Source organism: Salmonella enterica subsp. arizonae, assembly GCF_008692845.1.
Taxonomy (GTDB): domain Bacteria; phylum Pseudomonadota; class Gammaproteobacteria; order Enterobacterales; family Enterobacteriaceae; genus Salmonella; species Salmonella arizonae.
In genome coordinates, this window is record NZ_VXJW01000002.1 from 1 (window position 1) to 230,686 (window position 230,686).

200 protein-coding genes, 12 tRNA genes, 10 pseudogenes and 1 riboswitch (1 of these 223 cut by a window edge) are annotated in these 230,686 nt (G+C 52.5%); of the genes and pseudogenes, 110 read left to right on the forward strand and 112 right to left on the reverse strand.

The genetic code is table 11. From position 1 onward, the window contains the following. Positions 1 to 199, reverse strand: a 199-nt coding sequence (locus F4V61_RS04595; protein ID WP_150363953.1) for a transposase, incomplete at its 3' end; no start/stop codon positions are given. A gap of 72 nt (positions 200 to 271) precedes the next feature. Here F4V61_RS04595 and F4V61_RS04600 point away from each other — a divergent pair. The 7 genes and pseudogenes from F4V61_RS04600 to artJ all read left to right on the forward strand — a co-directional run. Beyond that, a pseudogene (locus tag F4V61_RS04600) lies at positions 272 to 535 on the forward strand (integrase); the annotation flags it as partial. Positions 536 to 630: 95 nt separating this feature from the next. Beyond that, positions 631 to 1,146 (forward strand): lipoprotein, encoded by a 516-nt coding sequence (locus tag F4V61_RS04605; RefSeq protein WP_001270730.1) that lies wholly within the window; start codon positions 631 to 633, stop codon positions 1,144 to 1,146. Positions 1,147 to 1,373: 227 nt separating this feature from the next. Then, positions 1,374 to 2,102: an arginine ABC transporter ATP-binding protein ArtP gene (gene artP / locus F4V61_RS04610; protein ID WP_000027190.1), complete on the forward strand. Its 729-nt coding sequence runs from the start codon at positions 1,374 to 1,376 to the stop codon at positions 2,100 to 2,102. Positions 2,103 to 2,119: 17 nt separating this feature from the next. Continuing rightward, positions 2,120 to 2,851, forward strand: coding sequence for an arginine ABC transporter substrate-binding protein ArtI (gene artI / locus F4V61_RS04615; protein ID WP_038396333.1), 732 nt, complete (start codon positions 2,120 to 2,122; stop codon positions 2,849 to 2,851). Between the two features lie 6 nt (positions 2,852 to 2,857). Beyond that, the gene (artQ, locus tag F4V61_RS04620) at positions 2,858 to 3,574 is read left to right on the forward strand and encodes an arginine ABC transporter permease ArtQ (protein ID WP_001001710.1); all 717 of its coding nucleotides are present in this window, start codon (positions 2,858 to 2,860) and stop codon (positions 3,572 to 3,574) included. After that, positions 3,574 to 4,242, forward strand: coding sequence for an arginine ABC transporter permease ArtM (gene artM, locus F4V61_RS04625; RefSeq protein WP_000895393.1), 669 nt, complete (start codon positions 3,574 to 3,576; stop codon positions 4,240 to 4,242). The genes artQ and artM overlap by 1 nt, the downstream gene beginning before the upstream one ends. Before the next feature lie 236 nt (positions 4,243 to 4,478). Next, entirely contained in the window at positions 4,479 to 5,210 is a 732-nt protein-coding gene (gene artJ / locus F4V61_RS04630) for an arginine ABC transporter substrate-binding protein ArtJ (RefSeq protein ID WP_000737534.1), read from the forward strand. Between the two features lie 218 nt (positions 5,211 to 5,428). On the opposite strand, the gene F4V61_RS04635 is transcribed toward artJ, so the two are convergent. From F4V61_RS04635 to F4V61_RS04695, 13 genes and pseudogenes are all read right to left on the reverse strand, one after another. Then, positions 5,429 to 6,916 carry a sulfatase gene (locus tag F4V61_RS04635; RefSeq protein ID WP_000644008.1) on the reverse strand — a complete coding sequence of 496 codons (1,488 nt, stop codon included), beginning with the start codon at positions 6,914 to 6,916 and terminating at the stop codon, positions 5,429 to 5,431. 9 nt (positions 6,917 to 6,925) lie between these two features. Further along, the gene (locus F4V61_RS04640) at positions 6,926 to 7,246 is read right to left on the reverse strand and encodes a PTS sugar transporter subunit IIB (protein ID WP_080160848.1); all 321 of its coding nucleotides are present in this window, start codon (positions 7,244 to 7,246) and stop codon (positions 6,926 to 6,928) included. Between the two features lie 31 nt (positions 7,247 to 7,277). After that, a complete protein-coding gene (locus tag F4V61_RS04645; RefSeq protein ID WP_000399327.1) occupies positions 7,278 to 8,621 on the reverse strand; it encodes a PTS sugar transporter subunit IIC in 1,344 nt (447 codons plus the stop codon). 294 nt (positions 8,622 to 8,915) lie between these two features. Continuing rightward, positions 8,916 to 10,043: a 23S rRNA (uracil(747)-C(5))-methyltransferase RlmC gene (gene rlmC / locus F4V61_RS04650; protein WP_001149797.1), complete on the reverse strand. Its 1,128-nt coding sequence runs from the start codon at positions 10,041 to 10,043 to the stop codon at positions 8,916 to 8,918. A 42-nt stretch (positions 10,044 to 10,085) separates the two neighbouring features. Further along, the gene (locus F4V61_RS04655; RefSeq protein WP_024131950.1) at positions 10,086 to 10,559 is read right to left on the reverse strand and encodes a YbjO family protein; all 474 of its coding nucleotides are present in this window, start codon (positions 10,557 to 10,559) and stop codon (positions 10,086 to 10,088) included. A 73-nt stretch (positions 10,560 to 10,632) separates the two neighbouring features. Further along, entirely contained in the window at positions 10,633 to 11,478 is an 846-nt protein-coding gene (gene potI, locus F4V61_RS04660) for a putrescine ABC transporter permease PotI (RefSeq protein ID WP_038396337.1), read from the reverse strand. Then, positions 11,475 to 12,428: a putrescine ABC transporter permease PotH gene (gene potH, locus F4V61_RS04665; RefSeq protein WP_038396339.1), complete on the reverse strand. Its 954-nt coding sequence runs from the start codon at positions 12,426 to 12,428 to the stop codon at positions 11,475 to 11,477. The genes potI and potH overlap by 4 nt, the downstream gene beginning before the upstream one ends. Before the next feature lie 9 nt (positions 12,429 to 12,437). Next, positions 12,438 to 13,552: pseudogene (gene potG, locus F4V61_RS04670) on the reverse strand (putrescine ABC transporter ATP-binding subunit PotG). Between the two features lie 86 nt (positions 13,553 to 13,638). Next, positions 13,639 to 14,751 (reverse strand): spermidine/putrescine ABC transporter substrate-binding protein PotF, encoded by a 1,113-nt coding sequence (gene potF / locus F4V61_RS04675; protein ID WP_080160849.1) that lies wholly within the window; start codon positions 14,749 to 14,751, stop codon positions 13,639 to 13,641. 348 nt (positions 14,752 to 15,099) lie between these two features. After that, the gene (locus F4V61_RS04680; protein ID WP_000624810.1) at positions 15,100 to 15,576 is read right to left on the reverse strand and encodes a YbjN domain-containing protein; all 477 of its coding nucleotides are present in this window, start codon (positions 15,574 to 15,576) and stop codon (positions 15,100 to 15,102) included. A 96-nt stretch (positions 15,577 to 15,672) separates the two neighbouring features. Beyond that, positions 15,673 to 16,575 carry a 30S ribosomal protein S6--L-glutamate ligase gene (rimK, locus tag F4V61_RS04685; protein ID WP_080160850.1) on the reverse strand — a complete coding sequence of 301 codons (903 nt, stop codon included), beginning with the start codon at positions 16,573 to 16,575 and terminating at the stop codon, positions 15,673 to 15,675. 57 nt (positions 16,576 to 16,632) lie between these two features. Next, positions 16,633 to 17,355 carry a nitroreductase NfsA gene (gene nfsA, locus F4V61_RS04690; protein ID WP_000075293.1) on the reverse strand — a complete coding sequence of 241 codons (723 nt, stop codon included), beginning with the start codon at positions 17,353 to 17,355 and terminating at the stop codon, positions 16,633 to 16,635. After that, on the reverse strand, positions 17,339 to 17,629 hold the full coding sequence (locus tag F4V61_RS04695; RefSeq protein ID WP_080160851.1) for a YbjC family protein: 291 nt from the start codon (positions 17,627 to 17,629) through the stop codon (positions 17,339 to 17,341). The genes nfsA and F4V61_RS04695 overlap by 17 nt, the downstream gene beginning before the upstream one ends. Before the next feature lie 169 nt (positions 17,630 to 17,798). Between F4V61_RS04695 and F4V61_RS04700 the strand changes: the two genes are divergently transcribed. Continuing rightward, the gene (locus F4V61_RS04700) at positions 17,799 to 18,062 is read left to right on the forward strand and encodes a GrxA family glutaredoxin (RefSeq protein WP_000495514.1); all 264 of its coding nucleotides are present in this window, start codon (positions 17,799 to 17,801) and stop codon (positions 18,060 to 18,062) included. A 31-nt stretch (positions 18,063 to 18,093) separates the two neighbouring features. On the opposite strand, the gene F4V61_RS04705 is transcribed toward F4V61_RS04700, so the two are convergent. Next, positions 18,094 to 18,471 carry an inner membrane protein YbjM gene (locus F4V61_RS04705; RefSeq protein ID WP_000680846.1) on the reverse strand — a complete coding sequence of 126 codons (378 nt, stop codon included), beginning with the start codon at positions 18,469 to 18,471 and terminating at the stop codon, positions 18,094 to 18,096. A 271-nt stretch (positions 18,472 to 18,742) separates the two neighbouring features. Here F4V61_RS04705 and F4V61_RS04710 point away from each other — a divergent pair, with 271 nt between their 5' ends. Next, positions 18,743 to 20,428: an aspartate:alanine antiporter gene (locus F4V61_RS04710; protein WP_038396348.1), complete on the forward strand. Its 1,686-nt coding sequence runs from the start codon at positions 18,743 to 18,745 to the stop codon at positions 20,426 to 20,428. Positions 20,429 to 20,544: 116 nt separating this feature from the next. Here F4V61_RS04710 and F4V61_RS04715 read toward each other — a convergent pair whose 3' ends face one another. Beyond that, positions 20,545 to 21,165 carry a TetR/AcrR family transcriptional regulator gene (locus tag F4V61_RS04715; protein WP_058819432.1) on the reverse strand — a complete coding sequence of 207 codons (621 nt, stop codon included), beginning with the start codon at positions 21,163 to 21,165 and terminating at the stop codon, positions 20,545 to 20,547. Positions 21,166 to 21,332: 167 nt separating this feature from the next. Here F4V61_RS04715 and F4V61_RS04720 point away from each other — a divergent pair, with 167 nt between their 5' ends. Together F4V61_RS04720 and F4V61_RS04725 are read left to right on the forward strand one after the other, a co-directional pair. Continuing rightward, complete coding sequence (locus tag F4V61_RS04720; RefSeq protein ID WP_058819433.1) at positions 21,333 to 22,544, forward strand: MFS transporter; 1,212 nt, start codon at positions 21,333 to 21,335, stop codon at positions 22,542 to 22,544. Continuing rightward, positions 22,541 to 23,356, forward strand: coding sequence for a Cof-type HAD-IIB family hydrolase (locus tag F4V61_RS04725; RefSeq protein WP_000023544.1), 816 nt, complete (start codon positions 22,541 to 22,543; stop codon positions 23,354 to 23,356). The genes F4V61_RS04720 and F4V61_RS04725 overlap by 4 nt, the downstream gene beginning before the upstream one ends. 53 nt (positions 23,357 to 23,409) lie before the next feature. On the opposite strand, the gene F4V61_RS04730 is transcribed toward F4V61_RS04725, so the two are convergent. Then, entirely contained in the window at positions 23,410 to 24,642 is a 1,233-nt protein-coding gene (locus tag F4V61_RS04730; protein WP_000551887.1) for an MFS transporter, read from the reverse strand. Positions 24,643 to 24,957: 315 nt separating this feature from the next. On the opposite strand from F4V61_RS04730, the gene ybjG reads away from it, so the two are divergent. Both ybjG and deoR read left to right on the forward strand, forming a co-directional pair. Continuing rightward, positions 24,958 to 25,566 (forward strand): undecaprenyl-diphosphate phosphatase, encoded by a 609-nt coding sequence (ybjG, locus tag F4V61_RS04735; RefSeq protein ID WP_000892319.1) that lies wholly within the window; start codon positions 24,958 to 24,960, stop codon positions 25,564 to 25,566. Positions 25,567 to 25,637: 71 nt separating this feature from the next. Next, positions 25,638 to 26,396, forward strand: a complete 759-nt coding sequence (deoR, locus tag F4V61_RS04740) for a DNA-binding transcriptional repressor DeoR (RefSeq protein WP_058345563.1) — start codon at positions 25,638 to 25,640, stop codon at positions 26,394 to 26,396. Positions 26,397 to 26,440: 44 nt separating this feature from the next. Here the strand turns inward: deoR and dacC are convergent, their stop codons facing one another. Then, the gene (dacC, locus tag F4V61_RS04745; protein ID WP_038396358.1) at positions 26,441 to 27,643 is read right to left on the reverse strand and encodes a serine-type D-Ala-D-Ala carboxypeptidase; all 1,203 of its coding nucleotides are present in this window, start codon (positions 27,641 to 27,643) and stop codon (positions 26,441 to 26,443) included. 242 nt (positions 27,644 to 27,885) lie between these two features. Here dacC and F4V61_RS04750 point away from each other — a divergent pair, with 242 nt between their 5' ends. Then, positions 27,886 to 28,512 (forward strand): glutathione S-transferase family protein, encoded by a 627-nt coding sequence (locus F4V61_RS04750; RefSeq protein ID WP_000631918.1) that lies wholly within the window; start codon positions 27,886 to 27,888, stop codon positions 28,510 to 28,512. Here F4V61_RS04750 and F4V61_RS04755 read toward each other — a convergent pair. Both F4V61_RS04755 and bssR read right to left on the reverse strand, forming a co-directional pair. Next, positions 28,509 to 29,649: pseudogene (locus tag F4V61_RS04755) on the reverse strand (PQQ-dependent sugar dehydrogenase). The gene F4V61_RS04750 and the pseudogene F4V61_RS04755 overlap by 4 nt on opposite strands. A gap of 117 nt (positions 29,650 to 29,766) precedes the next feature. Continuing rightward, the gene (bssR, locus tag F4V61_RS04760; RefSeq protein WP_038396362.1) at positions 29,767 to 30,150 is read right to left on the reverse strand and encodes a biofilm formation regulator BssR; all 384 of its coding nucleotides are present in this window, start codon (positions 30,148 to 30,150) and stop codon (positions 29,767 to 29,769) included. Positions 30,151 to 30,380: 230 nt separating this feature from the next. On the opposite strand from bssR, the gene rimO reads away from it, so the two are divergent. Further along, positions 30,381 to 31,706: a 30S ribosomal protein S12 methylthiotransferase RimO gene (gene rimO / locus F4V61_RS04765; protein ID WP_080160852.1), complete on the forward strand. Its 1,326-nt coding sequence runs from the start codon at positions 30,381 to 30,383 to the stop codon at positions 31,704 to 31,706. Positions 31,707 to 31,820: 114 nt separating this feature from the next. On the opposite strand, the gene gsiD is transcribed toward rimO, so the two are convergent. The 4 genes from gsiD to gsiA are packed head-to-tail and all read right to left on the reverse strand — an operon-like array spanning position 31,821 to position 37,158. Beyond that, a complete protein-coding gene (gene gsiD, locus F4V61_RS04770; protein ID WP_038396365.1) occupies positions 31,821 to 32,732 on the reverse strand; it encodes a glutathione ABC transporter permease GsiD in 912 nt (303 codons plus the stop codon). A 2-nt stretch (positions 32,733 to 32,734) separates the two neighbouring features. Further along, positions 32,735 to 33,655 (reverse strand): glutathione ABC transporter permease GsiC, encoded by a 921-nt coding sequence (gene gsiC / locus F4V61_RS04775; protein WP_079903820.1) that lies wholly within the window; start codon positions 33,653 to 33,655, stop codon positions 32,735 to 32,737. Between the two features lie 60 nt (positions 33,656 to 33,715). After that, positions 33,716 to 35,254, reverse strand: a complete 1,539-nt coding sequence (gsiB, locus tag F4V61_RS04780) for a glutathione ABC transporter substrate-binding protein GsiB (RefSeq protein WP_079827927.1) — start codon at positions 35,252 to 35,254, stop codon at positions 33,716 to 33,718. A 32-nt stretch (positions 35,255 to 35,286) separates the two neighbouring features. Then, positions 35,287 to 37,158, reverse strand: coding sequence for a glutathione ABC transporter ATP-binding protein GsiA (gene gsiA / locus F4V61_RS04785; RefSeq protein WP_080160853.1), 1,872 nt, complete (start codon positions 37,156 to 37,158; stop codon positions 35,287 to 35,289). A 249-nt stretch (positions 37,159 to 37,407) separates the two neighbouring features. Here gsiA and moeA point away from each other — a divergent pair, with 249 nt between their 5' ends. From moeA to F4V61_RS04805, 4 genes are all read left to right on the forward strand, one after another. Further along, positions 37,408 to 38,643: a molybdopterin molybdotransferase MoeA gene (gene moeA, locus F4V61_RS04790; protein WP_141029327.1), complete on the forward strand. Its 1,236-nt coding sequence runs from the start codon at positions 37,408 to 37,410 to the stop codon at positions 38,641 to 38,643. Next, positions 38,643 to 39,392 (forward strand): molybdopterin-synthase adenylyltransferase MoeB, encoded by a 750-nt coding sequence (gene moeB, locus F4V61_RS04795; protein ID WP_000829276.1) that lies wholly within the window; start codon positions 38,643 to 38,645, stop codon positions 39,390 to 39,392. The genes moeA and moeB overlap by 1 nt, the downstream gene beginning before the upstream one ends. 295 nt (positions 39,393 to 39,687) lie before the next feature. Beyond that, positions 39,688 to 40,587, forward strand: a complete 900-nt coding sequence (locus F4V61_RS04800) for a glycyl-radical enzyme activating protein (RefSeq protein WP_080160855.1) — start codon at positions 39,688 to 39,690, stop codon at positions 40,585 to 40,587. Between the two features lie 5 nt (positions 40,588 to 40,592). Continuing rightward, positions 40,593 to 43,025 carry a glycyl radical protein gene (locus tag F4V61_RS04805; protein WP_080160856.1) on the forward strand — a complete coding sequence of 811 codons (2,433 nt, stop codon included), beginning with the start codon at positions 40,593 to 40,595 and terminating at the stop codon, positions 43,023 to 43,025. Between the two features lie 77 nt (positions 43,026 to 43,102). Here F4V61_RS04805 and F4V61_RS04810 read toward each other — a convergent pair whose 3' ends face one another. Then, positions 43,103 to 43,912, reverse strand: coding sequence for a Cof-type HAD-IIB family hydrolase (locus F4V61_RS04810; protein WP_000217913.1), 810 nt, complete (start codon positions 43,910 to 43,912; stop codon positions 43,103 to 43,105). 262 nt (positions 43,913 to 44,174) lie between these two features. On the opposite strand from F4V61_RS04810, the gene F4V61_RS04815 reads away from it, so the two are divergent. Further along, entirely contained in the window at positions 44,175 to 45,440 is a 1,266-nt protein-coding gene (locus F4V61_RS04815; protein WP_080160857.1) for a DUF1479 domain-containing protein, read from the forward strand. Here F4V61_RS04815 and F4V61_RS04820 read toward each other — a convergent pair. Further along, positions 45,437 to 46,510 carry a LacI family DNA-binding transcriptional regulator gene (locus F4V61_RS04820; protein ID WP_080160858.1) on the reverse strand — a complete coding sequence of 358 codons (1,074 nt, stop codon included), beginning with the start codon at positions 46,508 to 46,510 and terminating at the stop codon, positions 45,437 to 45,439. The genes F4V61_RS04815 and F4V61_RS04820 overlap by 4 nt on opposite strands. Positions 46,511 to 46,807: 297 nt before the next feature. Between F4V61_RS04820 and F4V61_RS04825 the strand changes: the two genes are divergently transcribed. Both F4V61_RS04825 and F4V61_RS04830 read left to right on the forward strand, forming a co-directional pair. Beyond that, positions 46,808 to 48,109, forward strand: coding sequence for an MFS transporter (locus F4V61_RS04825; RefSeq protein WP_079781082.1), 1,302 nt, complete (start codon positions 46,808 to 46,810; stop codon positions 48,107 to 48,109). 14 nt (positions 48,110 to 48,123) lie between these two features. Further along, the gene (locus tag F4V61_RS04830) at positions 48,124 to 50,487 is read left to right on the forward strand and encodes a glycoside hydrolase family 31 protein (protein WP_079781081.1); all 2,364 of its coding nucleotides are present in this window, start codon (positions 48,124 to 48,126) and stop codon (positions 50,485 to 50,487) included. A 64-nt stretch (positions 50,488 to 50,551) separates the two neighbouring features. On the opposite strand, the gene F4V61_RS04835 is transcribed toward F4V61_RS04830, so the two are convergent. Further along, positions 50,552 to 52,147: an ABC-F family ATPase gene (locus F4V61_RS04835; RefSeq protein ID WP_000961439.1), complete on the reverse strand. Its 1,596-nt coding sequence runs from the start codon at positions 52,145 to 52,147 to the stop codon at positions 50,552 to 50,554. A gap of 219 nt (positions 52,148 to 52,366) precedes the next feature. On the opposite strand from F4V61_RS04835, the gene ldtB reads away from it, so the two are divergent. Further along, positions 52,367 to 53,287, forward strand: coding sequence for a L,D-transpeptidase (gene ldtB, locus F4V61_RS04840; RefSeq protein WP_001056397.1), 921 nt, complete (start codon positions 52,367 to 52,369; stop codon positions 53,285 to 53,287). A 54-nt stretch (positions 53,288 to 53,341) separates the two neighbouring features. On the opposite strand, the gene F4V61_RS04845 is transcribed toward ldtB, so the two are convergent. Next, complete coding sequence (locus F4V61_RS04845) at positions 53,342 to 54,454, reverse strand: anion transporter (RefSeq protein ID WP_079827912.1); 1,113 nt, start codon at positions 54,452 to 54,454, stop codon at positions 53,342 to 53,344. Further along, complete coding sequence (mntR, locus tag F4V61_RS04850) at positions 54,451 to 54,924, reverse strand: manganese-binding transcriptional regulator MntR (RefSeq protein ID WP_079781079.1); 474 nt, start codon at positions 54,922 to 54,924, stop codon at positions 54,451 to 54,453. The genes F4V61_RS04845 and mntR overlap by 4 nt, the downstream gene beginning before the upstream one ends. A 185-nt stretch (positions 54,925 to 55,109) precedes the next feature. Here mntR and mntS point away from each other — a divergent pair, with 185 nt between their 5' ends. Next, positions 55,110 to 55,238, forward strand: coding sequence for a manganase accumulation protein MntS (gene mntS, locus F4V61_RS04855; protein WP_001001755.1), 129 nt, complete (start codon positions 55,110 to 55,112; stop codon positions 55,236 to 55,238). Between the two features lie 265 nt (positions 55,239 to 55,503). Continuing rightward, complete coding sequence (locus F4V61_RS04860) at positions 55,504 to 57,084, forward strand: phosphoethanolamine transferase (protein ID WP_080160859.1); 1,581 nt, start codon at positions 55,504 to 55,506, stop codon at positions 57,082 to 57,084. 61 nt (positions 57,085 to 57,145) lie between these two features. Here the strand turns inward: F4V61_RS04860 and ompX are convergent, their stop codons facing one another. Further along, a complete protein-coding gene (gene ompX, locus F4V61_RS04865; RefSeq protein WP_000716761.1) occupies positions 57,146 to 57,661 on the reverse strand; it encodes an outer membrane protein OmpX in 516 nt (171 codons plus the stop codon). Between the two features lie 352 nt (positions 57,662 to 58,013). On the opposite strand from ompX, the gene rhtA reads away from it, so the two are divergent. From rhtA to ybiO, 6 genes are all read left to right on the forward strand, one after another. Further along, positions 58,014 to 58,901 (forward strand): threonine/homoserine exporter RhtA, encoded by an 888-nt coding sequence (gene rhtA / locus F4V61_RS04870; protein WP_001119552.1) that lies wholly within the window; start codon positions 58,014 to 58,016, stop codon positions 58,899 to 58,901. A gap of 300 nt (positions 58,902 to 59,201) precedes the next feature. Continuing rightward, positions 59,202 to 59,705, forward strand: a complete 504-nt coding sequence (gene dps / locus F4V61_RS04875) for a DNA starvation/stationary phase protection protein Dps (RefSeq protein WP_000100803.1) — start codon at positions 59,202 to 59,204, stop codon at positions 59,703 to 59,705. 489 nt (positions 59,706 to 60,194) lie between these two features. Next, positions 60,195 to 60,941, forward strand: coding sequence for a glutamine ABC transporter substrate-binding protein GlnH (gene glnH, locus F4V61_RS04880; RefSeq protein WP_000836099.1), 747 nt, complete (start codon positions 60,195 to 60,197; stop codon positions 60,939 to 60,941). A 166-nt stretch (positions 60,942 to 61,107) separates the two neighbouring features. Then, entirely contained in the window at positions 61,108 to 61,767 is a 660-nt protein-coding gene (gene glnP, locus F4V61_RS04885) for a glutamine ABC transporter permease GlnP (protein WP_001159073.1), read from the forward strand. Further along, positions 61,764 to 62,486 (forward strand): glutamine ABC transporter ATP-binding protein GlnQ, encoded by a 723-nt coding sequence (gene glnQ, locus F4V61_RS04890; RefSeq protein WP_000569091.1) that lies wholly within the window; start codon positions 61,764 to 61,766, stop codon positions 62,484 to 62,486. The genes glnP and glnQ overlap by 4 nt, the downstream gene beginning before the upstream one ends. 118 nt (positions 62,487 to 62,604) lie before the next feature. Next, complete coding sequence (gene ybiO, locus F4V61_RS04895; RefSeq protein WP_079835549.1) at positions 62,605 to 64,827, forward strand: mechanosensitive channel protein; 2,223 nt, start codon at positions 62,605 to 62,607, stop codon at positions 64,825 to 64,827. On the opposite strand, the gene rlmF is transcribed toward ybiO, so the two are convergent. After that, positions 64,824 to 65,750 carry a 23S rRNA (adenine(1618)-N(6))-methyltransferase RlmF gene (gene rlmF, locus F4V61_RS04900; RefSeq protein ID WP_001275971.1) on the reverse strand — a complete coding sequence of 309 codons (927 nt, stop codon included), beginning with the start codon at positions 65,748 to 65,750 and terminating at the stop codon, positions 64,824 to 64,826. The two genes, ybiO and rlmF, sit on opposite strands and share 4 nt — an antisense overlap. A 204-nt stretch (positions 65,751 to 65,954) precedes the next feature. Between rlmF and F4V61_RS04905 the strand changes: the two genes are divergently transcribed. Then, entirely contained in the window at positions 65,955 to 66,221 is a 267-nt protein-coding gene (locus tag F4V61_RS04905; RefSeq protein WP_000146325.1) for a DksA/TraR family C4-type zinc finger protein, read from the forward strand. Positions 66,222 to 66,505: 284 nt separating this feature from the next. Beyond that, positions 66,506 to 66,766: a DUF1471 family protein YbiJ gene (gene ybiJ / locus F4V61_RS04910; protein ID WP_080160860.1), complete on the forward strand. Its 261-nt coding sequence runs from the start codon at positions 66,506 to 66,508 to the stop codon at positions 66,764 to 66,766. Between the two features lie 162 nt (positions 66,767 to 66,928). Here the strand turns inward: ybiJ and ybiB are convergent, their stop codons facing one another. From ybiB to rhlE, 3 genes are all read right to left on the reverse strand, one after another. Beyond that, entirely contained in the window at positions 66,929 to 67,897 is a 969-nt protein-coding gene (ybiB, locus tag F4V61_RS04915; RefSeq protein ID WP_000386507.1) for a DNA-binding protein YbiB, read from the reverse strand. 29 nt (positions 67,898 to 67,926) lie between these two features. After that, positions 67,927 to 70,071: an ATP-dependent DNA helicase DinG gene (dinG, locus tag F4V61_RS04920; protein WP_080160861.1), complete on the reverse strand. Its 2,145-nt coding sequence runs from the start codon at positions 70,069 to 70,071 to the stop codon at positions 67,927 to 67,929. Positions 70,072 to 70,276: 205 nt separating this feature from the next. Next, the gene (rhlE, locus tag F4V61_RS04925) at positions 70,277 to 71,635 is read right to left on the reverse strand and encodes an ATP-dependent RNA helicase RhlE (RefSeq protein WP_080160862.1); all 1,359 of its coding nucleotides are present in this window, start codon (positions 71,633 to 71,635) and stop codon (positions 70,277 to 70,279) included. A 229-nt stretch (positions 71,636 to 71,864) separates the two neighbouring features. Between rhlE and cecR the strand changes: the two genes are divergently transcribed. Genes cecR through F4V61_RS04950 form a run of 5 tightly spaced genes read left to right on the forward strand, consistent with a single transcriptional unit; the run spans position 71,865 to position 77,524 of the window. Next, complete coding sequence (gene cecR, locus F4V61_RS04930) at positions 71,865 to 72,539, forward strand: transcriptional regulator CecR (protein ID WP_080160863.1); 675 nt, start codon at positions 71,865 to 71,867, stop codon at positions 72,537 to 72,539. After that, a complete protein-coding gene (gene hlyD / locus F4V61_RS04935) occupies positions 72,539 to 73,534 on the forward strand; it encodes a secretion protein HlyD (protein ID WP_079835855.1) in 996 nt (331 codons plus the stop codon). Before cecR ends, hlyD begins: the two co-directional genes overlap by 1 nt. Then, complete coding sequence (locus F4V61_RS04940) at positions 73,527 to 75,263, forward strand: ATP-binding cassette domain-containing protein (protein WP_080160864.1); 1,737 nt, start codon at positions 73,527 to 73,529, stop codon at positions 75,261 to 75,263. Before hlyD ends, F4V61_RS04940 begins: the two co-directional genes overlap by 8 nt. Continuing rightward, on the forward strand, positions 75,256 to 76,386 hold the full coding sequence (locus tag F4V61_RS04945) for an ABC transporter permease (protein WP_080160865.1): 1,131 nt from the start codon (positions 75,256 to 75,258) through the stop codon (positions 76,384 to 76,386). The genes F4V61_RS04940 and F4V61_RS04945 overlap by 8 nt, the downstream gene beginning before the upstream one ends. A 31-nt stretch (positions 76,387 to 76,417) precedes the next feature. Then, positions 76,418 to 77,524 (forward strand): ABC transporter permease, encoded by a 1,107-nt coding sequence (locus F4V61_RS04950; RefSeq protein WP_080160866.1) that lies wholly within the window; start codon positions 76,418 to 76,420, stop codon positions 77,522 to 77,524. Here F4V61_RS04950 and F4V61_RS04955 read toward each other — a convergent pair. Next, positions 77,486 to 77,896 (reverse strand): YbhQ family protein, encoded by a 411-nt coding sequence (locus F4V61_RS04955; RefSeq protein ID WP_038396411.1) that lies wholly within the window; start codon positions 77,894 to 77,896, stop codon positions 77,486 to 77,488. The two genes, F4V61_RS04950 and F4V61_RS04955, sit on opposite strands and share 39 nt — an antisense overlap. 132 nt (positions 77,897 to 78,028) lie before the next feature. On the opposite strand from F4V61_RS04955, the gene F4V61_RS04960 reads away from it, so the two are divergent. The 3 genes from F4V61_RS04960 to F4V61_RS04970 are packed head-to-tail and all read left to right on the forward strand — an operon-like array spanning position 78,029 to position 80,987. After that, on the forward strand, positions 78,029 to 78,787 hold the full coding sequence (locus tag F4V61_RS04960; RefSeq protein ID WP_038396412.1) for an endonuclease/exonuclease/phosphatase family protein: 759 nt from the start codon (positions 78,029 to 78,031) through the stop codon (positions 78,785 to 78,787). Then, the gene (gene clsB / locus F4V61_RS04965; RefSeq protein WP_000649635.1) at positions 78,784 to 80,025 is read left to right on the forward strand and encodes a cardiolipin synthase ClsB; all 1,242 of its coding nucleotides are present in this window, start codon (positions 78,784 to 78,786) and stop codon (positions 80,023 to 80,025) included. Before F4V61_RS04960 ends, clsB begins: the two co-directional genes overlap by 4 nt. Then, entirely contained in the window at positions 80,025 to 80,987 is a 963-nt protein-coding gene (locus F4V61_RS04970) for a lysylphosphatidylglycerol synthase transmembrane domain-containing protein (RefSeq protein WP_079827902.1), read from the forward strand. The genes clsB and F4V61_RS04970 overlap by 1 nt, the downstream gene beginning before the upstream one ends. Before the next feature lie 69 nt (positions 80,988 to 81,056). Here the strand turns inward: F4V61_RS04970 and F4V61_RS04975 are convergent, their stop codons facing one another. The 6 genes from F4V61_RS04975 to moaA form a co-directional block, all read right to left on the reverse strand. Continuing rightward, positions 81,057 to 81,761, reverse strand: a complete 705-nt coding sequence (locus F4V61_RS04975) for a Bax inhibitor-1/YccA family protein (RefSeq protein ID WP_000373615.1) — start codon at positions 81,759 to 81,761, stop codon at positions 81,057 to 81,059. A gap of 47 nt (positions 81,762 to 81,808) precedes the next feature. Continuing rightward, positions 81,809 to 82,261: a molybdopterin synthase catalytic subunit MoaE gene (moaE, locus tag F4V61_RS04980; protein ID WP_038396425.1), complete on the reverse strand. Its 453-nt coding sequence runs from the start codon at positions 82,259 to 82,261 to the stop codon at positions 81,809 to 81,811. Position 82,262: 1 nt separating this feature from the next. After that, a complete protein-coding gene (gene moaD, locus F4V61_RS04985) occupies positions 82,263 to 82,508 on the reverse strand; it encodes a molybdopterin synthase sulfur carrier subunit (RefSeq protein ID WP_000598595.1) in 246 nt (81 codons plus the stop codon). After that, positions 82,501 to 82,986: a cyclic pyranopterin monophosphate synthase MoaC gene (gene moaC / locus F4V61_RS04990; RefSeq protein ID WP_038396428.1), complete on the reverse strand. Its 486-nt coding sequence runs from the start codon at positions 82,984 to 82,986 to the stop codon at positions 82,501 to 82,503. Before moaC ends, moaD begins: the two co-directional genes overlap by 8 nt. 2 nt (positions 82,987 to 82,988) lie before the next feature. After that, on the reverse strand, positions 82,989 to 83,501 hold the full coding sequence (moaB, locus tag F4V61_RS04995; RefSeq protein ID WP_000084602.1) for a molybdenum cofactor biosynthesis protein B: 513 nt from the start codon (positions 83,499 to 83,501) through the stop codon (positions 82,989 to 82,991). A 21-nt stretch (positions 83,502 to 83,522) separates the two neighbouring features. Beyond that, on the reverse strand, positions 83,523 to 84,512 hold the full coding sequence (moaA, locus tag F4V61_RS05000; protein WP_038396430.1) for a GTP 3',8-cyclase MoaA: 990 nt from the start codon (positions 84,510 to 84,512) through the stop codon (positions 83,523 to 83,525). Next, positions 84,500 to 84,643: riboswitch (molybdenum cofactor riboswitch) on the reverse strand. (Overlaps the previous gene by 13 nt.) Positions 84,644 to 84,907: 264 nt before the next feature. Here moaA and yvcK point away from each other — a divergent pair. Further along, positions 84,908 to 85,816, forward strand: a complete 909-nt coding sequence (yvcK, locus tag F4V61_RS05005; protein ID WP_038396432.1) for a uridine diphosphate-N-acetylglucosamine-binding protein YvcK — start codon at positions 84,908 to 84,910, stop codon at positions 85,814 to 85,816. Positions 85,817 to 85,918: 102 nt separating this feature from the next. Here yvcK and slrP read toward each other — a convergent pair whose 3' ends face one another. The 6 genes from slrP to bioB all read right to left on the reverse strand — a co-directional run bounded on the left by slrP (position 85,919) and on the right by bioB (position 95,026). Next, positions 85,919 to 88,219 (reverse strand): SPI-1 type III secretion system effector E3 ubiquitin transferase SlrP, encoded by a 2,301-nt coding sequence (gene slrP, locus F4V61_RS05010; protein WP_080160889.1) that lies wholly within the window; start codon positions 88,217 to 88,219, stop codon positions 85,919 to 85,921. A 522-nt stretch (positions 88,220 to 88,741) separates the two neighbouring features. Continuing rightward, entirely contained in the window at positions 88,742 to 90,763 is a 2,022-nt protein-coding gene (uvrB, locus tag F4V61_RS05015) for an excinuclease ABC subunit UvrB (protein WP_079781069.1), read from the reverse strand. 650 nt (positions 90,764 to 91,413) lie between these two features. Beyond that, a complete protein-coding gene (gene bioD / locus F4V61_RS05025) occupies positions 91,414 to 92,100 on the reverse strand; it encodes a dethiobiotin synthase (protein WP_000167229.1) in 687 nt (228 codons plus the stop codon). After that, positions 92,093 to 92,848: a malonyl-ACP O-methyltransferase BioC gene (bioC, locus tag F4V61_RS05030; protein ID WP_000079902.1), complete on the reverse strand. Its 756-nt coding sequence runs from the start codon at positions 92,846 to 92,848 to the stop codon at positions 92,093 to 92,095. Before bioC ends, bioD begins: the two co-directional genes overlap by 8 nt. Continuing rightward, positions 92,832 to 93,989, reverse strand: a complete 1,158-nt coding sequence (bioF, locus tag F4V61_RS05035) for an 8-amino-7-oxononanoate synthase (protein ID WP_150363954.1) — start codon at positions 93,987 to 93,989, stop codon at positions 92,832 to 92,834. The genes bioC and bioF overlap by 17 nt, the downstream gene beginning before the upstream one ends. Beyond that, positions 93,986 to 95,026 (reverse strand): biotin synthase BioB, encoded by a 1,041-nt coding sequence (gene bioB / locus F4V61_RS05040; protein ID WP_080160868.1) that lies wholly within the window; start codon positions 95,024 to 95,026, stop codon positions 93,986 to 93,988. The genes bioF and bioB overlap by 4 nt, the downstream gene beginning before the upstream one ends. An 86-nt stretch (positions 95,027 to 95,112) precedes the next feature. Here bioB and bioA point away from each other — a divergent pair, with 86 nt between their 5' ends. Both bioA and F4V61_RS05050 read left to right on the forward strand, forming a co-directional pair. Next, positions 95,113 to 96,402 (forward strand): adenosylmethionine--8-amino-7-oxononanoate transaminase, encoded by a 1,290-nt coding sequence (gene bioA, locus F4V61_RS05045; protein ID WP_000205496.1) that lies wholly within the window; start codon positions 95,113 to 95,115, stop codon positions 96,400 to 96,402. Positions 96,403 to 96,459: 57 nt separating this feature from the next. Further along, positions 96,460 to 96,936, forward strand: a complete 477-nt coding sequence (locus tag F4V61_RS05050) for a kinase inhibitor (protein WP_038396447.1) — start codon at positions 96,460 to 96,462, stop codon at positions 96,934 to 96,936. A gap of 84 nt (positions 96,937 to 97,020) precedes the next feature. Here F4V61_RS05050 and hutH read toward each other — a convergent pair whose 3' ends face one another. The 5 genes from hutH to hutI form a co-directional block, all read right to left on the reverse strand. Then, positions 97,021 to 98,541 carry a histidine ammonia-lyase gene (gene hutH / locus F4V61_RS05055; protein WP_001021638.1) on the reverse strand — a complete coding sequence of 507 codons (1,521 nt, stop codon included), beginning with the start codon at positions 98,539 to 98,541 and terminating at the stop codon, positions 97,021 to 97,023. 1 nt (position 98,542) lies between these two features. Next, positions 98,543 to 100,228 (reverse strand): urocanate hydratase, encoded by a 1,686-nt coding sequence (hutU, locus tag F4V61_RS05060; protein ID WP_001115189.1) that lies wholly within the window; start codon positions 100,226 to 100,228, stop codon positions 98,543 to 98,545. A 197-nt stretch (positions 100,229 to 100,425) separates the two neighbouring features. Further along, entirely contained in the window at positions 100,426 to 101,151 is a 726-nt protein-coding gene (locus F4V61_RS05065) for a histidine utilization repressor (RefSeq protein WP_080160869.1), read from the reverse strand. A gap of 44 nt (positions 101,152 to 101,195) precedes the next feature. Beyond that, positions 101,196 to 102,137 carry a formimidoylglutamase gene (hutG, locus tag F4V61_RS05070; RefSeq protein WP_038396451.1) on the reverse strand — a complete coding sequence of 314 codons (942 nt, stop codon included), beginning with the start codon at positions 102,135 to 102,137 and terminating at the stop codon, positions 101,196 to 101,198. Further along, complete coding sequence (gene hutI, locus F4V61_RS05075; RefSeq protein WP_080160870.1) at positions 102,134 to 103,357, reverse strand: imidazolonepropionase; 1,224 nt, start codon at positions 103,355 to 103,357, stop codon at positions 102,134 to 102,136. Before hutI ends, hutG begins: the two co-directional genes overlap by 4 nt. A 1,102-nt stretch (positions 103,358 to 104,459) precedes the next feature. On the opposite strand from hutI, the gene F4V61_RS05080 reads away from it, so the two are divergent. From F4V61_RS05080 to F4V61_RS05090, 3 genes are all read left to right on the forward strand, one after another. Further along, on the forward strand, positions 104,460 to 105,743 hold the full coding sequence (locus tag F4V61_RS05080) for a putative acyl-CoA thioester hydrolase (protein ID WP_080160871.1): 1,284 nt from the start codon (positions 104,460 to 104,462) through the stop codon (positions 105,741 to 105,743). Positions 105,744 to 106,161: 418 nt separating this feature from the next. Continuing rightward, complete coding sequence (locus F4V61_RS05085) at positions 106,162 to 107,505, forward strand: surface lipoprotein assembly modifier (RefSeq protein WP_079827889.1); 1,344 nt, start codon at positions 106,162 to 106,164, stop codon at positions 107,503 to 107,505. 9 nt (positions 107,506 to 107,514) lie between these two features. After that, positions 107,515 to 108,564 (forward strand): transferrin-binding protein-like solute binding protein, encoded by a 1,050-nt coding sequence (locus F4V61_RS05090; protein WP_079827888.1) that lies wholly within the window; start codon positions 107,515 to 107,517, stop codon positions 108,562 to 108,564. Between the two features lie 175 nt (positions 108,565 to 108,739). On the opposite strand, the pseudogene F4V61_RS22300 reads toward F4V61_RS05090, so the two are convergent. Then, positions 108,740 to 109,129 (reverse strand): annotated as a pseudogene (locus F4V61_RS22300) (fimbrial protein); the annotation flags it as partial. 21 nt (positions 109,130 to 109,150) lie between these two features. After that, on the reverse strand, positions 109,151 to 109,681 hold the full coding sequence (locus tag F4V61_RS22305; protein WP_232081976.1) for a hypothetical protein: 531 nt from the start codon (positions 109,679 to 109,681) through the stop codon (positions 109,151 to 109,153). A gap of 25 nt (positions 109,682 to 109,706) precedes the next feature. On the opposite strand from F4V61_RS22305, the pseudogene F4V61_RS05100 reads away from it, so the two are divergent. Further along, a pseudogene (locus tag F4V61_RS05100) lies at positions 109,707 to 110,703 on the forward strand (IS3 family transposase); the annotation flags it as partial. Positions 110,704 to 111,351: 648 nt separating this feature from the next. On the opposite strand, the gene F4V61_RS05110 reads toward F4V61_RS05100, so the two are convergent. Next, a complete protein-coding gene (locus tag F4V61_RS05110; protein WP_038396460.1) occupies positions 111,352 to 112,563 on the reverse strand; it encodes an MFS transporter in 1,212 nt (403 codons plus the stop codon). 132 nt (positions 112,564 to 112,695) lie between these two features. On the opposite strand from F4V61_RS05110, the gene iucA reads away from it, so the two are divergent. The 5 genes from iucA to iutA are packed head-to-tail and all read left to right on the forward strand — an operon-like array spanning position 112,696 to position 120,666. Next, complete coding sequence (gene iucA / locus F4V61_RS05115; protein WP_000174709.1) at positions 112,696 to 114,420, forward strand: aerobactin synthase IucA; 1,725 nt, start codon at positions 112,696 to 112,698, stop codon at positions 114,418 to 114,420. Further along, on the forward strand, positions 114,421 to 115,368 hold the full coding sequence (gene iucB, locus F4V61_RS05120) for a N(6)-hydroxylysine O-acetyltransferase (RefSeq protein WP_079827886.1): 948 nt from the start codon (positions 114,421 to 114,423) through the stop codon (positions 115,366 to 115,368). It begins immediately after the preceding gene. Further along, positions 115,368 to 117,101, forward strand: coding sequence for an aerobactin synthase IucC (iucC, locus tag F4V61_RS05125; RefSeq protein WP_080160872.1), 1,734 nt, complete (start codon positions 115,368 to 115,370; stop codon positions 117,099 to 117,101). Before iucB ends, iucC begins: the two co-directional genes overlap by 1 nt. Before the next feature lie 3 nt (positions 117,102 to 117,104). Further along, positions 117,105 to 118,439 (forward strand): NADPH-dependent L-lysine N(6)-monooxygenase, encoded by a 1,335-nt coding sequence (gene iucD / locus F4V61_RS05130; protein ID WP_000198872.1) that lies wholly within the window; start codon positions 117,105 to 117,107, stop codon positions 118,437 to 118,439. 25 nt (positions 118,440 to 118,464) lie between these two features. Continuing rightward, positions 118,465 to 120,666 carry a ferric aerobactin receptor IutA gene (iutA, locus tag F4V61_RS05135; protein ID WP_080160873.1) on the forward strand — a complete coding sequence of 734 codons (2,202 nt, stop codon included), beginning with the start codon at positions 118,465 to 118,467 and terminating at the stop codon, positions 120,664 to 120,666. A gap of 132 nt (positions 120,667 to 120,798) precedes the next feature. On the opposite strand, the gene pgl is transcribed toward iutA, so the two are convergent. Beyond that, positions 120,799 to 121,794: a 6-phosphogluconolactonase gene (gene pgl, locus F4V61_RS05140; protein ID WP_000815460.1), complete on the reverse strand. Its 996-nt coding sequence runs from the start codon at positions 121,792 to 121,794 to the stop codon at positions 120,799 to 120,801. 163 nt (positions 121,795 to 121,957) lie between these two features. Here pgl and F4V61_RS05145 point away from each other — a divergent pair, with 163 nt between their 5' ends. Continuing rightward, positions 121,958 to 122,776, forward strand: coding sequence for a pyridoxal phosphatase (locus tag F4V61_RS05145; RefSeq protein ID WP_079827940.1), 819 nt, complete (start codon positions 121,958 to 121,960; stop codon positions 122,774 to 122,776). Here F4V61_RS05145 and modC read toward each other — a convergent pair whose 3' ends face one another. The 4 genes from modC to F4V61_RS05165 form a co-directional block, all read right to left on the reverse strand. Beyond that, entirely contained in the window at positions 122,777 to 123,835 is a 1,059-nt protein-coding gene (gene modC, locus F4V61_RS05150) for a molybdenum ABC transporter ATP-binding protein ModC (RefSeq protein ID WP_079832953.1), read from the reverse strand. A 2-nt stretch (positions 123,836 to 123,837) separates the two neighbouring features. Beyond that, positions 123,838 to 124,527, reverse strand: coding sequence for a molybdate ABC transporter permease subunit (modB, locus tag F4V61_RS05155; protein WP_000604021.1), 690 nt, complete (start codon positions 124,525 to 124,527; stop codon positions 123,838 to 123,840). Beyond that, positions 124,527 to 125,300: a molybdate ABC transporter substrate-binding protein gene (gene modA, locus F4V61_RS05160; protein ID WP_058819250.1), complete on the reverse strand. Its 774-nt coding sequence runs from the start codon at positions 125,298 to 125,300 to the stop codon at positions 124,527 to 124,529. Before modA ends, modB begins: the two co-directional genes overlap by 1 nt. 166 nt (positions 125,301 to 125,466) lie before the next feature. Continuing rightward, positions 125,467 to 125,616, reverse strand: coding sequence for an AcrZ family multidrug efflux pump-associated protein (locus F4V61_RS05165; protein WP_000891516.1), 150 nt, complete (start codon positions 125,614 to 125,616; stop codon positions 125,467 to 125,469). Between the two features lie 128 nt (positions 125,617 to 125,744). Between F4V61_RS05165 and modE the strand changes: the two genes are divergently transcribed. The 6 genes from modE to galM all read left to right on the forward strand — a co-directional run bounded on the left by modE (position 125,745) and on the right by galM (position 132,543). Further along, positions 125,745 to 126,533: a molybdenum-dependent transcriptional regulator gene (gene modE, locus F4V61_RS05170; RefSeq protein WP_001147423.1), complete on the forward strand. Its 789-nt coding sequence runs from the start codon at positions 125,745 to 125,747 to the stop codon at positions 126,531 to 126,533. Positions 126,534 to 126,600: 67 nt separating this feature from the next. Beyond that, the gene (gene modF / locus F4V61_RS05175; protein WP_038396468.1) at positions 126,601 to 128,073 is read left to right on the forward strand and encodes a molybdate ABC transporter ATP-binding protein ModF; all 1,473 of its coding nucleotides are present in this window, start codon (positions 126,601 to 126,603) and stop codon (positions 128,071 to 128,073) included. Positions 128,074 to 128,284: 211 nt separating this feature from the next. Continuing rightward, on the forward strand, positions 128,285 to 129,301 hold the full coding sequence (galE, locus tag F4V61_RS05180) for a UDP-glucose 4-epimerase GalE (RefSeq protein ID WP_038396470.1): 1,017 nt from the start codon (positions 128,285 to 128,287) through the stop codon (positions 129,299 to 129,301). A 10-nt stretch (positions 129,302 to 129,311) separates the two neighbouring features. After that, on the forward strand, positions 129,312 to 130,358 hold the full coding sequence (gene galT / locus F4V61_RS05185) for a galactose-1-phosphate uridylyltransferase (RefSeq protein WP_058819249.1): 1,047 nt from the start codon (positions 129,312 to 129,314) through the stop codon (positions 130,356 to 130,358). A gap of 2 nt (positions 130,359 to 130,360) precedes the next feature. Continuing rightward, the gene (galK, locus tag F4V61_RS05190; RefSeq protein WP_038396473.1) at positions 130,361 to 131,509 is read left to right on the forward strand and encodes a galactokinase; all 1,149 of its coding nucleotides are present in this window, start codon (positions 130,361 to 130,363) and stop codon (positions 131,507 to 131,509) included. After that, positions 131,503 to 132,543 (forward strand): galactose-1-epimerase, encoded by a 1,041-nt coding sequence (gene galM / locus F4V61_RS05195; RefSeq protein ID WP_079827882.1) that lies wholly within the window; start codon positions 131,503 to 131,505, stop codon positions 132,541 to 132,543. The genes galK and galM overlap by 7 nt, the downstream gene beginning before the upstream one ends. Positions 132,544 to 132,580: 37 nt before the next feature. Here the strand turns inward: galM and chbG are convergent, their stop codons facing one another. From chbG to chbC, 4 genes are read right to left on the reverse strand one after another with little or no spacing between them, the layout of a single operon-like run. Beyond that, a complete protein-coding gene (chbG, locus tag F4V61_RS05200; protein WP_080160874.1) occupies positions 132,581 to 133,327 on the reverse strand; it encodes a chitin disaccharide deacetylase in 747 nt (248 codons plus the stop codon). Between the two features lie 12 nt (positions 133,328 to 133,339). Further along, positions 133,340 to 134,695 (reverse strand): 6-phospho-beta-glucosidase, encoded by a 1,356-nt coding sequence (locus tag F4V61_RS05205; protein ID WP_079799429.1) that lies wholly within the window; start codon positions 134,693 to 134,695, stop codon positions 133,340 to 133,342. Continuing rightward, positions 134,692 to 135,519, reverse strand: coding sequence for a transcriptional regulator ChbR (gene chbR, locus F4V61_RS05210; protein ID WP_038396481.1), 828 nt, complete (start codon positions 135,517 to 135,519; stop codon positions 134,692 to 134,694). Before chbR ends, F4V61_RS05205 begins: the two co-directional genes overlap by 4 nt. 12 nt (positions 135,520 to 135,531) lie before the next feature. Beyond that, positions 135,532 to 136,890, reverse strand: coding sequence for a PTS N,N'-diacetylchitobiose transporter subunit IIC (chbC, locus tag F4V61_RS05215; protein WP_024131955.1), 1,359 nt, complete (start codon positions 136,888 to 136,890; stop codon positions 135,532 to 135,534). A 465-nt stretch (positions 136,891 to 137,355) separates the two neighbouring features. Between chbC and gpmA the strand changes: the two genes are divergently transcribed. Beyond that, the gene (gene gpmA / locus F4V61_RS05220) at positions 137,356 to 138,108 is read left to right on the forward strand and encodes a 2,3-diphosphoglycerate-dependent phosphoglycerate mutase (protein WP_038396482.1); all 753 of its coding nucleotides are present in this window, start codon (positions 137,356 to 137,358) and stop codon (positions 138,106 to 138,108) included. 89 nt (positions 138,109 to 138,197) lie between these two features. Here gpmA and F4V61_RS05225 read toward each other — a convergent pair. Both F4V61_RS05225 and aroG read right to left on the reverse strand, forming a co-directional pair. Further along, a pseudogene (locus tag F4V61_RS05225) lies at positions 138,198 to 138,335 on the reverse strand (ABC transporter ATP-binding protein); the annotation flags it as partial. A gap of 207 nt (positions 138,336 to 138,542) precedes the next feature. Continuing rightward, positions 138,543 to 139,595, reverse strand: coding sequence for a 3-deoxy-7-phosphoheptulonate synthase AroG (aroG, locus tag F4V61_RS05230; RefSeq protein WP_038396484.1), 1,053 nt, complete (start codon positions 139,593 to 139,595; stop codon positions 138,543 to 138,545). A gap of 318 nt (positions 139,596 to 139,913) precedes the next feature. Here aroG and F4V61_RS05235 point away from each other — a divergent pair, with 318 nt between their 5' ends. Together F4V61_RS05235 and zitB are read left to right on the forward strand one after the other, a co-directional pair. Further along, the gene (locus tag F4V61_RS05235; protein WP_000784384.1) at positions 139,914 to 140,300 is read left to right on the forward strand and encodes a YbgS-like family protein; all 387 of its coding nucleotides are present in this window, start codon (positions 139,914 to 139,916) and stop codon (positions 140,298 to 140,300) included. A 110-nt stretch (positions 140,301 to 140,410) separates the two neighbouring features. Then, on the forward strand, positions 140,411 to 141,352 hold the full coding sequence (gene zitB / locus F4V61_RS05240; protein ID WP_079904156.1) for a CDF family zinc transporter ZitB: 942 nt from the start codon (positions 140,411 to 140,413) through the stop codon (positions 141,350 to 141,352). On the opposite strand, the gene pnuC is transcribed toward zitB, so the two are convergent. The 19 genes from pnuC to F4V61_RS05335 all read right to left on the reverse strand — a co-directional run bounded on the left by pnuC (position 141,349) and on the right by F4V61_RS05335 (position 153,778). Continuing rightward, on the reverse strand, positions 141,349 to 142,068 hold the full coding sequence (pnuC, locus tag F4V61_RS05245) for a nicotinamide riboside transporter PnuC (protein ID WP_038396488.1): 720 nt from the start codon (positions 142,066 to 142,068) through the stop codon (positions 141,349 to 141,351). The genes zitB and pnuC overlap by 4 nt on opposite strands. Positions 142,069 to 142,090: 22 nt before the next feature. After that, the gene (nadA, locus tag F4V61_RS05250) at positions 142,091 to 143,134 is read right to left on the reverse strand and encodes a quinolinate synthase NadA (RefSeq protein ID WP_038396490.1); all 1,044 of its coding nucleotides are present in this window, start codon (positions 143,132 to 143,134) and stop codon (positions 142,091 to 142,093) included. 221 nt (positions 143,135 to 143,355) lie between these two features. Further along, positions 143,356 to 143,431: transfer RNA gene (locus F4V61_RS05255), tRNA-Lys, on the reverse strand. 48 nt (positions 143,432 to 143,479) lie between these two features. Continuing rightward, a tRNA-Lys gene (locus F4V61_RS05260) sits at positions 143,480 to 143,555 on the reverse strand. A 48-nt stretch (positions 143,556 to 143,603) separates the two neighbouring features. Beyond that, positions 143,604 to 143,679, reverse strand: a tRNA-Lys gene (locus tag F4V61_RS05265). A 3-nt stretch (positions 143,680 to 143,682) separates the two neighbouring features. After that, a tRNA-Val gene (locus F4V61_RS05270) sits at positions 143,683 to 143,758 on the reverse strand. Between the two features lie 136 nt (positions 143,759 to 143,894). Beyond that, positions 143,895 to 143,970, reverse strand: a tRNA-Lys gene (locus tag F4V61_RS05275). A 164-nt stretch (positions 143,971 to 144,134) separates the two neighbouring features. Continuing rightward, positions 144,135 to 144,923: a cell division protein CpoB gene (gene cpoB / locus F4V61_RS05280; RefSeq protein ID WP_079827873.1), complete on the reverse strand. Its 789-nt coding sequence runs from the start codon at positions 144,921 to 144,923 to the stop codon at positions 144,135 to 144,137. 9 nt (positions 144,924 to 144,932) lie between these two features. Continuing rightward, positions 144,933 to 145,457: a peptidoglycan-associated lipoprotein Pal gene (pal, locus tag F4V61_RS05285; protein WP_001176625.1), complete on the reverse strand. Its 525-nt coding sequence runs from the start codon at positions 145,455 to 145,457 to the stop codon at positions 144,933 to 144,935. 34 nt (positions 145,458 to 145,491) lie between these two features. After that, positions 145,492 to 146,784, reverse strand: coding sequence for a Tol-Pal system beta propeller repeat protein TolB (gene tolB, locus F4V61_RS05290; RefSeq protein WP_023180605.1), 1,293 nt, complete (start codon positions 146,782 to 146,784; stop codon positions 145,492 to 145,494). Positions 146,785 to 146,906: 122 nt separating this feature from the next. Next, complete coding sequence (gene tolA, locus F4V61_RS05295; protein ID WP_058345604.1) at positions 146,907 to 148,097, reverse strand: cell envelope integrity protein TolA; 1,191 nt, start codon at positions 148,095 to 148,097, stop codon at positions 146,907 to 146,909. Positions 148,098 to 148,161: 64 nt separating this feature from the next. After that, complete coding sequence (tolR, locus tag F4V61_RS05300) at positions 148,162 to 148,590, reverse strand: colicin uptake protein TolR (protein ID WP_000124469.1); 429 nt, start codon at positions 148,588 to 148,590, stop codon at positions 148,162 to 148,164. Positions 148,591 to 148,592: 2 nt separating this feature from the next. Next, positions 148,593 to 149,285 carry a Tol-Pal system protein TolQ gene (gene tolQ / locus F4V61_RS05305; protein WP_000131317.1) on the reverse strand — a complete coding sequence of 231 codons (693 nt, stop codon included), beginning with the start codon at positions 149,283 to 149,285 and terminating at the stop codon, positions 148,593 to 148,595. After that, positions 149,282 to 149,686, reverse strand: coding sequence for a tol-pal system-associated acyl-CoA thioesterase (ybgC, locus tag F4V61_RS05310; RefSeq protein ID WP_001043397.1), 405 nt, complete (start codon positions 149,684 to 149,686; stop codon positions 149,282 to 149,284). Before ybgC ends, tolQ begins: the two co-directional genes overlap by 4 nt. Before the next feature lie 273 nt (positions 149,687 to 149,959). Next, complete coding sequence (ybgE, locus tag F4V61_RS05315) at positions 149,960 to 150,253, reverse strand: cyd operon protein YbgE (protein ID WP_000148789.1); 294 nt, start codon at positions 150,251 to 150,253, stop codon at positions 149,960 to 149,962. Next, positions 150,253 to 150,366: a cytochrome bd-I oxidase subunit CydX gene (gene cydX, locus F4V61_RS05320; RefSeq protein WP_000270277.1), complete on the reverse strand. Its 114-nt coding sequence runs from the start codon at positions 150,364 to 150,366 to the stop codon at positions 150,253 to 150,255. The genes ybgE and cydX overlap by 1 nt, the downstream gene beginning before the upstream one ends. A gap of 14 nt (positions 150,367 to 150,380) precedes the next feature. After that, positions 150,381 to 151,520, reverse strand: a complete 1,140-nt coding sequence (cydB, locus tag F4V61_RS05325) for a cytochrome d ubiquinol oxidase subunit II (RefSeq protein ID WP_058345605.1) — start codon at positions 151,518 to 151,520, stop codon at positions 150,381 to 150,383. Positions 151,521 to 151,535: 15 nt separating this feature from the next. After that, on the reverse strand, positions 151,536 to 153,104 hold the full coding sequence (gene cydA, locus F4V61_RS05330; protein WP_038396496.1) for a cytochrome ubiquinol oxidase subunit I: 1,569 nt from the start codon (positions 153,102 to 153,104) through the stop codon (positions 151,536 to 151,538). A 440-nt stretch (positions 153,105 to 153,544) separates the two neighbouring features. Continuing rightward, a complete protein-coding gene (locus F4V61_RS05335; RefSeq protein WP_079827871.1) occupies positions 153,545 to 153,778 on the reverse strand; it encodes a hypothetical protein in 234 nt (77 codons plus the stop codon). A 532-nt stretch (positions 153,779 to 154,310) separates the two neighbouring features. On the opposite strand from F4V61_RS05335, the gene glmS reads away from it, so the two are divergent. The 9 genes and pseudogenes from glmS (at position 154,311) to cobO (ending at position 164,395) form a co-directional block, all read left to right on the forward strand. Next, on the forward strand, positions 154,311 to 154,760 hold the full coding sequence (gene glmS / locus F4V61_RS05340; RefSeq protein WP_000743284.1) for a methylaspartate mutase subunit S: 450 nt from the start codon (positions 154,311 to 154,313) through the stop codon (positions 154,758 to 154,760). Next, positions 154,760 to 156,148, forward strand: coding sequence for a methylaspartate mutase accessory protein GlmL (glmL, locus tag F4V61_RS05345; RefSeq protein WP_079827869.1), 1,389 nt, complete (start codon positions 154,760 to 154,762; stop codon positions 156,146 to 156,148). The genes glmS and glmL overlap by 1 nt, the downstream gene beginning before the upstream one ends. A gap of 18 nt (positions 156,149 to 156,166) precedes the next feature. Continuing rightward, positions 156,167 to 157,612, forward strand: a pseudogene (locus F4V61_RS05350) (methylaspartate mutase subunit E). Next, positions 157,612 to 158,853, forward strand: a complete 1,242-nt coding sequence (locus F4V61_RS05355) for a methylaspartate ammonia-lyase (RefSeq protein ID WP_000695046.1) — start codon at positions 157,612 to 157,614, stop codon at positions 158,851 to 158,853. The pseudogene F4V61_RS05350 and the gene F4V61_RS05355 overlap by 1 nt, the downstream one beginning before the upstream one ends. Before the next feature lie 3 nt (positions 158,854 to 158,856). Then, on the forward strand, positions 158,857 to 160,227 hold the full coding sequence (locus tag F4V61_RS05360; protein ID WP_080160875.1) for an acyclic terpene utilization AtuA family protein: 1,371 nt from the start codon (positions 158,857 to 158,859) through the stop codon (positions 160,225 to 160,227). After that, positions 160,224 to 160,541 carry a DUF4387 domain-containing protein gene (locus F4V61_RS05365; RefSeq protein WP_000813889.1) on the forward strand — a complete coding sequence of 106 codons (318 nt, stop codon included), beginning with the start codon at positions 160,224 to 160,226 and terminating at the stop codon, positions 160,539 to 160,541. Before F4V61_RS05360 ends, F4V61_RS05365 begins: the two co-directional genes overlap by 4 nt. A 164-nt stretch (positions 160,542 to 160,705) precedes the next feature. Then, entirely contained in the window at positions 160,706 to 162,013 is a 1,308-nt protein-coding gene (locus F4V61_RS05370; protein WP_080160876.1) for a dicarboxylate/amino acid:cation symporter, read from the forward strand. A 117-nt stretch (positions 162,014 to 162,130) separates the two neighbouring features. Further along, positions 162,131 to 163,783 (forward strand): class I fumarate hydratase, encoded by a 1,653-nt coding sequence (locus F4V61_RS05375; RefSeq protein ID WP_058345609.1) that lies wholly within the window; start codon positions 162,131 to 162,133, stop codon positions 163,781 to 163,783. Between the two features lie 9 nt (positions 163,784 to 163,792). Further along, positions 163,793 to 164,395, forward strand: a complete 603-nt coding sequence (gene cobO, locus F4V61_RS05380; RefSeq protein WP_080160877.1) for a cob(I)yrinic acid a,c-diamide adenosyltransferase — start codon at positions 163,793 to 163,795, stop codon at positions 164,393 to 164,395. A gap of 40 nt (positions 164,396 to 164,435) precedes the next feature. On the opposite strand, the gene F4V61_RS05385 is transcribed toward cobO, so the two are convergent. From F4V61_RS05385 to sdhC, 10 genes are all read right to left on the reverse strand, one after another. Continuing rightward, positions 164,436 to 165,341 carry a LysR family transcriptional regulator gene (locus F4V61_RS05385; RefSeq protein WP_038396508.1) on the reverse strand — a complete coding sequence of 302 codons (906 nt, stop codon included), beginning with the start codon at positions 165,339 to 165,341 and terminating at the stop codon, positions 164,436 to 164,438. Between the two features lie 359 nt (positions 165,342 to 165,700). Beyond that, the gene (locus tag F4V61_RS05390) at positions 165,701 to 166,579 is read right to left on the reverse strand and encodes a PocR ligand-binding domain-containing protein (RefSeq protein WP_065314578.1); all 879 of its coding nucleotides are present in this window, start codon (positions 166,577 to 166,579) and stop codon (positions 165,701 to 165,703) included. Between the two features lie 207 nt (positions 166,580 to 166,786). Continuing rightward, entirely contained in the window at positions 166,787 to 167,656 is an 870-nt protein-coding gene (sucD, locus tag F4V61_RS05395) for a succinate--CoA ligase subunit alpha (RefSeq protein WP_000114629.1), read from the reverse strand. Next, positions 167,656 to 168,822 carry an ADP-forming succinate--CoA ligase subunit beta gene (gene sucC / locus F4V61_RS05400; protein WP_001048614.1) on the reverse strand — a complete coding sequence of 389 codons (1,167 nt, stop codon included), beginning with the start codon at positions 168,820 to 168,822 and terminating at the stop codon, positions 167,656 to 167,658. Before sucC ends, sucD begins: the two co-directional genes overlap by 1 nt. A gap of 146 nt (positions 168,823 to 168,968) precedes the next feature. After that, the gene (odhB, locus tag F4V61_RS05405) at positions 168,969 to 170,189 is read right to left on the reverse strand and encodes a 2-oxoglutarate dehydrogenase complex dihydrolipoyllysine-residue succinyltransferase (protein WP_000099851.1); all 1,221 of its coding nucleotides are present in this window, start codon (positions 170,187 to 170,189) and stop codon (positions 168,969 to 168,971) included. Positions 170,190 to 170,203: 14 nt separating this feature from the next. Beyond that, positions 170,204 to 173,005, reverse strand: a complete 2,802-nt coding sequence (gene sucA / locus F4V61_RS05410; RefSeq protein ID WP_038396511.1) for a 2-oxoglutarate dehydrogenase E1 component — start codon at positions 173,003 to 173,005, stop codon at positions 170,204 to 170,206. Between the two features lie 202 nt (positions 173,006 to 173,207). Beyond that, a complete protein-coding gene (gene sdhB, locus F4V61_RS05415) occupies positions 173,208 to 173,924 on the reverse strand; it encodes a succinate dehydrogenase iron-sulfur subunit SdhB (protein ID WP_024131958.1) in 717 nt (238 codons plus the stop codon). 16 nt (positions 173,925 to 173,940) lie between these two features. Continuing rightward, positions 173,941 to 175,707, reverse strand: a complete 1,767-nt coding sequence (gene sdhA / locus F4V61_RS05420; RefSeq protein ID WP_000775512.1) for a succinate dehydrogenase flavoprotein subunit — start codon at positions 175,705 to 175,707, stop codon at positions 173,941 to 173,943. After that, complete coding sequence (sdhD, locus tag F4V61_RS05425; protein ID WP_000254358.1) at positions 175,707 to 176,054, reverse strand: succinate dehydrogenase membrane anchor subunit; 348 nt, start codon at positions 176,052 to 176,054, stop codon at positions 175,707 to 175,709. The genes sdhA and sdhD overlap by 1 nt, the downstream gene beginning before the upstream one ends. Further along, complete coding sequence (gene sdhC, locus F4V61_RS05430) at positions 176,048 to 176,452, reverse strand: succinate dehydrogenase cytochrome b556 subunit (RefSeq protein WP_000263342.1); 405 nt, start codon at positions 176,450 to 176,452, stop codon at positions 176,048 to 176,050. Before sdhC ends, sdhD begins: the two co-directional genes overlap by 7 nt. Positions 176,453 to 176,834: 382 nt before the next feature. Between sdhC and F4V61_RS22765 the strand changes: the two genes are divergently transcribed. The 3 genes from F4V61_RS22765 (at position 176,835) to F4V61_RS05440 (ending at position 179,656) form a co-directional block, all read left to right on the forward strand. After that, positions 176,835 to 176,966: a hypothetical protein gene (locus F4V61_RS22765; RefSeq protein WP_430624689.1), complete on the forward strand. Its 132-nt coding sequence runs from the start codon at positions 176,835 to 176,837 to the stop codon at positions 176,964 to 176,966. 225 nt (positions 176,967 to 177,191) lie between these two features. After that, the gene (locus F4V61_RS05435) at positions 177,192 to 178,475 is read left to right on the forward strand and encodes a citrate synthase (RefSeq protein ID WP_000763926.1); all 1,284 of its coding nucleotides are present in this window, start codon (positions 177,192 to 177,194) and stop codon (positions 178,473 to 178,475) included. Between the two features lie 134 nt (positions 178,476 to 178,609). Next, positions 178,610 to 179,656, forward strand: coding sequence for an AbrB family transcriptional regulator (locus F4V61_RS05440; protein WP_079827867.1), 1,047 nt, complete (start codon positions 178,610 to 178,612; stop codon positions 179,654 to 179,656). A gap of 6 nt (positions 179,657 to 179,662) precedes the next feature. Here F4V61_RS05440 and nei read toward each other — a convergent pair whose 3' ends face one another. Then, the gene (nei, locus tag F4V61_RS05445) at positions 179,663 to 180,454 is read right to left on the reverse strand and encodes an endonuclease VIII (RefSeq protein ID WP_001113954.1); all 792 of its coding nucleotides are present in this window, start codon (positions 180,452 to 180,454) and stop codon (positions 179,663 to 179,665) included. Between the two features lie 209 nt (positions 180,455 to 180,663). Between nei and F4V61_RS22310 the strand changes: the two are divergent. Beyond that, positions 180,664 to 180,741: pseudogene (locus F4V61_RS22310) on the forward strand (hypothetical protein); the annotation flags it as partial. A 505-nt stretch (positions 180,742 to 181,246) separates the two neighbouring features. Here F4V61_RS22310 and pxpA read toward each other — a convergent pair. The 4 genes from pxpA to ybgI are packed head-to-tail and all read right to left on the reverse strand — an operon-like array spanning position 181,247 to position 184,312. Further along, positions 181,247 to 181,981 (reverse strand): 5-oxoprolinase subunit PxpA, encoded by a 735-nt coding sequence (gene pxpA / locus F4V61_RS05450; RefSeq protein ID WP_038396517.1) that lies wholly within the window; start codon positions 181,979 to 181,981, stop codon positions 181,247 to 181,249. Next, a complete protein-coding gene (pxpC, locus tag F4V61_RS05455; protein WP_000932033.1) occupies positions 181,971 to 182,903 on the reverse strand; it encodes a 5-oxoprolinase subunit PxpC in 933 nt (310 codons plus the stop codon). The genes pxpA and pxpC overlap by 11 nt, the downstream gene beginning before the upstream one ends. Continuing rightward, entirely contained in the window at positions 182,897 to 183,553 is a 657-nt protein-coding gene (gene pxpB, locus F4V61_RS05460) for a 5-oxoprolinase subunit PxpB (protein ID WP_001188377.1), read from the reverse strand. The genes pxpC and pxpB overlap by 7 nt, the downstream gene beginning before the upstream one ends. 15 nt (positions 183,554 to 183,568) lie before the next feature. Then, entirely contained in the window at positions 183,569 to 184,312 is a 744-nt protein-coding gene (ybgI, locus tag F4V61_RS05465; protein WP_058819238.1) for a radiation resistance protein YbgI, read from the reverse strand. A gap of 328 nt (positions 184,313 to 184,640) precedes the next feature. Here ybgI and F4V61_RS05470 point away from each other — a divergent pair, with 328 nt between their 5' ends. Beyond that, positions 184,641 to 186,122: an MFS transporter gene (locus F4V61_RS05470; protein WP_079827865.1), complete on the forward strand. Its 1,482-nt coding sequence runs from the start codon at positions 184,641 to 184,643 to the stop codon at positions 186,120 to 186,122. 38 nt (positions 186,123 to 186,160) lie between these two features. Here the strand turns inward: F4V61_RS05470 and phrB are convergent, their stop codons facing one another. From phrB to F4V61_RS05495, 5 genes are all read right to left on the reverse strand, one after another. Next, complete coding sequence (gene phrB, locus F4V61_RS05475; protein ID WP_080160878.1) at positions 186,161 to 187,582, reverse strand: deoxyribodipyrimidine photo-lyase; 1,422 nt, start codon at positions 187,580 to 187,582, stop codon at positions 186,161 to 186,163. Positions 187,583 to 187,692: 110 nt separating this feature from the next. Beyond that, positions 187,693 to 188,373, reverse strand: a complete 681-nt coding sequence (locus F4V61_RS05480) for a DUF2931 family protein (protein ID WP_058819236.1) — start codon at positions 188,371 to 188,373, stop codon at positions 187,693 to 187,695. Between the two features lie 3 nt (positions 188,374 to 188,376). Beyond that, positions 188,377 to 189,039, reverse strand: a complete 663-nt coding sequence (locus F4V61_RS05485; protein ID WP_000197719.1) for a DUF2931 family protein — start codon at positions 189,037 to 189,039, stop codon at positions 188,377 to 188,379. Continuing rightward, the gene (tssD, locus tag F4V61_RS05490) at positions 189,036 to 191,030 is read right to left on the reverse strand and encodes a type VI secretion system tube protein TssD (RefSeq protein ID WP_079827861.1); all 1,995 of its coding nucleotides are present in this window, start codon (positions 191,028 to 191,030) and stop codon (positions 189,036 to 189,038) included. The genes F4V61_RS05485 and tssD overlap by 4 nt, the downstream gene beginning before the upstream one ends. A gap of 337 nt (positions 191,031 to 191,367) precedes the next feature. Next, positions 191,368 to 191,574: a YbfA family protein gene (locus tag F4V61_RS05495; RefSeq protein ID WP_038396527.1), complete on the reverse strand. Its 207-nt coding sequence runs from the start codon at positions 191,572 to 191,574 to the stop codon at positions 191,368 to 191,370. A gap of 336 nt (positions 191,575 to 191,910) precedes the next feature. On the opposite strand from F4V61_RS05495, the gene kdpF reads away from it, so the two are divergent. The 10 genes from kdpF (at position 191,911) to F4V61_RS05545 (ending at position 204,519) form a co-directional block, all read left to right on the forward strand. After that, positions 191,911 to 192,000, forward strand: a complete 90-nt coding sequence (kdpF, locus tag F4V61_RS05500; RefSeq protein ID WP_001670793.1) for a K(+)-transporting ATPase subunit F — start codon at positions 191,911 to 191,913, stop codon at positions 191,998 to 192,000. Next, positions 192,000 to 193,679 carry a potassium-transporting ATPase subunit KdpA gene (kdpA, locus tag F4V61_RS05505; protein WP_058115530.1) on the forward strand — a complete coding sequence of 560 codons (1,680 nt, stop codon included), beginning with the start codon at positions 192,000 to 192,002 and terminating at the stop codon, positions 193,677 to 193,679. Before kdpF ends, kdpA begins: the two co-directional genes overlap by 1 nt. 20 nt (positions 193,680 to 193,699) lie before the next feature. Continuing rightward, the gene (gene kdpB, locus F4V61_RS05510; RefSeq protein ID WP_058345619.1) at positions 193,700 to 195,748 is read left to right on the forward strand and encodes a potassium-transporting ATPase subunit KdpB; all 2,049 of its coding nucleotides are present in this window, start codon (positions 193,700 to 193,702) and stop codon (positions 195,746 to 195,748) included. Positions 195,749 to 195,756: 8 nt separating this feature from the next. Continuing rightward, positions 195,757 to 196,341 carry a potassium-transporting ATPase subunit KdpC gene (gene kdpC, locus F4V61_RS05515; RefSeq protein WP_000579804.1) on the forward strand — a complete coding sequence of 195 codons (585 nt, stop codon included), beginning with the start codon at positions 195,757 to 195,759 and terminating at the stop codon, positions 196,339 to 196,341. Continuing rightward, positions 196,338 to 199,022, forward strand: coding sequence for a two-component system sensor histidine kinase KdpD (gene kdpD / locus F4V61_RS05520; RefSeq protein WP_058345620.1), 2,685 nt, complete (start codon positions 196,338 to 196,340; stop codon positions 199,020 to 199,022). Before kdpC ends, kdpD begins: the two co-directional genes overlap by 4 nt. Further along, on the forward strand, positions 199,019 to 199,696 hold the full coding sequence (kdpE, locus tag F4V61_RS05525; protein ID WP_000186063.1) for a two-component system response regulator KdpE: 678 nt from the start codon (positions 199,019 to 199,021) through the stop codon (positions 199,694 to 199,696). The genes kdpD and kdpE overlap by 4 nt, the downstream gene beginning before the upstream one ends. 275 nt (positions 199,697 to 199,971) lie before the next feature. After that, positions 199,972 to 200,076 carry a leader peptide SpeFL gene (gene speFL / locus F4V61_RS05530; protein WP_015632840.1) on the forward strand — a complete coding sequence of 35 codons (105 nt, stop codon included), beginning with the start codon at positions 199,972 to 199,974 and terminating at the stop codon, positions 200,074 to 200,076. A 378-nt stretch (positions 200,077 to 200,454) separates the two neighbouring features. Continuing rightward, positions 200,455 to 202,653, forward strand: a complete 2,199-nt coding sequence (gene speF, locus F4V61_RS05535) for an ornithine decarboxylase SpeF (protein ID WP_058345621.1) — start codon at positions 200,455 to 200,457, stop codon at positions 202,651 to 202,653. Continuing rightward, a complete protein-coding gene (gene potE, locus F4V61_RS05540) occupies positions 202,650 to 203,969 on the forward strand; it encodes a putrescine-ornithine antiporter (RefSeq protein ID WP_000042650.1) in 1,320 nt (439 codons plus the stop codon). The genes speF and potE overlap by 4 nt, the downstream gene beginning before the upstream one ends. A 64-nt stretch (positions 203,970 to 204,033) precedes the next feature. Continuing rightward, a complete protein-coding gene (locus F4V61_RS05545; RefSeq protein WP_079827857.1) occupies positions 204,034 to 204,519 on the forward strand; it encodes a pyridoxamine 5'-phosphate oxidase family protein in 486 nt (161 codons plus the stop codon). 114 nt (positions 204,520 to 204,633) lie between these two features. On the opposite strand, the gene pgm is transcribed toward F4V61_RS05545, so the two are convergent. Both pgm and seqA read right to left on the reverse strand, forming a co-directional pair. Further along, a complete protein-coding gene (gene pgm / locus F4V61_RS05550) occupies positions 204,634 to 206,274 on the reverse strand; it encodes a phosphoglucomutase (alpha-D-glucose-1,6-bisphosphate-dependent) (RefSeq protein WP_000974391.1) in 1,641 nt (546 codons plus the stop codon). 24 nt (positions 206,275 to 206,298) lie between these two features. Beyond that, the gene (seqA, locus tag F4V61_RS05555) at positions 206,299 to 206,841 is read right to left on the reverse strand and encodes a replication initiation negative regulator SeqA (RefSeq protein WP_000848391.1); all 543 of its coding nucleotides are present in this window, start codon (positions 206,839 to 206,841) and stop codon (positions 206,299 to 206,301) included. Positions 206,842 to 207,025: 184 nt separating this feature from the next. On the opposite strand from seqA, the gene ybfF reads away from it, so the two are divergent. From ybfF to tcuC, 7 genes and pseudogenes are all read left to right on the forward strand, one after another. Continuing rightward, positions 207,026 to 207,796, forward strand: a complete 771-nt coding sequence (gene ybfF, locus F4V61_RS05560; RefSeq protein ID WP_079799600.1) for an esterase — start codon at positions 207,026 to 207,028, stop codon at positions 207,794 to 207,796. A 133-nt stretch (positions 207,797 to 207,929) separates the two neighbouring features. After that, the gene (gene ybfE / locus F4V61_RS05565) at positions 207,930 to 208,217 is read left to right on the forward strand and encodes a LexA regulated protein (protein WP_079799599.1); all 288 of its coding nucleotides are present in this window, start codon (positions 207,930 to 207,932) and stop codon (positions 208,215 to 208,217) included. A gap of 155 nt (positions 208,218 to 208,372) precedes the next feature. Further along, positions 208,373 to 208,903, forward strand: a complete 531-nt coding sequence (gene fldA / locus F4V61_RS05570) for a flavodoxin FldA (RefSeq protein ID WP_001018620.1) — start codon at positions 208,373 to 208,375, stop codon at positions 208,901 to 208,903. 281 nt (positions 208,904 to 209,184) lie between these two features. Further along, positions 209,185 to 209,637 (forward strand): ferric iron uptake transcriptional regulator, encoded by a 453-nt coding sequence (gene fur, locus F4V61_RS05575; protein WP_000131704.1) that lies wholly within the window; start codon positions 209,185 to 209,187, stop codon positions 209,635 to 209,637. Positions 209,638 to 209,752: 115 nt separating this feature from the next. Next, a pseudogene (gene tcuR, locus F4V61_RS05580) lies at positions 209,753 to 210,178 on the forward strand (tricarballylate utilization LysR family transcriptional regulator TcuR); the annotation flags it as partial. Continuing rightward, positions 210,177 to 210,905 (forward strand): annotated as a pseudogene (gene tcuB / locus F4V61_RS05585) (tricarballylate utilization protein TcuB); the annotation flags it as partial. The pseudogenes tcuR and tcuB, both read left to right, overlap by 2 nt. Before the next feature lie 50 nt (positions 210,906 to 210,955). Beyond that, positions 210,956 to 212,314, forward strand: a complete 1,359-nt coding sequence (gene tcuC, locus F4V61_RS05590) for a tricarballylate/proton symporter TcuC (protein ID WP_232081974.1) — start codon at positions 210,956 to 210,958, stop codon at positions 212,312 to 212,314. Here the strand turns inward: tcuC and chiQ are convergent. From chiQ to nagE, 4 genes are all read right to left on the reverse strand, one after another. After that, entirely contained in the window at positions 212,256 to 212,588 is a 333-nt protein-coding gene (gene chiQ / locus F4V61_RS05595) for a ChiQ/YbfN family lipoprotein (RefSeq protein ID WP_079835340.1), read from the reverse strand. The genes tcuC and chiQ overlap by 59 nt on opposite strands. 49 nt (positions 212,589 to 212,637) lie before the next feature. Then, on the reverse strand, positions 212,638 to 214,044 hold the full coding sequence (gene chiP, locus F4V61_RS05600; RefSeq protein WP_079835341.1) for a chitoporin ChiP: 1,407 nt from the start codon (positions 214,042 to 214,044) through the stop codon (positions 212,638 to 212,640). 442 nt (positions 214,045 to 214,486) lie between these two features. Continuing rightward, entirely contained in the window at positions 214,487 to 216,154 is a 1,668-nt protein-coding gene (glnS, locus tag F4V61_RS05605) for a glutamine--tRNA ligase (RefSeq protein ID WP_080160879.1), read from the reverse strand. 208 nt (positions 216,155 to 216,362) lie between these two features. Beyond that, the gene (gene nagE / locus F4V61_RS05610; RefSeq protein WP_058345623.1) at positions 216,363 to 218,315 is read right to left on the reverse strand and encodes a PTS N-acetyl glucosamine transporter subunit IIABC; all 1,953 of its coding nucleotides are present in this window, start codon (positions 218,313 to 218,315) and stop codon (positions 216,363 to 216,365) included. 326 nt (positions 218,316 to 218,641) lie between these two features. Between nagE and nagB the strand changes: the two genes are divergently transcribed. The 12 genes from nagB to F4V61_RS05670 all read left to right on the forward strand — a co-directional run bounded on the left by nagB (position 218,642) and on the right by F4V61_RS05670 (position 225,496). Beyond that, on the forward strand, positions 218,642 to 219,442 hold the full coding sequence (gene nagB, locus F4V61_RS05615; RefSeq protein ID WP_001237054.1) for a glucosamine-6-phosphate deaminase: 801 nt from the start codon (positions 218,642 to 218,644) through the stop codon (positions 219,440 to 219,442). A 59-nt stretch (positions 219,443 to 219,501) separates the two neighbouring features. Further along, the gene (nagA, locus tag F4V61_RS05620; RefSeq protein ID WP_000271198.1) at positions 219,502 to 220,656 is read left to right on the forward strand and encodes an N-acetylglucosamine-6-phosphate deacetylase; all 1,155 of its coding nucleotides are present in this window, start codon (positions 219,502 to 219,504) and stop codon (positions 220,654 to 220,656) included. A 4-nt stretch (positions 220,657 to 220,660) separates the two neighbouring features. Then, on the forward strand, positions 220,661 to 221,881 hold the full coding sequence (nagC, locus tag F4V61_RS05625; RefSeq protein ID WP_000187573.1) for a DNA-binding transcriptional regulator NagC: 1,221 nt from the start codon (positions 220,661 to 220,663) through the stop codon (positions 221,879 to 221,881). A gap of 46 nt (positions 221,882 to 221,927) precedes the next feature. Beyond that, positions 221,928 to 222,680, forward strand: coding sequence for a ribonucleotide monophosphatase NagD (gene nagD, locus F4V61_RS05630; protein ID WP_000153143.1), 753 nt, complete (start codon positions 221,928 to 221,930; stop codon positions 222,678 to 222,680). A gap of 246 nt (positions 222,681 to 222,926) precedes the next feature. Beyond that, entirely contained in the window at positions 222,927 to 224,591 is a 1,665-nt protein-coding gene (asnB, locus tag F4V61_RS05635; protein ID WP_038396549.1) for an asparagine synthase B, read from the forward strand. 220 nt (positions 224,592 to 224,811) lie between these two features. Next, a tRNA-Met gene (locus F4V61_RS05640) sits at positions 224,812 to 224,888 on the forward strand. 7 nt (positions 224,889 to 224,895) lie between these two features. After that, positions 224,896 to 224,980, forward strand: a tRNA-Leu gene (locus F4V61_RS05645). Positions 224,981 to 225,003: 23 nt separating this feature from the next. Next, a tRNA-Gln gene (locus tag F4V61_RS05650) sits at positions 225,004 to 225,078 on the forward strand. 35 nt (positions 225,079 to 225,113) lie between these two features. Beyond that, a tRNA-Gln gene (locus F4V61_RS05655) sits at positions 225,114 to 225,188 on the forward strand. Between the two features lie 15 nt (positions 225,189 to 225,203). Then, a tRNA-Met gene (locus F4V61_RS05660) sits at positions 225,204 to 225,280 on the forward strand. Positions 225,281 to 225,325: 45 nt separating this feature from the next. After that, positions 225,326 to 225,400 (forward strand) — tRNA-Gln (locus tag F4V61_RS05665). A 21-nt stretch (positions 225,401 to 225,421) separates the two neighbouring features. Beyond that, positions 225,422 to 225,496 (forward strand) — tRNA-Gln (locus F4V61_RS05670). Positions 225,497 to 225,617: 121 nt separating this feature from the next. Here the strand turns inward: F4V61_RS05670 and ubiF are convergent. After that, positions 225,618 to 226,793 carry a 3-demethoxyubiquinol 3-hydroxylase gene (gene ubiF, locus F4V61_RS05675; protein WP_080160880.1) on the reverse strand — a complete coding sequence of 392 codons (1,176 nt, stop codon included), beginning with the start codon at positions 226,791 to 226,793 and terminating at the stop codon, positions 225,618 to 225,620. A 143-nt stretch (positions 226,794 to 226,936) separates the two neighbouring features. On the opposite strand from ubiF, the gene miaB reads away from it, so the two are divergent. The 4 genes from miaB to corC form a co-directional block, all read left to right on the forward strand. After that, complete coding sequence (miaB, locus tag F4V61_RS05680; RefSeq protein WP_000162753.1) at positions 226,937 to 228,361, forward strand: tRNA (N6-isopentenyl adenosine(37)-C2)-methylthiotransferase MiaB; 1,425 nt, start codon at positions 226,937 to 226,939, stop codon at positions 228,359 to 228,361. Between the two features lie 204 nt (positions 228,362 to 228,565). Next, complete coding sequence (locus F4V61_RS05685) at positions 228,566 to 229,612, forward strand: PhoH family protein (RefSeq protein ID WP_058345627.1); 1,047 nt, start codon at positions 228,566 to 228,568, stop codon at positions 229,610 to 229,612. Continuing rightward, positions 229,609 to 230,076 (forward strand): rRNA maturation RNase YbeY, encoded by a 468-nt coding sequence (ybeY, locus tag F4V61_RS05690; protein ID WP_058819221.1) that lies wholly within the window; start codon positions 229,609 to 229,611, stop codon positions 230,074 to 230,076. The genes F4V61_RS05685 and ybeY overlap by 4 nt, the downstream gene beginning before the upstream one ends. 156 nt (positions 230,077 to 230,232) lie before the next feature. Next, positions 230,233 to 230,686, forward strand: the 5' portion of a protein-coding gene (corC, locus tag F4V61_RS05695) for a CNNM family magnesium/cobalt transport protein CorC (RefSeq protein WP_038396557.1). Its footprint extends 425 nt past the window's final position; 454 of the gene's 879 nt are visible here — the first part of the coding sequence; its start codon is at positions 230,233 to 230,235; its stop codon lies off the right edge, out of view.

Sequence of the window (230,686 nt, forward strand, 5' to 3'; positions counted from 1 at the left end):
TTTCAATTTGTTCCGGAGTAATGGGAGAGGCTTCAGGCGTTTTTCCCTGCCGCGCATCACGCAACTGCTTCACCCATCGCGTCATTGTGGAAAGGCCGGCATCCATAGCGCTGGCTGCATCTGCCACAGTGTAGTTCTGGTCAACAACCAGCTGAGCGGATTCACGTTTGAATTCCGCGCTGAAATTTCTTTTTTTCATTAAGGCACCTGTGTTGTTTTGAGGTGAGCATATCACCTCTTTTCAGGTGGCCAAATTCAGTAAACCACTACAGAATCAGCGATGAGACGAGCCGATTTACGATACAGAAAAGCGTATCAGTTCCGACATACATATGCCTGCTGGTCACTCGCCGCTGGTGCGAATCCCAATTTTATTGCCGCACAAATGGGGCATGCAAATGCTCAGATGGTCTATACAATATATGGTGCATGGATGTTCGATAATAACCAGTCACAGGTTGATATACTAAATCAGAGACTGGCAGCCACTGCCCCAAGGGTGCCCCAAACAGGGTTGGTAGAAAATTTAATTTAGAAATAACAATACCTTAATCGGTTATACAATCATTGAAAGGATATAATTGATTATCGTAGTTCGGTTTTTGCACGATCGCCTATAAGGAAATCATCATGCGCTATTCTAAACTCTCTTTGCTCATCCCGTGCTCGCTTCTGCTTAACGCCTGTACGACTGTCACTCCAGCCTACAAAGATAACGGGCCGCGTATCGGCGCGTGCGTGGAAGGCGGCCCGGACCGCGTGGCTCAACAATTTTATGATTACCGCCTTCAGAACCGCAGTAATGATATCGCCGCGCTTCGCCCCTTTTTGAGCGATAATCTGGCGAAATTGTTGACCGACGCCAGCCGAGATACGGAACACCGTCAGTTGATGAGCAGCGATCCGTTCTCCAGCCGCGCTACGCTGCCGGATAGCGCCAATGTAGCCAGCGCATCAACCATTCCAAATCGAGATGCGCGCAATATTCCACTGCGGGTGGCGTTAAAGCAGGGCGATCAAAACTGGCAAGATGAAGTGCTTATGATCCACGAAGGCCCATGCTGGGCGATTGACGACGTACGTTATCTGGGGGGAAATGTCCATGCTCCTGCCGGCACGCTGCGCCAGTCGATAGAAAACCATTAACAGGCGGCATCCCCCTTCCCCAATCATACCACCCGTAAATTGTCTGGCATTCTGTACGGAATGCCGACAATTCGTCTTACCATCTATTCCTCCTGCTATTTTGTGCTATGTTAAGGGAAGAGTTTGGGATATATTTAACTTTTAACGCATAAATATTGCATAACTATTCTGTCAAAGGTACTATCTGCGGCTTCAATAGCTATCAGACTGCCAGTATACGAGAGTCAATGAGTATTCAATTAAACGGCATTAATTGCTTTTACGGCGCACATCAGGCGCTGTTTGATATCACGCTGGATTGCCCCGAAGGCGAAACGCTGGTGTTGCTTGGCCCAAGTGGGGCGGGTAAAAGTTCGCTGCTGCGTGTACTCAATCTGCTTGAGATGCCGCGCTCCGGCACTCTGACTATCGCCGGCAACCATTTTGACTTTACGAAAACGCCAACCGATAAGGCGATTCGTGAATTGCGTCAAAATGTCGGGATGGTCTTTCAGCAATATAATCTTTGGCCGCATCTCACCGTTGTGCAGAACCTGATAGAGGCTCCCTGCCGCGTACTGGGTCTGACAAAAGATCAGGCGCTGGCTCGCGCAGAAAAGTTGCTGGAGCGTCTGCGTCTGAAGCCATACAGCGATCGTTATCCGTTGCACCTTTCCGGCGGTCAGCAGCAGCGCGTTGCGATTGCCCGTGCGCTAATGATGGAACCGCAAGTGTTGCTGTTTGATGAACCGACCGCCGCTCTGGACCCGGAAATTACCGCCCAAATCGTTAGTATTATTCATGAGCTGGCGGAAACGAACATTACTCAGGTGATCGTTACGCATGAAGTCGAAGTGGCGCGTAAGACCGCCAGTCGTGTGATTTATATGGAAAATGGTCATATCGTCGAGCACGGTGATGCGGGTTGCTTTGCCCACCCACAGACCGAAGCATTCAAAAACTATCTCTCTCACTAAGATTCGGGACAATGACAATGAAAAAAGTTCTGATTGCCGCGCTAATTGCAGGCTTTAGCCTTTCCGCTACAGCAGCCCAGACTATTCGTTTTGCGACCGAAGCATCCTATCCGCCGTTCGAATCGATGGATGCTAATAACAAAATTGTCGGCTTTGACGTCGATCTGGCCAACGCGTTGTGTAAAGAGATCGACGCCACTTGCACCTTTACCAATCAGGCGTTCGACAGCTTGATCCCCAGCCTGAAATTTCGCCGCTTCGACGCAGTAATGGCGGGAATGGATATCACGCCTGAGCGTGAAAAGCAGGTGCTCTTTACCACGCCATATTACGATAATTCCGCGCTGTTCATTGGTCAGCAGGATAAATTTACCAGCGTCGATCAACTGAAAGGCAAGAAAGTCGGCGTACAGAACGGAACGACACATCAGAAATTCATTATGGATAAACATCCGGAAATCACCACCGTACCGTATGACAGCTATCAGAACGCAAAGCTGGATCTACAAAATGGCCGTATCGACGCTGTCTTCGGCGACACGGCGGTAGTGACCGAATGGCTGAAAGCGAATCCTAAACTGGCTCCTGTTGGCAATAAAGTTACCGATAAAGATTATTTCGGTACCGGACTGGGTATCGCGGTGCGCCAGGGCAACACCGAATTGCAGCAGAAATTCAATACTGCGCTGGAAAAAGTGAAGAAAGATGGGACTTACGAGACCATCTATAACAAATGGTTCCAGAAGTAATCTTTGATGAACGAATTTTTTCCTTTAGTAAGCGCCGCCGGGATTACCGTCGGCCTTGCCGTTTGCGCGCTGATCATTGGCCTCGCGTTAGCTATGTTCTTTGCCGTCTGGGAGTCGATAAAGTGGCGTCCGATTGCCTGGATTGGCTCAGCGCTGGTCACCATTCTGCGCGGCCTGCCGGAAATTCTGGTCGTGCTGTTTATCTATTTCGGCTCCTCGCAACTGCTGCTTACGCTGTCTGACGGTGTTACGCTCAACCTCGGTTTTGCGCAGATCCCGGTGCAAATGGAGATTGAAAACTTTGATGTCAGTCCGTTCCTGTGCGGCGTGGTCGCGTTGTCCCTACTGTATGCGGCCTATGCGTCACAGACGCTACGCGGCGCGCTGAAAGCTATTCCGTCTGGTCAGTGGGAGTCGGGTCAGGCGCTGGGATTATCAAAGACGGCGATTTTTTTCCGTCTGGTGATGCCGCAGATGTGGCGTCACGCCCTGCCAGGGCTGGGCAATCAGTGGCTGGTATTGCTAAAAGATACTGCGCTGGTCAGCCTTATTAGTGTTAACGATCTGATGTTGCAGACAAAAAGTATCGCTACCCGCACCCAAGACCCCTTTAACTGGTACATTCTTGCGGCGGCTATTTACCTGGTCATTACACTGATCAGTCAGTACATCCTTAAACGCATAGACCTGCGCGCGACACGTTTTGAGCGGAGGCCGGACTAATGCTTGAGTATTTACCTGAACTGCTAAAAGGGCTACACACCAGCCTGACGTTGACCGTGGCTTCTATTGCCGTCGCTTTGGTGCTGGCGTTAGTTTTTACCATCATCCTGACGCTAAAAACACCGTTCGTGGTGTGGCTGGTGCGCGGCTATATCACATTGTTTACCGGTACGCCGTTGTTGGTGCAAATTTTCCTGATCTACTACGGACCCGGTCAATTCCCGACACTGCAAGAGTATCCGCTACTCTGGCATCTACTGTCTGAACCGTGGCTGTGCGCACTGATCGCGTTGTCGCTAAACAGCGCCGCTTACACCACGCAGCTCTTTTATGGCGCGATTCGCGCGATTCCGGAAGGTCAGTGGCAGTCCTGCGGCGCGCTGGGGATGAGTAAGAAAGATACGCTGGCGATTTTGTTGCCCTATGCGTTTAAACGCGCCCTCTCCTCTTACTCTAATGAGGTGGTACTGGTCTTTAAAAGTACCTCGCTGGCCTATACCATCACATTGATGGAAGTCATGGGCTATAGCCAGTTGCTCTATGGCCGCACCTACGATGTTATGGTATTTGGCGCAGCAGGCGTAATTTACCTGGTCGTCAACGGTCTATTGACGCTGATGATGCGTTTGATTGAGCGTAAAGCCCTGGCGTTTGAGCGGCGCAATTAACCAGGCAGGATAAGGCATTCTCGCCGCCGTTCGACAATGGTCTGATGGCGCTGCGCTTATCAAGTCTACGATGCATAATATTGAATAAATCCGACGGACAAGTGGTTAACCTGTCCGTCTTTTTTTATCCACTTTAAAATATTTACTCATTTTTATTGCATATAAATTCAATTAATGGCATTGTAAATCTATGCCGCAGACACGGCGCATAATCATAAGATTACGGGAGTGACATCATGAAAAAGTTAGTTCTGGCCGCATTACTCGCCTCTTTCGCCACTGGCAGCATCGCCGCTGAAAAAATCAATTTCGGGGTTTCCGCCACCTATCCCCCGTTTGAATCCCTGGATGCGAGCAATAAAATTGTGGGCTTCGATATCGATCTGGCAACCGCATTATGCAAGCAAATGCAGGCAGAATGTACTTTTACTAATCATGCTTTTGATAGCCTTATCCCGGCGCTGAAATTCAGAAAATATGATGCCGTCATTTCCGGAATGGACATTACTCCGGAGCGCAGTAAACAGGTCGCCTTTAGCAATCCCTATTATGCGAATTCCGCGCTGGTGATTGCCAAAAAAGACACCTATAAAACCTTTGCCGATCTAAAAGGTAAGCGTATCGGTATGGAAAATGGCACCACGCATCAAAAATATCTCCAGGATAAACATCCGGAGGTCAAAACCGTGGCCTACGACAGCTACCAGAATGCGATTATCGACCTGAAAAATGGCCGTATTGACGGCGTCTTTGGCGATACCGCAGTGGTCAATGAGTGGCTGAAAACGAATCCGCAACTGGGTCCGGCAACAGAGAAAGTGACCGATCCGCAATACTTCGGTACCGGACTTGGCATCGCGGTGCGCCCGGACAATAAGGCGTTGCTGGAAAAACTGAATAATGCGCTGACCGCCATTAAAGCGGACGGCACTTATCAGAAAATCAGCGATCAGTGGTTCCCGCAGTAAGACGTATGTTATTAGCCCACCGTGTTGCGAAATGGCAGTATAAATACCTTATTCAGCCCACGGGTCGCCATCGGAAACTATCCTGGCCTGATAAGCGCAGCGCCATTGGACATTCTACAGTTTGCCATCAGTCTCAAACGCCTGCATCAACAGACGATTCGGACTAATACTTGCCGGGTGACGCTGACGCGTACCCGGCTTACAACATTGTTGCGTTTTTAGACAACATCCAGACCCAGACGGCGATACTGCTCCGCCGGAGCATCATTTTCTTTCATCAAACGGATAAGTAAGTTGATCATCCTTGCTTCGATGGCCTCATCATGAATGGGATGTTGCTGCTGCGGATCGTCTCTGAGATCAAACAAGAGATGACCAAAGCTATTCACACCTTTATATTTTTCCCTGGCCGGAATACGTAATACCTGAAGCCCTTTAGTAAAGTTAAACGGAGGTGCCAGAGATAATTTTCCCAGTTCATCCACGTCATAACGCGCGTTCATCTTGATCGGCATTAACGTGTAGTTCGCAATGTCATGCTCACGCCCCGGCTGCGCGGCCCGCATATAAACATAGCGTCCGTCGGTAACATTAACATGCCCGCTAAACACGCCAAACAGCGCGCCTTCCCTGACGGGTTCATCACTGGCAATGACTTTCGCCAGCGGTTGGCCCTGCATATCTGCGGGAATAGGTTGCTGAAAATAATCCAGTAGCGTTGGCGCCCAGTCAATCATCTGCACCAGCGACTGCCGTCGCGCTCCGCATACCGCGCTGCGCGGGTCCCAGATAAACAGCAGGTTATTCGCCACCTCGTTATAATAGGGCATTTGATTTTTAGCCCACCAACCGTGCTCCCCCAGCAAGAAGCCGTGATCGGTACCGACAATCAGCATCGTATCGCGCCAGAGATCGTGTTCATCCATCAGATCAAGGATACGTCCCAGATTGCGGTCGCACATGGAAACCAGGGCCCGATAACGACAGCGAATATGCGCTATCGCCTCCTCGCTTTCACTGACTTTGCCGCGCGGCCAGTCATAATGCGGGCCTTGCCACTCATCGTCATAGAGCGATAAATATTCCTCGGTGGTATAAAACGGTTCATGCGGATCGAACGTCTCAACCTGCAATAACCAGTTATCTTCGGCATGATTTTTATGGATAAAATCGCACCCGGCGTCAAACACTTTCGTCTGGGGAAAATCAGCTTCCTGCTGGATGTATTCGCGGTTCGCCCAGTCGTGACGCCATAGCCCGGAAACGCCGCCTCCGGTTTGTTTTTGTGGAACGCGCAGTACTTCCGGAATGGGCGGCTCGCCAACGCTCGCCTTCCAGTGATCGCCCTCCTGACCGCGTACTACGTCCCAAGAGCTATAGCGGTTATGGTAGTTACCGCCGCCGTCTTCCCAGTAATGCAAATGATCGCTGATAAGATGGGTGTAGATCCCCGCTTTTTTCAATAATTCCGGCATGGAATCATCAAAGGGTTCCAGCGGCCCCCACTCACGATGCAGGAAATTATAGCGCCCGGTGTGCAGTTCCCGACGGGCTGGCATACAGGGCATACTGCCGACATAACTCTTGTCAAAGGTGGCGGCATGTGCCGCCAGGCGTTGAAAGTTAGGCGCTTTCGTTAGCAAATCGCCATAGGGCGGCAAATAGTTTTTATTCAGACTGTCAAACAGCAGAATAATCGCTTTCATGACTCCCCCTCATTTGTTGAGTAGGTGCGGAAAATTTTTCTCTACCACCTCGTAAATCTGTTTACCTATTGATTCGCCATCCATGATATTTTCAATAGGAATGAGATATTGTCCGTGTTTAGGATCGAGGCTGACGACATCAAGTAATTTTTTCGAGATCGCATAAATATCTGCCCAGTCGGTAAAGCCACCGACTTCTCCCGCTGCCGTATGCTCCATATCAAAAGAGAAGTCATATTTTGCTAACGCTTTTTTAACAACAGACTGTAACATTACGCTACTGCCTACACCATAACCGCATACGAATAAAATATTTACAGAATCTTTCATAATAAAATCCTTTATATATAAACCGAATCAACTAAATGGAATAAGGACCAAGATGGAACGTTGAAGCAATGAATTTCAGTAATTCACAAATCGCAGGCCACAGAGTCGCCCAGTCAAATATTCCCGTCCAGCCCACGCCTTCTTTTGCCAGCCCGGTTAAAGGAATGGCCCATACCGTACCGAAAGTCTGAATAATCCCTAACAGGAAAGTACAAATAATAACGGAACGATATCCCCCCATTCGGTTGGCTAATACGCCGATGGGACCGCCGGAAAAGAAGAGCGGAACAAAACCAGGCAATACCATAATAGGGCTATGGATGAGCAGCAGAATGCCCATGGAAAAAATCGTGCCGAAGGTACAAAAAACGAATCCCAGCGTGGCCGCGTTCGGCGAAAAAGGTAATAAAGCAGCAACATCCACAGCCGGTATAGCGTTAGGAATAAAGCGATCCTGCCATCCTTTAAACGAACCGTTAATTTCGCCTACCATCATCCGCACGCCCTGCAGCAAGATGACCATATACATAGAGAATTGCAGGCCCAGATTGATGATATAGATATACCAGGGTTTGCCTTTCGCCATTAACTGTACGTTATCGATCCCTGTCGCCAATAAAAAACCGCCAACGAAGAGCGTCATCACAATGGCGATTGCCGTCACGTTGTGATTAAAAATGGCTAACCAACCGGGAAGTTTCAGGTTTTCGGCGTCATGCTTTTCCGGATCGCCGAATTTATGCGCGAATTTCGAGAAAAACCACAATCCCAACATCTGGTTATGCGCGATGGTAAAACCGGCGTTATTGGTCACTTTGGCGATGGGTTTAACAATAAGCGTGGTTGAAAACGCCCAAAAGACCCCGGTCAATACCCCGGCAATCACAATGGATTGTACCCAACCGAACCCCAGCCAGAAGACAATTAACCACAGTACCGCCTGTGAATGAGAGACCCCGGTATTGCCGGTAAGAAATATACCTTTTGCGCCAGTATAACGGCCAAATAAAACTAATATCAGGTTAGTAAAAAATGCCAGTACAAAAACGTATCCTACATAGCCGAAATTATCGCCCAGCGCTATTTGCGTCGCGGCTTTCATGGCATATGAATCCATTAAGTATCCATGCACGCCATAAGCCTTGCTGACTGACTCTGCAACCGGTTTAAAAGTGGCTGAAAATTGAAAGCCGCCAAATAACACCATCATCAAACCGACCATCGCGCTGATCATACCAGTGATAATTTTTATAGGCGTCTTTTTATCCAGCGCATAGCCAACACCGACTAATATCCCAATTAATATTGCCGGTTCAGTTAAAAACGTTTGAATAACATCTATAAATTTGGCAAACATCGTCTGAACGCCCTCCATAAGCGTGCCTATTCGTTGTCATGATTGACCCCTTTACTGACGTTACGTATTGCTTCGCTGATGCTATTGAAATTTACCCGATAAACCACCTTGTCTAATTTTGCCTTACACGCACTGTAATAATCAAAATTAGTCATTAAAAGATTTAAAGTGATTATTTGTGATTTGATTTGCAAAAACAGGGTAATATATAACCATGATCGATCGGAGTTTTTTATCGATCGATCATGATTATTATTATTTATGGATAATGAGACAGTTAATATAGATATTTTGTATGCCTAGCTTTTGGCGCTACAGCCTGCAAAGCAATGTTAACACTTCATAATGCGCGGTATGCGGGAACATATCGAAAAGCTGAACACGTTGAATACGGTAGTTCGGCAGATGACGAATATCCTGCGCCATCGTCTGCGCGTTACAGCTTGAATAAATGATAAAACGCGGCGCTATTTGTGCAAGATAATCGCACAACGGCTTGCCAATGCCGCGGCGGGGAGGATTCACCAACACCAGATCGGGCGTTTCACCTTGTGCGGTGGCGAATTGGGTGGAATCCAGCGCCTGGAAATGAAGGCGGGTCAATCCCAGCTCGGCAGCGGATTGCCTGGCGCAGGCAATCGCCTCCGGCGCGATCTCAATACCGGTTAATTGCATCTGCGGCGTCGCGCAATGCAGGCCAAATCCGCCCACGCCGCAAAAAAGATCCCACATATGGCGTACCGGCAGTTGCCCTACCCAGTCGCGCGCTGTCGCATATAATCGGCTGGCGACCGTGGGGTTGGTCTGAAAGAAACTTTGCGGACGAATCCACAGCGGCACATCGTTAAAACGTTCCGCCAATGCGTGCTGATCCGTCAGGTAGATTTCCGTCTCCCCTTCCATAATCGCCATATGTACCGGCTGAATATTTGCGGTGATCACTCTGAGCTGCGGCAGTTGCGCGCGCAGCCACGGTAACGCCGCGCGCAGTTGCGTAAGTTTGGTTTCTGAACGCAACACGAAGCGTAGCATCATGCCGCCATCGAACTGACTTTCCGTCAGCAACAGGTATTTCAGTTCACCGCGTTTTCGCGCCACGTTATAAGGCGTGAGTCCGGCACGGGCAATAAAAGGTTTTAGCGCGCTGAATACGGGGGCAAAAGAGGCGGGATACAACGGGCAACCGCAAAGATCGACCGGCGTACCGTCGCGATGCAGCATCCCGAAGAGCGGTTTTTCTACACTACCGCTCACGACCATTTTCGCTTTGTTGCGGAAATGCTGTTCCGGGCCGCCAATCGGCGTGCGCCACTGTTCAACAGGCAGCCCGGCCAGCAAACGATGTAAATCGGCTGTTTTTGCGGAAAGTTGTTCGTTAACCGACTGCGTAATCCATTGACAGGAACGGCAGCGACCCGCGTCATAGAGTGCGCACTGCATACCAAAAAACCTTCATATTATCCGGGGCGACGATTATACACATTATTGCAGCCGGAAGAACCGACGGCTGGGAGCGGGAATAAACAGTAGGGACAGAATTAAAAGATCGGGAAGTTTTTGCATAAACAGTGAATGCAGGATGGCACGCTTCGATTCTCCAGCGATACTAAACAGCTCCGGATACCCGTAGCCCAACGAAGCCGCCCAAAGATACCCGCTCACAATAATTTGCGTCGCCAGGTACACCCAGCGTGCCCAGCTACGCCCTTTAACCAGCGAAAACGCGCAATAAATTTCAATAAAGACCAGCACTAAGCTTGCCAGAAAGACCAGGGTTAAGCTCCACGTTTGCACGCTGCGATGAATAAACTCCCCCATCCCACGTATGCCGAGGGTATTCATAATCATCAGCACATCGAGACCACGAATCAAAATAATCGCCATAGCCGCAACCTGCACCAGAGTAGGCACATTTAAGCGGGCATGTGACGAGGTTGATGGCTTTAAAAATCCCAATGAATGTCTTCCCTGAAAATGATGCCGCGACCCGCGCGGCAACGCATTGCCATAGTGGAAGATTTTAGTGGCTTCAGCCGCGCCTTGCACGCTGGATATCGCGAATCCGCTGTTTTTCCGCTCGCGCCATCAGGTACCAGGCAATAAATCCGACGATTCCTACTACACCGAGGATTAACGTCGCCAACGCGTTGATTTCCGGGTTCACACCCATGCGCACGCTGGAGAAAACCAGCATCGGCAGTGTGGTGGCGCCGGGACCGGAAACGAAGCTGGCGATTACCAGATCGTCAAGAGAGAGCGTAAAAGCCAGCAGCCAACCCGAAATCACCGCTGGCATGATCATCGGTAGAGTAATGACAAAAAAGACCTTCAGCGGAACCGCTCCAAGATCCATCGCCGCCTCTTCAATAGAGCTATCCAGCTCACGTAACCGCGAAGCGATCACCACCGCCACATAGGCGGTACAGAAAGTGACATGCGCCAGCCAGATGGTCAGCATACCGCGATCGGAGGGCCAGCCGATGGCATGACCAAGCGCGACAAACAGCAGCAGCAGTGACAGCCCAGTAATCACATCCGGCATCACCAGCGGCGCGGTGATCATAAACGCAAAGCCGTTTGAGCCGCGAAACCGCCCAAATCGCACCATCACCAGCGCGGCGATAGTACCGAGGATCACCGCCATCGTTGCCGCGCAGGCGGCAATCGTCAGGCTTAGTCCCACTGCGCTCATCATGGCGGTGTCCCGCAACAGCTCGCCGTACCAGCGTGTCGACCACCCCGCCCACACTGTCACCAGCTTCGAGCTGTTAAACGAGTAAATCACCAGCATTAACATCGGCGCATAAAGAAAAGTAAACCCCAATACCAGAATCAGAATGCGCCAGGGCGAGCGAGCGACCGGTAAGTTATTCATCCGTGCTCTCCCACGCTTTTTTGTTGATGTTTATGGAACCACATGATCGGTACTATCAGCAGCAGTAACATAATAATGGCGACTGCAGAAGCTACCGGCCAGTCACGATTATTGAAAAACTCCTGCCACAGGACGCGACCAATCATGATGCTGTCCGGCCCGCCCAGCAGTTCCGGGATCACGAACTCGCCCACCGCCGGAATAAAAACCAGCATTGAGCCGGCGATGACTCCACCTTTGGTGAGCGGAACGATGATACTAAAAAACGTTTTCAGCGGTTGTGCGCCAAGATCCAGCGACGCTTCCACCAGCGAATAATCAATGCGCGTCAATGCGGTATAAATTGGCAAAACCATAAATGGCAGGTAGGCATAAACAATGCCGATATAGACTGCCAGATTAGTGTGCAGGATCATTAGCGGCTGATCGATAATCCCCAGCCACAGCAAAACATTGTTCAGCACGCCGTTGTTTTTCAAAATGCCCATCCAGGCATAGACGCGAATTAGAAAAGACGTCCAAGAGGGCAGGAGCACCAGCAGCAGCAGGATATTGCGCGTGGAGGGCTTGCTATGCGCCACCGCCCACGCCAGCGGGTAGCCCAGCAGCAGGCAGCAGATCGTAGAAATACCGGCAATCTGTAACGATTGCAGATAGGCTTCGAAATAGAGCGGATCGTCGGTCAGTTGCAAAAAATTGCCGAGATTGAGCGTAATCGACAACTGACCGTCAGCCCATTCCAGCAGATCGGTATACGGCGGGATCGCCCGCGCCATTTCCGCCAGGCTTATCTTAAAGACGATCAAAAACGGCAGTAAAAACAGCAGAATGAGCCAGATATAAGGCAAAGCAATAACCAGCTTACGCCCCTGTTTCATTTGCATTCGCGCCACCCATCGCGCCGCGCCGCCGGGTTTGTTGATACGTGCCGAAGGTTCAAGTGTGCTCATGTTTCCCCCTTATACCGTCAGGACCACACAGCTATCCGCTTCCCAGCACAAACGCACTTCATCGCCCCAGGTCGGTAATCCTTTCCGGTAACGGTGCGCATTCTGCAGTTGAGCGCTGATCATCTGACCACTTTTCAGCCTCACATGATAAATAGACAGATCGCCAAGATAGGCAATATGCGCCACTTCGCCGACGGCGAAATTATAGCCATCGGCAGGCGGCGCCTCGCACAGCATGATTTTTTCCGGGCGTAGCGCCACATATACCGGCACATTATCAACGACAGAGGCGGATGTACCAGACCGGGCGCGTCAATGACCAGACCATCCTCTTCACGCGCTTTCAGTAAGCCCCCAAAAACATTTACCGATCCGATAAATTCGGCGCTATAGCGGGTCGTCGGATGCTCGTAAATCTCCTCCGGTTCGCCAATTTGCACGAATTTTCCACGGTTCATGATGGCAATGCGTCCCGCCATCGTCATCGCTTCCTCCTGATCGTGCGTCACCATGACGCAGGTCACGCCGACGCGCTCAAGGATATCAGCCACTTCAAGTTGCATCCGGTCGCGTAATTTTTTATCCAGCGCGCCCATCGGTTCATCCAACAAGAGTAGCTTAGGGCGTTTAGCCAGGCTGCGCGCCAGAGCTACACGCTGGCGCTGACCGCCGGAAAGCTGATGCGGCTTACGTTTGGCGAACTCCTGCATATGCACCAATCCCAGCATCTCATTTACCCGGCTGGCAATCTCTGCTTTCGGCAGTTTGTCCTGCTTCAGACCAAAAGCGATGTTCTGTTCTACCGTCATATGCGGAAACAACGCGTAGGACTGAAACATCATATTAATTGGGCGCTGATATGGCGGAACATGCGCCAGATCGACGCCGTCGAGCATAATCTGCCCGCTGTTCGGCGGCTCAAAACCAGCGAGCATCCGCAGCAGGGTCGATTTTCCACACCCTGACGCGCCCAGCAGGGCAAAAATCTCACCTTTATAGATAGTCAGACTGACATCATCGACAGCATGTTGCCCGTCGAATGACTTCGTCAGGTTGCGAATTTCCAGAAGCGGCGTCAGCGCTTTACGGGGTTTCACCTGCGGGCGGTGGGGGACATCATTCACAAGGCGCTCTCCGGCATAACATAATCACACAAACAAACGGTGGAACGCCCGATAACGCACACTTACCAGGCAATACCGTTAATAAATTACTTACCGCTTTTCACTTTCGTCCATGCGCGGGTACGGACGCGATCAATCTTCGGTTCCTGGACTTTCAGGGTAAACAACTTATCCCGCACATCCGCTGGCGGATAAATTCCTGGGTTATCGCGCACTTGCTGGCTTACCAGCGCCGTCGCCGCTTTATTGGCATTGGCATAGAAAACGTGATCGGAAATATGGGCAATCACATCGGGGCGCAGCAGATAATTGAGGAACTGGTACGCCTCATCTTTATTCCTGGCGTCAGCCGGCATGGCGAACACATCAAAAAATGCCATCGCCCCCTCTTTGGGAATAGAGAAAGAGATATTAACGCCATTTTTCGCCTCTTTCGCCCGGTTAGCGGCCTGCCAGACATCGCCCGCCCAGCCGATGGCCACACAGGTATCGCCATTAGCCAGATCGTTAATGTATTGCGAGGAGTGGAAATAGCGAATGTTTGGCCGTAGCTTCAACAACAGATCGGTTGCCGGGCCGGTGTAGTCATCCGCTTTGCTGCTATTCGGATCTTTACCCAGATAGTTCAGCACGGTGGCAAAAATTTCTTCAGGCGCATCAAGGAAAGAGACGCCGCAGCTTTTTAGCTTCTCCAGATTTTCCGGCTTGAGGACTAAATCCCAGCTATTCACTGGCGCATCATCCCCCAGCACTGCTTTCACTTTATCAACGTTATAGCCAATGCCCGTCGTGGCCCACATATAGGGCATGGCGTATTTGTTGTCAGGATCGTGCTTCGCTACCAGTTTCAGCAGTTCAGGATCGAGGTTTTTCCAGCCGGGAAGTTTGCTTTTATCCAGCGGCTGAAAAACGCCTGCGGTGAGCTGGCGCTCAAGAAAACTGGCCGATGGCACCACCAGATCGAACCCGGTGCTGCCTGCCATTAACTTGCCTTCCAGCACTTCGTTAGAGTCAAAGACATCATAGATAACGTTGATCCCGGTCTCTTTTTCAAAGTTCGCCACCGTGTCCGGCGCGATATAATCTGACCAGTTATAAATGTGCAGCGTTTTTTGTTCGGCAGCGAGCGTGCCGACAGAGACGACCATCAGAGCACCCGCAACCAGACCCGATAGCCATTTTTTCTTTAAGGCGGTCATCATCGCTTTCCTTCTGAAATCCGTTAACAAATGAACCCATTAGGCGTGGTTTAAAACATGCCTGAAATGTGCATACCTTTTCATTTGATAGAAATGAAGAAGAGAGGTCGCCCTCCCTGCCATCAAGCTCGCTATAGAAGCTTCGCAAGAATAACTTTAGCTAAGGTTTGAGGCTATAGCCCAGATTAAAAAACGCCTTTTATCAATTTTTTATGCAGGTTTTGTCTATGTGATAAAGCGAAATGGTCAGAAAGGAGGTGAATAATTCTTTAAATAAAGGTTAATAGCAGCATAAAAAAGCGTAAACAGCAGCCGCGCTGGTAGCGACTGCCTGATTATCGGAAGGGATTAGTGAAGAAAATGGTCAACCGCGCTGGTTTTTTGCGCGTCTTCTTCCGCGTTAAACAGAAGCTGATGCGCCCCGGCCTCAAGGATCACCATAGAGATCTGCTCTTCACTTTGGCGAACAAACCATTCGAACTGTTCGTAGGTGACGCCTTGCATAACGGATAAAGACTGGCACACAACCAGTTTTGGCAGATTATCATCCTGCATATCGAGAAAGGCTTTTACCGTCAACGAACTGGCGTTGATAGCAGAGAGATCGGCTGCCAGCGGCAGCAACGCGGAAGGCCTGACCTCCGCCATCGCGGAAAAAAGAATGGTGTTGTCCACCAAATCGATTTTAGCATCGTAGACGCCGTCAAAATTCTGCATATGCGGCAAATGCAGCGCCTGGCAGGTATCACATTCGAAGAAATTCATGCCCAGGTCGTCGAGCCATTGACGCAACGTATCCAGAGTGGGAACGACCAGTGATATCATAATAATGTGTTACCTCTTACGATGACGATGGAAAAATTACCGGCACAGCTTACGCAAAAAGCGTGCTTCGTACTACGGCGGAATCCACGATTGCGATTAGCCGCCGATTTTAAGGCAAAATTCAGGCGTAGCGTGACGTTCTATCCACTGAATCATTCGCCCCGCGATATCTACGCCCGTAGTCTTTTCGATACCTTCCAGTCCCGGCGAGGCATTCACCTCCATCACCAGCGGCCCGCGCGCGGCGCGTAAAATGTCGACGCCCGCCACATCCAGCCCCAGCGTCTGTGCGGCTTTGATGGCGATATCCCGCTCACGGGGCGTGATTGTCGCGATGCTGGCTACGCCGCCGCGATGAAGATTGGAGCGAAAATCACCGGCTTTCGCGCACCGCTCTATCGCCGCCACAACCTCATTGCCGACGACCAGACAACGAATATCGCATCCTTTAGCTTCGGCAATGTATTCCTGAACCAGAATATGGGCATTAAGTCCCCGGAATGCATCAATGACGCTTTCAGCGGCCTGACGCGTCTCCGCCAATACCACGCCGATCCCTTGTGTGCCTTCAACCAGCTTCACGACCAACGGCGCCCCGCCGACCATATCAATGAGATCGCTGGTATCATCCGGCGAATGGGCGATTCCGGTGATGGGAAGATCGATCCCCTGGCGCGCCAGAAGTTGTAGCGAGCGCAGCTTATCGCGCGCGCGGGTAATAGCTACGGATTCATTCAACGGATAACTGCCCAGCAGCTCAAACTGGCGCAGCGCAGCGGTACCATAAAAAGTAATGGCCGAACCAATACGGGGAATAACGGCGTCAAAATGGGGAAGACGACAACCCTTGTAATGAATCGACGAGGCTGCCGGGTTAATATTCATATAGCAGGAAAGAGGATCGAGTATCTCTACCAGATGGCCGCGCCGCATCGCCGCTTCGCGCAGACGTTTGCAAGAATAGAGCGTTCCATCCCTGGACAATATGGCTATTTTCACCCTGTACCTCGCTGAAGACCCTGAAAAGCCCGCGTATCATACACTGGCCCGCAGGTTTTAGCGCGTCGCCCAACCCTGTTTATGCAAATATTCGAGGATAAATGGGCGATTTTCTTTAATCAGGGTACGACGGATATGATCGCTCCAGGTATCGCGTCGGGGGTTGCTGCCGCGGGTCAGATAATACTCAGCCAACTGCTCGTCATAGCGCGCCAGCAGGTTTTCATCAAGCGGCTGATACTGGTTCTCATGAACCACAAGCGCGGCAGGCAGGCGCGGTTTCAGATCCGGATTATCCGCAGGCCAGCCCAAACACAGACCAAACAGCGGCAATACATGCTTCGGCAATTTCAACAGTTCGGTAACAGACTCAATATTATTACGGATGCCGCCGATATACACGCCGCCTAATCCCAGCGATTCCGCCGCCGTCAGCGCATTTTGTCCCATCATCGCCGTATCAACTACGCCAAGCAGTAGCTGTTCAGCAAGCCCCAACTGAGCGTCAGGGCAGATCTGCAAATGACGATTAAAATCGGCGCAAAATACCCAAAACTCAGCGGCCTGCGCCACATGCTTTTGCCCACCCGTCAGGGGCACTAACGCATGGCGCAGGACCTTATCGGTAATACGGATAATAGAACTGCACTGTAAAAAGCTGGAACTGGAGGTGCTGCGCGCGGCGGCGATAATGGCCTCTCGCTGCGCGTCAGTCACAGGCTCATCGGTAAAATGGCGGATAGAACGATGGCCACAAAGAAGTTCAATGGTCGGACTCATTATGCTTTTCTCTATCTGAACGGAAAGAAATGTCGGGTGGACGTTTCATCAACTGCGGCGCAAGTGTCTGCGCAATACGCCACATCATCGCCACCGCGGCGGGGAGGATCAACACAACGCCCAGGAAAACCATCAACATGCCAGCCAGCGGCGTATTGAACGGCGCGGGCAGCGTAAAGTAATGATTAAGCGATAGCAGAGCGAGCGCCAGCAAAATCATACCGAGGCATTCCAGTAACACTACGCTCTTAGGTAACACGCCTATTGTGCGCATATCAAGCCTCCCGGTAAACTGAAGCACAGTGTAGAACGTTCTGGCCCGGCGTGCTTAACAGATATAGCCTTAGATTATCAAAGGAACAGGCGTAACCTGCTTTTCAACCGCCTTAAATCGCGGCATGATAACGCCTGTTCGCCGTCTGGCTTTATGTTCGAGGAGAGATATGTTTACTGTTATTTTTGGCCGCCCAGGTTGCCCTTATTGCGTGCGTGCAAAAGAGCTGGCGGAAAAACTGAGCAACGAACGCGACGATTTCAATTATCGCTATATTGATATCCACGCTGAAGGCATTACTAAAGCGGATTTGGAAAAAACCGTAGGTAAGCCCGTGGAAACCGTACCGCAGATTTTTGTCGATCAAAAACATATCGGCGGCTGTACGGATTTTGAAGCATGGGCAAAAGAAAATCTGAATCTTTTCGCCTGATTGCCTTGGCTGCGCCCTCTGCCGGAGGGCGCTATCGGTGTTTTTTTCGCCGATGACTAAACAGGCTGCTAATAAACAAATAACAGAGCGCGCCTAAAGCACACCAGAATACGGCGCTAAATAGCCACGCAAGTTCTTGCCATAACGATCGGGTAGGCATAAATACAAAGCGCATTAATACCAGGCAAAACGGCGCCGCCAACAGCGCTCCGATCAGCGGTCGGATCACCTCGCGTCGGTGAGAAAAAAAACTGGCCACCGCGCCAGGTAACGTAAAAAATAATAGCCCAATCTCAGGATGTCCTGCCGCACGAAAAGCGCCTTGTACATGCAAGGTTAATGAAAGACACACCACAATAAAGAGTACAAAACAGCAGACAACGCCTGCCCACCCGTGTTTATGTTTCAATCGTTCCTCCTGACACTCTCTCTATCAAACACGCTTTCCGCCGTGAGGCATCCAGTCAGATAAAGTCATGTGGCATTCCATGCCAAAAACACACCTGCACAATTCTTATAGCCCTTAGTAAACAATAAGATTAAACTAGCAGGATATATTGCTGTGTTGTTTTTATTTGGATGCTGTATGAATACGATTGCACCCTTAATTCATGATAAAAACAGTAGCGTAAATTACCATTTCTTTCAACAGCTTACTCGTAAACAAGAAGTTAGTCTCCGTGAATATAAACGTCGCAGATTTGTTAAATGGGAATTACATCCTGTTATTATTTGTGGTCCTGGCTCTTGGCCTGTGTCTTGGCAAGTTACGTCTGGGTTCAGTCCAACTTGGTAATTCCATTGGCGTTTTGGTGGTCTCTCTATTATTAGGGCAGCAGCATTTTAGTATTAACACCGACGCGCTAAATCTGGGATTTATGCTGTTTATTTTTTGTGTCGGCGTAGAAGCCGGCCCCAACTTTTTTTCGATTTTTTTTCGCGACGGTAAAAATTATCTGATGCTTGCCCTGGTCATGGTCGGTAGCGCTCTGCTAATCGCCTTAGGCCTTGGTAAACTATTCGGCTGGGATATCGGCCTGACAGCCGGTATGCTGGCCGGCTCAATGACATCTACACCAGTGCTGGTTGGCGCAGGTGATACCCTGCGACATTCCGGTATCGCCAGCACGCAACTCTCCTCCGCCCTTGATAATCTGAGTCTGGGCTATGCCCTTACCTATCTGATCGGGCTGGTCAGCCTGATCGTGGGCGCACGCTACTTGCCTAAACTACAGCATCAGGATTTGCAAACCAGCGCCCAGCAAATTGCTCGCGAGCGCGGCCTGGATACCGATGCTAATCGCAAGGTTTATCTGCCGGTTATCCGCGCCTATCGGGTTGGCCCGGAACTGGTGGCCTGGACTGACGGCAAAAACCTTCGTGAGCTGGGTATTTACCGCCAGACAGGCTGCTATATCGAACGTATTCGCCGTAACGGCATTCTGGCGAACCCGGACGGCGACGCGGTGCTGCAAATGGGCGATGAAATTGCGCTTGTCGGCTATCCAGACGCACACGCCAGGCTCGATCCCAGCTTCCGTAATGGTAAGGAAGTGTTTGATCGCGATCTGCTTGATATGCGCATCGTGACGGAAGAGATTGTGGTGAAAAACCACAATGCGGTCGGTCGCCGCCTCGCTCAACTCAAGCTGACCGATCATGGCTGCTTCCTTAACCGCGTCATCCGCAGCCAGATCGAAATGCCTATCGACGATAACGTGGTGCTGAATAAAGGCGACGTGTTACAGGTGAGCGGCGATGCCAGACGCGTAAAAACCATCGCCGATCGCATCGGTTTTATTTCGATCCATAGCCAGGTGACTGACCTGCTCGCCTTCTGCGCTTTTTTTATCATTGGCTTAATGATCGGGATGATCACCTTTCAGTTCAGCAATTTTAGTTTCGGCATCGGCAACGCGGCCGGCTTGCTGTTCGCCGGGATCATGCTTGGTTTCCTGCGCGCAAACCATCCTACCTTTGGTTATATTCCGCAGGGCGCGCTTAACATGGTGAAAGAGTTTGGATTGATGGTATTTATGGCAGGCGTCGGTTTAAGCGCCGGCAGCGGTATCAGCAACGGTCTGGGCGCGGTCGGCGGGCAAATGCTGATCGCCGGCCTTGTCGTCAGCCTGGCGCCAGTGGTGATCTGCTTCCTGTTTGGCGCCTATGTACTGCGCATGAACCGGGCTCTGTTATTCGGCGCCATGATGGGCGCGCGTACCTGCGCCCCGGCAATGGAAATTATTAGCGATACGGCGCGCAGCAATATTCCGGCGCTAGGTTATGCGGGGACTTACGCCATCGCCAACGTTTTACTAACGCTGGCGGGAACGCTCATTGTCATCATCTGGCCGGGATTAGGATAAAACTGAAGATTGCCTTTTAGTGAAAAAATTTTGCCGATAAGTAGAACTTTTCGTTAAAGCATTAGTCATACCTATTGCCACTGCTTTTCTTTGATGTCCCCATTTTGTGGAGCCCATCAACCCCGCCATTTCGGTTCAAGGTTGATGGGTTTTTTGTTGCCTGACGCTGAGTGAGACGACATTGACTCTCCGGCGATCCGCTTTACCATCTGCAAAATCGCTTCACGCGCCAGCGGCGTCCGATCCGTCACAAAATGCAGCGTCATTCCCTCGATAAACGCATCCAGCGCGCGGGCGGTCTGCGAGTCAAACCACTGCGCCAGCGTATTCTGGCTACGCTGCATCCAGTTTTGCATGACTACTTTTAATGCAGGCTTACCGCTGGCATAAGCATATAACTGATACATTAATGCCATATTATCCGGCGTCGTCACCTGCGATCCGTAAATCATTTCCGTTATCGCCTGGCACGCCCCATCCGCATCCATCACCTGCGCAAAAAAATCCTGGTATTGACGCGACATGTTCTCGGTGAAAAGCGTGAAAGCTTCACTTAATAACGCATCCATACCGGCAAAATAGTAGGTCATAGAACCAAGCGGTACCTGAGCGATAGCAGCGATTTTCCGGTGCGTTACAGCATGAACGCCATATATTTTTACCGCTTCCAGTGTGCCCTGAATAATTTTTTCACGCCTCTTAGGGTCATTGGCGCGTCGTACAGTATTTTCTTTCATGATGAGTTTCCACAGCGCATTCAGGATGTACGCGATAGTCCCCTACCGCTTACGCTGAAAAAACAGACAGCAAAAATGTCTGCATAGCGAAGTATGACGATGATGTGTACAAATGTACACAATCTTGCTAATGTTTACCTCTCGTTTATTTTTCCTGGCCTGACGCTATGACCGTCCTCTCCTCACGCAACGCCTTAAAACGTCGTACCTGGGCGCTGTTTATATTCTTCTTTTTACCCGGGTTGCTGATGGCCTCCTGGGCAACCAGAACGCCTGCTATCCGGGATATTCTTTCCGTCTCCACGGCTGAAATGGGGGCGGTCTTATTCGGCCTTTCTGTCGGCTCGATGAGCGGTATTCTTTGTTCCGCCTGGCTGGTGAAACGATTTGGTACCCGTAAGGTTATTCACACAACGATGACTTACGCAGTAGGCGGGATGGTTATTCTTAGCGTCGCGCTGTGGTGCGCCTCTCCGCTGATTTTTGCCTTGGGATTAGCCGTGTTCGGCGCCAGTTTTGGCGCTGCCGAAGTGGCGATTAATGTCGAAGGCGCGGCGGTAGAACGCGAGCTGAATAAAACCGTTCTGCCGATGATGCACGGTTTTTACAGTTTCGGCACGCTGGCGGGCGCAGGTGTCGGCATGGCGTTAACCGCATTAAGCGTCCCGGCTAACATCCATATCATCCTCGCGGCTGCCGTGGCTATCGCGCCCATTTTTATCGCCATTCGGGCGATCCCTGACGGTACGGGTAAAAACGCATCGGAAAGTCCTCACCTTCAGGAAAAAGGATTACCTTTTTATCGGGACATCCAGCTTTTGCTCATTGGCGTGGTAGTGCTGGCGATGGCATTCGCCGAAGGCTCTGCGAATGACTGGCTGCCGTTACTGATGGTAGACGGACACGGTTTTAGCCCAACCTCCGGCTCTCTGATCTACGCCGGTTTCACGTTTGGTATGACCGTTGGTCGTTTTACCGGCGGCTGGTTTATTGACCGCTATAGCCGCGTGACGGTTGTTCGCGCCAGCGCGTTGATGGGGGCGCTGGGCATTGGCCTGATTATTTTTGTCGATAGCGCCTGGGTTGCCGGCGTATCAGTCATTCTTTGGGGCTTAGGCGCCTCGCTCGGCTTCCCGCTGACCATTTCCGCCGCCAGCGATACCGGTCCTGACGCACCGACGCGTGTGAGCGTTGTCGCCACGACCGGCTATCTGGCATTTTTGGTCGGGCCCCCGCTGTTGGGCTATCTGGGAGAGCATTATGGATTACGCAGCGCCATGATGGTCGTACTGGCGCTGGTTATTCTGGCGGCGCTGGTGGCGAAGGCCGTCGCCAAACCTGTATCGACTCCGCAACCGGTGATGGAGCATAACGCATGAGTATCAAATTAATCGCCGTCGACATGGACGGCACTTTTCTGAGCGATCAAAAAACCTATAACCGTGACCGGTTTATGGCGCAGTACCAACAAATGAAGCGGCAAGGCATTCGCTTTGTCGTGGCCAGCGGCAACCAGTATTACCAGTTAATCTCCTTCTTTCCGGACATTGCGCACGAAATCGCTTTTGTCGCGGAAAACGGCGGTTGGGTGGTCAGCGAAGGAGAGGATGTTTTTAACGGCGAGCTGACAAAAGCCGACTTCCAGACGGTTGTCGAACACCTGCTCACACGCACCGACCTGGAGATTATCGCCTGTGGAAAAAACAGCGCCTACACGCTGAAACGGTACAACGATGCGTTAAAAGCCGTTGCGGCAATGTATTATCATCGTCTGGAGTTTGTGGATAATTTTAATAACATCAACGATGTTTTTTTCAAGTTCGGCCTTAATATTACCGATGAACGGATACCGGAAGTACAGGCCGCTCTGCACGGCGCCATTGGCGATATCATGGTCCCCGTTCATACCGGCTATGGCAGTATTGATTTAATAATTCCCGGCGTGCATAAAGCCAACGGCCTGCGTCTGTTACAGCAGCGCTGGGGCATTCATGATAGTGAAGTGGTGGCGTTCGGCGACGGCGGCAACGATATTGAGATGCTGCGTCAGGCCGGGTTGAGTTTTGCCATGTCGCACGCCAGCGAAGCGGTCGCGGCGGCGGCGAAATACCGCGCCGGATCGAACAACCAGGAAGGCGTGCTGGATATCATCGACAGCGTATTAAACAACGAGCCGCCGTTCAACGTCTAGTGGATGCCTCTCTATGCCTGATAACAGAAAGCTTATCAGGCGTAGCCGCTCTCTCAGACTGTTTGCAAATTCCCCGTCCGCTTATCTTTTAAGAAGACCAGCATCAGCAGTAGCCAAAGAATACCGTTTGCCAGATTAAACAGGCTAAATAGGCCATTGCCGCCGCTTAACCAGGCGTGTTTACTTACTTCAATGCCAACGGTAAAAATCAGCATTTGTAGCATTCCCATCGCCGCCGAGACCGTTCCTTTACTCATATCGCTGGAAAAGAGCGTCAGACGCACCAGTCCGGCATTCGCCAGCCCAATGCCAAAAGCATATACGCTTAATCCCGCCGTCATCCATAAATAAGCATGGGATGAAACCACCGTCGCCGCCGCGGCGATGATCAGCCCCGCGACGATAGGCCAGCCGCCCATCACGATCAGCGAGCGAACCGTACGTCGGGAGGTTAAACGCGCCAACACCAGATTACCGGCAATGAGCGCGCCAAAAACGGGCACCTGTAGCAGACCATATTCATAGCTGCTGAGCTGTTCGCCGCTAATGATGATAATCGGCGACTGCGCAATCCAGGCCAACAGCGGCAGGCTGACAAATCCCAGCGCTAACGCCCCTGCGACGAACCGCCGGTTTTTTATCACCAGCCGATAATCCCGGCCCAGCGCCTTAAATGACAGCGTTTCGCCCCGCCGCGTGGCGGTCTCCGGCATTGCGCGCTGTAGCCCGAAAAAGGCGATAGCGGCCAGTGCGGCAAATAAAATAAACATCCCCTCCCACGGCAGAACATGCACCCACGCCGCCCCAACCAGTGGTCCCAGTAGCGGCGCGATTAATGCCACGTTCGCCATCAGCGCGGTAATTTTTATACACACCGCTTCCTCAAAGGATTCCTGAATCGCGGCATACCCTACAGCGCCGATAAAACACAGGCTAATCCCTTGCAAAAAACGCAGGAATGTAAATTGTTCGATGTTTTTCGCCAGTAACGTCGCCAGGCAGGTGACAATAAACCACACGACGCCCGCCAGCATCACAGGACGACGGCCAATCCGGTCAGACAACGGGCCAAGCAGCCACTGTAAGAACATACCGCCCGCCAGATAAGCGGTCATGGACGTCGGAACCCAGTCCAGGCCCGCCTGATACTGCTCAACCACCGCCAGCATACCCGGCTGGATCATGTCGTTGCCAATATAGGTAGAAAATTCGTACAGCACCAGACAGAGAGGAAAAAGTAGCGCCTGACGTCCCAGCCTGACACCTGATTGTAAACGGTTATGCATACCATCTCTTCGCCAATAAAAAACCGCGCAGAGTGTAATGAAAGTCCGGGAACTGAGATAGCGAATTATGAGGCTGCAAGGTAAATAACGCACATTTTTACAGAAAGCCGCTTAGCGCTTGCGTACTTTAAGGTTAATTTAAGTTTGCGCCGTTATCATGGAAGATATTTTATGCCATTGTCTTAATTCTCTTCATGTTGCAACCAAATAAGACAATACCGCTTTTCCTCCCTGTTCCGCTGTGTTTATGCTCATTTTGCACGGGGATGATCGCTGGCTGTCCCTTTTGATTTCATTGCTTTGAGCCTGGATGTTATGCTGGAAAACCTTAACAATTCGCTGTTTTATTTTATTAACGCCACGCCTGATTCCGCACAGTGGACGATTTCGCTTGCGATCTTTATCGCCAAAGATGTCATTAACATCGTCCTGCTCTTAGCCGTGGTACTCTGGCTGTGGGGTCCCCGCGATCAGGTCTGCGCCCAGCGCCAGCTAATCGTTAAAATATGCATCGCGCTGATTATCAGTTTGACGGTCTCCTGGACAATGGGGCACCTTTTCCCGCACGATCGTCCTTTTGTCGATCATATCGGCTACAACTTCCTGCATCATGCCGCCGATGACTCTTTCCCCAGCGATCACGGCACGGTGATTTTTACCTTTGCGTTGGCGTTTTTGTTCTGGCATCGCCTCTGGTCAGGCCTCGTGATGATGGCGATAGCCATTACCATCGCCTGGTCGCGCGTCTATCTCGGCGTACACTGGCCGTTAGATATGATTGGCGCGCTGCTGGTAGCGATGCTTGGCTGCTTGAGCACGCAACTGATCTGGCAACGGTACGGCGCGCCGGTCTACCAGGCGCTGCAACGTTATTACCGTTTCTGTTTCGCGCTGCCCATTCGAAAAGGCTGGGTACGTGACTAAACTGCGAAAAAAAGAGTAATATTAAGCGCTCTGTATGGTGCGGAGCGCTTATTTAACTCTCCAGGGGAACTATGGAAACGCGACGCGACGAGCGTATTGGTCAATTGCTGCAGGCCTTAAAACGCAGTGATAAACTTCACCTTAAAGAAGCCGCGATCCTGTTGGGCGTCTCTGAAATGACCATCCGTCGCGATCTGAATAATAAAAGCGCGCCCGTCGTGTTGCTGGGCGGCTATATTGTACTGGAGCCCCGCAGCGCCAGTCATTATCTATTAAGCGATCAAAAATCCCGTCTGGTGGAAGAGAAACGCCATGCCGCGCAGTTGGCTGCGAGCCTGGTACAGGCGCATCAAACGGTATTTATTGACTGTGGCACCACCACGCCGTGGATCATTGAAGCCATTGATAATGACCTTCCTTTTACAGCGGTGTGTTATTCACTTAACACCTTTCTGGCGCTACAGGACAAACCTCATTGTCGCGCTATCCTCATCGGCGGAGAGTTTCATGCCAGCAACGCCATTTTCAAACCGCTTGATTTCAATGAAACGTTAAACAATATTTGTCCGGATATCGCGTTTTATTCCGCCGCCGGCGTTCATACCAGTAAAGGCGCCACCTGTTTTAATCTGGAAGAGCTGCCAGTAAAACATTGGGCGATGACAATGGCGCAGTGTCATGTACTGGTGGTCGATCACAGTAAATTCGGCAAGGTACGTCCGGCGCGGATGGGGGAATTGTCGCGTTTTGATACGATTATCAGCGATCGTCGCCCCGATGACGCATTTGTGGCCTACGCCAAGGCACAACATATTAACCTGATGTTTTAAACGCAGATTGCCGGATGAGACGCTCTCCCGGCAACGAGGTTATTTTACGAGAACCAGCCGCCAAACCACTGATGGAATTTCATCAGCACAAAATCCCACATCCGACTGAAAAACCCGCCCTCGTCGACGTTTTCCATTACCATTAACGGACGCTGCTCAATGGATTTTCCGTTGAGCTGGAAATCGATGGTGCCGACAACCTGCCCTTTCTTCAACGGCGCCGTGAGCTGTGGTTCATTCAGCGTAAAGCTGGCCTTCAGGTTTTTAAGCTGCCCACGCGGAATTGTCACAGACCCCGCGTCGCCCGCCCCTAAATTGACCTCTCGCTGGTCACCAAACCAGACCCGTTGCGTCACAAATGTCGCGTCAGGTTTAATCGGCGTGACCGTTTCGAAGAAGCGGAAGCCCCAGGTCAGCAGTTTTTCTGACTCATTAAAACGAATACGATCCGTTTTCGCCCCCAGCACGACAGAGATCAGGCGCATATCACCCTGGGTAGCGGATGCGACAAGGTTATACCCTGCCCCTGACGTCGTTCCCGTTTTCATACCGTCGACATGCAGATTCGTGCTCCACAACAGACGGTTACGGTTTGGCTGACGAATATTATTAAAGGTAAATTCTTTCTCTTTATGAAGGGCGTATTCGTCAGGCACGTCGTGGATCAAGGCCTTGCCGAGCAGCGCCATATCGCGAGCGGTACTGAACTGCCCTGGCGCATCAAGGCCATGCACCGTCTGGAAAGTTGTATTCGTTAATCCCAGTCGTTTCGCGTAGGCGTTCATCAGGCCGATAAAAGACTCCTGGCTTCCGGCGACATAGTCGGCAAGCGCAATACAGGCATCGTTACCTGACTGAATGATGATGCCTTTATTAAGATCCGCAACCGATACCTGATCGCCTGGCTTCAGAAACATCACCGATGAACCCCGTAGCGCCGGATTTCCCGTCGCCCAGGCATCTTTGCCTACCGTCACCATATCGGTCAGCTTGATTTTCCCTGCCTTCAGCGCCTGGCCCACCACGTAGCTGGTCATAATTTTTGTCAAACTGGCAGGGTCGAGTTTCTCATCGGCATTGCCCTCCGCCAGCACTTTACCACTGGCGTAATCCATTAAGATCCAGGCTCGCGCGTCAACGTCCGGCGGCGCGATCGTTTGCTCCTCCGCCTTTACAGACGAAGCGAAAAGGAATAAGAGAACCAAGCCTGCAGTGAGGCTACGAAAGGAAGAAGCGTATTGCATCATAGTACCACCCGAGTATCCATTCCAAAAACACACGTCATACCACCGTGTAATAAGTGCGGTGAGTAATAACGCACTCACGACGTTAAAGAAACCGTAACTTGGTAAAGTTTTTAAAGTTTATGCAATAACATCCCGTTACGCTTCCTTCATAACGTTTTTTTACAGGACGTTGTGTAAATGTTAGTTTTATTTTACTGCGGGCCGATTACTGTCATCAGCCTGATAAAACATAAGGGGTCAATATGATTACGCTGTGGGGCCGAAACAACTCGACTAATGTTAAAAAAGTGTTGTGGACGCTTGAGGAGCTGGAACTGCCATACCAGCAAATTCAGGCAGGCGGTAAATTCGGCGTTAACCACGATGCCGACTATCTGGCAATGAATCCTAATGGACTGGTGCCGTTGCTTAAAGATGATGAAACCAACCTGTTACTGTGGGAATCCAATGCTATTGTCCGTTATCTGGCGGCGCAATATGGCCAAAACCGGCTATGGGTTGATAATCCGGCGCGGCGCGCGGAGGGCGAAAAATGGATGGACTGGGCGAATCAAACATTAAGCCCGGCGCACCGTGTTATCCTGATGGGGTTAGTCAGAACCCCGCCGGAAAAACGCGATCAGGCGGCAATTGAAGCCGGTATCGAAAAGTGTGATAGCCTGTTCGCGCTTCTTGATGATGCTCTGGCCCGCCAGCCGTGGTTCTCCGGGGATAACTTTGGCACCGGCGATATCGCCATTGCGCCTTTCGTCTATAACCTGTTGAACGTGGGTCTGAAGTGGACGCCACGCCCGAATCTGGAGCGCTGGTATCAACAGCTCACCGAGCGCCCTGCTTTTCGTAAAGTGGTGATGATCCCGGTTACCTAACGCGTGGCTGCGGTATCGGGTGAAGGACTTACCTTGAGTAACTGCCCGTCGGACTCATCGGTTAACACATATAAGTAGCCGTCAGGTCCGACACGTACATCACGGATACGCTGCTTTCTGTCACCCAGAATACGGCCTTCTTCCGTCACCGTATTTCCATCGACGCGCATCACAATAACCTCTTTATCTTTTAGCGCGCCGATAAACAGTTTGTGCCGCCACGGCGCAAAAACGTCGCTGGCATAAAAAGCCATTCCGCTGATCGCCGGAGAATCCTTCCAGTAGTAAACCGGTTGCTCCGTCCCCTCGACAATTTCGCCTTTGGCTTCCGGCACTTTCAGACCGCTATAGTTGATGCCCCATGTGGCCAGCGGCCAGCCATAATTTTTGCCTTTTTCCGGGATGTTAATTTCGTCGCCGCCGCGCGGGCCGTGTTCATGCAGCCATAGCGCGCCGCTCCAGGGATTGATGGCCAGTCCCTGCGGATTACGAATACCGTAAGACCAGATTTCCGGACGCGCGCCCGCCTGATGTACAAACGGATTATCCGGCGGGATTTCGCCCTGCCCGGTCAGGCGCACCAGCTTACCCTGTAATTTATCCAAATCCTGTGCGGTAGCGCGCTGGTTATTTTCACCCAGGGCAATAAAAAGAGCCCCTTTCGCATCGAATACCATACGTCCGCCAAAATGGTTGCCGGTAGACAGCTTAGGCATCTGGCGAAACACGGTACGAAAATGTTCCAGGCGCTGGAGATCGTCGCTCAGCCGCCCAAAGCCGACTGCCGTACTGGCCCGCCCTTCACTGTCAGCTTCAGCATAGCTAAGCCAGACGCGGCGAGACTGAGCAAAATCAGGCGCCAGCACGACGTCCAGCAAGCCTCCCTGCCCGTTTGCCCACACTTTCGGTACGCCAGCCAGCGGATCGGAAAGTCCCCGCCCCGCCTGCCAGTGACGCAGTTGCCCCCCTTTCAGGGTAATGAGCATCCCACGGTTATCCGGCAAAAAAGCCAGCGACCACGGGTGATCGAGCCGGGTTTGCAGCACCTCGACGTTCACCGGCGCAAGGTTAGCGTTCGCCCACGAAGAGAAAAGAGAAAAGAGAAAATGAAACTACGGCGAGAAGTATTCGACGCATACCGCCTCCTTCAGGGCTTTGCGTTAAAGCGTAGTAATCATCTGAGGAGGTTGGTTTATTTTTACAAAACATTAAGCGGCGCGGTCCGGTAAAAAGGGGGAGTCGCCTCCCCCTTGTTCAGACCTGTATAAGCGGTGAATGTGCTTTCAGACTCTGAATACTCAGCGTCAAAGTTGTCAGACAGTTTTCAAGTTTATCTGCGTTAACGGCGATAAATGTCGGACAATCATGGTGTCCGCTCATTAAACAAACGGCGGCTGCTGCAAGCGCGCCTTCGGCACGGCGCAGCGCATTCCACTCCTCCTGATCGAGATGCAGTCCCTGCCGTAAAACTTGATCGTGGAGCTCGCGATTCAGTTCAAAAAAATTGTCACGCAGAATGTCACTTTCGCTGACTGACATATACCCCTTCGCTTTTCGCAATTGCAGATAAGCGGCAAGATCGATACGCGCGTTTATCAGCTTGTTGAGAAGATCGGTTCTCAGTCTGTCAACGACCATACCTTTTTCCTCCTCTTTTCAACCAAGGCTCAACATAATAGTATGGTCGTTTTTTAGACAAATGGGTTGTCAGAGATCAAGAATTTTCTTAGCATTAACCTTTTTCACCTTTCGCTGGTAGCAACAAAGGTTGATGCCGCCGCTCCCGATGAGATTACGATACAATTTTTGTCCGGATATCTGTAGAATCCCTGCCCTGACCATTCCAATAAATGAACACTTTTTAAGCTATGAGTAATGTAACCCACCAGCCAAAGATCGGCTTCGTTTCCTTGGGCTGTCCGAAAAACCTCGTTGATTCGGAAAGAATCCTGACTGAACTGCACACCGAAGGTTATGATGTTGTGCCACGCTATGACGATGCGGATATGGTTATCGTCAATACTTGTGGCTTTATTGACAGCGCGGTACAAGAGTCACTGGAAGCTATCGGCGAAGCGCTGAACGAAAACGGTAAGGTCATCGTTACCGGTTGCCTGGGCGCAAAAGAAGATCAGATCCGCGAAGTGCATCCGAAAGTCCTGGAAATCACCGGTCCGCATAGCTATGAACAAGTTCTGCAGCACGTACATCATTACGTACCGAAACCGAAGCATAATCCATTTTTAAGCCTCGTACCGGAACAGGGTGTAAAACTGACGCCGCGCCATTATGCATATCTGAAAATTTCCGAAGGCTGTAATCACCGCTGCACGTTCTGTATCATTCCGTCGATGCGCGGGGATCTGGTCAGCCGTCCGATTGGCGACGTATTAAGCGAAGCGAAACGTCTGGTTGACGCCGGGGTCAAAGAGATTCTGGTGATTTCGCAAGATACCTCCGCCTACGGCGTAGATGTGAAGCACCGCACCGGATTCCACAACGGCGAACCGGTGAAAACCAGTATGGCGAGCCTGTGCGAACAGTTGTCAAAACTGGGCGTCTGGACGCGTCTGCACTACGTCTATCCCTATCCGCACGTCGATGATGTGATTCCGCTGATGGCGGAAGGCAAAATCCTGCCCTACCTGGATATCCCGCTACAACATGCCAGCCCGAGGATCCTTAAGCTGATGAAACGTCCAGGCTCCGTTGACCGCCAGCTAGCGCGCATTAAACAGTGGCGCGACATCTGCCCTGAACTGACCCTACGCTCCACCTTTATTGTCGGTTTTCCCGGCGAAACGGAAGAAGACTTCCAGATGCTGCTCGACTTCCTGAAAGAGGCGCGCCTCGATCGCGTAGGCTGCTTCAAGTACAGCCCGGTGGAAGGCGCAGGCGCGAACGAACTGCCGGATCAGGTGCCGGAAGAGGTGAAAGAAGAACGCTGGAATCGTTTTATGCAGCTACAACAGCAGATCTCCGCTGAGCGTTTACAGGAAAAAGTGGGCCGCGAAATTCTGGTGATCGTCGATGAGGTTGACGAAGAGGGCGCCATTGGACGCAGCATGGCGGATGCGCCGGAAATTGACGGCGCGGTCTATCTGAACGGCGAAACCAACGTCAAGCCGGGCGACATAGTGCGCGTGAAAGTGGAAAATGCCGACGAATATGATTTGTGGGGCAGTCGGGTTTAATGCTCCCTTCCCATCGTGAGAGCCGGATGGCGACATAAATGCTTTATCCGGCTTACGCCACAGCCTGCTACAGGCCCGGCAGACGTCAACGCCACCGGACAGTACCGTAGAAGCTTACCCCTTAATCTTCGGGTCCAGCGCATCGCGCAGCCCGTCGCCTAACAGGTTAAACGCCAGCACTGTCAGGAAAATCGCCACCGCCGGGAAGAGCGCTACGTGCGGCGCGATGACCATATCCGCCCGCGCCTCATTAAGCATCGCTCCCCACTCCGGCGTTGGCGGCTGCGCGCCTAATCCGAGAAACGACAGACTCGCTGCGGAAATAATCGACGTACCGATTCGCATCGTAAAAAAAACCACAATTGACGAGACCGTTCCCGGCAAGATATGGCTAAACAAAATCGTCGCGTCGCGGGCGCCGATACTGCGGGCGGATTCAATAAACGTCTGCTGTTTTAAGACCAGGGTATTTCCGCGCACCAGACGAGCAAACGCCGGAATAGAAAAAATCGCCACTGCAACTATCACATTAGCGATACCACTACCAAGCACCGCCACGACGGCAATCGCCAACAAAATGCCGGGGAAAGCGAACAGCACATCGCAAATGCGCATAATGAAACGATCCCACCAGCCTTCATAATATCCCGCCAGCAATCCCAGTACCGTACCCATTATTGCGCCGATAAGTACCGCGAGCACGCCAGCCGCCAGTGAGATCTGCGTCCCAACAAGAACCCGGCTAAAGATGTCTCTTCCCAGCGAATCGACGCCAAACCAGTGCTGCAAAGAGGGACCATTGTTCAGGCTATCGTAGTCAAAATAGTTTTCCGCATCGTAGGGCGTCAGCCAACGGGCGAAAATCGCCACCAGAATTAACGCCAGTACAAATCCCCCGGCGACCAAAGCGACATGCTGATGGTGAAAACGACGCCAGAACTCCCGCCACGGCGTGCGTATCTGTTCGGGTTTTACCACAGGCATAGCATTTAAAATCGCCTGACGGCGCCAGTTAAATATTCGCATCCTTACTTGTACCTGATAGCCGGATTAATGGCGGCATAGAGAACATCCACCACTAAGTTGATAAGAATAAACTCCAGAGAAAACAACAGTACTTCTGCCTGAATCACGGGGTAGTCACGCATTTCGACGGAGTCCACCAGTAATCGCCCAAGCCCCGGCCAGTTAAACACTTTTTCGACGATAATCGATCCGCCAAGCAAAAAACCAAATTGTAGCCCCATCATGGTGACGACCGGGATCATCGCATTACGCAGGCCATGTTTTAACACCACCCACGTTTCACTGACGCCTTTCGCCCGCGCGGTCCTCATATAGTCTTCGCTCAGGACATCGACAAACGAGGAGCGCGTAAAACGCGCCATGACTGATGCCACCGCAGCGCCTAGCGTCAGGGAGGGTAAAATATAATGTTGCCAGCTATCCGCCCCTACGGTCGGTAGCCAGCCCAGTTCCACGGAGAAAATCTGCATTAACAGCATTCCCAGCGCAAAAGCCGGAAAAGAAATACCGGTCACGGCAAGCGTCATGCCTACTCTGTCAGGCCAGCGATTGCGCCATACGGCGGCGGCGATACCTGCCGCCATACCAAACAGAACCGCCCATATCATACTGGTTATTGTCAGCCACAGAGTCGGCAAAAAGCGGCTGGCGATCTCCTCAGAAACCGGGCGACGGGAAACCATTGACGTACCGAAATCGCCTTGTAAAACATGGGTGATGTAATGCCAAAACTGGACATGAAGCGGCTGATCAAGCCCCAATTGCTGACGAACCAGCGCGATCACCTGCGCGTCGGCTTCCGGTCCGGCTATCAGCCGCGCCGGGTCGCCGGGCAACAAATGAACAAATAAAAACACCAGCACTGCCACAATCAACAGCGTAGGAATTAATCCCAGCAGGCGCTTGAGAACATAGTTAAGCATCACACAAACCTTTTACCGGATGGCGGACAACGCACGCGCCATCCAGCCCCATCGCATTACTTACTTCAAATCCGCATCGTCAAAACTGAAACCGGTATCCGGCATAATCCAGAAACCGGTCAAATTTTTACTGTGCGCAGAAACCAGTTTCTCCACCACTAACGGTATCCAGGGCGACTCTTTCCAGATAATATCCTGCGCCTCTTTGTACAATCGTGTTTTCTCCTGCGGATCGTTAGTCTTTAAGGCTGCCGCCAAATCGCTGTCGACCTGCTTGTTGCTGTAAAAAGCGGTATTAAACTGCGTCGGCGGCCAGTTTTGTGATGCGAAGAGCGGCGATAACGCCCAGTCAGCTTCGCCCGTCGACGCCGACCAGCCGGTATAGAACATTCGCACGCCACTCTCTTTTTGCCCTTTGCCCTCAACCTCCGCAGCGCGCTGGCCAGCGTCCATCGCGGTTATTCGGGCTTTAATGCCAATCTGCGCCAGTTGCTGCTGAGTAAACTGCAACACTTTTTGCGCGGTGCTATGGTTATGCGATGACCACAGCGTGGTACTGAAACCGTCTGGATATCCCGCCTCTTTCAACAGTTCGCGCGCTTTAGCCGGATCATAGGGCCACGGCTGATAGCTTTGCGCATAGGCTATTGACGGCGGCACCACGCCCGTCGCCGGCGTGGCGTATCCGGCAAACGCCACTTTAACCAGCGCCTGACGATTGATAGCGTAATTCAACGCCTCACGCACCTTAGGATTATCAAACGGCTTCTGCGTCACATTCATACTGATATAACGCTGCATAATGGACGGGCTGGCGACCAGTTCGAGGTTTTTATTTTTCGCCAGTACTGCGGCCTGCTCATAAGGAATAGGAAAAGCAAATTGCGCTTCGCCGGTTTGCAGCATCGCCGCGCGGGTATTGTTGTCAGTGACCGGACGCCAGGTAATAGAATCCAGCTTGGGTAAGCCCTGCTGCCAGTAACCGACGAACTTTTTCACTTTTACAAAGTCGGTTTGATTCCAGGTTTCAAGCTGGTATGGGCCAGTACCGACCGGATGAAAACCAATATCCTTGCCATATTTTTCCAGCGCTTTCGGCGAGATCATCGCCGTCGCCGGGTGCGCCAGAATATTAATGAAGGCGGAGAACGGCTGTTTCAGGGTAATTTTTACCGTTGCCGGATCGACGACCTCCGTTTTTGCGATATTTTTATACAGGTTATAACGCTTGAGGTGGTTATCCGGATTGCTGGCGCGATCGAGATTCGCTTTCACCGCCGCCGCATTAAAATCCGCGCCGTCCTGAAATTTCACCCCCTGTCGTAGCGTAATGGTATAGGTCAGGCCGTCATCAGAAACGGTATAGCCTTCCGCCAGTACGTTTTTTACCTTCATGTCTTTATCCAGGCCAAACAGTCCTTGATAAAATGACTTCGCCACCGCCTGCGAGAGTGTATCGTTGGCATCATACGGATCGAGCGTGGTGAAATTAGACCCTACCGCCACCACCACATCTTTGGCCGCCAGGGCCGGAAAAGCCGCAATGGATGAGGCCAGTCCCAGCGCCGCCAGCCATTTATGCGTAATAAATTGCGTCATGTTGTTCTCCTGAAACCCTGCCTGTCTGAATGTTATAAGCGGGAGAGCGCATTATCCTGCAGCGGCCGCGCAACATAATGTCCCGGCCCGACAAACTGTAATGAAACAGCGGGCGTCTCTTCGCCACGTTTATGAATATTGCTGGGTATATCATCTGATAGCAGAACGCGCCGCGGCCGGTGTCTGGAGGGATCGGCAACCGGCACCGCCGCCATCAATTTACGCGTATAAGGATGCTGCGGATTTTCAAAAACGGCGCGCCGCGGCCCCATCTCAACAATTTGACCAAGATACATCACCGCCACGCGATGGCTAATTCGCTCCACGACCGCCATATCATGCGAAATAAACAGGTAGGCGATCCCCATTTCCCGTTGTAAATCGAGCAGTAAATTAATGATCTGTCCGCGAACGGAAACATCCAGCGCGGAGACCGCCTCATCAGCAATAATCACTTTAGGATTCAATGCCAGCGCGCGAGCAATGCAGATGCGCTGACGTTGACCGCCGGAAAACTCATGCGGATAACGCCAGGCATGTTCAGGACGTAATCCGACACGTTCAAGCAACCAGGCCACGCGCTTTGCCGCAGCGTCCCCCTGCCCCAGGCCATGAATCCGTAAAGGTTCCATAATGGAATACCCCACGGTCTGGCGCGGGTCGAGCGAGGCGTAAGGATCCTGGAAAATACACTGAATATCGCGGCGCAACGGCTGGAGCTTACCCGCAGACAGCGTGTCAATGCGCTGTCCGTTAAAGATAATCTCCCCCTGCCGGGATTCAACCAACCGCAGCAACGCGCGTCCGGTCGTCGATTTTCCGCTACCGGACTCGCCCACCAGCGATAGCGTTTCGCCGGGCCAGAGATCGAAACTGATATTCTCAACGGCATGAACTTCACGCGTAACGCGGTTAAAGAGACCGCTACGCAGCGGGAATCGCGTCACCAGCCCCCGAACCTGGAGAATAGGCTCGCCTTCCACCACCGTGTCTTGCTCAATCTGCGATTCATAAGGGGCCGGTTCGTCAGCGGAAATCAACGGGAAACGGCGTGGCAGCGAGTGGCCGCGCATCGCGCCAAGCTGAGGGACGGCGGCCAGTAACGTTTGGGTATAAGGATGCGTCGGCGCATGGAAAATCTGCTCTACGCTGCCGGTTTCCACGGCCTCGCCCTGATACATCACCAGTACGCGATCGGCAATATCCGCCACGACGCCCATGTCGTGGGTGATAAAAATCACGCCCATCGACATCTCTTGCTGCAACACTTTGATAAGTTGCAAAATTTGCGCCTGTATGGTGACATCCAGCGCCGTAGTGGGCTCATCGGCGATCAATACCGCCGGACGGCAAGATAGCGCCATCGCAATCATGACCCGCTGGCGCATACCGCCGGAAAGCTGATGCGGATAACGCGATAAAATCGCCTGCGACTCCGGGATCCGTACCTGATCGAGCATACGTTTCGCTTCCGCCAGTGCCTCTTCGTGGCTGGCGCCCTGATGCAAGCGGATAGATTCGGCAATCTGCTCGCCAACGGTAAATACCGGGTTAAGCGAGGTCATCGGCTCCTGGAAAATCATGGCGATATCCGCGCCGCGCACCCGCCGCATCTGCGCGTCACTCTGTTCAGACAGTTCAATCACCTGACGGTTACGCCGACGCAACAGCATTTCGCCGCAGCGCACATTCGCGTCGGACTGTTCAATCAGCCGCATTAACGCCAGCGCCGTCACTGATTTTCCCGATCCCGACTCGCCGACAATCGCCAGAGTCTCGCCACGCTTCAGACGTAATGACAAATTACGCACGGCGTCTACCTGTTGCCCTTCGTGGTGAAACGCGATATTCAAGCCCCTGACGGACAGAACATCGCGGCTATCCAGTTCATCGCTGTGCGGCACCTGCGGCTCCTTATTCCCGGTAAATTCCTGTGCCAGGCGTATCCCTATTCAGGCGCTGTTCACGGTGGCACACAACTTTTACTATAACTATCAGAATTGTTGTGAGTTATTCATTCGATTTTTGAATATAGAAAGATGCGTAAGGTATGTAAAGGCGCAGGGCCGTCTCTAAGACCGAGGTAGCATACTGCCCGCCGCTGTTTTCTGACATAATAGGCGGATTCAATTTTGCCTCGCAGGAGTGTGTTCATGGAATTTTCCGCCGGATTGATGCCGCTTGAAACGGCGCTGACTCAGATGCTTTCGCGTATTACCCCGCTCACCGCCGTAGAGACGTTACCGCTGGTGAACTGTTTTGGCCGCATCCTGGCGACCGATATCGTTTCTCCCCTCAATGTCCCCGGCTTTGATAATTCAGCAATGGATGGTTATGCGGTACGTTTAGCGGATTTGTCCGCCGATAAGCCGTTGCCCGTCGCCGGCAAAGCGTTCGCCGGTCAGCCTTACCAGGGTGAGTGGCCTGCGGGCACCTGCATTCGCATTATGACCGGCGCCCCGGTGCCGGCAGGTTGCGAGGCGGTAGTCATGCAAGAGCAGACGGAACAAACCGATGACGGCGTGCGTTTTACCGCCGATGTTCGTTGCGGACAAAACATCCGCCGCCGCGGCGAGGATATTCGCCAGGATGCGGTGGTCTTTCCGGTCGGTACGCGCCTGACTACTGCCGAACTGCCAGTGCTGGCGTCGCTGGGAATTGCCGATGCGCAGGTAGTACGTAAAGTGCGCGTAGCGCTGTTCTCGACCGGCGACGAGCTCCAGCTTCCGGGCCAGCCGCTGGAGGCGGGACAAATTTATGACACTAACCGTCTGACTATACATTTGATGCTGCAACAGCTTGGCTGCGAAGTGATCAATTTAGGCATTATTCCCGACGATCCTGGTAAGCTTCGCGCCGCGTTTATCGACGCCGACAGCCAGGCCGATGTAGTGATAAGCTCCGGCGGCGTCTCGGTCGGTGAAGCGGACTATACCAAAACCATCCTTGAGGAGCTGGGCGAAATCGCCTTCTGGAAGCTGGCTATCAAGCCTGGTAAACCGTTCGCCTTCGGCAAACTCAGTAATAGCTGGTTCTGTGGCCTGCCGGGGAATCCAGTCTCTGCGGCGCTCACTTTTTATCAACTGGTTCAGCCTTTACTGGCGAAGCTTGGCGGCAACACGGCAAGCGCTCTGCCGCCGCGCCAGCGTGTACGCACAACATCTCGCCTGAAGAAAACGCCGGGGCGTCTCGATTTCCAGCGCGGCATACTGCAACGTAGCGCCAGCGGCGAACTGGAAGTCACGACCACCGGACACCAGGGCTCACATATTTTTAGCTCGTTTAGTCTGGGCAACTGCTTTATTGTGCTGGAGCGTGAGCGCGGCAGTGTTGAGCCGGGAGAATGGGTGGAAGTCGAGCCGTTTAATGCTCTGTTCGGAGGCCTGTAATGGCGGAACTTAGCGACCAGGAGATGCTGCGCTATAACCGACAAATTATTCTGCGCGGCTTCGATTTTGAAGGGCAGGAAGCGTTAAAAGATGCGCGGGTATTAGTGGTCGGGCTGGGCGGACTTGGCTGCGCGGCAACGCAGTATCTGGCCGGCGCTGGCGTCGGGCAACTGACGCTACTCGATTTTGATACCGTTTCCGTTTCCAATCTCCAGCGTCAAACCTTGCACAGCGACGCGACGGTCGGGCAGCCAAAGGTAGAGTCCGCCCGCGACGCGCTGGCGCGAATCAACCCGCATATTACCATTACGCCCGTTAACGCGCGGCTGGACGACGACGCTATGACCAGCCTGATTGCCGGGCATTCACTGGTGCTGGACTGTACCGATAACGTTAGCGTACGTAATCAACTTAACGCCGGGTGCTATACCGCGAAAGTGCCGCTAATCTCCGGCGCGGCAATTCGTATGGAAGGACAAGTTACCGCCTTTACGTATCGGGAAAACGAACCCTGTTACCGCTGCCTGAGCCGTCTGTTTGGCGAAAACGCTCTGACCTGCGTGGAAGCTGGGGTGATGGCGCCGCTGATTGGCGTGATCGGTTCGCTACAGGCAATGGAGGCCATTAAGCTGCTGGCGCATTACGGTCAGCCTGCCAGCGGAAAAATCGTCATGTACGATGCGATGACCTGTCAGTTCCGCGAAATGAAGTTGATGCGCAACCCCGGCTGTGAGGTCTGCGGGCAGTAGCCACTTTACGGATAAACATACCGAAGCACGGTTTATGGCCGTGCTGTACCAATAGATAATTAAACAGCGCTTTAAGCTGGCTGTCATCAGAAGCGAAGCCAGCTTACCCAAGCTCCTACTGACGATCGGCTCAAGCAGCGCGGCATCATCTTAAACGCCATACCACAGCCTCAAACCGTGATGTTCTACCTCATTTAACGCCTCTTTGTCAGAACCTCTCCATTCGTTGACGCACATCAAGATAACTTTCATTCGAAATTAATTTAATATTTATATGAAATAAGAGAGGCCGTTTATGATCTTCAATATTCAGCGCTATTCTACCCACGATGGCCCCGGTATCCGTACCGTAGTATTTCTCAAAGGCTGTTCGTTGGGCTGTCGCTGGTGCCAGAACCCGGAAAGCCGCGCCCGCGCCCAGGATCTGTTATACGACGCGCGGCTGTGTCTCGAAGGATGCGACCTGTGCGCGCAAGCCGCGCCGGACATCATTGAGCGCGCGCTAAACGGCCTGCTCATCCATCGCGAGAAACTGACCGACGCCCATTTTTCCGTCCTGGCGCATTGCTGCCCCACACAGGCGTTAACCGTGTGCGGCGAAATAAAAGGCGTGGATGAGATCATGGCGACGGTACTGCGCGATAAACCTTTTTACGATCGCAGCGGCGGCGGTCTTACGCTTTCCGGCGGCGAACCGTTTATGCAGCCGGAACTGGCGGCAGAGCTGTTTAAAGCCAGCCATGACGCCGGTATTCATACTGCGGTGGAAACCTGTCTGCATGTCCCATGGAAATACATTGCACCCTCGCTGCCTTATATCGATCTCTTTCTGGCTGATTTGAAACATGTCGCCAACGGACCGTTCAAGCAGTGGACCGACGGCAGCGCTTCGCGGGTACTGGAAAATCTCAGGAAACTCGCCGCCGCTGGCAAAAAAATGGTGATTCGCGTCCCACTGATTCAGGGATTTAATGCCGATGAGGAGACCATTAAAGCCATTACCGACTTTGCCGCCGACGAACTGCGCGTCGGGGAAATTCATTTTCTGCCCTACCACACGCTGGGCATCAATAAATACCACTTACTCAGTCAGCCCTATCATGCCCCGGATAAACCACTGGATGCGCCGGCGTTGCTCGATTTTGCCCAGCAGTACGCCTGCCAAAAAGGTTTAACCGCGACCCTACGAGGATAATTATCATGACCCAACTGAAACTGGACACGCTCAGCGATCGCATTAAGGCGCACAAAACCGCGCTGGTACATATCGTGAAACCGCCGGTCTGTACCGAACGCGCGCAGCATTATACCGAAATGTACCAGCAGCATCTGGATAAACCGATTCCGGTACGCCGCGCGCTGGCGCTGGCCCATCACCTGGCGGAACGCACTATCTGGATTAAACATGATGAACTGATCGTCGGCAACCAGGCAAGCGAAGTTCGGGCCGCGCCGATTTTCCCGGAATATACCGTCTCGTGGATTGAAAAAGAGATCGACGCCCTGGCGGACAGGCCCGGCGCGGGTTTTTCCGTAAGTGAAGAAAACAAACGTATTCTGCATGACGTCTGTCCGTGGTGGCGCGGTCAAACCGTCCAGGATCGCTGCTACGGTATGTTTACCGATGAACAAAAAGGACTTCTGGCTACCGGCATTATCAAAGCTGAAGGTAATATGACCTCCGGCGATGCGCACCTGGCGGTGAACTTCCCGCTACTGCTGGAAAAAGGGCTTGACGGCCTGCGCGATAAAGTCGCCGAGCGCCGCTCACGCATCAACCTGACCGTGCTGGAAGATCTGCATGGCGAACAGTTCCTGAAGGCGATTGATATTGTGCTGGACGCGGTAAGCCAGCATATCACGCGCTTTGCCGCGCTGGCGCGCCAGATGGCGGGCGAAGAGACCCGTGAAAGCCGTCGTAAAGAGCTACTTACCATCGCGGAAAACTGCGAGGTGATTGCCCACGAACCGCCGCAGACCTTCTGGCAAGCATTGCAATTGTGCTACTTCATCCAACTGATTCTGCAAATTGAGTCTAATGGTCACTCGGTGTCATTTGGTCGTATGGACCAATATCTTTACCCCTATTATCGTCGCGATGTCGAACTAAACCAGACGCTGGATCGTGAGCACGCCATTGAACTGCTGCACTGCTGCTGGCTGAAACTGCTGGAAGTAAACAAGATCCGTTCCGGTTCGCACTCTAAAGCTTCCGCGGGCAGCCCGCTGTATCAAAACGTCACCATTGGCGGTCAGAATCTCATCAACGGTCAGCCAATGGACGCAGTGAATCCGCTGTCTTACGCCATTCTGGAGTCCTGCGGACGTCTGCGTTCTACCCAGCCAAACCTCAGCGTGCGTTATCACGCCGGAATGAGTAACGATTTCCTCGACGCCTGCGTCCAGGTCATCCGCTGTGGCTTTGGGATGCCGGCATTTAACAATGATGAAATCGTCATCCCGGAATTTATCAAGCTGGGGATCGAACCGCAGGACGCTTACGATTACGCGGCGATCGGCTGTATCGAAACCGCCGTCGGCGGGAAATGGGGTTATCGCTGCACCGGCATGAGCTTTATTAACTTCGCCCGCGTCATGCTGGCGGCGCTGGAAGGCGGTCGCGACGCCACCAGCGGCAAGGTATTTCTGCCGCAGGAAAAGGCGCTTTCCGCAGGCAACTTCAACAATTTTGACGAAGTGATGGCCGCCTGGGATACCCAAATTCGCTACTACACGCGCAAATCGATCGAAATTGAGTATGTGGTCGACACCATGCTGGAAGAGAACGTCCACGATATTCTCTGCTCAGCGCTGGTAGATGACTGTATTGAACGCGCGAAGAGTATCAAGCAAGGCGGCGCTAAATATGACTGGGTATCCGGTCTGCAGGTCGGTATCGCCAACCTGGGCAACAGCCTCGCCGCCGTGAAAAAACTGGTCTTCGAACAGGGCGTTATCGGTCAACAGCAGCTTGCCGCCGCGCTGGCCGATGACTTCGACGGCCTGACTCACGAGCAGTTGCGCCAGCGTCTGATTAACGGCGCGCCGAAGTACGGCAACGACGATGACAGTGTCGATACCCTGCTGGCGCGCGCTTATCAGACCTATATTGATGAGCTGAAGCAATATCATAACCCGCGCTACGGTCGTGGCCCTGTTGGCGGCAACTATTACGCCGGTACGTCCTCTATCTCAGCAAACGTGCCATTTGGCGCCGCGACTATGGCTACCCCGGATGGTCGCAAAGCGCATACGCCGCTGGCGGAAGGCGCAAGCCCTGCATCAGGTACGGATCATCTCGGCCCAACGGCGGTGATTGGTTCCGTAGGCAAATTACCTACCGGTTCCATTCTCGGCGGCGTGCTGCTCAACCAGAAACTGAACCCAACGACGCTGGAAAACGAATCCGACAAACAGAAACTGATGGTTCTGCTACGGACGTTCTTTGAGGTGCATAAAGGCTGGCATATTCAGTACAACATCGTGTCACGCGAAACGCTGCTGGATGCGAAAAAACATCCGGACCAGTACCGCGATCTGGTCGTGCGTGTGGCAGGCTACTCCGCCTTCTTCACCGCGCTGTCGCCGGACGCGCAGGACGATATCATCGCCCGTACCGAACATATGCTGTAGTTTGCCCAGGCGCCATCGGCAATATGTCCGAACTGCCTGATGGCGCTACGCTTAACAGGCCTACGCAGGCCTATTAATCAGAAGGGATCGGTGCCGTCAAGCACGGCCTGAATGACGTTGAGCGCACCTTGATGGTTATTATCATCAGTGTGATAGCGTGAAAGCGCTTTAATGTTGTCTGCGGCATTGCCCATGGCAAAAGAGTAATGCGCCATTTTCAACATTTCCGCATCATTACCGCTGTCGCCAATGGCGACGACATTCTGTGGCGACCTGTTCCAGCGCTTTAACAGACGACTGATGCCATTCGCTTTATGCAGACCTGGGATAATAAGGTCGATAAAACCGAAGCCGCTGGTGACGGGCTTCATGATGCCATCCAGTGAGATATGCAGTTTGTCGATAACCAGAGGAATTTGCTCATCGGGCAAATTCAGGGAAAACTTAAACAGGATATCGTCAATGTCGTGATAATCTTTTACCGGCTGTAGGCGATGATAATGCTTTGCCATCAGCGCCACGAAAGTATCGGGGGCGTTTTCGCTGACATAAGCGCTTTTCAGACCGCAGGCGACGAAATTAAGCTGCTTATCTTTGAGCAGTTCGCCAATCACAATACGCGACTCGTGCCGGGTTAACTCCCCGTGAAACAACTGATTGCCGTGTTCATACACCAGCGCGCCATTTTCGGCGACGAAGGAAATTTCATCTTTTAGTTCGGGGAAAAAGGAAATCAACTGGTAGTACTGATTACCGCTGGCGACCACAAATTCGATATTACGTTTTTTCATTTCCTGATACTGCGCCATGAAGCGTACCCGGTCGTACTGCTTGGCGTCGTCGAGAAAAGTGCCGTCCATATCGGTAACGACAACGTTAACGGTCATACTTAAGCTCCTGGCTGTAACTGCGACCAGAAACATTTTAATAACGATGTGAGCAGAACCACAAATTTTATTTCGAATGGAAAGTGGCAACACTAAAGAAATAGTCGCATAAAACGCTAAAGCATCCTATCCAGCCTACGTTTTCATCTCGCTTTCCTCCTTGTGACCTCCTGCAATATTTTAGACTTGCATTAACTTAATTTTAACCTAAAGTATCACATGCAATAAATTTTACTTTCGAACGAAAGCTAGTGAGGTTGGTATGACAATTACTTTTACCCACGAAACGCTGCCCCCCGACCCGAAAGCAGCTATTCGTCAGATGAAGCAGGCGCTGCGTGCGCAAATCGGCGACGTGCAGGCGGTGTTCGACCGCCTGAGCGCCACCATAGAAGCCAGGGTGGCGGAAATTAACGATCTGAAGGCGCAGGGACAGCCGGTATGGCCAATTATCCCTTTTAGCGAGCTGGCGATGGGCAACATTAGCGATGCCGCCCGCGCCGAGGTTAAGCGCCGCGGGTGCGCGGTGATTAAAGGTCATTTTCCACGCGAACAAGCGCTGGCATGGGACCAGTCGATGCTCGACTATCTGGACAAGAACCATTTTGACGAGGTGTATAAAGGACCGGGGGATAATTTTTTCGGCACGCTGAGCGCCTCCCGGCCTGAAATCTATCCTGTCTACTGGTCGCAGGCGCAAATGCAGGCCCGCCAAAGTGAAGAGATGGCGCTGGCGCAGTCGTTCCTCAACCGTCTGTGGCAGGTAGAGCGCGACGGCAAGCGATGGTTTAATCCGGATATCAGCATCATTTACCCGGATCGCATCCGTCGCCGCCCGCCGGGCACCACATCCAAAGGACTGGGAGCGCATACTGACTCCGGCGCGCTGGAGCGCTGGCTGCTGCCAGCCTATCAGCAGGTATTCGCCAGCGTGTTTAACGGCAACGTCGAGCAGTACGATCCGTGGAATGCGGCGCACCGTACCGAAGTTGAAGAGTATACGGTGGATAACACCACAAAATGCTCGGTATTTCGCACCTTCCAGGGCTGGACCGCGCTCTCCGATATGCTGCCCGGTCAGGGGTTGCTCCACGTCGTTCCTATCCCGGAGGCGATGGCGTATATCCTGCTGCGCCCGCTGCTGGACGACGTACCGGAAGATGAATTATGCGGCGTCGCGCCGGGTAGGGTATTGCCGGTTTCTGAACGCTGGCACCCTTTACTGATGGCGGCGTTAACCAGCATTCCGCCGCTGGAAGCGGGGGATTCCGTGTGGTGGCATTGCGATGTCATCCACTCCGTCGCCCCCGTCGAAAATCAGCAGGGCTGGGGCAATGTGATGTACATTCCTGCCGCGCCGATGTGCGAAAAGAATCTGGCTTATGCGCGTAAGGTAAAAGCCGCGCTGGAGACCGGCGCGTCACCGGGCGATTTCCCGCGTGAGGACTATGAAACAACCTGGGAAGGGCGCTTCACGCTACGCGATCTGAATATTCACGGCAAGCGGGCATTAGGTATGGATATTTAACTATCATACAGCCCCTCATCTGTGACGACGGTGTGCCCTTTCCCCGGGCGCACCCGTCGTACCGACTCCCGTACCGCCAGACGCCCATGCAACAATAGCGAGCCGATGGGCGCATGGGGGCGAATTAGGCGCTGTTGCAGCATCTGCACCGCCTCCACGCCCAACTCGTCGCGTGGCACGTGCACCGCCGTAAGTGGAACATCTTCTATCGCCGCCAGATTAAACGCGTCAATACTCATAATTGAAACATCCTGCGGCACGCGCAGGCCGCGAAGACGTAACGCATTAATAGCGCCTGCCGCCATAAAATCACCGCCGACCAGCAAGGCGGTCGGTAACCGCCTCCCATCGGCTACATCCAGCCAGGCGCCAATCTTGTCTTCCGTTTCTTTAGCGCTGAAGTTGCTGATACTCAGTAAATCTCGCTCGTCCAGAAAATCCAGGTTGTGCTGCCGCCATGACTCTTTAATACCCGCCAGACGCTGTTCCATCGTGTAGCGGCGCAGGCACATAACGTTCATCACCTCCCGATGTCCCATCTCAAAGAGATAGCGGGCGGCAAAAGCGCCAATCAGACGATGGTCTGGCGCAATTAAAGGCAGCCGCATCCGATCATCGCGACAATTGATCAGTACGCACGGTTTAGCGAGATCCGCCGCCAGATCGTGAATGTGCGGATCGTCAATGCCAATCAGGATCGCCGCCTGGGTCTCCGCGTCATTCATTCTGGCCAGAAACAGCGCCGGGTCACTGTCGTTCTCTTCCAGCGCGCAGTAGCGCAGGCGTACTTCATGCGGCGCGAGCGCTTTACTGATGCTCTGGATTACGCGGTAGTAAAAAATGTCCAGTCGCTCATCAAACGCCCGCGGCGGCGCGAAAACAAGCAAATTGTTAAGCAACAGGCGGCCTGCGGCCATACCTTCCATGACTCCCAACTCGCGGGCGCAGGTCAGAACCTCTTTACGCGCGTGGACGCTGGTATTTGATTTCCCAGCCAGCACGCGCGACACCGTACTGGAAGACAGCCCGGTGCGCGCGGCAATTTCTGCGATTTTCAGCTTCTTTTCCATTTTGTGATCCACTTCAAATTCAGAAATGAAAGAAATTTCATAGCCAAAAAAACCCGGCTTGCCTGACCTGAAAAAGGTGTTTGTACCCTAGCGTAGCGTGCGATGAAAAAACGTGCACAAAACCCGCTTTTCGGCGCTTTTTCACTCTCTTATTGTGAACTGGTAGAACAACCTCCCGCCAGAAACGGTGGAAGGCTTAAGAAATAAATCAAAAAAATCAAAAACTTAAACAATGTGGTGTGACAATTTTCTCAATAACTGTTCCGCCGCGCCTTATACCATTCCGTGGAGACCCTTATGAGCTTGGGCATCAATAATGATATGGCCGCCAACAAGCCCCGCCGCGTAGTAAAAAATCTGCGCTGGTGGATGCTGATCCTCTTTTTGCTTGGCGTCACCGTTAATTACATCACTCGCAATTCGCTGGGCATTCTGGCGCCGGAGCTGAAAAGCAGTCTGGGGATCACCACCGAGCAGTATTCGTGGATTGTCGGCGCGTTCCAGCTAGCCTATACCTTGTTCCAGCCGCTATGCGGTTGGCTAATTGACGTGATTGGCCTCAAACTGGGCTTTATGATCTGCGCCGGATTGTGGGCGCTGGCCTGCTTACTTCATGCCGGCGCTGGTAGCTGGTTACAGCTTGCTATTCTGCGTTTTTTTATGGGCGGCGCGGAGGCGGCTGCGACCCCGGCCAATGCTAAAACCATTGGCGAATGGTTCCCGAAATCCGAACGCCCTATCGCGTCGGGTTGGGCGGGCGTTGGCTTCTCGATCGGCGCAATGTTGGCGCCGCCCATCATTTACGTTGCCCATGCATCTTTTGGCTGGCAGGGCGCGTTTATGTTTACCGGCGTACTGGCGATGCTGTGGGCCGTACTGTGGTGGATATTCTATAACACGCCGGATAACCACCCGAACCTGAGCCAGAGTGAACTGGACTACATTCACCAGGATAAGGAAGCCCCGGCGATAAAATTACCGTTCCTCACTGCGCTGAAAACGGTCGCCAGGAATAAACGTTTCTATGGGATCGCCATCCCGGCTTTTATGGCGGAGCCTGCCTGGGCAGTGCTGAGCTTCTGGGTGCCGCTGTATCTGTCAAAAGAGCTGGGTATGGATCTCAAGCAAATCGCCATGTTCGCCTGGCTGCCATTCCTCGCCGCCGATCTCGGTAGCGTTGCCAGTGGTTATCTGACCAGGCTCTATACCCGTATTTTCGGTTGTACCCGTATCAATTCAGTCATCGCGAGCTCCGTTACCGGCGCATTTCTGATGATTTCACTGGCGATAGTCGCCTTCACCAAAAGCCCTTATATCACCATCATCCTGATCTCCATCGGCGGCTTCGGCCATCAGATCATCTCCTGCATGTTAAGCGCGCTGGTCGTGGAGTCGTTCGATAAGGGACAAATGGCAACTGTTAACGGTATGCGCGGTTCTGCCGCATGGATCGCGAGCTTCCTGTTTTCCCTGATTATCGGGGTGACGGCCGACAAAATCGGCTTCAACCCACTGTTTATCGCCATGGGCTTCTTCGATCTGATTGGCGCCTTCTTCCTGGTTACTTTTATTGCTGAACGTCGCGCACAACGCGCCTGAGAGTGAATGTAGATATGAAAACACTGAAGAACTGGATATTACAAAAACAGTTACCCCACCACGTTGAACTGCTGGTCGACGGCCAGCATACGCTGTGTCTTTACGTGCTGGAGGAAAATCTGTTTCGTGTGCTGATAAAACGTAAAGGCGAACTGGCGCTGGACCGCACCTGGAGTATCGCTCCTGCGCAGGATGTACCGTGGGAAGGCCGCAAGCGAGAAGACCTCAGCGGCTTTACCCTGCCCGTCTGGACACTACGCCAGCAGGACGGCACGCTGATTGTCGCTACCGAATCGCTGCGCGCTACCGTCCACCAGCCGCTGTGGATTGAGTGGCAGTACCGCAATAACGAAGGCAAGTGGCAGCCACTGGTTAACGACCGCACGACCAGCGCCTATCTGCTGAACGCCCACGGCGACGGCGTGGCCCACTATCAACACCGCCGTAAGGACGAGCGTTTTTATGGTTTGGGCGATAAAGCGGGCGACCTGCAGCGTACCGGAAAACGCTATGAGATGCGCAATCTTGACGCGATGGGTTACAACGCAGTCAGCACCGATCCGCTGTATAAACATATTCCGTTTACCATTACCCGCCGCGATGACGTTAGCTTCGGGCTATTTTATGACAACCTCAGTAGCTGCTGGCTGGATCTGGGCAACGAAATTGATAACTACCACGCCGCCTACCGTCGCTGGCAGGCGGAAGCGGGCGATATCGACTACTACCTGTTTACCGGCGAGCGTGTGCTTGACGTCACCAAAGCCTTTGTTCGCCTGACAGGGAAAACGCTGTTCGGGCCGAAGTGGAGCCTGGGCTACAGCGGTTCGACTATGCATTACACCGATGCGCCGGATGCGCAAAACCAGTTGATGAATTTTATTCGCCTGTGCGACGAACACGCCATTCCGTGTGATGCCTTCCAACTCTCTTCAGGTTATACCTCGATTAACGGCAAGCGCTACGTGTTCAACTGGAACTACGACAAGGTGCCGCAACCGAAGGTGATGAGTCAGGCATTCCACGACGCGGGGCTACATCTGGCGGCTAACATCAAACCGTGCCTGTTGCAGGATCACCCGCGCTATCACGAAGTGGCGGAACAAGGGTTATTTATCCGCGACTCCGAAAACGATACGCCGGAACGCTCCAGTTTCTGGGATGATGAAGGTTCCAATCTCGACTTTACTAACCCGCAAACTGTCGCCTGGTGGCAGAACGGAGTGACCACGCAATTGCTGGAGATGGGTATCGATGCCACCTGGAACGATAACAACGAGTTTGAAGTGTGGGACGGCGAAGCGCGTTGCCACGGCTTTGGCAATGAGATAGCCATTAAACATATTCGCCCGGTGATGCCGCTGTTGATGATCCGCGCGTCGATGGAAGCGCAGCAACGCTTTGCGCCGACAAAACGCCCGTATCTGATCTCCCGTTCAGGCTGCGCCGGGATGCAGCGCTACGTACAGACATGGAGCGGCGATAACCGTACCAGTTGGGATACCCTGCGCTACAACATTCGCATGGGTTTGGGGATGAGCCTCTCCGGGCTGTATAACCTGGGCCACGATGTCGGCGGTTTCTCCGGCGATAAACCGGACCCAGAGCTGTTTGTGCGCTGGGTACAGAACGGCGTGATGCACCCGCGCTTTACCATCCATTCGTGGAACGATGACCATACGGTCAACGAACCGTGGATGTATCCGGGCGTCACGCCAGCCATTCGTAGCGCCATTGAGCTACGCTACCGTCTGTTGCCCTACTTCTACACCCTGTTATGGCTGGCGCATACCGACGACGAGCCGATGCTGCGCCCTACTTTCCTCGACCACGAGCACGACGCGCAGACTTTTGAGGAGTGCGACGACTTCCTGCTGGGACGCGATATTCTGGTCGCAAGTGTCGTCGTACCGGGTGAACGTCAGCGCCGCCTCTGGCTGCCGGACAACCAAACCGGCTGGTATGATTTCTATACCGGCGCGTGGTTCAGCGGCGGTCAGTGGATTATCGTCGACGCGCCGCTGGAAAAACTGCCGCTGCTGGTACGCGCGGGGGCGGGACTGCCGCTGAGCGATCGTATCTCCTACGTGAACGCGGCTAAAGATACCTCGCGTGAGCTAAAACTGTTCCCGGTGAAAGGCGCAGGCGTATCGTCAGGGTTGCTGTTTGAGGATGACGGTGAGTCATGGGGGTATCAGAAAGGTCACGCGCTGTGGCTGGAATGGGAGATGGTCTGTACCGCCACGACGATTGATCTGACGATAAACGCGCGCGGCGATTATCGCCCAGCGTGGCAAACATTGCAGGTATCATTACCGCCTGGAGAAAAACGCAAGCTGCGGGTAAATAATGAAGACAGGAGTGAGTGGGCACGGTAGTCAATATTGTCATCTTACCGGACCTACGCGTCAGGATACGTAGGCCCGGTAAGCGCATCAGTTTTTAGCTTTCAATCCCTTTACTACGCAAATAATCCTCGTAGTTGCCGCTGAAGTCCACCACGCGCTCCGGCGTAATTTCAATGACGCGGGTCGCCAGCGAGCTAACGAACTCCCGGTCGTGTGAAACAAAGATCAGCGTGCCCTGATACAGCTCCAGCGCCATGTTCAGCGATTCGATCGACTCCATATCCAGGTGGTTAGTGGGTTCGTCCATGATCAAGATATTCGGTTTTTGCATCATCAATTTGCCGAACAACATACGTCCCTTCTCACCACCGGACAGCACTTTCGCAGGCTTTTTGATATCGTCCTGGCTAAATAGCAGACGCCCCAGAATGCTGCGCACTGCCTGCTCGTCGTCGCCTTCCTGCTTCCACTGACTCATCCATTCAAATACCGTCAGGTCATTTTCGAATTCGTATTCATGGTCTTGCGCGTAGTAGCCAATACGCGCGTTTTCCGACCATTTGACGGTGCCGTGATCGGCGTTCAGGTCGCCAACCAGCGTCTTCAGCAGCGTAGATTTACCCACCCCATTGGTGCCGAGTACCGCCAGCTTCTCGCCGACTTCGAGCAGCAAATTGACATTTTTAAACAGCGGACCGTTATCAAAGCCTTTCGTCAGCGCTTCGACTTCAAGAGCGTTACGGAACAGTTTTTTATCCTGTTCAAAACGAATGAACGGGTTCTGCCGGCTGGAGGCTTTCACCTCTTCCAGCTTGATTTTATCGATCTGACGCGCGCGCGACGTTGCCTGACGCGACTTAGAAGCGTTGGCGCTAAAACGGCTGACGAAAGATTGCAGATCGGCAATCTGCGCTTTTTTCTTGGCATTATCGGCCAGCAGACGTTCACGCGCCTGGGTTGCCGCCGTCATATATTCATCATAGTTGCCCGGATAAATACGCAGCTCGCCGTAGTCCAGATCCGCCATATGAGTACACACCATATTCAGGAAGTGACGGTCATGCGAAATAATGATCATCGTGCTGTCGCGTTCGTTCAGCACCTGCTCCAGCCAACGGATAGTATCGATATCCAGGTTGTTGGTCGGTTCGTCGAGCAACAGGATGTCCGGGTTAGAGAACAACGCCTGCGCCAGCAGCACACGCAATTTCCAGCCTGGCGCCACTTCACTCATCGGGCCGTAATGCTGCTCCAGCGGGATGCCCACGCCCAGCAGCAATTCGCCCGCGCGAGCCTCAGCGGAATAACCGTCCATCTCGCCGTATTTTACTTCCAGATCGGCGACTTTATAGCCGTCTTCTTCGCTCATCTCCGGCAAGGCGTAGATACGGTCGCGCTCCTGTTTGACCTCCCACAGCTCGCCATGCCCCATAATGACGGTATCAAGTACGGTGAACTCTTCAAACGCGAACTGATCCTGACGCAGCTTACCGATGCGCTCATTCGGATCGAGGGAAACATTGCCCAGCGTCGGCTCCAGGTCGCCGCCGAGGATTTTCATAAAAGTAGACTTTCCGCTACCGTTGGCGCCGATCAGGCCGTAACGGTTGCCGCCGCCAAATTTGACGGAAATGTTTTCAAACAGCGGCTTACTGCCGAACTGCATGGTAACGTTGCTGGAAACTAACACAGGCTTATCCTGAAAAAAGATGTGACAAACCGCTTATTATGCCACAAGTCTGAAATAAGATCGCGCCCTGTGACAAAGGGCTACACTGAACCGTAAGGGGAAAAAACGTGATTTCATACACATCTGAATTCCCTGTTTACTGGAATGCACCTATAATGCGCTCCCAACATGACAAAATTCTCAACCCATTAGCCTGCTTGGCACAGAATCTCGCATAACATGAATATGAAATTAACAACGCTTTTCGCGGCGGCTTTCGCTGTAGTTGGCTTTTGTAAAACAGCCTCAGCAGTCACTTACCCGCTGCCTACCGATGGTAGTCGCTTAATTGGGCAAAATCAGGTCATCACCGTTCCGGAAGGCAATACCCAACCGCTGGAGTATTTTGCCGCGGAGTATCAGATGGGGCTGTCCAACATGCTGGAAGCCAACCCAGGCGTGGATACCTTCCTGCCGAAGGGCGGTACGGTGCTGAACATTCCGCAACAGCTCATTCTGCCGGATACCGTACACGAAGGCATTATCATTAATAGCGCGGAAATGCGCCTCTATTACTATCCAAAAGGCACGAACACCGTTATCGTCCTGCCGATCGGTATCGGTCAGTTAGGTAAAGACACGCCTATCAACTGGACAACCAAAGTCGAACGTAAAAAAGCGGGCCCGACCTGGACGCCAACGGCAAAAATGCACGCTGAATACGCCGCTGCTGGCGAACCGTTGCCTGCCGTTGTGCCTGCGGGTCCAGATAACCCGATGGGGCTGTACGCGCTGTACATTGGTCGCCTGTATGCTATTCACGGCACCAACGCCAACTTCGGCATCGGGCTTCGCGTGAGCCACGGCTGCGTGCGCCTGCGCAACGACGATATCAAATTCCTATTTGAAAATGTGCCGGTCGGCACCCGCGTGCAGTTTATCGATGAACCGGTAAAAGCCACCACCGAGCCGGACGGCAGCCGTTACATTGAAGTGCATAACCCGCTGTCAACGACGGAAGCACAGTTTGAAGGCAAAGAAGAGGTGCCGATCACACTCAATAAGAGCATCCTGGCCGTCACCAACGAGCCTGACGTTGATCAGACCGTCGTACAACAGGCGGTTCAGGATCGTTCCGGGATGCCGGTTCGTCTGAACTGATTAGCTAGCGCCATCCCCGGACTACGAAGCCCGATAGACACTATCGGGCTTCTCTCACGACACCAGTTGCAATAATTCATATCCCCCCAGCGCCGCCCACGCGAGCATCGGCAGCGAATAAAAATGGAATCGCCACCAGATTCGGCGATCGTTCGCCATCCGTAAGGCAATGAGATTTGCCAACGACCCCGGCAACAGACCAAAACCACCGATATTCACCGCCCACGCCAGCAGCGCCGAGGCTGGCACATAGTTCAGCAGGAGAATGGTACTGGGTACATTACTGATAACCTGCGACAGGCCGATAGCGGTTAGCCAAAGACCCAGATGAGACAATGCGCCAACCTGGTTGAAAACGCCCTGCAACGCCGGCAATTGCGTTAGCAGATGGACATCAATAAACATCGCCATAAATACCAGCAGCAGCGTCCAGTCCACGCTGACTATCACCCTACGCGCCAGCACAATAAACCCGGCCGCCACCAGCACCAGTCCCCATAGCTCCTGCCTGAGCTCAAGCGCGGTAAGAAAAACGACATATAATCCCAGGCAACTCCACACCAGACGGGGCTGCCACTGCGGCGAACGCGTTCCAGTATGATACTGTAACGCCCTGCCCGGAAAACAAAACCAGCACAGGAGCAGTAACGTCAGCATCATCATGACGGCAAGCGGCGCCATTTGCCCACTAAATTCAGCAAAGGTTAAACCAGATCGTCCCCACAGCAGGATATTTTGCGGATTACCGACAGGCGTCAGCAGCGAACCGGCGTTCACCGCCAACGCTTCAAAAATAATCAACCGGTTGACCGGAATCGCGCACAGTTTTTTCAACGTTATCGTCAGCGGTACAACGATAAACAGCGCGACATCGTTTGTCAGAAAGGTCGACAGCGCCGCCGCAGCCAGTACCAGGAACATCGCCAGTTGCCGCTGGGTATGAAATCGGCGCGTCATCTTACGTCCCAGCACATCAAAATAGCCGCTCAGCTCAACGCCTTTAGTGAGCAACATTAAGCCACTGAGTGTAATAATGGTGTGCCAGTCAATTGCATCAGGCCAGGCGCGAGGCGCAAAAGGGACAAACAGACTTAACGCAATACCAACGATGATCAACAACTGAAAAAAGCGCTCACGCCGCAACGCCCGTAAAAAAGCCAGATTCATTCTGCGGGCGTTCCATGCTGTTGCGTGAACGCCAAAAAAGCATCCAGTGTTTCCTGGCTAACATGATGTTCCATCCCTTCCGCATCACGACGCGCAATTTCCGGGCTTACGCCTAACACCAGCAAAAAATTTTCTACAATTTGATGCCGCTCGCGGCTTTCCTGCGCCAGCTTCTCCCCTTCTGGTGTCAGAAAAACGCCGCGCCAGGGGATCATTTGAATGAGTCCTAACGATGCCAGGCGTTTAAGCATTTTGGCCACGGTCGGCTGGGAAACGCCGAGCCGCGCCGCCATATCCACCTGACGCGCTTCCCCTACTTCAATAATTAAATCGGAAATCAACTCAACGTAGTCGTCTATCAACTCACGGCGATGCGCTTCTCTGACCTGACGAAATCCTTCAACATGTTCTTCTACGTTTACCAATTGCGTCACTTTTTTTGTTGTTAGCGTACCTGCGCGACGACTCATTTTGCTTCCTCGTTTCTGTGACGCGTTAACGCGTCAGCCGACAGAGCGGTCATTGTAAACCAGAGTTGTCCGGGCACAAAAAATTAACGTTTTAGCAATAGCTATAAAACATAGCCTGTGCTATATCTGTATGTAATGCAGACATCCCTCACGGATCGATGGGATAGAAACATCAGGAGGTTTAGATGAACGAATTTAAGAGGTGTATACGCGTGTTTAGTCACTCTCCCTTTAAGGTCCGGTTAATGCTGCTTTCTATGCTGTGCGATATGATCAACGGCAAACCGGAGCAGGATAACCCCTCAACGAAATAACGCGGCGTCGCGGTACACCGCGTTATTTTGCATCCTCAAAGGAAATAGCACTCATTTCCCCTGTTTTTTTGTGGTTTTGTTATTCTCTTCGCAAAACATTTTCTTCCCGGCGGTTGACCTTCTAATCCGCTCGCTCTATCTTCTGGCAGCTCTGAATATTTTGCGACTCGCCGTTGCGAACCCAATACGCTTTTTTACGCATAATCAGGCAAGTAATGACCCTTCGCGCCAGGGTTAGCACATGGCGTTTTTGCAATAGTGGCATATGAATTCAACCCTTATCGATTCACTTCTGGCCCGCCGTCAGGCTGTAAGCCCTTGGACGGGCCTCTACTTTTTACAGTCGCTGCTGATTAACCTCGCGCTCGGCTACCCCTTTAGCCTACTTTATACTGCGGCGTTTACCTGCCTATTGCTGCTGCTCTGGCGCTACCTGCCCCGCGGACAAAAAGCGCTACTCGGTATCTGTTCGCTGACGGCCGCGTTCTATTTTCCATTTGGCCAGGCTTACGGCGCGCCGAACTTTAATACTTTACTGGCGCTGCACTCCACCAACATGGAAGAGTCGAGCGAAATCCTGACCATCTTCCCGTGGTATAGCTACCTGACCGGACTTTTTATTTTTGCGCTGGGTATTATTGCGCTTCGCCGCCGAAAAGAAGAGGTCAGGCCGCGCTGGAATAGCCTCGACAGCCTGTGCCTGCTGATCAGCGTCGCGGCATTTTTCGTCGCGCCGGTACAAAATCTGGCCTGGGGCGGCGTTTTTAAGATTATTGATGCCGGCTACCCGGTTTTTCGCTTCGCCAAAGACGTTATCGTCAATAACAACGAAGTCATTGAAGAGCAGCACCGTATGGCGCAGCTATCCGGCATAAAAGATAGCTGGACCGTTACCGCAGTGAAACCCAGATATCACATCTATGTCGTGGTAATTGGTGAAAGCGCTCGGCGGGATGCGATGGGCGTCTTCGGCGGTCACTGGGATAATACGCCCTTCGCCAGTCATATTAATGGCGATTTCTTTATGGATTACATCGCCGCCAGCGGCTCCACGCAAAAATCGCTCGGCTTAACGCTCAACCGCGTGGTGGATAACAAACCGCAATATCAGGATAATATTATCACGCTGGCTAACCGTGCCGGTTTTCAGACATGGTGGTTTTCCAATCAGGGGCAAATCGGCGAATACGACACCGCCATCGCCAGCATCGCCAAACGCGCCGATGAAGCGCATTTCCTGAAAAACGGCGATTTTGAGGCGGATAAAAATACTCGCGACGACGCTCTGTTAACAATGACAGCGCAGGTATTGGCGACAGAACGCACGCAACCGCAGTTGATTGTGTTGCATTTAATGGGGTCACATCCCCAGGCCTGCGACCGCACTCAGGGAAAATACGCGACGTTTGTCCAGTCGAAAGAGACGTCTTGTTATTTATATACGATGACGCAAACCGACGATTTGCTCCGTCAACTCTATACTCAGCTTCGTCATAGCGGCGACAGTTTTTCGCTGGTCTATTTCTCTGACCACGGACTGGCGTTTAAAGAGCGCGGCAAAGCGGTGCAGTACCTGGCGCATGACGACAAATTTCAGCAGAACTTTCAGGTGCCGTTTATGGTGTTATCCAGCGACAGTAAAACGCATCGGATCATTAATGCTCGCCGTTCCGCGAACGATTTCCTGAGTTTTTTCTCGCAATGGACGGGAATTAGCGCCACGGAGATCAAACATCACTATCGATTTATTTCGGAACAAAAGGCCGGGCCCGTTTATATTACCAATTTCAAATTGCAGAAGGTGAGCTATAACCATCTGGACACCGATGTTTTTTCACTAAAATAATGCACGCTCCAGGCAAAAAAATCCGCCCCGAAAGGCGGATTTTTCATTTTCACCGAAGTGATTAGAAGCGGTAACCTACGCCAGCAATCCAGGTGCCAACGTCAACGCTACGAATACGGCTCTGCTCGTAAGAGAAGTCCAGCGCAACATTTTCCATCGGGTTGAATTGCAGACCAGCGCCATAGGAGAAGCCATAATCGCTGGTGTCATGTTTGTAAGTTGGGTAGTCGGTAGTCTGGAATTTACCGTAACCCACACCGACTACACCGTAAATGCTCGCCCAATCGTTCAGACGATAAGCCGGGCCGGCAGTGATGCCGTAGTACTGACCTTTGTTGTAATCGCCCGCACCGTTAGTACGATCTTTTTCGGTGTAGGTGAAGGAACCGATTACGCCCAGCGGGTTGTCATCCTGCTCGTAACGATACTTCAGGTTGAAACCGTTCATTTTGTTCGCTACGCCCTGCGCATCACTCTGAGCGTAACCACCGGTAACGGTAGAAGTAGCCGCTACTGCAGAACCTGCGGAAAAAGCCAGAACAGCGGCCAGTGCTGAAAGACATGCAATTTTTTTCATAACCACCTCAAATGTGCTTTAAGTAAGTCCTAAGTTTTAAATATATCAAAAATTAATGGGAAACTCTTTGCAATTCACGGTGTCTAAAGGCGCCTTTCATGTAACAGAACATTTCCACACCTCGCTATCTTATTCAATTAGCATCACTTTTCCAGTTAATTGCACCAATAATGCGCGTGCGGCGCGATACATTCATCCAGATTATTCCTAAACCATCAGTCTATTTATTCATCAATTTAAGTTCATTTTATGGAATCGTGAGAATTTTTTTCAACGAATCCTGAACTGCCGTGGGGAATTTCCATTACACTGCCACCTTTACTCGTACTGACATTTTTTGACAGGAGAAAGGATGCCGGGGTCGACACGTAAACTACCAGTCTGGTTGCCCATTTTGGTTTTGCTCATTGCCATGTCCTCTATTCAGAGTGGCGCTTCATTGGCGAAATCGTTGTTTCCTCTTGTCGGCGCGCCGGGCGTAACGGCGCTTCGTCTGGCACTGGGAACGCTTATTCTTATTGCCTTTTTCAAACCCTGGCGTTTGCGTTTTGCAAAAGCACAGCGGCTGCCTCTACTGTTTTATGGTCTGTCGCTGGGCGGGATGAACTATCTATTCTATCTGTCGATTCAAACGGTACCGTTGGGTATTGCGGTCGCACTGGAATTCACCGGTCCGCTTGCGGTCGCGCTGTTTTCATCCCGGCGACCAGTAGATTTTATTTGGGTCGTACTGGCAGTGCTTGGGCTCTGGTTCCTGCTGCCATTAGGACAAGATGTGTCTCACGTTGATCTTACCGGGGCCGCGCTGGCGCTCGGCGCAGGCGCCTGTTGGGCTGTCTATATACTTACCGGTCAACGGGCAGGCGCGGAACATGGTCCGGCTACGGTAGCGGTAGGCTCGCTGATTGCGGCCATCATTTTCGTGCCGATTGGCGCAGTTCAGGCTGGCGACGCGCTATGGCACTGGTCGATTCTTCCCTTAGGGTTAGCGGTAGCTTTACTTTCTACAGCGCTGCCTTATTCCCTGGAAATGATTGCGCTGACACGGCTGCCTACCCGCACTTTCGGTACGCTGATGAGCATGGAACCCGCGCTTGCCGCCGTTTCCGGAATGATTTTTCTGGGCGAAACGCTTACGGGCGTACAAATCATGGCCCTGTGTGCCATCATTGCCGCCTCTATGGGGTCTACTCTAACGATTCGACGTGAACCGCAAATTAAACAGGTTGATGTAAAATAGTTGCTTATTTTGCATGATGTGCATAATCATGCAGAATATCATCTCTTGATTCATCCATTATTATCGCTATATTGCCACGTCATTTTTTGACATATTTTTTCTCATTTTCACATTAAAATAAGAATTATTACTCGCCAAACAACACCTTTATATAACCAATTGATTGTAAATAAAAATCAATATTAAAGCTTATCTGTGCTATTAAATTGATAGGTAAATTCAAAAAGCAAAGTGAAAAACCGATGCTATACTTAGTTTCGTTAATTGCCTGGGACACAAACATCAAGAGGATATGAGATTATGAGTACCGCTAAACTGGTAAAAACAAAAGCGTCTAATCTGCTTTATACCCGCAACGATGTATCAGAGAGCGATAAAAAAGCGACGGTTGAGTTGCTTAATCGTCAGGTGATCCAGTTCATTGACCTGTCGCTGATCACGAAACAGGCCCACTGGAATATGCGCGGTGCTAACTTTATTGCCGTACATGAAATGCTGGATGGCTTCCGTGCCGCACTGACCGATCATCTGGATACCATGGCCGAGCGCGCAGTGCAGCTTGGCGGTGTGGCGTTAGGTACCACTCAAGTTATTAACAGTAAAACCCCGCTGAAAAGCTATCCGCTCGATATTCATAACGTGCAGGATCACTTAAAAGAGCTCGCTGATCGCTATGCCGTTGTTGCTAATGATGTTCGCAAAGCTATCGGTGAAGCAAAAGATGAAGACACTGCCGATATCTTTACCGCCGCATCACGCGACCTCGATAAATTCTTGTGGTTTATCGAATCCAACATCGAATAAACATATCTTTACCCTGAATAAGTCGAGTTGCAGTAAGGCGTAGGCGCAGCGAATCTCCGGAGGCCGGGCTTTCGTAGGTGACTGGGCGAGCGAGTCGAGTCAAGGCAGATGCAAATTGATATATAACGGGTATATAAGTAATCCCTATAACCCCTGCCTGTCGCAGGGGTTTTGCACTTAAATAGTGCGCACTTCTTGTACGCCTCTCGCAAAAAGTGAATTATTTGTAATAATCACCTCACACAATCGTTAACTAAAGATTGTTTTAGCAACAAGTTTTACGCTAAATAGACCTTGTGCTTGTATGTTGTTATTTACGCACTAAATCAGTGCCCCAAAACAGTGCAGCATGCTGACTTTGTCCGATTTATTGTGTACAGGAATAATTCATCCCACTGTTAAAACAACGGGTTACAAAATTGGCATGATTCTTTCATTACGCTAAATGCTCTCGCAGGGGATCGCCCCGTGGATAGAAAAGGAAATGCTATGAAGTCTATATTAAAAGTTTCACTGGCTGCACTCACCCTGGCTTTTGCGGTGTCTTCTCACGCCGCGGATAAGAAACTCGTTGTGGCAACCGATACGGCATTCGTCCCGTTTGAATTTAAACAGGGCGACAAATACGTTGGCTTTGATATTGATTTGTGGGCCGCTATCGCGAAAGAATTGAAGCTGGACTACACCCTGAAGCCGATGGATTTCAGCGGCATTATTCCGGCGCTGCAAACTAAAAACATCGATCTGGCGCTGGCGGGTATTACGATTACAGACGAACGTAAAAAAGCAATCGACTTTTCCGATGGCTACTACAAAAGCGGCCTGCTCGTGATGGTTAAAGCCAACAATAACGATATTAAAAGCGTTAAAGATCTCGATGGCAAAGTCGTTGCCGTGAAGAGCGGTACCGGGTCAGTGGATTACGCGAAAGCAAATATCAAAACCAAGGATCTGCGTCAGTTCCCGAACATCGATAACGCGTATATGGAATTAGGCACCAACCGCGCAGACGCCGTTCTGCACGATACGCCTAACATCCTGTACTTTATCAAAACCGCAGGCAACGGACAGTTCAAGTCGGTCGGCGAATCGCTGGAAGCACAGCAATACGGGATTGCCTTCCCGAAAGGCAGCAATGAACTGCGCGAGAAAGTCAACGGCGCGCTGAAAACGCTGCGCGAAAACGGCACCTATAACGAAATCTACAAAAAGTGGTTCGGCACAGAACCTAAATAAAACGGCCTGATATGGGCTTATGGCCCGGTAGTGAGGACACTCACCGGGTCTACGGACGGATAAAACGCCACGGCGTCGCCATCAGGCAATATGCCTGCGGTTTTCACACCATATCCGCACCCGATAGGGCATTTGACTATTTACACCACGGTAACAGGAACGACATATGCAGTTTGACTGGAGCGCCATCTGGCCCGCCATTCCGCTTTTACTTGAAGGCGCTAAAATGACCCTGTGGATCTCGATCCTCGGTCTGGCTGGCGGCCTGGTGATTGGATTGGCAGCAGGTTTTGCCCGCACGTTTGGCGGCTGGTTCGCCAACCACATCGCCCTGATTTTCATTGAAATTATTCGCGGCACGCCTATCGTTGTCCAGGTCATGTTTATCTACTTTGCCCTGCCGATGGCATTTAATGATTTACGTATTGACCCGTTCAGCGCGGCGGTCGTGACGATAATGATAAACTCGGGCGCTTATATCGCGGAAATTACCCGTGGCGCAGTGCTATCAATTCACAAAGGCTTCCGCGAAGCGGGTCTGGCGCTGGGCCTTTCGCGCCGGGAAACCATCCGCCATGTGATTTTACCGCTTGCTCTGCGCCGTATGCTGCCACCGCTGGGAAACCAGTGGATCATTAGCATCAAAGACACTTCGTTGTTTATTGTTATCGGCGTAGCCGAGCTGACCCGTCAGGGCCAGGAAATTATTGCCGGTAATTTTCGCGCTCTGGAAATCTGGAGCGCCGTAGCGGTCTTCTATTTGATTATTACGCTGGTGCTGAGCTTTATTTTGCGTCGTCTTGAAAGAAGGATGAAAATCCTGTGATTGAATTTAAAAACGTCTCCAAGCACTTTGGCCCAACCCAGGTGCTGCATAACATTGATTTAAACATCCGTCAGGGCGAAGTGGTTGTAATCATCGGCCCTTCCGGTTCGGGTAAATCCACTTTATTGCGCTGTATCAACAAACTGGAAGAGATCACGTCCGGCGACCTGATTGTCGATGGTTTGAAAGTTAACGATCCTAAAGTAGACGAGCGGCTGATTCGCCAGGAAGCCGGCATGGTGTTTCAACAGTTTTATCTGTTTCCGCATCTGACCGCGCTCGAAAATGTTATGTTCGGCCCTTTGCGCGTGCGCGGCGCAAAGAAAGAAGAAGCGGAAAAACAGGCGAAAGAACTGTTAGCGAAAGTTGGGCTGGCGGAACGGGCGCACCACTACCCCTCAGAGCTTTCCGGCGGCCAGCAACAGCGCGTCGCCATCGCCCGTGCGCTGGCAGTGAAGCCGAAAATGATGCTATTTGACGAGCCAACCTCCGCCCTGGACCCTGAACTGCGCCATGAAGTGCTGAAAGTCATGCAGGATCTGGCGGAAGAAGGCATGACCATGGTTATTGTCACTCACGAAATCGGCTTTGCCGAAAAAGTCGCCTCGCGGCTGATTTTCATCGATAAAGGTCGTATTGCCGAAGATGGCAGCCCACAGGCGCTGATCAAAAATCCGCCAAGTCCACGTTTACAGGAATTTTTACAGCACGTCTCCTGATATATCGCCCTCCCGGCCCTGCGGCAGGGAGGGTATCATGGAATAATCCCATTTCATTTTCCCTCCTCTGCGCCATCTATACTTAGTGTTTTGCGTCTCTTTTCTCACTGGAGGAGTCATGCGGTGGACCCTGTTCATCTTTTTTTGTCTACTGGGCGCTCCTGCCCATTCCGTCGCCATACCCAGCGTGACCACGGGGACATCAACCAGCCAGCAGACAGCGACAGCGCCGGAGCCCAATACTGAGCAAAAAAAAGCGGCCTACGTAGCCCTGGCTGACGTTCTGGAGAACGAGGCTTCACGTAATGAATTGATAGCGCAGCTACGCGAATCTTCAACCACGCCGCCGACCGAACCGGCGTTTGCGCCGCCTGCGGCCAAAGATGAAAAAACGGTACTGGAGAACGTCACCACCCTCACCCGCCAGTACGGCGACGCTTTCGCCACCCGTTTCGCCCAGCTTTATCGCAACATCACCGATGCGCCGCACAAGCCGTTTAACTCGCAAACTTTCACCAACGCGTTATCCCACTTTTTATTTCTGGCAGTCGCGGTATTTGGTTTTTATAGCGTGATACGGCTTTGCGCCCTGCCGTTATATCGAAAAATGGGCCTGTGGGCGCGAAAGAAAAACCGTGAGCGCAGCAACTGGCTGCAACTTCCGGCGATGATCGCCGGCGCGTTTATTATCGATCTCCTGCTACTGGCGCTGACATTATTTATCGGTCAAATGCTCAGTGATAATTTTCATGCCGGAAGTCGAACCATCGCTTTTCAGCAAAGCCTGTTCCTGAATGCCTTCGCGCTGATAGAGTTCTTTAAAGCGATTCTGCGGCTTATTTTTTGCCCTAATGTACCGGAATTACGTCCATTTACCATTCAGGACGCGACAGCCCGTTACTGGAATCGCCGTATGAGTTCGCTTAGCAGTTTGATTGGCTACGGGCTAATTGTTGCCGTTCCGATTATTTCAAACCAGGTGAATGTTCAGGTTGGCGCGATGGCTAATGTGGCGATCATGCTCTGCATCACTATCTGGGCGCTATACCTGATCTTTAGAAACAAAGCTGAGATTACGCAACATTTGTTAAATCTGGCAGAACGGTCATTAGCCTTTTTTAGCCTGTTTATCCGCGCCTTCGCGCTGGTGTGGCACTGGCTGGCCAGCGCTTACTTTATCGTGCTGTTTTTCTTTTCGTTATTCGATCCTGGCAATAGCCTGAAGTTTATGATGGGCGCGACCGTCCGTAGTCTGGCGATTATTGGCATCGCTGCGTTTATCTCCGGCATGTTTACCCGCTGGATAGCGAAAACCATCACCCTGTCGCCCCATACGCAACGCAATTACCCGGAACTACAAAAGCGGCTTAACGGCTGGCTCTCCTCGGCGCTGAAAGTCGCACGCTTTCTGACCGTCTGCGTCACCGTCATGCTATTGCTCAACGCCTGGGGGCTATTCGATTTCTGGCACTGGCTACATTATGGCGCCGGGGAAAAGATGGTCGATATCCTTATCCGTATCGCGTTGATCTTATTCTTCTCCGCCGTGGGCTGGACGATTCTCGCCAGCCTGATCGAGAATCGCCTGGCCTCCGATATTCATGGTCGCCCGTTACCCAGCGCCCGCACGCGCACCCTGCTGACGCTGTTTCGCAATGCGCTGGCGGTGATCATCAGCACCATTACCATCATGATTGTGTTATCGGAAATCGGCGTCAATATCGCGCCATTGCTGGCTGGCGCGGGTGCGTTAGGCCTGGCGATCTCTTTCGGATCGCAAACACTGGTGAAAGATATTATTACCGGCGTCTTTATCCAATTTGAAAACGGGATGAATACCGGCGATTTAGTCACCATAGGTCCACTAACGGGGACGGTCGAAAGAATGTCGATTCGTTCCGTCGGTGTACGGCAGGATACCGGGGCATACCATATTATTCCGTGGTCCTCTATCACCACTTTCGCCAACTTTGTGCGGGGTATCGGCTCTGTTGTCGCCAACTATGATGTGGATCGCCATGAGGATGCGGATAAAGCGAATCAGGCGCTGAAAGACGCGGTGACGGCCCTGATGCAAACGGAGGATATTCGCGGACTGATTATTGGCGAACCCACGTTCGCCGGTATTGTCGGTTTAACGAACACGGCGTTTACCTTACGCGTATCATTCACCACGCTACCGCTCAAGCAGTGGACGGTACGTTTTGCTCTTGATAGCCAGGTGAAAAAGCATTTTGATCTCGCCAATGTCCGCGCGCCGGTGCAAACGTATCAGATTCTGCCCGCTCCCGTTGGCGGTCCATTGCCTGATTCATTGCCGCCACGCGAACCGACGATTTAGCGTTTACGGGTGATAAAACGGCGACGCTGGTCATCATCCATAAAGGTCCAGGCAATAAAGCGGCTTTGCTTTTGCCCCTGGGCCATCTCTTTTTTCACTACCTTCACCGCGCCCACCTCCGTCAGCGCCCGGTAAAGCGGCGGTAAATTCTCACCGCGCGACACCAACGTCGTAAACCACAATACCTGACGACGGAAGGTTTGGCTTTCAGCAATCATTTTTTTAATAAATGTAACTTCACCGCCTTCACAGCATAACTCCTGCTGTTGGCCGCCAAAGTTTAGCACATCGTCTCTCTTCTGCCCCAGATTGCGACGCTTACGCTCGCTGCCCGCGCGGGCCGCGGCGGCGGAATCGTGAAACGGCGGGTTACAAAGCGTTGCGTCATAGTATTCATTTTTATGAATGATGCCGGTAAAAATGGCCGTCGAATCTTTTTGACGACGCAGACGAATCGCGCGGCTTAGCCCCGTATTTGCCTGAATGATAGCCTGCGCGCTGGACATCGCCGCTTCGCTGATTTCACTGCCGGTAAATCGCCAGCCATATTCATATGCGCCGATAAGCGGATAAATACAGTTAGCCCCCACGCCCACATCCAGAATATTTGCCTGCACCGGAATACTCCCTGTCGTTTCGCCAAGCAGATCCGCCAGATGGTGAATATAATCCGCACGACCAGGCACCGGCGGACATAAAAACCCTTGCGGAATGTCCCAGTGTGTGACGGCATAAAAATGCGCCAGCAATGCCTTATTGAGCGCTTTTACCGCTTGCGGATTGGCAAAATCAACGCTCTGTTCACCTGCGGGCGTGCGGGTAAGAAAGGACGTCAATTCCGGCGTGGTCTGACACAGTGCGGCGAGATCATAACGGTGTTGATGGCGGTTGCGCGGGTGTAACCCCGGTTTCTGGGCGGACATGGCATTCTCCTTTTAGCAGCGGCGTAAGATACCCGTATAACGCCACGAGGTAAATATACCAACGCGAATTCCCTGCCTCGCTCGTTTCATCTGATACCTAAATATTATTTGCCCTTCTTATGGTCTGAAAAGATCGCGCGATGCGATTTTCGAGTCTGACAACGCTACACTTAAAACGTGTACCGATACAATGAGGAGAACGTGATGGCATCCGGCTGGGCAAAAGATGACGCAGTGAATGAACAAATCAACAATACTATTGAAGATGCCGTCGCCCGCGCTCGCGGCGAACTTCCGCACGGCGAAAGTCTCTATGAATGCGAAACTTGCGGCGACCCTATTCCCGAAGCGCGGCGTAAAGCCGTACCCGGCGTTCGGTTATGCGTCTCCTGCCAACAGGAGAAAGATTTACATAATGCAACATTTTCAGGATATAATCGCAGGGGTTCAAAGGACAGCCAGTTACGCTGACTTTTCTTTACCCAAATCACCATTATTATCCATTCCTTTACTCTCATGCTTTTTAGCGTTCTGCGTCGCAAAATGTGCCATTAACTTCGACTCTGTAAAGCCGGGTGACAAGAACGGTAAACTGCACCGTTGAATTAATTAATAATCAATAGGTTATTTGTCATTCAAAAATTTTGAGCAAAGCCGTCAATTCTATTCGATTTTATCTTTCGCAAAAAACCGTGATACTCATCACATCGACGGAACAACGTCCCATAGACAGAATAAACTGCGAGAGATGAACCATGAAAACCATTGAATATGCTGTTGCAGCTATCGCGCTTTCTACCCTTTCTTTTGGCGTTTTTGCCGCAGAGCCGGTTAGCGCGTCCCAAACGCAAAACCTGCACAAAATCGGCGTAGTGTCTGCCGACGGCGCCACCACGCTGGATGGTCTTGAGGCTAAACTGGCCGAAAAAGCCGCCGCCGCTGGCGCAAGCGCTTATAACATCACCTCCGCCGTTGGTAATGACAAAATGAGCGGCACTGCGGTGATTTATAAATGATTTATCTGTCCGTCAGATTTCAGGCTGTAACAACGCTGTTGTCTGAATTCTGACAGGAACGACCCTCGTCTGTTTGCCAACAGACCCACTGCTCTAACCCTCATTAACCCTGTTTGTTACCCTTATTTGCCCGTCCACCTCTGGACGGGCTTTTTTTATTCGCTAAAAAGTCTGTGCGACTCGCGCAAGCCCGTCTTCTAACGTAGCGGCCTCTCCCGTCGCAACCAGACAACAGGCCATTTGCGTTTTTAATGATTGCGGCACCGGTTCACGCCCGGCAAGACAACGCTCAATCCAGCGCGCGGTGACTTCAGGATCTTTATTCGCAGGCATTGAAAGCGACTTGTCGTGCGTGTCGCTCTGACGCTCATGTAATACCTGCACGCCGCGGCTATCAATCAGGCTGATTTGCGGACAGCGTTGCGGGTTGGCATAGACTTCGCCTTCGGTGCCATGCATCAACAAAGCTCGCCCGCCAACGCGGCTAAAAAAGGTCGCCACACGCGGTATATATTCAGGATGAGAAACGCTCGATAAACGCAGCGCCGCGTCCTCAGCAAATGGCGTCGCCAGCTTGGCCAGCGAATGCGCGCTGTTGCGCACGCCCATCCGCCAGCGCATCGCCAGTTGTTTTTCCAGCGGCGGACAGAGCGCGCTTACCGGGACAAAAACCGGCTGGTGCCCATCCAGTTTGGCCTGCGCTTGCCCGGCGTGCAATGTGGGCATCACCCCCATCAGCGCAAAAATCGTTTCGGTCAACACTCGCCCAGGATCTTCGCTCACGCCATGCACCACAACGGGAAATCCAAGCTTGTGCAATAAAATAGCCAGTAGCGGCGTCAGGTTGGCCTGTTTACGCGCGCCATTGTAGCTGGGAATAACGACCGGCATCGGTTTAGCCACAGGCGGCGTCAAACGGAAGGTATGGTGTTGCATAGCGTCATAAAATCCACGCATTTCGGCTTCGCCTTCGCCTTTAATACGCAGCGCCATCAATATACCGCCCATTTCCAGGTCGGGGACGTCGCCATTCAGCATTCGGGTATACAAACCGCGCGCGGTATCCTGATCCAGATCGCGGGCGTGATTTTTACCTCGCCCGATCTCTTTGATGATCTTGCGATAATCCATTGAAAGCTCCTTGAAGTGTGCTCACAGCATTAACGCCGTCGGCGGCGTGCAGGTTTTGCTTTTGGTTTTACTATAACGTCTGGCATAGCAGGCTGCTCTATCGGAAAAACAGGTAAGGCATTCAGTAGACGCTGCCCGTAGTTTTTGGTCAACAAGCGCTTATCATAAATGACCACTTCTCCCCGACAGCCGTGGCTACGGATCAACCGCCCCACCTGCTGAATTAAATTAAATGACGCGCTCGGTAAGCTTTGTACCTCAAACGGATAGCGGTTCAGGCTTTTTAGCCATTCGCCTTCAGTGATCACGACCGGGCTATCGATCGGCGGAAAAGCAATTTTATGGATATGGACCTGAGTCAGTAGCTCACCTTTAAGATCCAGGCCTTCGGCAAAAGACTGAAGTCCAACCAGCACGCTGCGTTCGCCGCTCTCCACCCGCTTACGGTGCAGTTCCACCAGCCGATAACGCGGCTGATCACCCTGGACTAAGAGGAGTAAGCGCAAATCAGCGACATGCTCCAGAAAACGCTGCATCGCCCGTCCGCTGGCGAATAGCACCAGCATACCGTGATGCTTTTTGCTCTCCAGTTGCTCGCGAAAGTAGGCCGCCATTTCGGCAATATGCCGCTCTTCGTTATCAATGGTGGGTTCATAGCGCATCTGAGGAATCACCAGTTTCCCCTGCGCCACATGATTAAACGGCGAATCCAGCGCCACAAAGCGGTCGCCGGCTTTTTCTTTTAAGCCGCTCATTTCCTGCAGGCGCGAAAAGCTATTGAGCGAGCGCAGTGTCGCCGAGGTGACAATAATGTGCGGTACGCTACGCCATAGCAGCTTTTCCAACTGATCGCTGACGCGGATGCCCACACAATGGAACCAGACATGCATTTGCCCGTCCCGCACCTCGCGCGTCGCCCATTTGGACACTGGCGCGCCCGAAGACTGCGCCATTGAAGCCAGCCGCCATAATTTGCTTTGCGCCTCGAACATTCCCAGCGCCCGGTTCATCTGTAAAATTATCCGATGCAAACGCACAATATCGTGCGACCCCGTTTTATCGCTAAGATCGTTAAGGAAGGATTCCGCCAACCCGCGCAGCGTTTCGGTCAGCTTTGCCAGCCGCTGACAGATCGCCATGACCTCATCAGGCAGCTCGCCCATCGCAAAACGGTGCTCCGCTTCCTGCGTCGCGGGCATATACAGATTAAGAATGCCATTGAGCGAGGCGATCAGTTCGTAGACCTCCTCGCAATGGGCGTTAAGTCGCTCAGGGTTCGCTAGCGGCGGCGGGGTTTTAGGGCGAAATTGCTCCATGCAGGTCGCTACCAGTTTGCTAAACAGATCCAGTTGCAGGCGATACCAGGAAGCGGTAATTTCCGCGCTCATCTCCAGCGCGTCGCGAGCGACATCGGGCAGATGATGACCTTCATCCAGTACCAACAGCAGATGCTTTGGTTCCGGCAACACGGCTTCGCTTTCCATCGCCGCCATCACCAGCGCGTGATTCGCTACCACGACCTCCGCTTCCTGTATTTCACGCCGGGCGACAAAGAATGGGCATTCGCGGTAATAATGACAGTTGCGGTTCAGACAGCTAGCTTTATCGGTACTTAATCGCCGCCATAGCTCGTCGTTAATAGCAATATCGGTATGATCCCGTAGACCATCCCATTTATAGCTGTCGAGATCTCCTTTCAGCCTGGCGCAGCGCTTTTGCTCTTCCTGATTATTGGGCGTCAGTTCGTCATCAAGAAAAGCGAGCAGATCCTGCTGCGCAGGCTCGCTACTGGCCAGCGCCGCCAGGTTTCGCGGACACACGTAACGCCCGCGGCCAAAGGCGGCGGTAAAGCGCAGATCGGGAATGATTTTTCGCAGCAGCGGTAGATCCTTGCTAAAGATCTGATCCTGTAACGCCACGTTAGCGGTACTGACCACCAGCGTTTTTTGCTCTTCACGGGCAATGGCGATGCCGGGAATAAGATAGGAGAGGGTTTTCCCGACGCCGGTCGGCGCTTCAATAGCCAGATGTCTCCCTTCTTCCCCGGCCAGCGTTTTAGCGACGTCAGCAATCATCTGCCGCTGCGGCGCACGGGGAATAAAGTCGGGAATCTGCTCCTGAAGCGCCTTATACCAGGCGGCTATTTGCGCTTTCAGCGCAGCGGTCAATGCCATGAGAAAACCTGAAATACTGTATAAACAGCCACTATTGTGTCACATTTCAGGGTCGGGAAATACCTTTTTTGCTGGTTCTGGAAGGCGGCTCGCAACGCCGCTTTGATGTGCCGGATGGCGGCGGCACGCGCCTTATCCGGCATGGGCCACGTGAAATGCAGACCCGGTAAGCGCAGCGCCACCGGGCATTTTTGCGGAATAATATTTACTGGGCGGGCGTAATTCTGCGCGGACGACGCGGCGGGCGTACTTTATCGCCAGCGGGTTTCCCCTCGCCTGTACGCGGTTTTGGTTTTGCCTTCGCCGCTCCGCTATCCTGACGTCGCGGCTGCTGGTTGCGTCCCGCTCCTCCCTGGCTTTGACCGCGTCCACGACCGCCGCCGCGTTGCTGACGGCCATTCTGAATCGGCTCCGCTTTAATCGACGGATCCGGCTCATAGCCCGGCGTAGTAATGCGCGGTATCTCTTTTTTCAGCAACTTTTCGATATCGCGCAACAACTTGTGCTCGTCAATACAGACCAGCGACAGCGCCTCGCCAGTTGCCGCTGCACGCCCGGTACGGCCAATACGGTGTACATAATCTTCCGGCACGTTCGGCAGTTCATAGTTGACCACATGCGGCAGTTCTTCAATATCCAGACCTCGCGCCGCAATATCTGTCGCTACCAATACGCGGAGATCGCCGGATTTAAAATCCGCCAGCGCGCGGGTACGTGCGCCCTGCGATTTATTACCGTGGATCGCTGCGCTGCGAATACCGTCTTTATTAAGCTGTTCCGCCAAATGGTTTGCGCCATGCTTGGTACGGGTGAAGACCAACACCTGCTGCCAGTTACCCTGGCCAATCAGCAGCGACAGAAGCTCGCGTTTGCGTTTTTTATCCACAAAGTGTACGTGTTGCGTCACCTGTTCTGACGCCGTGTTACGGCGCGCCACTTCAATTTCCAGCGGGTTATGCAGCAGCTTTTCGGCGAGCGCTTTGATGTCGTCCGAGAAAGTAGCGGAGAACAGCAGATTCTGGCGTTTTGGCGGCAGTTTTGCCAGCACGCGACGAATGTCGTGAATGAAGCCCATATCCAGCATCCGGTCGGCTTCGTCCAGCACGAGGATTTCAATCTGATCCAGCTTCACCGCATTCTGATGTTCCAGATCCAGCAGACGTCCCGGCGTCGCCACCAGCACATCCACGCCGCCGCGCAGTTTCATCATCTGCGGATTGATGCTTACGCCGCCAAACACCACCAACGAGCGAATTTTGAGATATTTACTGTAATCTCTGACGTTTTCGCCAATTTGCGCCGCCAGCTCGCGGGTTGGCGTGAGGATCAACGCGCGCACCGGGCGACGACCTTTAGCGTGCGGCTGATGGGTAATCAGATGCTGCAACAATGGCAGGGTAAAGCCCGCCGTTTTACCGGTCCCGGTCTGGGCGCTGGCCATCAGATCGCGGCCTTCCAGCACGGCGGGAATCGCCTGCTGCTGAATAGGGGTAGGTTCACGGTAACCCTGCTCGGCAATGGCGCGCAGGATATCAGGGTTTAATCCCAGGGAATCAAAAGACATAACTACTCCGGACCGCCCCGACCGTTGCCGGTGTAGTTTTCAGGGAGATGCTCAAATTTGGAATGACAAAAACCACAATGTCATGAAGGGGCGGAGTGTAGCAGTTTTTGTGATGCGGCGCATAAATTATCCCGAAAGGTGGCAGAGACAAATTAATCGACCACACTGGACAAGTACCATTATGAGTCATAATCTTAATCAATCGATTGATTAAGAATTAGGGCGTGTGATGAATATTCCTACCACGACCACCAAGGGTGAGCAGGCGAAAAGTCAGCTAATTGCCGCCGCGCTGGCGCAGTTTGGCGAATATGGCCTGCATGCCACCACGCGCGATATCGCTGCGCTAGCGGGGCAAAACATTGCCGCCATTACTTACTATTTCGGCTCAAAAGAGGATTTATACCTCGCCTGCGCCCAGTGGATTGCCGATTTTCTTGGCGAAAAATTTCGCCTCCATGCTGAAAAAGCGGAACGTCTATTTAGCCAGCCAGACCCTGACCGGGACGCTATACGCGAGCTGATTCTGCTCGCCTGCAAGAACATGATTATGCTGCTGACGCAGGAACACACCGTCAACCTGAGCAAATTTATTTCACGCGAGCAGCTCTCTCCCACGTCGGCCTATCAACTGGTTCATGAACAGGTTATCGATCCGTTGCACACCCATCTGACAAGATTGGTTGCCGCTTATACTGGCTGCGACGCCAATGATACGCGCATGATTTTGCATACCCATGCCTTACTGGGCGAAGTGCTGGCATTTCGTCTCGGCAAAGAAACTATTTTGTTACGTACCGGCTGGCCGCAGTTTGATGAAGAAAAAGCGGAGCTGATTTACCAGACGGTAACCTGCCACATCGATCTTATTCTGCACGGTTTAACGCAAAGGAGTCTGGACTGATGAAAAAACCTGTCGTTATCGGACTGGTAATCGCAGCGATCGTCGCTGTGATTGCCGGTGGAACCTGGTGGTATCAAAGTCGGCAGGACGATGGGCTGACGCTATACGGTAATGTCGATATTCGTACCGTCAATATCAGCTTTCGCGTCGGCGGCAGGCTGGCGTCGCTGAATGTGGATGAAGGCGATACGATCAAAGCCGGGCAGGTGCTCGGCGAACTGGATCACGCGCCATACGAAAACGCGCTGATGCAGGCGAAAGCTGGCGTGTCGGTCGCCCAGGCGCAATACGATTTGATGCTGGCAGGCTACCGCGATGAAGAGATAGCCCAGGCCGCCGCCGCAGTAAGACAGGCGCAAGCCGCCTATGACTACGCGCAGAACTTTTACAACCGTCAGCAGGGATTGTGGAAAAGCCGCACCATTTCCGCAAACGATCTGGAAAACGCCCGCTCATCGCGCGATCAGGCACAGGCGACGCTGAAATCCGCGCAGGATAAGCTGAGCCAGTACCGTACCGGTAATCGCGAACAAGATATCGCCCAGGCGAAAGCCAGCCTGGAACAGGCAAAGGCCCAACTGGCGCAGGCGCAGCTTGATTTACAGGACACCACGCTTATCGCGCCTTCCAACGGGACATTGCTCACCCGCGCGGTCGAACCGGGCAGTATGCTGAACGCCGGCAGCACGGTATTAACGCTATCACTGACCCGCCCAGTCTGGGTACGCGCCTATGTCGATGAACGCAACCTCAGCCAGACGCAACCGGGGCGCGAAATTCTGTTGTATACCGACGGCCGTCCTGACAAACCTTACCACGGCAAGATTGGTTTCGTTTCGCCCACCGCGGAATTTACGCCGAAAACTGTCGAAACGCCGGATCTGCGCACCGATCTCGTCTATCGCCTGCGCATTATCGTCACCGATGCGGACGATGCGTTACGCCAGGGGATGCCGGTCACGGTGAAATTTAATGACGAGGCACGGCATGAGTGAGGCCGTTATTACGCTGCACGGTCTGACGAAGCGCTTTGCGGGAATGGATAAACCCGCCGTCGCGCCGCTCGACTGTACCATTCATTCCGGTTATGTCACCGGGCTGGTAGGGCCGGACGGCGCAGGAAAAACCACGCTGATGCGTATGCTGGCGGGCCTGCTCAAAGCCGATGGCGGCGGCGCCTCCGTATTGGGCTTCGACCCGATACAAAACGACAGCGAGCTACATGCGGTTCTGGGCTATATGCCGCAGAAATTCGGTCTGTATGAAGATCTTACCGTCATGGAGAACCTTAATCTCTATGCCGATTTGCGCAGCGTTGCCGGCGAGATACGGGAAAAGACCTTTGCCCGCTTATTGGAATTTACCGCCCTCGGCCCGTTCACCGGTCGTCTGGCAGGGAAACTGTCTGGCGGGATGAAGCAAAAGCTGGGACTGGCCTGTACGCTGGTCGGCGAACCGAAAGTGCTGCTGCTGGATGAGCCGGGCGTTGGCGTTGACCCGATTTCACGGCGCGAGTTATGGCAAATGGTCCACGAACTGGCGGGCGACGGGATGCTGATTTTATGGAGCACCTCCTACCTGGATGAGGCCGAACAGTGTCGCGACGTGCTGCTGATGAATGAAGGCGAACTGCTTTATCAGGGCGAACCTACAGCGCTGACGCAAACGATGGCCGGGCGTAGCTTCCTGATGAGCAGCCCACAGGAGAACAACCGTAGGTTGCTGCAACGAGCGCTCAGACTACCGCAGGTGAGCGACGGCATGATTCAAGGACGTTCAGTACGCCTGATCCTGAAAAAAGAGGCAACCGAAGAAGAGATTCGTCAGGCGGAAGGGATGCCGGAAATCACCCTCAACGAGACCACGCCGCGCTTCGAAGACGCCTTTATCGATCTGCTTGGCGGGGCGGGAACCTCGGAATCTCCGCTGGGTTCAATTCTCCATACGGTTGAAGGCACTCCCGGCGAAACGGTGATCGAAGCGCAGGAACTGACAAAAAAATTTGGCGATTTCGCAGCGACGGACCATGTTAACTTCGTCGTACAGCGCGGCGAGATTTTTGGCCTGCTCGGCCCGAACGGCGCGGGTAAATCGACCACCTTTAAAATGATGTGCGGCCTGCTGGTGCCGACGTCCGGCAAGGCGCTGGTGCTGGATATGGACCTGAAAGTCAGCTCCGGCAAAGCCCGTCAGCATCTGGGCTATATGGCGCAAAAATTTTCGCTTTACGGCAACCTGACCGTCGAGCAGAACCTGCGTTTTTTCTCCGGCGTCTATGGTTTGCGGGGCCGCGCGCAGAATGAAAAAATTCAGCGCATGAGCGAAGCGTTTGGTCTGAAAAGCATTGCGTCGCATCCCACCGATGCGCTGCCGCTGGGCTTTAAACAGCGTCTGGCGCTGGCCTGCTCGCTGATGCACGAACCGGATATTTTATTCCTTGATGAACCCACGTCCGGAGTTGATCCCCTTACCCGCCGTGAATTTTGGCTGCATATTAATAGCATGGTGGAAAAAGGGGTCACGGTAATGGTGACGACCCACTTTATGGATGAGGCGGAATATTGCGATCGCATCGGACTGGTGTATCGCGGGAAGCTTATCGCCAGCGGCACGCCGGACGATCTCAAAGCACAGGCCGCCGATGCTCAACAGGCCGATCCGACGATGGAGCAGGCCTTTATCACCCTCATCAATGACTGGGATAAGGAGCATACGCATGAGTAAGTCTCTCTCCTGGCGCCGCGTGCGTGCTTTGTGCGTCAAAGAGACGCGCCAGATCGTTCGCGATCCCAGTAGCTGGCTGATTGCGGTGGTGATCCCGCTGCTGTTGCTGTTTATTTTCGGTTACGGCATTAACCTCGACTCCAGCAAGCTGCGGGTGGGGATTTTGCTTGAACAGCAAAGCCAGGAGGCGCTGGATTTCACTCATGCGATGACCGGTTCACCCTATATCGACGCAACCATTAGCGATAATCGACATGAATTAATTGAAAAAATGCAGGCCGGACGCATTCGCGGACTGGTGGTGATTCCAGTAGATTTCGCGCAGCAAATGGCGCACGCCAATGCCACCGCGCCGATTCAGGTGATTACCGACGGCAGCGAGCCAAATACCGCCAACTTCGTTCAGGGTTATGTTGAGGGCATCTGGCAAATCTGGCAACAACAGCGGGCGGAAGATCGCGGCGAAGCCTTTGAACCGCTCATCGACGTCCAGACGCGCTACTGGTTTAACCCTGCGGCGATCAGTCAGCATTTTATTATTCCCGGCGCCGTGACTATTATCATGACGGTAATTGGCGCGATCCTGACGTCGTTAGTGGTCGCCCGCGAATGGGAGCGCGGTACGATGGAGGCGCTGCTCTCTACCGAAGTGACGCGCGTCGAACTGCTGCTATGTAAGCTTATTCCCTATTACTTTCTCGGTATGCTGGCAATGCTGATCTGTATGCTGGTATCGGTGTTTATTCTCGGCGTGCCGTATCGCGGTTCGCTGCTAATTCTGTTTGTCATCACCAGTTTGTTTTTACTGAGTACGTTGGGGATGGGGTTGTTGATTTCCACTATTACTCGCAACCAGTTTAACGCCGCGCAGGTGGCGCTGAACGCCGCCTTTTTGCCATCGATTATGCTGTCCGGGTTTATCTTCCAGATAGACAGTATGCCTGCGGTGATCCGCGCGGTGACCTATATTATTCCGGCGCGCTATTTTGTCAGCACCCTGCAAAGCCTGTTTCTGGCCGGCAATATTCCGGTAGTGTTAGGTATTAACGTACTGTTTTTGATCGCCTCGGCGGTGATGTTTATTGGTCTGACGTGGCTTAAAACAAAACGTCGGCTGGACTGAGGAATTGCCATCCGGCACTGAGGGCAAGACTATGTTTCATCGTTTATGGACGTTAATTCGCAAAGAACTGCAATCGCTTTTACGCGAACCGCAAACGCGCGCGATCCTGATTCTGCCAGTGCTGATTCAGGTTATCTTGTTTCCGTATGCTGCGACGCTTGAAGTCACAAACGCGACCATCGCCATCTATAACGAAGATAACGGCAAACATTCCGTAGAACTTACCCAGCGTTTTGCCCGCGCGAAGGCTTTTACCCATGTGCTGCTGCTGAATAGCCCACAAGAGATCCAGCCGACTATCGATACGCAAAAAGCGCTGCTGCTGGTGCGCTTCCCGGCGAATTTCTCGCGGAATCTGGATACCTTCCAGTCCGCGCCGATGCAGCTCATTCTTGACGGACGCAACTCCAACAGCGCGCAAATCGCCGCCAATTATCTGCAACAGATCGTCAAGGTGTATCAGCAGGAGTTGATGGACGGTAAGCCAAAGTCCAACAATAGCGAACTGGTGGTACGCAACTGGTATAACCCGAATCTGGACTATAAATGGTTTGTGGTGCCATCGCTGATCGCCATGATCACTACTATCGGCGTGATGATCGTGACCTCGCTGTCCGTCGCCCGCGAGCGTGAACAAGGCACTCTGGATCAACTGCTGGTCTCTCCGCTCACCACCTGGCAGATTTTCGTCGGTAAAGCGGTGCCTGCGCTGATTGTCGCCACCTTCCAGGCCACGATCGTGCTGGCTATCGGCATTTGGGCGTATCAAATCCCCTTCGCCGGATCGTTAGCGCTGTTTTATTTCACGATGGTGATTTACGGGCTGTCGCTGGTAGGATTTGGCTTGCTGATATCATCACTTTGCGCCACGCAACAGCAGGCATTTATCGGCGTCTTTGTCTTTATGATGCCGGCGATCTTACTTTCAGGCTATGTCTCGCCGGTGGAAAATATGCCGGTCTGGCTGCAAAACCTGACGTGGATAAACCCTATCCGCCACTTTACTGACATTACCAAGCAAATTTATCTTAAGGACGCGAGTCTGGGGATTGTCTGGGGAAGTTTGTGGCCGCTACTGGTGATAGCGGTCACTACGGGTTCAACGGCGTATGCGATGTTTAGACGCAAAGTCATGTAGCTTTTTATCTTTCGCCAGTAACGATACCACGGCGGGCCCGGCCAGAATAGCCAGTCCCGCCAGCGCCAGTAAGACATTGTTTTGCAATACGCGGGACAGCAGCCAGAGGACAATCAGCGCGGTGCCGAAGTACCAGGTGGTGGTCAACTCTTCCAAAACATCCGCCACATCGCGCCAGCGTTGCTCATGATGGCGCTGCAACGCCAGCATCAGCAGTACCGTCACGCCATAAAGTACGCATAATCCCAGACCGACACGCACTAATGTGCCGCTCATCCAGCCTATTACCAGCATCGCCACTATCAGTAAATGCAACATAATCTGCCAGCAACCGAGGCCGGTTGCGACACGAACGCGTTGTTGCCACTTCATGGCTTTTCTCCTGAAGCATTTTTCTCTCATTATTCAGAGTACCGAACTTTACGGAAAATTCCGTAAGACCGCATCTTTTTGTGACGACGACTACACTATTTCAATCAGGATAGTGACGCGAACAGGAAGAAAATGACTCAACACACGCGAAATTTTTCATTCAAAGTGCTCACCATTAACACGCACAAAGGGTTTACCGCCTTTAATAAACGCTTCATCCTGCCGGAACTGCGCGATGCCGTCAGAACGGTCGGCGCCGATATCGTCTGTCTGCAAGAAGTGATGGGCGCACATGAGGTGCATCCGCTGCATATCGAAAACTGGCCGGACACCACCCATTATGAATTTTTGGCCGACACCATGTGGAGCGATTTCGCCTATGGCCGCAATGCGGTCTATCCGGAAGGCCATCACGGCAACGCAGTGCTTTCTCGCTACCCCATTGAACATTATGAAAATCGCGACGTCTCGGTCGGCGGCAGCGAAAAGCGCGGCGTGCTCTATTGCCGCATTACGCCGCCCATGCACAACCACCCTATCCACGTCATGTGCGTGCATCTCGGCCTGCGGGAGAGCCATCGCCAGGCGCAGTTAACCATGCTGGCAGGATGGGTGAATGCCTTGCCGGAATCGGAACCGGTGCTGGTGGCCGGAGACTTTAACGACTGGCGGCAAAGAGCCAATCCGCCGTTAAAAGCGGCCGGGCTGGAGGAGATATTCACCCGCGCCCATGGCCGACCGGCGCGTACTTTCCCGGTAAGTATGCCGCTGCTGCGACTCGATCGTATTTACGTCAAGAATGCTAACGCCAGCTCTCCTACGGCGCTACCGCTGCGAAACTGGCGACATTTATCAGACCATGCCCCCCTTAGCGCGGAGATCCATCTATGAAATGCGGCTGGCGTGAAGGTAATCAAATTCAGCTACTGGAAAACGGCGACCAGTTCTATCCTGCCGTGTTTGAGGCTATCGCTCAGGCACAGCAAAAAATCATCCTGGAAACTTTCATCTTGTTTGAAGATGAGGTGGGCAAAAAACTCCATGCCGCTCTGCTAAAAGCCGCACAGCGCGGCGTAAAAGCCGAAGTGTTGCTCGACGGCTACGGCTCTCCCGATCTCAGCGACGCTTTTGTCGGCGAATTAACCGCGGCGGGCGTTATTTTTCGCTATTACGACCCCCGCCCGCGTCTACTGGGGTTGCGAACCAATATCTTCCGCCGAATGCACCGCAAAATTGTAGTGATTGATGATCGTATTGCCTTTGTCGGCGGCATTAACTATTCCGCCGAACATATGTCGGATTACGGCCCGCAGGCGAAACAAGACTACGCGGTACGGGTCGAAGGGCCTGTAGTAGCCGATATCCTGCAATTCGAAGTCGAGAATCTGCCGGGGCAAAGCCCCGCACGCCGCTGGTGGAAGCGCCATCATCAGGCCGAAGAAAACCGCCACCCCGGCGAAGCGCAGGCGCTGTTTGTCTGGCGGGATAACGAAGAACACCGCGACGATATCGAACGTCATTATCTGAAAATGCTGACCCAGGCAAAGCGTGAAGTGATTATCGCTAACGCCTATTTTTTCCCCGGCTATCGTTTGCTCCACGCGATGCGTAAAGCTGCCCGCCGTGGCGTGAGCGTAAAACTGATTGTCCAGGGAGAGCCAGACATGCCGATTGTCAAAGTCGGCGCGCGGTTGCTCTATAACTATCTGGTGAAAGGCGGCGTGCAGGTTTATGAATACCGTCGCCGTCCGCTGCACGGCAAAGTGGCGCTGATGGACGATCACTGGGCGACGGTAGGGTCGAGTAATCTCGACCCGCTCAGCTTGTCGCTTAACCTTGAAGCTAATCTGATCATTCATGATCGCAACTTTAACCAGACCCTGCGCGACAATTTACAAGGCATCATCGTGAATGATTGTAAGCAGGTCGATGAGTCTATGCTGCCGAGACGCACCTGGTGGAACCTGAGCAAAAGCGTGCTGGCGTTCCACTTTTTACGCCATTTCCCGGCGCTGGTGGGCTGGCTACCTGCGCATACCCCGCATCTGGCGCAGGTTCCCCCGCCTGCCCAGCCGGAAATGGAAACCCAGGATCGCGTTGATCCAGAAAATACAGGAGTGAAGCCCTAATGGCTAAATCGCATCCGCGCTGGCGGCTGGCTAAAAAAGTGCTGACCTGGCTGTTTTTTATTGCGGTCGTCGTTCTGCTGGTGGTTTATGCTAAAAAGGTTGACTGGGGCGATGTCTGGACCGTCATCCGCGACTATAACCGCACTGCGCTTTTAAGCGCCGTTGGGCTGGTTATTATTAGCTATCTTCTGTACGGCTGTTACGATCTGCTTGGACGGCTTTATTGCGGCCATAAACTGGCGAAGCGGCAGGTTATGCTGGTATCGTTCGTTTGCTACGCCTTTAATTTGACGCTGAGTACCTGGGTCGGCGGGATAGGGATGCGTTACCGACTATACTCCCGCCTCGGCCTGCCCGGCAGCACGATCACGCGCATTTTCTCGCTCAGTATTACCACTAACTGGCTGGGCTATATTTTACTTGGCGGCATCATTTTTACCTTCGGCATTGTCCAGCTTCCCGACCACTGGTATGTCGATGAAGGCACGCTACGTATTCTCGGTATCGTTTTATTGCTGATTATCGCGGTCTATATGTGGTTTTGCGCCTTTGCGAAGCGGCGATATATGACGATTAAAGGGCAGAAGCTGGTGCTGCCGTCATGGAAATTCGCACTGGCGCAGATGGCGATCTCCAGCGCGAACTGGATGGCGATGGGCGCGATCATCTGGCTGCTAATGGGCCAGAATGTGAACTATTTCTTTGTGCTGGGCGTACTGCTGGTGAGCAGCATCGCGGGTGTCATCGTGCATATTCCGGCCGGCATCGGCGTGCTGGAGGCCGTTTTCCTGGCGCTGCTGGCGGGCGAACATACGTCGCAAGGCACGATTATCGCCGCCCTTCTCGCTTACCGCGTACTTTACTATTTTATTCCTCTGTTGCTGGCGCTGGTGTGCTACCTGGTCCTGGAGGGCCGGGCGAAAAAGCTACGGGCGAAAAATGAGCGGGCGATGGCAAAATAATTTACGGTTATGCATTGCCGGATGGCGTCGGGCAGGCCGGATGACGAAATGCCATCCGGCACAACAACATTAGCGGCGATTACCAAAAATACGCAGTAACATCAGGAACAGGTTGATAAAGTCCAGATAGAGTGTTAACGCGCCGAGAATCGAATACTTACGTAGATTAGCACTATCACGGGTATCAATTTGCTCGCCGATATTTTTCAGTTTCTGCGTGTCATAGGCGGTCAGACCGACAAACACAATCACACCAATATAGGTCACAATCCACATCAGCGTTTCGCTCTTCAGCCAAAAATTGACCAGCGACGCCAGCACGATCCCAATGAGCGCCATAAACAGCATGTTGCCGAAACCGCTAAGATCGCGTTTAGTGGTATACCCGTACAGGCTCATTACGCCAAACATTCCGCCCGTCACCACAAACGTACTGGCGATAGAGGAGTAGGTGTAAACGACAAAAATACTGGATAACGTCAATCCGGTTAGCGCCGAATAAAGCATAAACAGCGTGGTCGCCATTCCGGCGCTAAGTTTATGCACCAGTCCCGACAGTACAAACACCAGCGCAAGCTGGGCAATGATTAACCCAAAGAAGGTGATCTTACTGGAAAAGACAAACATCATGACGGCTGGCGTATTAGCCGCATACCACGCGATAAACGCGGTCAACAACAGCCCGACCGTCATCCAGCCATACACTTGCGCCATATAGGTCTGCAGGCCGGAACGCGCCTGCACTATTGAATCAGATCGTGGAAATCTGTCCATAATGAACTCCTGTGTAGAAATGATACCCTAAAGCGTATCACATTCTACTACCAACGTTTTGCCGACTGTTGGTCGCTGTCGCGCGCTTCGACCCAGCGATCGCCTTCCGGCGTGGCTTCACGCTTCCAGAACGGCGCGCGGGTTTTCAGATAATCCATAATGAACTGACCGGCGTCGAACGCGCTACTGCGGTGCGCGCTGGTTACGCCGACAAAAACAATCTCATCGCCCGGCCATAACTCGCCAATGCGATGAATCACCGTTACCCGGCCCAGCGGCCAGCGGGAGCGCGCCTCGGCGACGATCTCCGCCAAAGCTTTCTCAGTCATGCCGGGATAATGTTCCAGCGTCAGCGCGTTAACGCTATCGCCCAGATTATGATTACGCACTTTTCCGGTAAAGGTGACGACCGCGCCGTCTTCGTCGCGCGCCGCCAGCCAGGGATATTCGTCCCCGACGCTAAACGGCGCAGGGCCGACCACAATTCGCGTTTCACGCATTTTAGCCTCCCGTGACCGGCGGGAAAAACGCCACTTCATCGCCCGCCGCCAGCGGATGGTCAAAACTCACCAGCGTCTGGTTGACCGCCGCCAACAGCTTGCCGTCTTCCAGCGCCAAAGCCCAACGATCGCTCTTTGCCGCCAGATGCTGTCGTAGCGACTCAACGGTGGAAAAATCGGCTGAAATATCAAGTGCGTCAGTTCCTGTAAGCTCGCGAACCTGGGCGAAGAAAAGCACCTTAATCATGCGTATCCACCTTAAAATCTCCTGAGTTACCGCCGCTTTTCGCCAGCAGACGCACCGGACCAATCACCATATCTTTTTGTACCGCTTTGCACATATCGTAGATGGTTAGCGCCGCGACGGACGCCGCGGTTAACGCTTCCATTTCGACGCCGGTTTTACCGGTCAGGCGGCACAGGGACTCAATACGCACGCGATTATGCTCCGACTCGGCCTGAAGCTGGACCTCCACTTTACTTAGCAGTAGCGGATGGCACAGCGGGATCAGCTCCCAGGTGCGTTTGGCGGCCTGAATACCGGCAATACGGGCGGTCGCGAAAACGTCTCCCTTGTGGTGTTTGCCGTCAATAATCATCGCCAGCGTTTCACTACGCATGGTAACAAATGCTTCCGCCCGCGCTTCACGAACGGTTTCCGCTTTAGCGGAAACATCCACCATGTGCGCTTCGCCAGCGGCGTTTATATGGGTTAATTGCGACATCGTTATTTCTTCAAATGAGGATGAAAATTACATGGACGCGTACGGGCATCCAACTGCGGCGCAATGATATTCTCCCATGCGGTTCTGCACGCTGTTGTTGAGCCTGGCATGGCGAATATCAAAGTCTTATTCGCCACGCCAGCCACCGCACGCGACTGCAGGGTTGCGGTGCCGATCTCTTCAAACGAGAGCATTCGAAACACTTCGCCAAACCCTTCCACTTCACGATCGAACAGCGGCAACAGCGCTTCCGGCGCCTGATCGCCTTCGGTTAAACCAGTCCCGCCAGTGATCAATACGACCTGCACCTCATCGCTGGCGATCCAGGCGGAAACCTGGGCGCGAATCGCGTAACGGTTCTCTTTAACGATGGCTTTTGCCACTACTTCATGCCCGGCCTCCTGCGCCGAATCACGCAGATAATGACCGGAGGTATCGTCTTCTTCGCCGCGTCGGCTGGAAACAGTAAGAATAGCGATGCGGGTCGGAATAAATTCAGCGCTTACCTGACTCATCTGAAATCTCCTTATTAAGGATTAACCGCCAATGTAGGATAAATTTTGCGTAATACCAGTATTACTCTGGTGAAGGAAATGGGTCTGTTTTTTCTCTCGCAACGCGTCGGAAATACGTTCCTCAAGCGCGTGTTGCTGTGCGTCATCTTGCAACAGGTCGCGCAAACTCACGCCGCCGTCGCCAAACAGGCACAAATGCAGCTTACCGACGGACGAAACGCGCAGGCGGTTACAAGTGGCGCAGAAATCTTTTTCATACGGCATAATGAGGCCAATTTCACCTGCGTAATCGGGGTGACAAAAAACCTGCGCCGGGCCATCGCTACGTAGGCGAAGCTGGTGGATCCAGCCGCGCTTAATCAGTTCGTCGCGCAATACCTGACCAGAAATATGATGTTTACGGAAGAGGTCGCTCCCCTCGCCCGTCTCCATAAGTTCAATGAAGCGTAGCTGAATGGGGCGAGGCTGAATCCATGCAAGGAAGGTATCCAACTGATGGTGATTCACATCGCGCATCAGCACGGTGTTGACTTTCACCTTTTCGAAACCGGCGTCAAAGGCGGCATCGATGCCCGCCATCACCTGGCGGAATTTATCCTGGCCGGTAATCGCATGGAACTGACGCGCATCAAGGCTATCCACGCTGACGTTGACGCCCGTCAGGCCCGCTTCACGCCAGTTCGCGGCATCACGCGCCAGTCGATAGCCGTTAGTTGTCACCGCGATCTGGCGAATAGCTTCATTTTCACCTACTGCGGCAATGATATCGGTAAAATCGCGGCGTAATGAAGGCTCGCCGCCGGTAAGACGCACCTTTTCCGTGCCAAGACTGGCAAAAGCGCGCGTAACGCGACGAATTTCATCGACGGTAAGGAAACCATTGTTAGTGACGCCGCCAGGTTTGTAGCCATCCGGCAGACAGTAGGTACAACGAAAGTTGCACACATCAGTAATCGACAAACGTAAGTAGTAAAACTTACGCGCGAAAGCATCGGTAAGTTGTGAAGCCATGTACACCTTTCCAAATACGGGAGGCGGAGTCATTTCTTCCTGCGCCCTGGTGGCAAACGCTGAACGTTGTCACGGCCAAAACACCGTATCAAAATGACCCAGGTGCAGAGGCTAGAGTGTTTACTGTGGTTATGCCGATACTAGCGTGTAAATGACAATTTCGCCATCTCGCTTTCGCTATATAAATATGTATATAGCGACATGATCGTGCTATTTAACGACAGAATACGTGAAAATCGCACTTTTACATTGATATACATCATTTAGCGGTGACAACGTCCTCGCTAAAAAGAGGTAGATAAAAACAATTTATCGACTTTTAGCCTGCTAGCTAATTGCTGAAAACCCGCTATTTGCGCTACTGTAGCGCTGTTTATCTGACTTCAGGAATTTTTATGCGCAATCGTACGCTGGCTGACCTGGATCGTGTCGTCGCCCTCGGCGGAGGGCATGGATTAGGACGCGTCCTCTCCTCGCTTTCTTCATTAGGTTCACGCCTGACCGGTATTGTTACTACCACGGATAACGGAGGGTCAACTGGCCGTATTCGCCGTTCGGAAGGCGGGATCGCCTGGGGCGATATGCGCAACTGTCTGAACCAGTTAATTACTGAACCCAGCGTTGCGTCTGCGATGTTTGAGTATCGTTTTGGCGGTAATGGCGAACTTTCTGGCCATAACCTCGGAAATTTGATGTTAAAGGCGTTAGATCACCTGAGCGTGCGGCCTCTGGAAGCGATTAATTTAATTCGTAATCTGCTTAAAGTGGACGCGCAGCTGATCCCGATGTCGGAATTGCCGGTAGACCTGATGGCGATTGACGAACACGGGCATGAGATTTACGGCGAGGTGAATATCGATCAGTTAGCGACGCCGCCGCAGGAGCTCATGTTAACGCCAAAGGTGCCGGCGACGCGGGAAGCGGTACAGGCCATTAACGACGCGGATTTGATTCTGATTGGCCCTGGCAGTTTCTATACCAGCCTGATGCCTGGCCTGCTGCTGGATGAACTGGCTCAGGCGTTGCGACGCACCCCGGCGCCAATGGTGTACATCGGCAACCTTGGTCGCGAACTGAGTCTGCCTGCCGCCAGTTTAACGCTGGTCGATAAACTGGCGATGATGGAACAATACATTGGCAAAAAAGTTATTGACGCGGTGGTGGTTGGGCCGAAAGTCGATGTCAGCGCGGTTAACGATCGGGTGGTGATTCAGGAAGTGCTGGAGGCCAGCGATATCCCCTATCGCCACGATCGTCAGTTATTACACAATGCGCTGGAAAAAGCGCTACAGGCGTTGGGTTAAGCCCGTTTACCGACGACGCTGCGCTTATCAAAAGCCTGTTTATAGCCCCTGGCAAACAGGCTTTCCCAAGCCTTCTCCCCTCTGCTAATCTGCCCCTGGCGACTACCAGTATGGAGTCATAAGCGAGTTTATTCTTTGTTTCGTCAACACTTTCTCCGTGAGCTCAGTAAAGAGTGACTGATTAATTTCTTCCATTACCTGTCGCCCAATAGCACGCTCTGCGTCTGCCCGTATCTCAATAGCACGCTCTGGGTCAGAGTCGCCTGCTATTTTTAAAGCACTCAGTTTAGCGTTGACCCGACTCTGGTACTCATTCGATTCAATATACTCAACCCTTTTATTCATCATTTCCTGCCAATCGTCCGGCGCTATACGCTCCAGCACTTTATGCCATGGCTCCCAGCACGAAAACCACTGATTAAATTGACTATTCTCAGCAACTTTTATCCGTACTTCCGCCTCGTCCAGGTCAGACTCAGTGATACCAGAAACGTTATAGAATCGCATATCCTGGGTCATTGTTGTCAGCGAAAGTGACTCTCGTAACTGGTTCTGAAACCCCAGGAAAACTTCTATTTCGTCAATAAAAAACAGCCGTTTTACCTTTTCTCTCGCAAGCGATTCTATTTTCTCCAGCCGAAAAATTTCACGCCCCGCCATAATCAGTTCCGTGAATTTGCTATCAAAGGCACCTCGTTCAGCATCATAAACCAACGTCGCTTCCTGCATTTGGTGATATGCCAGTGTGACCCGATCTTCACAGCTTATTGTTGCATCCATCGCTATAGTAAATGCCCGTTCCCTCAGCGTACTATCTTCAGCCAATCTCATAAGCCAGGCGGATACTTGCTCCTTAAAATCCGGATGTCTGGTGTTCTGCGTATCGCTAAGACGATCCAGAAATATGCTGAAGGCCGCCGCGTTTACTTCCGTCTCAAACGCCCTCCATTGGTTGACTTCTTCCTCCTTGAGACAGGTTAGCCAACCCTGGACAGCTTCATGCAGTGGTCGAGTTACCCGAACATTTGAAAATTCTCCCATGGCGAAGAATACCCGGGGTCCCCGATAACCCTCGGAGGACATCAGCATTTGCATATTCTGTATTGTTCGTTCTGAAATAGGATTATGCTCTATGAGTATTCTTGCAGGTTGAGGCCCTTCACTCAGGAAAGAGGGTAACGACTCCGGGAGACGGGCCAGTTGGTTGTAAGAAGCCTCCAAGTATTTCAATGCCGCCGGGAGATTTTCCGGCAGGTTAATCAATAGGTTATGGTCAATATACAGCTCTTGTAACGTGGGAGGCAGTGTTTCTGGCAGAACAGTAATCCGATTATTTTTTACACTTAAATTCTTCAACGCTGGTGGTAACGATTCAGGCAGACAGGTTAGTGCATTATCGTCGGCCACCAGAATCTCCAGGTTCATCGGCAATGTTGCAGGCAGAAAGGTTAACGAATTATTAAAAACAAACAATTCCACAATACTTGACGGAAGATGTTCTGGCAGTGCCGTTAAGTTGTTTCTATAAACATCCAGTGTCTGAAGCCCATCAGGCAGAGTGTCCGGTAAGGCCGTGAGAGCATTACAAGAAACAATCAGCGTTTGAAGCGCTGAGGGCAAACGTTCCGGTAATTCAATAATATTGTTACGATCTAGATCCATTATCTCAATGGTATCCGGTAGCGTTTCTGGTAATCTGGTTAAATTATTTTCTCTGACAGAGATTTCCTTGATATTTGCATGTAATTTTTCCGGCAGACTGAGCAGATTATTTTTATCAAGTATCAGAGTTATTATCTGCTCAGGAATACTGTGTGGTATAGTAGTAAGCTTTAATCTGTCCAGACAGAGACGCGTCTCATTCTTTTTCAAACAGTCACGCATTCGTTGTACGGCTTTTTCACGATTTGGCGCCTCTTCTGTTGGCGCACTTTTTACCCACTCAGACCAGATAACATCATAATTCACAGCATCTTTGGAACCGGGGCCGGATGCGCTACTCGCCTTCTCGCCAGCTGTCTCACGGGTATAGGTTACCGTCTCTCCCCCACACTCAACGGTATAACTATCACTATTAAAAATTATAGACAGGATTTCCTGACTATTTTCATTCAAAATACAGTACTGGTTTGTCCCCTCTCTACCACACTGAATATTATCTGCATAAGCAGGGTAAGCTAACCCCTTCAACCATTCAAACTTGCTTTTGATCTCTTCTGGCGAGACAGTTTCAGGTGGGTGACAAAGATAAGAGATGCAGTTTTTTGCTTCAACCTGATGTTCTGAAGAGAAGAAAACACTCGTTTTATTCCATATATCCTCTTCTGGAGGCGCCTCTTTTGATGCCCCGTGACTAATACTTTGATTCCTTACAGTAGATTGCGTATTAGTTATATTAAACATTTTTTCTACCTGTTCCCAAGTAACCTTAAGTAATCTAAAAATAACGGATACAGATATTCTCCGCTTTAAATAAAAGGTCATCTTTGTCATTATGGTGGACAAGTTATTCAGTTTTTGCAGCACTTTCTTTATAAATTCTAGTGCTTTCATCCTCCCCCTTTTTTACGTAGGATAATGTAATCTGTTGCCATAACACGCTTTCAGCGAGCTAATTTAAGATTAAAATGACTACCATAAGGATATCTATACCGATAATACGAGGCGGTTTTTCTCATCGCCGGGGGAGGCAGGTAAATTTAGCGTTGAGCCCGGCCTCAATGCTAATTTTCTTTAGCTGTGATTGAACTGGCTAACGCCCTGATGTTATAAGCTTTTTAGCAATCTCGTTAGCCAGATCCGGTAACTGTTTTTCGTTTCTGACTAACTCAGCGCTTGTCGTTGGACTGAAACTATCAAAAGCAGGCAATTACACAGGTTATGCATACGCGCCTTACCAGGCGAGCGCCAGCGATCGACGCACCGTCAGGACGCCGCGATAAACAACTCGCGTAGCTGATGCAACTGGTCACGAATTTGCGCGGCTTCTTCAAACTCCAGATTCTGCGCGTGCTGCATCATTTGCCCTTCCAGCTCATGAATTTTCTGCTGCAACGCTTTCGGCGTCATATCCAGTTCGACAATCCCGGTTTTCGCCGTAGAACGGCCTTTGCCTTTCCCCTTCGCTTTGGTTTTCGCAATGTTCTGCCCCAGCGCCAGGATATCGACCACTTTTTTGTTCAGCCCCTGCGGCGTGATACTGTGCTCTTCGTTGTACTTCTGCTGCTTCTCGCGACGACGCTCGGTTTCGCCAATCGCCTTCGCCATTGACGGCGTGATTTTATCGCCGTACAGAATCGCTTTACCGTTAACGTTACGCGCCGCGCGACCTATGGTCTGAATCAGGGAGCGCTCGGAACGCAGGAAGCCCTCTTTGTCGGCGTCCAGAATCGCCACCAGAGAGACTTCCGGCATATCCAGCCCTTCGCGCAGCAAGTTAATCCCCACCAGAACGTCAAACTCGCCCAGACGCAAATCGCGGATGATTTCCATACGCTCCACGGTATCAATATCCGAGTGCAGATAGCGTACGCGCTCGCCGTGTTCTTCCAGATATTCAGTCAAATCTTCCGCCATCCGTTTGGTGAGTGTGGTTACAAGAACACGCTCGTTAATAACCGCACGCTGACGGATTTCAGAAAGCAGATCGTCCACCTGGGTCGCCACCGGGCGCACTTCAATGATCGGGTCCAGCAGCCCGGTCGGTCGCACAACCTGATCCACCACCTCATCACCCGACTTTTCCAGCTCATAGTTGCCAGGCGTGGCAGAAACATAGATAGTTTGCGGCGCTAAGGCTTCAAACTCTTCAAACTTCAGCGGACGGTTATCCAACGCTGAAGGCAGACGGAAACCATACTCGACCAGCGTCTCTTTTCGCGCCCGATCGCCACGATACATGCCGCCTATCTGCGGGATCGTTACGTGAGACTCATCCACCACCAGCAGTCCGTCGGCGGGCAGATAATCGAACAAGGTTGGCGGCGGTTCGCCCGGCCCGCGGCCCGACAGGAAGCGAGAATAGTTTTCAATGCCTGAGCAGTAGCCCAGCTCGTTCATCATCTCTAAATCAAACTGCGTGCGCTGGCTTAATCGCTGCTCTTCAAGCAGCTTATTATTCGCTAAAAGAACCTTACGCCTGTCCGCCAGTTCATCTTTTATCTCTTCCATCGCCTGTAGAATACGCTCGCGCGGCGTCACATAGTGTGTTTTGGGATAGATGGTATAACGTGGCACCGTTGCCTCCACCTGCCCGGTTAATGGGTCAAACAGCGACAGGCGTTCCACTTCTTCATCAAACAGCTCAACGCGTAGCGCGATATCGTCAGATTCAGCCGGGAAGATATCGATTACTTCGCCGCGCACGCGGAAGGTACCGCGCTGAAAGGCTTGATCGTTACGGGTGTATTGCAATTCCGCCAGCCGACGCAAGATCGCGCGCTGATCAATCAGCATTCCGACCGTCAGGTGCAACATCATTTTCAGGTAAAGATCCGGATCTCCCAAACCGTAAATAGCGGACACGGAAGCCACCACCACGACATCGCGTCGCTCAAGCAGAGCTTTCGTTGCCGACAGCCGCATTTGCTCAATATGTTCGTTTACCGAAGCGTCTTTTTCGATAAACGTATCCGAACTTGGCACATACGCTTCCGGCTGATAGTAGTCATAGTAGGAGACAAAATACTCCACCGCATTTTCCGGAAAAAACTCTTTCATTTCGCCGTAGAGCTGCGCCGCCAGAGTTTTGTTAGGCGCAAGCACCATCGTTGGCCGCTGCAAGTCCGCAATAACGTTGGCAATGGTGAATGTCTTCCCGGAGCCGGTTACGCCCAATAACGTCTGATGCGCCAGCCCGTCCTCCAGCCCCTCTTCCAGGCGACGTATAGCGTCCGGCTGATCGCCAGAAGGTTTAAAAGCGGAATTCAGTTTGAACGGTTTACTCATGAGCGGCTACCTGATGGTGTGAGCGGGCAGGTGTGTAATTTTACTCTCGACGGCGAATATTGCCAATAAAAGATACTGGATAAAAAAACAGTAACACTTCATAGTATATTGGTTAGCGGCGAATAACCCACGTCGTTGCGAGGTAAAATGTAGACAGCCGCGGGATAAAATTCCAGCAGCGTGCTGGTTATCCCCAAACCAGTGTCTTTTTTAACATTTGTCAAGTCGTATGATGAACGTTTTATGTCAATACCTACCCCATCCTTTACAACCATTGATTTTATATAACTCGCTGTCTGAAAAGGGATATTTTCTCAAGCCGTCTTTCGCGTCAATTTAGTCGCAGGCCGCGTCGCCTCTCGCTTACGTTGTGTTTTCTAACTCTAATACACAAGGTTATCCACAGGAATAGTGGATAACTGCTTCCAGCCCGTATCCCCTGCCGCCTGGCAAAATCCGCGCAGGACGTTTTCGCCGGACGATAAAAAAAAATTATCGCTATTTTCGGCTGATTATTGGCTAATGTGGCGGGGAAAATAGCTACGTACACGCTCACATTTTGAACATTGTCAGGATGGTGACGCCTGAAGGGTCTGGCGAGAGAACAGCAGGATCGTCTGATCCTGCAAAAAGGCAATTTTTAAGCGAGGCTATGCGCGCTCAAGGAGGCTAAGGTCAAGATACTGTCCCATTGCAACCTGCTGTAGAGAAACGTCCAACCATGGAATTTCGCCTAATAATGGGGCCGGTATGACGCGTCGGAGCGTAGCAAGATATTCACCATGACGCGCGCCCGGCGGCTGTACGTCGTTGGCTATCCAGCCGGCAAGCCTTAACCCGGCCTGTTTTACCGCCAGCGCCGTAAGCATAGCGTGATTAATACAGCCCAGCTTCACGCCAACGACCAGAATTACCGGCAGTCGTTCCGCCTGTACCCAGTCGGCAAACGTCAGCGTGTCAGAAAGCGGCGTAAACCAGCCGCCCGCCCCTTCTATCAACACCCAATCTGCCTGCGCCTCCAGCGTTCGCAATCCTTGTGATAAGACCGCCGCCTCTATCGTCCGACCTTCATCGGCGCTAACGATATGTGGAGAGGTAGGCTCCGCAAAAGTATAAGGGTTGATAGCGGAATAGGGTTGCGCCATGCTGCTGTTACGCTGCAAAGCCAACGCATCGCTATTGCGTAGCCCGTCGGTGGTCATTTCGCTGCCGGAGGCAACAGGCTTATAGCCTACAGTTTGATAGCCCAACTGTGTTGCGGCCTGCAATAAGGCGCAACTGGCGACCGTTTTACCGACTTCGGTATCAGTACCGGTAACAAAATAGCGTTTAGTCACGTTCAATCACTCCCATAAAAAGATGGTATGTCAGCGGATATTTCCCCTGCCGCTGCGGCCATGCCAACTGAATTTGTCTAAGCCTGGCGCGTGTTAACACATCCGGCTCCCTCCCTTCATGAAGATGGGTGGCACCAATTCCTTTGAGCGAACGCATCGCGCTCAGGGCATCCTCAAAACACAGTGTTATCGCCTGCGTTTGGCGATACGCCCGCCAGCCGTGCAGCGCATGGTCAATTGCCTCTTCCGGTAAAAAACTATTCGCATGAGTGCGATTATCGACGGCCTGCCATGCCTGACGTAGTTCCGGCAGAGATCCCTGGCACAACGTGGTAAACGCCACGGTGCCGCCAGGCCGTACAACCCGGCACAACTCACTCAACGCGCCGCGTAAATCACCGCACCACTGGACAGCCAGGTTGCTCCAGGCCAGATCGAAGACACCTGAAACATAAGGAATCGCTTCGATATCCGCCAACAAATAGTGATGCGCCGCCTTACGATCGCGCGCCTGTAGCAGCATCGGCAGCGAAAGATCAAGGGCGGTTACTTCGCTCCCCCGTTCACGCCAGTAACGGCTCATACGTCCAGGGCCGCAGCCAGCATCCAGCACACTGGCAAACTGGCGTCCTGCCAACATCGTTAGCAGCGCATCCGCGCTTTGTTGTTGCAAAAAAGCATGCTGCTCATATTGCGACGCAGCCCGGCCAAACGCCGCCGCAATAGCCTGCTTATTCACCTGCGCCATGCAGCACCTCCAGCAGACGATCGATATCGCACGCTTCATGCGACTGCGTTAGCGTTAAGCGCAGGCGCGCCGTACCAGCAGGCACCGTCGGCGGACGAATCGCCGACACCCAGCATCCTCGTCGCCGAAGCGCCTCCGCAAGGCGCAGAGCGCGGATATTATCGCCTACAACTAACGGCTGGATAGCGCTATGGGCATTCAATAGGGTAAATCGGGACGCGTTAACGCCCGCCCGAAAGCGCTTAACCAGATCGGCAAGTTTTTCGCGTCGTTCACAACCTTCATCACTACGGATCACCGCCAGCGAGGCGCTTAACGCTTGTGCCTGCGCGGGCGGCATACTGGTGCTGTAAACCAGATGGCGGGCGAATTGCAGCAGATAATTCGCCACGCTTTCCGAACAGAGTACCGCTGCCCCGCTGACGCCAAATCCTTTACCGAAAGTCACCACCAGCAACTCAGGCTTCATCCCCTGTAGCCAGCAGGTGCCCCGCCCCTCAACACCAGTCACGCCGATGCCGTGCGCATCATCGACTAACAGCCAGGCATGATGCTTGTGGGTAATTTGCTGGATTTCCGCCAGCGGCGCGCTGTCGCCGTCCATACTGTATATACCTTCAGCCACGACCAGTTGCTGGCCCGGACAAGGCGATTGCAGTAAACGCGACAGATGCTGCGTATCGTTATGGATAAAGCGGCGAAGCTGCGCCGGGCTCAGATTAGCGGCCTCCAGCAGCGAAGCATGACTCAACCTGTCGGCCACAATCCGGTCGTTTTTTTTCATTAACGCGGTAATAACCGCCTGATTCGCCGCAAAGCCAGAGATAAACAGCAACGCTCGCGGATATCCTAACCATTGCGCCAGTTCCTCCTCTAACGCCTGGTGCGCCACGGAATAACCGCTGATATGCCCCGACCCGCCGCTGCCGACGCCAAAACGCGTCGCCGCCTGTTGCCAGGCGCGAATGATCTGCGGATGCTGACTTAAGCCGAGGTAATCATTGCTGGAGAAGTTAAGATACTGTCGCCCGTTCGCTACCAGCCAGCGTCCGGCGCCCTGCGACACCACATAGCGGCGGCGCAACGTATCCGTCGCCCGACGCGCCGTCAGCGCATCGTCGACGCGTTGTTGCCAAGTCATACGGCTGCCGCGTTGTAATAATCATCGGTGTCCGGCGTCATCAGCGTCTGCTCCAGACGTTGCTGCTGCTCGTTATCGCCCGCCAGCACCTTCGTCTGCTGCGGATTCAGTCCCAGCTTGCGGAATAACTGTAGATCCTTGTCCTCTGCCGGATTTGGCGTAGTCAACAATTTGCAGCCATAGAAAATCGAGTTCGCCCCGGCCATAAAGCACATCGCCTGAGTCTGCTCGTTCATCTGTTCACGCCCCGCGGAAAGACGCACGTATGAGGTTGGCATCATAATGCGCGCCACGGCGATAGTACGAATAAAATCAAACGCATCCACGTCATCGTTATCCGCCAGCGGCGTGCCTTTCACCTTCACCAGCATGTTGATGGGCACACTTTCCGGCGGCGTCGGCAGATTCGCGAGCTGCAACAACAGTCCGGCGCGATCGTTGACCGTTTCGCCCAGACCGACAATGCCGCCGGAGCACACTTTAATCCCTGCTTCACGGACTTTTTCCAGCGTGTCGAGGCGCTCCTGATAGGTACGGGTGGTGATGATATTGCCGTAAAACTCCGGCGAGGTATCGAGGTTGTGGTTGTAGTAATCCAGCCCGGCGTTAGCCAGACGCTGCGCCTGGCTCTCGTTCAACATGCCAAGCGTCATACATGTTTCCAGCCCCATCGCTTTGACGCCCTGTACAATCTGTTCCAGATAAGGCATATCGCGTTCACGCGGATTCTTCCAGGCCGCGCCCATGCAGAAGCGGGTCGAACCAGCGTTTTTCGCTTTGCGGGCGGACTCCAGTACCTGTTCCACCTCCATTAAACGCTCAGCTTCCAGTCCGGTTTTATAGCGCGAGCTCTGCGGGCAGTATTTACAATCTTCCGGGCAAGCACCAGTTTTGATCGACAGTAGCGTACTGACCTGTATCTGCTTTGGGTCGAAATGCTGGCGATGAATTTGCTGCGCTTCAAACAGCAATTCCAGCAGTGGTTTTTCAAATAATTCGGTTACTTGCGACAGTGTCCAGCGTGGGTGGCGAGCCATCGGGCCTCTCCAAAATATGTTGTTTGTTTTTGATATGGTGTAGACTCGTAAACCTAAATCTTTTTAATTTGGTTTACAAGCTAATTATGACAACGGACGATCTTGCCTTCGACAAACGCCATATTTGGCATCCTTACACTTCCATGATCTCGCCGCTGCCGGTGTATCCCGTTGCGCGGGCCGAAGGCTGCGAACTGATTCTCGCCTCAGGCGAACGCCTAATTGAGGGAATGTCCTCCTGGTGGGCGGCGATTCATGGTTACAATCACCCGCAGTTGAACGCGGCGATGAAATCGCAAATTGACGCCATGTCGCATGTGATGTTCGGCGGCATAACACATATGCCTGCGGTGAATCTGTGCCGTAAACTGGTTGCGATAACGCCTGAGCCGCTGGAGTGTGTCTTTCTGGCCGACTCCGGTTCGGTGTCGGTGGAAGTGGCCATGAAGATGGCGCTGCAATACTGGCGGGCGCGGGGCGAATCGCGTCAGCGTTTCCTGACGTTCCGCAACGGTTATCATGGCGACACGTTCGGCGCGATGTCAGTGTGCGATCCGGATAACTCCATGCACAGCTTGTGGAAAGGCTATCTGCCGGAAAATCTGTTCGCGCCGGCACCGCAAAGTCGGATGGACGGCGAATGGGATGAAGGCGACATTGCGCCATTTGCCCGCCTGATGGCCGCGCATCGCCATGAAATAGCCGCCGTGATTCTGGAACCTATCGTTCAGGGCGCGGGCGGGATGCGCATGTATCATCCAGAATGGCTCAGGCGCATCCGCAACATGTGCGATCGCGAAGGCATTCTGCTAATTGCCGATGAGATAGCCACCGGATTTGGCCGTACCGGCAAACTGTTCGCCTGCGAACACGCCGGGATCGCGCCGGATATTCTGTGTCTCGGCAAAGCGTTAACCGGCGGCACCATGACCCTCTCGGCAACGCTCACCACACGCCAGGTTGCAGAGACTATTAGCAATGGCGAGGCGGGGTGTTTTATGCATGGCCCGACGTTTATGGGGAATCCGCTGGCCTGCGCCGCCGCCTGCGCCAGCCTGACGCTGCTGGAAAGCGGCGAATGGCGCCAACAGGTGGCGTCCATCGAGTCTCAGTTACGCGCTGAGTTAGCCCCCGCACAAAGTTCGCCCCGGGTGGCGGACGTGCGGGTGCTGGGCGCGATTGGGGCGGTTGAAACCACACATCCGGTCAATATGGCGGCGCTTCAGCGCTTCTTCGTCGGGCAAGGCGTCTGGATCAGGCCGTTCGGCAAACTAATCTATCTGATGCCGCCCTACATTATTCGTCCAGAGCAGTTGCGCCGTCTGACCCAGGCGGTTAATGACGCGGTACACAATGAAACATTTTTTAGCCATTAATCAGCGGTAAGCGATGCTGCTTCTGGCTACACTTCTGGTGAGTCCAAAGGAGAGCGCATGAAACTTATCAGCAACGATTTGCGCGATGGGGATAAACTTCCTCATCGCCACGTTTTTAACGGTATGGGCTATGATGGCGATAATATTTCGCCGCATCTGGCCTGGGACGAAGTACCGGTGGGCACCAAAAGTTTTGTCGTGACCTGTTACGATCCTGACGCGCCGACCGGCTCCGGCTGGTGGCACTGGGTGGTGGTGAACCTCCCGGCGGATACGCGCGTACTGACCCAAGGGTTCGGCTCAGGCCTGGTGGCCGTACCAGACGGCGTCATTCAGACGCGTACAGATTTCGGTAAAGCGGGTTACGGCGGCGCGGCGCCGCCTAAAGGGGAAACGCACCGCTATATCTTTACGGTTCACGCGCTGGACGTCGAGCGTCTTGACGTTGATGAAGACGCCAGCGGCGCGATGGTCGGCTTTAACGTGCATTTCCATTCGCTCGCCAGCGCCTCGATAACGGCGATGTTCAGTTAAACGCTGTGCCGGATGGCGGCGTAAACGTCTTACCCTGCCTGCGGGTTTTGCAGGCCGAATAAGCGCCGCGCCATCCGGCAGCATTCACATAAAGTCCGGCACCAGACGCTGTAACGCGCCTTGCGCCAGCAGTGCCGTCGCACACGCAATATCGGGCGCGAAAAAACGATCCTGCGTATAGTGCGCCACCTGCTCACGCAGTGCCTGCCGCGCCTGTTCCAGTAACGGGCTGGAGGTTAACCCTTCCCGTAAATCTATCCCCTGACAGGCAGCCAGCCACTCCACGGCAATGACGCCGCGGGTATTCGCCGCCATTTCCCATAATCGCCGTCCTGCCGCCGGGGCCATTGAGACATGATCCTCCTGGTTAGCCGAGGTCGGCAGGCTATCCACGCTGTGCGGGTGCGCCAGCGCTTTATTCTCGCTGGCGAGCGCCGCCGCGGTGACCTGGGCAATCATAAAGCCGGAATTAACGCCGCCGTTTTTCACCAGAAACGGCGGCAACTGCGACATATGTTTATCCATCATCAACGCAATGCGCCGTTCCGACAGCGCGCCGATTTCCGCTATCGCCAGCGCCAGATTATCCGCCGCCATCGCGACCGGTTCGGCATGGAAGTTACCGCCGGAGATCACCTCCCCCGCATCGGCAAAGACCAGCGGGTTATCGGACACCGCATTGGCCTCAACCAACAGCACCTCTTTCGTCTGGCGTAACTGGGTCAAACAAGCGCCCATCACCTGCGGCTGGCAGCGAAGGGAATACGGATCCTGAACTTTATTACAGTGGTGATGTGATTCAGCAATGGCGCTGGTTTCAGTCAACAGATGCCGGAACAATCGCGCGGCGTCAATTTGCCCCTGCTGTCCGCGCGCGGCATGAATACGCGCATCAAAAGGACGGCGCGATCCCAGTACGGCTTCGGTGGTCAGCGCGCCGCAGACGACGGCGGAGGCAAACAACTCCTGCGCCTCAAACAAGCCGCGCAGCGCGAAAGCCGTTGACGCCTGGGTGCCATTAAGCAGCGCCAGTCCCTCTTTTGCCGCCAGCGCGACAGGTTCCAGTCCGGCCTTTTTTAGCGCCGTCTGCGCCGGAAGCCATTCGCCCTGCCAGCGCGCTTTCCCTTCGCCGAGCAGCGTCAGCGACAGATGCGCCAGCGGCGCTAAATCGCCCGATGCGCCGACCGACCCTTTTGCCGGAATAAGTGGATACACCCCGGCATTCACCAGAGCGATGAGCGCTTCTATCACACTCAACCGAATCCCGGAAAATCCACGTGCCAGGCTATTGATTTTCAATACCATAATCAGACGCACCATCGCGTCGTCCAGTGGATCGCCTACGCCCGCCGCGTGAGACAGCACCAGCGAGCGCTGTAGGTTTTGCAAGTCTTCATCGGCGATGCGCGTCTGCGCCAGCAAGCCAAAACCGGTGTTGATGCCGTAGGCGGTACGCCCTTCGGCAACGATATCATTAACACACGCGACGCTGGCGTTAATGCTGTCAATGGCGCTGGCGTCCAGGCAAATCTGTACCGGATGACGCCAGATGTCATGCAATTGAGAGAGGCTTAGCTGCCCCGGAGTGAGGGTTATGATATTCATCTCAGCGTTTCCTCTGCGTCGCAGCGACCATGGGTAAATGTAAACCTTGCTCAACAGCGCATTCCACCGCGAGGTCATACCCGGCATCGGCATGACGCATAACACCCGTCGCCGGATCGTTGTGTAACACGCGGCGAATACGCGCGGCGGCCTCGTCTGTGCCATCACAGACAATCACCATACCGGCGTGTTGCGAAAAGCCCATCCCCACCCCGCCGCCGTGATGGAGCGATACCCATGTCGCCCCGCTGGCGGTATTGAGCAACGCATTTAACAGCGGCCAGTCGGAAACCGCGTCGGAACCGTCGCGCATCGCTTCGGTTTCACGATTAGGACTGGCGACGGAACCGGAATCCAGGTGGTCGCGGCCAATCACAATGGGGGCGGATACCTCACCGCAACGCACCATTTCGTTGAATGCCAGCCCCAGTTTTTGCCGCCACTCCAGGCCTACCCAGCAGATACGTGCCGGCAGTCCCTGAAAATGAATGCGCTCACGCGCCATATCCAGCCAGTGATGCAAGTGTTTATCCTCAGCCACTATCTCTTTGACTTTGGCATCGGTTTTATAGATGTCCTGCGGATCGCCGGACAGCGCCACCCAGCGAAACGGCCCGATCCCTCGACAAAAAAGCGGGCGAATATAGGCTGGCACAAATCCCGGAAAATCAAAGGCGTTTTCCACCCCCATCTCTTTCGCCATCTGGCGAATATTGTTGCCATAGTCAAAGGTCGGCACGCCCATTTTACTGAACGCCAGCATCGCCTGAACATGCGCCGCCATTGAACGTTTCGCCGCCTGCATCGTCCCCTGGGGATCGGATAGCGCTTTTTCCTGATACTCCTCCCAGCGCCAGCCGGTGGGCAAATAGCCGTGTAGCGGATCGTGGGCGCTGGTCTGATCGGTCACCAGATCCGGGCGCACGCCGCGATTAACCAGTTCCGGCAGGATATCCGCCGCGTTCGCGCACAGGGCCACAGATACGGCTTTACCTGCGCGAGTGTAGTGCGCAATGCGGGCCAGAGCGTCATCCAGCGTGGCGGCCTGCTCATCCACGTAGCGAGTACGCAGACGAAAATCAATACGGCTTTGCTGGCACTCAATCGTCAGCGAACACGCTCCGGCCAGCGTCGCGGCTAACGGCTGCGCGCCGCCCATACCGCCCAGTCCGGCGGTCAGCACCCAGCGTCCCGCCAGCGTGCCGTTATAATGCTGGCGTCCCGCCTCAACGAAAGTTTCGTAAGTACCCTGCACAATCCCCTGACTGCCAATATAGATCCAGCTTCCGGCCGTCATCTGGCCGTACATCGCCAACCCTTTCGCATCCAGTTCGTTAAAGTGCTCCCATGTCGCCCAGTGGGGGACAAGGTTGGAGTTGGCGATTAATACCCGCGGCGCGTTGTCATGCGTTTTAAACACGCCGACCGGTTTGCCAGACTGAATAAGCAACGTTTCGTCCGCCTCCAGTCGGGTTAGCGCATCAACAATCGCGTCATAGCATTCCCAATTGCGCGCGGCGCGACCAATCCCGCCATAGACCACCAGCTCATGTGGGTTTTCCGCCACGTCAGGATCGAGATTATTCATTAACATCCGCAGCGGGGCTTCAGTAAGCCAGCTTTTCGCCGTTAATGTAGCGCCTCTGGGGGCGCGGATAGTCTGCTGACGATACTTGCTTTCAGGCATAGCAATGACTCCTCATTATTATCGGTCCACCATCGCCGAATGACGTTAAAACGTCGCTATCCGGCACCGCCGCAGACTCATGAATATGAACCAGACATATACTTGTCTATACAAGTAAACACAAGAAAAGTGTTAACAAAAAATCATACATTTTTATTATACTGCGTCAGCAATCACGTTTTCCGGCAGCGGTCCGCTCAGGAGATAAATCGCCCCTGTAGCCGATAGCGCGACCCAGGGAAAAGTAAACGGGCGTGAGAGACAATCCGCGACGCAGACCAGGTGGTACGACGAATGAGCAGGCAGGGTTCGTACTCTTTGATAGTTAACCACGCGCACTCTTGCGCCGTGGCGCGCACCGCCTCAACAATATGTTCCCCTTCCGTTAGCGGCGCAATCCGCGATAGATAGGCGTGCGGCGTGGTCTGGCGGTAATCCTGCGTCAGGTAATCCGCGGCAATATCCGCATTCACGCAGCGATCTTCAATTTGTACCGGTAGATCGTTTTCATAGTGCACCATGACGGAATGGAAAATGTGATCGCTCTCATTTACATTGATAGCGCGGGCCTGTAAGGCGTTTGCCCGCACGCGTTCCAGGGTCACCACCTCACAACGATGCTGATGATGGCGGGCGGCAATCTCTTCGGCGATACTGCGGATTTCAAACAGCGCGGACTGGCCTTTCGGTTCGGCGACAAACGTCCCCACGCCCTGTAAACGTACCAGCCACCCTTCATCCGTCAGCTCACGCAGCGCCCGATTAATGGTCATTCGGCTAAAGCCATACTGGGCGACCAGCTCTGCCTCCGACGGAATGCGATCGTGCCGTTGCCAGACGCCGCCGGCAATTTTCTTACAGATGTCCTGTTTCACCGTTTCGTAAAAAGGCGCAGGCGCAGAACGGGATCGGGATGAATACATGCGTGAAGCCTTCCTTATGCAGATAGTGTTTTCCGGATGGCAAATTAACGCCACCAGTGCGCGATTTGCCAGCCAAGCCGTGCAGCCACGCGCGCTGCTGCGCCATCTTTATCAAAACGTGGATTAAATTCAACCAGATCCGCCGCCTGTAATTTTCCGCTGCGGCAAACCGGCTCAATTAAACGCAGAATCTGAATCAGCGGCACCCCCAGAGCGGCGGGGGCGGAGACGGCCGGCATTTCCCAGACCGGCAATACGTCGAGATCGATAGTCAAATAAATTTTATCCACCCTGGCGATAAACTGCGTCATCTGCGCCAGAGCATTATAACAATCCAGATCCTCCACCACGGTAACATTCCGCCGCGTCGCTTCCCGCCATAGCGCCCGCGTATTCGCCGCACGGCTCACGCCAAAACAGGCATAATGAAATACGCGGCGCTGCGCGTCGCACAACTGCGCCAGTTGACGAAACGGCGTACCGGACGTCGCCCGCTCGGTCTGACGGAGATCCAGATGCGCATCGAGATTAATGATCCCTACGCTTTCCTGCGCAAACGCATCCAGCACGCCTGCGCCGTGCCCAAACGCGGTTTCATGGCCGCCGCCCAGCACCAACGTGCGCATCCCGGCGCATAGACAGCGCCTTACCGCATCGCGTAAGGTCTGCTGAGCGCCTTCCAGATCGGGCGCTTGCGCAACCCAGTTGCCCAAATCCACCAGCCGCTCATGCCCGTCGTGGCTGGCCATATTCGCCAGCGCTTTACGCAACGCGTCCGGGGCGCCTGCCGCGCCGGGACGGCCTGCATTGCGTTTTACCCCTTCATCGCAGGCAAATCCCATTAACGCGATCTGTTTCGGCCAGTCTTGGGGCGCAAAATCCTCGCTGCGTATTACGGTCTGAAACAGACGCCGCGCATCCGCCGCTTCTGCGCTGTCGTCGCGCCCCTGCCAAAGCGTCGGGGAAACCGGGTACCATTGCGTCATATGATTTGTCCCTGGTATACACGCTGATATAAAGGGTTACGCCCCGGCTCATACACTATCTCAACCGGTTGTTCAGCATCCCATACCACAAAATCCGCCCGGAAGCCTGCCCGGAGCTGACCATGCGTCGCCTGTCTTCCCAGCGCGCGAGCGGCATGGCGCGTAACGCCCGCCCATGCCTCTTCCGGCGTCAGACCAAACTGTACGCAGGCCATATTCATCGCCAGATGCAAACTACAAAACGGGCTGGTCCCGGGATTAAAATCGCTGGCGACGGCGACAGGCACCTGATAGCGGCGCAGCAGTTCCACCGGCGGACGCTGCGTCTCGCCCAGAAAATAAAACGCGCCAGGCAGCAGCACACCGACGGTGCCGCCGTCACGCATCGCCGCGACGCCCGCTTCATCAAGATATTCGATATGGTCTGCCGATAAGCCCTGATAACGACTCACCAACTGCGCGCCGCCCAATAGCGAAAGCTGTTCAACATGCCCTTTCACGGGAATGCCTAGCGCCTTCGCCGTCTGCAACACGCGTTCACTGTGCGCCACGCTAAAACCGACGCTCTCACAAAAGAGGTCTACCGCCTCAAATAACCTTTTTTTCCATAGCTGCGGAATAATCGTCTCGCATACCAAGGCAATGTAGCCGTCCGGATCGCCATGATACTCCACTGGCGTGGCATGAGCGGCAAGCAGAGTGGAACTAATGTCGATAGCGTTTTCGGCGGCAAGTTTTGCGGCGACGCGCAGCATCTTTTCTTCTGTCGCCAGTTCCAGACCGTAGCCGGATTTAATCTCCAGGAGCGTGACGCCTTCGTTAATCAGGCGCATCATCCGTTCGTGCGCCAGCAAGTAGAGCGTATCCTCCGCACAGGCACGGGTCGCAGAGACTGTGGCGTTAATGCCGCCGCCCTGGGCGCTGATATGCTGATATGACACGCCGTTAAGCCGCTGCTCCCACTCTCCGGCACGGCTGCCGGCAAACACCAGATGCGTGTGGCAATCGATAAGTCCCGGCGTGACCAACCGTCCCTGCATATCATGGATATTGTCTCCGCTAACAGGAATCTGTGTCTTTGGCACGATATCGCAAATAAGCCCTTCGCGCACAATCAGCGCCAGATTATCCACCAGCCCATACGGGGTTTGCTGCTGCGGGTCCATAGTCGCCAGTCTGATGTTTCTCCAGGCCGTATCGCCCGGTAAAAGTTGCCGCATGAGTGTCGCTCTCTGCCTGTCATGAGTTGTATAGACATTTATTTTCTTTCTGTTCCAGCTTGTCAACTCAAAGCGTGAAAATTGTTACTCAATTATGATAAAGCCATCTGATGCTAAAGGTGTTTCCGTCCTGAAAATACGCGCATCAATCACTGGTCCTAAATCAGACAGTATGGCAACAAGCAACAGAGACGGCAGGGGAAAACAGAAGGTGTTTTTCTATGTTTTATAACTCGTATTCCGGTTGGCAGACAGAGAGAAAACGCTTTTGACATTCATTGTGTTGAGTTTTGGCTACAAATGTGCTCAATGGTGCTTCTGCATGGGTAGTATTATTAATTTGCATTTTTATCATAAACTGTTCGATATTTTAGGTTACTAATACATGAACAGGAAAAAGCAAAATCCATTAAACGCGAAAAGGATACCATATCACCCCCTTGATTAAAATAAAGTAATTTACAAGTTCAAATATCGTCATAACCCCATAGAGAAAAGATTTACAAAGGCATAGTAAAATCAATATTTTTAGTTCAAAACCTTCTATATTACAACAAGCCTGATTTCAAAATTGTTAATTTATAAATATTGCTTAACGTATAGTCTTCACACCACCGAAATTAGCTATTCCACTCTCGCCAGGATTGAAAGAAACGAATGTAACGGCAGAGGAAATTTCTCACATGAGCAAGAAAATTTACAGTGGTTAAAATTTAATCTCATTAGCCCGCAAAAAAGTCACTTACCGCAGTTACTGGATCGCGATATTTCATGCTAGCCAGAAAAACCTTCGACTGATGTTCAACGGAGAACCGTCAACACTTTGTGGGATAAGGAGTCTGGCGGCCAGTTTGTATAGCAGGAAGGTTAACGATAATTTTGTACAGCACTTACCTGGTCACAAAGCAGACAGTATGGTAGCAAGAGACAGCAGGGGTAAAGAATGAGACCTGATTGGTGTAGAATAATGAACGAATTTCGAATGATTTCGAAAATCACTTTTAACTTTTTGAAAAATACTGCTTTTTTATTTTATCGACTTAGTATAAAAAAGCAGGCTTCAATGGATGTCATTTAACTTTTTCAAAGCCCGGAGCAACCTGTGAATACATTATCGGTTTCCCGTCTGGCGCTGGCACTGGCTTTTGGCGTGACGCTGAGCGCCTGTAGCTCTACGCCACCCGATCAAATCCCTTCCGATCAAACCGCGCCTGGCACCGCCTCGCGCCCGATTCTGTCGGCAAATGAAGCGAAAAACTTCGTTGCGGCGCACTATTTCGCCTCTCTGACGCCGAATACCGCGCCGTGGTCGCCGTCACCGATTACTTTGCCCGCGCAGCCTGACTTTGTGGTCGGTCCGGCAGGCACGCCTGGCGTTACGCACACCTCGATTCAGGCCGCCGTCGATGCGGCAATGGTTAAACGCACGAATAAACGCCAGTACATCGCTATTATGCCGGGCGCCTATCAGGGTACCGTCTACATTCCCGCCGCGCCGGGAAGTCTGACGCTGTATGGGACAGGTGAAAAACCGATCGATGTAAAAATCGGTATGGCGATTGATGGTGAAATGAGCATCGCCGACTGGCGCCGCGCGGTGAATCCCGGAGGGAAATATATGCCGGGTAAACCCGCGTGGTATATGTTCGATAACTGCCAAAGCAAACGTGCAGCAACGATCGGCGTGATGTGTTCTGCTGCGTTCTGGTCGCAAAATAACGGACTGCAGCTACAAAACCTGACCATCGAAAACACGTTGGGCGACAGCGTCGATGCCGGAAACCATCCTGCGGTGGCGCTGCGTACCGATGGCGATAAGATCCAGATTAACAAGGTAAATATCCTTGGCCGTCAGAATACCTTCTTTGTGACCAATAGCGGCGTGCAGAACCGTCTGCAAACCGATCGCCAGCCGCGCACGCTGGTGACGAACAGCTATATTGAAGGCGATGTAGATATGGTTTCCGGACGCGGCGCCGTGGTGTTCGATAACACTAACTTCCAGGTCGTCAACTCCCGCACGCAACAGGAAGCCTACGTGTTCGCCCCTGCGACGCTATCCAATATTTACTATGGCTTCCTGGCGATCAATAGCCGCTTTAGCGCATCCGGCGATGGCGTTGCGCAGCTTGGCCGCTCGCTGGATGTTGACGCCAACACCAACGGCCAGGTGGTGATCCGCGACAGTGTGATTAACGAGGGCTTTAACATCGCCAAACCGTGGGCCGACGCGGTCATCTCGAAACGTCCGTTTGCCGGAAATACGGGAACCGTGGATGACAAAGGCGAGGTGCAGCGTAATCTGAACGACACTAACTACAACCGCATGTGGGAATACAACAACCGCGGGCCAGGCAGTAAAGTGGTAACGGAGCCTAAGCAGTAATCGCAGATCCGGTTCATGCTTATAAACGGGACGCGCATCAAATGCAGCGTCCCGTTGTTTTACTGCTTCGCCAGGCGGGCTCCCCTAATCTTCGTTTTCAGTTCTCTTAACGCTGATCCCCTACCCTGCCACTGTCCCGCAGACTTTTCACAAGCCAGTGCCATTATACCTACCCAGACACCTATTCTGATTTTTATTCAAATACTGAACTGACGGGGAAAATATATCCTCCGACCGGACTTGCAAAACGATCCACCCTCTATTCTACATACCACGCCCTTCAGAAAGTGAATTCGAAAAAACCGAACAATGAAGGGGTGATTATTCGAGTAGAGATTCATCGGAAAGTCATGTTTAATATGATAATGATAATCATTCACCACAATGAATCCACAAATACATAACATTAAATATTTTCATGAAAATTATCACATTCATGCGACTGAAGCCGGGAAAACCACCAGCTATGGTCTCTTTTATATTTCTCCTGTTTTCCACCTTTACATCAGCAAAAGAACAAACTCTGGAGACGGGAAATCTAAACAACAAATTAACTCACTATTTAATTAGCAATAATTCTGTGGCAGTAAAAAACATACTACAGACCTGTGGAGAATGTTCACAGTTCATTGACCCACTTTTGCTCGAATGGGCTAATGGCATTCTTGCTCGTCAGGAAAAAAACTACGCCGAATCAATACGGCATTACAGAAAAGTCATCTCTGTACATCCTGACTGGTACAGTGCCAGATTACAACTGGCCACAGTATTGTACCTGAATAAAGATATACTGTCCGCTGAAGCTCAGTTACGTAAATTACGCAGTGAATCTTTACCTGAAGAAGCAGCCGTACTGATTGACTCCTTCATTGCAAAAATACAAAAGACAGACAACTGGGCATTTCGTGGCGGATTCACTTATCTGAATGAAAAAAACATCAATAACGCGCCAGCATCCGGTCGTTCCATCGGTCGATGGAAATCTGAGAAACCACAATCAGGAAAAGGTGTGATGTTTTGGGGAGAGGCAGAAAAAACATTCTCTTTGCCGGATAATCTTTTTGGTATCACACGATTAGCCACCTCAGGGAAAGTATACAAAAATAACCACTCTTATGATGAGCTTGATGGTAGTATCGGACTGGGTTTTGGTTATCGCAATATTGATACTACGATTCTTCTCCTTCCATTTTATGAAAAAAGTTATTATGGCGGAGGCAAAAAATCAGAAAAAGGTCTGAAACCTTATTCTGATACCCGTGGGTTCGGAGTAGAAACCACGCTCCAGCTTTCAAACCGCTGGCGTTTATACTCAGACGTTAAACTGGGTAAAAATGAATATAAAAAAAAGACTTACCTTAACGGATACCGCTACTCACTTAATGAAACTCTGATTTATTTCCCAGATTCACGCCAGTATATTTCTGCAGGTCTTGGATACAGTATGCTCAGAACTGAAGAAAAAGACAGTTCTTTCAATAAGGCAGCATTCCTGACCGGATGGATGTACGAATGGGATGGAGGTGTATCAACGCTATTACAGGCTGCTTATGGTCATAAAAAATACCTGGCCGGAGACTTCTGGGGAATAAAGCAAATTAATCATGAATACAATACTTCTGTCACGGTATGGCACCGCGATATTTATTTTTTTGGCATAACACCAAAAATCACATGGAGTTATCAGCGAACTGACAGTAATCATCCTTTTCACGACACGGAGAGGAATCGTCTTTTGCTGAGTTTCAGCAAATACTTCTGAGGAGATACAATGAAAACCACTTTTATTATAACCAGCATAATCCTGTCGTGTAGCCTGTTAACTGCCTGCGGTGGCGGAGGGGGAAACAGTAGCAAAACACACAGTACCACGACGAATGAAACAACCGAGGTCGTCAGTATAACCACATCAGTTACTCCCGGTTCATCTGGTAATAATTCTGGTGGTGTAACTGAAACAGTCAGTTCAACGGGAAATAATTCCGCCAGCAATACGGATATACCTGTGACGACTGAAGCTACTGAAGCTACTGAAGCTACTGAAGCTACTGAAGCTACTGAAACCACACTACCGAATAAACCGATAATATTAGCACCAGTCAACGAAACTCGTATTTCAGAGGTCAAATACAACACCGGTACAATGCTTACCCGTACAGTAAATGATACTGATTCCACAATGCTTCATAAAAGCAATACAGTACAAGAGCCTGATGCCTATGATCTCAGAATGACAGATGGTGAGGTTATCGTGGATATCAAGCCATTAAATACTGGTGATCCAGCAGACTACCGGGAGCTGGCATCCAAAAACCTTAGTATTTTGAGAGATAAAAGTGGTGAAGCCGTAGGATTTTACGGCATTGTGGAAACGTATACGAGTGAAACCACCCGGAATCTGTCAGGCAAAGAGAAATATGGCAGAGTGGATTATATCGTTGCTATGAACGGAGAAGAAAAGAAGCTTCCTTCTTTAGCGGCTGATTATACCGGTAAAGTTTACTACGATCAGGAGCAGGCTTCAGGAAAAGAAGCCGATATCAGTCTTCGTTATGAAGATCGCCAAGTGACCGGGACAATAATCGACAAAACACGTCCACATTTTAACCTGACAATTGATACCCGTAAACCTCACGATGTGGATGAGGACGGTAGTTTCATGGCCGAGCTGGTTGGTACTAATGACCGTGCAGATCATAAAATGCACGGGTACATTGATGGCGGTTTTTATGGAAAAGACGGTGAAATTGTCGCCGGCTCGATCCGTTCCAGAGATGATGATAGCTGGGGAGGTGTATTCGGAGGCGAAAAACAGGAATAAATAAACGGACTTAATTTCAGGAGGTGGTAGATCCACCTCCGGTAGTTTTAGAGGTGCAGCAGGAAAAGCCTTTACTGGAGGGAACAGCAGCTATATTTTTCCTTATCTGGTTTTAGATAAAGCATTACGTAACCAGTCTCATAACGCCTGCTGACATGGCTTTACTTAATCTGTTTTATTGATATGAAAATGTTATTGTTGATATCGCCTGAACTGTACCTGTCTGAATTTCCCCGGCCCGGATATAATTAATATTAAGACTGACCGCCGGGTTCATCTCACCTCGGTATGTGGAAAATTGCCACTGATTTATATTTCCTTTTACTGATGAATCCGGACCAAATCTCAAAGCTTCCGGAGAATCGTCTTTATATATTTTCAGACCAACCCCGCGGACCGTTGACGTTTTATCCAGTGAAAGTACCGGGCTCTGGTTTGACGTATCCGTTGCATCCGTTAATGTCGCATGGACATCAATGCCGTCCTGACATTTTAACTGTAAATTCAGGTTTCCTCCCGGCACTTCTGAACCGACGGACTGGAACTGTTTTTTATAGACAGTGGCTAACTGAACGGTATAATTCCGTTATGAAAGACTGCAGGTTTTTGTTTTTACAAAAAAGCTGAAACCATCCAGAATGATAAAGGAAGAGCCGCCAAGACTGTTGACACCTCTGTTGCTTGAGATGACTGAAAAGTTTCCCACATGAACAGATGGAATATTAATCCACCCAGGCGAAAGCCTGCCCAGCGCAATGGCGCCAATCCTTATCGATGCCCCCATTCTTGGGACAAGATACCATCTGCCATTAGGCGGTATAACGTCCGTTAAATTATTCCCTTTCATCTCTACGCCTTCGCCAAACCCGCTTTCCTGACTGTCCGCTATCGTAAAAGTCACACCAATATCGTAAACATCTTGTCCATTATATTGCCCCACCACCGGACGGGTTATTACTGCCTGCCCCCTGAGATAATATGGCCAGCAGTAGTCAAACAATACGCTCTCACTGTAATAAGCGCTTCTGCCAACTCGGTACGGATAGGAAAAAGCATCCGCGGGAGCATCAGTATTACTGAACTGAATATCCGGTCTGAGAATAAAATGTAGTGGCACAGTAAATTTGGCCACCTGATTAAAGGTGATATTCTCACCTCAACATAAAACAGGTAACTTAATGAACAAAAAAACCAAACGTACATTCACCCCTGAGTTCAGGCTGGAATGTGCACAGCTGATTGTTGATAAGGGCTACTCATACCGACAAGCCAGTGAAGCGATGAATGTCGGTTCTACCACGCTTGAGAGCTGGGTACGCCAGCTCAGGCGAGAGCGTCAGGGGATTACGCCCTCTGCAACCCCCATTACTCCAGACCAGCAACGTATCCGCGAGCTGGAAAAGCAGGTTCGCTGTCTGGAGGAACAAAATACGATATTAAAAAAGCTACCGCGCTCTTGATGTCCGACTCACTGAACGGTTCACGATAGCTGCCAGACTGAGTGACAACCACACGGTTGTCAGCCTTTGTTCCGTTCTGGAAATACACCGTAGCAGTTACCGGTACTGGCGAAAACAACGCGATACCGTTAATCCGGTGCGCGTCAGGTTGTACAGCGAAATACGCCGGGCGTGGAACCAGAGCCGTGGCTCTGCAGGCGCGCGTACTCTGGCTGAAATGCTGACCCAAAACGGCGTCCCGATGAGCCGTTACCGTGCCGGGCGTCTGATGAAATATCTGAACCTGAGCAGTTGTCAGCCCGGAAAACATCAGTACAAAAATGTCCGTCAGGAGCATACATGCCTGCCGAATCTGCTTGAGCGTCAGTTCGCAGTACCAGAGCCAGACCGGGTATGGTGCGGAGATATTACGTATATCTGGGCGGGAAATCGCTGGTGCTATCTGGCGGTCGTTATGGATCTTTTTGCCCGCAGGGTTATCGGCTGGAGCCTGTCAGCGAATGCCGATACAGCACTGATAAGCAGCGCCCTGCGGATGGCCTGTGAGACGCGTGGTCAACCGAGTGATGTCATATTCCACAGCGTCCAAGGTAGCCACTATACAAGCAGGCAGTTCCGGCAGTTACTGTGGCGATACCGAATCAGACAAAGCATGAGTCGGCGCGGAAACTGCCCGGATATTACAGAATCAACTCCAGATGGGAAAACAGAAGAAGAAGACCGGATGACGATGTGTTCCTGGAGGTCACGGTGACTACAGATAAAATAATACAAGCAGAAAATACGTTCATCCGGTGGCTGAAAACGACGGAAAAGGGTACCGTCTCTCTTGATAATAAAAAGGTAACATGCTGGTACTGTGGCGGAGTATGGCTTCACTACACAGTTAATATTAATGTGATATCTTTATACCTGCACTCGAGTGGCGAGGATGCCTTTGACTCTCTGGCTGACTGTACAAATGAAATCGCCCAGCTTTTATATCAAAACAACCCTGACGTCAGTATCAGATGGACTGAGCATCCACACCGACGTAAATACCTTAAGGAGACGACGGGTACTTAACCGATAAGCCTGTTTTTTACACCGCAACATTGCAAAGAACAGCGAATACTTAAATTCCCGGAGCAATTCAGGCGCGGTTTTACACTCCGTTTCGTGATTTCAGAAGTCGATATCACCCGCATGTCCACGAGACAGAAATCTTATTTCACCCTGTTTCTGGGCCTGGCCGATGTTATGAAGCCACGCTGCGCGCTATTGAACCGACTCCCGAATAGGTGAAAAAAGTTGAACGTTACACTCCAGCCATAACTTTTCCTTACGCTTAAATCGTGGAACAATGTGAACGGTAGCGGCTACGCCAGATAAAGCCAGATACCACGGTAAATAACACAGCGACGAAAAAGGCCGCCATAATCAACCCAGCGGCGGCGCCAGTTTTCGACACCAACGGCACCAGCAATGCACAAAGCCCATAGCCAAGCGTGTGGCTGGTAGCAATCCAGCCCGCACCTGCGCCGTCGGTCAGTTTATCGTTCAGTAAAAGCTGATAAGCGGGCGTTGCCAGAGCAGCCCCAAACGACAGCACCGCACAGCCGAGGTAAAACAACCATAGCTGTCCGGTCAGCATTATCGCCAGACCACACATCATCAGCGCCCCGGCACTCAAGAGCAGCGCTATCGGCGTCAGGCGCTGAGGGCGGAGCACCCCGAACTGCGCGATAAGCGCGGCAACCGCAGCCAAACCCAACAGCCACGCAACCTGATGGCTAATGGCGGCAGTATCCGTGGCGAACTGGCGAGCAAGGGCGGGTGAAAGTCCAAGCTGCATCATGCTCACTGCCGCGGCTAGTAGCAAAGCACAAAGCAGATACGGCAGGCAATTCAGCCTCAGGGTGGCGCTCTTGCGCTCCGCTGCAGACTGCGGTGGCATACCAGGCAAAAGCAGCAGCATCAACAGCGCCAGCAGTGGCGCTGCTATCAGCAGCCCCATCGGCGCCAGAGGGTGAATTGCCAGCATCGCCGCGGCGCACAGCGGTCCGAATAGCCTGCCGCAGCTCAAGCCGGCGCTAATGGTCGCCAGAGCGGTCATGCGATTCCCTTCCCCCGCTCTCTGCAACGCCCAGACCTGACAGGCTGGCACCATCGCCGACACGGTGAGCCCGTAGACGATCCGCGCGATGATTAATATTCCCAGTCCCACTGCCGTCGTTACGGTGTTGGTCGCCATCAGCACGCTTCCCAATCCGAGCAGCGTAAAGCTTGCGCCGTATCCCCCCAGAGCCCACAGCACTACAGGCTTACTGCCCACACGGGCAATTTGCTTTCCCCACCACGGGGAAGACGGCAGGAACAGCATTGAGCCGAGCATCAGCAAAGCCGCCCAAATCGACAGGCTCAGGTTTGTCTGAATTACCAGTACAGGGATCGCGACCAGCAGGCCGTTTTGCCCGACACCGAGTAGCCCCGCACTGAACGCAAGCGGCCAGCAGGATAAGGGTTTTTGCGGCGTTTCCGCTATCTCAAGAGACGTCACGATATTGCAATTCCATGTATTAACTGTGCTTATTTGTAAAATTAATTTCACCAATTTTAACAATTGTTATTGATAATGAGAAACATTATCTGCAAAATTCGCATTATCATAATGTGTGGAATCTGTTTGATTATGACTTTGCCAACTAAAACGCCGGCCCTGGATGTAGCTGCGCAGTGTTTCCTGAATTCCCTGGTTCGCGAAACCAAAGACTGGCGGCAAACTGAATACCAGCCAACCGAATTAATCATCCCGCTGGGCGAACAGCAGGCACTCCATTTCAGAGTGGCTTATTTCTCCCCAACCCAGCATCACCGCTTTGAATTTCCGGCTCGTCTGGTCACAGCGTCCGGTAGTCAACCCGTCGATTTCGCCACCCTCTCCCGGCTTATTGTTGATAAGCTCCAGCACCAACTCTTGCTGCCCGCGACCAGTTGCGAAACCTTCCATCAACGCGTGATGGAAAGCCACGCCCATACACAGCAGGCAATTGACGCCCGCCATGACTGGGCAGCCCTGCGTGAAAAAGCGCTGGACTTTGGCGAGGCGGAGCAGGCACTGCTGGTCGGTCACGCCTTCCACCCGGCACCTAAGTCTCATGAACCGTTTACTCAGCAGGAGGCCGAACGCTACCTGCCAGACTTCGCGCCCCAATTCCCGCTGCGGTGGTTTACGGTGGACAAAACGCAGATAGCCGGTGAAAGTCTGCATCTTAATCTGCAACAACGGTTGACGCGTTTTGCCGTAGAGAATGTGCCGCAGTTACTCAACGAATTAAGCGACACTCAATGGCTATTCCCGCAGCACCCGTGGCAGGGGGAATATCTTCTGCAGCAGGAGTGGTGCCAGGAGCTTGTCGCTAAAGGGCTGATTAAAGATTTAGGCGAGGCAGGCGCGCCGTGGATACCTACCACCTCTTCCCGTTCGCTCTACTGCTCCACCAGCCGCGACATGATCAAATTCTCCCTGAGCGTGCGTCTGACTAACTCCGTACGTACCCTGTCAGTGAAAGAAGTGAAGCGTGGAATGCGTCTTGCACGCCTGGCGCAAACCGACAACTGGCAGAGGCTACAGGCCCGCTTCCCGACCTTCCGGGTAATGCAAGAGGACGGCTGGGCCGGGCTGCGCGATCTCCACGGCAACATCATGCAGGAAAGCCTGTTTGCCCTGCGTGAAAACCTGCTGGTGAACCAGCCGCAAAATCAGACTAACGTACTGGTCTCCCTGACTCAGGCCGCACCGGATGGCGGTGATTCACTGCTGGTTGCGGCGGTAAAACGCCTGAGCGTTCGCCTCGGCATCACTGCGCAGCAAGCCGCCCACGCATGGGTTGATGCTTACTGTCAGCAGGTACTGAAGCCGCTGTTTACGGCTGAAGCGGATTACGGCCTGGTGCTGCTGGCGCATCAACAAAACATTTTGGTTCAAATGCTTCAGGATCTGCCGGTCGGACTTATCTACCGTGACTGCCAGGGCAGCGCGTTTATGCCTCACGCAGCAGACTGGCTCGACACCATTGGCGAGGCACAGGCGGAAAATATCTTCACTCGTGAGCAGTTGCTGCGCTACTTCCCTTATTACCTGCTGGTTAACTCCACGTTCTCCGTGACCGCTGCGCTTGGCGCAGCCGGGCTGGACAGTGAAACGAGCCTGATGGCTCGCGTAAGAACTTTCCTGGCTGAAGTGCGTGACCAGGTGACTCATAAAACCTGCCTCAACTATGTGCTGGAAAGTCCGTACTGGAACGTAAAAGGTAACTTTTTCTGTTATCTGAACGACCACAACGAAAACACCATCGTCGACCCCTCAGTGATCTACTTCGATTTCGCCAACCCATTGCTGGCTCAGGAGGGCTAAATGTCTAAGGCAAATATCGTTCACAGCGGATATGGACTGCACTGTGAAAAACTCGACAAGCCTCTGGATCTTAGCTGGAGCCGGGATAATAGCGTGGTACTGCACTGGCCGGGGCCAATACCTTCGGGGTGGCTACGCGACGCGCTGGATCAGATATTTATCGTCGCGCCGCAAATTTCAGCGGTGGTTCTCCCCTATGCCGAATGGCACGAAGATTCACAGGCGCTGACGCTTTTCGGGCAGGTAAAAAGCGACATCATCCACCGAGCCGCCTTCTGGCAGTTACCGCTATGGCTAAGTTCTCCGGCAAACCTGGCCTCCGGCGAAATGGTTTTTGATGCAGAGCGTGAGATCTATTTTCCACAGCGCGCGCCACGTCCGCAGGGCGAGGTATATCGCCGCTACGATCCACGCGTTCGCAAGACGCTGAGTTTACGCGTTGCCGATCCCGTTCTTGATGCAGAACGTTTCACCCGCTGGATGAACGATCCGCGCGTTGAGTATTTCTGGGAGCAAAGCGGTTCGCTGGAGGTACAGACCGCCTATCTGGAGCGCCAGCTCAGCGATAAACATGCGTTCCCACTCATCGGCTGCTTCGACGATCGGCCGTTTAGCTATTTCGAAATCTACTGGGCGGCGGAGGACCGCATTGGTCGCCACTATTCGTGGCACCCCTTTGACCGTGGCCTGCATCTGCTGGTGGGTGAACAGCAATGGCGTGGAGCCCACTACGTGCGAAGCTGGCTACGCGGGCTGACGCATTACCTGCTGCTGGATGAGCCACGCACGCAGCGCACCGTACTTGAGCCGCGCGCAGATAACCAGCGCCTGTTCCGCCACCTTGAGCCTGCGGGATACCGGACAATTAAAGAGTTCGACTTCCCACACAAGCGCTCGCGCATGGTAATGGCGGAGCGTCATAACTTCTTCATGGAGGTCGGCCTGTAATGAATCGCAAAGATTGGGATTTCGTTAACCGCCAGTTGGCGGCAAAAATGCTGGCCGAACTGGAGTATGAACAGGTCTTTCACGCTGAATCTCAGGGCGATGACCGTTACTGCATTAACCTGCCAGATGCGAAATGGCACTTCAGCGCTGAGCGCGGCATCTGGGGCTGGCTGTGGATCGATGCCCACACGCTGCGCTGCGCGGACGAGCCTGTTCTGGCGCAAACGCTACTGATGCAGCTAAAGCCAGTGCTGTCAATGAGCGATGCCACCGTTGCTGAGCATATGCAGGATTTGTATGCCACGCTGCTGGGCGACCTGCAATTACTGAGGGCACGTCGCGGGCTAACCGCCAGTGACCTGATTGATCTTGATGCCGACCGTCTGCAATGCCTGCTAAGCGGCCATCCTAAATTCGCTTTTAATAAAGGCCGCCGCGGTTGGGGCAAAGCGGCGCTGGAGCGATATGCGCCAGAGTACGCCAATACCTTCAGGCTGCATTGGCTGGCGGTAAAACGTGAGCATATGGTCTGGCGCTGCGACAGCAAGCTGGATATTCAGCAGTTGTTGACGGCCGCGATGGACCCGCAGGAATTTGCCCGCTTCAATCAGGTCTGGCAGGAAAATGGACTGGACCACGACTGGCTTCCGCTGCCGGTACATCCGTGGCAGTGGCAGCAAAAAATCGCCCTCGATTTCATTGCCGATCTTGCCGAAGGCAGGATGGTTTCTCTCGGCGAGTTTGGCGACTTTTGGCTCGCTCAACAGTCGCTGCGCACCCTGACCAACGCCAGTCGCCAGGGCGGGCTGGATATCAAGCTACCGCTGACCATCTACAACACCTCCTGCTACCGGGGGATTCCGGGCAAATACATCTCTGCCGGGCCGCTGGCCTCACGTTGGTTACAACAGATTTTTGCGACCGACGCCACGCTGGTGCAAAGCGGCGCGGTGATCCTCGGTGAACCGGCGGCGGGCTATGTGTCCCATGAAGGCTATGCCGCGCTTGCCCAGGCCCCCTACCGCTACCAGGAGATGCTCGGCGTTATCTGGCGTGAGAATCCGCGCTGCTGGCTGAAGCCGGACGAAAATCCGATTCTGATGGCGACACTGATGGAGTGCGACGAAAACAATCAGCCGCTGATAGGCGCCTATATCGCCCGCTCCGGGCTGGACGCTGAAACCTGGCTCACGCAGCTATTCCAGGTGGTTGTGGTTCCGCTGTATCACCTGCTTTGCCGCTACGGCGTCGCGCTTATCGCCCACGGACAAAATATAACGCTCGCCATGAAAGATGGCGTACCGCAGCGCGTTCTGTTGAAAGATTTCCAAGGCGATATGCGGCTGGTGAAAGATGAGTTCCCGGAGATGAACTCTCTGCCTCAGGAGGTACGTGACGTCACCGCTCGCCTGAGCGCCGATTACTTAATTCATGATTTGCAGACCGGCCACTTCGTGACAGTTCTGCGCTTTGTTTCGCCGCTGGTGGCTCGCCTTGGCGTGCCGGAGAGGCGTTTTTATCAACTGCTGGCAGCAGTGTTGAGTGATTACATGCAGGAACACCCACAAATGTCAGCGCGCTTTGCGCTTTTCTCTCTCTTCAAGCCACAAATCATTCGCGTAGTGCTGAACCCGGTAAAACTGACCTGGCCCGACCAGGATGGCGGCAGCCGCATGTTGCCGAATTACCTTGAGGATCTGCAAAACCCGCTGTGGCTGGCAACCAGGAACTGAATCATGACAAGAACTGTAGATTTTATCGGCGTAGGTATCGGCCCGTTCAACCTGAGCATCGCGGCGCTGTCCCATCAGATCGAAGGATTAAGTTGCCGTTTCTTTGACGAGCGTCAACATTTTGCCTGGCATCCCGGCATGCTGGTGCCGGACTGTCATATGCAGACCGTGTTCCTGAAAGATCTGGTTAGCGCTGTGGCTCCCACAAGCCCGTACAGCTTTGTTAACTATCTGGTAAAGCGTAAAAAATTCTACCGTTTCCTGACCACCGAGCTACGTACCGTGTCCCGCGATGAGTTTTCCGACTACCTGCGCTGGGCCGCCGAAGGCATGAACAATCTGCATTTCAATCATGCCGTTGAGAGTGTTGATTTCGACGAAAAACGTCAGTTGTTTGTGGTTCAGACCAGCCAGGGCGAAAGCGTTGCCCGCAATATCTGCCTTGGCATTGGCAAGCAACCGCACCTGCCGCCTTGCGTAAAAGCGGTGACGCAAACCTGCTTCCACGCCAGTGAAATGAGCCTGCGCCAACCAGACCTCGGCGGCAAGCGGGTCACTATAGTTGGTGGCGGACAAAGCGGCGCCGACCTGTTCCTCAATGCGCTACGTGGAGAATGGGGCGACGCCGCAGAGATCAGTTGGGTCTCGCGCCGCAATAACTTTAACGCGCTGGATGAGGCGGCGTTCGCCAACGAATACTTCACACCTGAATACGTTTCAGGCTTCGTCGGCCTGAATGAAAGCGCACGCCAGAAAATGCTCGATGAGCAGAAAATGACCTCCGACGGCATCACGGCCGACTCACTACTGACCATCTATCGTGAGTTGTATCACCGATTCGAGGTGCTGGGACAGCCGCGTAACACCCGTCTGCTGCCAAGCCGTTCGGTTACCGTGCTGGAAAGCCGCGGCCAGAGCTGGCAACTACTGCTGGAGCATCATCTGGATAATGGCTATGACACTCTGGAAAGCGACGTGGTGATTTTCGCCACCGGCTACCGTCCAGCACTGCCGCAAATACTTTCACCGCTGATGTCGCGAATCGCCATGCGCGATGAGTGCAATTTTAAAGTACGTGATGACTTCACCCTGGAGTGGAACGGCCCGAAAGATAACAACATCTTCGCGGTCAACGCCAGTATGCAAACTCATGGCATCGCCGAACCACAGCTCAGCCTGATGGCCTGGCGCTCCGCCCGTATTCTTAATCGCGCGCTGGGGCGTGATTTATTCGATCTCAGTACGCCGCCTGCGCTGATTCAGTGGCGCAGCGGCAGTCGGGAAAAACCGCAGCCGGAGGCTGCTTCTTTAACTCGCTACACAGCATCTTTGGGCTGATATTTTCCGCCCGTGTGAAGGAATAATGATGATAAGCAAAAAGTATACGCTTTGGGCTCTTAACCCGCTGCTTCTCGCTATGATGGCGCCAGCAGTCGCTCAACAAGCCGATGATGAGACGCTCGTGGTGTCTGCCAACCGCAGCAATCGCACCGTAGCGGAGATGGCGCAAACCACCTGGGTTATCGAAAACGCCGAACTGGAGCAGCAGATACAGGGCGGCAAAGAGCTGAAAGACGCGCTAGCCCAGTTGATCCCTGGCCTTGACGTCAGCAGCCAGAGCCGCACCAACTACGGCATGAATGTGCGTGGCCGTCCGCTGGTCGTGCTGGTTGACGGTGTGCGTCTCAACTCTTCACGTACCGACAGCCGACAACTGGACTCTATCGATCCTTTCAATATCGACCATATTGAAGTGATCTCCGGCGCGACGGCCCTGTACGGCGGCGGCAGTACCGGCGGTTTGATCAACATCGTGACTAAAAAAGGCCAGCCGGAAACCCAGATGGAGTTTGAGGCTGGCACCAAGAGCGGTTTCAACAGCAGTAAAGATCACGACGAACGCATTGCCAGCGCCATCTCCGGCGGCAATGATCATATTTCCGGGCGAGTTTCAGTGGCGTACCAGAAGTTTGGCGGCTGGTTTGACGGTAACGGCGATGCCACCCTGCTTGATAACACCCAGACCGGCCTGCAATATTCCGATCGCCTGGACATCATGGGCACCGGTACGCTGAACATCGATGAAACCCAACAGCTTCAGTTGATCACGCAGTACTATAAAAGCCAGGGCGACGAGGATTACGGACTGAACCTTGGGAAAGATTTCTCAGCCATTAGCGGGACCAGCACGCCATACGTTAGCAAAGGGCTACATTCTGATCGTATCCCCGGCACCGAGCGTCATCTGATCAGCCTGCAGTATTCCAACAGCGATTTCTTTTCTCAGGAGTTGGTAGGCCAGGTTTATTACCGCGATGAGTCACTGCTGTTCTACCCGTTCCCGACCGTAAATGCGAACAAACAGGCGACGGCTTTCTCCTCATCACAGCAAGACACCGACCAGTACGGCATGAAACTGACCCTAAACAGTAAACCGCTGGACGGCTGGCAAATCACCTACGGGCTGGATGCCGACCACGAACGCTTTACCTCTAACCAGATGTTCTTCAATCTGGCTCAGTCAAGCGCTTCCGGGGGCCTGAACAACCAGAAGATTTACACCACTGGGCGTTATCCGTCGTATGACATCACCAACCTGGCGGCTTTCCTGCAATCGAGCTATGACATCAATGATATCTTTACCCTCAGCGGCGGCTTACGCTATCAGTACACTGAGAACAAGATTGATAATTTCATCGGCTACGCGCAGCAACAGCAGATTGCCGCCGGGAAGGCGACATCCGCCGACGCCATTCCGGGCGGCTCGGTCGATTACGACAACGTTCTGTTCAACGCAGGTCTGCTGATGCATATCACCGAACGCCAGCAGGCATGGTTCAACTTTTCCCAGGGCGTGGAGCTGCCGGATCCGGGTAAATACTACGGTCGCGGCACCTATGGCGCAGCGGTAAATGGTCACCTTCCCCTGACCAACAGCGTGAACGTTGACGACAGTAAGCTTGAAGGCGTGAAGGTCGATTCTTACGAACTGGGCTGGCGCTTTACCGGCGACAACCTGCGCACCCAAATCTCAACCTACTACTCGATCTCTGATAAGAGCGTGGTGGCGAATAAAGACCTGACCATCAGCGTAGTTGACGACAAGCGACGCATTTACGGCGTGGAAGGCGCGGTGGACTACCTGATTCCTGATACTGACTGGAGTACCGGGGCGAACTTCAACGTGCTGAAAACCGAGTCGAAAGTGAACGGTAGCTGGCAGAAATATGACGTGAAATTGGCAAGTCCATCGAAAGCGACAGCCTATATTGGCTGGGCGCCGGACCCGTGGAGCCTGCGCGTACAGAGCACCACCTCCTTCGAGGTGAGCGATGCTAAAGGCTACAGCATTGATGGTTATACCACCGTCGATTTGCTCGGCAGCTATCAGCTTCCGGTGGGTAAACTCAGCTTCAGCGTTGAAAACCTCTTCGACCGCGACTACACCACTGTCTGGGGGCAGCGCGCACCGCTGTACTACAGCCCTGGTTACGGCCCCGCTTCCCTGTACGACTATAAAGGTCGCGGTCGCACCTTTGGACTGAACTATTCAGTTCTGTTCTAAACCGCGCGCCTTGCCCGGCTGGCGCCGGGCAAACTCGCAGATTGCAGTTCACTTACCCGGTGGCGCTACCGCTTACCGGGCCTACAGCATGGCGCCGCTTTCCAGGCAACCGCCACCCGACACACAGCGCCGTTAATAGGCGTTCACCACAACCCACATTGGCCCCTGACCGACGGCATAACGACCTTTCTCCGTCAGCAGCCCCTGGGCGCCTGCAATTTCATATACCGCGATATGATGTGATTTTTGACCAGCAGCAATCAGGTATTTCCCGTGGTGATCGATATTAAAGCCGCGCGGTTGGGTTTCCGTCGGCTGGAAGCCTTCAACGCTCAATACGCTGCCGTCTTCGGAGACGCTAAAGACGGTAATCAGACTGGCGGTGCGATCACAGGCATACAGATGTCGTCCATCCGGCGTAATATGAATATCCGCCGCCCAGCGCGTATCGGAAAAATCGGCGGGCATCATATCCAGCGTTTGTACGCACTCTATCTCGCCATGTGGATTTTTAAGCTGCCAGACATCCACTGAACTGTTCAGTTCATTGACGCAATACGCATATTGTTGATTCGGGTGGAACACCATATGACGCGGACCAGCCCCTTCAACCGTATTCACTTCCGCCGGTTCCTGGGCCGCCAGATAACCGTCGTCGCTTAGCGTAAACAGAGCAATGCGATCCTGCTTCAGCGCCGGCACCCACAAGGTACGGTTATCAGGCGTAATATTCGCCGAATGACATCCGTCCAGCCCTTCCACCACATCCACCAGCTCAACCGGCAGGCCATCTTGTAAGCGCGTTACGCTGACATTGCCGGCGTTATACGATCCGACAAAGACAAAACGACCATGATGATCGGTAGAAATATGAGTCGGGCTACCCGGCAGGGCGGATTCGGTGGCAAACGTCAGCGCGCCATCATCCGGCGCAATACGATACGCCAGCACACGAAACTCCGGGCGCACGCCGACATAGAGGTAGCGTTTATCCGGGCTGACCACCATAGGCTGAACCTGACCGGGCACATCCACTACCTGCACCAGCGTCAGCATCCCTTCGTGATTCAGGCTCCAGACGTGAATTTGCTGACTCTCAGGGCTGGCGGTATAGACTGTTTGTTTCATGAATACTCCTTTGCATATAGCATGTAGCTGCAATGACAGGACACAGCTTAACGTAGTCGCTTTTGACGGCGAATGCTGAATTCAGACGCAGAATTTTGTCTGCTTACCATCCCGGTGTACCATGCCGACAGACGGAATGATTACTCTTAATCTGGAAAAAATTATGACTGCACGCGTGATTGCCCTTGATTTAGACGGAACGTTATTAACCCCGCAAAAAACCTTACTTCCCTCCTCGCTCGACGCACTTTCACGCGCCAAAGAAGCAGGCTTTCAACTTATCATCGTCACTGGCCGCCATCACGTTGCTATTCATCCTTTTTATCAGGCGTTGGCGCTGGACACACCTGCTATTTGCTGCAACGGCACCTATTTGTATGATTATCAAGCGAAAAATGTCCTGGATGCCGATCCTATGCCCGTAGATAAAGCATTACAGTTGATTGATTTACTGGATGAGCATCAAATTCACGGCCTGATGTATGTTGATGACGCCATGCTTTACGAGCGCCCTACCGGTCACGTCGTGCGTACCTCCCGGTGGGCGCAGACCTTGCCGCCGGAGCAACGTCCGACCTTTACGCAGGTCTCTTCTTTGGCGCAGGCGGCGCGCGGCGTGAACGCCGTGTGGAAGTTTGCGCTTACCGATGAAGATATTCCCAGGCTACAGCGGTTCGGTCAGCATGTTGAACAGGCGCTTGGTCTGGAGTGTGAATGGTCATGGCACGATCAGGTGGATATTTCTCGCCAGGGCAACAGCAAAGGCAAACGCCTTACCCAGTGGATAGAAGCGCAGGGAGGGTCAATGGAGAATGTGATCGCTTTCGGCGATAACTATAACGATATCAGTATGCTGGAGGCGGCAGGTACCGGCGTTGCGATGGGGAACGCCGACGACGCGGTGAAAGCGCGCGCCAACGTCGTGATCGGCGATAACACTACCGATAGCATCGCAAAATTTATTTACACGCACCTGCTATAGTCAGGCGGTGATGGAAACGCTTTTCACCTGCGCATAAAGCCACAGGCCAGGCTTGATACTCAGCTCATCCCTGGCCCACGGGCTTATTCGCGCCCACAGCGTTCTGCCGCCTATCTCAAGCTGGACTTCCACCTGTCCGTTATCGTCATAACAATTCGCCACTTTTGCCCGCAATACGTTGCGGATACTGGTCTGCTGCGGCGGCTGTAGTACCAACGAGACATCCGACGCCTGAATACGAATACGCAGCGTGGATTGCAGCGGCTGACTGAGTTTATTCACCCAAAGGTGCTGGTCGCCAAGCGCCAGGGCGGTCATAGCGTAATGCGGGTGATGCTCCAGTACGCTGACTTTCAGAATACTGCTCTGTTGCTCTTTTGGCAGCCACGGGTGCATGACGCTGCTGCCCCAGACCTCTTCCAGCGGGCCAAACGCTTTAACCTGACCGTCTTCCAGCACCATGACTTTATCCGCCAGGTGGAGAATTTCGTCGAGAGAATGGCTGACATACAGCATGGGAATATTGATTTCCCGCGCCAGCCGTTGCAGGTACGGCAACAATTCGCGTTTACGCGGGATATCCAGCGAGGCCAACGGTTCGTCCAACAGCAGCAACTCCGGGGCGGTGAGCAATGCCCGGCCTATCGCCACGCGCTGTTTTTCCCCGCCGGAAAGGCTCCCCGGCAGGCGATCAAGCAACGCTTCAATGCCCAGCAGCGACACCAGTTTATCAAACTGGCCAGCCATGCTTTTCGCCATGCCGTAGCGCAAATTGCCGCGTACTTTATAATGTGGGAACAGGCGCGCATCCTGGAAAACGTAACCGATGCGGCGTTTTTCCGGCGTTAAACAGATGCCGTTTTCCGCGTCATGCAATACCCGGCCATTCAGCGCAATGCGTCCTTTTTGCGGGCGAGTCAAACCGCTGATGGCATTAATCAGCGAGGTTTTTCCCGCGCCGGAGACGCCGAAGATAGCGGTGATTCCACTGGCTGGCAGCGTTTCGTTGAGGGTTAAACAGTGCGTTCCCAGCGTCTGAGAAAAATTAAGCTCCAGCATGATTAGCGCCCCGTCCGTTCACGGCTGATCCGCGCCAGCCATTCAGAAATCAACAACGAAATCAGCGCTAATACAATCGAAATCACACACAACCTCGCCGCCGCGCTCTCCCCGCCAGGCGTCTGAATCAAGGTATACATGGCGGAAGGTATGGTGCGGGTTTCGCCCGGAATGTTAGAAACAAAGGTAATGGTCGCGCCAAATTCGCCAAGCGAACGGGCAAACGCCAGCACCGTACCGACAATAATTCCCGGCAGGGTAAGCGGTAAGGTGATAGTCAGAAAAACACGCCAGCGCCCGGCGCCCAGCGTTCTGGCGGCCTGTTCAAGCTTAATATCCACGCCCTCCAGCGCCAGCCGAATGGCCCGCACCATCAGCGGGAAGGACATCACCGCCGCCGCCAGCACGGCGCCGCGCCAGCTAAAGGCAAACGTGAGACCGAACCAGTCATACAGCCACTGGCCAATAAACCCGCGTCGCCCCATCGACACCAGCAGCAGATAGCCGACCACCACCGGCGGCAGCACCAGCGGCAGATGCAGGACGCTATCAAGTAAGGCTTTGCCCGGAAACCGGCATCGCACCAGTAACCAGGCAAAAAAGATCCCAAACGGCAGGCTAAACAGCACGGCCAGGGAAGACACTTTCAGGCTAAGAAAGACAGCCTGCCATTCTGGATCGGTCAGTATCATTACTTCGTCGTAAATCCATAACGTTTAAAGATTGCCGAGGCCTGCGGTCCTTTCAGGTAATCATAGAACGCGCTGACGGTCGCATTTTTATGCCCATCCACGATAGCGATGGGGTATTCCACTTTTTTATGTGAATCTTCCGGGAACGTCGCCACGACTTTGACCCCCTTGCTGGCGAGCGCATCAGAACCGTATACGATGCCCAAAGGCGCTTCGTTACGTTCGACCATCGCCAGCGCGCCGCGCACATCTTCGCCCGGCGCCAGTTTCGACTCAAGCGTTTGCCAGGCGCCCAGCTTTTGCAGCGCTTCTTTAGCATAAATTCCCGCCGGGACGTGTTGCGGATCGCCCACAGCCAGACGCCCGCCGTTCAGCAGACGAATCCAGTCCGTTTTGTTGTCGATGGTAAACGGTTTCTGCTCGCTGGCTTTCGGCGCTACCACGACCAGACTGTTGCCAAGCAACGTTTCACGTGTCGCGGTATCCACCGTTTTTTTATCGACCGCGTAATCCATCCACTTCTGGTCAGCGGAGATGAACAGGTCCGCTGGCGCGCCCGCTTCTATCTGGCGCGCCAGCGTTGAAGAGGAAGCGAATGAGGAGGCCACATCCACATTTTTCTCTTTATTATATTCTGCCGCAATGTCTTGCATCGCGTTTGTTAGCGACGCGGCGGCAAATACGGTGATCTTGCCTTCATCCGCCAGCGCATGACCCGCGATAGCGAAAGATAAAGTCGCCCCTGCGACCAGACGTAACCAGGAATGCGCCATCTGTAGCTCCTTTTGCGTTTCGTTATGTAAAATATAATATAACGATAATTCAAAGGGTTTCCCAGCGGTTATTCATACCCATTAACGAGTAAACACAGAAAATATCGGCAGGAAAAGCAGAAACTTGAGTAACAAAAACGCCCGACTGAGCGGGCGTTTGCGGAAATCAGCGGTTCTGTCTGGACTGGTCTTTCTGACCGATACCGGAAAAAATGTTGAACACCTCACCCAGACCGTAAACCAGGCCGAGGATGATGGCCATCACCACCGGTACCATGATAACGGCAAATACCAGACTTTTTAATAACTCTAACATGGTCAACTCCAGATATAGTCCTTTTTGTATTCTAACCGCATAACACAGAAAAGCACTCCCCTTTTGTGCGGTCGGCTTTGCGCTGGCGCGCTTTTCAGTCACAATAGCCTTTTTACCAGGAGCTGCTTATGCAGGCCGAAATCCTTCTTACCCTGAAACTTCAGCAAAAGCTTTTTGCCGATCCCCGACGTATCTCTTTGCTGAAACACATTGCGCTTTCCGGCTCTATTAGTCAGGGCGCGAAAGACGCGGGAATCAGCTATAAGAGTGCCTGGGATGCGATAAACGACATGAACCAGCTTAGCGAACATATGCTGGTTGAACGCGCGACCGGCGGCAAAGGCGGCGGCGGCGCGGTATTAACCCGCTATGGCCAGCGTCTGATCCAGCTTTACGATCTGCTGGGCCAAATTCAGCAAAAAGCGTTCGATGTGTTAAGCGACGACGACGCTCTGCCGCTTGATAGTCTACTGGCCGCCATCTCCCGCTTTTCGCTGCAAACCAGCGCCCGCAACCAGTGGTTCGGCACCATTACCGCCCGTGATCGCGTTCAGGTGCAACAGCATGTCGACGTACTGCTGGCCGACGGCAAAACGCGGCTAAAAGTCGCGCTGACGGCGCAAAGCGGCGAACGTCTCGGCCTGGAGGAAGGTAAAGAAGTGCTGATCCTGCTAAAAGCGCCGTGGGTTGGCATTACCCAGGATGCAACCATTGCGCGCGCCGCCGACAATCAGTTATCCGGGACGATTAGCCATATTGAACGCAGCGCGGAGCAGTGCGAAGTGCTGATGGCGCTACCGGACGGCCAGACGCTGTGCGCCACTATACCGGCTGCGGATGCCGCTACGCTAAAGGAAGGCGATGACGTTATTGCCTGGTTTAATGCGGACAGTGTGATTATCGCGACGCTGTGCTAAGCACATTGACATCCGTTGCCGAAAGACGTATTCCTGTCATTCATCGCTGCAAAAAATGGGATGCAAAATGTCATCGTTGCAAATTTCGCAAGGCACGTTTCGTCTGAGCGATACAAAAACACTTCATCTGGATTCGCTGACGTTAAATGCGGGCGATAGCTGGGCGTTCGTTGGGGCTAACGGGAGCGGAAAGTCGTCCCTCGCTCGCGCGCTGGCAGGTGAACTGCCGTTATTAAAAGGCGAACGCCAGTGTCGGTTTACCCGCATCACTCGTCTGTCCTTTGAACAATTGCAAAAGCTGGTCAGCGATGAGTGGCAACGCAATAATACCGATATGCTCAGTCCTGGCGAAGAAGATACCGGACGCACTACCGCGGAAATTATTCAGGATGACGTTCACGATCCTGCCCGCTGTGCGATGCTGGCGCAGCAGTTCGGCATTTCCGCTTTACTTACCAGGCGTTTTAAATACCTTTCTACTGGCGAGACGCGAAAGGCGCTGCTGTGTCAGGCGCTGATGTCTGAGCCGGAGTTATTGATCCTCGATGAACCGTTCGACGGGCTTGACGTAACCTCCCGTCAGCAACTGGCGCAACGCCTGGCAACGTTGAACCAGGCGGGTATTACCCTGGCGCTGGTACTTAACCGTTTTGATGAAATCCCGGACTTCGTTCAGTTTGCCGGCGTGCTCGCCGACTGTACCCTGACGGAAACCGGAACGACGTCAGAGTTGCTACAACGGGCGCTGGTCGCTCAACTTGCGCACAGCGAGCGTCTGGCCGACGTACAATTACCTGAACCGGACGAACCTTCCGTCCACCATGCGTTATCCGATGACGAGCCACGGATCGTACTCAACGATGGCGTGATCTCGTATAACGATCGCCCTATCCTCTACCATCTAAGCTGGCGAGTAAATCCAGGAGAACACTGGCAGATCGTCGGTCCTAACGGAGCAGGTAAGTCTACGCTACTTAGCCTTATTACCGGCGATCATCCGCAAGGCTACAGCAATGATCTCACCTTGTTCGGTCGACGGCGAGGAAGCGGCGAAACGATCTGGGATATCAAAAAACATATCGGTTACGTCAGCAGCAGTTTACATCTTGATTACCGCGTTAGTACCACGGTACGTAATGTGATTCTCTCCGGCTATTTCGATTCTATCGGTATTTATCAGGCCGTTTCAGACAGGCAACAAAAGCTGGCGCAGCAGTGGCTGGATATTCTGGGAATCGATAACCGTACAGCGGATGCCCCTTTTCATAGTCTCTCCTGGGGACAGCAACGGCTGGCGCTGATCGTGCGCGCGCTGGTTAAGCATCCGACAATGTTAATTCTGGATGAGCCGCTGCAAGGGCTGGACCCGCTAAACCGCCAACTGGTCCGCCGTTTTGTGGATGTATTACTTCACCAGGGAGAGACCCAACTGCTGTTTGTTTCGCATCATGCGGAGGATGCGCCAGCCTGTATTACTCATCGGCTGGAATTTGTACCGGACGGCGACCACTATCTCTATCGGCAATCTGCATTACCTTAATGCCATTCCGGGCGTGTAAAGCGCTTTTTTCGTGCTTTTTCAGATAAAAGGCGTGATCATGCTGAAATCCGTTGATTTACCATCAAATGATTGACGTCTATTTGTGAGCGAACTCAAGTGTAAACGATTCCACTAATTTATTACATGTCACACTTTTCGCATCTTTGTTATGCTATGGTTATTCCATACTATAGGCTTAACGGAGCGAATTATGAGAGTATTGGTTACAGGTGGTAGCGGTTACATTGGAAGTCATACCTGCGTACAATTGCTGCAAAATGGTCATGACGTCGTCATCCTCGATAACCTCTGCAACAGCAAACGCAGCGTACTGCCCGTTATCGAACGTCTGGGCGGTAAGCACCCGACCTTTGTCGAAGGCGATATTCGCAACGAAGCGCTTATAACCGAAATTCTGCACGATCACGCTATTGATACCGTGATTCACTTTGCCGGCCTGAAAGCCGTCGGCGAATCGGTCGCCAGGCCGCTGGAGTACTATGACAACAACGTCAACGGTACGCTGCGGTTGATCAGCGCAATGCGTGCAGCCAACGTTAAAAACCTTATTTTTAGCTCCTCCGCCACCGTTTATGGCGATCAGCCCAAAATCCCTTATGTCGAAAGTTTTCCTACCGGCACGCCGCAAAGCCCCTACGGTAAAAGTAAATTGATGGTAGAGCAAATCCTCACCGATCTGCAAAAAGCCCAGCCGGCGTGGAGTATTGCGCTGCTGCGTTATTTCAACCCGGTTGGCGCGCATCCGTCGGGCGATATGGGAGAAGATCCGCAAGGTATCCCGAATAACCTGATGCCCTATATCGCCCAGGTCGCCGTGGGTCGTCGCGAATCGCTCGCCGTTTTCGGCAACGATTACCCGACCGAGGATGGTACCGGCGTGCGCGATTACATTCACGTTATGGATTTAGCCGACGGGCATATCGTGGCGATGGAAAAACTGGCGGACAAACCCGGCGTACATATTTATAACCTCGGCGCTGGCGTCGGCAGTAGCGTACTGGATGTAGTCAACGCCTTTAGTAAAGCCTGCGGCAAACCCATCAATTACCACTTCGCGCCACGTCGCGACGGCGATCTGCCGGCGTATTGGGCAGATGCCGGCAAAGCCGATCGCGAGCTGAACTGGCGCGTGACCCGCACGCTTGACGAAATGGCGCAGGACACCTGGCGCTGGCAGTCACGCCACCCGCAGGGATACCCAGATTAAGGACGTTGTTATGACCCCATTTAATCCCGTCGATCATCCGCATCGCCGTTATAACCCGCTCACCGACCAGTGGATTCTGGTTTCGCCGCATCGCGCAAAGCGCCCCTGGCAGGGGGCGCAGGAAACACCGTCTCAGCAAATGCTGCCGGCGCATGATCCGGACTGCTTCCTGTGCGCGGGCAATACACGCGTGACTGGCGATAAAAACCCCGATTATAAAGGGACTTACGTCTTTACTAATGATTTCGCGGCGCTAATGGCCGACACGCCGGATGCCCCAGACAGTCACGATCCGCTGATGCGCTGTCAGAGCGCGCGCGGCACCAGTCGCGTGATCTGCTTTTCGCCCGATCACAGTAAAACGCTGCCGGAACTGAGCCTGCCCGCGCTGACGGAAATCGTGAGAACCTGGCAGGAACAAACCGTCGAGTTAGGCAAAACCTATCCGTGGGTACAGGTCTTTGAAAATAAAGGCGCGGCGATGGGCTGTTCGAACCCGCATCCGCATGGGCAGATCTGGGCTAACAGCTTTCTGCCGAATGAAGCCGAACGCGAAGACCGTTTACAAAAAGCCTATTTCGCCGGGCAGCGCTCGCCAATGCTGGTGGATTATGTACAGCGCGAACTGGCGGACGGTAGCCGCACCGTGGTTGAAACAGAACACTGGCTGGCGGTGGTGCCTTACTGGGCGGCGTGGCCGTTCGAAACGCTACTGTTACCCAAAACGCATGTCCTGCGCATTACCGATTTAAGCGACGAGCAGCGCGACTCTCTGGCGCTGGCGTTGAAAAAGCTGACCAGTCGTTATGACAACCTGTTTCAGTGTTCCTTCCCCTACTCAATGGGCTGGCACGGCGCGCCGTTTAACGGTGAAGAAAACGCGCACTGGCAGTTGCACGCGCACTTTTATCCGCCGCTGCTGCGCTCTGCGACCGTCCGCAAATTTATGGTCGGCTATGAAATGCTGGCGGAAACCCAGCGTGATTTAACCGCAGAACAAGCGGCTGAACGCCTGCGCGCGGTCAGCGACATCCATTTTCGCGAATCCGGAGTATAAAAATGAACCTGAAAGAGAAAACGCGCGCTCTGTTTGCTGAAATTTTCGGCTACCCTGCCACCCACACGATTCAGGCGCCGGGCCGCGTCAATCTGATCGGCGAGCATACCGATTACAATGACGGCTTTGTGCTGCCTTGCGCTATCGATTACCAGACCGTAATTAGCTGTGCGCCGCGCGACGATCGTACCGTGCGGGTGATTGCCGCCGATTACGACAATCAGGTGGACGAATTTTCGTTGGATGCGCCGATCGTGACCCACGATAGCCAGCAGTGGTCTAACTATGTGCGCGGCGTAGTGAAACACCTGCAACAGCGTAACAACGCGTTTGACGGCGTGGATATGGTCATCAGCGGCAATGTGCCGCAGGGCGCCGGGTTAAGCTCCTCCGCCTCGCTGGAAGTGGCGGTGGGCACCGTCTTCCAGCAGCTTTACCACCTGCCGCTGGACGGCGCGCAAATCGCGCTCAACGGACAAGAAGCCGAGAACCAGTTTGTCGGCTGTAACTGCGGCATCATGGATCAGCTCATCTCTGCGCTTGGCAAAAAAGATCATGCGTTGCTGATTGACTGCCGTTCGCTCGGCACTAAAGCGGTTTCCATGCCGAAAGGCGTCGCCGTGGTGATTATCAATAGTAACTTTAAGCGCACCCTGGTGGGCAGCGAGTATAATACCCGCCGCGAACAGTGCGAAACCGGCGCCCGCTTCTTCCAGCAGCCGGCCCTGCGTGATGTCAGCCTTGAGGCGTTCAATGCTGTTGCCTGCGAGCTGGACCCGGTAGTCGCCAAACGCGTTCGCCATGTACTGAGCGAAAATGCGCGGACCGTTGAAGCGGCAAGCGCGCTGGAGAAAGGCGATTTGCAGCGCATGGGCCAACTGATGGCGGAGTCCCATGCCTCGATGCGCGATGATTTCGAAATTACCGTCCCGCAGATAGACACGCTGGTAGAGATCGTCAAAGCGACCATCGGCGATAAAGGCGGCGTGCGCATGACCGGCGGCGGCTTCGGCGGCTGTATTGTCGCGCTGATCCCGGAAGATCTGGTTCCCGCCGTTCAGCAGGCCGTTGCGCAACAGTACGAAGCGAAAACAGGTATCAAAGAAACCTTTTATGTATGCAAACCGTCACAAGGAGCAGGACAGTGCTAAATGAAACGCCCGCACTGGCCCCCGATGGTCAGCCGTACCGCCTGTTAACCCTGCGCAACCGCGCAGGGATGGTGGTAACGCTGATGGACTGGGGAGCCACTCTTCTTTCTGCCCGTATTCCGCTGTCTGACGGCAGCGTTCGGGAGGCATTGCTGGGCTGCGCCAGCCCGGAACGCTATCCTGAACAGACGTCGTTCCTCGGCGCTTCTATTGGCCGTTACGCGAACCGTATCGCTAATAGCCGTTTTACGTTTGCCGGCGAAACCGTACAGTTAAGCCCAAGCCAAGGTGAAAACCAGCTACACGGCGGACCGGAAGGCTTTGACAAGCGCCGCTGGCAAATTGTGAATCAGAACGATCGCCAGGTATTATTCGCGCTCACCTCTGATGACGGCGACCAGGGCTTTCCCGGTCATCTTTGCGCCACGGCGCAATATCGTCTGACCGATGATAATCGAATTTCTATCACCTACCGGGCGACGGTCGATAAACCCTGTCCGGTGAATTTGACCAACCACGTTTATTTTAATCTGGACGGCGATCAGACCGACGTGCGTCAACACAAGCTGCAAATTCTGGCGGATGAATACCTGCCGGTAGATGAATACGGTATCCCACGTCAGGGACTAAAATCGGTGGCCAACACCTCATTTGACTTCCGGATGCCAAAAGTCATCGCCAGCGAGTTTCTCGCCGATGACGATCAGCGCAAAGTTAAAGGTTACGATCATGCCTTTCTGCTACAGACGCAGGGTGATGGCAAAAAGCCGGCGGCCCGTCTGTGGTCGCAGGATGGAAAGCTACAAATGATGGTTTACACCACCGCCCCGGCGCTACAGTTTTATTCCGGCAATTATCTGGCAGGCACGCCTGCCCGTGGGCCAGAACCTTATGCCGACTGGCAAGGGGTGGCGCTGGAAAGCGAACTGCTGCCGGACAGCCCGAATCATCCTGAATGGCCACAGCCTGACTGTATTCTTCGCCCCGGCGAGGAGTATGCCAGCCTGACCGAGTACCAGTTTATTCCGTTCTGACAATATGCCCGGCGACGCTAATCTGCCGGGCTATTTATTACAGATCGTTGTAAGTACCCAGACGAAAACCTTGCGCCAGAATATCGTGTTTCAACGTCGCTGACATCAGCACGTTCAGCTCATCCAGTCGCGAATAACAATAGCGACTTTGCAGAACAATTTTATCGATAAACCCAGGGTGGCACATCAGCTCAACGGACTGTTCTTCTCCTGCTGTTGCGCGTGCCAAAGCCGCAAGAATAAAATGGGCTGAGACATTTTCCGCATAAAAATCGCTGATAAAGTTATCAACGCCTTTTACGACTTGCGTAGAAATAGTGTGTTGCCGATCGATACGCAACGGAAGCCCGGTTTCTCCCGCAAATCGTACAACATGCTTCCAGACCTGGGGAATAAAATGCGCATGGTGATGGCTATCAATATGGGTAGGCGCTCGTCCAAAGAGCCGGACAAAACAGTCATACTGTTTGTGTAATTCAGCCACCAGCTCATTATCCTGAATTTTCCCTTGTGCGGCGGCTTGCCAGAGCCATTTTCCCAGCATACCTTCTCTTTCCAGCGAAGGCATTCTGGACAATGGCGCGCCAAAACTGAGAACAAAATGCAGACCCACGCCAAGCGAAGGAAAATCGGCGCTAATTTCTGCCGCATGTTCAATACCATTGCCATTCATCATGGCCGTTGTAGACGTAACCACCCCGTGGCGATGCGCTTCAATAATGCCGTAATTGATACCAGGGCTTAAACCAAAATCATCGGCATTAACAATTAACAGTTTCGTCATTCTTCTGACCTTCTAGTAATGCTCTTGCTGGCGAAGTACGCTGATCGCATCGGCAAAATGAGGCAAATACGGCTGGTTAGCAAGCATCATCTCCCGCGCCAATATTTCAGCGCCCTGATCTGAACCGACTAAAGGATTGAGATTGAGCGCCAGTAATACATCATCCATTCGTCCACTCAAGGCCGCATTGGCGGCAGCAATTTCAAAACTTTTTATCGTGTAAATTAATCCTAAAACTTTCTCGTCAAAATGAGTAATGCGTGGATGCGGTGTGGCGCCATTTTTACCTAACAGGCAGGTCATTTCTACGGACCAGTCCACAGGAATATTGTTAATATGACCAACATGAGGAATGTTAATATAATGCTCCGTTTGTTTATCATTATAAATTGCATTGATAACCTCACAAGCTGCATCGGAATAGTAAGCGCCACCACGCGCTTCCAATTCCGCAGGCTTACTATTCTGTTCAGGTTTTTTATAAATTTCGAATAACTTTTTTTCCAATTCCTGTACAATCTGCGCACGAACAGTGCCTTTGTAATACTCTCCCATTTCTATTGCCAACATTTCTTTTGATTTAAAATAATACAGTAGATAGGAGCATGGCAATAAATTGAGCGAACGCAGTAACCCTTCACTAAATGGCAGGCTAAATATGTTTTTAACCGAACTGCCGCTCGTCGTGCCGGATGCCACCAGATTCATTACCTCAGCAAAACGTGACTGCCCGTTTACCCAAATATTGCTGATAAACACCAGGTGATTGAGACCAAACAGATCGATAGAAAGCGTATCTTCTTTTGTTAATGACAGAATGTCCTCAATGAGCATCCGCATCCCTACCGGGACGTTACAAACGCCGATAAAACGTTTGAAACGAGTATGTCGATACACGGCTTCTGTCACCATCCCGGCAGGGTTGGTGAAATTAATAATCCACGCCTGAGGACAAATCTGCTGGACATCTTTCACAATATCAAAAATAACGGGAATGGTACGTAACCCTTTAAATAACCCGCCCGCACCGTTAGTCTCTTGCCCAAGATAACCATGTGACAGTGGGATGCGCTCATCCTGCTCACGCGCCTTTAGCTGACCAACCCGGAATTGCGTTGTGACAAAATCCGCATCCTTTAACGCTTCCTGTCTATTTAAACTTTTATAAATCGCTATCGGCACTCCCGCCTGTATGACCATACGTTGACAAAGCGCAAAAATAATATCGAGTTTTTCGCGACCTTCTTCGATATCCACCAGCCATAACTCACTGACAGGTAACTCATCATAGCGTTTAATAAATCCATCAAGAAGTTCAGGAGTGTAACTACTTCCTCCTCCGATAGTCACTACTTTTAATTTTTTCATATATGCTCCTGCTGAGAATTCGCCAATTTCCGTCGATAATTGCCTGGGGTGAATGAAGTCATTTTCTTAAAGTTATTAATAAAAATCCCTGGACTACTAAATCCTGCATCAAAGGCAATATCGGCAACCGAAAAATTAGTGGTCTCCAGTTGTTTTTTACAATAGTTGATCCGAATAGCATTTATTATCTGGCCTGGCGTCTTGTGATAATAACGATTAGTAGCCCGTGTAAGATAAGATTGCGTTTTCCCGGAAAGCCTTACCATATTATTCAACGCGTCATCGGCAAACATTGCTTTTTTGTGCATGTCGCTGACGAGTTGTCTTAGCCAGCCGGGGATTACATCCGACCGCGAATTATCCTCATAATGCTGTAAACGATTGACGATATAAAAAGTGAGTAATTTATTGAACTCATCACATTCTCGCTGATGAATATCCAGTGTTGATAAGGCCTGCTCTATAAAAGTTAAGAAAGCATTAGACATTGTATAAGGCTGAGACGCCACAAAACATGAAGGGAGTATCGCCATATAGTGTTCATCAAAATAGCGTCTACCTACCCCCATGTTTAATATCCGCGTAACCCCATAGTCATAAAACGTTTGATGGTAAGACCCTACCGGAATAAAGACAAAATCACCACGTTCCAGGATTACTCGTTTACCATTTATCTCCTGACTACAGCTTCCTGTCAGAACAAGCGTAAACTCATAGTAGTCATGCTGATGCAGCCCACTTACACTTTCCGTTTTGTCCAGAATAAAAAAGTAAAAATCTTTACCTTTTAAAAACTGGCTTTCATGTACCGTGTTTATTTCCATGTTTACACCTCATCAAAATTTTAAGGCATTGGCGATATCTTCTTCGCTCTCATCCTCATCAATAATGTTTTGTGCTTTATTGGCAATAATGACAAAAGGGAGATAAATTAATGTCGCTATGGCAAGATTCACTAATGCGATAATGAGTGCAGCGATACTGCCGTTAGAATTGAAGAATGCCCCCAGTCCTACTGGCATTGTCCACGGCGCAAAATTTGTAGAGGGTGGAATAATACCTAATGAATATACTAATAATGTGATACCCGCCAGAATAGGCTGAATGAGTACGAAGGGAACCATTAACACCGGATTCATGATAATGGGCAGGCCAAACAGAATCGGCTCATTAATATTAAACAGTCCGGAGGGTAATGCTATTTTAGCTACCTGCCGATAGTCAGCACGGCGTGAGGCGATAAAAATAGCGAAAATCAGGCTCAACGTTGCCCCAGTCCCGCCGAGGTAGACGTAAGATTCCAACATTGGCCCAGTCCAGAAATGGAAGGCTTTACCCGCCGCCAGCGCTGCGTCGATAGAACCATACTCCGTGTAGGTCGCCATATTTTCCATTCCCCAAGGGCCCAAAATGCCACTATTGAGCGCAGTTAATGCCAGTCCTCCATGTACGCCAAAAAACCAGAGTAAGGCATTAAATATCACATATGCCCATCCAACGATGCTACCGAGCGACGCCAGTGGCGTCGCAATCGAATTCATAATCACCTGATGAAAATGGGTGCCAGCCAACGACAGCCCCCATGCAATCAGTCCCATCATGAAAAGAATAATAAAACCGGGGATTAATGCAGTAAATGAGCGCGAAACCGATTCCGGTACGCTGTCAGGTAATCTGATAACCCAATTCTGACGGATAATAAAAGTGAATATCTCAGCAACGACCAGACCAATAATAATACCAGAAATAATATTTGCCCCTCCAAGCCAGTTTGCGCCAATAGCACTCACATCTCCAATTGTAAACGGCGTAACCGTCATAAAAGAGGCGAGCGATAGCAATCCGGCAGCAAGCGCATCCACTTTACGCTCTTCAGCCAGCGCCATGCCGATAAAAAATGGCGTCATCAATGACATTATTCCCAGCGTTCCGTTATATACGCTACCACCTATAACCTTCAGTTGTTCCAGTGATGCAAGGGTATTCACGTCCAGGCGAATACCCATAGACCAGAAAAATGATCCTTCACCAAAACTCAACAACACATTATTTATCAGCACAAATATAGCCCCAACCAGCGTTAGTGGCATTAGCCTGATAAAGCCATTTTTAATGGCGTTCACATGTATCTGTTTACCCAGCGTTACCGCAACAGGTAAAATCACTCTTTCCAGGGAACGTATTGCGCCAGACATAATGAATACCCTCAAATAGAACACCTGATAAGGAAAAATATAAATCTCTTTGACGGATAAAATCACGAACAGAATATTTCTCTCTGAATGACAAACAGGATACATGAGGCCCCTAAAAGGCAGTAATGAGTCAGATCCATGAATTCCTTTTCATTGACCTTTTGACATGACGTTTTTCACATTTCAGGGAATTTTGCCGAAGCGCTAAGCCGATAAGCAGCGTGAGAGAATATTCGCAAATAGTTTATATAGTCACCAATAGCGGCAGGATTTAATTTGGTCTGATGACACTGGTTATGCCTGATGGATTCTCACTTTTAGCACCTAAACACAACCTCTCATTAACACATACCTTACACTCAAGCCTGATTTTCGCTATTGTATAAGGATAAGCGTTGCCGCTGAGGTATTACGGCAATATAATGAGAATTATTATCATTACATATGAGTTATAGGAGTGAGAGTATGGCTGTAACTAAGCTGGTTCTGGTACGTCACGGTGAAAGTCAGTGGAACAAAGAAAACCGTTTCACTGGCTGGTATGATGTGGACCTGTCTGAAAAAGGCGTAAGCGAAGCGAAAGCGGCAGGTAAGTTATTAAAAGAAGAAGGTTTCAGCTTTGATTTTGCCTACACCTCCGTACTGAAACGCGCTATCCATACGCTGTGGAACGTACTGGATGAACTGGATCAGGCATGGCTGCCAGTGGAAAAATCATGGAAACTCAATGAACGTCACTATGGCGCGTTGCAGGGGCTGAATAAAGCGGAAACGGCAGAAAAATATGGCGACGAGCAGGTTAAACAGTGGCGCCGCGGTTTTGCCGTTACGCCGCCGGAATTGACCAAAGATGATGAGCGCTATCCGGGTCACGACCCGCGCTATGCGAAGTTGACCGATAAAGAACTGCCAACGACCGAAAGCCTGGCGCTAACCATTGAGCGCGTTATCCCTTACTGGAACGAATCCATCCTGCCGCGTATGAAAAGCGGTGAGCGCGTGATCATCGCCGCTCACGGTAACTCACTGCGTGCGCTGGTGAAATACCTGGATAACATGGGTGAAGATGAAATTCTGGAGCTAAACATCCCAACCGGCGTGCCCCTGGTGTATGAGTTCGACGAGAACTTCAAACCAATCAAACATTACTATTTGGGTAATGCCGACGAGATAGCAGCGAAAGCGGCTGCCGTGGCGAATCAAGGTAAAGCGAAGTAATCACGTTTGCCGGATGGCGGCATAAATACCTTATCCGGCCTACGAGTGATATGTAGGCCAGATAAGCGCAGCGCCACCAGGCAATAGGTCTAAACTTCGATCACCCCTTCAAGCACCACCTGCAACCTGCCCTGCGAACAGTGCTTCACGCATCCTCGCACCCGGTACACTTCAGCCAGACGTTCAGCGGTAATCACCGTTTCCGGCGCGCCGCTGGCGACCAGCCGGTCGGCGTGGAAGCGAGACTGGGAGCTAAAAGTGATTTGTCCTGACTGGTCATCGTTCGGGCTACGTTATTAAGCAGAGGTGAATTATAGCGCTGAATCATTACGTTATATATTTATTTATATTTCGAGTAGTGTCATGGTGGATGAATCTCATCTGCCAGCGATAAAAAAACCGGCCTTGCAGGCCGGTTTAACACGTTATGAAGATTAACCCCGCCGGGCTTTTACCGCTTCCGACAACTGGCGAAGCAACGCATCGGTATCTTCCCAGCCAATGCAGGCGTCAGTAATGCTTTTACCGTAGGTCAGCGGCTGACCGCTTTCCAGGCTCTGGTTTCCTTCTACCAGATGGCTCTCTACCATCACGCCAATAATCGCTTTTTCGCCGCCCGCAATCTGCTGGCAGACATCGGCGCAAACCTCCATCTGCTTTTGAAATTGCTTACAAGAGTTGGCATGGCTGAAATCGATCATGACCTGCGGCGTCAGTCCCGCTTTGGTGAGCCCTTCTTTCACCTCCGCAACATGCTGCGCGCTATAGTTTGGCGCTTTACCGCCGCGTAGAATAATATGGCAGTCGCCGTTGCCGCTGGTATTCACAATCGCCGAATGGCCCCATTTAGTGACGGAGAGGAAGCAGTGCGGCGCACCGGCAGCGTTGATTGCGTCAATCGCGACTTTAATCGTGCCATCAGTACCATTTTTAAAACCGACCGGACAAGAGAGACCGGACGCCAGTTCGCGATGAACCTGGGATTCGGTGGTCCGCGCGCCAATAGCGCCCCAGCTCATCAAATCGGCCAGGTACTGCGGCGTGATCATATCAAGAAATTCGCCGGCGGCAGGCAGGCCGCTGTCGTTAATATCCAGCAGCAGTTTACGGGCAATACGCAGACCGTCGTTAATCTGGAAGCTGTTATCCATGTGCGGATCGTTAATCAGCCCTTTCCAGCCAACAGTGGTACGCGGTTTCTCAAAATAGACGCGCATGACAATTTCAAGCTCGCCTTTAAGCTCATCGCGTAACGCCAGCAAACGGGCGGCATACTCCTTCGCCGCAGCCGGATCATGAATTGAACAAGGCCCAATCACCACCAGCAGGCGATCATCATTGTCTTTGAGAATTTTATGGATGGCTTTGCGCGCGTGGGCAACGGTATTCGCTGCATTTTCCGTCGCGGGAAACTTTTCCAGCAGTGCGACAGGAGGTAATAACTCGTTGATGTCTTTAATGCGTAAATCGTCGTTCTGATAATTCATGTTTATTCCAGTGTTGCCGTACTTATCCCAATGAATGCAATCCCTCCAATCTATCTCTTCAATTAAATAGTGTAAACGGGCTTTTACACTTTGAACGGATTAATCCTGGAATTAAGGAAAAAAACGCACAAATGTAGCGAAAAACGGGATCTAACCTACACTTTTTAACTGTAACCACTCTGTTTGTGAATTATTGCAAGATTCTCTGCTGCGTTAATAGGCGGCGGCGGAAGCTTTTTATCCCTTTTTGAGGATTTGACTGACACGTGCACTGTTGGAAGAGGTTATCCGACATATCCACCATAACAGGAGCATCTTATGAAAATGACAAAACTGACTACGCTTTTACTTACCGCTACCCTCGGCCTCGCCAGCGGCGCAGTACTGGCTGCTGAATCTAATGCGCAGTCCAGCAATGGTCAGGCGAACTCGGCGGCAAATGCCGGCCAGGTCGCCCCGGACGCCCGCCAGAATGTGGCGCCGAATGATGTGAATAATAACGACATTAATACCAACGGCAATACTAACAACACCATGCAGCATCCTGACGGCTCAACCATGAATCATGACGGGATGACCAAGGATGAAGAACATAAAAATACCATGTGTAAAGATGGTCGCTGCCCGGATATTAATAAAAAAGTGGAAACCGGTAATGGCGTCAATAATGACGTGAATACCAAAACCGACGGCACCACACAGTAATTCTGAAAAAAGTCTGATAACGGGAGAGCTTTCGCTCTCCTTTTTATTTTGTCAGCGAAAAATCAGTATGATGTCTACAGTATTGATGAGAATAACAAAGGAATGACGTTATGGCGCACTCACACTCTCATGCCGATTCACAACTGCCGAAAGATAATAATGCTCGTCGCTTGCTTTTCGCCTTTATCGTCACCGCCGGATTTATGCTCCTCGAGGTGGCGGGCGGGATACTCTCCGGCTCGCTGGCGTTGTTGGCGGATGCGGGACATATGCTCACTGACGCGGCGGCCCTTCTCTTTGCGCTGCTGGCGGTTAAGTTTTCCCGTCGTCCCCCGACTGTTCGCCACACTTTTGGCTGGCTAAGACTTACCACCCTGGCAGCCTTTGTGAATGCCATTGCGTTAGTGGTTATTACTATCCTCATTGTCTGGGAAGCGATAGAGCGCTTTTACACGCCTCGTCCGGTGACAGGTAGTCTAATGATGATGATTGCGGTCGCGGGTTTGCTTGCGAACTTGTTTGTATTCTGGATTCTCCACCGGGGAAGCGATGAAAAAAACCTGAACGTTCGCGCTGCCGCGCTACATGTGATGGGCGATTTGCTGGGTTCAGTCGGCGCGATAGCCGCCGCGCTGATCATTATCTGGACGGGTTGGACCCCAGCGGACCCGATTCTCTCTATTCTGGTTTCGGTACTGGTGCTACGTAGCGCCTTGCGTTTATTAAAAGATAGCGTCAACGAATTACTTGAAGGCGCGCCGGTTTCACTGGATATTAATGCCTTACAGCGCAATTTAAGCCGGGAAATCCCCGAAGTTCGCAACGTACACCATGTGCATGTCTGGATGGTCGGCGAAAAACCTGTCATGACATTGCACGCTCAGGTCATTCCACCGCATGACCATGATGCGCTGCTGGAGCGTATTCAGGACTTCCTGACAGACGAATACCATATTGCGCACGCTACGATTCAGATGGAGTATCAAGTATGCCACGGCCCGGATTGCCGTCTGAATCAGGCGTCATCCGGGTATGCTCATCATCACCATTAATGGGAAAGCGCGCGCGACCCTCGCTCCCGCGCGCTATTTACCCACATGCGGCTACCGTTCACGGCGATAAATGTCAGGATCAGATATTCCAGCGACATCGCATAGACGCCCTGCAAGGCAAAAATCACCACGCTAATGACGTTGATTATCACCCACAGTAGCCAGTTTTCAACGTATTTGCGTGTCATCAGAATCATCGCCGCGATAGACAGCACCATCATGCACGCGTCCCAGAACGGGAACGCGTCCGGTTGCAGTACGGGCATTGTCACCTGTAACCCCAGCATCTGCATAATGCCGACGGCCACTCGCGTCAGGACGGCGAATACGGGATCGATATATCGCGTCATCAAACCGATGGCTATCACACATATCGCCAGCCATGTTATTGCTTTTGGCAATGGCAGCCAGCGGATCTTAAGCTCGGCTTCATTATCATTTGTTTGCCGCGACCAGGCATACCAGCCATAGATATTGGCGGCAAAGAAAAAGAGTTGCAGCAACAGGCTGGCATAAAGCTGGATCTGAAAGAAAATGATCGCAAACAGGGTGACGTTAACCAGTCCAAAAAAGTAATTGCTGATCTTTTCCAGACTGGCAAGCCAAATACAGAGCAGACCCGCGAATGTTCCTACCGCTTCGATCCAGGAGAGATCGTAACCGCCAGCGCCGATCGGAATATAAATCAGTATATTTTGCGTGCTAAAAAAATCCATCTTTCCTCCAGGATCTTATGCTTTACGTCCGAAGTGTAGCCGCAAAATCCAGCATCCGGTTGAGTGGCAGCAATGCGCCCTCGCGTAGCGCCGCATCAACCTGTATCTCATGCGCCGCCCCGCCCTGCTCCAGCCCTTCTGCTATTGCTTTCAGGCCATTCATCGCCATCCACGGACAGTGCGCGCAACTGCGGCAGGTAGCCCCCTCGCCAGCAGTCGGCGCTTCAAGCAGCTCCTTTTCAGGCACCGCCTGCTGCATTTTATAAAAAATGCCACGATCGGTCGCCACGATAAGCTGTCTGTGCGGCAGAGTTTTTGCCGCCTTAATGAGCTGGCTGGTTGAACCAACCGCATCAGCCATCTCGACAATGGACTGTGGCGCTTCAGGATGAACCAGAATAGCGGCATCGGAATATATTTTTTTCAAACGGGTCAACGCCTGGGTTTTAAATTCGTCATGTACGATACACGCCCCCTGCCAGCACAGCACATCCGCTCCGGTCTGTGTTTGCACGTAATTCCCCAAGTGCCTGTCCGGCGCCCAGATGATTTTTTCACCCAGACTATCCAGATGCTCAATCAGTTCTACGGCGATACTGGAGGTCACAACCCAGTCCGCACGCGCTTTAACGGCAGCGGAGGTGTTGGCGTAGACCACCACGGTTCTGTCAGGATGAGCATCACAAAAAGCGCTAAATTCGTCTATTGGGCAGCCTAAATCCAGCGAACATTCTGCCGCGAGAGTAGGCATGAGGATCGTTTTTTCCGGACTAAGGATTTTGGCTGTCTCCCCCATAAACCGCACGCCCGCCACCAGCAGCGTGGACGCGGCGTGCTTCGCGCCGAAACGGGCCATTTCCAGGGAATCGGAAATACACCCTCCAGTCTCTTCAGCAAGTAGTTGAATTTCAGGATCGGTGTAGTAATGCGCCACCAACACCGCATCCCGCTCTTTCAACAGGTGTTTGATTTTCTCACGATAGAATTGCTTTTCTTCAACGCTTAACGGCGCTGGCTTTGGCGGAAAGGGATAAATTGCTCTGTCAGGATCAAACATCACGCTCATCATGCTTTCTCGTTTTACTGGCTTAACGAAACAACCGAATGAAAGCACAACGCACGCCACCATCGGTCAATTTGTTTTATATACTAAACAAGATAGCCGATTGACGAATAAAAGTCACAATAATTGCGTGTGATGAATGCCGGATAAGCGAAGCGCCATCAGGCATCGAATCTCTTAAATCACAGATAGCAAAAAGGCGCCTTTAGGGCGCCTTTTTACACTGGTGGGTCGTGCAGGATTCGAACCTGCGACCAATTGATTAAAAGTCAACTGCTCTACCAACTGAGCTAACGACCCTTTATGGGGTTTAATACTTTACTCTTTTTCAGGAACCCACCGCGGTATTGGTGGGGCGTGCAGGATTCGAACCTGCGACCAATTGATTAAAAGTCAACTGCTCTACCAACTGAGCTAACGCCCCGTTCGGGTATTACCTGAAAAATTTTTTACTCGGTACCAATATAAAAATTGGTGGGTCGTGCAGGATTCGAACCTGCGACCAATTGATTAAAAGTCAACTGCTCTACCAACTGAGCTAACGACCCAAGTGGTGGGTGATGACGGGATCGAACCGCCGACCCCCTCCTTGTAAGGGAGGTGCTCTCCCAGCTGAGCTAATCACCCGATACTGTGCTGGATGCTACTGACTAACCTAATTTAGTGGTGGGTCGTGCAGGATGACTCGGCTTCGCCTCGCCCTACGAGCCGTTGCTGACGCAACGTTATCCTTCACGTTTTATTCTCGTTTCCACCGAACGATTGGTGGGTCGTGCAGGATTCGAACCTGCGACCAATTGATTAAAAGTCAACTGCTCTACCAACTGAGCTAACGACCCACTTTTACGCTGCTTTCGAGTTGTTTAATATCCCGTGGCAACGGCGGCATATATTACTGATTTCAGATTTGAGCGCAACAAAAATTTCGATGCAGGAAACTTAACTGCTTAGGAATCACACGACGCGACCAGAAAAAAGGCGTTTTCTGGTCGCATGGTACGCATTACATCGCATTAAGTCGCTTCTGCGCTTGCTTCGCGCCATCAGTACCAGGATATTTATTAATCACCTGCTGATAAACCGCTTTCGCTTTTGCCATATCGCCTTTGTCCTGCATGATAACGCCAACTTTGTACATCGCGTCCGCCGCCTTCGGCGACTTAGGATAATTTTTCACTACCGAGGCGAAATAATAGGCGGCATCATCTTTTTTACCCTTGTTGTAATTCAACTGGCCCAGCCAATAATTGGCGTTCGGCTGATAAGTCGAATCAGGGTATTTTTTGATGAAGTTCTGAAATGCCACAATCGCATCATCCTGGCGGGACTTATCCTGCACCAGCGCAATTGCCGCATTGTAATCGGTATTCGCATCGCCACTTTGTACCGGTGCCCCTGAGGTTGCCGTACCGGCATCTGGGGCGGGGGACGCAGCGGTTGCCGCCCCGCTCTGATCGCCAGTCGCAGACTGCGCTACGCCGCCATTATTCAAGTTTCCTAGCTGCAGCATGATTTGCCTCTGGCGCTCAATCACCTGATTCAGTTGATACTGATTTTCCTGGATTTGACCGCGTAAAGAATCGATATCGGACTGATTATCGGAGAGCTGCTGCTGAAGTTGGGTTAAAAGCTGGCTGTGAGCGTTAGAGATACGCTCAAGTTGAGTGACGCGGTCTTCGACCGAGCCTGAGCCGACACTACTGATTGGCGCCTGAGCAAAAGCGGCCCAGGGGGCCGCTATACCAATCAGTAACGACAGACTCAACAGGTGATGTCTGAAGTTACTGCTCATGCAATTCTCTTAGTAAACCAGTACAGCGCGACGGTTCTTAGCGTAAGCCGCTTCGTCGTGGCCCAGTACTGCAGGTTTTTCTTTACCGTAAGAAACGATGGAGATCTGGTCTGCTGAAACACCTTTACCCTGTAGGTACATTTTAACGGCGTTAGCACGACGTTCGCCCAGGGAGATATTGTATTCAGGCGTACCGCGTTCGTCCGCATGACCTTCTACGGTGACTTTGTAAGACGGGTTGCTACGCAGGAAGTTAGCGTGCGCGTCCAGCATTGCCGCGAAGTCAGAACGGATATCATATTTGTCCAGATCAAAGTATACGATGTTGTTCTGCTGCAGTTGCTGCATTTGCAGGCGCGCCTGCTCTTCAGATGACATGTTGCCGTTGCCGTTAGCGTCCATACCAGTGCCGGCGCCGTTCAGCATACCGCCTTCGCTACCGTCATTGCTGGCGTTCTTGTTGGAAGAACATGCCGCGACTGCCATAACAGGCAGAGCAATCATCAGGCCCTTCAGCACTTTGTTCAGTTGCATTTCTTTAATTCCTTTAGTAATCAATTAATTATTATCACAGATACGGCGACCAGGCAGGCGATTTCACCTGACCATCAGTGGCCGGAAGACGCGCTTTGAAACGCCCATCTGTAGAAACCAAATTCAGCACAGATCCCATCCCCTGAGAAGAGCTGTAGATTACCATCGTGCCGTTAGGTGCCAGACTTGGCGTTTCATCCAGGAACGTTGACGACAGAACCTGTACGCCACCCGTCACCAGATCTTGTTTGGCAATGTGCTGCTGCCCGTTATTTGAGCTTACCATTACCATAAATTTACCGTCGCTGCTGACATCCGCATCCTGGTTTTGCGAACCTTCCCAGGTAATACGTTGCGCCGCACCGCCGTTAATGTTCATTTTATACACTTGCGGACGTCCAGCCTGGTCAGAGGTAAAGGCCAGAGTCTGACTGTCCGGGAACCAGGTCGGCTCCGTATTGTTGCTACGCCCGTCCGTTATCTGACGAATCTGACCGGAGGCGAGATCCATAACATACAGGTTCAGACTACCGGTTTTTGACAACGCAAACGCCAGTTTCGTCCCATCCGGCGAGAAGGCCGGGGCGCCGTTGTGACGCGGGAAGGACGCAACCTGACGCACTGCGCCATTCGCCAACGTCTGGATAACCAGCGCGGAGCGACCGCTTTCAAAAGTCACATAAGCCAGTTTTGAACCGTCCGGTGACCACGCTGGAGACATCAACGGCTGAGGAGAACGGTGCACCACGAACTGATTGTAGCCATCGTAATCCGACACGCGCAGTTCATACGGGAACTGACCGCCGTTAGTCTGCACCACGTAGGCGATACGGGTACGGAATGCGCCCTTAATACCGGTCAGTTTTTCAAAGACTTCGTCACTGGCGGTATGGCCTGCATAACGCAGCCACTGCTTGTTTACTTTATAAGAGTTTTGCGCCAGTACAGTACCCGGCGCGCCGCCAGTGTCAACCAGTTGATAGGCGACATTGTAGGAACCGTCCGGATTCGGCGTCACCTGCCCAACGACGACGGCGTCAATACCCAGCGCAGACCATGCGGCAGGCTGAACTTCCTGAGCGGTGGCTGGCTGCTGCGGCAGTCTGGACCTGTCTAAAGGATTAAATTTACCGCTGTTGCGTAAATCTGCCGCAACGATACCGCCGATATCTTCAGGCGCAGCGCCCGGTCCGGCCCATTTAAAAGGTACAACGCCAATCGGGCGCGCCGAGTCCACCCCCTGGGTGATCTCGATACGGACTTCTGCGTGCAGCACCGCCGCCCACAGCATCAGAAAACCAAATGCTACTCGTAATGCCTGCTTCATCATATCTCCCATACCTGAGCCTGCGGCCCACGATAATTTAGCAGAATGTTAACAAACTCAAATATACAAAACCACCAGGACCAGTCCTCCCCAACCGTCCCTACTTTCATAGAGGAAAGTATCTACAGTTTAAAGTCTAGTTTGGCATCTTTTATTTTCTCATAAACAGCCTGGCTTGGCGGTTTAGGAATTTTCGCGGTTTTTGCCGCCATTAACGCCGCCTGGCAAAGCGCCGGATCGCCACCCTCAGATGTAATGCTTTTTAATGAGCCATCCGGCGCCAGACTAATATGCAAAACACATTGTTTGCCCTGATACAGGCTCGCATCATACAGACGGCTCTGAATCGCGACCTGAATCTGTTTCGCATAAGCACTGATATCAGCCCCTGTCGCCCCACCGTTAGCGCCCGATGTACCGCTATCTTTAGATGGCTGGCCATTCCCTTTCGCGCCGCCGCCGGTTTTCGGCGCATTTTTGCCAGAGCTGAGATCGCCAAGCAGATCGTCGACTCCCTCTGCGGCGGCCGCTTTTTCGGCAGCCGCTTTTTTAGCCGCCGCTTTATCCGCTGCAGCTTTGTCCGCGGCAGCTTTCTTCTCCGCCGCCTTTTTCTCCGCCGCCTTTTTCTCCGCTGCCGCTTTCTCTGCGGCGGCCTTTTTGTCAGCCGCGGCTTTTTCAGCGGCGGCTTTCTTCGCGGCTTCGGCCTGAGCCTGCTTAGCCGCCTCGGCTTCCGCTTTCTTCTTCGCGTCCGCCGCCGCTTTCGCTGCCTCGGCTTCCGCTTTCTTCTTCGCGTCCGCCGCCGCTTTCGCTGCCTCGGCCTCCGCTTTCTTCTTCGCGTCCGCCGCCGCTTTTGCAGCTTCGGCCTCCGCTTTTTTCTTCGCATCCGCCGCCGCTTTCTGGGCTGCTTCTTCTGCTTGTTTCTGTTGCTGCTGCGCCAGTTTTGCCGCCTCTTCGGCCTGCTTTTGCTGCTCCTGAGCCGCTAAACGCTCTTTCTCAAGTTGTTTCAATCGTGCCTGTTCGGCAGCCTGCTTCTCCTGAAGCTCTTCTTCCTGCTGCTGTTGCAGCTTTTTACGCTCTTCTTCCGCACGTCTGGCGCTGGCCTGTTGATCCTGCTGACGATTGTACTGCTGTACAACGGCGCCAGGATCGACCATCACCGCGTCGATAGCGGAACCGCCGCCGCCGCCGGCAGAAGTCTCTATATGCTCATCAAACGAACTCCAGATCAGCACTGCAAATAAGATGATATGCAGCACGGCTGAAATAATTATCGCCCGTTTGAGCTTGTCATTTTGTTCGGTTGCCTTTGACACTCTCGGTTCCCAAAAAACTGTTCGCCTGTTACTCGCCGTCTTTCAAGCCAGCGGGACGCAGACTTCAGATTGGCTGCGTCATTAAGCCAACCGATTTTACGCCCGCGCTGTGTAACAAGTTCAGCGCTTTAATTATTTCATCGTACGGCACCTCTTTCGCGCCGCCGATTAAAAAGACTGTTTTCGGATTAGCCTGCAGATGACGCTTTGCTTCTGCGATCACCTGTTCAGACGGCAGTTGATCCATTCGTTCTTTATCAACCACCACGCTGTATTGCCCCACTCCGGAAACTTCAATAATGACCGGAGGGTCGTCGTTACTACTGACCGCCTGCGACTGATTCGCCTCCGGCAGATCGACTTCCACGCTCTGGGTGATGATTGGTGCCGTCGCCATAAAGATAAGCAACAACACCAGCAGTACGTCGAGCAACGGTACGATGTTGATTTCAGACTTGAGGTCGCGGCGACCTCGTCCACGCGATCTGGCCATGGCTACCCCTTGTTGCTTTCGCTTACGGTAAACGCCTGACGGTGCAGAATCGCGGTAAACTCTTCCATAAAGTTGTCGTAATTCAGTTCCAGCTTGTTGACGCGCTGATTCAGGCGGTTATAGGCCATGACCGCAGGAATGGCGGCAAACAGACCTATCGCCGTGGCAATCAACGCTTCTGCGATACCCGGCGCAACCATTTGCAGCGTCGCCTGTTTCACCGCCCCCAGCGCGATAAACGCATGCATAATCCCCCATACGGTGCCAAACAGACCGATATAAGGGCTGATAGAACCTACCGTGCCAAGAAAAGGAATATGCGTTTCCAGCGTTTCCAGCTCTCGGTTCATAGAGATACGCATCGCACGCGACGCCCCCTCTACCACCGCCTCCGGCGCATGGCTGTTAGCGCGATGGAGCCGGACAAACTCTTTGAACCCGCTATAAAAGATTTGTTCCGAGCCAGACAGATTATCGCGTCTTCCCTGGCTTTCCTGGTACAGGCGAGAAAGTTCGATTCCAGACCAGAATTTATCTTCAAACGCCTCCGCCTCACGCGCAGCGGCGTTCAGAATGCGCGTTCGCTGGATAATGATGGCCCAGGATGCTATTGAAAAACCAATCAAAATCAACATGATAAGTTTAACCAGAAGGCTTGCCTTCAGGAACAAATCAAGGATATTCATGTCAGTCACTGCTTAAACTCCGCGACAATAGACTTAGGAAGCGCACGAGGCTTCATTTTGAGTGGATCAACGCAAACAATCAGAACCTCAGCCTCATTCAGCAGCATGTTCTCTGCGTTGACAATGCGTTGCGTGAAAACCAAAGCGGTGCCACGCATTGACGTAATTTCTGTTTGAACTTCAAGCATATCGTCGAGCCGCGCAGGCGCGTAATATTCCAGCGTCATCCTGCGCACCACAAAGGCGACCCGCTCCGCCAGCAGCACCTGTTGGCTGAAGTGGTGGTGACGCAGCATCTCCGTGCGCGCTCTTTCATAAAAAGCGACATAGCTGGCGTGATAAACCACACCGCCAGCGTCTGTGTCTTCGTAATAAACCCGAATCGGCCATCGAAACATAGACTTATTCATTCCTGTTGCCTCTTTGTTAGCTTCATCCGCTCACCGCAGGTGCTTATTCTTATAAGTTCCTGGTAGTTCGCGCACTTGCCGCCGCAATGCCACAAGAATGCCGTTGTATATCGCGTTGTATTCACTTTACATCCCGGTAATGCAACAAAAGTAGAGCGTTTAAACGTTGCTACTATACGCGTGGGAATGAGGCTTGGGAATGGGGAGAAGTTAAGGGAGAGTAAAAATATAGGGGCTGATGCAAGCCCCTATATTTTTAAGGAGGTTTCTTAATCACAAGAAGAAGAAAATCAGGCCGGCAATGAGGACGATATCCGCAAGCAGCGGACAAAAAATCCCTTGCCAGTGTACGGACTCAGGACGAAAGCCCACGCCGTGGACTATGCCTGCGCAAACCGCCCACATCAGCAATAATCCGTGCCAGATTTCAAGCGTGCTGGTCTTTGCAGCAAAACGTGACGGGTCCCAGAACATACAACCTGCTAACACTATCGCCATCACGAAGGAAAGCGCCCTTAGCGGGCGCTTATCCATTACCGCATACAATTTTGCGATAATATGGGTCATTAGCTTTCTTTTTGACCGGTTTTATCCGCTTCGACGTGCTCAAGCGCCAGGGCGGTAATGATCCCGAATGCACAGGCAAGAAGCGTTCCCAGAATCCATGCGAAATACCACATTTTAAGCTCCTTACTTAGTACAAAGAGTGGGTGTTGCTTTCAATATGTTCTTTGGTGATACGACCGAACATTTTCCAGTAACACCAGGTGGTGTAGATCAGAATGATCGGTACGAACACCGCCGCAACCCAGGTCATCAGGTTCAGCGTCATCTGGCTGGATGTCGCATCCCACATGGTCAGGCTGGCATTCATCATCGTGCTGGACGGCATCACAAACGGGAACATGGCGATACCGGCCGTCAGAATAATGCAGGCCAGGGTCAGCGAAGAGAACAGGAATGCCCACGCGCCTTTCTCCATACGGGAAGCCAGGATAGTCAGCAGCGGCAGAACCACGCCCAACGCCGGAATCAACCACAGGATCGGGGCGTTATTGAAGTTCACCAGCCAGGCGCCGGCTTCACGCGCCACTTCTTTGGTCAGCGGGTTAGAGGCGGCATGATGGTCAATCGCGGATGTCACCACATAACCATCAATACCATACATCACCCAAACGCCTGCCAGCGCAAAGCATACTAATGTCACCAGCGCCGCAATCTGCGAGGTGGCGCGTGCGCGCAGGTGCAGTTCGCCAACGGTACGCATTTGCAGGTAAGTCGCCCCCTGCGTGATGATCATCCCGACGCTGACAATACCCGCCAGCAGACCAAACGGGTTCAGCAACTGGAAGAAGTTGCCGGTGTAGTACAGACGCAGATACTCATCAACGTGGAACGGTACGCCCTGTAACAGGTTGCCAAAGGCCACGCCGATCACCAACGGCGGCACAAAGCTACCGATGAACACGCCCCAGTCCCACATGTTACGCCAGCGCGGGTCTTCAATCTTGGAACGGTAATCAAAACCGACCGGACGGAAGAACAAGGATGCCAGCACCAGGATCATCGCCACATAAAAGCCGGAAAACGCGGCGGCGTAAACCATCGGCCAGGCAGCGAATAGCGCGCCGCCTGCCGTGATCAACCACACCTGGTTACCGTCCCAGTGCGGGGCGATGGAGTTGATCATAATTCGACGTTCGGTGTCGTTACGACCGAGGAAACGGGTGAGCATCCCCACCCCCATGTCGAACCCATCGGTGACTGCGAAACCAATCAGCAAAATGCCAACCAGCAGCCACCAGATAAAACGTAGTACTTCATAATCGATCATTTGACGACTCCTGTCTTAGCGTGCCGGCTGAGAAGTCACGGTGGACTGCTCAAAGTGATAGCGACCGGTTTTCAGGCTGCTTGGGCCAAGGCGTGCAAATTTGAACATCAGGAACAACTCTGCCACCAGGAACAGGGTATACAGGCCGCAAATCAGGAACATGGAAAACAGCAGATCGCCAACAGTTAGCGATGAGTTCGCCACGGCTGTCGGCAACACTTCGCCGATCGCCCACGGCTGACGGCCATATTCCGCGACGAACCAACCTGCTTCTACCGCAATCCATGGCAGTGGAATACCGTACAGCGCCGCGCGCAGCAGCCATTTTTTCTCACCGATACGGTTACGAATCACGCTCCAGAAGGAGAGCGCAATGATTACCAGCAACAGGAAGCCGCACGCCACCATGATACGGAAGGCGAAGTACAGCGGCGCAACGCGTGGAATTGAATCTTTCGTCGCTTGTTGGATCTGCGCTTCAGTCGCGTCAGTCACATTAGGCGTATAGCGTTTCAGCAGCAGGCCGTAACCGAGATCTTTTTTCATGCTGTTGAACTGGTCGCGAACGGCCTGGTCGGTAGAACCGGCGCGCAGTTGTTCCAGCAGTTCATAAGCTTTCATCCCGTTACGGATACGCTCTTCATGCTGCACCATCAGGTCCTTCAGGCCAATAACCGGCGTGTCAACGGAACGCGTAGCGATAATGCCGAGCGCATAAGGGATCTGAATCGCCAGATGGTTTTCCTGTTTGTCCTGGTCAGGAATGCCAAACAGGGTAAAGGAGGCCGGAGCAGGTTGCGTTTCCCATTCTGCTTCAATCGCAGCGAGCTTGGTCTTCTGTACGTCGCCCATTTCATAACCGGATTCGTCGCCCAGTACGATAACGGACAGCACGGCAGCCATACCGAAGCTGGCGGCAATAGCAAAAGAGCGTTTAGCAAAGGCGAAGTCACGCCGTTTCAGCATGTAGTAAGCGCTGATACCGAGGATGAACATTGCACCGGTAACATAGCCGGACGCCACAGTGTGAACAAATTTCACCTGCGCTACCGGGTTCAGCACCAGTTCGGAGAAGCTCACCATTTCCATACGCATGGTTTCGAAATTGAAATCCGCTGCAATAGGGTTTTGCATCCAGCCGTTCGCCACCAGAATCCATAGCGCGGAGAGGTTGGACCCCAGAGCCACCAGCCAAGTGACGCACATATGCTGGACTTTACCCAGACGATCCCAGCCGAAGAAGAACAGACCTACAAAGGTGGATTCGAGGAAAAAGGCCATCAAACCTTCGATTGCCAGCGGCGCACCGAAGATATCTCCAACATAATGGGAGTAGTACGACCAGTTGGTTCCGAACTGGAACTCCATGGTCAAACCGGTAGCCACACCCAGAGCGAAGTTGATACCAAACAACTTGCCCCAGAACTTGGTCATATCTTTATAAATCTGTTTGCCGGAGAGGACGTATACCGTTTCCATAATGGCCAGCAAGAACGCCATACCGAGCGTTAGCGGCACAAACAGAAAATGGTACATCGCGGTCAAGGCAAACTGTAAGCGCGACAGTTCGACTATATCTAACATCATGACTCCTTGCTCATCGCATGAAGACTCCGAGAGTGAACCCCGTTAGAAAGGGTCACACGCATGCCCCAATACAAATTTATTTGCCGCCTCTCATCGTACTATTCTCTCAGGAAGGAAACAGCAATGATGAAAAGTTACAAACATGTTAATAAAAACCCTAAATTGAATCTGCAAATATATTACGCCGTAAAACCCCTACAATAAACAGGTTTTTATTGGGTCAGATTTGCATTTTTCGACAGTGATCAATTTATGGCTAATCTATCTCTTTTCGGGAAATTTGATCCTGAGCAATTTAACCAATTTTGATGCTCTTTTCCAATACTTAAACATTGATTAAAATCAATTTTTAAAGTTAATGTTAATAATGTTTATTCAGTGATTGCATGGTGAAAATTTTGTTAACTTTTTGTTTTTGCAAACAGTAATGCCAGACCTTATCTAAAAAGAGGCTTATTCGGTAGGGTTAAACTTTTTGTGCGTTTTTTTGCTGTGCCGCGTACAGTGAAAAACAACGCATCGTGATGTTCAATTATTGCCAAATAGCTCACAGATTTTTTCGCCAAGTTATCAACACTTATTATTTTATACATTTCTCCTATTTTTATTTTACTTATAATTAACACCGCATGGAAACTATATCGTTGCACGCGCGTAATCACCCCACCCACATTCCCCCTCCGCAGTCTCCCCTCCCTGACAGCTATCAGAACATTTTGTCAGGTTATCGTCTTAATTATTGCTGATAGTTTTCCAGATAGTCAAAATCAAACAAACATTTTATTAGCTAATTTTTCTTTATTTTAACAACATCGATTCGTCTCTATATAATAATTATATCTAAGATTCTGTTACTACCTTCACAAATTCATACTAGATTTCTACAACACTAATAGTGTAAAGCTGATTTTTCGCAGCACCGAATAAAATAAGAGTTATATCACAAAAATAGCAATAGGTTATTTTCACGTTTTTTTCGAAAACCAAAAGCGCATCAAACCAAACACACAACCATATGTTATTAAACGTTTTTATATTTTCGCAATGAAAACAATAATTTTAAGAAGGTTATTTTGAAAATAGATCAATTGCTTCACCCATCGCTTATAAAGACACTCATCCAATATTAACTGAATGCGACTTAGCGCATGCAAAGAATTTAAAAAAGCACTTACCTTTCAACATCCCTGTAGAGGATTACTCATGAAAAAACCAACGCTTGTTATTGGCGTCATTGGCGCTGACTGTCATGCAGTAGGCAATAAAGTTTTAGATCGTGTTTTTACTGCCCATAATTTTCGCGTAATCAATCTGGGGGTAATGGTCAGTCAGGATGAATATATTGACGCCGCCATTGAGACCGGCGCCGATGCGATAGTCGTTTCATCGATTTACGGACATGGCGATATCGACTGCCTCGGACTACGCGAGCGCTGCATTGAACGAGGCATCGGCGACATCCTCCTTTATGTTGGCGGCAATCTGGTCGTCGGCAAGCATGACTTTGCCGGAGTAGAAGCCAAATTTAAAGAGATGGGCTTTCACCGTGTCTTCGCGCCAAGTCACGATCTTGAAGACGTTTGTCAGTTGATGGCGAACGATATCAACCAGCGCCACGGCGTGGAGCAGCATTGTCTTGAAGAGGCTATGTGATGCAGATAGTTTCTGTCGATATCGGCTCAACATGGACCAAAGCCGCCCTCTTCTCCCTGGAGGGGGACGCATTAACATTGGTTAATCACGCGCTGACGCCAACAACGACACATCACCTGGCGGACGGATTTTTTGCCAGTCTGAACCAGGTATTACATGTCGCCGACGCGCGTCCTCTTTTGCAACACGGTGACATACAACTCAAATATTCTTCTTCCGCGAAAGGGGGGTTGGCCGTCGCCGCAATGGGACTGGTGCCTTCCATCACCCTGGAGTCGGCAAAAATTACCGCTCACTCCGCAGGCGCGAAAATCGCCCAGTATTATGCCTATAAACTCAACCGACATGATATCGCCGAACTGGAAGCCTCACCGCCGGATATTTTGCTGTTTACCGGCGGTACCGACGGCGGCGAAGAGAGCTACGGTCTGGCTAACGCCCGCGCGCTGGCGGAGTCAACGCTGGACTGCGCCATTATTTACGCTGGCAACCGCGATATTCAGGACGAGGTACAGAGAATTCTCGGCCATAAAGATCTCATCATAGTGGACAATATTCTGCCCGATCTCGATCACCCCAATCCCTACGCCGCTCGTCAGGCCATTTGCGATGTCTTCCTGTCGCGCATCGTAAAAGGTAAAGGTCTTGACGTTATCGTCAGTGAAACCGGCGAAGAACCGATGCCGACGCCGTGGACGGTTTATGAACTGGTGAAGGCGATAAGCAATATCGATAACGCGTGGAAAGAGTTCATGCTCATTGATATGGGCGGCGCCACCACCGATGTCTATTCCGCCTGTGCCAATACACTCTCGCCCGATACGGTATTACACGGCGTGCCGGAACCGTTCGTCAAACGTACAGTTGAAGGCGACCTGGGAATGCGCGTCTCGGCCATGGTCGTGGGAGAAAGCACCGAAGAGCTGGTGAAAGTCGTGTTCGCTCAACACCCGGAACGTCAGCAGGCTTTTTATCGCTATCTGCACCATCTGACGGCACAGCCGGATTATCTGCCGAGCAATGAAGAAGAGAGATATTTCGACACCGTACTCGCTGGTTTGTGCGTCGGCTATGCCACGGAGCGCCACGCCGGGACGAAAAAACAGGTCTGTACCTGCGTCGGTAATGTCGATTTGCAGATGGGACGCGATCTGACCACCGTGCGCAAAGTGGTGGGTTCAGGGGGATGGCTCTCCCGCGCCAGCCAGTTCGATATTTACAACTGGCTCAAATACCGGGAACTCAATGACGACGGCAAAAGCATTCTCCTCCCGAACCAGTTTGACTATTACCGGGATTCGAAAGGCCTGCTTCCTCTGCTGGCGAATATCGCCAGACTCTATCCGCAGCTCGCTGCGCGCACCAGCATTCAATGTTTAACCTGTTAAAAACTAAGGCGGCAACGAATGGAACTCCGAAATAAGAAGTTAACCCATGATGAATTCATGACCGAACGGCATCAGGTGTTGCAGACCTAGCATACCGGTAAAGAGGTTGAAAAGTTTGAAGAAGGCGTGAAGTATCAACACACCATTCCTGAGCAAAAACGTTTCTCGCAAGCCTTGCTAAAGGCCGACAGGGAAGGCAGAACGTTGAGCCAACCGCGCGCGGGCGTAGCGCTAATGGATGAACATATTGCGCTGCTTAAAACATTGCAGGAAGAGTGCGATCTCCTGCCCAGCACCATTGACGCCTATACCCGTCTGAACCGCTACGAAGAAGCAGCGGTCGGCATTCAGAAATCTATCGAGGCGGGAACCTCCAAATTGAACGGCTTACCCGTGGTTAACCACGGCGTGGCGGCCTGCCGCCGGATGACCGAAGCGCTGGAAAAACCGATTCAGGTTCGTCACGGTACGCCGGATGCGCGCCTGCTGGCGGAAATCGCCATGGCCAGCGGCTTCACCAGCTACGAAGGGGGCGGCATCTCCTACAACATCCCTTATGCCAAACGCGTAACGCTGGAAAAATCGATCCGCGACTGGCAGTACTGCGACCGCCTGATGGGCATGTATGAAGAACACGGCATTCGTATTAACCGCGAACCGTTCGGCCCGTTAACCGGTACATTAATTCCGCCGTTTATGTCGCACGCGGTGGCCATTATCGAAGGTCTTCTGGCGCTGGAGCAGGGCGTGAAATCGATCACCGTCGGCTACGGCCAGGTGGGCTGTCTGACCCAGGACATCGCAGCGATCCAGTCACTGCGTGAACTGTCGCATGAGTATTTCCAGAATTATGGTTTTGACGATTACGAGCTGAGCACTGTATTCCACCAGTGGATGGGCGGCTTCCCGGAAGATGAATCCAAAGCCTTCGCCGTCATCTCCTGGGGCGCGGCGGTCGCAGGGATGTCAGGCGCCACCAAAGTCATCACCAAGAGTCCGCACGAAGCGTTCGGTATTCCAACCGCTGCCGCAAACGCGCAGGGGCTAAAAGCCTCACGCCAGATGCTCAATATGGTGAGTGACCAGAAATTCCCGTCCTGTCCGGCGGTCGACCAGGAAGTGGAGCTGATTAAGAGCGAAGTTCGCTCTGTGCTGAAGAAAGTCTTCGAACTCGGTAACGGCGATGTGGCGCGCGGGACGGTGCTGGCCTTTGAAGCGGGCGTTCTGGATGTCCCTTTTGCGCCCGCCGCCTGTAACGCCGGCAAAATCTTGCCCGTGCGCGACAACACCGGCGCGATTCGCGTACTGGAAGCAGGCGCGGTTCCGTTGCCGCAGGACATTCTCGCCCTGCACCACGATTACGTCGCCGAACGCGCGCATGTTGAAGGACGCAAACCCTCATTCCAGATGGTTGTTGATGACATCAACGCGGTATCCCACAGTAAATTAATAGGAAGACCATAATGAAAATTAAACAGGCCCTTTTCACCGCCGGCTACTCCTCATTCTATTTTGACGATCAGCAGGCGATTAAAAACGGCGCGGGTCACGATGGATTTATCTATACCGGCGCGCCGGTAACCCCTGGCTTTACCTCGGTACGTCAGGCGGGCGAATGCGTTTCGGTACAGCTCATTCTGGAAAACGGCGCAGTAGCGGTCGGTGACTGCGCCGCCGTCCAGTACTCCGGCGCGGGCGGCCGTGACCCGCTGTTCCTGGCAGAGCACTTTATCCCGTTTCTGAACAATCATATTAAACCGCTACTGGAAGGCCGAGATGTCGATACGTTTCTGCCTAATGCCCGCTTCTTCGACAAGCTGCGTATTGACGGCAACCTGCTGCATACCGCCGTCCGTTACGGTCTGTCGCAAGCGCTGCTCGATGCTACCGCGCTGGCGACAGGTCGCCTGAAAACAGAAGTGGTGTACGACGAATGGCAACTACCGTGCGTACCGGAAGCCATTCCGTTATTTGGCCAGAGCGGCGACGATCGCTACATCGCCGTCGATAAGATGATCCTTAAAGGCGTCGATGTTCTGCCTCACGCGCTGATCAACAATGTCGAAGAAAAGCTCGGTTTCCAGGGTGAGAAACTGCGCGAATATGTGCGCTGGTTGTCTGACCGTATTTTACGCCTGCGTACCAGCCCTCGCTATCACCCGACGCTGCATATCGACGTCTACGGCACTATCGGTTTGATCTTCGATATGGACCCGCTGCGCTGCGCTGAATATATCGCCAGCCTGGAAAAAGAGGCGCAGGGTCTACCGCTGTACATCGAGGGTCCAGTCGACGCCGGCAACAAACCGGATCAAATTCGCCTGCTGACCGCCATCACCAAAGAACTGACCCGCCTTGGCTCCGGCGTGAAGATTGTCGCTGACGAATGGTGTAACACTTATCAGGATATTGTTGATTTCACCGATGCCGGTAGCTGCCACATGGTGCAGATCAAAACGCCGGACCTCGGCGGCATCCACAACATCGTTGACGCGGTGTTGTACTGCAACAAACACGGTATGGAAGCCTACCAGGGCGGTACCTGTAACGAAACCGAGATTAGCGCCCGTACTTGCGTACATGTCGCGCTGGCCGCACGTCCGATGCGGATGCTGGTGAAACCGGGAATGGGTTTCGATGAAGGTCTCAACATCGTGTTTAACGAAATGAATCGCACCATCGCGTTGCTACAGGCTAAGGATTAAGAGATGGGACGTAAGTTTAAGATCTTATCGCCGACCGCTATTCTGGGTTATGGTTTTCCGGAAGAGAGCTTTCGTAAAGCGATGGAGGAATCGCCGGATCTGATTGCCGTCGATGCAGGGTCCTCCGATCCCGGCCCCCACTATCTGGGGGCAGGTAAACCCTTTACCGATCGGGCCGGGGTAAAACGCGATCTGCGCTATATGATTACCGCCGGCGTTAAGCGCAACATCCCGGTGGTGATCGGCACCGCCGGAGGTTCCGGCGCCGCACCGCATCTGGAGTGGTGCCGCCAGATAATCCTTGAGATTGCGCAGGAGGAGAATCTCGCTTTCTCACTGGCGCTGATCCCCTCTGATGTGGATAAAGCGATCGTCCACCAGGCGCTGGATAACGGCAAAATTACCGCCCTGGAGTTCGTGCAGGAACTAACCCACGACGCAATTGAAGAGAGCACTTATATCGTCGCGCAAATGGGGATCGAGCCTTTCCAGCGGGCGCTGAAAGCGGGCGCGCAGGTGGTGCTGGGCGGACGCGCCTACGATCCGGCCTGCTTTGCGGCGTTGCCGATTATGCAAGGCTTTGATGAAGGACTGGCGCTGCACTGCGGCAAGATTCTGGAGTGCGCGGCGATTGCCGCCACGCCAGGGTCCGGTTCCGACTGCGCGATGGGAATCATTGACGAAAACGGCTTTACGCTGAAAACCTTCAATCCACAGCGTAAATTCACCGAAACATCCGCCGCGGCGCACACCCTGTATGAGAAATCCGATCCGTACTTTCTGCCAGGGCCGGGCGGCGTGCTAAACCTGAAAGAGTGCCGCTTTAAAGCCGTTAACGACGGAGAAGTGTACGTCAGCGGCTCCCGTCATGAAGCGACGCCATACGCGCTGAAACTGGAAGGCGCGCGTCAGGTCGGCTTCCGCTGTCTGACCATTGCCGGGACGCGAGACCCGATCATGATTGCCGGAATTGACGCCATCCTTGAAGACGTGAAGGCCAGCGTGGCGCGTAATCTCTCTCTTAAAGATGACAGTATCCGCATGACCTTCCATCTGTATGGGAAAAACGGCGTCATGGGCAACCATGAGCCGATGCAAACCGCCGGACATGAGTTGGGGATCCTGCTGGATGTGGTCGCCCCAACTCAGGATATTGCTAACAGCGTCTGTTCGCTGGTGCGCTCTACCCTGCTGCACTACGGTTATGAAAACCGGATTGCCACTGCAGGAAATCTCGCCTTCCCCTTTTCGCCATCGGATATCCAGAGCGGCCCGGTATATGAGTTTTCCATTTACCACCTGATTGAAGCCAGCGATGCCCTGCGTTTTGATTTCCACCTTGAACAGGTAACACCGCAAGGAGTTCAGTCATGAAACAATCTATTTGCTCGCTGACGCAGGTCATCCGTTCCAAAAACGCTGGCCCCTACGAACTGGTATTAGATATTTTATTTAAAACCCAAGAGGATTATCAGCGCGTCAAAGTCTCGGAACAGTTAACGCCGCAACTTATCGCCAGTTTATATAACGTCAATCCTGATTTTATACATCGTATTATCTGGTTTGATCCGGCGAATGCGGTAAAAATTGTCATGCCACGGGATATTATTTCCGGCAACGTGGGCGACAACGATGTTTATGGCGCGCAACAACATGCGCCCCTACTCGCTATTTCGTTAGATCTGTAGTCATAAATATAACAACATCCATTGGAGTACAGGACTCTGCTGTTACTTCGTACTCCTGATTATTCATGCGGTTGGTCACAACAGGCGTGCGTCTGGTCTGTCTTCTGGCTCAGGCGTCCGCCGCCCTACACATTACACGCCAGCCTTTATCCGATGGAGTAAAAATGAAGAAAATAAGCTTAACAAAAATGATCATCTTAGGATTGATTCTCGGTATGATTGCCGGAGTGATCATTAATAATACAACCTCAACTGAAACAGCGAAAATATATGCTCAGGAAATCTCTATTTTCACCACCATATTCTTACGTCTGGTGAAAATGATTATCGCCCCGTTGGTTATTTCTACCCTGGTCGTCGGTATTGCGAAAATGGGCGATGCCAAAACACTGGGACGTATTTTTCCTAAAACTTTTTTCCTGTTTATTTGCGCCTCGCTGTTATCTATTGCCCTTGGTCTGGTGGTAGTTAATTTATTCGAACCGGGCGTCGGCATTAACTTTGTGCCACACGATGCAGGCGCCGTTGCGACCGTTCAGTCAGAGCCCTTCACTCTGAAGGTGTTTATTTCTCATGCCGTGCCGACCAGTATCGTAGATGCGATGGCGCGTAATGAAATCCTGCAAATCGTGGTGTTCTCCATTTTCCTCGGTTGCAGCCTGGCGGCAATTGGCGAAAAAGCAGAACCGATCGTTAAAGTCTTCGACTCACTGGTCTACGTAATGCTGAAACTGACCGGCTACGTGATGTTGTTTGCACCGTTAACCGTCTTCGCTGCGATTTCCGGCCTGATTGCCGAACGTGGGCTGGGCGTGATGGTCAGCGCCGGGATCTTTATGGGCGAATTCTATCTGACACTGAGTATGCTCTGGGCCATCCTGATTGGGTTATCAGCTCTGATTGTCGGCCCATGTATCAGTCGGCTAACCAGAATGATTTTCGAGCCGGCGCTGTTAGCCTTTACCACCTCCAGCTCTGAAGCCGCCTTTCCCGGTACGTTGAATAAACTGGAGAAATTTGGCGTCTCGCCAAAAATCGCCAGTTTTGTCTTGCCGATTGGTTACTCCTTTAATCTGGTCGGTTCGATGGCCTACTGTTCGTTTGCCACGGTGTTTATTGCCCAGGCCTGTAACGTTCATCTCAGTATGGGCGAGCAAATTACCATGCTACTGATCCTGATGTTGACCTCCAAAGGGATGGCGGGCGTACCTCGTGCATCCATGGTGGTTATCGCCGCCACGCTTAACCAGTTCAATATCCCGGAAGCTGGCCTGATTCTACTAATGGGCGTCGATCCGTTCCTCGATATGGGCCGTTCCGCTACTAACGTCATGAGTAATGCGATGGGCGCGGCGATTGTCAGCCGTTGGGAAGGCGAACACTTCGGCGCAGGCTGTCGGGGCGTCGCGCCGATCAACACGCCGGAGCAGAAACGCTCTGCCTCCGAAAACTCAGAAGTGGCGATGTCCTGATAACGCATGATTCCGGATAGCGCCACTGCTTATCCGGCCTACGCATCGCCCATTTTCCCAGGCCGGGTAAGACGGAAGCGTCGCCATCCGGCAAAAACGTAAAGGTGAGAAGTCACTATGTCAAAACCATTTGTCTGGCAGCAACTTTTTGTTCAGAGTAAAGATAATACAGAATATGAATTACTAACTAATCAACACGTTACGGTAAGTGAGTTAGATGGAGAGGAGGTGATCAAAGTCGCGCCGGAAGCCTTAACCCTGTTGGCGCAGCACGCCTTTTACGAAGCCTCCTTCTTTTTGCGTGCCGCTCACCTGCAACAAATTGCCAACATTCTGCACGATCCGCAGGCCAGCCATAATGATCAGTACGTCGCTCTGCAACTCTTACGTAACGCCGAAGTGTCGGCCAAAGGCGTTCTGCCGAATTGTCAGGATACCGGCACCGCCACGATTGTAGCGAGCAAAGGACAACATATCTGGACGGGCGGCGATGATGCCGAAGCGCTAAGTAAAGGCGTATATCTCACCTTTCAGGAAAATAATCTGCGTTATTCTCAAAATGCGCCCCTGGATATGTATACCGAGGTCAATACCCAGACCAATCTGCCCGCTCAAATAGACATTAGCGCCGCGCCGGGCAGCGAATACCGCTTCCTGTTTGTCAATAAAGGCGGCGGCTCCGCTAATAAAGCCGCACTATTTCAGGAGACAAAATCTATCCTGCAACCAGAAAAACTCACCGCGTTCCTGGTAGAAAAAATGAAAATGCTGGGAACCGCCGCCTGTCCGCCTTATCACATCGCTTTTGTTGTGGGCGGCTTGTCCGCCGACCAGGCGCTGAAAACAGCGAAACTGGCTTCAACCAAATATTACGATAACTTACCTGACCATGGGAATGAACTGGGCCAGGCGTTCCGCGATACTGCGCTTGAAAAGGCCCTGCTCAATACCAGCCGCGAATTTGGCATTGGCGCGCAGTTTGGCGGTAAATATTTCGCCCACGATATCCGCGTAATTCGCCTGCCTCGCCACGGCGGCTCCTGCCCCATCGCAATGGCGCTCTCCTGTTCCGCCGACCGTAATATCAAAGCGAAAATCAATAAACACGGTATCTGGCTGGAAAAACTTGAGCGCCATCCGGGAAAATTTATCCCCGAATCCTGTCGCGTGGAACACAGCGCCCAAAGCGTTCAGCTCGATCTGAATCGCCCGCTATACGATATCCGGCGCGATCTCGCCGCGCTACCGGTGGGCACGCGGCTGTCGCTCAGCGGCCCGATTGTGGTCGCCCGCGACATTGTCCATGCCAGGATCAAAGCGCGAATGGATAACGGAGAACCCATGCCGGACTATATGAAAAACCACATTGTTTATTACGCGGGTCCGGCCAAAACGCCAGACAATCAGGCCTGTGGTTCGCTCGGTCCCACGACTGGCGGACGCATGGATAGCTATGTGGACGCATTCCAGGCTGCGGGCGGCAGTTTAATCATGCTCTCGAAAGGCAACCGCAGCCAACAGGTGACAGAGGCTTGCCGCAAATATGGCGGCTTTAGCCTCGGCAGTATCGGCGGCGCGGCGGCCCTGCTGGCGCAACAGTATGTGAAAAACCTGCGCTGCCTCGAATACCCCGAACTGGGAATGGAAGCCGTCTGGATGATGGAAGTCGAAGGTCTGCCCGCCTTTTTGCTGGTGGACGACAAAGGCAATAACTTCTTCAGCCAGTTTGAACAACAGCATCGCTGTGCCTCCTGTCCGGCGGGCCTGTAAGGAGATCCTATGGAAGCGCGAGACAATACCGAACGCCATCGTCAACGACAGCAGAAATTAAAAACACAGGTGGATAGCCGTGTAGCGGCGGCGACGGTTAAAAAAGGGGTTCTGATCGTCTTTACCGGCAACGGCAAAGGTAAGTCTACCGCTGCCTTTGGCACCGTGACGCGCGCCGTCGGCCATCGTAAAACCGTTGGCGTCGCGCAGTTCATCAAAGGTCAGTGGGATAACGGCGAATACAACGTGCTGCATCCGCTTGGCGTGGAATTCCATATTATGGGAACCGGTTTTACCTGGGAGACGCAAGATCGCGAAGCGGACAAAGAGGCGGCAGAAGCGGTTTGGCTGGAGAGTAAGCGGATACTGGCCGATCCGCGCTACGATCTTGTGGTGCTGGATGAGCTTACCTGGATGCTGGCTTATCACTATCTGGAGACGCAAGAGGTGGTCGAGGCAATTATCAGCCGCCCGCTGGAGCAGAACGTGATCGTTACCGGACGCGGATGTCACGCCCGGCTGCTGGAACTCGCCGATACGGTCAGCGAAATCCGCCCGGTGAAACACGCTTTTGACAGTGGGATCCAGGCGCAGGCCGGTATTGACTGGTAGACGTATTGTAGCCGGATAGCGCTTATCCGGCTTACAGAACTCAGTTCTCCCGGGAAACAACCGACTTTTGCAATAACCACTCGCGGAAGATCCGTAAATGACAAGACTCTGTTTTATCTTCGCGCCAGGTCATGATAAAACGATTCCCGGTACGTATCGGAACATCACACGGGATCACCATGTCGCCATTATCCAGATCGTGCTGAATGGCAAACCGGGGCAATAGCGCCACGCCCAGATTAGAGCGCACCGCGGCGATCAGCATCGACAACAAATCAAAGCGCGGTCCGTTATTGACCTGTGGGCTGCTGATGCCTGAAAGCGCGAACCACTCCTGCCAGCCATTGATGCGCGTGCTTTGATGCAATAGCGTAAATTCGTTCAACAGTTCATCCACCGCCAGTTTTTGTTGCGGCTGAGACAGTAAGCTCCCGCTGCATACCGGTAAGATCTCTTCTTCGAATAAATATTCTCTTTCTGACCACGGAGAACAGAAGTCCTCCCGCATAATGGCGGCGTCGTACTCCCGGTTAAGAAAATCGCCAATATTGGCCAGAGAATGAATATTAATAATAATATCTGGGTTTAATTTATTAAATTCACGTAAGTTCGGGATTAACCAGTGAGTACTAAAGGTCGGGTTTACAGCCAGTTCAATAACCTGAACGGTGGGCTGCCAGGTCATAATTGAGTTAGTATCTCGCTCCAGTTTGTTAAGCGTTTCTTTAACAATGCTCAGGTAATATTTTCCGGCAGCATTTAAGAAAATCCTTTTTTTGGCATGATTAAATAATGAGGTATGTAAAAACTCTTCCAGCGCATTCACTTGTCTGAACACCGCACTTTGCGTTAGCGCCAGTTCCTCGGCTGCTCGGGTATAACTTTCGTGACGCGCGACTACTTCGAAGGTTACCAACAATTCGGTCTTGGGTATTTTTCCTCTCATAACGTCTTCCATATGCAGCGTACAAAAAAAGTTTAAATAATAAAATTAATATAATCACTCAGGTTTTCGCTGAGAGTTATATTTTATTTTATCTATAAATTCCATTGATCCATCCCATGTTTCAGACATACTGGTGATCAAATATCAACCAATAATACGCAACTCCAGCAATAAACACAATTTAAACATAATTAACTACAAATGAATAGCGTCAATAAGTTCTTAATAATTTTTCAAGTTAATCTAACTTAATCAGAAAAAGTTCCCGCGATTTATTAAACGGTATCTTTAATACTTCAGGAAAATAATGCCGATACTCTTATTGTTAAAATAGCTTTTTTATTCTGTCATTAAACAAGCTATCTGTGTCGGCGATACATCTGAGGAGACATGTGATAGGTGGCATGAAAAACACGGCAAAAGTAACTGGTTTGCGCATATTGCAACTTTCTGGCGATATGATCGATTGTCTGATCGGTATTACGCAGTAACTCACCGGCGCGGTGCATTCTTCTTTGATTAACCCAGGTTTTAAAATTTATGCCCTGCCGTTTTTTAAAGAAACGGCTAAAATAGTTCGCGCTCAGGCAAACATGCGCGGCCACAGAGTCAAGCGTCAGTTTGCTATAGAGGTTAGCCTCAATATAGCGTAATACTGCAATACGTTTTTTTTCATGGCGGGAAAGAGAATAATCCGTCTCCGATGAGGTCAACAGGTTTTCCACTAAAATAGTATCGGTATTTGATGTAAAAGAGTTAACCATAAAACTGAGTAAATTTACTGCCGCCGCCAAACGGTTATTATCAATGACCTTTAGACTCCACCATGCTTTTCTTAATGCAGTATCATTCTCCCATGGTTCAATATTCATCAAATCAATCGCTTTATATTCCTGATTTTTTACCCGTACCTTACCACAAACAATAAAACCACAAACCTGTTGATTCTCCACTAGCGGGACAGAGAAAAAACTTAACCCAGCATAACAGTTTAGGATCTGCGGTTTTGACGCAGATAAAGCGTGCCAGGCGCAATATCTGTCGCATTGCGGGCAATATTTCGCGTAATAATTATGGGCGCGCATCAGAGTACAAAATGGATTACAGGCGACATTTTCTGTCCCTGCATTTCCATTAATATCAACGATGAACGTGGTAAATTCAGTCGCAGCGGTAAAAAGCCTGGCGAGGGTATGAAAACGTAGTAAATAGCGTTTCTGACGACATGGCGGTGACATACGTTTCCCCCGGCAGTAAATCAATTAAAGCCAGTAATATGCAGCATTGTCTCTTAGGGAAAAATGATGCTTTTCGCAAAAAATAATACCTTTTAAACAAAACAATATGAATCACAGGCAAGATATCGCCATAAAAAAGGCCACCTTAAAGGTGGCCAACCATGTCGAAAACGGACATTTATCTGTTCCCACAGGAACAGCGGGTTTTTATTTTATAATTGCTTTCAGCGCTTCGCCGATATCGGCCAAGCTGCGAACGGTTTTCACGCCTGCGGCTTCCAGCGCGGCGAATTTTTCATCCGCAGTGCCTTTGCCGCCAGCAATGATGGCGCCTGCGTGGCCCATACGTTTGCCTTTCGGCGCGGTCACCCCGGCGATGTAGCCGACAACCGGTTTGGTCACATGATCTTTGATATAAGCAGCCGCTTCTTCTTCCGCGCTACCGCCGATCTCACCGATCATCACAATCGCTTCAGTCTGCGGATCCTCCTGGAAAAGCTTCAGGATATCGATAAAGTTAGAGCCTGGGATCGGGTCGCCGCCGATACCCACACAGGTGGACTGACCGAAGCCGTAGTCGGTAGTCTGCTTAACCGCTTCATAGGTCAACGTACCGGAGCGGGAAACAATGCCCACTTTGCCCGGCTTATGAATGTGGCCCGGCATAATGCCGATTTTACATTCGCCTGGAGTTATAACACCTGGGCAGTTCGGCCCGATCATACGCACACCAGCTTCATCCAGCTTCACCTTCACCGTCAGCATATCCAGCGTCGGAATACCTTCGGTAATGGTGATAATCAGTTTAATGCCCGCATCAATGGCTTCCAGAATGGAGTCTTTGCAGAACGGCGCCGGAACGTAGATAACGGATGCGGTTGCGCCCGTCGCATCTACTGCTTCACGCACGGTGTTGAACACCGGCAGGCCCAGATGCGTGGTGCCGCCTTTACCTGGCGTCACGCCGCCGACCATTTGCGTACCGTAAGCGATCGCCTGTTCGGAGTGGAACGTCCCCTGGCTACCGGTGAAGCCCTGGCAGATAACCTTGGTGTCTTTATTAATTAAAACGGACATTATTTCCCCTCCACTGCGGCAACAACCTGCTGAGCTGCATCCGTAAGACTTTTCGCTGCAATAATATTCAGGCCGCTGTCAGCCAGTTTTTTCGCGCCGAGTTCGGCGTTGTTGCCTTCCAGACGAACGACAACCGGGACATTAACGCCCACCTCTTCCACTGCGCCGATGATACCGTCAGCGATCAGATCACAGCGCACGATACCGCCGAAGATGTTAACCAGAACCGCTTTCACGTTGTCATCAGAGAGGATGATTTTGAACGCTTCGGTGACACGCTCTTTGGTTGCGCCGCCGCCAACGTCAAGGAAGTTAGCTGGTTCGCCGCCGTGCAGCTTAACGATGTCCATCGTGCCCATCGCCAGACCTGCGCCGTTCACCATGCAGCCGATATTGCCATCGAGCGCCACATAGTTCAGTTCCCACTGCGCCGCCTGCGCTTCACGCGGATCTTCCTGAGACTGGTCGCGCATTTCACGTAGATCCGGCTGGCGGAACAGCGCGTTGCCGTCAGCGCCCAGTTTACCGTCGAGGCAAATCAGATCGCCCTGTTTGGTTATGACCAGCGGGTTGATTTCGATAAGCGCCAGATCGCGCTCCAGGAAGATAGTCGCCAGGCCCATGAAGATTTTGGTGAACTGCTGCACCAGTTTGCCTTCCAGACCCAGTTTAAACGCCAGCTCACGTCCCTGATACGGCATCGGGCCGGTCAGCGGATCGAGCGCGACTTTATGGATCAGGTGCGGGGTTTCTTCCGCCACTTTCTCAATTTCCACGCCGCCTTCGGTGGAGGCCATAAAAACCACGCGACGGGAACTACGGTCAACGACCGCGCCGAGATACAGCTCTTTGCCGATATCAGTCGCCGCTTCAACCAGAATCTGGTTGACCGGTTGACCATTGGCGTCTGTTTGATAGGTCACCAGACGCTTGCCCAGCCAGTTTTCCGCAAAGGCGCGAATGTCCTCTTTGCTGTTTACCACCTTCACACCGCCCGCTTTGCCGCGGCCCCCTGCGTGAACCTGACATTTCACTACCCACGGGCCGGCGCCGATTTTAGACGCGGCTTCTTCGGCTTCACGCGGAGTAGTACAGGCATAACCCACCGGCGCCGGTAAGCCATAACGGGCAAAAAGTTGTTTTGCCTGATATTCATGTAAGTTCATGTGTTCTGTCCATCCTTCAGGTAATCGTTATCTTAAACCTGTAGGCCGGATAAGGCGTTTACGCCGCCATACGGCAATGATGCACCGCCTGATGGCGACGCCTCGGCGTCTTATCAGACCTACAGGGCAGGTGATGCTCTTGTTGACTACACGTCCAGCAGCAGACGGGTCGGATCTTCCAGCAGCTCTTTGATAGTGACCAGGAAGCCCACGGATTCGCGACCATCGATCAGGCGATGATCGTAAGAAAGCGCCAAGTACATCATCGGCAGAATTTCCACCTTGCCGTCTATCGCCATCGGCCTGTCTTTAATGGCGTGCATTCCCAGGATCGCGCTCTGCGGCGGGTTGATGATCGGGGTAGACATCAGCGAACCAAATACGCCGCCGTTGGTAATGGTAAAGTTACCGCCGGTCAGATCTTCTACAGTCAGCTTGCCGTCGCGGCCTTTGACGGCCAGTTCTTTAATTTTCTTCTCGATATCAGCCATGCCCAGCGTATCCACGTCACGCAGTACCGGCGTGACCAGGCCGCGCGGCGTAGAAACCGCCATGCTCACATCAAAGTAGTTGTGGTACACCACATCATCGCCGTCGATAGAGGCGTTCACTTCTGGATAACGCTTCAGCGCTTCAACCACCGCTTTCACGTAGAAGGACATAAAGCCCAAGCGGATGCCGTGACGTTTTTCAAACACTTCGCCGTACTGCTTACGCAGATCCATAATCGGCTTCATGTTGACCTCGTTGAACGTCGTCAGCATGGCGGTTGAGTTTTTCGCTTCCAGCAGACGCTCGGCCACACGCTTACGCAGGCGAGTCATCGGCACGCGTTTTTCCCCGCGAGCGCCAAGCGCTGGCTGCGCGGCAGGCGCGGTTTCCGGTGCTTTAGACTCGTCTTTCGCTGGCGCTTTCGCCAGATGTTTTTCCACATCTTCACGGGTAATACGACCGCCGACGCCAGTACCTTTAATGGCGCTGGCTTCCAGATTGTGTTCAGCCAGTAGGCGACGGATTGCCGGGCTGAGCGCATCATTGTTTTGTTCTTCCAGCGACGCCTGCTGGCGCTGTGCCGGGGTAGACGCTTTCTCTTCGGATTTCGCGCTGGTCTCTTTACCCGCGCTATTGCCTTCACGCAGGCGACCGAGGATCTGGCGAGAGGTTACAGTAGTCCCCTCCTCTTCCAGAACCGCATCCAGAATGCCGTCCGCTGATGCCGGTACTTCCAGTACCACTTTGTCAGTTTCGATTTCTACCAGCACTTCGTCACGGACAACCGCATCGCCCGGTTTTTTATGCCAGGTGGCGACGGTTGCGTCCGCTACGGACTCAGGCAGGTCGGGAACAAGAATATCTACGCTACTCATTATTTATCCTTTATTTAATCGACGTTCAGCGCGTCATTAACCAGATCTTGTTGCTGTTTCTGGTGAACGGACATATACCCTACCGCCGGTGAGGCGGAGGCCGGGCGACCTGCGTAACGCAGAGCGGCCCCAAATGGAACTACTTCACGGAAATGATGCTGGCTGCAGTACCACGCGCCCTGATTAAGCGGCTCTTCCTGGCACCAGACAAAATCATGTACGTGAGCATAAGGCTGCAGCGCTTCCTGCACCGCTTTATGCGGGAACGGATAGAGCTGTTCGATGCGCACGATAGCGACATCTTTCTGATCGTTTTTACGCCGTTGTTCCAGTAGATCGTAATAAACCTTACCAGAACACATTACCACGCGTTTCACGGCTTTAGGGTCCAGCTCGTCAATTTCGCCAATGGCTGGCTGGAAGGCGCCGTTCGCCAGTTCATCAAGCGTAGAGACCGCCAGCGGGTGACGCAGTAGCGATTTTGGCGACATTACCACCAACGGACGGCGCATCCCGCGCAGCGCCTGACGACGCAACATATGGTAGACCTGCGCCGGAGTAGACGGCACGCAAACCTGCATGTTTTGCTCGGCGCAAAGTTGCAGGTAACGCTCCAGACGCGCGGAGGAGTGCTCCGGTCCCTGCCCTTCGTAACCGTGCGGCAACAGCATCACCAGACCGCACATCCGGCCCCATTTCTGCTCGCCGGAGGAGATGAACTGGTCGATAACCACCTGTGCGCCATTGGCGAAGTCGCCAAACTGCGCTTCCCAGATGGTCAGAGTACGTGGTTCCGCCGTGGCATAACCGTATTCAAAGGCCAGCACCGCTTCTTCAGACAGCACGGAGTCCCAGACTTTAAACTGTCCCTGACCGCTGTGAATATGCTGCAACGGCGTATATGTTGAGCCGTTCGTCTGATTGTGAATCACCGCATGACGATGGAAGAAGGTGCCGCGACCGGAGTCTTCCCCGGACAGGCGTACCGGAATACCCTCATCAACCAGCGTGGCGTAAGCCAGATTTTCCGCGCCGCCCCAGTCAAATAATTTCTCGCCTGCTGCCATCGCCTGACGGTCGCCGTAGATTTTCGCCACACGAGACTGCATTTCAATGGCTTCCGGCACGGTGCTGATACGTTTAGCCAGCTCCTGCAGACGCTTCATCTCAACTTTGTTCGGGTAGTTTTCGTCCCACTCGTGGTTGAGATACGGCGACCAGGTAAAGGAGTGCATGTTCATCGGACGCCACTCTTTCACTACACACTCACCGGCATCCAGCGCATCGCGGTAAAGATTGACCATTTCGGTGGCGTCTTCCAGCGTTGCCACTTTATCGGCTTCCAGTTTGTCGGCGTAGATTTTACGCGGCGTCGGATGCTTTTTGATTTTCTGGTACATCAGCGGCTGAGTTGCGCTCGGCTCGTCGGCTTCGTTGTGGCCGTGACGGCGGTAGCATACCAGGTCGATGAACACATCACGTTTAAAGGTGTTACGGAAATCCAGCGCCAGACGGGTCACAAAAGCGACGGCTTCCGGATCGTCCGCGTTGACGTGGAAAATAGGCGCCTGAACCATTTTGCCAATATCGGTACAGTAAGGCGTTGAACGCGCATCCAGCGGGTTGGAGGTGGTAAAGCCGACCTGGTTGTTGATAACGATACGTACCGTACCGCCCACTTCGTAACCGCGCGCTTTCGACATGTTCAGCGTTTCCTGAACCACGCCCTGGCCGGTGACTGCCGCATCGCCATGAATGGTGATGGGTAACACTTTGTTGCTGCTCGGTTCGTCCAGTCTATCCAGACGCGCACGCACAGATCCCATCACCACCGGGCTCACGATTTCCAGGTGCGATGGGTTAAACGCCAGCGCCAGGTGAACCAGACCGCCTTCCGTTTCGATATCTGACGAGAAGCCCATGTGGTACTTCACATCGCCGGTGCCAAGATGTTCTTTATGCTTACCGGCAAACTCGTCGAACAGATCCTGCGGTTTTTTACCCAGTACGTTGATCAGTACGTTCAGGCGACCGCGGTGCGCCATACCTAGCACCACTTCGCGAGTGCCGCTATTACCCGCATGGCGAACCATCTCTTTCAGCATCGGGATTAACGCGTCGCCGCCTTCCAGCGAGAAACGTTTCGCACCGGGGAATTTAGCGCCCAGGTAACGTTCCAGCCCTTCGGCGGCGGTCAGTTCGTTCAGGAAGCGTTTTTTCTCGTCAGCGCTGAAGGCCGCGCGACCGGATTCGATGCGCTGTTGGATCCAGCGTTTCTCTTCGGTGCTGGTGATGTGCATATACTCCGCGCCAATCGGGCCGCAGTAGGTCTGTTTGAGCGCGTCAAGCAGCTCACCCAGCTTCATTGTCTCTTTGCCGCTGGCAAAAGAGCCGACATTGAAGGTTTCCTGGAAATCGGCCTCGGTCAAATCATGGAAAGAGGGGTCCAGATCCGCCACTCTTTCTTGTTTCCACAGTCCCAGCGGATCGAGGTTTGCATGCTGATGACCACGGAAACGATAAGCGTTGATAAGCTGCAGGACTTTAACCTGCTTCACATTAGTGTCAGGGTCGGAAATCGTAGAAGAGTAACGTGAGCCAGCCAACGCCTGCCGCCGGAAATATTCACGTGTTTTTGAATGGAGTTGATCCGGTTTGACTCCGGTACCAGGTAACTGCTGGAACGTTAAACGCCAGTTAGCGTCTACCGAGTCAGGATCGGTTAAGAAGTCTTCATAGAGCTGTTCTATCCAGCTCTGATTCGAACCAGAGAGGTAAGAAGAGTCCAACCAGGCTTTCAAAGCGCTGTTCTGCATCGTGATCCCTTAAGCATTCGTATGCTTACTTCACCGTGGATACTAACCACGCATACGACGTATGCGTGCCGGGGTTCACTTGTTGCGGACTGTCGTGTCATCTGCGTCCGCTAAGGAACCTTTAAAAACTGTCTAATCATGTGGCAGTTTTTAGAGGTTTCCTGCACGACCGGGGAATCTCTTCCCCGGCAACTACAACTACTTATGCGCTACGCTGCAACAGCATCGACTTAATATGGCCGATAGCGCGCGTCGGGTTCAGTCCCTTAGGACATACACTGACGCAGTTCATAATACTGTGACAGCGGAATACGCTGAATGCATCGCTCATCCCTTCCAGACGACTGTCGGTCTCGGTATCACGGCTATCGATCAGGAATCGATACGCCGCGAGCAGCCCCGCCGGACCGATAAACTTATCTGGGTTCCACCAGAATGACGGGCAGGATGTTGAGCAACAGGCGCAAAGAATACATTCATACAGCCCATCAAGTTTTTCACGCTGCTCCGGCATCTGCAAATGCTCGCGAGCCGGTGGATTTTGCCCATTATTCAATAAGTAAGGCTTAATCTTCTCATATTGTGCGTAGAATTGCCCCATGTCTACCACCAAATCGCGGATGACCGGCAAACCGGGTAGCGGGCGAATCACAATCTTCTTACCTGGATGATGCAGCGCCGAAATCGGGGTGATACAGGCCAGACCATTCTTACCGTTCATATTCAAGCCATCGGAACCACACACACCTTCGCGGCAGGAACGGCGGAAAGACAGACTGGGATCTTTTTCTTTAAGCTGGATTAACGCATCCAGCAGCATCATGTCACGCCCTTCTTCGCCTTCCAGGGTGTAATCCTGCATACGCGGAGCGTTATCAACATCCGGGTTATAACGATAAATCGAAAATTCGAGTTTCATCATCCTGTCTCCGCAATTAATAAGTACGAATCTTCGGCGGGAACGCCGGACGCAGTTTAGGTTCCATATTGACGCTTCGGCGCGTCATGGATTCCGTTTGCGGTTGATACAGGGTATGACACAACCAGTTGGCATCATCACGCTCCGGGAAATCGAAGCGACTATGCGCGCCGCGGCTTTCCGTCCGGAAATTCGCGGATACAGCAGTGGCGTAGGCGGTTTCCATCAGGTTATCCAGCTCCAGACACTCAACACGCTGGGTATTAAACTCACTGGAAGTGTCATCCAGACGGGCGTTTTTCAGGCGCTCGCGGATCACTTTCAACTGCTCAAGCCCTTTCGCCATCGCATCGCCTTCACGGAATACGGAGAAGTTATGCTGCATACACTCCTGCAGCGCTTTGCGGATAGCCACCGGATCTTCGCCGTTGCGGTTGTTGTTCCAGCGATTCAGGCGCTCCAGAGAACCTTCAACATCGGACTCGCTGGCGTCGCGCAGCACGCCCTGCTCGGCGATGGATTCCTGCAAATGCAACCCCGCCGCGCGGCCAAAGACCACCAGGTCCAGCAGCGAGTTACCGCCCAGACGGTTGGCGCCGTGTACGGATACGCAGGCGATTTCACCCACCGCGAACAACCCCGGAATGACCACGTCTTCGCCCTGCTCGTTCACAGTCAGCGCCTGGCCGGTGACTTTGGTCGGAATACCGCCCATCATGTAGTGGCAGGTCGGGATAACCGGAATCGGCTCTTTCACCGGGTCAACGTGGGCGAAAGTACGGGACAGCTCCAGGATACCCGGCAGGCGGGATTCCAGCACCTCTTTACCCAGGTGATCCAGTTTCAGTTTAGCGTGCGGCCCCCACGGGCCGTCGCAGCCGCGGCCTTCACGGATTTCGATCATGATGGAACGCGCCACCACGTCACGACCCGCCAGGTCTTTGGCGTTCGGCGCATAACGCTCCATAAAGCGCTCGCCATGTTTGTTCAGCAAGTAACCGCCTTCGCCGCGGCAACCCTCTGTAACCAGAACGCCCGCCCCGGCGATACCGGTCGGGTGGAACTGCCACATTTCCATGTCCTGCACCGGGACACCGGCACGCAGCGCCATACCGACACCGTCGCCGGTGTTGATGTGGGCATTAGTGGTGGACTGGTAGATTCGCCCTGCGCCGCCGGTCGCCAGCACGGTCGCGCGGGCTTTAAAATAAACCACTTCGCCGGTTTCAATGCATAAAGCGGTACACCCCACCACCGCGCCATCCTGGTTTTTCACCAGATCCAGCGCATACCATTCGGAGAAAATCGTAGTGTGGTTTTTCAAATTCTGCTGATAGAGCGTATGTAGCAAGGCGTGACCGGTACGGTCAGCCGCCGCCGCGGTACGTGCCGCCTGCTCACCGCCGAAGTTCTTCGACTGGCCGCCGAACGGGCGCTGATAGATACGTCCATCATCAAGACGGGAGAACGGCAGCCCCATGTGCTCCAGCTCCAGAATCGCTTCCGGGCCGGTCTTACACATATATTCAATAGCGTCCTGGTCACCAATGTAATCCGACCCTTTTACGGTATCGTACATGTGCCATTCCCAGTTATCTTCATGGCTATTACCGAGCGCCACGGTGATGCCGCCCTGCGCGGAAACGGTATGCGATCGGGTTGGGAACACTTTAGACAGCAGCGCACAGGTTTGGCCGCTTTGGGAAATTTGCAGCGCCGCGCGCATACCCGCGCCGCCTGCGCCGATAACAACAGCATCAAATTCTCTGACTGGCAGTTTCATCACACACCCCACACCACAACAAATCCATAGATGACGTAAACCACCAGAGCAACAACGATAACGAGTTGCAGTAACAGGCGCACTGCCAGTGGTTTAACGTAGTCGGTCAACACCTGCCACATGCCGATCCAGGCATGAATCAAGATGGAAAAAAGCGCCAGCAGGGTGAAGACTTTGGTGAAGGCCGATGAGAAGAAACTGGTCCAGACTTCAAAGGTCAGCTCGCCGCTCGTGGCGAAAAAACCCACCATGTAGATGATGTATAACGTCAGAACGATAGCAGTAGCACGGACCAGGATGAAATCATGTACGCCATTGCGTCCTAATGCGGAGGCGTTGCTTACCATACGAGGACTCCTGCGAGAAGTGAAAGCACGACAGTGATAACAAAAGAGATTTTGGCAGAGCGTTGACCCGCTTCGAATGTTTCTTCCAGATAACCAAAATCCATTAACATGTGACGAATTCCAACGATGACGTGATACGCCAACGCGGTAAGGATGCCCCACATGATAAATTTAACGAGGAAGCCGTCCATGATGTCGGCGGCTTGCTGGAACCCTTCCGGGGAAGAGAGGCTGGTGCCCAGTAGCCACAGTAGTATGCCGACTGCGATGAAAGTAATCACACCGGATACGCGATGGAGAATGGACGCTATCGCTGTGATGGGGAACCGAATCGTTTGTAGATCCAGATTGACAGGTCTTTGTTTTTTCACATTTCTTATCATGAATAACGCCCACATGCTGTTCTTATTATTCCCTTAAGACTTCGGTTACAGAGGTGAATCTACCTGTAGCCAGAAAGACGACGGGATTTCCTTCCTCCGGTCTGCGTGCGGGTCAGACAGCGTCCTTTCTATAACTGCGCGTCATGTAAAATACTGCTTCCAGTAGCTAAAACGACACGTTACAACGCTGGGTGGCTCGGGATTGCAGGGTATTCCGGAGGCCTGGCGGCAGTATAGGACGTTCACAAAATCATTACAATTAACCTACATATAGTTTGTCGGGTTTTATCCTGAACAGTGACGCAGGTCACGATAACAACATTTTTTTAATTTTCAATCATCTGATTTGACAAACATTAAACAAAGTTGTTACAAACAACACCAGAAAAAGCATATAATGCGTAAAAGTTATGGGGTCACTCTTTCACCTGCTAATAAGTTATGCAACAGTGTGATGATATTGACCCATTCTTTCAGGACAGTTATTAGTGATAGACAGGTTACATTACCCGGATTGCTACGTTCCTGATTTGCTGCTAATTCGACATAAATCAAACCGTTACCTGCAAGCGCCCATTGCTCTGTACCCAGGTCATCCCCTCTTTCACAGAGCGGCGAGCCAAATAACAAACTGGTAACGGTTGATTGATGCATACACAGAATCTTTCATGCACTAACGACGAGGAAGATGACGTGGAGAAGGCAAGTCTGAGTTCCGGCAGTCTTAAGCAATAAGGCGCTAAGGAGACCGTAAATGGCTGATAAAAAGGCAAAAATCACCCTCACTGGTGACACTGCTATTGAACTGGATGTGCTAAAAGGTACACTCGGTCAAGATGTTATTGATATTCGTAGTCTCGGTTCAAAAGGAGTTTTCACTTTTGACCCTGGTTTCACCTCTACCGCATCCTGCGAATCTAAAATCACCTTCATCGACGGCGACGAAGGCATTTTACTGCATCGCGGTTTCCCGATTGACCAGCTTGCTACCGACTCCAACTATCTGGAAGTCTGTTACATCCTGCTGTACGGTGAAAAACCGACGCAGGAGGAGTATGACGAGTTCAGAACGACAGTCACCCGCCATACGATGATCCATGAGCAAATCACTCGCCTGTTCCACGCTTTCCGTCGCGATTCACATCCGATGGCGGTGATGTGCGGGATCACTGGCGCGCTAGCGGCGTTCTACCACGACTCGCTGGATGTGAATAATCCACGCCACCGTGAAATCGCGGCGTTCCGTCTGTTGTCCAAAATGCCGACAATGGCGGCAATGTGTTACAAATATTCAATCGGTCAGCCGTTTGTTTATCCGCGCAACGACCTTTCATACGCCGGTAACTTCCTGAACATGATGTTCTCCACGCCGTGTGAAACCTATGAAGTGAACCCGGTACTGGAACGCGCGATGGACCGTATTCTGATCCTGCACGCCGATCATGAGCAGAACGCCTCTACGTCAACGGTACGTACCGCAGGCTCAAGCGGCGCCAACCCGTTCGCCTGCATTGCCGCCGGGATCGCCTCTCTGTGGGGACCCGCGCACGGCGGCGCAAACGAAGCCGCGTTGAAAATGCTGGAAGAAATCAGCTCCGTTAAACACATTCCGGAATTTGTTCGTCGTGCGAAGGACAAGAATGATTCTTTCCGCCTGATGGGCTTCGGTCATCGTGTTTACAAAAACTACGATCCGCGCGCTACCGTGATGCGTGAAACCTGCCACGAAGTGCTGAAAGAACTGGGTACGAAAGACGATCTGCTGGAAGTGGCGATGGAGCTTGAGCACATTGCGCTGAACGACCCGTACTTTATTGAGAAGAAACTGTACCCGAACGTCGACTTCTATTCCGGTATTATTCTCAAGGCAATGGGTATTCCGTCTTCGATGTTCACCGTGATCTTCGCCATGGCGCGTACCGTCGGCTGGATAGCCCACTGGAATGAAATGCACAGCGAAGGCATGAAAATCGCCCGTCCTCGTCAGCTTTACACCGGCTACGAAAAGCGCGATTTTAAATCGGCGCTGAAGCGTTAATTGAAAACCGGATGGCGACACAACCATCGCCATCCGTTACATTTCCCCTTTTTTCTTATCCTCATTATTTTATTGTCATCCCGTACTCTCTATGATTAATTAAGGTTTCGCTAAATATCATCAGGGAGCATGGAATGCCGATTTTGCAGTGGTTTTTATTGTTCCTGTTATCGCTGCTTATTTCCCTTATTTTCCTCTGGCTGCATCTTCCGGCGGCGATGCTGCTCGGTCCGATGATTGCGGGTATCGTTTTTAGCTTACGGGGCTGTTCGCTGCAACTTCCGCGCGGTATTTTTCTCGCTGCGCAGGCTATTCTTGGCTGTATGATCGCCCAAAATCTAACCGGTTCGCTATTAACCACCCTTGCCCTCTACTGGCCGGTCGTGCTTCTCGTGTTGCTGATAACGTTGCTTTCCAGCGCTATAGTCGGCTGGCTTCTGGTGCGTTACAGCTCGTTGCCCGGCAATACCGGCGCATGGGGGTCTTCGCCTGGCGGCGCGGCGGCGATGGTAGCGATGGCGCAAGATTACGGTGCGGATATCCGATTAGTGGCGTTTATGCAGTATCTGCGGGTACTGTTTGTCGCTGGCGCTGCGGTGTTGGTGACACGCCTGATACTCGGCGATAGCGCGATAGCGGTCAGCCAGCAGAAGAGCTGGTTTCCGCCGCTTAGCGGTAATTTGTTGACGACGCTCCTGTTAGCGATTGTGGCGGGCATTGCCGGTCGTCTGATGCGTATCCCTTCCGGCACGATGCTGCTCCCGATGCTGGCAGGCGCGCTTCTCCATTCGCATGGCATTATTGAGATTGAATTACCCGAATGGTTGCTGGCCGTGGCCTATATGGCGATAGGCTGGCGTATCGGTCTGGGCTTCGACAAACAGATTTTTTTTATGGCGTTGCGTCCATTGCCGCAAATCTTATTTTCAATTTTCGCGCTGATGGCGATTTGCGCTGCGATGGCGTGGGGAATGGCCCGCTACATGCAGATTGATTTTATGACGGCTTATCTTGCCACCAGTCCCGGCGGTCTGGATACGGTTGCCGCGATCGCGGTCGGAAGCAGCGCCGATATGGCGCTAATCATGGCAATGCAAACCCTACGGCTGTTCAGCATTCTGTTAGCAGGTCCGACAGTGGCCCGTTTTATTTCAACCTATGCGCCAAAACAGAGCGCATAACGCTGATTATTTCTGGCAGTGGGGACACCAGTAAAACGGGCGTGAGGAAAGCGTTGTCTTTTCGATAATGCCGCCGCACCGCTCGCACGCTTCGCCATCCCGGTGGAACACCTTAAAGCGAAACTGCGCGCCATGATGCTTATTCTCATCCGTCTGGCCGCGCGTAGCGTAGGAAAGACGTGGAATATCCAACAGCGCGTGGGATAGCGTGTTCAGTTGCGCCTCGCTGAGATCTTTCGCTTTATGCTGCCCGGTTAATTCTGACTGCCAGAGGATTTCAACGCGCAGATAATTCCCCAGCCCTGCCAGAAAGGCCTGATCCAGCAGCAGCCCGGAGAATTGTCGGTTGCGAAAACGCGGCGACAGCAATCGAGCTTTAACCTCTTCCGGGGTAAGACGCGCGTCCAGCACATCCGGACCGACTCGCTGTAAAAAAGGGTGCGTCGTGAGCTGCTCTGCTGTCAGCATTTCGATATCAGACGCGCTGTAAAGCAGAATAGTTTTATCCGCTGTTTGTAGCCTGACGCGCAATATACGTGTGGTGTGCGGTATTTCACCGGTGTCGATCACCCGCCATACGCCATAAAGTTGGTTGTGACTGTAGAGCGTCAGGCCATTTGAAAAGTGGGTCAGTAACGCTTTTCCGCGCGTCTCTATCCGGGTAACCATTTGACCTGTAAGCTGCGATTCATATGGTTTTAACTGTGCAAAGGCAAACCAGACATCGGTTAAGAGTTTGCCTTTAATTGCCGCCTCCAGATGATCCGCCGCACGACGAATTTCCGGACCTTCAGGCATAATAATATCCTTTGTTAACAGATGAGTAGTGAGCTGTAGCGCTCACTATGACAGCATCGTCTTTCAGCTACAGCGCCGTCGCTATCGCTTTGATCATGTCTTTTTATCCGACAGCTTCTGCATCGCTCGGGAACAGTACTAAAATTCGCCACCATTAGCATCATCGACCTCTAACTATAGGCGCTACATAACATAATAACGCGTAATTATTGTTGAAAAAAGTTCGCCATTTTACGAAAGCCGTCAGTCCTTTCCCCTGGGGTAAACATGGGCGGGCAAAAGTGTAGCGGTATTAGGCGCAGCTATGTAAGGTTATTCCAGATATTTTTGTTAGCGCTTTTAGTGTCCAGATCTGGATTGTCAATTACATCAGTTCCCCACAGCTACATCAGTTTTTCCAACAAGGGCCCGGTCATCCACTTATCGCTGGACTGCTGCAGAAAGCGGGTGACTCTGGCCTGACGACGGCTTTCAACGCTCACAGGATGATTTATGGCAACAGGCAGGATATAGTGAAACTGACAGAACAATTTTCCAGCATTATGCGGTTGCGGTTATGTAATAAATCAGCACGCATAATAAGCCCCAGCTTTTTGACTTTTTATGATTTGATACTTAAGGGCGTCGATAAATTAGTTATCAATCTGTTCGATATCACTTTGGTTATTTTTAAATAATATATTAAGAGGGGATGTATGTTGTATTGAATACATTTCCCCCCTCTTGATATTAAGAAAACGGTATACAATAAGCTTTAGCAGACGTAATATAATAGCTTCAATCGTCTGATTCTCAGAAACTAACGTGTATATTACGCGCATTAAACGCGGCGCGTAGCCTGCGTGCGAATGCAAGCGCATACTCGCCGTCGCCATGAATGCACACCGTTTGCGCCGTGACATTCGTCCACACGCCAGTAACGCTTTTCACTCTCCCGGCTTGCACCATATCCAGCGTTTGCGCCAGCGCTTGCCCTTCGTCGAGAATCAGCGCGCCAGGTTGCGTGCGCGGCACCAGGCTACCGTCGGCCTGATAGCCGCGATCGGCAAACACCTCCTGCCGCGTCGCCAGGCGATAGCGTTCACCGGCCCGGATCAGTTCGCTTCCCGCCAGTCCAACCAGTATCAGTGACGAATCATAGTCGTGTACCGCTTTCGCAATCGCCTGTGCCAGACGGGGATCTTTCGCCGCCTGGTTATAGAGCATACCGTGCGGTTTGACATGGCGCATCACGCCGCCTTGCGCCTGAACAATCGCCCCCAGCGCGCCGATTTGGTACAACGTCTGGGCGTATACCGTTTCCGGCGGCAAAACCATCGCCGTCCGCCCAAAATTATCCCGATCCGGAAAGCTGGGATGCGCGCCGATCGCCACGCCGTTTTTCAGCGCCTCGCGCACGCAGGTCAGCATGGTTTGCGCATCGCCGGCGTGAAAGCCACAGGCGATATTGGCGGAGGAGACCAGCGTTAATAATTCGCTGTCGCTGGCAAAGCCTTCGCCCAGGTCCGCATTTAAATCAATTTTCATGCTGGAGTCGCCAGGTTAGCTGTTCCAGATAGCGCTGACGCTCGCGGCGCGCGTTGAGCGCCTCTTCCAGCGAACATTGCACAAAATGGATCGGTTGCCCCAGCGGGACTTGCGCCAGATGGTACATATCCGCCTCAATGATGCAGGCAATACGCGGATAGCCGCCAGTTGTCTGGGCATCATTCATCAGCACAATAGGCTGACCGTTGGAAGGCACCTGCACGACACCGGGCAGCAAACCGTGAGACAGCAGCTCGCGATCCGTTGTCCGCTTTAATGATTGCCCCTGCAAACGATAGCCCATGCGATTACTTTGCGGACTGAGTTGCCACGGCGAACGCCAGAATGCTTCTTGCGATGCGCGATCGAACTCACGGTATTCCGGCCCCGGCAAAGCGCGGATGCGATTCCCCCACAGTAACTGCTTCACGCCCTGCGGCCCGCTAAAATGTCGCGATGGGTTGCCCGTCGCCAGCCGATCGCCATCTTTTAGCAACCGCCCTTCCAGCCCACCGATACCAGACTTCAGATCGGTGCTACACGATCCCATCACCTCCGGCACAGCAATACCGCCCGCCACCGCCAGATAGCTACGCATCCCGTGAAGCGGACGATGCAGCGTGAGGCGCTGGCCCGCTTTTACCGGCAATCGCCAGCCTGTCCAGACAGGTTGATTATCCAATTGTGCCTCGCAGCCCGCGCCGGTGAGAGCGAACCAACTCTCGTTTTCAAATTCGACGACCAGTTGTCCGAGGGTGATTTCCAGCCCCGGGGCATTCGCGTCGTTCCCGACCAGGAGATTAGCAGTCTGAAAGGCGGGCTTATCCAGCGCGCCGCAGTGGCTCAGTCCTGCCTGACGAAAACCGTGGCGTCCGCTGTCCTGCACAGAGGTGTAAATCCCCGCGCGAATAATATTCAGCATACTCCCTCCTTTTGCGGCACAAAGCGTACGCTATCGCCTGGGCGTAGCAGAACCGGGGGCTCCCGTATCGGATCGAATAACTTCAACGGCGTGAGGCCTATCAGTTGCCAGCCGCCCGGCGTGGATAATGGATAAATGCCAGTCTGCGCGCCGCCGATGCCGACGGAACCTGCCGGAACCTGCAAGCGCGGCTCCGCGCGTCTCGGCATATGAAGCGGTTCTGGTAAATTCCCAAGATAGGGAAAGCCAGGCTGGAAGCCTAAAAACCAGACGACATACTCAACGGAGGCATGCAGCTCCACGACCTGCTTTTCACTCAAACCGCTGTGCCGCGCCACCTCCGCCAGATCCGGTCCGCCTGCGCCGCCATAAATCACCGGGATCTCAACCGAACGCGAGTCCGGCTCCAGCGCCTCGCTCTCTTCCCACCAGCGCTGCAGACGTTCAATCGCATCCAGCGCCAGGGTTTGCGGTTCCCGCAGGATTACGGTGATATTGTTCATCCCAGGAATCGCTTCCACGACGTTCGGCATATCGACCAGACGCTGCGTCAGACGCCAGATACGTTTCTGGCTCGCCAGCGTAATCGGCGGTTCAAGTTCCAGGACGACCGCCGTTTCGCCTAACAGATAACAACGCGCTCGCTGCACTTTATTCCCCCTCAGTTATGCCGGGTTAGGGATATCAATAAACGTCACATCCAACTCCGTGTTTTCGTTCAGCCATTCGCTCAAGGCGCGAATACCGCCACGTTCAGTGGCATGGTGCCCGGCGGCATAAAAATGCAGCCCCTGCTCGCGCGCAGAATGAATAGTCTGTTCAGACACCTCGCCGGTAATAAAAGCGTCAACGCCGAAGCGGGCGGCGCTATCAATAAAACTTTGTCCGCCGCCGGTACACCAGGCGACACGCTGGACATTCTCCGGTCCGGTATCGCCGCACCATAGCGGTTTACGCCCCAGACGCGCTTCAATCCATGAGGCCAGTTCCAGCCCCGGCACCGGCATTGAGAGTTCCCCCCACGGCACCAGCGGCTCAATTTCTCCTTTCACGGTAATACCCAATAGCGTCGCTAACTGCGCGTTGTTGCCCAGTTCAGGGTGCGCATCCAGCGGCAGGTGCCAACCGTACAAATTAATATCATTTGCCAGTAACGTTTTTAAACGACAGCGTTTCATGCCGCGAATAACAGGAGACTCGCCTTTCCAGAAGTAACCATGATGAACAATGACCGCATCGGCCTGCAAACGCACCGCCTCATCGAGCAGCGCCTGACTTGCGGTCACGCCGGTAACGATTTTCTGTACCGTCTCTTTTCCTTCGACCTGTAAACCATTCGGCGCATAATCGCTTATTGCCGCACTGTTCAGCTTGTCGTTAATCAGTTGTTCCAGCTCGGTGTTTTTCATCATCGCTCCCTTTAACCCACGTTCTGCTTTCCCGTTACGGGTTCAGCCTCCGTTAACATAGCCTCCCGTTAGCAGTTCGTCGATAAACATTTGTTTGACACATCAAGAAACAATCACACCCTGAGTTGGTGCAAATTACTTACCAAAACACGATCTGTTTAATGTATATTTATGCAATAATAACGCATACAGCAAAACAAATCATTTCTGTATCAAGTTGGTAACTTTAAGGAAACATGGCGATACAACAGGCTTAATAAGCTTATAAAGAAAGGCATTATCTGAGAATGTCTCTTTCTTGCCGTAGCGCCTCTACCCCGGAAATATGATGAATAAACAAGCATCTCAACCCCACGCCATTTATTACGTTGTCGCCCTGCAAATTTGGGAGTACTTCAGCTTTTATGGTATGCGCGCCCTACTGATTCTTTATCTCACCAATCAGCTAAAATACGACGATAACCACGCCTACGCGTTATTCAGCGCTTATTGCTCGTTGGTCTACGTCACGCCGATCCTGGGCGGTTATCTGGCGGATAAAGTGCTTGGCAACCGAATGGCGGTGATGCTGGGCGCATTTTTAATGGCGGTCGGTCACTTAGTGCTGGGCGCCAGTGAGATCGCTCCAGCCTTCCTTTATCTGTCGCTGGCGATCATTGTCTGCGGCTACGGCCTGTTTAAATCGAATATTAGCTGCCTGCTGGGCGAACTGTACCAGCCGGAAGATCCGCGCCGCGACGGCGGGTTCTCGCTGCTTTACGCGGCGGGCAATATTGGTTCGATCGTGGCCCCTATCGCCTGCGGCTATGTGCAAGAGGAGTACAGTTGGGCGATGGGCTTTGCGCTCGCCGCCATTGGTATGCTGGCGGGACTGGTGATCTTCCTGTGTGGAAATCGTCATTTCACCCACACCACCGGCGTTAATAAAGCCGCTTTGCGCGCCAGAAACTACCTGCTGCCAAACTGGGGCTGGCTGTTGATCCTGCTGGTAGCGGCGCCGTTGCTGATTACCGTTCTGTTCTGGAAAGAATGGGCAGTTTATGCCTTAATCGTGGCGACCGCGATCGGCCTGGTCGTGCTGACAAAAATTTATCGCCAGGCGCAAACGGCAAAACAACGCAAAGAACTGGGGCTGATTGTCACCCTGACCCTGTTCAGTATGCTGTTCTGGGCGTTTGCCCAGCAGGGCGGCAGTTCTATCAGCCTGTATATCGACCGCTTTGTGAACCGCGATATTCTGGGCTATTCCGTTCCCACCGCCATGTTCCAGTCGGTGAACGCCTTTGCCGTGATGCTGTGTGGGGTCGTCCTGGCCTGGCTGGTTAAAGAGAGCGTAAGCGGTAATCGCACCGTGCGTATCTGGGGCAAATTCGCGTTGGGTCTCGGTCTGATGAGCGCCGGATTCTGCATTCTGACCCTGAGCGCGCGCTGGTCCGCCGCTTACGGACACTCCTCAATGCCGCTGATGGTGCTGGGGCTGGCGGTGATGGGCTTTGCCGAGCTGTTTATCGACCCGGTCGCCATGTCGCAAATTACGCGCATTGATATCCCCGGCATCACCGGCGTATTAACCGGAATTTATATGCTGCTGTCCGGCGCGATAGCTAACTACCTGGCGGGCGTCATCGCTGACCAGACCTCGCAAAGCGCCTTTGACGCCAGCGGCGCGGTTAATTACGCCATCAACGCCTATGTCGATGTTTTTGAACAGATCACCTGGGGCGCGTTAGCCTGCGTAGGCGTTGTCCTGCTAATTTGGCTGTATCAGTCCTTCAAATTCAAAAGCCGCTCGCTGGCCGTCGAATCCTGATAGCAGAATGTCCGGTAGTCTGCGCTACCGGGCCTGTATTACCCCCCTTTTCTCGCCGCCTCATAGGCGGAAAGCGTCGCGATTCTCGCCTGTTTGTGATCCACAATGGGCCGAGGATAATCAAGCACGACTCCCGCTTTTTCCGCCCACCGCCACGGCTCGTGAATCGCTTTTCCAGGGATATCGCGTAATGCCGGTAGCCACTGGCGGATAAATTCGCCGTCGCGATCGAACCTCTCCCCCTGAGTCGTGGGATTAAAAATACGAAAATAAGGCGCGGCATCAGTACCGGTTGAAGCGGCCCACTGCCAACCGCCATTATTGGCGGCAAGATCGCCGTCAATAAGCTGCGACATGAAATAGCGCTCACCCAGCCGCCAGTCAATCAGCAGATCTTTCACCAGAAAGCTGGCGGTAATCATACGTAAACGGTTATGCATCCAGCCTGTCGCATTAAGCTGGCGCATCGCCGCATCGACAATGGGATAACCGGTTTCGCCTTTCCGCCATGCCTGAAAATAATGTGGATTCTCCTGCCACGTGACGCGTTTCGTCCAGCGGATAAACGGCTGGTGTTTGCATAATGCCGGATACCAAGTCATTAAATGACGGTAAAATTCCCGCCAGATGAGTTCATTCAACCAGACGCTTCCTGGTCCGCCGTCCAGCGCCTGCGGCTGCTCCGCCAGTAATCGGTGCAGGCACTGTCGCGGCGACAGGCCACCCGTCGCCAGGCTGGCGGAAAGCCGACTGGTGCCTTCAACCGCAGGGAAATCGCGCCGTGACGCATACTTGTCTGCGCCCTGCGCGCAAAACTGACGTAGCTGCGCGATGGCCGCGTTTTCTTCAACCGGGAAAAGCGCGGCGTCAAACGCCTGTTGCGGGTAGTTAAGCGAGACTGGCGTTAAGGGGGTAGAAAGCGCGCCGCTTGCCCGGATCTTCGGGGCCGGAACGCACGGCGGGATATCCTCTTTTAGCCGTTTCAACCAGGCGTTTTTAAACGGCGTAAAAACTTTATACATTTCATGATTGCCGGTCATCACTGCGCCGGGTGGCAGAATCACGCTATCGTCAAAGCCTTCGCAGATGACAGATTGCAGCGCTTTTTCCACCGCTGCATCACGCTGACGCTCATTAACCTCATACTCGTAGTTATAAAACAGATGGCTGACGTCATGCTGTCGGCAAACGTTTTTGACTGTCTCAATACTGGCGTTAAAATCCGCCACTTCATGAAACAGCATCGGAATCCCTTTCTCTGCAAGGGCCGTCTGTAGCGCATTGAGCTGCGCGCTGATGAATGCCGCCTGCCGCGGCGCCATATCATGGGCCTGCCACTGCGCGGGGGTGGCAATATAAAGCGCCAGTACCCGCGCGGATGCATCGCGGCAGGCGGCGGCCAGCGCAAGGTTATCCTGTAAACGCAGATCGCGCCTGAACCAGACTAAATGGGTGGGCATACAACTCCTGAAAGATGAAACGTCACGGCAGAATAGCGTTAAACAGTGTAGACCCTGGCGCATAAAAAAACCGCCAGCGGCTGACGGTTTTTCAGAAGCGCCCAATACCCTTACCAGTTGCCGTAAGGGTATTTTTTATCTTTGATAAAATCTTCGGTTTCTTTTATATATTTATATCCACGGCTAAATCTGGTTACCCCCTTGCACATCGCCAGTTTTTCACCGGATACCGTCTCGACCAGAATATCTTTATCCTCCGTTAATCGCGTATTGGGCTTGCCATTATTTACCAGCCAGACACGCACTCTGCCTTCCGGCGCCAGACCAATTACCAGATAACGGTGGTACTCCTGCACGCTGGCATCCCATGGCGACGGGTAAGGGGTCAGCATCATTTCCCAAACCGGATAACCAAACGTTATCCACGTCTCATACACTTTTTTATCGATTATCGAATCCCAGCAGAAATGCATAGCCTGGGGAGGATTTTTGGCCTTATTGAAATCTGAATGGATACCCATCACCTCTTCATTCCATTTTCCAACACTGGCTGAACTGGCATTTGTGCTTCCTAGCATCCTGTACCGATACAGTATTCCATCCGTGTCCAGCAATTCCACATAGGTCACATCTGCTGGCAACGCATTTGGATAAAGGAAATTGAAATACCACTCATCATAGGGGGCAAGTAGCGAGGTTAGCTTTTTATCCGCCGCATGAACGGGTATTTCTGCGCACAGCAAAAGCGTCAACATCAGTATGGTCGTCACTCCGGATTGTATTTTTATCATCGCTTACCAGTTTCCGTAAGGATATTTTTTATCTTTGATAAAATCTTCGGTTTCTTTTATATATTTATATCCACGGCTAAATCTGGTTACCCCCTTGCACATCGCCAGTTTTTCACCGGATACCGTCTCGACCAGAATATCTTTATCCTCCGTTAATCGCGTATTGGGCTTTTTAGTGTTCTCCAGCCAGACTCGCACCCTGCCTTCCGGCGCCAGACCGATTAGCAAATAACGGCGGTACTCCTGTATGCTGGCATCCCATGGCGACGGGTAAGGGGTCAGCATCATTTCCCAGACCGGATAACCAAACGTTATCCACGTCTCATACACTTTTTTATCAATTATTGAATCCCAGCAGAAATGCATAGCCTGGGGAGGATTTTTGGCCTTATTGAATGACGCCATCCCAACGCTAAGGTCATCCTCCCATTCCGCAACCGTTGTTGAGCTGGGTATCGTGCTATCCAGCATCCTGTACCGATACAGTATCCCATCCGTGTCCAGCAATTCCACATAGGTCACATCTGCTGGCAACGCATTTGGATAGAAAAAATTGAAATACCACTCATCATAGGGGGCAAGTAGCGAGGTTAACTCTTTACTGGTTGCGGTCATCGACAGCCCCAGCAAACCGCCCAGCAGTAACAACCTGAAATTACGCGTCATTTTTGAGGATTCCCTGCCATGTCATAAACGGTCCGGGTCCAGTTTTCATCCGGCCGGTTAACAAAACTAAATGTCTTGGAAGACGAGACTGCAGATGAAATATTATTTTTCAGGTGATAATCAACGGCATTCCAGTTGGCCGAACAGTGAATATACTTGCCGATAGTGTTCAACTCATCTGAAGAAAACTGAAGCGAATTGGCCCCATTAAAGGCATTTTTTGCTTGTGATAAGGCTTTCTGGCATATCGCATCCAGTTCCGTCGGCCAGGAATAATCATTATTCTCCTGCATAGCATCAAACACAACGCCAGCCTCTTTGGCGACCTCATACATCACCCTGAGGGCAACTTTAGACCAGTCATTGCTGACGATTCGCTGGAAGGTGACCGCAGCGGCTACGCGCTTTTTCGCATTGCCAAGGTGATCCGGCGATACCCTTTCATCCGTATTGGTCTCGACCTTCATAACGCCTGACGGCAACATGGGGGCCAGCGCAAAGTAATGCGGCAAAGTTTCTGCCTGCAGGACCGCCTTCTGATAGACGCCGGTCGCCTCTGTCGGCACGTCGGCTAATACGGTTTCAACAGCGGGCCGACTCAAAAAAAGATATTCCTCTTCCTGCGGGTTATATCCCCCGCCAATATCGGCATGTGCCCCCGGTAAGCTTAATTCAGGCCATTGCTCTTTTACGCTATTAAGGCAAAAGTTATAACGGCACTCGTGCATCGCCGTCAGGTGAAAAACCTGTTTTGCCACCCCCGGCGGTAAACCTATTTTAACCGCCAGATTATTACCGTCATGGGGGTCAAGACCGTCCAGCATTCCCCCTACGGCGGTGACGGTGTCGAAAAGGCCTAAAAATTGCACCTCACCTGCCGGTTTTCCCCGGTATTCAACGGGCTGAAAAGCGGTCGCGATCGTCCTGACCAGCACAGGATCTTGCTCAAAGACGCGGTTGGTAAAGTGGCGGGCGGCTGCGGCGCCGCGGCTGAACCCAAAGACATCAAACTGCAAACCCGCGATCATAATATCTTTGCCCTGAAGAGCGCCAACCACTTCCGTCAGTATCCTGCGCAGTTGGACCATCGCGCGATCGGTTTTGGCGATAACCCCGGTATCGTTATTTCCCAGCCCCATCCCCCACAGAGAATCGGCTTTGTTATTCTCGGTGCCAATACCTTCGATATAGATATCGCGTTGAATATTCTTTACCCCATCTTTAAGCTCTGGTTCTTTATGATACAACTTATTCAACCAGTAAATATTCGTATAATAATTCAGATAACTGCCTGCTTCCGTTCCGTCAAACCCCGCTTTCTTTATGCAACTCTGGTTAAACTCCGTTAACGTCCGCACATCAAGCCCATAGTTTTCTGGGTTGCATTTCTGCATCCGTAAATTCGTGTTGAGCAGGTTGTTCCCCGTACCGTCAAAGAAGACGCCAATGGTTAAGACAATTTCTCTTTTTTTTGCAGGGATATCAGGTCGTTCAACCACGGGAAGGGTTGCCGGAAAGAGTCGATTGTAGTTTTCTGGCGTTAACAGGACACTGTATTCCGTATTAGCTATCAGATGTTTTGAGCGGATATAATCATAATGTATTGTGATAAATTCTTCAGGCATTCCCTCTGTTCGGGAATGCATTGAGTATGCTGTAATACCCGCTCCGCGAACCTCAATATGATAATATTTCTCCCACCTTCCCCAGCGGTTAATACGATAAAAGCTAAAATCCAGAGAGCAACACTCATTGTTATTTATCGCCTGGGTAAACAGCGGCGAGCTTTTATCAATCAGCTTACAAAAGCGAATCCCATGATGGTTGACGCCGTCCACAGTACTGCTGACCAGTGCCTGCAGGCTAAAAACAAAAATTTCATTTTCATGTCCAGTCTGGTAACGATTGCCGACAGAGGGTTCACTGCCGCAGCCTTCGGATATGATCCCCTGACGTTCGCCGACTATTTTTAAATAAATAATATCGCTCATATATATTTGCCATTTTTATATCTTATGCGAATATAGCGAAGGGAAATATAAACAATCTGGATAAATTTTATTTAGCAATAAAAGCGTATTTTGCACAACAATAGTCGAATTATTTTCCCGGGCTAATAATGTTAGCAAACCGTATATATCCTAAATAATTTGAGTTGCAGGCAAAATGCCAGCATGTTTAGCAACGCAAAGCATTGGTCCTGAAATCTACGCTGTTTTTTCCCATCGTATCAAATCTCTGCTGCGGTATTTGAGCCTGAGATCGCCGGATTGCTCATAGACAAAAACCGCCAGCGTGGCGGCTGACGGTTTTTCAGGCTGGTCGCGATTAATAAAAGTCGCAGGTGGCTTTTTCAGCCTGCGCCATCCATACCGGTTTATCACTGGTTTTCGACCAGACACGGTGCAGATAACTATAAAAACGCGCGCGGTCTTTCCAGAAGAGCATCACCGGCAGCGCCAGCACGCCTGCGGTCACCGCGAAAGCACGACGGACAAAAATGACATGCGTCGGATAGTCTTTATAGCGTTCCATACGTTTCCCCCCTTTATACCGATGCTACCCGCCTCGGTATAGATTGAATCGGTGAATAGCACCGAAAAGTTGAACCTCGTTACCTGATTAAAATAGTACCGCTTTCTGTGTAATTTTACCACTCATCCGACCACTTATTTTCACACTTTTCCAGTAAATTTACACTCGAAATGTAAATTAGTTACATAAAAGTTAAATTAATACTAACCATTAGTTAAATAATGGTCTTTGCCATTTTTATACTTTTTTTACATTCCTCCCGCCAATTTTTGCGAAATCTTTGCAGCCAAAAAATTACCTTTCTCAGGAGTAAAACAATGCCACTGGAGGTGCTCTGTGAGTGCAGGCGTGATAACCGGCATCGTGCTGGTTTTCTTACTTTTAGGTTATCTGGTCTATGCCCTGATTAATGCGGAGGCGTTCTGATGGCCGCGCAAGGATCTTTACTGATCGCCAGTTTTTTACTGATTTTATTGGTACTGGCGAAACCGTTGGGTTCGGGCCTGGCAAGGCTCATCGTCGCCGCTCCGTTGCCGGGCGTGGCTGGCGTTGAACGCGTCCTTTGGCGCACGCTTGGCATTACCGGCCACGAGATGAACTGGCGTCAGTATTTACTGGCGCTACTGACGCTCAATCTGCTGGGACTGAGCATCCTGTTTTGCCTGCTATTCTGGCAGGAGTGGCTGCCCTTAAATCCGCAGCGGCTACCGGGGCTTTCCTGGGATCTGGCGCTGAATACCGCCGTCAGCTTTGTTACCAATACCAACTGGCAAGCCTACAGCGGCGAAAGTACGCTAAGTTACTTTAGCCAGATGGCGGGGCTGACGGTGCAAAATTTCCTGTCGGCGGCGACCGGGATTGCGGTGGTTTTTGCGCTTATCCGCGCCTTTACGCGACAGAATATGCACACGCTGGGTAATGCCTGGCAAGATCTGGTACGCATTACACTGTGGATATTATTTCCTGTCGCGTTAATCATCGCGCTGTTTTTTATCCAACAAGGCGTACTGCAAAACCTGTCCGCTTATCAGCCCATCACCACCCTTGAAGGCGCTCAACAACTCTTGCCGATGGGACCGGTTGCCTCGCAGGAGGCGATCAAAATGCTTGGCACCAACGGCGGCGGTTTCTTTAACGCCAACTCTTCGCATCCGTTCGAAAACCCCACCGCGCTTACTAATATGGTGCAGATGCTGGCGATATTTTTGATTCCAGCCGCGCTCTGTTTCGCCTTTGGCGAAGCGGCGGGCGATCGCCGTCAGGGACGCGCGCTGTTGTGGGCAATGTCATTTATTTTTGTTGTCTGTGTGGCGGTGGTGATGTGGGCGGAAGTTCAGGGAAATCCGCACCTGTTGACTGCGGGCGCGGACAGCAGCGTCAACATGGAAGGTAAAGAAACACGCTTTGGCGTGCTGGCGAGCAGCCTGTTTGCCGTCGTCACGACCGCGGCGTCCTGCGGGGCGGTAGACGCTATGCACGACTCGTTTACCGCACTGGGCGGGATGGTGCCGATGTGGCTGATGCAAATTGGCGAAGTAGTTTTCGGCGGCGTCGGTTCAGGTCTGTACGGCATGTTGCTGTTTGTCCTGCTGGCGGTGTTTATCGCTGGGCTGATGATCGGCCGCACGCCGGAGTATCTGGGGAAAAAAATCGACGTGCGCGAAATGAAGATGACCGCGCTGGCGATTCTGGTCACGCCGATGCTGGTCTTGTTGGGTTCGGCGCTGGCGATGATGACGGATGCCGGACGCAGCGCAATGCTGAACCCTGGCCCGCACGGTTTTAGCGAAGTGCTATATGCCGTCTCCTCTGCCGCCAATAACAACGGTAGCGCCTTTGCGGGTCTGAGCGCTAACTCGCCTTTCTGGAACTGTCTGCTGGCGTTCTGCATGTTCGTCGGACGTTTTGGCGTGATTATTCCTGTCATGGCCATCGCCGGATCGCTGGTCAGCAAAAAAGCCCAGCCGGCTAGTCAGGGAACGCTGGCGACCCACGGCGCGCTATTTATTGGACTGCTCATCGGCACGGTACTGCTGGTCGGCGCGCTGACGTTTATTCCTGCCCTGGCGCTTGGCCCGGTAGCGGAACATTTCTCTTTACCTTGAGCGATGTGGAGTACATTGATATGAGTCGCAAGCAACTGGCGCTGTTTGAACCTGTTTTACTCGTACAGGCGCTAACGGATGCCGTAAAAAAATTAAGCCCACGCGCCCAGTGGCGTAACCCGGTGATGTTTGTGGTCTGGGCCGGCAGCGTGCTAACCACTCTGTTAACGCTCGCTATGGTAACAGGACAAATAGCGGGAAGCGCCTTGTTCACAGGGGTTATCAGCCTGTGGTTATGGTTCACCGTACTGTTCGCCAATTTTGCCGAAGCGCTGGCGGAAGGCCGCAGCAAAGCCCAGGCAAACAGTCTGAAAGGGGTGAAAAAGACCGCGTTCGCTCGCCGCCTGCGCGCCCCGCGCCATGATGCGCAGGCCGATAACGTGCCCGCCGCTGAACTGCGGAAAGGCGACATTGTCCTGGTCAACGCGGGCGAGATTATTCCCTGCGACGGCGAGGTCATTGAAGGCGGCGCCTCGGTGGATGAAAGTGCGATTACCGGCGAATCCGCGCCCGTGATCCGCGAGTCTGGCGGCGATTTCGCCTCTGTCACCGGCGGCACGCGAATTCTTTCCGACTGGCTGGTGATTGCCTGTAGCGTCAATCCTGGCGAAACCTTTCTTGACCGGATGATCGCGATGGTGGAAGGCGCGCAGCGGCGGAAAACGCCTAACGAGATTGCCCTGACGATTTTGCTCATCGCCCTGACCATTGTCTTTTTACTGACGACCGCCACTCTGTGGCCCTTCTCCGCCTGGGGCGGTAACGCGGTCAGCGTCACCGTGTTGGTGGCGTTGCTAGTGTGCCTGATCCCCACTACCATCGGCGGGCTACTCTCCGCCATTGGCGTAGCCGGAATGAGCCGAATGCTGGGCGCGAACGTGATAGCCACCAGCGGCCGCGCCGTAGAAGCCGCCGGCGATGTTGACGTGCTGCTGCTGGATAAAACCGGCACTATCACGCTCGGCAACCGCCAGGCGTCCGATTTTATTCCCGCCCAAGGGGTGGACGAGCGCACGCTGGCCGACGCCGCGCAGCTCGCTTCGCTGGCCGACGAAACGCCGGAGGGCCGCAGCATCGTTATCCTCGCCAAACAGCGCTTTAATCTGCGTGAGCGCGATGTGCAGTCACTTCATGCCACCTTTGTTCCGTTTACCGCGCAAAGTCGCATGAGCGGAATTAATATCGATAATCGGTTGATCCGTAAAGGATCTGTGGACGCGATTCGGCGTCATGTCGAGAGCAATGGCGGCCATTTTCCCGCCGATGTTGAGCAAAACGTCGAGAGCGTGGCGCGTCTTGGCGCGACGCCGTTGGTCGTAGTGGAAGGCACGCGCGTACTGGGTGTTATCGCCCTCAAGGATATTGTTAAAGGCGGTATTAAAGAACGCTTCGCCCAGCTACGGAAGATGGGCATTAAAACGGTGATGATCACCGGCGATAATCGCCTGACGGCAGCGGCAATTGCCGCAGAAGCCGGTGTGGACGATTTTCTTGCCGAAGCCACGCCGGAAGCCAAGCTGGCGCTGATCCGTCAATATCAGGCGGAAGGACGGCTGGTCGCCATGACCGGCGACGGCACTAACGATGCCCCGGCGCTGGCGCAGGCTGACGTCGCGGTGGCGATGAACTCCGGCACCCAGGCGGCAAAAGAAGCCGGTAATATGGTGGATCTGGACTCTAACCCGACCAAATTGATTGAAGTGGTGCATATCGGTAAGCAGATGCTGATGACGCGCGGCTCGCTCACCACCTTCAGTATCGCGAATGATGTAGCGAAATATTTCGCCATTATTCCCGCCGCGTTTGCCGCTACCTATCCGCAGCTAAACGCGCTCAACGTGATGGGGCTGCATTCGCCGAACTCCGCCATTCTGAGCGCGGTGATCTTTAACGCCCTGATTATCATTTTTCTGATCCCACTGGCATTAAAAGGCGTGAGTTATAAGCCGCTTTCCGCATCGGCCATGCTGCGCCGTAATTTATGGATCTATGGTCTGGGTGGCCTGGTGGTGCCGTTTATTGGTATCAAAGTGATTGATGTGCTGCTGACCCTGCTGGGTCTGGCGTGAGGTGTATGATGATCGGTTTACGTCCTGCTTTTTCGACAATGTTATTTCTGCTGTTATTGACCGGCGGCGTGTATCCGCTTCTGACCACGGCGCTGGGGCAGTGGTGGTTTCCCTGGCAGGCTAATGGCTCGCTGATTCATAAAGACAATGTGATACGCGGCTCAGCGCTTATCGGACAATCGTTTACCGCCGCGGGCTATTTTCATGGCCGGCCCTCCGCCACCGCCGATACGCCTTATAACCCACTGGCGTCGGGCGGAAGCAACCTGGCCGCCAGCAATCCCGAACTGGATGCGCAAATACAGGCCCGCGTCGCCGCGCTACGCGCCGCTAACCCCCAGGCGAGTTCCGCGGTTCCGGTTGAGCTGGCGACGGCGTCGGCAAGCGGGCTGGATAATAATCTGACGCCCGGCGCCGCGGCATGGCAAATCCCCCGCGTGGCGGCGGCTCGCCAGCTTCCCGTTGAACAGGTCGCGCAACTGGTTGCAGAATATACGCACAGGCCGCTGGCGCGCTTTCTTGGGCAACCGGTGGTGAATATTGTTGAGCTTAATCTGGCGCTGGATGCGCTACAGGGACACAGAGCGAAATGAACGACGAACCCTTGCGTCCTGACCCGGATCGCTTGTTGGAACAAACGCCCCCGCCCCACCGGGGGAAGTTGAAAATTTTCTTCGGCGCCTGCGCAGGCGTCGGAAAAACCTGGGCGATGCTGGCGCAAGCGCAGCGGCTGCGAGCGCAGGGGCTGGATGTGGTGATCGGCGTGGTAGAGACGCATGGCCGTAAAGAGACCGCCGCGCTACTTGACGGGCTGACCATTCTGCCGCCAAAACGTCACTCGCACCGGGGGCGGCAAATTCGCGAATTTGACCTGGATGCCGCCCTCGCCCGGCGTCCGGCGCTGATTTTAATGGATGAGCTGGCGCACAGTAACGCGCCTGGCTCACGCCATCCTAAGCGCTGGCAGGATATTGAAGAGCTGCTGGAAGCGGGAATCGACGTTTTCACCACCGTGAACGTACAACATCTGGAAAGTCTGAACGATGTGGTGAGCGGCGTCACGGGGATTCAGGTGCGCGAAACCGTCCCCGATCCCTTTTTTGATGCCGCCGATGAAGTCGTACTGGTCGATCTGCCGCCCGACGATCTGCGCCAACGGCTCAACGAAGGTAAAGTGTATATCGCCGGTCAGGCGGAACGCGCTATTGAACATTTTTTCCGCAAGGGCAATCTGATCGCTCTCCGCGAGCTGGCGCTACGCCGGACAGCCGATCGCGTGGACGATCAGATGCGCGCCTGGCGCGCGCATCCGGGCGAAGAAAAAGTATGGCATACCCGCGATGCGATTTTACTGTGTATCGGGCATAACACCGGCAGCGAAAAACTGGTGCGTACCGCGGCGCGTCTGGCCTCCCGGCTCGGCAGCGTCTGGCACGCCGTCTATGTCGAAACGCCAACGTTACACCGCTTACCGGAAAAACAACGGCGGGCCATTTTAAGCGCGCTGCGCCTGGCGCAGGAGCTTGGCGCGGAAACCGCCACTCTGTCCGATCCCGCCGAAGAGAAAGCGGTCGTGCGCTATGCCCGCGAGCATAATCTGGGGAAAATCGTGATGGGCCGTCCGGCGTCGCGACGCTGGTGGCGACGTGACGCTTTCGCCGACCGTCTTGCCAGGCGCGCGCCGGATCTTGATCAGGTGATCGTCGCGCTGGAAGAGCCGCCTGCCCGCGCGTTGACGCAAGCGCCTGATAACCGGAGTTTTAAAGAGAAATGGCGTGGGCAGATTCAGGGCTGTCTGGTCGCCGTGGCGCTTTGCGCCATCACCACGCTTATCGCTATGCAGTGGCTGGTCGCTTTCGACGCCGCCAATCTGGTGATGCTCTATTTGCTGGGCGTAGTGGTGATCGCGCTGTTTTACGGACGCTGGCCGTCGGTGGTGGCGACGGTGATTAACGTGGCGAGTTTTGATCTCTTTTTTATCGCGCCACGCGGTACGCTCGCCGTTTCGGACGTGCAGTATTTGCTGACCTTTGCCGTGATGCTGACGGTTGGTCTGGTGATTGGCAACCTTACTGCCGGGGTGCGCTATCAGGCGCGCGTCGCCCGTTATCGGGAGCAGCGTACCCGCCATTTATATGAAATGTCTAAAGCGCTGGCCGTCGGGCGTAGCGAACATGATATCGCCGTCACCAGCGAGCAGTTTATCGCCTCGACGTTTCAGGCGCGCAGCCAAATTTTATTACCCGATGCTCACGGTAAGTTGCTGCCTCTCACCCACCAGCAAGGCATGACGCCATGGGACGACGCGATCGCACGCTGGAGTTTTGATAAAGGCCAGCCTGCCGGCGCAGGCACCGATACCCTCCCCGGCGTCCCTTATCAAATCCTGCCGCTGAAGAGCGCCGACAAAACGCACGGTCTGGCTATCGTCGAGCCAGGCAATCTGCGTCAGTTAATGGTGCCGGAGCAGCAACGCCTGCTGGAAACGTTCACTCTACTTGTCGCCAACGCTCTGGAACGACTGACGCTGACCGCCAGCGAAGAACAGGCGCGTCTCGCCAGTGAGCGCGAAAGTATTCGTAATGCGCTGCTGGCGGCGCTGTCACATGATTTACGCACGCCGCTGACGGTGCTGTTCGGCCAGGCGGAAATTCTGACGCTGGATTTAGCCAGCGCGGGATCGCCCCACGCACGTCAGGCCAGTGAAATCCGTCAGCATATTCTCAACACCACCCGGCTGGTGAATAATTTGCTGGATATGGCGCGTATTCAGTCCGGCGGGTTTAATCTTAAAAAAGAGTGGCTCACGCTGGAAGAGGTCGTCGGAAGCGCGTTACAGATGTTGGAACCGGGTTTATTGCATCCGATTACCTTGTCGCTGCCGCAACAGTTAACGCTTATCCATGTCGATGGCCTCCTATTTGAGCGCGTCCTGATCAACTTGCTGGAAAACGCGGTTAAGTACGCCGGGCCGCAGGCCAGTATCGGCATTGATGCTGCGGTTAAGGACGATCGTTTACAACTGGATGTCTGGGATAACGGGCCGGGTATTCCTGCAGGGCAAGAACAGACAATTTTCGATAAATTCGCCCGCGGCAACAAAGAGTCCGCCGTCCCCGGTGTGGGGCTGGGGCTGGCGATTTGCCATGCTATCGTAGAGGTACACGGCGGCACGCTCACCGCCTATAATCGATCACAGGGCGGCGCCTGTTTCCGTGTTACACTGCCGCAAGGAAAACCACCTGAACTTGATGATTTTCATGAGGATATGTGACAAACGTTCTGATTGTTGAAGATGAACAGGCCATCCGCCGCTTTCTGCGCGCCGCGCTGGAAGGCGATGGTCTGCGCGTGTACGAAGCTGAAACATTACAACGTGGTTTACTGGAAGCCGCCACGCGAAAACCCGATCTGATTATTCTCGACCTTGGTCTACCGGACGGCGACGGAAACGATTTTATTCGCGACCTGCGTCAGTGGAGCGCGATACCAATTATTGTTCTTTCCGCCCGCAGTGAAGAAAACGATAAGATTGCCGCGCTTGACGCCGGGGCTGACGATTACCTGAGCAAGCCATTCGGCATTGGCGAGCTGCAGGCGCGTTTACGTGTCGCGCTGCGACGACACGCCGCCAGCCCTTGTGCCGATCCGAGAGTCCGCTTTTCTAACGTTACGGTCGATCTCGCCGCACGGTTGATCCACCGTGGCGATGAAGAAATCCATCTGACGCCGATTGAGTTCCGCCTGCTGGCGGTATTACTCAATAATGCAGGTAAAGTATTAACCCAGCGACAGTTACTAAACCAGGTCTGGGGGCCTAATGCCGTGGAGCATAGCCACTATTTGCGCATCTATATGGGGCATCTACGCCAGAAACTGGAACAAGATCCCACCCGCCCACGCCATTTTATTACCGAAACCGGAATTGGCTATCGCTTTATGCCATGAATAGCTATTCATTATTTTTAAATAAATTCTAATTTTTGTGTCATTTATTTTCGGCATCGCGAATAATTATTTTCGCGGCCACATTATATTTTATGGAGAGCATAAAACATTTAATTAACATTGACTAAACAATTAATTATCTCACAGCACGATATGCATAATCGTCGACTAATTATTTTGCAAATGATCGTTTTTTGTTGATCCGGTTCACAGATTGCTGGCAGATCCTGGATAAAATAGCCATGCTTTCAATAAATCAATGAAAGGATCTCAAAATGGAAAATAATAATCGTTTTATGCCCCATATAAGGCGGACAACGCATATTATGATGTTTGCCCACCGTAATAGTTTCGACTTTCATTTCTTTAATGCCCGGTAGTTTTTCTGCTACGGGTACTTCAGCATACAGGTCTTTCCGACCCTTATGTCATTCAGGTCTATTGCCTAAATAACTCAAATTGTTAAAAGCGACGGTATGGTAACTTCTTTACGCCCAGCCCAGTAACCACCTGGCCTGACAGAAGAAACTCCGACTCAACGCAGTTTTGTTATCACGGCTTCAGCCTGTATATCGTAGTACTCAACTTCTTAAATCCTGTATTTTCCGCGACCGGACGGGTTAGGATTTATTACATCTAAAATAAAGCTAATTTACTGATTTTTTATCAGCGGGATAGCTTTAATTTTTTCCGGAAGAATCAGTTTCTCCTTCGAGAAATTGAGGGCCTGCTATTACCTGAAATAAAGAGATGAAAAAATGACAGAATTAAAAATTGCCGTTAGCCGTCACTGCCCGGATTGTTTTTCTACACAGCGTAATATTGTAAATGTTGATGAAAGTCGTTTTATCGACGTGGCTGCCATCGTGTTATCTATCGACGATATTGAACGAGGAAAACTCGATGAAATCGACGCAACGGGTTACGGTATCCCCGTGTTTATCGCGACGCATGACGAAGGGCGCGTACCGCCTGAATATCTGTCGCGTATCTCTGGTGTATTCGAATATAATGAATCCCGTGCGGCCTTTTATGGTCGTCAGTTGGAAACAGCGGCAAGCCACTACGAAACGCAGTTACGTCCGCCGTTCTTCCGCGCACTGGTGGATTATGTCAACCAGGGCAACAGCGCATTTGACTGCCCGGGGCACCAGGGCGGCGAATTCTTCCGCCGTCATCCTGCCGGTAATCAATTCGTGGAATACTTTGGCGAAACGCTCTTCCGCTCCGATTTGTGCAACGCGGACGTGGCCATGGGCGATCTGCTGATTCACGAAGGCGCGCCTTGCATTGCGCAACAACATGCGGCAAAAATCTTTAACGCCGATAAAACCTACTTTGTGCTGAACGGGACTTCCTCCTCTAACAAAGTCGTGCTAAACGCCCTGTTAACGCCGGGCGATCTGGTGCTGTTTGACCGTAACAACCACAAATCTAACCACCACGGCGCATTATTACAGGCGGGCGCAACGCCTGTTTATCTGGAAACCGCGCGTAACCCGTATGGTTTTATCGGCGGGATCGATGCTCACTGCTTTGAAGAAGATTATCTGCGCGAGCTGATTAACGAAGTCGCGCCGCAGCGCGTCCGCGACGTCCGTCCGTTCCGTCTGGCCGTCATCCAGTTAGGCACCTACGACGGTACCATTTATAACGCCCGTCAGGTCGTCGATAAAATTGGTCATCTGTGCGACTACATCCTGTTTGACTCCGCCTGGGTCGGCTATGAACAATTTATTCCGATGATGGCCGACTGCTCGCCGCTGCTACTGGAACTGAACGAAAACGATCCGGGTATTCTGGTAACGCAGTCCGTTCACAAACAACAGGCCGGGTTCTCCCAGACCTCGCAGATCCACAAAAAAGATAGCCATATCAAAGGGCAACCGCGCTACGTTCCGCATAAGCGCATGAATAACGCCTTTATGATGCACGCGTCGACCAGCCCGTTCTATCCGCTGTTCGCCGCGCTGGACGTTAACGCCAAAATGCACGAAGGCGTCAGCGGCCGCAATATGTGGATGGATTGCGTGGTTAACGGCGTCGATACCCGTAAATTAATCCTCGAAAACTGCCATCATATCCGTCCGTTCGTGCCGGAACTGATTGACGGCAAGCCGTGGCAGTCATACCCGACATCGGAGATCGCCTGCGATCTGCGTTTCTTCCACTTTGTCCCGGGCGAACATTGGCATGCGTTTGAAGGCTATGCCGAACATCAATACTTTGTCGACCCATGCAAACTGTTGCTCACCACGCCGGGCATCAATGCAGCGAGCGGCGAATATGAAGACTTTGGCGTTCCTGCCACGATCCTCGCTAACTTCCTGCGTGAGAACGGCGTCGTCCCGGAAAAATGCGATCTCAACTCCATCCTGTTCTTGCTGACGCCGGCAGAAGACATGGCGAAATTGCAACAGCTTGTCGCTCTGCTGGTTCGTTTCGAAAAACTGCTGGAAGCCGATGCGCCGTTAGCGGAAGTATTACCATCCATTTACAAACAGCATGAAACGCGTTACGCCGGCTATACCCTGCGTCAGCTTTGCCAGGAGATGCATGATCTCTATGCGCGGCACAACGTGAAACAACTGCAAAAAGAGATGTTCCGTAAATCGCATTTCCCGAAAGTCAGTATGAATCCGCAAGAGGCCAACTATGCCTATCTGCGCGGCGAGGTTGAACTGGTTCGCCTGCCGGAAGCGGAAGGTCGTATCGCGGCTGAAGGCGCTCTGCCTTACCCGCCGGGAGTACTGTGCGTCGTTCCGGGCGAAATCTGGGGCGGTTCTGTCCTGCGTTATTTCAGCGCCCTGGAGGAAGGGATTAACCTGCTGCCGGGCTTTGCGCCTGAACTGCAGGGTGTTTATATCGAAGAACACGACGGCCGTAAGCAGGTCTGGTGCTACGTCATTAAGCCTCGCGACGCGCAGCGCTCCCTGTTGCAGGAGGAAAAATTATGAGTAAACCTAAAGCCAACAAAATGGGGGTCGTACAGCTCACTATTCTGACAATGGTCAACATGATGGGCTCCGGGATCATCATGCTGCCGACCAAACTGTCTGAAGTCGGCACGATATCCATTATCTCCTGGCTGGTCACCGCCGTCGGCTCGATGGCGCTGGCCTGGGCGTTTGCGAAATGCGGTATGTTTAGCCGTAAATCCGGCGGCATGGGCGGTTACGCCGAATATGCTTTCGGTAAATCCGGCAACTTTATGGCGAACTATACCTACGGCGTCTCGCTGCTGATCGCCAACGTGGCTATCGCCATCTCCGCTGTCGGTTATGGCACCGAGTTGTTCGGCGCCGCGCTGACGCCGCTCCAGATCGGCCTGGCGACTATCGCTGTATTGTGGGTTTGTACCATCGCAAACTTTGGCGGCGCGCGTATTACCGGGCAGATCAGTAGCGTTACCGTCTGGGGCGTCATCATTCCGGTTGTCGGCCTGTGCATCATCGGCTGGTTCTGGTTTAGCCCCAGCATGTACGTGGCGTCGTGGAACCCGCACCATGTTCCGTTCTTTAGCGCGGTCGGTTCTTCCATCGCTATGACGCTGTGGGCATTTCTTGGGTTGGAATCCGCCTGCGCTAACGCAGATGTGGTCGAAAATCCGGAAAAGAACGTCCCCATCGCGGTACTGGGCGGTACGCTGGGCGCGGCGGTCATTTATATCGTTTCGACCAACGTGATTGCCGGGATTGTGCCGAACATGGATCTGGCAAACTCCACGGCGCCGTTTGGCCTGGCATTTGCACAGATGTTCACGCCTGCGGTAGGTAAAGTGATCATGGCGCTGATGGTGATGTCCTGCTGCGGCTCATTGCTGGGCTGGCAGTTCACTATCGCCCAGGTCTTTAAATCCTCCGCTGACGAAGGCTATTTCCCGAAAGTCTTCTCTCGCGTAACGAAAGTCGACGCGCCGGTTCAGGGGATGTTGATTATTGTGATTATTCAGACTGGCCTGTCGCTGATGACCATTAGCCCGTCGCTGAATAGTCAGTTTAACGTCCTGGTTAACCTGGCGGTGGTGACGAACATTATTCCGTATATTCTGTCGATGGCCGCGCTGGTTATCATTCAGAAAATGGCGAATGTGCCGTCATCAAAGGCGAAAGTCGCTAACTTCGTGGCCTTCGTTGGCGCCATGTATAGCTTCTACGCGCTATATTCCTCCGGTGAAGAAGCCATGCTGTACGGCTCAATTGTGACCTTCCTCGGCTGGACGTTATACGGCCTGGTCTCACCGCGTTTTGAATTGAAAAATAAACACGGCTGATGGCGCGCCCGGGCTACGGTAACGGTAGTCCGGGCATTTTCACTCTTTGAATAAGATAATAGAAATGAGTAATCCAGAACGGGAAGTCACTGATATAGCAGAAATACTGGCTATTCTCAGTAAACACGAAGTGTGTCGGATAGGGGTTAACGACAATTTCTGCCCATATGTTGTCCCCGTAAATTTTGGCTACGAGTATCAGAACGGACGCTGGATATTTTATTTTCACGGCGCACGCACCGGGAAAAAGATGCGTCTGTTACGAAAGAACCCGGCAGTATGCGTTGAAATAGACGGCGACCACGGATTACTGCGCGCCGACGATCCCTGTGATTATAGCTACGCCTACACCAGTGTTTTCGCCACCGGGCTGGCATCGATATTGCAAACGCGCGAGGAGATGCGCTACGGCCTGGACGTCATTATGCGCCAGACCGATCCGGGAAAAGCCTTCAGTTATCGGGAAGATATGATGAAAGCGGTTTGCGTGGTGCGTATCGAATGCGATGCCCTGACCTGCCGCCGACATCTGGCGACTCAGAGCGAATAAGTCAGATATCACAAGCGCCTTATCCGGCCTGGAGGCGATTTACAGGCCTGATAAGCGCAGCGCCGTTAATACAAAAAAGGAGCCTTACGGCTCCTTTTTCTTCCATATCGCCCATCAGGCGTTTTTCAATACTTCACTAACGATTTCAACGGCTTCTTTCTCAATCTGCTTGCGATGTTCTTCCCCAAGGAAGCTTTCGCAATAGATCTTGTAAGCGTCTTCCGTACCGGATGGACGCGCGGCGAACCAGCCGTTGTCGGTCATTACCTTCAGGCCGCCAATCGATGCGCCATTACCCGGCGCTGCGGTAAGACGCGCGGTGATCGGGTCGCCTGCCAGCGTGCTGGCGCTCACCATTTCCGGAGACAGTTTAGACAATGCCGCTTTCTGGGCCGAGGTCGCTGCCGCCTGCAGGCGGTTATAGCTCGGCGCGCCAAAACGCGCTGCCAGTTCATTGTAATGCTCCTGCGGGTTTTTCCCGGTAACGGCGGTGATTTCCGCCGCCAGCAGGCACATGATGATCCCGTCTTTATCAGTAGACCACGGCGTCCCGTCGAAACGCAGGAACGAAGCGCCCGCGCTCTCTTCCCCGCCGAAACCAAAGCTGCCGTCGAACAAACCGTCAACAAACCATTTGAAACCTACCGGCACTTCCACCAGCTTACGACCTAAATCATTCACCACGCGGTCAATCATCGCGGAAGAGACCAGCGTTTTACCGACAGCCACCTCGTTGCCCCATTGCGGACGATGCTGGAACAGATAGTTGATCGCCACTGCCAGATAATGGTTCGGGTTCATCAGCCCCGCAGGCGTCACGATGCCATGACGGTCGTAGTCCGGATCGTTGGCAAAGGCCAAATCGAATTTATCACGCAGCGCCAGCAAACCCGCCATCGCGCATTCAGAGGAGCAATCCATGCGGATCGCGCCGTCTTTATCAAGGTGCATAAAGCGGAAGGTTTGATCAACCTGATCGTTGACCAGCGTCAGGTTGAGCTTGTAATGCTCAGCGATACGTTTCCAGTATTCGATACCGGAACCGCCCAGCGGATCGACGCCCAGCGTCAGACCCGCTTTCTGAATCGCCGCCATATCAACAATATCCGCCAGCCCTTCGACAAACGGTTGTACCAGATCTACCGCTTTAACGTGGCCTGAGGCCATTGCCGCATCCAGAGAAATGCGTTTAACGCCTTTCAGGCCGTCAGCCAGTAGCGTATTGGCGCGCTCTTCTACCACTTTAGTGACGTTGGTATCCGCCGGGCCGCCATTGGGCGGATTATATTTAATGCCGCCATCTTCCGGCGGGTTGTGCGACGGTGTAATCACAATACCGTCCGCCAGCGGACCGCCTTTTTTGTTATGGACCAGGATTGCATTTGATACGGCAGGCGTTGGCGTGAAGCCATTGTTTTCCTGCACGATAACATCTACGCCGTTTGCCGCCAGCACCTCCAGCACGGAAATGAAAGCCGGTTCCGAGAGCGCGTGAGTATCTTTACCCACATAGCAGGGGCCGGTAATGCCGTTTTTCGCCCGCTCTTCAGCAATCGCCTGGGCGACCGCCAGAATATGCGGTTCGTTGAAACTGTGACGGCCTGCGCTGCCGCGATGGCCGGAGGTGCCAAATTTCACGGCATGTTCTGCATTCCCTGCTTCTGGTTTCAGTACATAATACTGCGCCGTCAGTTGGGCGACGTTAATCAAATCACTCTGTTGCGCAGGTTGTCCTGCACGGTTGTGGATTGCCATTGCCTGGTCCTTCTAATGCAAGGATTAAATTGTTCCGCAAACCTTTTCAATCAATTCCGCCGGGAATTGCATTGACTGCATGATATGTTCAATCATGCTGCATTTACGGCCGGTGTTGGTGTTGGTGATCACCCAGTACGGCGTGCCGGGAACATGCTTAGGTTTAGTTTGATTCCCATTTTTCAGCAGCGTTTGTTCATCCGGCGCAAAATAGACGCGCGTGCGGCCATGCAGCGACTCCGTCGCCTCTGCAAACGCGTGGTGATCCAGTGAATAGAGTGTAGTCAGAATCAGCATAAAGCGGTTGACTGCTTTTTTCTGCTCGGCATATTCGTCAGACAAAAGTAGCTCACGCATCGCGCGAACTTTGTCTTTCACCGGATTGACCGGTTTCACTTCTGCGATGAGTTGCGCCGAAGGCGTCCCTTTCGCTGCCGAAGCAATTGGCTGAGTAGTGGCGGAAAACTTCAACATACGCCGTAAAATGTCGGATGCGCTCTCGCCGATATGCTTGGTGTGGCTGGCAATATAGCTATAGAGTTCATCATCAACTTCAATCGTTTTCATCTTAATCCAGTGCGATGTCTTTGCTGAATACAAGTTATTGGGATTATAGGAACAAATCCCAACAGCGGATAGCGTTAAGCCCGGCTGACAAAAAAACTCGGAGTAAACCTTAGAGGTTGCAGCCCAGTGGCAGAATGGTCAACATAATACCCTAACCCGACAGAGCGAAAAAAAGAACTTTGCCATGAAATTAAACATCCGAGCGCAATCTGCACAAAACCTGCACAATAATTCCCCCATCGTTCTTGTTCATGGTCTGTTTGGCAGCCTGGACAACCTCGGCGTACTGGCGCGCGATCTGGTGATCGATCACGACATTATCCAGGTCGATATGCGCAATCATGGTTTATCGCCGCGCGATCCAGTCATGGATTATCCGGCAATGGCCCAGGATCTTCTGGATACGCTCGACGCGCGGCAGATTGAAAAAGCGACGTTTATTGGTCATTCCATGGGCGGAAAAGCGGTAATGGCGCTGACGGCGCTGGCGCCCGATCGCATCGATCGTCTGGTCGCGATTGATATCGCCCCCGTGGATTATCATGTTCGCCGCCACGATCGCATTTTCGCGGCCATTAACGCCGTCAGCGAATCCGACGCGACATCCCGCCAACAGGCGGCAGGGATTATGCGCCAGCACCTCAACGAAGAAGGCGTGATCCAGTTTCTGTTAAAATCCTGGGCTGAAGGCGAATGGCGTTTTAATGTTCCGGTATTATGGGACCAGTATCCGCATATCGTCGGCTGGGAAACCATTCCGCCCTGGGAACATCCGGCGCTGTTTATTCCAGGCGGTAACTCGCCGTACGTGACCGAAGCGTACCGCGACGCGCTGCTGGCGCAATTCCCTTTGGCGCGCGCGCATGTGATCGCCGGCGCGGGCCACTGGGTACATGCCGAAAAACCAGAGGCGGTTCTGCGCGCCATCCGCCGTTATCTCCACGATAAACGCTAACTGATTAAAAACTCATCGCCTGTGCGCGATTACGCGCGCGGGCGTTGGCGTCGCTTTCTCGCTGATGTATGATGGCGCGCTATCCATCCGGGCATAAGCCTGGCTGATTGTTTCCCCCGAAGTCACCAAAACCATGGCCAAAGAACAAACGGACCGTACGACATTAGATTTGTTCGCGCACGAGCGTCGCCCGGGACGACCTAAAACGAATCCGCTTTCGCGCGATGAACAGTTACGCATCAACAAGCGCAACCAGTTGAAACGCGACAAAGTTCGTGGCCTCAAGCGTGTCGAATTAAAACTCAACGCACAAGCAGTTGACGCGCTGAATGAGCTGGCCGAAGCGCGCAACATTAGCCGCAGCGAGCTCATTGAAGAAATATTAATGAAGCAGCTTATGGCGCTGCACGGCCAGGTTTAGTCTGAAAACAAGTTTTGTTTCATATTTCGTGTAGCAGAGCGTGCAGTCCCACGTGATTGCTGTTTCCGCATGTCTACCTGTTCTGCTATGATTGCCCTTATCCGTGGGCAATTCGCCACCACCATTTCAATAAGTTTCAAGAGGTTATTTTACTCATGGCAATCACTGGCATCTTTTTCGGCAGCGACACAGGTAATACCGAAAATATCGCAAAAATGATTCAAAAACAGCTTGGTAAAGACGTTGCCGATGTGCATGACATTGCAAAAAGCAGTAAAGAAGACCTGGAAGGGTATGACATTCTACTGCTGGGCATCCCGACCTGGTACTACGGCGAAGCGCAATGCGACTGGGATGACTTTTTCCCGACTCTCGAAGAAATTGATTTTAACGGTAAGCTGGTGGCGCTGTTTGGCTGTGGCGATCAGGAAGACTACGCGGAATACTTCTGTGATGCGCTTGGCACTATTCGCGACATTATTGAGCCGCGCGGCGCTACGATTGTGGGTCACTGGCCTACCGCAGGTTATCATTTTGAAGCCTCTAAGGGTCTGGCTGACGACGATCATTTTGTCGGCCTGGCGATTGACGAAGACCGCCAGCCTGAACTGACCGCCGAGCGTGTTGAGAAATGGGTCAAGCAAATTTCAGCGGAATTGCACCTCGACGACATCCTCAACGCCTAATCTTATGTGGCGCAGCCCTATGACTGCGCCGCATCAATAGACAAGACCAATCAAAATAATTGCTACAAATTTGTAACTTTCGCATCCATCCCTGTACAATGTCCGGGTGTAATAAGGTGGCGCCAGAATTTGCAGGCAAAACCATCGTTTTATTAACTCTTGCGAGATACTTGCGGTTTTCATTTCGGCATGGCAGTCCTATAATGATACGCATTATCTTGAGTGCAATTTCTGCCACTTCTCTAATGAAGTGAATCGTTTAGCAACAGGACAGATTCCGCATGACTGACAACAATACCGCATTAAAGAAGGCTGGCCTGAAAGTAACGCTTCCTCGTTTAAAAATTCTGGAAGTTCTTCAGGAACCAGATAACCATCACGTCAGTGCGGAAGATTTATACAAACGCCTGATCGACATGGGTGAAGAAATCGGTCTGGCGACCGTATACCGTGTGCTGAACCAGTTTGACGATGCCGGTATCGTGACCCGCCATAATTTTGAAGGCGGTAAATCCGTTTTTGAACTGACGCAACAGCATCATCACGATCATCTTATCTGCCTTGATTGCGGAAAAGTGATTGAATTTAGTGATGACTCTATTGAAGCGCGCCAGCGTGAAATTGCGGCGAGACACGGTATTCGTTTAACTAATCACAGCCTCTATCTTTACGGCCACTGCGCTGAAGGCGACTGCCGCGAAGACGAACAAGCGCACGATGACGCGACCAAATAAGTATAAATCTTTCGAAGAGCCAACCGCCCGGTTGGCTTTTTTATATCCTCTTCTTTCTGCCGCTTGATGTTTATTTAATGTAAAAAAATCGCCATCGCATCTCAGAAGAGCAGAAATGGAGCTACGCCAGTTACGCTATTTTGTCCGTATTATTGAAACCGGCAGTATGGGCAGCGCCATGCAGGATCTTGATATTGGCGTTTCAGCATTAAGCCAACAGATGTCACGCCTGGAAAACGAGATCGCCATCCGTCTGTTGCAGCGCACTTCGCGAGGCGTTACGCCGACTAATGCCGGACAGGCCTTTTATTCCCAGGCCCAGCTTGCGCTGCGACATGCCGACAACGCGATTCTCGCCGCCAGAGAGGCGCGACTTTCCGGTCATGTGAGCGTAGGAATGGCCCCTAGTACCGCCTCTATACTGGGTATACCGTTTATCCCTGCCATGCAGGAAAACTATGCCGATGTCCGACTGCATGTGGTGGAAAGCTTGTCCGGTAATCTGGAAAGAATGATTAATACCCGCCAGATTGAGATTGCTGATTCATCCGCCGCTGGCTGGTGACTTCTATCAAATTTTTCCGCATAGCCTGCTGGCGTGGATGTTTGGCTCAGTTTTTGTGCTGGCAATCGGTTTGCTTATGGCGGGCGTGATCCGCTTCTGGCGTAAGATCTCGCCGGGCATACCGCATTCGGCGGAGATTGCGGAAGCGTCGCGCAACGCGTTTACGCTGAAATATCTCGATGGCGGACATGGCAAAGGCTGTAACGAAGCGGACGATGCGTTCACGCTGCTGCGCCGTCGCTTTCATCACTTTACCTTTTACGGTTTTATGCTCTGTTTTGCCGCCACGCTTGTGGCGACGGGCTATCACTACGTCGCCGACTGGGAAGCGCCCTACCCGTTCTTTAGCCTGCCGGTCATGCTTGGCACTCTGGGCGGCATCGGTCTGCTTATCGGTCCGGCCGGGCTACTGTGGCTCAATCTATGGCGGTCACCGTTGCATGGCGATGCGCGCCAGAAACCCATGGATCGCGGTTTTATTCTGCTCCTGCTATTAACCAGTCTTACCGGGCTGGCGCTGCTGGCAGGCAGAGACACCCGCGGAATGGGCATACTGCTGGCGCTCCATTTAGGCGTGGTGATGGCGCTCTTTCTCACCCTTCCCTACGGAAAATTCGCCCACGGATTTTTCCGCTGCGCGGCCTTACTCAAATGGGCAGTTGAGAAGCGACGCGGAAAACATGCGGGGGATACAGGCAACTGACCCGCGGCATCTTACCCATAAAACAATAAAGACAGTGGATAGCAAACCCTATGGCACAACACATACCAGCAACATCGCGCGCCAGCACGTTTAGCGCAATACTGGGCGTAACCAGCGGCAATTTTCTTGAACAGTTAGATTTTTTCTTGTTCGGATTTTATGCCACCTATATCGCCAGAACTTTTTTTCCGGCGGAAAGCGAATTTGCCTCATTAATGCTGACCTTTGCCGTCTTTGGCCCCGGTTTTTTAATGCGCCCCGTCGGCGCGATTGTGCCTGGCGTCTATATTGACAGGATCGGACGTCGTAAAGGGCTAATGGTGACACTGGCGATTATGGACTGTGGTACGCTGCTTATCGCCCTTGTCCCCGGTTATCAAACGATCGGCCTGGCTGCGCCTGCATTGGTACTGCTGGGCCGGTTATTACAAGGATTTTCTGCGGGCGTCGAGTCAGGCGGCGTCTCGGTCTATCTGTCCGAAATCGCAACGCCAGGCAATAAAGGGTTTTATACTAGCTGGCAATCCGCCAGTCAGCAGGTTGCGATCGTCGTTGCCGCGTTGATTGGTTATAGCCTGAATATCACGCTGGGACAAGACACGATATCGGAGTGGGGCTGGCGAATCCCGTTCTTTATCGGCTGTATGATCATTCTGTTGATTTTTATTTTACGTCGTTCATTACAAGAAACAGAGGCGTTTTTACAACGCAAATATCGCCCCGACACCAGGGAAATTTTCGCTACTATCGCCAAAAACTGGCGCATCATTACGGCCGGAACGCTGCTGGTGGCAATGACCACCACAACGCTTTATTTTATCACCGTTTATACGCCGACCTATGGCAGAACCGTGCTTAATCTCAGCGCGCGGGACAGTTTGATCGTCACCATGCTGGTGGGCGTGTCCAATTTTATCTGGTTACCTATCGGCGGCGCGATTTCCGATCGGATTGGCCGTCGCGCCGTGTTAATGGGCATTACCTTACTGGCGCTGATCACCACCTGGCCTGTCATGCAGTGGCTGACCGCCGCGCCCGACTTTACCCGCATGGCGCAGGTACTGCTGTGGTTCTCTTTCTTTTTTGGCATGTATAACAGCGCAATGGTCGCGGCATTAACCGAAGTGATGCCAGTCTACGTGCGCACCGTCGGTTTCTCGCTGGCCTTTAGCCTGGCGACGGCGATTTTTGGCGGCCTGACGCCGGCCATTTCTACCACGCTGGTCAAATTAACCGGCGACAAAAGCTCGCCCGGCTGGTGGCTGATGTGCGCGGCGTTATGTGGACTCGCCGCGACGGCTATGCTGTTTGTGCGCCTGAGTCGCGGCTATATCGCGGCAAGGCAGGATTTTATTGCGCGCTATTATGACTGTGAATCTCCTGCCAGACCTTATCGCAGTCAGCCTTGACCGCCTGATCGTTACCCGTGCGCGTCGCCTGAATGCACTGCTGATAGTCCAGTACCCTCACGCTCTCTTCATTAGCAAATTGCTGATGTTTGCGGTCTTTTTTCAGGACATTCAGTATGCTTTGGCAGGCCTCTATCTTCTCAGGCGAGCCCTGTGCGGTGTTAATACAGGCGCTGTACGCCTCTTTCAGGCGGTTATCTTCTTCCACCGCGGGTGATGACGCACAGGCCGCCAAACCGGCGGTCATGCTGGCGATAAGTAATATTTTTTTCATAGCTCGTTCCTCAACAGCGCGGCAGCGCTGACGCCTGCCGCATCTGACATCAGAAAATAGTGAATGGCGCAATAACGATAAATTTCACGTCACGCTCATCCTGGAAGATGTTGCCGTAACCGCCGCCCCAGCTTGGAATACTGGAGTGGTTGTCGTATTCGGTGAAGTGCAGTTTGAACATGGTGCCTTTGGCGCGCCCCTCCTGCAGGGTATAAACCGCATCCAGACTGTATGAGGACTCTTCGATAGTACGGTTTTTGTCGTAGTAAGCATCCGGGTTACTTTGCCAGGTTGCCGGTTTGGCATCCCAGGCGTAAACGTAAGAAGCACCCACAGCCCAACCCGGCAGATTCCAGTTTTTCAGGTCATACATCGCGCCGAAGAAAACCGCCTTTTCACCGTTAGCGTTAAAGTCGGAGCGGTTATCCCACCAGATATCCAGACGACCGTTTGAAGAGGCGTAGGTTGGCGTCATACGTTGCAGAAAATAGCCCTGCTGACCGTCCGCTTTCACCCAAGTGCCTTCCAGACGCAGGTCAACCACTTCCGCGACTTTGTAGCCGAAGGTCAACGCCTGCAGCCAGGCCGTACCGTCGTAAATATCATTCACGCTGCGATCGTCTACTTTGTCGCGCGCGCCGTAGAACTGGTAACTGGTGGTGAACGGATTGCCGCCTAAATCAAATTTATAGCTGGCCTTCGCGAAATATTGATCGACATAGCCTTCGGACTGACCAAACGCCGCTTCCAGCACCAGATCATTTTTGAAGTCGTACTTCGCGCCGATCGAGTGGAGATAGTCCACATTGGTTTTTTTATCCGCCTGATAAAACTTATCCATTTCGGTATGCCACGGCGCTTTATATTCGTTAGTCCACATGTAGGAAAAACTTAACGCGCCCGCATCGCCATAGTCAAAACTGGCGCCGGCTTCCGCCCCCTGATAGGTACCCGGCATAAAACTCCAGTGCGGCGCTAACAGCGTCTGACCGGTAGGCTGAATATAACCGGCGCGCGCCCAGACCGGGCCATATTTAAATTTCGCTGCGGCCTTATAAAGGCTGATGCCGCTCTTATCGCCGGAATAGTCTTCGTCGTAGCCTTTATTCTTTTTCGAGAAGGCAATTTCGTTTGGATGACCGCTGTCGCCGTTTTCCGCCATTTCAATCGCGGTAAACGCCGCGATATCCAGACCGAACATATCCGCAGCGTAACCAGACTGAAAATCCAGGTTAGCGTTCCAGGTCGCATGAGAAAGGTTAGTTTTATATTTGTCGCCGTCGGTAACATCTTTACGATCGCGTTCGCGCTGCCAATAATAGATGCCGCCCGTTAACGTAGAGTCGTCGAAAAAGCCGGAGGCTTGCGCCTGCGGAACAACGATCCACCCCGACATTGCTGTGATACCGGCGATAGCCAGAGCCAGCGTACTACGTTTGCCACTAAACGTACGCATAAGTTAATCCTCTTTGACGTATAAATTGCTGCCGACAAAAGCGAACAGCGAAAAAATAAAAATAAAAAGTAGCGCTGAGAAACCTCATTTACTACGTTAAATAGACTATTTTTCGCGATGCGAATTATCAATCTCTTTCTGTAACCAGTATGTAATAATATGAGCAACCGCACATATTTAATTGCTTTCTGTTACATTCATCTTCCTGTATGGAAAGCAGGTCGTCAAAAAGAAAATTAGTTTGTTTTCCATACGCCTCAAAACAATTGTCTCCTGTTGACCTGGTGCTAATAACATCTTCATTAATTATAATAATAATTTTCGGAGAATAATTAATTCGCCCCGCAAAAAAGAGAACGACTTAGAAATGCAGAGAAAAAACGCCGCAGATTGCGGCGTTTGGAAGGGATTTATTACAGCGTTAAACCTGATGGCGCTGCGCTTATTCGCCCGCTTTCGCCCACGTATCACGCAGGCCCACGGTGCGGTTAAAGACCAGCTTATCCGCAGTTGCATAGCGACTGTCGAGGCAGAAGTAGCCTTCACGCTCAAACTGGAAAGCTTTCCCTGCTACCGCCGCTTTCAGCGACGGCTCACCATACCCCTGCTTAATCACTAATGATTCCGTATTGATAACGGACAGAAAGTCCTCCGCTGCGCCCGGATTCGGCACGCTGAACAGACGGTCGTAGAGACGAATTTCAATCGGCAACGCATGTGCTGCGCTAACCCAGTGGATTACGCCTTTCACTTTACGCCCGTCAGCCGGATCTTTACTCAGCGTATCGGCATCATAGGTACAGAAGATGGTGGTGATATTGCCTTCAGCATCCTTCTCTACGCGCTCCGCTTTAATGACGTAGGCATTACGCAGACGCACTTCTTTACCCATCACCAGACGCTTGTACTGCTTGTTCGCTTCTTCGCGGAAATCCGCGCGATCGATCCAGATCTCACCGCTAAACGGCACTTCACGGCTGCCCATCTCCGGTTTGTTCGGATGGTTAGGCATGGTGACTATTTCACTCTCACCCTGCGGGTAGTTTTCGATAATCAGTTTTACCGGATCGATAACCGCCATCGCGCGCGGCGCGTTTTCGTTCAGATCTTCGCGAATGCAGGATTCCAGCGACGCCATCTCAATGGTGTTGTCCTGCTTGGTCACGCCGATGCGTTTGCAGAACTCCCGAATGGAAGCCGCAGTATAGCCACGACGACGCAGACCGGAGATGGTCGGCATACGCGGATCATCCCAGCCTTCTACGTGTTTGTCCGTCACCAGCAGGTTCAGCTTACGCTTAGACATCACGGTGTATTCCAGATTCAGCCGCGAAAATTCGTACTGGCGCGGGTGAACCGGAATGGTGATGTTGTCCAGCACCCAGTCGTACAGACGACGGTTGTCCTGGAACTCAAGAGTACACAGAGAATGAGTAATGCCTTCCAGCGCATCGCTGATGCAGTGAGTAAAGTCGTACATCGGATAGATGCACCACTTCGTGCCGGTCTGATGGTGCTCGGCGAATTTAATCCGATACAGTACCGGATCGCGCATCACGATAAACGGCGACGCCATATCGATTTTAGCGCGCAGACAGGCTTTACCCTCTTCAAAACCGCCGGTACGCATTTTTTCAAATAGCGCGAGGTTCTCTTCGACGCTGCGATCGCGGAACGGGCTGTTTTTGCCCGGCGCGGTCAGCGTACCGCGGTATTCGCGGATCTGCTCCGGCGTCAGCTCATCAACGTAAGCCAGGCCTTTATTGATGAGCTCGACCGCATAGGCGTGCAGTTGGTCAAAGTAATCGGAGGAGTAGCGAATATCGCCAGACCAGTGAAAGCCTAACCACTCGACGTCGTTTTTGATCGAATCAACGTACTCGATATCTTCTTTCACCGGGTTGGTGTCATCGAAACGCAGGTTGCACTGGCCCTGATAATCTTGCGCGATGCCAAAGTTCAGGCAGATAGATTTCGCGTGGCCGATGTGCAGATAGCCATTCGGCTCCGGCGGAAAACGGGTATGGACAGTGGTATGTTTACCACTCGCCAGATCTTCATCAATAATCTGACGAATAAAGTTAGTCGGGCGGGCTTCAGCCTCACTCATCGTGGATTCCTCAAAGCGTAAACAACATATAACGGCATATGATCTTATAAGCCGGAGAGACTGACAACCTTTAGTTACTTAAAAAGTGGCTTTGCAGAAAATATGGGGGCTGATTGCGGTAAAAAAAGCGGCGAAGGTTTCCCCCGCCGCTTATGTTTCCTGTGATATCGCCGGATGGCGTCTTACGCCTTATCCGGCCAGGAAGCGATTATTTGCTCTTGATCTCGTACAGTGGCGTTTGACCCGCTACTACGTGACCATCCGCTTTGATGACCAGACCGCTGAAGTCATCGATATTGCTACAAACGACCGGGCTTATCATGGAGCGCGCATTGGCATTCAGGAAGTCCAGATCCAGTTCCAGAACCGGCTGACCCGCCGTGACTTCCGCACCCTCTTCTACCAGACGCTTGAAGCCCTGACCGTTCAGCGCGACGGTATCGATACCCATATGGACAACGATCTCCGCGCCTTTTTCGGTTTCCAGGCAGAACGCATGGTTAGTGTTGAAGATTTTCACGATAGTACCCGCCGCCGGAGAAACCACGGTTTTATCGGTGGGTTTCACCGCCACGCCGTCGCCGACCGCTTTGCTGGCGAAGGCTTCATCCGGTACCTGATCCAGCGCTACCACATCACCAGTGACTGGAGAAACCAGCTCAGCGATAGTGACGGCATTCGGCGCCGCCTGTGGTTTGGCCGCCGGGGCAGGCGTAGCAACGTGAGCCGCATCAGCAGACACCGCCGCGACCGGACCACGCGCCACCACTTTCTTCATTTCATCGCCAATCGATTCCGCTTTCGCGCCGACAATAACCTGAATGGTCTGTTTGTTCAGTTTCACCACGCCGGAAGCGCCGAGGCGTTTGCAGGCCGCATCGTTGACGCGAGCAGAGTCATTCACCGTCAAACGCAGACGGGTAATACATGCATCGATCGCTTGCAGGTTATCCGTCCCGCCAACAGCGGCGATATAGCTGGTCGCCAGTTGCGTTAACCCTTCTTCGGTGTTGCTGTTGGCTTCTTCCGTTACCATATCATCAACTTTATCTTCGCGGCCCGGCGTTTTCAGGTTAAACATACGAATAACCGCGCTGAACAGCAGGAAGTAGATGATAAAGAATACAACGCCCATCACCAGCAGCATCCAGACGTTATTACTGGCCGCTGGCAGGTTATACATCAGTGCATAGTCAATCGCGCCTGCCGAGAAAGAGAATCCCGCATGGATACCCAGCAGCGTCGCGACAAACAGGCTGATACCGGTCAGAATGGCGTGCAGAAGGTACAGCAGCGGCGCAAGGAACATAAACAGGAATTCCAGCGGCTCGGTTACGCCGGTCAGGAACGCAGTGATCGCGACAGAGAGCAGCATACCGCCCACCATCGGACGACGTTCTTTCGGCGCGGCGAAATACATCGCCAGAGCGGCGCCCGGCAGACCAAACATCATGATCGGGAAGAAGCCGGACATAAACATCCCCGCCGTGCCGTCGCCAGCATAGAAGCGATTGATGTCGCCGTGGAATACGGTGCCTGCGGCATTGGTGAATTCGCCAATCTGGAACCAGGCGATGGTATTCAGTACCTGATGCAGACCGGTTGGGATCAGCAGACGGTTGATGAAACCAAAGATACCGGAACCCAGTGCGCCAGCGGAAACGATCCATTCACCGCCCGCATGGATGCCATGCTGTACCGGCGGCCAGACATAACCGAAAATAGCGGCCAGCACCAGACAGAAAAAACCCGTTGCGATCGGCACAAAACGTTTTCCGCCGAAGAAACTGAGAAAATCAGGCAGCTTAATACCAGACCAGCGATTATAAACCGCGCCGCCTACCAGACCGGTAATAATCCCCGCCAGCACGCCCATGTTGATTTCCGGGTTAATCGTCACCATCGCTTTGGTCATAACAAAATACCCGACTGCCCCCGCCAGCGCTGCCGCGCCCGCGCTATCTTTAGACCAACTGGATGCCACGCCGATAGCGAAAACCAGCGCCAGGTTGTCAAAAATAGACCCGCCCGCTTGCGCGATAAACGGCATATTTAGCAAATCTGGTTGACCAAATCGCAGCAACAGCGCTGCGACCGGCAACACGGCGATAGGGAGCTGCAACGCCCTACCCAGCCGCTGGAAAAAACCTAAAATATTCATCTTATTCCCCCTACGAGACGCCGATATGGCTTCTTTGAAGCCGTTTTTTATTGTGCTGCAAACGTTAAAAACGCGATGTTCTGTAATCGAACGGTAAGATCATCTCCTTCAGAGTGTGTGGAAAATTAATTCGCCTCGCAAATTAAACGCGTGTTATTTGTGATTATAATCACTAAATATCGTAATCATCCCTACCACCTACTGGCTAACATGGAAAACTTATTTTATGATTCAAAAAATCAGGACGGATTGAACACGGATTCTGGATATCCAGGTTACGCTTAATACTATCCGCCAAATTTTGACATTGATTATTGAGGTGAAGAATGAGACTGATCCCCCTGAATACCGCAGAACAGGTTGGCAAATGGGCCGCTCGCCATATCGTTAACCGTATTAATGCGTTCAAACCGACCGCCGATCGTCCGTTTGTCCTGGGACTGCCTACCGGCGGTACGCCGCTGACGGCGTATAAAGCGCTGGTTGAGATGCACAAAGCAGGCGAGGTCAGCTTTAAGCATGTGGTCACCTTTAATATGGACGAATATGTCGGCCTGCCGAAAGAGCATCCGGAAAGCTACTACAGCTTTATGCATCGTAATTTTTTCGATCACGTTGATATTCCAGCAGAAAACATCAATCTTCTCAACGGTAACGCACCGGATATCGATGCAGAATGCCGTCAATATGAAGAAAAAATTCGTTCTTACGGAAAAATCCATCTGTTCATGGGCGGCGTCGGCAACGACGGTCACATCGCTTTTAACGAGCCGGCATCTTCTCTGGCTTCCCGTACCCGTATCAAAACGTTAACCCACGATACTCGCGTAGCGAACTCCCGCTTCTTTGACGGCGACGTAAATCAGGTACCGAAATATGCGCTGACGGTTGGCGTAGGCACGCTGTTAGACGCGGAAGAAGTGATGATTCTGGTGCTGGGCCATCAGAAAGCTCAGGCGCTACAGGCAGCGGTTGAAGGCAACGTCAATCACATGTGGACAATTAGCTGCCTGCAACTCCATCCTAAAGCGGTTGTAGTATGCGATGAGCCGGCCACAATGGAGCTTAAAGTTAAGACATTAAAATATTTCAATGAATTAGAAGCAGAAAATATTAAAGGTCTGTAATGTTGTCTCCGCCCTGCCAGTCAACGCGGGGCAGTAAATTTTTGATATCGGGGGTCGGAATGTATGCTTTAACTCAGGGCCGGATCTATACCGGTCACGAAATTCTTGATGACCATGCGCTTGTTGTCGCTAATGGCCTGATTGACCGCGTTTGTCCGATGGCCGAACTGCCGCCGGGAATAGAACAACGCTCGCTTAATGGGGCCATTCTCTCCCCCGGTTTTATTGATGTGCAGCTAAACGGCTGCGGCGGCGTGCAGTTTAACGATACCGCAGAAGCCGTCAGCGTTGAAACACTGGAAATTATGCAGAAAGCCAATGAAAAATCGGGCTGTACTAGCTTTCTGCCAACGCTTATCACTACCAGCGACGACTTGATGAAACAGGGCATTCGCGTCATGCGCGAGTACCTGGACAAACATCCGTACCAGGCGCTGGGCCTCCACCTGGAAGGTCCCTGGCTTAACCTGGTAAAAAAAGGCACCCATAATCCTGATTTCGTGCGAAAACCAGACGCTGCGCTGGTCGATTTCTTGTGCGATAATGCCGACGTCATCACCAAAGTCACACTCGCGCCGGAAATGGTGTCTGCTGATGTGATCGCTAAACTGGCGAATGCGGGCATTGTGGTTTCCGCAGGCCACTCCAACGCGACGTTAAAAGAGGCAAAAGCGGGCTTCCGCGCCGGGATTACCTTTGCGACTCACCTGTTTAACGCGATGCCGTATATTACAGGCCGTGAACCCGGTCTTGCTGGCGCAATCCTGGACGAAGCGGATATTTATTGCGGCGTTATCGTCGATGGCCTGCATGTCGACTACGTCAACATTCGCAATGCCAAACGCCTGAAAGGCGACAAGCTTTGTCTGGTGACAGATGCCACCGCACCGGCGGGGGCCAACATTGAGCAGTTCATTTTTGCCGGTAAAACAATATACTACCGCAATGGACTGTGTGTGGATGAAAACGGTACGCTGAGCGGTTCGTCCTTAACCATGATTGAAGGCGTACGCAACCTGGTCGCGCATTGCGGCATCGCTCTGGATGAAGCGCTGCGCATGGCCACGCTCTACCCGGCTCGCGCTATCGGCGTTGATAAGCATCTCGGAAGCATTGCGCCCGGTAAAGTCGCGAACCTGACCGCGTTCACCCATAATTTTAGAATTATCAAGACCATCGTTAATGGTGACGAGGTCGTTGACTTGAGTAAATGAGAATATGACGCCAGGCGGACAAGCTCAGATAGGTAATGTTGATCTCGTAAAACAGCTTAACAGCGCGGCCGTTTACCGCCTGATTGACCAGCACGGTCCTATCTCGCGCATACAAATTGCCGAGCAAAGCCAGCTTGCTCCCGCCAGTGTAACGAAAATTACGCGTCAACTCATTGAACGCGGGCTGATTAAAGAAGTCGATCAGCAGGCCTCCACCGGAGGCCGCCGCGCTATCTCTATCGTCACAGAAACCCGCAACTTCCACGCCATTGGCGTTCGCCTTGGGCGTCATGACACCACCTTAACGCTCTACGATCTGAGTAGTAAAGTGATCTCTGAGGAGCATTATCCGCTGCCGGAGCGCACCCAGGAGACGCTGGAACACGCACTGCTCAACACTCTCGCTGTCTTTATTAACAACTGTCAGCGTAAAATCCGTGAATTGATCGCTATTTCCGTGATCCTGCCAGGGCTTGTCGATCCGGAAAGCGGCGTGATTCGTTACATGCCGCACATTCAGGTTGAAAACTGGGGACTGGTCGAGGCGCTGGAAAAACAGTTTCACGTCACCTGTTTCGTTGGACACGATATCCGTAGCCTGGCGCTGGCAGAACACTACTTCGGCGCCAGCCAGGATTGCGAGGACTCGATTCTGGTGCGCGTCCATCGCGGTACAGGCGCCGGAATTATCTCTAACGGGCGCATCTTCATTGGCCGTAACGGCAACGTTGGCGAAATTGGGCATATTCAGGTGGAGCCGCTGGGCGAGCGCTGCCACTGCGGAAATTTTGGCTGTCTGGAAACCATTGCCGCCAATGCCGCGATTGAACAACGAGTGCTGAATTTGCTTAAACAAGGCTATCAAAGCCGTGTTCCGCTTGACGACTGCACGATTAAAACCATCTGTAAGGCGGCAAATAGGGGCGACAGTCTGGCCTCGGAAGTCATTGAGCATGTCGGTCGCCATTTGGGCAAAACGATCGCCATTGCTATCAACCTGTTTAATCCGCAAAAAATCGTCATTGCCGGCGAGATCATTGAAGCCGATAAAGTCCTGTTGCCAGCTATAGAAAGCTGTATCAATACGCAGGCGTTAAAAGCATTTCGCAAAAATTTGCCGGTGGTACGCTCCACGCTGGATCACCGTTCTGCTATCGGCGCATTTGCATTAGTTAAACGCGCCATGCTCAACGGAACATTACTGCAACGTTTGCTGGAAAGTTGATGCGCTCTTATAGTATCGGATTATTCACAAATTCCCTGGGTAGTTCATGACCATCAAGAATGTAATCTGCGATATCGACGGCGTGCTGATGCACGACAACGTAGCCGTACCCGGTGCGGCGGAATTTCTGACGGGGATTCTGGAAAAAGGTCTGCCGCTGGTGCTGCTGACCAATTACCCGTCGCAAACCGGTCAGGATCTGGCGAACCGCTTTGCCACCGCTGGCGTTAACGTGCCGGACAGCGTGTTTTATACTTCAGCAATGGCGACAGCCGATTTTCTGCGCCGCCAGGAAGGTAAGAAAGCGTATGTCGTAGGCGAAGGCGCGCTCATTCACGAACTCTATAAAGCGGGTTTTACGATCACCGATGTGAACCCTGATTTCGTCATCGTCGGTGAGACCCGCTCCTACAACTGGGACATGATGCATAAGGCGGCATTTTTCGTCGCTAATGGCGCGCGCTTTATCGCCACCAATCCGGATACCCATGGCCGCGGTTTCTACCCGGCCTGCGGCGCCCTGTGCGCAGGCATTGAAAAAATCTCCGGTCGCAAGCCGTTTTATGTCGGCAAACCAAGCCCGTGGATAATCCGCGCGGCGTTAAACAAAATGCAGGCGCACTCGGAAGAGACCGTTATTGTTGGCGATAACCTGCGTACCGACATTCTGGCGGGATTCCAGGCCGGTCTGGAGACCATTCTGGTACTTTCGGGCGTATCAACGATCAATGATATCGATAGTATGCCGTTCCGCCCGAGTTGGATTTACCCTTCCGTCGCTGAGATCGACGTTATCTGATTATTCCCTCGCCCAGGCCGGGTACGTCTTATCCGGCCTGTAGAAAATTCATTAAAAAAACAGCCATAAAAATGATAATTATTTAATTAAAAAGCACATTACATATGCTTTTTTTATCAATCATCAACCGCTATTGCATTTTTTCCTTTCTGGTCGGCAAAACCCTTGCGCCCTCTCCCGGTTTGCGGCATTTTTTACTGCAAGCAAACACAAAAAGTATGACGCAACAGATTACCGGAGAAGGTTATGTGTTCTATTTTCGGCATATTCGATATTAAAACAGATGCAGTTGAACTGCGTAAAAAAGCCCTTGAACTGTCACGCCTGATGCGCCACCGCGGCCCGGACTGGTCAGGTATCTACGCTTGCGATAACGCGATTCTCGCACACGAACGTTTATCAATAGTTGACGTCAACGCCGGCGCTCAACCACTGTACAATGAAAAGAAAACCCACGTGCTGGCCGTCAACGGCGAAATTTATAACCATCAGGCATTACGCGCAGAATACGGCGATCGTTATCATTTCCAGACCGGCTCCGATTGCGAAGTCATCCTCGCGCTGTATCAGGAAAAAGGTCCGGCATTTCTTGACGATCTGCAGGGAATGTTCGCCTTTGCTCTATACGACAGCGAAAAAAACGCTTATCTGATTGGTCGTGATCATATCGGTATTATTCCGCTGTATATGGGCTATGACGAATTCGGCAACTTCTACGTGGCCTCGGAAATGAAAGCGCTGACGCCGGTCTGCCGTACTATTAAAGAGTTCCCGGCGGGCAGCTACCTGTGGAGCAAAGACGGCGAGATCCGCCAGTACTATCAGCGCGACTGGTTTGAGTTCGATGCGGTAAAAGACAACGTTACCGACAAAAACGCGCTGCGCCAGGCGCTGGAAGAGTCGGTGAAAAGCCACCTGATGTCCGACGTCCCCTACGGCGTACTGCTCTCCGGCGGTCTGGACTCGTCGATTATCTCGGCGATCACCAAAAAATTCGCCGCCCGTCGCGTCGAAGATCAGGAACAATCCGAAGCCTGGTGGCCGCAGTTACACTCTTTTGCGGTAGGTCTGGAAGGCTCGCCTGACCTGAAGGCGGCCCAGGAAGTGGCTAACCATCTCGGCACTGTGCATCACGAAATTCATTTCACCGTCCAGGAAGGTCTGGATGCGATTCGCGATGTGATTTACCACATCGAAACCTACGATGTCACCACTATCCGTGCGTCGACACCAATGTATCTGATGTCACGTAAAATCAAGGCGATGGGCATCAAAATGGTACTGTCCGGCGAAGGATCTGACGAAGTCTTCGGCGGCTATCTCTACTTCCACAAAGCGCCGAACGCCAAAGAGCTGCATGAAGAAACAGTACGCAAGTTACAGGCGTTGCACATGTATGACTGCGCCCGCGCCAACAAAGCGATGTCTGCCTGGGGCGTAGAAGCGCGCGTGCCGTTCCTTGATAAAAAATTCCTCGACGTGGCGATGTGTATCAACCCGCAAGATAAAATGTGCGGCAACGGCAAAATGGAAAAGCACGTACTGCGCGAGTGTTTTGAATCGTATCTGCCGGCGAGCGTGGCGTGGCGTCAGAAAGAGCAGTTTTCGGACGGTGTGGGCTACAGTTGGATCGATACACTAAAAGAAGTCGCGGCAAAACAGATTTCCGATCAACAACTGGAAACCGCACGTTTCCGCTTCCCATACAACACGCCGTCGTCTAAAGAGGCGTATTTGTACCGGGAAATTTTTGAAGAATTGTTTCCAGTGCCGAGCGCGGCGGAGTGCGTACCGGGCGGCCCGTCCGTAGCCTGTTCCTCCGCCAAAGCAATTGAGTGGGATGAAGCATTCAAAACGATGGATGACCCGTCAGGGCGCGCGGTCGGCGTGCATCAGTCGGCATACCAGTAAATAACCATGACGAAAGAGCTCTTAGGGGCTCTTTTTTTATGACAAACCACTTTCTGAAAAGTGATTAATAACCAATAATTGCCGAATATTACGTCACGCTGTTCGCAACCTAACCAAACAGACACTTTCCAACGTTTTTCGATGAAAAAGAGGTTGACGCTTCAAGGCTCAATACGCATAATGCGCCCCGCAACGCCGATAAGGTAACGTGAAAAAAGATGGCTACGTAGCTCAGTTGGTTAGAGCACATCACTCATAATGATGGGGTCACAGGTTCGAATCCCGTCGTAGCCACCATCTTTTTGCGGGAGTGGCGAAATTGGTAGACGCACCAGATTTAGGTTCTGGCGCCGCAAGGTGTGCGAGTTCAAGTCTCGCCTCCCGCACCATTCACCTGTAAGCGTTGTACGGATGGGGTATCGCCAAGCGGTAAGGCACCGGTTTTTGATACCGGCATTCCCTGGTTCGAATCCAGGTACCCCAGCCATATTTTTTCGAGTTTGCGGTTCACCGCGACGGTATTGGGGTATCGCCAAGCGGTAAGGCACCGGTTTTTGATACCGGCATTCCCTGGTTCGAATCCAGGTACCCCAGCCATCGAAGAAATCACTTGGCTACGTAGCTCAGTTGGTTAGAGCACATCACTCATAATGATGGGGTCACAGGTTCGAATCCCGTCGTAGCCACCATATTCAGGAATGTCGGGGTCGCCCGGTAATCCGAAAATAATTTGTTGGGGTATCGCCAAGCGGTAAGGCACCGGATTCTGATTCCGGCATTCCGAGGTTCGAATCCTCGTACCCCAGCCAACTTTAAAAGCCGTTCACGATTGGGGTATCGCCAAGCGGTAAGGCACCGGATTCTGATTCCGGCATTCCGAGGTTCGAATCCTCGTACCCCAGCCAACTTAAAAAAGCTCGCTTCGGCGAGCTTTTTGCTTTTCTGTTCGGAACGCCGGGGGTGGTAAAACTTACCCGGCCTACAAGGCAGGCCTGATAAGAGCAGCGCCATCAGGCACACAACATTCTACACTCCTAACGCATATTTCAGCGCCTGACGTTTTAGCACGCCTGCGCGCTGCGCCGCCATCAGCCCCATATTGCGTAAAATACGCAGCGGCGGTAGTTCATTGCTAAACCCGGCATAAAACAGATCCATTCCACTTTGCATCATAAAATTATCTGCCATGCGCCGCGTCTGATAGCGTTTCAACACCGAATGGCTGGCCCAGGACTCGCCATAGCTACGGGCACTCGCCAGCACATCAATCAACGCATCAACATCCCGATACCCCAGGTTGACGCCCTGCCCTGCCAACGGATGAATGGTATGCGCCGCGTCGCCCACGAGCGCCAGTCCCGGTCGCACATACTGCAACGCGTGACGACGGGTTAGCGGAAACGCGCCCGCCGCGACGGGTGTCACGGCCCCCAGACGCGTCGGAAAGTGCTTGTTTATTTCCACCTGCAATTGCGCCATGGATAAACCTTGTAGCTGGCGAATACGTGCTGGAGCGTCATACCATACCAGCGACGCCCAGTCGTCGAACAGCGGTAAAAAAGCGCGCGGCCCTGTTGGCGTAAACTGCTGCCAGGTGCTGTCGCCTGGCGCATTTTCACACTTGACGGTGATAAGCATACACGACTGCGCATATTGCCAGGCATGAATGCCAATTCCCGCCATTTGCCGTACCTGCGAATTCGCGCCGTCGGCGCCAATAACCAACTTTGGCGTAATACGTTCGCCGTCAGCCAGTTCCAGCGCACAGCCATCGTTGTGGCGGTGCAACGCTGCCAGTGAAGCCGGAACGCGCAGCGTCACGCCGGGATGCGCCTCCAGCGCCTGCCACAGCGCCTGTTGCAGGACGTTGTTCTCCACCATATAGCCTAACAGCGGCAGCTTGAGTTCAGCGGCGTCGAACACCACCTGGGCGTTTTCCCACTCCCAGGTCTCCAGTCGCCGATAGGGATGGCTACGCATACCCTGCACCGTCTCCCAAACGCCCTGCCCCTTGAGAAGAGATACAGATGCCGCGCTAATGGCCGAAATCCGCACATCAGGCTGACTGTCAGCCATAAACGGCGCAGGCGCGGCATGTTCTATTACCATCACCGTAAACCCTTGCTGCGCCAGTCCCAGCGCCAGCGCGCCGCCGACCATTCCCCCGCCGACAATGGCAATTTCCGTTGGTTGATTTGTCATGGTCATTCATCCTGTTACGTTTTAAACAAGTTTACAGGATTTTTTACCCATTAGGGCTGACGTCAGTCATACTGGTCACAACCGCGCCAAAGCATTACACTATGCGCCCTGCTTTTCAGCCACTATTTCGCAAGAGCAAGTCGATGACTAAAAAACTCCATATTAAGACCTGGGGCTGTCAGATGAACGAGTACGATTCATCGAAGATGGCCGATCTGCTGGACGCCACCCACGGGTATCAACTGACCGACGTGGCGGAAGAGGCGGATGTGCTGCTGTTGAATACCTGCTCAATCCGCGAGAAGGCTCAGGAAAAAGTCTTCCATCAATTAGGTCGCTGGAGACTGTTAAAAGAGAAAAATCCCGATCTGATTATCGGCGTCGGCGGCTGCGTGGCGTCCCAGGAAGGCGAGCACATTCGTCAACGCGCCCATTACGTCGACATTATTTTTGGCCCGCAAACCTTACACCGCCTGCCGGAGATGATTAACTCCGTGCGTGGCGACCGCAGCCCGGTGGTCGATATCAGCTTCCCGGAAATCGAGAAGTTCGACCGTCTGCCGGAACCGCGCGCGGAAGGCCCGACCGCTTTCGTTTCTATCATGGAAGGCTGCAATAAATATTGCACTTATTGCGTGGTGCCGTATACCCGCGGTGAAGAAGTAAGCCGTCCCTCTGACGATATCCTGTTTGAAATCGCTCAGTTGGCCGCGCAGGGCGTGCGAGAAGTCAACCTGCTGGGCCAGAACGTTAACGCCTGGCGCGGGGAAAACTACGACGGCACCACCGGCACATTTGCCGATCTGCTGCGTTTGGTTGCTGCCATCGACGGCATTGACCGTATTCGCTTTACTACCAGCCATCCGATTGAGTTCACCGACGATATTATCGAGGTGTACCGCGATACGCCGGAGCTGGTCAGTTTCCTGCATCTGCCGGTACAGAGCGGTTCCGATCGCGTGCTAAATCTGATGGGGCGAACCCATACTGCGCTGGAATATAAAGCGATTATCCGTAAACTGCGCGCGGCAAGGCCGGACATTCAGATAAGCTCTGATTTTATCGTCGGTTTCCCTGGCGAAACCAGCGATGATTTCGAAAAGACCATGAAGCTTATCGCCGACGTCAACTTTGATATGAGCTACAGCTTTATCTTCTCCGCGCGTCCGGGAACACCTGCTGCCGATATGGTTGATGACGTACCGGAAGAAGAGAAGAAGCAGCGTCTGTATATTCTGCAAGAGCGTATCAATCAGCAGGCGATGGCGTGGAGCCGACGTATGCTCGGCTCCACACAGCGCATTCTGGTGGAAGGCACGTCGCGTAAAAATATTATGGAGCTGTCTGGTCGTACCGAAAACAACCGGGTGGTGAACTTTGAAGGAACGCCGGAGATGATTGGTAAGTTTGTCGATGTGGAAATTACCGACGTCTACCCTAATTCACTACGCGGGAAAGTGGTACGCACCGAAGATGAAATGGGGCTGCGCGTCGCCGAAACGCCGGAGTCCGTGATTGCCCGTACCCGTAAAGAAAACGAGCTGGGCGTAGGATTCTACCAGCCTTAATCCTGATGGAAAGACAATAATGCCCGATAGCGCTGCGCTTATCGGGCCTACTGGTCATGGCCCGTTGCCCGACGGGCCTTGCAATTTTCCCTCTTCATCCCCATCTTCATTGCATTGCTTGCGCCTTTACCCACTGGCGTGAATAATTTCCTTACAGGCCGGTAGTCATCCGTTATCCGGCGATACAAACACAAGAGGAACGGTTTGAATATAGACACTCGCGAAATTACCCTTGAGCCCGCAGATAACGCCCGTCTGTTGAGCCTTTGCGGGCCGTTTGATGACAATATTAAACAGCTCGAACGTCGTCTCGGTATTGAAATCAACCGCCGTGACAATCACTTTAAACTGACCGGTCGCCCAGTTTGCGTGACCGCGGCGACAGATATTTTGCGAAGCCTGTATGTCGATACCGCTCCGATGCGCGGTCAGATTCAGGATATCGAACCGGAACAAATTCATCTGGCGATCAAAGAAGCGCGGGTGCTGGAGCAGAGCGCGGAAAGCGTGCCGGATTACGGCAAAGCTATCAATATCAAAACCAGGCGTGGCGTGATTAAACCGCGTACGCCGAACCAGGCGCAGTACATTGCCAATATTCTCGATCATGACATTACCTTCGGCGTCGGCCCAGCGGGTACCGGGAAAACCTATCTGGCTGTGGCGGCGGCGGTAGACGCCCTGGAGCGCCAGGAAATCCGCCGCATCCTGTTGACCCGCCCGGCGGTGGAAGCTGGAGAAAAACTCGGCTTTCTGCCAGGCGATTTAAGTCAGAAGGTAGATCCCTATCTGCGCCCACTGTATGACGCGCTATTTGAAATGCTCGGCTTTGAGAAAGTCGAGAAGCTGATTGAGCGCAACGTGATTGAAGTCGCGCCGCTGGCTTATATGCGCGGACGCACGTTAAACGACGCCTTTATCATTCTTGATGAAAGCCAGAACACCACTATCGAACAGATGAAGATGTTCCTGACGCGCATCGGCTTTAACTCGAAGGCCGTGATCACCGGCGACGTGACGCAGATCGACCTGCCGCGCAATACCAAATCCGGCTTGCGTCACGCCATTGAAGTGCTGGCGGAAGTCGATGAAATCAGTTTCAACCTCTTTCACAGCGAAGATGTGGTGCGTCATCCGGTCGTTGCGCGCATTGTTAACGCCTATGAAGCCTGGGAAGAAGCCGAACAAAAACGTAAAGCGGCGCTGGCGGCGGAGCGTAAGCGTGAAGCCCAGGAGCAGGAACAGAAATGAGCCAGGTAATCCTCGATTTACAGTTGGCCTGTGAAAACCACTCGGGCCTGCCGGATGAAGCTCAGTTTCAACGCTGGCTGGACGGCGTTATTCCGCAGTTTCAGGAAACGTCGGAAGTCACAATCCGTCTGGTGGATGAGGCCGAAAGCCACGACCTTAATTTGACGTACCGCGGGAAAGATAAACCCACTAATGTTCTCTCCTTCCCATTTGAAGCGCCTCCGGGCATTGAAATGCCGCTACTGGGCGATCTGATTATTTGCCGTCAGGTCGTGGAGCAGGAAGCGCAGGAACAGAGCAAGCCGCTGGAGGCGCACTGGGCGCACATGGTGGTACACGGTAGCCTACATTTGCTGGGTTACGATCATATAGACGATGACGAAGCGGAAGAGATGGAGTCTCTCGAAACGGAGATTATGCTTGCTATGGGCTATGAGGATCCGTACATTGCCGAGAAGGAATAGCATGCCGGATAGCGGCGCATGCGCCTTATCCCGCCTGTGTTCATGCATTTTGTAGGCCTGATAAGCGTAACGCCATCAGGCAATACATGCCATACCGGGCGCTGAGTTTACGCGCGCCGGACACGTTATAACTAACATGAGAACCCATACGACGCCATGAGCGACGACAATTCACACAGTAGTGACACAGTAAACAGTAAAAAGGGATTTTTTTCCCTGCTACTCAGCCAACTTTTCCACGGTGAACCCAAAAACCGTGATGAATTGCTGGCGCTGATCCGTGATTCCGGGCAGAACGAGCTTATCGATGAAGATACGCGCGATATGCTCGAAGGCGTAATGGACATCGCCGACCAGCGCGTTCGCGACATTATGATCCCGCGCTCCCAGATGATTACCCTGAAACGCAACCAGACGCTGGACGAATGTCTCGATGTTATCATTGAGTCCGCCCACTCGCGTTTTCCGGTGATCAGTGAAGATAAAGATCACATTGAAGGGATTCTGATGGCCAAAGATTTGCTGCCGTTTATGCGCAGCGATGCCGAAGCCTTCAGCATGGACAAAGTGTTACGCCCCGCCGTTGTCGTGCCGGAGAGCAAACGCGTCG

Bases quoted from the DNA above. Each gene is read 5' to 3' on its own strand.
- F4V61_RS04605 (WP_001270730.1), top strand. From the start codon at position 631: ATGCGCTATTCTAAACTCTCTTTGCTCATCCCGTGCTCGCTTCTGCTT.
- artP (WP_000027190.1), top strand. From the start codon at position 1,374: ATGAGTATTCAATTAAACGGCATTAATTGCTTTTACGGCGCACATCAG.
- artI (WP_038396333.1), top strand. From the start codon at position 2,120: ATGAAAAAAGTTCTGATTGCCGCGCTAATTGCAGGCTTTAGCCTTTCC.
- artQ (WP_001001710.1), top strand. From the start codon at position 2,858: ATGAACGAATTTTTTCCTTTAGTAAGCGCCGCCGGGATTACCGTCGGC.
- artM (WP_000895393.1), top strand. From the start codon at position 3,574: ATGCTTGAGTATTTACCTGAACTGCTAAAAGGGCTACACACCAGCCTG.
- artJ (WP_000737534.1), top strand. From the start codon at position 4,479: ATGAAAAAGTTAGTTCTGGCCGCATTACTCGCCTCTTTCGCCACTGGC.
- F4V61_RS04635 (WP_000644008.1), bottom strand. From the start codon at position 6,916: ATGAAAGCGATTATTCTGCTGTTTGACAGTCTGAATAAAAACTATTTG.
- F4V61_RS04640 (WP_080160848.1), bottom strand. From the start codon at position 7,246: ATGAAAGATTCTGTAAATATTTTATTCGTATGCGGTTATGGTGTAGGC.
- F4V61_RS04645 (WP_000399327.1), bottom strand. From the start codon at position 8,621: ATGGAGGGCGTTCAGACGATGTTTGCCAAATTTATAGATGTTATTCAA.
- rlmC (WP_001149797.1), bottom strand. From the start codon at position 10,043: ATGCAGTGCGCACTCTATGACGCGGGTCGCTGCCGTTCCTGTCAATGG.
- potI (WP_038396337.1), bottom strand. From the start codon at position 11,478: ATGAATAACTTACCGGTCGCTCGCTCGCCCTGGCGCATTCTGATTCTG.
- potH (WP_038396339.1), bottom strand. From the start codon at position 12,428: ATGAGCACACTTGAACCTTCGGCACGTATCAACAAACCCGGCGGCGCG.
- potF (WP_080160849.1), bottom strand. From the start codon at position 14,751: ATGACCGCCTTAAAGAAAAAATGGCTATCGGGTCTGGTTGCGGGTGCT.
- F4V61_RS04680 (WP_000624810.1), bottom strand. From the start codon at position 15,576: ATGATATCACTGGTCGTTCCCACTCTGGATACGTTGCGTCAATGGCTC.
- nfsA (WP_000075293.1), bottom strand. From the start codon at position 17,355: ATGAGTCCGACCATTGAACTTCTTTGTGGCCATCGTTCTATCCGCCAT.
- F4V61_RS04695 (WP_080160851.1), bottom strand. From the start codon at position 17,629: ATGCGCACAATAGGCGTGTTACCTAAGAGCGTAGTGTTACTGGAATGC.
- F4V61_RS04700 (WP_000495514.1), top strand. From the start codon at position 17,799: ATGTTTACTGTTATTTTTGGCCGCCCAGGTTGCCCTTATTGCGTGCGT.
- F4V61_RS04715 (WP_058819432.1), bottom strand. From the start codon at position 21,165: ATGAAAGAAAATACTGTACGACGCGCCAATGACCCTAAGAGGCGTGAA.
- F4V61_RS04720 (WP_058819433.1), top strand. From the start codon at position 21,333: ATGACCGTCCTCTCCTCACGCAACGCCTTAAAACGTCGTACCTGGGCG.
- F4V61_RS04725 (WP_000023544.1), top strand. From the start codon at position 22,541: ATGAGTATCAAATTAATCGCCGTCGACATGGACGGCACTTTTCTGAGC.
- F4V61_RS04730 (WP_000551887.1), bottom strand. From the start codon at position 24,642: ATGCATAACCGTTTACAATCAGGTGTCAGGCTGGGACGTCAGGCGCTA.
- ybjG (WP_000892319.1), top strand. From the start codon at position 24,958: ATGCTGGAAAACCTTAACAATTCGCTGTTTTATTTTATTAACGCCACG.
- deoR (WP_058345563.1), top strand. From the start codon at position 25,638: ATGGAAACGCGACGCGACGAGCGTATTGGTCAATTGCTGCAGGCCTTA.
- dacC (WP_038396358.1), bottom strand. From the start codon at position 27,643: ATGATGCAATACGCTTCTTCCTTTCGTAGCCTCACTGCAGGCTTGGTT.
- F4V61_RS04750 (WP_000631918.1), top strand. From the start codon at position 27,886: ATGATTACGCTGTGGGGCCGAAACAACTCGACTAATGTTAAAAAAGTG.
- bssR (WP_038396362.1), bottom strand. From the start codon at position 30,150: ATGGTCGTTGACAGACTGAGAACCGATCTTCTCAACAAGCTGATAAAC.
- rimO (WP_080160852.1), top strand. From the start codon at position 30,381: ATGAGTAATGTAACCCACCAGCCAAAGATCGGCTTCGTTTCCTTGGGC.
- gsiD (WP_038396365.1), bottom strand. From the start codon at position 32,732: ATGCGAATATTTAACTGGCGCCGTCAGGCGATTTTAAATGCTATGCCT.
- gsiC (WP_079903820.1), bottom strand. From the start codon at position 33,655: ATGCTTAACTATGTTCTCAAGCGCCTGCTGGGATTAATTCCTACGCTG.
- gsiB (WP_079827927.1), bottom strand. From the start codon at position 35,254: ATGACGCAATTTATTACGCATAAATGGCTGGCGGCGCTGGGACTGGCC.
- moeA (WP_141029327.1), top strand. From the start codon at position 37,408: ATGGAATTTTCCGCCGGATTGATGCCGCTTGAAACGGCGCTGACTCAG.
- moeB (WP_000829276.1), top strand. From the start codon at position 38,643: ATGGCGGAACTTAGCGACCAGGAGATGCTGCGCTATAACCGACAAATT.
- F4V61_RS04800 (WP_080160855.1), top strand. From the start codon at position 39,688: ATGATCTTCAATATTCAGCGCTATTCTACCCACGATGGCCCCGGTATC.
- F4V61_RS04805 (WP_080160856.1), top strand. From the start codon at position 40,593: ATGACCCAACTGAAACTGGACACGCTCAGCGATCGCATTAAGGCGCAC.
- F4V61_RS04810 (WP_000217913.1), bottom strand. From the start codon at position 43,912: ATGACCGTTAACGTTGTCGTTACCGATATGGACGGCACTTTTCTCGAC.
- F4V61_RS04815 (WP_080160857.1), top strand. From the start codon at position 44,175: ATGACAATTACTTTTACCCACGAAACGCTGCCCCCCGACCCGAAAGCA.
- F4V61_RS04820 (WP_080160858.1), bottom strand. From the start codon at position 46,510: ATGGAAAAGAAGCTGAAAATCGCAGAAATTGCCGCGCGCACCGGGCTG.
- F4V61_RS04825 (WP_079781082.1), top strand. From the start codon at position 46,808: ATGAGCTTGGGCATCAATAATGATATGGCCGCCAACAAGCCCCGCCGC.
- F4V61_RS04830 (WP_079781081.1), top strand. From the start codon at position 48,124: ATGAAAACACTGAAGAACTGGATATTACAAAAACAGTTACCCCACCAC.
- ldtB (WP_001056397.1), top strand. From the start codon at position 52,367: ATGAATATGAAATTAACAACGCTTTTCGCGGCGGCTTTCGCTGTAGTT.
- F4V61_RS04845 (WP_079827912.1), bottom strand. From the start codon at position 54,454: ATGAATCTGGCTTTTTTACGGGCGTTGCGGCGTGAGCGCTTTTTTCAG.
- mntR (WP_079781079.1), bottom strand. From the start codon at position 54,924: ATGAGTCGTCGCGCAGGTACGCTAACAACAAAAAAAGTGACGCAATTG.
- mntS (WP_001001755.1), top strand. From the start codon at position 55,110: ATGAACGAATTTAAGAGGTGTATACGCGTGTTTAGTCACTCTCCCTTT.
- F4V61_RS04860 (WP_080160859.1), top strand. From the start codon at position 55,504: ATGAATTCAACCCTTATCGATTCACTTCTGGCCCGCCGTCAGGCTGTA.
- ompX (WP_000716761.1), bottom strand. From the start codon at position 57,661: ATGAAAAAAATTGCATGTCTTTCAGCACTGGCCGCTGTTCTGGCTTTT.
- rhtA (WP_001119552.1), top strand. From the start codon at position 58,014: ATGCCGGGGTCGACACGTAAACTACCAGTCTGGTTGCCCATTTTGGTT.
- dps (WP_000100803.1), top strand. From the start codon at position 59,202: ATGAGTACCGCTAAACTGGTAAAAACAAAAGCGTCTAATCTGCTTTAT.
- glnH (WP_000836099.1), top strand. From the start codon at position 60,195: ATGAAGTCTATATTAAAAGTTTCACTGGCTGCACTCACCCTGGCTTTT.
- glnP (WP_001159073.1), top strand. From the start codon at position 61,108: ATGCAGTTTGACTGGAGCGCCATCTGGCCCGCCATTCCGCTTTTACTT.
- ybiO (WP_079835549.1), top strand. From the start codon at position 62,605: ATGCGGTGGACCCTGTTCATCTTTTTTTGTCTACTGGGCGCTCCTGCC.
- rlmF (WP_001275971.1), bottom strand. From the start codon at position 65,750: ATGTCCGCCCAGAAACCGGGGTTACACCCGCGCAACCGCCATCAACAC.
- F4V61_RS04905 (WP_000146325.1), top strand. From the start codon at position 65,955: ATGGCATCCGGCTGGGCAAAAGATGACGCAGTGAATGAACAAATCAAC.
- ybiJ (WP_080160860.1), top strand. From the start codon at position 66,506: ATGAAAACCATTGAATATGCTGTTGCAGCTATCGCGCTTTCTACCCTT.
- ybiB (WP_000386507.1), bottom strand. From the start codon at position 67,897: ATGGATTATCGCAAGATCATCAAAGAGATCGGGCGAGGTAAAAATCAC.
- dinG (WP_080160861.1), bottom strand. From the start codon at position 70,071: ATGGCATTGACCGCTGCGCTGAAAGCGCAAATAGCCGCCTGGTATAAG.
- rhlE (WP_080160862.1), bottom strand. From the start codon at position 71,635: ATGTCTTTTGATTCCCTGGGATTAAACCCTGATATCCTGCGCGCCATT.
- cecR (WP_080160863.1), top strand. From the start codon at position 71,865: ATGAATATTCCTACCACGACCACCAAGGGTGAGCAGGCGAAAAGTCAG.
- hlyD (WP_079835855.1), top strand. From the start codon at position 72,539: ATGAAAAAACCTGTCGTTATCGGACTGGTAATCGCAGCGATCGTCGCT.
- F4V61_RS04940 (WP_080160864.1), top strand. From the start codon at position 73,527: ATGAGTGAGGCCGTTATTACGCTGCACGGTCTGACGAAGCGCTTTGCG.
- F4V61_RS04945 (WP_080160865.1), top strand. From the start codon at position 75,256: ATGAGTAAGTCTCTCTCCTGGCGCCGCGTGCGTGCTTTGTGCGTCAAA.
- F4V61_RS04950 (WP_080160866.1), top strand. From the start codon at position 76,418: ATGTTTCATCGTTTATGGACGTTAATTCGCAAAGAACTGCAATCGCTT.
- F4V61_RS04955 (WP_038396411.1), bottom strand. From the start codon at position 77,896: ATGAAGTGGCAACAACGCGTTCGTGTCGCAACCGGCCTCGGTTGCTGG.
- F4V61_RS04960 (WP_038396412.1), top strand. From the start codon at position 78,029: ATGACTCAACACACGCGAAATTTTTCATTCAAAGTGCTCACCATTAAC.
- clsB (WP_000649635.1), top strand. From the start codon at position 78,784: ATGAAATGCGGCTGGCGTGAAGGTAATCAAATTCAGCTACTGGAAAAC.
- F4V61_RS04970 (WP_079827902.1), top strand. From the start codon at position 80,025: ATGGCTAAATCGCATCCGCGCTGGCGGCTGGCTAAAAAAGTGCTGACC.
- F4V61_RS04975 (WP_000373615.1), bottom strand. From the start codon at position 81,761: ATGGACAGATTTCCACGATCTGATTCAATAGTGCAGGCGCGTTCCGGC.
- moaE (WP_038396425.1), bottom strand. From the start codon at position 82,261: ATGCGTGAAACGCGAATTGTGGTCGGCCCTGCGCCGTTTAGCGTCGGG.
- moaD (WP_000598595.1), bottom strand. From the start codon at position 82,508: ATGATTAAGGTGCTTTTCTTCGCCCAGGTTCGCGAGCTTACAGGAACT.
- moaC (WP_038396428.1), bottom strand. From the start codon at position 82,986: ATGTCGCAATTAACCCATATAAACGCCGCTGGCGAAGCGCACATGGTG.
- moaB (WP_000084602.1), bottom strand. From the start codon at position 83,501: ATGAGTCAGGTAAGCGCTGAATTTATTCCGACCCGCATCGCTATTCTT.
- moaA (WP_038396430.1), bottom strand. From the start codon at position 84,512: ATGGCTTCACAACTTACCGATGCTTTCGCGCGTAAGTTTTACTACTTA.
- yvcK (WP_038396432.1), top strand. From the start codon at position 84,908: ATGCGCAATCGTACGCTGGCTGACCTGGATCGTGTCGTCGCCCTCGGC.
- slrP (WP_080160889.1), bottom strand. From the start codon at position 88,219: ATGTTTAATATAACTAATACGCAATCTACTGTAAGGAATCAAAGTATT.
- uvrB (WP_079781069.1), bottom strand. From the start codon at position 90,763: ATGAGTAAACCGTTCAAACTGAATTCCGCTTTTAAACCTTCTGGCGAT.
- bioC (WP_000079902.1), bottom strand. From the start codon at position 92,848: ATGGCGCAGGTGAATAAGCAGGCTATTGCGGCGGCGTTTGGCCGGGCT.
- bioF (WP_150363954.1), bottom strand. From the start codon at position 93,989: ATGACTTGGCAACAACGCGTCGACGATGCGCTGACGGCGCGTCGGGCG.
- bioB (WP_080160868.1), bottom strand. From the start codon at position 95,026: ATGGCTCGCCACCCACGCTGGACACTGTCGCAAGTAACCGAATTATTT.
- bioA (WP_000205496.1), top strand. From the start codon at position 95,113: ATGACAACGGACGATCTTGCCTTCGACAAACGCCATATTTGGCATCCT.
- F4V61_RS05050 (WP_038396447.1), top strand. From the start codon at position 96,460: ATGAAACTTATCAGCAACGATTTGCGCGATGGGGATAAACTTCCTCAT.
- hutH (WP_001021638.1), bottom strand. From the start codon at position 98,541: ATGAATATCATAACCCTCACTCCGGGGCAGCTAAGCCTCTCTCAATTG.
- hutU (WP_001115189.1), bottom strand. From the start codon at position 100,228: ATGCCTGAAAGCAAGTATCGTCAGCAGACTATCCGCGCCCCCAGAGGC.
- F4V61_RS05065 (WP_080160869.1), bottom strand. From the start codon at position 101,151: ATGTATTCATCCCGATCCCGTTCTGCGCCTGCGCCTTTTTACGAAACG.
- hutG (WP_038396451.1), bottom strand. From the start codon at position 102,137: ATGACGCAATGGTACCCGGTTTCCCCGACGCTTTGGCAGGGGCGCGAC.
- hutI (WP_080160870.1), bottom strand. From the start codon at position 103,357: ATGCGGCAACTTTTACCGGGCGATACGGCCTGGAGAAACATCAGACTG.
- F4V61_RS05085 (WP_079827889.1), top strand. From the start codon at position 106,162: ATGAAAATTATCACATTCATGCGACTGAAGCCGGGAAAACCACCAGCT.
- F4V61_RS05090 (WP_079827888.1), top strand. From the start codon at position 107,515: ATGAAAACCACTTTTATTATAACCAGCATAATCCTGTCGTGTAGCCTG.
- iucA (WP_000174709.1), top strand. From the start codon at position 112,696: ATGACTTTGCCAACTAAAACGCCGGCCCTGGATGTAGCTGCGCAGTGT.
- iucB (WP_079827886.1), top strand. From the start codon at position 114,421: ATGTCTAAGGCAAATATCGTTCACAGCGGATATGGACTGCACTGTGAA.
- iucC (WP_080160872.1), top strand. From the start codon at position 115,368: ATGAATCGCAAAGATTGGGATTTCGTTAACCGCCAGTTGGCGGCAAAA.
- iucD (WP_000198872.1), top strand. From the start codon at position 117,105: ATGACAAGAACTGTAGATTTTATCGGCGTAGGTATCGGCCCGTTCAAC.
- iutA (WP_080160873.1), top strand. From the start codon at position 118,465: ATGATGATAAGCAAAAAGTATACGCTTTGGGCTCTTAACCCGCTGCTT.
- pgl (WP_000815460.1), bottom strand. From the start codon at position 121,794: ATGAAACAAACAGTCTATACCGCCAGCCCTGAGAGTCAGCAAATTCAC.
- F4V61_RS05145 (WP_079827940.1), top strand. From the start codon at position 121,958: ATGACTGCACGCGTGATTGCCCTTGATTTAGACGGAACGTTATTAACC.
- modC (WP_079832953.1), bottom strand. From the start codon at position 123,835: ATGCTGGAGCTTAATTTTTCTCAGACGCTGGGAACGCACTGTTTAACC.
- modB (WP_000604021.1), bottom strand. From the start codon at position 124,527: ATGATACTGACCGATCCAGAATGGCAGGCTGTCTTTCTTAGCCTGAAA.
- modA (WP_058819250.1), bottom strand. From the start codon at position 125,300: ATGGCGCATTCCTGGTTACGTCTGGTCGCAGGGGCGACTTTATCTTTC.
- F4V61_RS05165 (WP_000891516.1), bottom strand. From the start codon at position 125,616: ATGTTAGAGTTATTAAAAAGTCTGGTATTTGCCGTTATCATGGTACCG.
- modE (WP_001147423.1), top strand. From the start codon at position 125,745: ATGCAGGCCGAAATCCTTCTTACCCTGAAACTTCAGCAAAAGCTTTTT.
- modF (WP_038396468.1), top strand. From the start codon at position 126,601: ATGTCATCGTTGCAAATTTCGCAAGGCACGTTTCGTCTGAGCGATACA.
- galE (WP_038396470.1), top strand. From the start codon at position 128,285: ATGAGAGTATTGGTTACAGGTGGTAGCGGTTACATTGGAAGTCATACC.
- galT (WP_058819249.1), top strand. From the start codon at position 129,312: ATGACCCCATTTAATCCCGTCGATCATCCGCATCGCCGTTATAACCCG.
- galK (WP_038396473.1), top strand. From the start codon at position 130,361: ATGAACCTGAAAGAGAAAACGCGCGCTCTGTTTGCTGAAATTTTCGGC.
- chbG (WP_080160874.1), bottom strand. From the start codon at position 133,327: ATGACGAAACTGTTAATTGTTAATGCCGATGATTTTGGTTTAAGCCCT.
- F4V61_RS05205 (WP_079799429.1), bottom strand. From the start codon at position 134,695: ATGAAAAAATTAAAAGTAGTGACTATCGGAGGAGGAAGTAGTTACACT.
- chbR (WP_038396481.1), bottom strand. From the start codon at position 135,519: ATGGAAATAAACACGGTACATGAAAGCCAGTTTTTAAAAGGTAAAGAT.
- chbC (WP_024131955.1), bottom strand. From the start codon at position 136,890: ATGTCTGGCGCAATACGTTCCCTGGAAAGAGTGATTTTACCTGTTGCG.
- gpmA (WP_038396482.1), top strand. From the start codon at position 137,356: ATGGCTGTAACTAAGCTGGTTCTGGTACGTCACGGTGAAAGTCAGTGG.
- aroG (WP_038396484.1), bottom strand. From the start codon at position 139,595: ATGAATTATCAGAACGACGATTTACGCATTAAAGACATCAACGAGTTA.
- F4V61_RS05235 (WP_000784384.1), top strand. From the start codon at position 139,914: ATGAAAATGACAAAACTGACTACGCTTTTACTTACCGCTACCCTCGGC.
- zitB (WP_079904156.1), top strand. From the start codon at position 140,411: ATGGCGCACTCACACTCTCATGCCGATTCACAACTGCCGAAAGATAAT.
- pnuC (WP_038396488.1), bottom strand. From the start codon at position 142,068: ATGGATTTTTTTAGCACGCAAAATATACTGATTTATATTCCGATCGGC.
- nadA (WP_038396490.1), bottom strand. From the start codon at position 143,134: ATGAGCGTGATGTTTGATCCTGACAGAGCAATTTATCCCTTTCCGCCA.
- cpoB (WP_079827873.1), bottom strand. From the start codon at position 144,923: ATGAGCAGTAACTTCAGACATCACCTGTTGAGTCTGTCGTTACTGATT.
- pal (WP_001176625.1), bottom strand. From the start codon at position 145,457: ATGCAACTGAACAAAGTGCTGAAGGGCCTGATGATTGCTCTGCCTGTT.
- tolB (WP_023180605.1), bottom strand. From the start codon at position 146,784: ATGAAGCAGGCATTACGAGTAGCATTTGGTTTTCTGATGCTGTGGGCG.
- tolR (WP_000124469.1), bottom strand. From the start codon at position 148,590: ATGGCCAGATCGCGTGGACGAGGTCGCCGCGACCTCAAGTCTGAAATC.
- ybgC (WP_001043397.1), bottom strand. From the start codon at position 149,686: ATGAATAAGTCTATGTTTCGATGGCCGATTCGGGTTTATTACGAAGAC.
- ybgE (WP_000148789.1), bottom strand. From the start codon at position 150,253: ATGACCCATATTATCGCAAAATTGTATGCGGTAATGGATAAGCGCCCG.
- cydX (WP_000270277.1), bottom strand. From the start codon at position 150,366: ATGTGGTATTTCGCATGGATTCTGGGAACGCTTCTTGCCTGTGCATTC.
- cydB (WP_058345605.1), bottom strand. From the start codon at position 151,520: ATGATCGATTATGAAGTACTACGTTTTATCTGGTGGCTGCTGGTTGGC.
- cydA (WP_038396496.1), bottom strand. From the start codon at position 153,104: ATGTTAGATATAGTCGAACTGTCGCGCTTACAGTTTGCCTTGACCGCG.
- glmS (WP_000743284.1), top strand. From the start codon at position 154,311: ATGAAAAAACCAACGCTTGTTATTGGCGTCATTGGCGCTGACTGTCAT.
- glmL (WP_079827869.1), top strand. From the start codon at position 154,760: ATGCAGATAGTTTCTGTCGATATCGGCTCAACATGGACCAAAGCCGCC.
- F4V61_RS05355 (WP_000695046.1), top strand. From the start codon at position 157,612: ATGAAAATTAAACAGGCCCTTTTCACCGCCGGCTACTCCTCATTCTAT.
- F4V61_RS05360 (WP_080160875.1), top strand. From the start codon at position 158,857: ATGGGACGTAAGTTTAAGATCTTATCGCCGACCGCTATTCTGGGTTAT.
- F4V61_RS05365 (WP_000813889.1), top strand. From the start codon at position 160,224: ATGAAACAATCTATTTGCTCGCTGACGCAGGTCATCCGTTCCAAAAAC.
- F4V61_RS05370 (WP_080160876.1), top strand. From the start codon at position 160,706: ATGAAGAAAATAAGCTTAACAAAAATGATCATCTTAGGATTGATTCTC.
- F4V61_RS05375 (WP_058345609.1), top strand. From the start codon at position 162,131: ATGTCAAAACCATTTGTCTGGCAGCAACTTTTTGTTCAGAGTAAAGAT.
- cobO (WP_080160877.1), top strand. From the start codon at position 163,793: ATGGAAGCGCGAGACAATACCGAACGCCATCGTCAACGACAGCAGAAA.
- F4V61_RS05385 (WP_038396508.1), bottom strand. From the start codon at position 165,341: ATGAGAGGAAAAATACCCAAGACCGAATTGTTGGTAACCTTCGAAGTA.
- F4V61_RS05390 (WP_065314578.1), bottom strand. From the start codon at position 166,579: ATGTCACCGCCATGTCGTCAGAAACGCTATTTACTACGTTTTCATACC.
- sucD (WP_000114629.1), bottom strand. From the start codon at position 167,656: ATGTCCGTTTTAATTAATAAAGACACCAAGGTTATCTGCCAGGGCTTC.
- sucC (WP_001048614.1), bottom strand. From the start codon at position 168,822: ATGAACTTACATGAATATCAGGCAAAACAACTTTTTGCCCGTTATGGC.
- odhB (WP_000099851.1), bottom strand. From the start codon at position 170,189: ATGAGTAGCGTAGATATTCTTGTTCCCGACCTGCCTGAGTCCGTAGCG.
- sucA (WP_038396511.1), bottom strand. From the start codon at position 173,005: ATGCAGAACAGCGCTTTGAAAGCCTGGTTGGACTCTTCTTACCTCTCT.
- sdhB (WP_024131958.1), bottom strand. From the start codon at position 173,924: ATGAAACTCGAATTTTCGATTTATCGTTATAACCCGGATGTTGATAAC.
- sdhA (WP_000775512.1), bottom strand. From the start codon at position 175,707: ATGAAACTGCCAGTCAGAGAATTTGATGCTGTTGTTATCGGCGCAGGC.
- sdhD (WP_000254358.1), bottom strand. From the start codon at position 176,054: ATGGTAAGCAACGCCTCCGCATTAGGACGCAATGGCGTACATGATTTC.
- sdhC (WP_000263342.1), bottom strand. From the start codon at position 176,452: ATGTGGGCGTTATTCATGATAAGAAATGTGAAAAAACAAAGACCTGTC.
- F4V61_RS22765 (WP_430624689.1), top strand. From the start codon at position 176,835: ATGCGTAAAAGTTATGGGGTCACTCTTTCACCTGCTAATAAGTTATGC.
- F4V61_RS05435 (WP_000763926.1), top strand. From the start codon at position 177,192: ATGGCTGATAAAAAGGCAAAAATCACCCTCACTGGTGACACTGCTATT.
- F4V61_RS05440 (WP_079827867.1), top strand. From the start codon at position 178,610: ATGCCGATTTTGCAGTGGTTTTTATTGTTCCTGTTATCGCTGCTTATT.
- nei (WP_001113954.1), bottom strand. From the start codon at position 180,454: ATGCCTGAAGGTCCGGAAATTCGTCGTGCGGCGGATCATCTGGAGGCG.
- pxpA (WP_038396517.1), bottom strand. From the start codon at position 181,981: ATGAAAATTGATTTAAATGCGGACCTGGGCGAAGGCTTTGCCAGCGAC.
- pxpC (WP_000932033.1), bottom strand. From the start codon at position 182,903: ATGCTGAATATTATTCGCGCGGGGATTTACACCTCTGTGCAGGACAGC.
- ybgI (WP_058819238.1), bottom strand. From the start codon at position 184,312: ATGAAAAACACCGAGCTGGAACAACTGATTAACGACAAGCTGAACAGT.
- F4V61_RS05470 (WP_079827865.1), top strand. From the start codon at position 184,641: ATGAATAAACAAGCATCTCAACCCCACGCCATTTATTACGTTGTCGCC.
- phrB (WP_080160878.1), bottom strand. From the start codon at position 187,582: ATGCCCACCCATTTAGTCTGGTTCAGGCGCGATCTGCGTTTACAGGAT.
- F4V61_RS05480 (WP_058819236.1), bottom strand. From the start codon at position 188,373: ATGATAAAAATACAATCCGGAGTGACGACCATACTGATGTTGACGCTT.
- F4V61_RS05485 (WP_000197719.1), bottom strand. From the start codon at position 189,039: ATGACGCGTAATTTCAGGTTGTTACTGCTGGGCGGTTTGCTGGGGCTG.
- tssD (WP_079827861.1), bottom strand. From the start codon at position 191,030: ATGAGCGATATTATTTATTTAAAAATAGTCGGCGAACGTCAGGGGATC.
- F4V61_RS05495 (WP_038396527.1), bottom strand. From the start codon at position 191,574: ATGGAACGCTATAAAGACTATCCGACGCATGTCATTTTTGTCCGTCGT.
- kdpA (WP_058115530.1), top strand. From the start codon at position 192,000: ATGGCCGCGCAAGGATCTTTACTGATCGCCAGTTTTTTACTGATTTTA.
- kdpB (WP_058345619.1), top strand. From the start codon at position 193,700: ATGAGTCGCAAGCAACTGGCGCTGTTTGAACCTGTTTTACTCGTACAG.
- kdpC (WP_000579804.1), top strand. From the start codon at position 195,757: ATGATCGGTTTACGTCCTGCTTTTTCGACAATGTTATTTCTGCTGTTA.
- kdpD (WP_058345620.1), top strand. From the start codon at position 196,338: ATGAACGACGAACCCTTGCGTCCTGACCCGGATCGCTTGTTGGAACAA.
- speFL (WP_015632840.1), top strand. From the start codon at position 199,972: ATGGAAAATAATAATCGTTTTATGCCCCATATAAGGCGGACAACGCAT.
- speF (WP_058345621.1), top strand. From the start codon at position 200,455: ATGACAGAATTAAAAATTGCCGTTAGCCGTCACTGCCCGGATTGTTTT.
- potE (WP_000042650.1), top strand. From the start codon at position 202,650: ATGAGTAAACCTAAAGCCAACAAAATGGGGGTCGTACAGCTCACTATT.
- F4V61_RS05545 (WP_079827857.1), top strand. From the start codon at position 204,034: ATGAGTAATCCAGAACGGGAAGTCACTGATATAGCAGAAATACTGGCT.
- pgm (WP_000974391.1), bottom strand. From the start codon at position 206,274: ATGGCAATCCACAACCGTGCAGGACAACCTGCGCAACAGAGTGATTTG.
- seqA (WP_000848391.1), bottom strand. From the start codon at position 206,841: ATGAAAACGATTGAAGTTGATGATGAACTCTATAGCTATATTGCCAGC.
- ybfF (WP_079799600.1), top strand. From the start codon at position 207,026: ATGAAATTAAACATCCGAGCGCAATCTGCACAAAACCTGCACAATAAT.
- ybfE (WP_079799599.1), top strand. From the start codon at position 207,930: ATGGCCAAAGAACAAACGGACCGTACGACATTAGATTTGTTCGCGCAC.
- fldA (WP_001018620.1), top strand. From the start codon at position 208,373: ATGGCAATCACTGGCATCTTTTTCGGCAGCGACACAGGTAATACCGAA.
- fur (WP_000131704.1), top strand. From the start codon at position 209,185: ATGACTGACAACAATACCGCATTAAAGAAGGCTGGCCTGAAAGTAACG.
- tcuC (WP_232081974.1), top strand. From the start codon at position 210,956: ATGGCACAACACATACCAGCAACATCGCGCGCCAGCACGTTTAGCGCA.
- chiQ (WP_079835340.1), bottom strand. From the start codon at position 212,588: ATGAAAAAAATATTACTTATCGCCAGCATGACCGCCGGTTTGGCGGCC.
- chiP (WP_079835341.1), bottom strand. From the start codon at position 214,044: ATGCGTACGTTTAGTGGCAAACGTAGTACGCTGGCTCTGGCTATCGCC.
- glnS (WP_080160879.1), bottom strand. From the start codon at position 216,154: ATGAGTGAGGCTGAAGCCCGCCCGACTAACTTTATTCGTCAGATTATT.
- nagE (WP_058345623.1), bottom strand. From the start codon at position 218,315: ATGAATATTTTAGGTTTTTTCCAGCGGCTGGGTAGGGCGTTGCAGCTC.
- nagB (WP_001237054.1), top strand. From the start codon at position 218,642: ATGAGACTGATCCCCCTGAATACCGCAGAACAGGTTGGCAAATGGGCC.
- nagA (WP_000271198.1), top strand. From the start codon at position 219,502: ATGTATGCTTTAACTCAGGGCCGGATCTATACCGGTCACGAAATTCTT.
- nagC (WP_000187573.1), top strand. From the start codon at position 220,661: ATGACGCCAGGCGGACAAGCTCAGATAGGTAATGTTGATCTCGTAAAA.
- nagD (WP_000153143.1), top strand. From the start codon at position 221,928: ATGACCATCAAGAATGTAATCTGCGATATCGACGGCGTGCTGATGCAC.
- asnB (WP_038396549.1), top strand. From the start codon at position 222,927: ATGTGTTCTATTTTCGGCATATTCGATATTAAAACAGATGCAGTTGAA.
- ubiF (WP_080160880.1), bottom strand. From the start codon at position 226,793: ATGACAAATCAACCAACGGAAATTGCCATTGTCGGCGGGGGAATGGTC.
- miaB (WP_000162753.1), top strand. From the start codon at position 226,937: ATGACTAAAAAACTCCATATTAAGACCTGGGGCTGTCAGATGAACGAG.
- ybeY (WP_058819221.1), top strand. From the start codon at position 229,609: ATGAGCCAGGTAATCCTCGATTTACAGTTGGCCTGTGAAAACCACTCG.